The organism is Acidimicrobiales bacterium (assembly GCA_034521975.1).
In the GTDB taxonomy this organism is placed as follows: Bacteria; Actinomycetota; Acidimicrobiia; order Acidimicrobiales; family SKKL01; genus SKKL01.
Window position 1 is genome coordinate 1 of the sequence record JAXHLR010000004.1, and the last position, 230,686, is coordinate 230,686.

Here is a 230,686-nt window from a genome sequence, read left to right on the forward strand (position 1 = left end):
TCAGGGGTCCTCGCCCACCGCTCGGAGACGAGCGAGCTGGTCGGCGTCGAGCGACTCGACGACGCTGAGCGCCCCGAGGTTCTCCCTCAGCTGTGCGGGCGTGGTGGCGCCGAACAGCAGGCTGGCCAGGTGGGGATGGGCCAGGGCGAAGGCCAACGCCAGCTGCGGCGCGGGCACACCCCACTCCCCCGCCAGCTCGTCCAGCGCCCGTGCCGCGTCGGCCTCGCGAGACGGGTCCATGCGCGAGATGTCGTCGGCCCGGCCGGACTCGCCCCGGAGGTACTTGCCGCTGAGCACCCCGCCGGCCAGCACGTACGACGCCACCAGACCGGTCTCTCCGGTGGCCAACAGCGCCGCCATCTGCTCGTCCTCGACCCAGTCCCTGGTGACCAGGCTGTAGGGCAGCTGGGCGGCGCACGGCAACGGGAACCCCTCGGCCCGGCACACCTCGACCGCCTCGGCCAGCAGCGGGGCCCGCCAGTTGCCGATCCCCCACGCCCGGGCCCGCCCCGAGGTCACCAGCTCGACCACCTGGGCCACCAGATCGGCGACGGGGAGCCCCTCGGGCGGCGGCATCGAGTAGATCAGGTCGACGTGGTCCAACCCCATCCGCCCCAGCGAGGCGTCCAGCTCGGCGACCGCGTCCTGGTCGGGCCAGAACTGCCACCACAGCTTGTTGGCCACCACGACCTCGTCGCGCCGCCAGCCGGTGGCACGGAACAGCTCGCCGAACACCATCTCGGAGTAGCCGGTGGGGATCGGTGCGGTTCCCACCTCGTCGTCGTAGCGGGCGTCGTCGAGGAAGGTGATGCCCACGTCGCGGGCGGCGCGCATGACCGCCAGGGCCTGTTCGCGTGGGATGCGCTCGAAGCTTCGCCACGAGCCCAACGAGAAGAGCGACACCTCGAGTCCGGAGGCGCCCAGGGCCCGGTGAGGGAGATCGCTCATCTCCCCCGGTCTAGCTCACCGGCACCTCGTCTGCAGGAGGACCGCCCGGACGAAGCTCAGCTGAGCGTGAGGGCCAGCCCGAAGGTGCTGATCCCGAAGAGGATGGCGGCGATGAGGGTGAGCCGCGACAGGTTCTTCTCGACCACGGTCGAGCCGGCGGCGGTGGCGCCGAGGCCGCCGCCGAACATGTCGGAGAGGCCGCCGCCCTTGCCGCTGTGGAGGAGCACGAGCACCACGACACCGACCGACAACAGCATGTGGATCCCGATGAGCAGGGCGTCGAACACGAAAAGACTCCAGAGTTGGTCGGACCGGCCACCGATCGGCTCGGTCGGCCTCCGGTGGGCTGCACGATCCTAGCAGGACCCGGCCCGGGCTCCCCACCGCGGGGCCACGCCTGTCCGGGGTACCGGTGTTGGGTGCAGGTGGCTCAGTCGCCGCCCAGGCGGTACTGGACGATGCGGGCGAAGTCGTCGGCGTCGAGGCTGGCCCCGCCGACCAGGGCGCCGTCGATGTCGGGCTGGGCCATCAGCTCGGGGGCGTTGCCGGGCTTGACCGATCCGCCGTACTGCACCCGCAGCGCCGCCGCCGCCTCGGCACCGAACGCGTCGGCGACGGTGGAGCGCACGAGCGAACAGGTGCTCTGGGCGTCGTCGGCGGTGGCGGTGTGGCCGGTGCCGATGGCCCAGATCGGCTCGTAGGCGATGACCATCGCCCCCACCTGCTCGCGCTTCACCCCCGCCAGCCCGGCCTTGACCTGGCCCGACACCTTCGACTCGGTCTCGCCCGCCTCGCGCTCGTCGAGGGTCTCGCCCACGCACATGATCGGGGTCATGCCCGCCTTGATGACCGCCTTGACCTTCTTGTTGACCGTCTCGTCGGTCTCGCCGAACAGCTCCCGCCGTTCGGAGTGACCGACGATGACGTAGGTGATGTCGAGCTTGGCCAGCATCGGCGGCGACACCTCGCCGGTGAAGGCGCCCTTGTCCTCCCAGTGGCAGTGCTGGGCACCGAGCTCGACGGGGATCTTCTCGGACTGCAGCAGCGTCTGGATCGACCGGAGGTCGGTGAAGGGCGGGTGCACCGTCACGTCGACCTCCTCGTGGTCCTCCTTGGTGAGGCGGTACGACAGCTTCTGCACCGACTGGATCGCCTCGAAGTGGTTGTGGTGCATCTTCCAGTTGCCGCTGATCAGCGGGCGGCGGGCATCAGGCATCGGTGTCTCCTCGCAGGGCGGCCAGTCCGGGCAGGTCCCCCCGTTCGAGCAGTTCGAGCGATGCGCCCCCGCCGGTGGAGATGTGGTCGATGTCGTCGGCGAGGCCGAACTCGGCGACCGCGGCGGCCGAGTCGCCACCACCGACGACGGTGAAGCCGCGGCAGTCGGCCACGGCCTGGGCCACGGTGCGGGTCCCGGCCGCGAAGCGGGGGTCCTCGAACACACCCATGGGGCCGTTCCAGAACACGGTGCGGGCCTCGGCGATGACGTCGGTGAACTCGGCCGCGGTGCCGGGACCGATGTCGAGGCCCTTCCACCCGTCGGCCAGGTTGGTTCCCGCCTGGCGCACCTCTCCCCCGGCGTCGGGATCGCCGATGGTGCCGTCGGGGCCCATGGCGGTGATGTCGGAGGGAAGCTGGATCTTGCCCGATTCGAGCAGGCGAGCGCAGGTGTCGACCTGGTCGGCTTCGAGCAGCGACGAGCCGACCGAACGCCCCTTGGCGGCGAGGAAGGTGAAGCACATGCCGCCGCCGATGAGCAGGGTGTCGACCACGTCCATCAACGCCTCGATGACGCCCAGCTTGTCGCTGACCTTGGACCCGCCGAGCACGGCGACAAAGGGTCGGTTCGGCCGGTCGCGCAACCCGAGCAGCACCTCGACCTCGGTGGCCAGCAGGCGTCCGGCGGCGCTGGGCAGGTGCTGGGGCGGCCCGACGATCGACGCGTGGCTGCGGTGCGACGCCCCGAACGCGTCGTTCACGTAGAGGTCCTGGCCCTGGATCAGGCGCTGCACGAAGGCGGCGTCGTTGGCGGTCTCGCCGGGGTCGAAGCGCAGGTTCTCCATCAGCTCGACCCCCGGTGCCAGCTCGGCCAGGCGGGCCCGCACCGGGTCCATCGTGTACTTGGGATCGGGTTCGCCCTTGGGACGACCGAGGTGGCTGCAGGCGGTGACCGTCGCTCCGCGCTCCTGGAGCCACCCGATCGTCGGCAGCGCGGAGCGGATCCGCAGGTCGTCGGTGATCTCGCCGTTGCGCAACGGCACGTTGAAGTCGGCGCGCAGCAGGACCCGCCGCCCGTCGAGATCGCCGAGGTCTTCGAGTTGGGGAACCGACACGGCGCGATCAGCTCTGGTTGGCTGCGCCGATGACGAGGCCGAGGTCGACGAGGCGGTTGGAGTAGCCCCACTCGTTGTCGTACCAGCCGAGCACCTTGACCAGGTTGCCCATGGCCATCGTCAGCGGAGCGTCGAAGGTGCACGATGCCGGCGACCCGACGATGTCGGTGGAGACGAGCGGCGCCTCGGAGTACTCGAGCACCCCGGCCAGCGGGCCGCTGTCGGCCGCGGCCCGGAACGCCTCGTTGACCTCGTCGGCGGTCACCTCGCGCTCGAGGGTGCCGACGAAGTCGGTGATCGAACCCGTCGGCACCGGCACCCGCAGCGCGGTGCCGTCGAGGCGCCCCTGCATCGACTCCATGACCAGGGCGGTGGCGCGGGCGGCGCCGGTGTTGGTGGGCACGATGTTGATCGCCGCCGCCCGGGCCCGGCGCAGGTCCTTGTGGGGCCCGTCGACCAGCATCTGGTCGCCGGTGTAGGCGTGAACGGTGGTCATGAACCCCTGCTGGACCCCGAAGGCGTCGTCGAGCACCTTGACCAGCGGCACGAAGCAGTTGGTGGTGCACGATGCGTTGGAGACGACCTTGTGGGTGTCGGGGTCGAAGGTGTCGTCGTTGACCCCCATCACGAAGGTGGCGTCGGCTCCCGAGGACGGCGCCGACACGATCACGAACGGCGCGCCGCCGTCGAGGTGGGCGGCCGCCGCGTCGCGGCTGGTGAAGATGCCGGTCGACTCGATGACCACGTCGACGCCGAGGTCGCCCCACGGCAGGCTGCCGGGGTCGCGCTCGGACAGCACCTTGATCGCGTCGCCGTCGACGCGGAGCCCGTCGTCGTCGACGGTCACGTCGGCGTCGAGCTGGCCCATGACCGAGTCGTACTGCAGGAGGTGGGCCATGGTGTCCTTGTCGCCCAGGTCGTTGACGGCGACGATGTCGAGGTCGGCACCCTGTTCCTTGGCGGCCCGGTAGAAGTTGCGCCCGATGCGCCCGAAGCCGTTGATCCCGACACGAACACTCATGTGGTCTGTCCTCCTTGGGGGGTCATGTGGGTCTCCATCCGATCACGTCCGGCGAGGCGGTGCCAATGGCAGGGCGAGGCCGGCCCCTCAGCGGTCGATGTCGCGGTGGGTGACCGAGGCGTTGAGCCCGTGGGCGCTCATGCGCTCGGCCAGCTCCTCGGCCAGCACCACCGAACGGTGCCGCCCACCGGTGCAGCCCAGCGCCACGGTGAGGTAGGACTTGCCTTCGCGCAAGAAGGCGGGCACCACGACCTCGAGCACCGAGTCGAACCCGTCGAGGAACGAGGCGGCCTCGTCCTGGCCGAGCACGAAGTCGCGGACCGCGGGGTCGAGCCCGGTGTGGGCCTGCAGCTCGGGAACCCAGTGGGGGTTGGGCAGGAACCGGCAGTCGAACACGATGTCGACGTCGAGGGGCAGCCCGTGCTTGTAGCCGAAGGAGATGACGCTGGTGCGCAGCTGCGAGGCGGGATCGGACTCGTCGCCGAAGAGGGTGATCATCCGCTCGCGGAGCTGGTGGACGTTGAGGTCGCTGGTGTCGACCACGACGTCGGCCTCGGCCTTGACCGGGTCGAGCAGCACCCGCTCGCGGTCGATGGCGTCGACGATCGTCTGCTCGTCGCTGAGGGGGTGGCGGCGCCGGGTGCTCTCGTAGCGCTGGACCAGCACGCTGGTGGACGCCTCGAGGAACAGGATCCGCACCGGGGTGTCGCCGGCACGGACCTGGCGCAGCGCGGGCAGCACGTCCTCGAAGCCGGGGCCGGTGCCGACCACCAGCACGACCTGGGAGAACTCCGAGCGGGGGGCCGAGGCCAGCTCGGCGACCTTGGGGATGAGCTGGGGCGGCAGGTTGTCGATCACGAACCACCCCAGGTCCTCGAGGTGGTCGGCGGCGAGGGACCGGCCCGCGCCGGACAGCCCGGTGATGACGATGAACTCGCTGGTCGGTGTCCCCTCGCTCACGGTCGCCACACCACCGCAGCGTAGTGGTGCCACCCCTCAGCGCGGCACCTTGGCGGTGACCAGCACCAGCAGGCGCGGGATCGTCGCCGCCGCCTCGTACTCGGCCGCCTGGGCGAGGAATCCCGGGGGCGGTGCCGGTTCCACCATGTTGGTGATGACCAGGCCGTTGTCGGCCAGCGCGTTGACATAGCGGCTGAGGGGCCGGTGGATGAAGGGGATGAACACGCCCTTTTCGACCTCTTCGATCGTGGCGTCCTCGACCAGGTACGGGCCGATCCGCCAGTACTGCTCGGGCGGGTCGAGGATCTGGTCGTCGATCCAGCCGCTGTCGGGTGTCTGCAACAGGGGATGGTTGAGAAAGAACAGGAACCGGCCGCCGGGGCGCAGCACGCGGGCGACCTCGGCGATGGCCTCGTCGACCGATTCGATGTGCTCGAACACCAAACAGGCCACCGCGGTGTCGAAGCTGGCGTCGGGGAACGGCAACCGGTCGGCCCCCGCCCGGGCGTAGGTCGCTCCCCCGCCGCGCTCGGCCGCCACCGTCACCTGGGCCCAGGTCGGGTCGATGCCCACCGCGGTGCGGGCGCCGACCCGAAGCGCCAGGCGGGCCACCTGGCCCTCGCCGCAGCCGACGTCGAGCACGTCGCCCGCGCCGTCGAGCAGCTCGGCGGCGAGCGGCAGGATCTGTTCGGTGTACTCCGGGTCGGCCCCCTCGGAGAACCCGTCCTGCCACCAGCCGGCATGGGCCTCCCAGAGACCGCCGCCCGGGTCAGTCACGGACCCGCACGATGGTCGACTGGCTGGCGGTGGCCATGAGCCTGCCGTCCTCGGACCACTGGTGCACCAGGCCGTGGGCGAAGCCGTTGGCCATGGCGTGAACCCGGATGTCGAGCAGCACCCACTCGGTGGGGACCGGCGACACGATGCGGATCGTGTTGTCGAGGCTGTTGCCGCCCGCGTCGCGACCGAGCGCGGCACCGATGCCGCCGGGGACGAAGTCGCCGAGGACCGCGAGGGCGACCGCTTCCATGTCGATCCCCTCGGGCACCCGTACCCAGATGGCGCTGCGCCCGTCCACGGTGGGATCGGCATCACCGTCGACGGGGACGGCGATCCGCTCCTCGAACCGGGTGTGGATCCAGTCGCCCTCGAGGTGGCGCCACCTGGGCCGGGGCGGGCACTCGTCGGGCGGTTTGACCTCGGGCCGCTGGGCCCACTCGCCGCCGATCTCCACGGGCCGCGCACCGAGCGCGGCGTTGACGGTGAGGATCTCGGTGTCGCCGACGTGGGCGACCGCCCGGGCCTGGCTCACCTGCTTGCCCGACACCGCCACCCGCACGTCGATGTCGAGGATCGACGGCGGCCGGGCGTAGGAGAGGTACTGGGCGGCCGCCCAGACCACCGGGCGGCCGGTGGTGCCCTCCAACGCGGAGATGGCGGCGCCGAGGCCGCACCCCCCGAAGAGAAAGCCGCCGCCGGTGCTGATGCCGGGGGTGATCGGCAGGATCCAGCGGTTGGGGTTGTGGGTGGGTTCGAGTCCGAGCCAGGTGCGAGCGTCCATCGCTGGGGAATGCTACGGCGCGTTTCGCGGCGACCGGTCCGGGCGGGCGTGGACCTTGTCGTGCACGGCCTCGGCCACCGCGTCGGGCAGCCACGACAGTGCCTTGAGGTCGTCGAGCGAGGCCCGCTTCACCGCGTTGACCCCACCCATCTCCTTGACGAGTCGCTTCTTGCGGGTCGGTCCCAACCCGGCGATGTCGTCGAGGGCCGAACGGGTCATCCGCTTGTTGCGAAGCTGGCGGTGGTAGCTGATGGCGAAGCGGTGGCTCTCGTCGCGCAGCCGTTGGAGCAGGTACAGGGCTTCGGACTGGCGCGGGAGCCGGACCGGGTCGGGCTGACCCGGCAGGTACACCTCCTCGAACTGCTTGGCCAGCGACGCCACCGGGATCTCGTCGTCGAGCCCGAGGTCCTGGAGGACCCGCTGGGCCACGCCGAGCTGGCCCTTGCCGCCGTCGACGACCAACAGGTTGGGCGGGTACCGGAACTTGCCGTCGCGCTCGGCCACCGGTGTCTCGCGCTCTTCGAGGTAGCTGCGGAAGCGCCGGGTGAGCACCTCTTCCATGGCGGCGTAGTCGTCGTTGCCGGGGACGTCGCGGATCTTGAACCGGCGGTACTCGCTCTTCTTGGGCAGGCCGTCCTCGACCACCACCATCGAGCCGACGTAGTCCGAGCCCTGGATGTGGCTCATGTCGTAGCACTCGATGCGCAGCGGCGGATCGGGGAGGCCGAGCTGTTCCTGCAGCTCGTTGAGGGCCTGGGCCCGGGTGTTGTGGTCCGACGCCCGCCGCAGGCGGTGGCGGGTGAACGCCTCGCCCGCGTTGCGGGTGACGGTGTCGAGCAGGGTCCGCTTGTCGCCCCGCTGCGGCACCCGGATGGCGACCTTGGAGCCCCGCACCTCGGTGAGCCAGCGCTGGTAGAGGTCGTCGTCCTCGGAGGCGGTCGGCACCAGCACCATCTTGGGGAACCCGAGCGGCGGGTAGTCGTAGTACAGGCCTTCGAGCACGTTGCCCACCAGCTCGGCCGAGCTCAGGTCCTCGACCTTGTCGACGACGAACCCCTTGCGGCCGACGACGCGGCCACGGCGGACGAAGAACACCTGCACCGAGGCCTCGAGCTCGTCGTCGGCGATGCCGATGACGTCGAGGTCCTCGGACCGGTCGGCCACCATCTGCTGCTTCTCGATCGCCTTGGTGACGCTGGTGAGCCGGTCGCGCAGGCGGGCGGCGGTCTCGAACTCGAGGTTGTCGGCGGCGTCGCGCATGCGGGCCTCGAGGTCGGCGACGACCTCGTCGGTGTCGCCGTCGAGGAAGTCGCACAGCTCGGCGACCAGCCGGTCGTAGTCGGCGTGGTCGATCGCCCCGACGCAGGGAGCCGAGCACTTCTCGATGTGGCCCAGCAGGCACGGCCGGCCGAGGCGTTCGTGGTGGCGGTACTTGTTGTCCGAACAGGTGCGGATCGGGAAGGTGCGCAGCAACAGGTCGAGGGTCTCGCGGATGGCATAGGCGTGGCCGTAGGGACCGAAGTAGCGCACGCCCTTGCGCTTGGCACCCCGCATGACCATGGCGCGTGGCCAGTCGTCGTCGAGGGTGACCGCCAGGAAGGGGTAGCTCTTGTCGTCGACGAGGCGGACGTTGAAGCGGGGCCGGTGCTCCTTGATGAGGTTGTACTCGAGCATCAGCGCTTCGACGTCGTTGCGGACCTGGATCCAGTCGACGGTCTCGGCGGTGGCCACCATCTGCGCGGTTCGCACCGGCAGCGAGGCCGGGTTCACGAAGTAGTTCGACAGCCTCGAACGCAGCGACTTGGCCTTGCCGACATAGATGACCCGGCCCTGGGCATCCTTGAACTGGTAGGAGCCCGGGGCGTCGGGAATGGTGCCGGCAGGCGGACGTTCGACCACCATGTGGAGCGTAGCGAGCAGGCCGTTCGGTCCTGAGCCGAGCATCCACAGCGTGTGCGCAGGACCCTGGAATTCCGCGAGCTGTCATCCGACGGGGAGCGGTGCGCGAATCGCTCCAGACGTGACGCAACCGGTGCGATCACGCAGGTACCGAGGAGGCTCCCCGTGCTGGCCGGCGCGGTTGTGGACGATCGTGCTCGCCGCTGGTTGCAGCCTCGGCGACCGTCTCGCACTCGCCACGCTCGATCGCAGGACCTGACTCCGTCGAATCGTCTCGGTTCATCACAACCAGCTGCTGGAGCTCGCTCCAAGCAGCGATTCGGCGAGCATGGCGCTGTACTACATCCTCCTCGACGCCGTGGGCAGACATCTCGATCGACCCGTTCTGGATCCGGCTGCCGTCGGCACTGTTCGCTGCGGCCGCCGTTGGACTCACGGTTGGCATTCGCCCTCCGCTTCTTCGGCCGGCGGGTTGGGCGTATGGACCGCGGCTGCTCCATCGTGCCGGCGTGGGGGGTCATCCGCTTCGCCCAGGAGGCTCGCTCCTACTCACTGCTGATGCTGCTCGTCCGTCGCTTCCTGGTGGGTGTTCCTCGGGCTTGTGGCAGCGCGACGATCGCATCAGACGGTGGGCTCTGCTGGGGCCTCATGGGCGCAGGCCTCATCTATGCCCATCCTCTCGGTGGGCTCATGATCGCTGGGCAGGTGCGTCACCGGCATGGCTCGAACATCCCGATCCGCGGTGCTGCGCTCCGCCGCGCGTCGCCAGGGCCTGGTCACTCTGGGCGTGCTCCTCGTCCCGATGCTGGCCACCTTCGGACAGGCGACCGGGGCCGCGCCCGAATTGGATCGAGCCGCTCGGGCATCCACTCTCCTGCGCGAGATGGCGAGCGATCCTCGCAGGGCCATTCGGCAGCCCTCCAGATTGGGCTTGAGCGCTCGCGCTCGTGGCTTCGACGGTACGGGTTGCGATGCTGGCTTCCCGGCACAGCGGCGAGCCCCAGCAGTCATGGCACACTCAGATGCCTCGTCGCTGTGGCTCTGGATCACACCGGCCGGGCCCGATACTCGATCTCACTCGCGGAGCCGATGATCCGCGAGCGCTACCTCATCGGGGTGCTTCCCGCAGCAGCGATCGTCGTGGCGCTGGCCATCACGAGCATCCCCGTGGCCCACGGTCCAAGTCGCAGCCGGATCGATCGTGGTGTCTGATGCTCATCCCGGGCCACATCGTCGTGCAGCGCGATGACGGATACCCGTGGAGCTCGAGCGGTCAACCTGATCGAGGGCGATCTGGATCCCACGGACCGATCACGGCATCCTCTTCATCGCTACCGGGTCGCGGCACCCGTTCGAGCTCGCCGCCGCCGACAGCCGAGTGCTCCAGGAGACGATTCCCATCCGCCCGATCGAACCGTGGGGCACGAACCTCCGCTACTTCGAGGAACACGGTCTGGAGACGATCGTCGAGCGCAGCCAGATGGTCGATGTGCTCTGGCTGGTCGAACAGCGTGTCCCCCTCGGTCGCGGGCAGCCACGGCCCGCGCACTGGATGCCGCCGAGCCATTGGACGAGGTCGGCTTCGTGTGCGATCCAGGAGCTGCACCGAGCTCTCGCCGACGCGAGCTGCTCCGTGCACCGTGACGATTCGACCGCCTTGCTCCATCGGAGGCACCGTCGAGCAGCGCCGCCGCAATACCTGTGAGCGCGGCCACCAGATGAGTCCACCGGTCGATCGCATCAGCTGATCGTCGCCGCGAGCCTCAGCGGTGCGGTGCTGCGAGTCGTGCGGGGTGGCTGCCGCTGGTCGCGGCGCCGTGTGCTGCTGCTGGCCTGCCGACGCTCGGGGCTCGCGACCTCTGGTATGACGAAGCGTTCTCGGTCACATCCACGAACCAGCTCTGGGACTCGCTCATTCAGCGCTCGGGGAGCATGGGCCTGTACTACGGGCTGCTCGCCCTCTGGTCGAAGGTGTCGATCGACCCGTTCTGGCTCCGGCTTCCCTCCGCCCTGTTTGCCGCCGGCCGCGGTCGGGCTCTCAGTCCGATTCGCGCTCGCCTACTTCGGCCGTCGCATCGCGGCATGGACCGCGGTCATCCTGGTGAGCTCATGGGGGGTCACTCGCTACGCGCAGGAAGCGCGCAGCTACGCGTTGGTGCTGCTCCTCGCCGTCGCCTCGTGGTATCTCTTCTTCCACCTTGCCGAGCACAGCACCAAGCGGGGCTGGCTCTGGTGGGGCATCTGCAACGCGGCGCTCGTGTACTCGCACCCACTTGCCGGCCATGGTGCCCGCCTCCCAGCTCCTTGCGCTCCGCGGCGCGACCATCCGAGCTCGCAACCCTGCGAACGGCCGAGTCGCTTCCGGGGTGGATCACCCTCGGGGCGCTGTTGCTACCCATGGTCGTCACCTTCGGGTTCCGAACTGGAGCGCACCCCGGTTGGGTGCCGCCACTGGGCTGGTCCACGATCAATGACGGCCTGAAGATCGTGGCGCGGAACCTACCTTCTGCCGCAGATCGCTCATCTTGATGGCGCTCGTCTGGCGGCCGCGGTCGCGCCTGGTCGCCCGGCCACCAGCGGGCAATTACATCGAGAGGTGGCGCCTTCACTGCCTTCGTGTCTGGCTGCTGGGTGCCGCCCAGTCGTGCTCCTCGTCATCTCGCTGGCGCAGCCGATGTTCATGGGGCGCTACATCATCGCCGTGGTACCTGCTGCCGCCATCGCCATGTCAGCGACATTGACCAGCCTTCGCCCCCGCGTGGCAGCGCTCGTAGCGGGCGCAGTGATCGTGGCGGCATTGGTCGGTGGTCTCGTCTCGCTCTACCGCTTCGAGGGGCATCGCTGGAGCGGGGCCGTGGCCCACATCGAATCGGATCTCACACAGGACGCCCGCCACGGGATCATCTTCAACTTCTCCCACGTGCGTCAGCCATTCGAGGTCAACGCCGTCGGAAGCGACGTGCTGGTGGAGACCGAACCTGTGAGCCCGGCAGAGCCCTGGGGCACGAACCTCCGCTATCCCGCCGAGGTCTCCGACGCCGAACTGGCCCAGTCGCCTCGAAGACATCGATGTGCTGTGGTAGGTCGCCCAGCAGCTTCGACGACGTGCTCCCGAGATCGACATCAGCAGTGGATCGTTCGGGTTCTGCGCCGACGAGAGCTGGTGGTTTCCGCCCATCGAACTGACGCGCTTCACGCCATGCGCTGGTCCCTGAAGCCGAGACCGATCGCGTCGATGGCTGAGACCGGATAGAGTGAAACACGAGCTGGCCTGGCTTCCAGCACATGGCTCCGTGACCGACATCCCCGTGGCGTGGCGACCAGGCTGCCCCCACCGGTCACCAAGCGGAGCCCCAACTGGGAGGTCCCCGCACCCTCATGCTCCGCATCCAGAACCGTTTGCCAGACCGGTACCTCGACGCGACGCCTGACCAGCTCGCGGAGTGGATCCAATCGGCCAAGTCCACCCTCGGTGAACGGGTGTTCATCCTCGGGCACCACTACCAGCGCGACGAGGTCATGCGCTGGGCCGACGCCAGGGGCGACTCGTTCCGCCTCTCCGTCCTCGCCCAGGAACACCCCGAAGCCGACTACATCGTCTTCTGCGGCGTGCACTTCATGGCCGAATCGGCCGATGTCCTCACCGCCGACCACCAGCAGGTCGTGCTCCCCGACCTCAACGCCGGCTGCTCCATGGCGGACATGGCCGACATCGACGAGGTGACCGAGGCCTGGGAGGCGCTGAGCGCGGTCACCGACATCGACCGCGTGGTGCCGATCACCTACATGAACTCATCGGCGGCGATCAAGGCCTTCGTCGGCGAGCACGGCGGAGCGGTCTGCACCTCCACCAACGCTCGCGGCGGTGCTCGAGTGGGCGCTGGCGAAGGGCGACCAGGTGATCTTCTTCCCCGACCAGCACCTGGGCCGCAACACCGGCTTCGCCATGGGCTACGACCACGGCGACATGGCCATCTGGGATCCCCGCCTCGATCTGGGCGGGCTCGACGAGGCCACCTGCAAGGAAGCCACGCTGTTGCTGTGGAAGGGCCACTGCTCGGTCCACCAGCGCTTCACCACCGAGCAGGTCGAGGCGTTCCGCGCCGAGCACCCCGACGGCATCGTCGTCGTGCACCCCGAGTGCGCCCACGAGGTGTGCGAGGTGGCCGACCAGGTCGGGTCCACCGACTTCATCATCAAGGCGGTCGACGCCGCACCCGCGGGTTCGGTGATCGGGGTCGGCACCGAGATCCACCTGGTCAACCGGCTGAACGACGAGACACCCGACAAGACGATCGTGTCGCTCGATCCGCTGGTCTGCCCGTGCTCGACGATGTTCCGCATCGATGCGGCCCACCTGGCGTGGGTGCTGGAGTCACTCGTCGACGGGCGGGTGGTCAACCGCATCACCGTCGACCCCGAGACCACCGAGTGGGCCAAGGTCGCCCTCGAACGCATGCTCGAGATCACCTGAGTGAGTGGCGTCTCGGGCAGAAGCGCCAGGTCGGATCGACCGGCCCGATCGGACGATACATCCTGATCGAGGCCGGATGGAAGGCCGCTTCCAGAGGTACGTCACGCCTCATTGCCTGCCGCTCGCTCGACCTGAACTACGCCGCCACGCTGTGTTGCCGACAGCGGCGCGCAACACGCCCGAGTTGGCGGTGCACCTCGCAGGCGTCCCCGTGCTCGACGTCGAATGAACGCCGAGCCGAAGCCAGCCGCTAGATGGATCTCACTGGGTTCGTTTGTCACGTGAACACTCGCGGAGTGCGTACGAGCCGCAAGATGAGCCTCCCGCCAGCAGCACGCGAGGCGCCCACCACGACCAGAGCTCGCACAACCAGCCACCCTGAAGAAACCGGCAGGAAGCGCACCGAAGAACCAATGCTCCTGCCGGACACGCCCCACTGCCGCCCTCTCGACGTCAGTACGCCACGGGATGTCCACCAACCGATCAGCTACCAGGCGTGCGCCCACCGCCCATGCAGCGAAGCTCGTCGTCGTCGCTATGGCTGCCCCCACGAGCCCGAGCAGACCGATGAGAGCGACATTCAGCACGAGGTTGAGGGTCGCCGCAAAGAGCGACACCGCGGCAGCTAGCCGCCCAGTACGCCGCACATGGAAGAGCACCAAAGACGACGCTTGGAACAATCCATAGAATACGGCGGCGGGCGCGATCACCGACACCACCTGCTGGAGCCCTTCTGGTTCGTCCGCGCTTCGGAGCCACGACCCGCAATCCAAAGGGAGCCCCCGCACGTACAAGCGGTGGCACGGCGACTACCGGAAGCTTTCAAGCACCGCGGCGGTGGTCGCAGCGAGAGACTCCCAGCGAGAGTCGTCGGCAAGGCCGAAGACGGACCAGGAGGACCCCGAGCGATACTTAGCGCCTGGACGCCAAAGACTCCAAATCGAGCCAACCATGTAGGCGACCTGATAAGCGGCCTACCGCCATCAGCCCCAGGATGTCCCCCGCGATTGCTCGGTCACCCATCATCAATCAGGTAGAGGCTGAGCGAGGTGAGCGACTGTGGGCCGGCCCAGACCCGCACGCCGTTCCGGAGCGCCGTCCCAGGCGGAGAGCCGGGGTCGGAGGCGAACCGCCACTGCACCTCCGACAGACGCAACAACGTATCCAGCCAGAACCCCGAACAGGTAGGCCTCAGGCCGAGGTTCAGATGCTGCTGGCCGGAACCAGTCCGATGAGGGGCCCAGCCTGCGGTCGCCACGATGGTTGTGGAGTACCGAACGTCCAAGGCCGGTCTTCCGCACGCAGGAGGTTCCGAACCGCGACCGGTCAGCACTAGGAAGACGGCGGTGACGACGGCAATCGTCAACACGCTGTCATAGGGACGTCGGATTGCCTGCGACCACATAGGGCCAGGCCGGATGACGCAGCCCCTGACACTACGATCGCTGAACCGAGCACGGCGGCTACGGCAAGGGCTCGAGGCCGAACCAGGCTGACGGTCGAGCACGCCCGAGCCGAAGTACTCTCGATTCGCTGCCGAGTGAAGTCCGAGCGAGGCCACTGACCCGACGACGCCCGTGACGGCGATGGCGACGCTCACCTCCCCGAGCTCGGGGGAAGCTCGAACGCCAGTCAGCAATGGCAGCATCGCCAAAACGGCCCAGGGCTCGGCCCGCCGGAGCGACAGCGAAGGCCGAGCCCCGCGTGAACAACCACCTGGTTGGGTCCATTTCCTGATCGCTCACGGGTTGGACGTCCTTCACCAACTGGATCCAGGCGACCGTCAGGGACGCAGGTGGAATGCTGACGGTCTCGACGGTGAGGGGCGAACGCGGGCACCGATTCGGCAAGCGCACGACGCAGGTTCGTCGTGGCCGAGCACTGCTAGGAGGTCGGTTGGGAACGCCGATGATCGTCGTGATCGCTTCAGGCGCTTCGGACGATCACCTCTTCTGACCTGTTGGCCTCCGTTCGGAGACAGACCGAGGTCACGATCAGTGCGGTACGCCTCGTAGCGCCGCTAGCCCTCTCGCCGAATCAACGGCAGCGAACTTCGGACCGGTCACTCGGCGCTTTGACGTCGAGCTTGCGAGCCCCGCTCGTGCTGGGTGGGGCGAAGAAGCCGCGCTCGTCATCCACCTCGGTGCGAACGACCACCTCGCCCGAGGCACCCTGTTCACCGCCTGGAGTCGAGCCTCTTCAGCTCCGGTATGGATGCGATCGCCGCAAGACTCGTCGCAGTCGGTGGGACATCGTTTGGCAGGTCAGTCGCTGCTGTGGCGAACTCGGTGCTCGATCTAGATCCTTCATCACCGGGTCCAGAATCTGGGCGCCGCCCGACGCCTCGCGTCCGCCTGTGGGCGCCGCGCGTGGCGAAGATCACTCGATCGTGATCCACCGCCGAGTGGTGGAGGTACCACGGGATGTCTGGACCCGCTACCGCGTGTGGGGTGAACGACACAAGGGACCGTAGTTCCTTCAGCTCGCCACTCGCACTTCTCGCAAGCCTCCTTGTGCCGAGCGTCATCGCGACCGTGGGTCTTGGCAAGAGACCACGCTGCTGCTGCGCCTGCACTACACCTTCTCGTCGCCACGCTTGGTGGCCTGGCGGCTGGTCAGGAACCGGCGTGGCCCTCCACCGCGCAGCGGCGGTGATCCTCCTCCAAGGCTGGGCCTTGGCCTAGGCTTCTCCACCGGTGCACTGAGGTCACTCGCTGGAGGTCCTCGTTGACATGCCGCTCCCACGACCGCGGTCGCCTAAAGGGTGTCGCCAAGGGTGCCGAGATTCTCGGCCGCCAGATCGGGTGGGCGCCCGATCGGCGCGAGCCGCGTTCCTTGATAAGGGATAGTCGTCTCGACAACGGTAGCGAGTGCTACTCAAATGCGACGCGGATACTCTTCCTGACTCCTCGAGACTGGGCACCCCGCCGTGCAGCTCGAGGGCTTGCTCGCCGCGGCGCTACTGAAGCTCGCACACTGCCGTGAAGTTCCTCACGTGCGGTGGCGGTCTCGACATCTGCGATCGCACGAACTGCCACGGGGGCCCCCGATGCCGTGCGCGACGTGCGCTCGCTATGTTTGAACATCGCTTCAAGCGTTTGGGCATCCACAGATGCTGTACCACGGTGGATGGCCAACGATCCCGGCCCATGGCCAGAGCTCGACAGCATGACGCTGGAAGAATTCGAACACGTCACCGTAGATGGCCTGCCATTGGGGAAACTGATGGCAATTCCGACCCGCTGACGTAGAGCGCCCGACTTGAGGACGATCCGATAGGCGCCGAAACACCGAGAGTTTCTGGTCTACTCCGCCGCATGGCTGTGGCCATTACGAGCACTCTTGACGACTTGGATCCACATCCGTCGTTATGCTCAATGGCCTGTTCAGCTTTGAAGCAGTCACGGGAGATTTGCCGGGAGCAGCGACCGTGACGTCATGACATATGAACGCACACATCGAGCTGGATCTCTCATCTACGGCCGGACGCCACGAACGGCTTCGATCTGTCGGCCCTTTGGACAACACGCAAGGAGAACCAAGCCTTTGACCGACGGACGCAGCTGCCCTAGAAGACTACCTCACCGAGCGCCGGTGAGAGGACAGCCGCTCCTGGACATTTGGAAAGATGCTGTCCACGTGCGGCCACAGCGGAGCGATGCAGGGCGCCTCATAGCGCTCTTCACAAACGTCACCTGGGATAGTTCAGTGTTAGGATGAGACGTCGGGTTCGACTCCATGCACCACTGGTTGGAGACGACGTACGGTACTTCATCGCTCATCCTGAGCACGAGCTGGTAGTTCGCAGGCGCACCCGGCTGAGGCGCGGCGGCCCGGGAAGGAGCCCGCCGAACCAGTTGCCAGCTTTCTCCAGGAGCGGATCGGCGATTCTGCCGTCGAACATGGTGATTGCTGCTGAGAAACGCTAGGCGGCTATCCTCTGATGGAGGAAGCCGACCTCGGCCTCGTCTACACCTCGACGGTGGGACTCGAGGATGGCGGTAATGGGTAAGGCCGTCATCGTGACAGGCAGTGCCCACTATCGAGGACTCGGGTTCACACTGGATGCCGAAGGGCCAATACGCTCATCGAACTCTAACCCGGGTGACGATCCTCGCCTCGGCGTGGGTCCTGACTTCAGCACGTCGGTATCCCTCCGCGTTCTTCTTCGAAGCCCCTATCCCGTTCGATCTGGTCTCGGACCATACCCAGGCCTCGCCCGGCCTGGAGGTCGACGGATCTCGCTGAGCTGCTGCCCGGCTCCGGCGGGCCTCGATCACATCTGCAACCTCATTCTCGGAGGCCGCCCTGACCACTGACGTTCGCGCCGCGACCTGGAGCCTGCGTGTGGGAATCGCCTGACGACACCCACCAAAAGCCACCTGTCCAGACCCAGTGCATGACCCAGGCAGGCCGCACGCCTGCCTCCCTCACAGGCACCGGTGCGTTGGCACGAGATCATGCGCTGCCGCAGCAACCATCCCAGCATGTGCGACCAGTACGCCTCGACCAGCGACTTTCCTTCAGCACGAGGTGGGGGACTTCGACCGGGAGAAGGAGTGCTGGCAGCACCTGTCGCCCACGGACCGACTCGGATGCCGCTGCCGACCGCAGGCTTGAGAGCCGTCTGTTTTCAGATACTGCTTGATCAGCGCCCATATAAGCTGCAGCAGGGGCGATACCCAACCGCCAAGGAAGCGTCGAGCCAGCACGACGCCCCCTGTCGCCCGGATGCGGTGGTTGAGCTGAACATCATTGACGCCAACATCTTCGGCCCAGCCTCCGAGCGCCTTAACCCGCTCGGGGTCGGAATATTCCGAGTAGACCGTCTCAGCAGGTGCAGACGCCCCCACGTGGAATCGTGCGGTCCCGCGCCCCACGCAGACCGGGTGGCAAGCGCGATCCCCGAGCGATCGTCGTCTCGTCGGCGCGGATCCATCCGGCCCACCACCACATCTGCCCCCGTCCTATCCAGGAGCTCGACGCACTTCGCGATGTCATCCACTTCGATGAACGAATGCCGTCCAATCTCACCAAGTACTCGCCGCGTGCCGCCTCCAGCACGGCGTGAGCCCAGCTGACTGCAAGCGCCGGGGATTGTGCACGAGGGTGAAGCGCAGTTCGCGTTGCGCTCCACCTTCAACGATCTCACATGAGTGGGCCCGACCCCACCATCGGCCACCCAGCACCTCAAAGTCTGGGTAGGTCTGCATGGCCAGCCGATCGAGCGCTTCGTTCAAGTCGCGCTGCTCGTTGAGGACGGGACGAGGCACGGACCGACCACACCGAGGAGTGATCCGGTGCTCATGAGCTGGAGGGCCACAGCGCCTCGGCGAACGAGGTATTCGTAGTCGATCCTGGCGGAGGAGGCCTGCGTACGCGGAATGACCTGGCCGGGTCGAGCAGGACCGACCAGCGTTCATGCCCTCCGGGACCATGCCGGGCCAGCCCGGTGAAGGTGGTTGGCCAGCGCGCTGAACGCGGTCACAGTGACCTGCTCGAACCCGACACACTGGAAGAAGCCGCCGGAGACTCTCACGTGTGCAGAACGAGGTGCTCTTCCCCAGAGCGTGAACGAACGGAACGGTTCCCGATCGAGAAAGTTGAGCAGGAAGTCGCCAGCACGCGTGTGGCACCTCGATGATCACCCGCCCCCGCCCGGCACAAGCGTCCGCCTGAGGCGTTGAAGATCGCCGAGCGGGTCTTTGAAGTGTTCAAAGACGTGAAAGAGTGTGACGACATCGACCAATTCCGGCGCAACGTCCGCCGAGAGCGGAGTGCACCGTGTAACCCTGCTCAACGGGGCTTGAAACTCACGATGGGGCTCGACCGCTGCAACAGCTCTCCGCTCGGTCTCCGTCGCCTCGAGGAGTGCGCGCCGATCCGGTTCCCACATGGAGCCAGCGCCTGTTCGTGATGACCGCTCCCCATCGGTCAGATCGCTTCCGCGTATCAGCTTCAAGGCCTTTGCCGTAGCACGACAGCTCGCCAAGCTCCGCCAGCAGCGGTGTGCAGCTTCGTTGTAGTAAGCCTCGTCGATGTGGTCGATGCGGTCGAGAAGGATCACGCCCAGGTAGCGACGCCGCGGCGCTCAACGTCGTAGCGATCGCGTACCACTGGGTGATATGGCTCGAGCGGGCGAGCGGAACACACACCGAGCTCAACCAACTGGGCATGGATCCCGTGGGACTGTGGCCTATAAGTACAGAACCATTCCTCCAACCTGTCCAATGCCACCGAATCCCTCACCTTCGTTCTTGTGTCCTTGCCAAACCTCGGGGATGAAGGAGATATCGGGGAATGCAGCGAGATCTTCGGCAAGTGCTTCGAACACATCCCCTCGCCAACCTGAAGGCGTTCGCCGTCGACCCCGCGTCGGCAAGGTGAAGATGCGCTGTGTGTGGAGCGAGTCTTCGAACAAGATCGAGGGTGCTGCCGGGGGATGATTGCAGGCGAGGTGAGAGTGCAAGACGTCGACGATCGGTATCCGGTCTCGAGGGCCGAACTGCTCGATCTCCTCGGCCTCCACGAGCAGTTGGGAAAGCGCTGGCCATGTGCCCACGGGAACGGCGGCATGGTCTCGGGATCAGCTCGGCCCCATCGGCCTCGACGAGAGCGCGAGGTTTCGTGCGAGGCGTCCGTACGCGTCGTTGAATTCTCGGAGCGGCTCAAGGGCGAATCGAGCGAGAACCCCCCAACGTTCACCACGATCAACGGATCCGAGGGGTCGATCGAACACCGCTCGGAGCTCTCGGGCGAGGTCGACTACCCGCTGGAGCTCCGCCACAGAACGCTTCGCATCTCGTCGTCGGGAGACGCGAGGTCGAGCAGGTGGTCGCCGGCGGAAGAGCTCTGGCGAGATGGACAGCGGCGAAGCGCGTACGGATCTTGTCTCGGGGAAGTACGAGGGCCCATCGAGCTCGAGGATCGCGGTAGCTGAGGTGGATCTCGAAGCAGGTCCGGGTGGACCGTTGCGGCGGCGGGGCGACTCCAGTCGTGATAGCGCACAGGGATGCCCCAAGGTCGCCTGAACCGAAACGCCCGAGGGCCAACGAGACGGATACCCAGGTCCTGGTCGGCAGAAGTAGTCAGCGCCTCATCGCCCTCACCGCACGTCGCCCGACGAGCTTCGCCGACGATTTGGCTGAAGGCCTCGTCCCGGGCTGCGGGCTCTCGATCATCCGTCCTCCAGAGCGTCGCCCGGAGTGATAGCCGACCGAAGCAACCAGACTCTTCGAGAGGATCTCCCGATTGAGCATCTCGCCTTGGCTGAGCGAGCGGGGTGCCCGAGATCCGATCGCCATGTCCACATCGCGCACGTCCTCCACCAGCGATGCGTATTCGTGGGGTAGCAGGCTCGCCTTGTGGTCGCTTCCCTCCAGCGAGCGGTCGAGCGTCAAGTGGCGTTCAATGATGCGCGGCACCGAGAGCGACTGCAGCGACGTCGACCGCTGAACCACGCTCGTGACCCGAGTAGCCGACCGGAAAGGTACCGAACTCGCGCAAGCGATCGAGATATGACAGGTTGATGTCCTGGAACGGCGCCGGATAGGCCGAGTTGCAATGCAACAGGGCGAAGGAGGCACCACCTCGGGTCAGGCGGTCGATTGTTTCGACGATCTCCTGCTCCACCGACATCCCCGTCGAGAGCGACTGAGCGGCTTGCCCGTCACGGCGATGGCGTCGATCAGTTCGTGGTTCGTGAGATCAGCCGACGCAACCTTGTAGCCGACGCATTCCGTAGTTCTCCAGGCGCCGAAGGCTACGGAGGTCCCAGGGGGTACGCAGCGGGATGAGCCCGCGGGCTGCCGCGCGTGCGATCGAACGCTGGGAAGAGCTCGTCGGGCGAGAGCTGGAAGCGAGCGAGGAGGTCGAGCGTGTACTGAGTCCGAGATCCGCAGCACTGTCGTCGGGATCGCCGGCGTTGACATCGAGCGACCTCCATATCGCGCGTTGGAACTTCACGACGTCGGCTCCGGCACCTGCTGCGGCGTCGACCAGTTTGAACGCAGCGTCGAGACTTCCGTTGTGGTTGTTGCCGATCTCGGCGATCATCAAGGACCGGATGTCCGGCACGGACGGTCTGGCCCCCGATCCCAAACGAATGCGAACCGGGCCAAGCCACCGCCACCAGCCGGCTGTTGGCATCGACGAGGGGGACGACTTGATGCTCTGCGAGAAGAGGCTTCGAGGATCGTCAGTCGGCCGGATCGTCGACCCCAGCACTGACGAATCGGCGGTTGGCGATGTTCAGGACCGGCTGCTCGAGATCGATGCTCGGACTGCTCGACGATCCAGCGGCGGAAGTCCCGTCGGAGAGCACTCCCTCCAAAGCGCCATGGGGCGATACGCAGTAGATGAGGCCAGCTCGGTTGCGGCTGATCTTCGATAGCGCGTGGACGATGGAATCGTCGGCCATAGACGACGAACGGCGAGATCTGACGATCGACGATCATCGTCCCACTCCCTTCGCGTCCAGCATGCCAGCCGAGGGGCTGAGTACTTCGGCAATCATGTCCAAGCTCTCGACTGTGCTTGACCAGAGCCGCTCCTGTGCGGCAGCGATCTGGTCCTGCCTACCCGAACGAGCGACGTCGATCGCCTCGACGCGTTCGACGATCTGATGCCCGATGTCGTGCTCGGTGATCTCGACGCCCCACTCGGGATGCCCGAGATCCTCGAGGAACCACGCCATCTTGTCGTGACTGACCAGCGAGACGATCGGGCGACGGAGCCCGAAGGGATCATCTGGGCGTGTCCCCGCGCCCAACGCACGACATCGCATCGGCGCGTGAGCTCAACAGGATGTCGCTGGTTGCTGCGTTGGCGAGCAGATCGTCGACCTCGTACTCGCACTGCGCTCGCTCGAAGGTGCTCGACTGGCTGTGGTGGTCCTGTTCCTTGTGGCATGTGACACGACATCTTCGAACCGGTCCGATCGAGCGCAGCGGTGCCCTCCAGCGGCCAAGCGACCGAGGACCTCGCCGCTCGGCTGACCCGAAGCCTGAGCATCCGACACGGTCGAACGCGAGGTTGAGGCGCAGAACGCGCGTGCCGCGGCTTCGTCATGAGCCAGCCACGAGCTCGCGCAGCTCCGGGATGGAGCTGCCAGAAACCGTTGGGCAGGGCTGCAGAGCAAAGCGGTCTTCGCCACCGCGTCTGGAAGGTAGGCAGCCCGACACGGCTCGGACGCTGCCCCGAGTTGCGGAGGCCCGATGAAGGACGCCGCACTCGGCCAGGAGCGCGTGATGTTCTCCTGGAACGGCTCGTCGAAGTCCGGCTGGCCGCTGGAAGCGGTTGTAGCCGATACGCGAGGACGAACGAGTGGGCGCCGAGATGCGAGCGGATCGCCTCTCGGATCAGCGTTCCACTGCCAACCGCTCGCTGTGGTGTCGCTGCCCGCTTGGTCCGCTGCAGGAGAAGTGCCGCCGCCGCCGACGATCACGGCATCGACCATCCGCGGACAGCACGGTCCGCAGCGGGCGACGATCGAACCGATCCCAGAGCTGGATCGGGACCCACTCGACCGCGCCAACGGCGCCACTCGACTAAGGTCCGGCTGCACCTCCTCGAACAGGAGCGTGTCTGCCTGCGTTGCGATTGCGGCTCTCGTGGATTCCGACGTGGGCGATGGCTAGCGCAGCTGTCACGACGATGGCCCGTGATGGCGGCCAATGTACGAACCGGGCCCGACTCCAAGATCGCGCAGGCTCGTCGATGTCGATCGATCGATGCCGCACGATCCATCGACGACCGCGAGTGCCCCTGGGACGTGGAAGGTGCCGTGCTCGCGGCGAAGCGCTCCGCGAGCTCGGGCTGCGTAGACCGAGCCGTTCAACTCGTAGCAGGCGGTGGCTGCTCCTGCCGCTGACGCGGTGAGCTCAGTCCCACGGCATGAGCGGCTGCAAGCTCGCCGTCCTGCTGCCCAGGCGACGGAGATGCGATGAGCTGCTTGGCGTGCTCGGCGACGCTCACCACCGCGGGAGGACGGGCCGCTGTCCAGCAACGCGAACCGCTTCTCGATGATGTGTTCCGGGCGTACCGAAATGGGCTGGTGGGAAGCAGCATCAGGACGACGTCGGATGGCGCCCATGCTCAGCCTCGTCGGCCAGCTGTCGAGAGGACGTCGTGCACCACATGCACAGCGTGAACGCCATGCGGACCGCCAGACGATCGGGACGCCGCATGGCTCCCGGCGCCAGCGTCGCTGAGCGCGACGCCAGGATCTCCTCGTCATCCGAGCTGACCACGATGCGGTCGACTACTCCCGACCCATGGGCCGCCTCGATCGTCCAATGGAGGAGTGGGCGACCACCCAGATCCGACCAGGTTCTTTCGCGGGATCCCTTTCGAGCCTCCTCGTGCCGGGAACGACGGCCATGGCCGTCGTCGCCCAGTCGTCACCTGCAGCAGCGAGCGTCCGGGTTGTTCGACCAGGACGTTCGCATGTCGAGCGCGAAGCCCTGGCGTCGCAAGGTAGAAGAACTCGTACTGGAGCTTCTCGCAGCGCGTCGCGCTCGTCGCCTGCGTAGCCGTACTCGACCTGCGCCCAACCCGTGTCAGGCCGGGCCGAACGAGGTGGCGGACCTCGGTAGAACGGCAGCTTCTCGGAGAGCTCGTCGACGTAGTGCGGCTGCTCCGGCCGAGGACCGACCAGCGACAGGTCGCCACGCAGCGATGTTGAGCAGCTGCGGCAGCTCGTCGAGGTGACGCGACGCGCATGCAGCCGGCCAAACGGGCGTGATCCGAGGATCAGCCTCGCTGGTCGCACTCACCATCGTCCGTACCCGGCCGATCATGGTCCGGAACTTGAGGATGGTGAACGCCGTCGCCGCCCTTGCCCACACGCGGTCCTGACCGGAAGAACAAGGTCGGCCCCGGTTGGCGACGAGGTCGCCGATAACGAATCAGCGGGAACCACGGCGGCGAGCGACCGCGGCACCGAACGGCAGCCACGAGCGACGTCTGACGATTCGCTTCGGCCCGGGCGTACCGTCCGCGATGGACCGTCCCCAACGTCGAAGAGCAGCGAGACGCGCTCCAGCTCCGACACGGGCAGCTTGCCGAGCCACTCCTCGTAGAACAGTGACAGCGTGCGGACCCGGGTCCCCGACTGCGTGAAGCTCGGCCGCCGACAGCCCACCACCGCACGGAGCGGCCTGCGACCTGAAGGTCCAGGACAAGAACGGTCGCACCCGACTTCGCGAACCCGAACGGACCAGATCGCCCGCTCCTCGGCTCTCACCGGCTGGCCGCCTCAGTCGGCTCACGCCAACCCACCAGCGTTGCCAGGCCGCTCGGGATTCGCCGCGCAAGCTCCACCGTCGAGACGCGATGCGCTCGGCCTCGCCACCGACGAAGAAGACGCCGCTCACCGCGGATCGCGCGGCCCGACCCGAGCTCGGTGCACAGTCGGCTGAGCACCGCCACGACGCGGCACGACGAGCAGTCGGCGCTGCCGAACGACGACGAAGCGTGGAAGCGAGGGCGTCGCCCACGGGCCAACTGGACCGACCGAGATTCCAGCGACGGCCATCGACACCGCGGCGAGCGCCGTGTCAACGACCGCCGGTCGATCGTCGACCGAGAAGACGCTTGGGCAGTCCCGACGACGTAGCGAGCCGGCCAGCAGGAGGCAATGTACGCAGCGGCCCACGACAAGGCGACCGGTGCGCACGAACTCGTAGCTGCTCGGTGCCAGGACACCGACCATGAGCTGACTCGAGTCGAGGCGACGACCAGCGGGATCGCCAGGTATGGTCGCCAGCCCGGCGCCAGCCGGTTCACCAGCCGCGCCTCGGGCACCCGGTGCATGGATCTAACGGGGACTCGACGCCGAGGCGCCGACGAGCAACGTGGGCGCGACATCGAGGGCATCGACCCGTGGCGGCAGGCTGCGATCGAGCATGCTGAGTGGATCGGCGATCAGCATCAGCACCTGTGGGATCGTGTGTCCCCGAGCGGTGGTCGCTCGATTCGGCTCCCAGAGCGATCGCCACAGGCGGTGATGGGTCGACGAGGTCGTGCCGAGCCTGACCGGCATCCGTTCGGACAGGTCGCCGAAGGTCGATAGGTGAGGGTAACGACCGACTCGTGGCCGCTCGACGTCCAGGAGCGATTCGCCCAGCGTACCGCGATCGCTGTAGCCGCTCCGCCTCGGAAGCTTGCGTGCTCGTCCGTGCCGAACCGATAGTGGATCTGAGGGACCATGGCGCAAGCCCACCGTGAACGGGCTGGCTACGCCGAGCGCCTCAGCGAAGCGGACCGGGTCACGCACGACGGCCGTACCCGTGGCTGAGGTGTCGAGTGCCGGAGCCGCGCGCTGGCCCATCGACGTCAGGACGACGAGCGTGCGATCAGTCGCCTCGCACCACTTCCACACGTCGGCGATGCCGTTGTCGAGGGCGCGCATGGCCGCGGGAATCTCGTCGCTGTAGCGCTCGACCCACTCGTCGCTGTAGCGCGCCTCGGTCCAGTCGTCGGGGAAGAGTGCGTACCAGTAGCGATGCATGGCCGAGGCAACGTGGTTGGTGAAGTAGACGGCGAGGTCGGGATCGTGCTTGCGACACAGCTTCACGAACATGTCCGACAGGAGCATCGACTGAGCTACACGCAGGCGCTCCTTGTTCATCCGCTTCGTCGCCACCCTGGCCGCCATGGCCCCCACCCGGCCCATCGTCGTAGGTCGTACCCCGAGCATCGGCAGACTGGCTCCGGTTCCCAGGTAGGAGAGACGAGGCTTCACCGACGCGTTGCGGCCGCTCTCGTTGGTGAGCTCGAGATTCAGCTCCTGGAACCGCCGGTACTTGGCCGGCACCGTGTCGGGTGACTCGGCGAAGCAGTCGGGGATGACGAAAGCGAAGTTGCCATCAGCGCACTGCTGAGCGAGCGGCGAGGAGTGCAGCGTGTTCACGACGCCGACGCTGCGGCCGGCTCGTGCCGCGACCTGCCAGTAGAGCGGGTGCTCGGCCGGCTTCGGGTCGCCGTACCAGAACACCTGATGCTTCTCGTAGGGCACACCGCTGTTCATCGAGTACCACGTCTGGGACGGATACAGCTCACGATGGAGCTTCTCGGTCACCTCGGTCTCGACCAGCTGGCCTTGCTCGACCAGGTGCGCGAAGACAGACCCTGGCTCACGGCGGATGTGGTCATCGAGCACGCGTCTCGGGATCTCGTTCGCCTCAACGACCACCAAACGCCGCCGCGTCGCATCTTGGGTCATGTTCTGATCATCGGCATGGGGACCACCGCAATGAAGCTGCCCACCAGATCTCACGGAGCGCGTTCAGACCTCCACACCGAGCATCGGAGCGAGGAACTGGCCCGGTGTAGCTCTCGGGCGTCTTGGCGACCAGCTCGGGCGTGCCCTCGACCACCACGCTGCCGCCGCCCTTGCCGCCCTCGGGCCCGAGGTCGATGATCCAGTCGGCGGTCTTGACCACATCGAGGTTGTGCTCGATGACCAGCACCGTGTTGCCCTGGTCGACCAGCCGGCCCAGCACGGTGAGCAGGCGGCGGATGTCCTCGAAGTGCAGGCCGGTGGTGGGCTCGTCGAGGATGTAGATGGTGTGGCCGGTGGAGCGCTTGGCCAGCTCGCTGGCCAGCTTCACCCGCTGGGCCTCGCCCCCCGACAGGGTGGTGGCCGGTTGGCCCAGCCGCACGTAGCCGAGGCCGACGTCGACGATGGTCTGCATGTGGCGGGTGATGGCCGGCTGGTTGGAGAAGAACCCGAGCGCCTCCTCGCACGACATGTCGAGCACCTCGGAGATGTTCTTGTCCTTGAAGGTGATGTCGAGGGTGTCGCGGTTGTAGCGGGCGCCCTTGCACACCTCGCAGGGCACGAACACGTCGGGCAGGAAGTGCATCTCGATCTTGATGGTGCCGTCGCCCGAGCAGGCGTCGCAGCGCCCCCCGTTGACGTTGAACGAGAACCGGCCCGGCAGGTAGCCGCGGACCTTGGCCTCGTGGGTCTGGGCGAACAGCTTGCGGACGTGGTCGAACACGCCGGTGTAGGTGGCGGGGTTCGACCGCGGTGTTCGCCCGATGGGCGACTGGTCGATGTTGATGACCTTGTCGAGGTGCTCGATGCCGGTGACCGCCTTGTGCAGCCCCGGCGGCATCTTCGACTTGTAGATGCGCTGCATGAGCGCCCGGTAGAGGATCTCGTTGATGAGCGTCGACTTGCCCGACCCCGACACGCCGGTGACGGTGACGAAGCAGCCGAGGGGGATGTCGACGTCGATGTTGGCCAGGTTGTGCTCGCGCGCCCCCTTGACCGACACCCACTGGTCGCCGGTCGGCCGACGCATCTCGGGCACCGGGATCGACTTCTTGCCACCCAGGTACTTGCCGGTGAGCGAGTCCTTGTTGCGCAGCAGGCCCTTGAACGTTCCCGCGTGGACGATGCCACCACCGTGCTCGCCGGCACCGGGCCCGATGTCGACGATGTGGTCGGCGGCGCGGATGGTGTCCTCGTCGTGTTCGACCACCAGCACCGTGTTGCCGAGGTCTCGGAGGCGCTCGAGGGTCTCGAGCAGCCGGTGGTTGTCGCGCTGGTGCAGCCCGATGGAGGGCTCGTCGAGCACGTAGAGCACCCCGACCAGGCCGCTGCCGATCTGTGACGCCAGGCGGATGCGCTGGGCCTCGCCGCCGGCGAGGGTGGCCGCCGACCGGTGCAGCGACAGGTAGTCGAGGCCGACGTCGAGGAGGAACCCCATGCGGGAGTTGACCTCTTTGATGACCCGCTCGGCGATGATGCGGTCGCGCTCGGACAGGTCGAGCCCCGCGAGCACCTCGGCCGCATCGCGGATCGACATGGTGGACAGCTCGTGCAGGTTGTAGCCGTTGACCCGGACCGACAGCGACAGGGGCTTGAGCCGGGCCCCGTCGCACTCGGGGCACGGGACCTCGCGCATGTAGCCCTCGATCTGCTCGCGGGCGGTGTCGGACTCGGCCTCGGAGTGGCGGCGCTGCAGGTATGGCACCGCGCCCTCGTAGCGGGCCTGGTAGCTGCGGGTGCGCCCGTAGCGGTTCTTGTAGGTGACCTGCACCCGGCCCGGCGTGCCATAGAGCATGACCTTGCGCTGGGCCTTGGTGAGCTCGGCCCACGCCACATCGGTGGGGACATCGTTCTCGGCGGCCACCGATTCGACCAGGCGCTTGAAGTACGGGGTGCGACCACCGCCGAAGGGGGCGAGCGCACCCTCTTCGAGGCTGGCGTCGGGGTTGGGGACCACCAGCTCGGGGTCGACCTCGAAGCGGGTGCCCAACCCGTCGCAGTGCGGGCAGGCGCCGTAGGGCGAGTTGAACGAGAAGTTCCGCGGCGCCAGCTCGTCGAAGCTGGCCCCGCAGGTGGGACAGGCCAGGTGCTGGCTGAAGGTGAGCGACTCCTGGTCGCCTTCGCCCTCGCGGGGCACGATCTGGACCTCGGCGACGCCTTCGGCCAGCCGCAGCGCCGTCTCGAGAGAATCGGTCAGGCGGCGCTCGATGCCCTCGCGCAGCACCAACCGGTCGACCACGACCTCGATGGTGTGCTGCTCGTAGCGGGCCAGGTCGACCTTGTCGGTGAGCTCGTGCACCTCGCCGTCGATGCGGGCCCGGGCGAACCCCTGGGTCGAGAGGTCCTCGAGCAGGGTCTCGTAGGTGCCCTTGCGGCCCCGCACCACCGGCGCCAGCACCTGGAACCGGGTGCCCTCGGGCAGCTCGAGCACGCGGTCGACGATCTGTTGCGGGGTCTGGCGCTTGATGACCGTGCCATCATTCGGGCAGTGCGGGATGCCGACTCGAGCGAACAGCAGGCGCAGGTAGTCGTAGACCTCGGTGATGGTGCCCACCGTCGACCGGGGGTTGCGCGACGCGCTCTTCTGGTCGATGGAGATCGCCGGCGACAAGCCCTCGATGAAGTCGACGTCGGGCTTGTCCATCTGGCCGAGGAACTGCCGGGCATAGGACGACAGCGACTCGACGTAGCGGCGCTGGCCCTCGGCGTAGATGGTGTCGAAGGCGAGCGACGACTTGCCCGACCCCGACAAGCCGGTGAAGACGATGAGCTTGTCGCGGGGCAGGTCGATGGACACGTTGCGGAGGTTGTGCTCGCGCGCCCCGCGGATGACGATCGAGTTGGACACAGCCCAAGGCTAGCGCGCACGGCAACCCATCGAACACCTGTTTGATGAAGTTCGGCCGGTTCGATCCGATGAGGAGTGCAGGTCCCGACACATCGACGACCGCTCCGCCACTGGTCCAGCGACCGACACTCCTCCGCCTCGCCCACCACGCCGGCGCCTGCTCGGCATGCGGCGGCTCCTGGCTGGTGCTCGCGGCATGCCATTGATCGGGATCGACCGGGCGCCACTCAACCCCGACGGCGGCGCGCTCGACGCTGCTGGTCGAGCTCGTCGACGAGCAGCGGAGCGTGGTCGCACGCCCTACCCGCTCGAGCGACGCTCGACCCCGACGGCGAGTTCGTGCCGCTGGGACGGGGCCGCTACGCCGACGGCGAGATGGCTCCCGTACGCGTCGCGCCCCGCGTATGTCGCTCTGCACGTCGGTTCTGGTCGGGCTCGGCGGGATCTGGGCTCGCGATAGGCGCTGGCCGGCCTCGGGATCGCGCGTGCGACCTCGCTGTTCGCCGGGCTGACCGCCCGCCTCGTCGACTCCCGGGCTGCCCTCCCGGCGCTGTGGCTCTGCGGCATCGGCACGCCGCTGCTGTTCCACGCCTACGTGCTGCAGGGCCACCCCTACGGGGTCAGCCGCCGTCGCCGCGGCCGTGTACCTCGTCGCCCGCTCGTCGATGGACGAGCTGGCGACGCGAAGCTCGGTCCCGCGGCGCGGCGGTCGGCACTACTGATCGCGATCGCGCTGCCTCATCCGGCGCGAGACGGTCTTCCTCGCCGCGGGCATTGCTGCTGCTGGAGCCTCTGGCGCGCGACTGCGTCACGACGACCGCTCGGACCTCGCACTCGGGGCGGTGCGCGGGCTCGGCGCCGTGCTGGGCACCGGCATCGAGCGGCTCCTGATGAGCTGGGCCTACGGCTCGCTCGACGGCACCGAACGTCCCCGCGCTGCGAGGCGACGGTCCGTCGCTGCTGGTCGGTCGGATGCTCGCGACACGCCACAGCCTGCTGCTGCCGAGCTTCGACGACAGCGCGATCCTGAACCTCACTCGCACTTGCCGGACTGGTCGCTGGTGCTCGTCGGCGCCGCGCTGCTCCGTGGCCGGCGACGATCCATGGACGCTCGTGGTCGGACTGGCGCTGGCGAGCGGATCCGCGGCCGCTGCGCCTGGCGATCGACACCGAGGTGGTGCGCGATGGTCCCGGGCCTGCTGCTCGCGGCCCCGGTCCTGGTCGCGGGCCTCTTCCTGGTGCCCACGAGCGCGGGCGAGCACCGGGCCGTACCGCTTCCTGGCGATCACCTCCACGGTCATCGCGCTCGCGGTGCTGGCCACCCAGTACGAGTCCGGCTGGAACTGGGGCGGCCGGTTCTTCAGCACGCTGCTCCCGCTGGTCGCCGTGCTCGCCGGCACTCGGCTGGACCGATGCGCTGCGATCGCCTGTCGATCCGGCTCGCGCCCGCACTGGTCGGCGCCGCCGCGTGCGGCTCGGTGCTGGTGATCGCCGTGGTGGCGCTCGGGGTCCAGCACGACGCCCGCGCCTCGGCCGACGAGCCTGGTCGAGGCCATCGATCTCGCAGGTCGACGGCGACACGGTGATCGCCACCACCCAAGCCTGGCTGCCCCGCTTCGACACCGGCCAGCTCGACGACGCGGACTACGCGCTGGGCTCGCGCGCCGATCGAACGATCTTCCCGAGCTGCTCGAGCGTCATCGACCGGCGGACGCGGCGACCGACCGGGTGCTGGTGGTGATATCCGCCGACGACGAGGTGCCGCCGCGTTCGTCGGCCGACTCGGAGTGGACCGCGTCGGGCCCCAACGAGCTCCCCCAGATCCGAACCGAGCTCGACCTGTGGGTCCTGCAGCGGGAGCGCTGAACCCGGGACTCAGACCACCTCGCGCAGCTCGCGCTTGAGCTCCTTGATCTCGTCGCGGAGGCGGGCGGCGTACTCGAACCGCAGATCGGCCGAGGCTTCGTGCATCTCGTCTTCCAGGGTGCGGATGAGACGCTCGAGCTCCTCGTGGGGCAGGTCGCCGAGCTCGGACCGGACCTTCTCGGCCTCGCCCGGCCGGCGCTTGCGACGATCCTTGTCCGGCAGCGGGGCGCCCTCGGCCGGCCGGAGGTAGGCGAGGATGTCGGTGACCGCCTTGCGGATGGTCTGGGGATCGATGCCGTGCTCGGCGTTGTAGGCCTGTTGCACGCCACGGCGCCGGTTGGTCTCGGAGAGGGCCCGCTGCATGGAGTTGGTGACGGTGTCGGCGTACATGACCACCCTGCCGTCGACGTTGCGGGCCGCCCGGCCGATGGTCTGGATGAGCGACGTCTCGCTGCGGAGGAACCCCTCCTTGTCGGCGTCGAGGATGGCCACCAGCGACACCTCGGGCAGGTCGAGGCCCTCGCGCAACAGGTTGATGCCCACCAGCACGTCGAACTCGCCGAGGCGCAGGTCGCGCAGGATCTCGATGCGGGCGATGGTGTCGACCTCGCTGTGCAGGTAGCGCACCCGGACCCCCAGCTCGAGCAGGTAGTCGGTGAGATCTTCGGCCATCTTCTTGGTGAGGGTGGTGACCAGCACCCGCCCGCCGTCGGCGACGGTGCGGTGGATGGACTCCATCAGGTCGTCGATCTGGCCCTTGGTGGGCTTGACCACCACCTCGGGGTCGACCAGGCCGGTGGGGCGCACGATCTGTTCGACCACCTGGCTGGAGTGCTCGAGCTCGTAGGCGCCGGGCGTGGCCGACAAGAAGACGCACTGGCCGATCCGCTCCATGAACTCCTCGAACCGCAGGGGGCGGTTGTCGGCCGCGGACGGGAGGCGGAAGCCGTGCTCGATGAGGGTGGCCTTGCGCGAACGGTCGCCCTCGTACTGGCCGTGGAGCTGGGGGACGCTCACGTGACTCTCGTCGAGGACCACCACGAAGTCGTCGGGGAAGAAGTCGAGCAGGGTGTGGGGCGGCTCGCCGGGCCGGCGGCCGTCGATGGGCGCCGAGTAGTTCTCGATGCCGTTGCAGAACCCCATCTCCTGCATCATCTCGAGGTCGTACTGGGTGCGCATCCGCAGGCGCTGGGCCTCGAGCAGCTTGCCCTCGCGCTCGAAGGTGGCGAGCTGGTCCTGCAGCTCGGCCTCGATGCGGCCGATGGCCGCCTGCATCCGCTCTTCGCCGGCCACGTAGTGGGTGGCGGGGAACACCACCAGCTCGTTCTGGGACGAGACCCGTTCGCCGGTGAGAGGGTCGACGACGGTGATGGCCTCGACCTCGTCGCCGAAGAGCTCGACGCGGACCGCGGTCTCCTCGTAGGCGGGGTGGATCTCGATGGTGTCGCCCCGGACCCGGAACTTGCCCCGGACCAGGTTCATGTCGTTGCGCTCGTAGTTCATGTCGACCAGCCGGCGCAGGATCGCCCGCTGGTCGTGCTCCTCGCCCACCTGCACGAACAGCAGCTTGTCGCGGTACTCCTCGGGCGAGCCGAGGCCGTAGATGCACGACACCGAGGCCACGACGATGACGTCGCGCCGGGTGAGCAGGGCCGAGGTGGCCGAGTGGCGCAGACGGTCGATCTCGTCGTTGACCGACGAGTCCTTCTCGATGTAGGTGTCGCTCGAGGGCATGTAGGCCTCGGGCTGGTAGTAGTCGTAGTAGCTGACGAAGTACTCGACCCGGTTGTCGGGGAAGAACTCGCGGAACTCGCTCGCCAACTGGGCGGCCAGCGACTTGTTGGGGGCGATGACCAACGTGGGCCGCTGGACCGCCTCGATGGTCCAGGCGATGGTGGCGCTCTTGCCGCTGCCGGTGATGCCGAGCAGGGTCTGGAACCGTTGACCGGTATCGAGCCCCTCGGCGAGCGCGGCGATGGCCTTGGGTTGGTCGCCCGCCGGTTGGAAGTCCGACACCATCTTGAACTCGGCCACGGCCCGATCGTACCGAGGCCCACCGACACTCAGGTGGCCGCGTCGGCCTCCTGCAGGCTGCGCAACCAGTCCCAGCAGCGATCGACCTCGCGGTCGAGCTGATCGAGGTCGCCACCGTTGTCGATCACGAAGTCGGCCAGCGCCAACCGCTCGTCGCGCGGGATCTGGTTGGCGATGCGGGCCCTGGCGTCGGCCTCGGACAGCCCCCGCTGGGTCACCAGACGTTCGACCGCCACATCGACCGGCGTGTCGACCACGATGACCTGACCCATGCCCTCGCGCCGTTCGGTGAGCAGCGGGATGTCCATGACCACGATCTCGCCGCTGCTGGCCGCATCGGCCATGCGACGAGCCATCTCCTCCTGCACCGGGGGATGGGTGATGGCGTTGAGCTCCTTCAGCGCGTCAGGGTCGTTGAACACGCGATCGGCGACGGCCTGGCGGTCGAGCCGGCCGTCGGATCCGACCACCTCGGTGCCGAAGTGCTCGACCATCGCCTCGAAGACCGGCAGGCCCGGCTCCTGCAGCTCGCGGACGATGGCGTCGGCGTCGATCACCACCGCTCCACGCTCGGCCAAGCGGGCCGCGACCGACGACTTCCCGCTCCCGATCCCTCCGGTCAACCCGACGACGATCATCAGCGTGCGAAACTAGCAGCCGTGTGTGCACACCCCGGATCTTCAAGTCGGCTTGACGCGTGCCGATCCTAAGGGGTGGACGGACCCCTCAGCGACGGGTCCGCAAGGACGACCCTATGACGGTGACCAACCACGACGTGGACGACCCCGACGCCAGCCAAACCGACCCGATCGAGGACGACGCTCCTCGACGTGGGCGCGCACGCCTGACCACCGCCCGTCTGCGCAACGCCGGCGGCATCGACGACAACGTCCCCCTGATCAGCGCCTCGGCCCTGGGCGGAGACGTCGACCGCCTCGCTCCCTTCTCCTCCGCCATCCTGGCCATCCGCTGGGCGACCACCATGGTCTGCCTCGCGCTCGCCTACCCGAGCTTCGCCGACAACGACCTGGCGGTGGTGATCGCAACGGTGGTGGTGCTCACCTACACCGCACTGCGCACCGTCAGTCCGATCCGCTACCTGGGCGACACCGCGAGCCTGCTCGCCGTCCTCGGCGAGGTCGCGCTGTTCACCCTCGCGGTCGCCGCCAGCGGGTTCTGGAGCTCACCGCTGGTCGTCAGCCTGGTGAGCGCGGTGATGGTCGCCGGCTTCGCGCGGGGCTTCGGCTTCGCCATCCGCATCGGCGCCGTCGCCGCCCTGGCCATCGGGCTCCCCGACACCCAGCGGCCCGAGTACGCCTTCCAGACCGACGGTGCCATCGCCCTGCAGTGGACCGTGATCCTGCTCATGGTGGGGCTGATCGCCGGCTACGCCCGGCGCATCTCCGGCGAGGCCGACCGCCAGCACACCCTGGCGCTCGACCGCCTCGGTCGCCTCGCCGACGCCAACGCCCTGCTGTTCTCGCTCCATCGGGTGGCACAGACGCTTCCCGCCTCGCTCGACTACGACGAGGTGCTCGACTCCACCGTGCAGCGCCTCCGTGGCCTCATCGACTTCGACGCGCTGGCCATCCTGCTGGCCGACGACACCGACGACACCTGGTCGGTCGCCCGCCGCGAGGGCCTGCGCCTCAAGGAACATCTCAGCTCCGACGACCTTCCACCGGTGCTGCGCTCGGTCACCGAACGGCCCGAACTGGTCATCCAGAACGAGCTGGTGCCATCGAGCCCCGGGCTCGCCCCGTCGATGGGCTCGGGGATCTACGCCCCGCTGATCGCCCGCTCCTCGCTGATCGGGCTCCTCGTGCTGGAACACCGGTCCGACCAGCACTTCACCCGCCGCGACGTCGAGCTGGTGAACGGCTTCGTCGAACCCGTCGCCCTCGCCATCGACAACGCCCGCTGGTTCGGACGCCTGCGCACCGTCGGCGCCGACGAGGAACGGACACGAATCGCCCGGGAGCTGCACGACCGGATCGGGCAGTCCCTGGCCTACCTCGCCTTCGAGCTCGACCGCATCGTGTCGGCCAACGACAAGGGCAACGACGTCGCCCCGTCGCTGCTGCAGCTGCGCGAGGACGTGCGGGGCGTGATCGGCGAGGTGCGCGACACGCTCTATGACCTGCGCACCGACGTCTCCGAGGTGCAGGACATGGCCGACACCCTCGACCAGTTCATCCAGCGGGTCATCGACCGCACCGGGCTCGACATCACCCTCTACGCCGACCGGGGCGAACGGCTCCCGATCCTGCAGGAGCGCGAGATGTGGCGGATCGCCCAGGAAGCCCTGGCCAACGTGGAGAAGCACGCCAAGGCCACCCGCGTACGGGTCCTGTGGCGCTGCAACGGCAGCGCCGCCGCCCTCGAGGTCGCCGACGACGGACAGGGCTTTCCGGTGGGAACCGCCGGACGCCTCGACTCCTATGGAATCATGGGGATGCGAGAACGCGCCGCGAGCATCGGAGCCACCCTCGACGTGCTCTCAGAGCCGGGCAAGGGTACGAGGGTGCGCTGCTATCTCGCCCAGTCATGACCGACTCGACGATGGGAGAACGTGTGAGCATCCGATTGATGCTGGCCGACGATCACCGAATGCTCCGCGAGGGCCTGCGGCGGTCGATGACCGAGCACGGGTTCGACGTCGTCGGAGAAGCCGCCGACGGCGCCGAAGCGGTCGACCTGGCCGGCGAGCTGAACCCCGACGTGATCCTCATGGACGTCACCATGCCCGAGCTCGACGGGGTGGAGGCCACCCGGCTGGTCAAGGCCGCCAACCCGGCCATCCGGGTGATCATGCTCACCATGCACGCCGACCAGGAGGTGCTGGCCGCCGCCATCCGCTCCGGGGCCAGCGGCTACCTCGTCAAGGACTGCTCCACCGAGGAGATCGCCGACGCCATCCGGGCCGCGATCTCCGGCGACACCACCCTCTCCCCCGCCCTCGCCGCTTCGATGCTCAACGAGGTGCGCAAGCTCGACCCGCCCGAACAGGCCGAGGAGGATCGAGTCGTCACCAAGCGCGAGGAAGAGGTTCTCCAGCTCATCGCCGACGGGTGCTCGACCCCCGAGGTGGCAGAACGCCTCTACATCAGCCAGAAGACGGTGAAGAACCACCTGGCGTCGATCTACCAGAAGCTCGACGCCCGCGACCGCACCCAGGCGGTGCTGCAGGCGGTCCGCATGGGCATCGTGAGCCTCGACTGAGACACTTGGCACACCCGGTCGCGCCAAATGGGTCGAACGCACTATTCAGAACCTGGACGCCCACGCCGATAGTGAGAGGGACAGGAAGTGGTCCCAGTCCATGGGGCCGGCAAACCAACCAAAGGGAGTCCAACCCCATGCTGCAGTTCAACTACCTCAAGACCTGGCTTCAGGCCCGCTTCGCCGACAGCGAGCGTGGTGCGTCGCTGGTCGAGTACGCCCTCCTCGTGGCCCTCATCGCCGTGGTGTGCATCGCCGCCATCACCCTGCTGGGCACCGCCGCCAGCGAGAAGTTCGAGAGCGTCGAGTCGGCCATCTCCGGCGCCTGATCCGTTACCCCGGACGCGATGAGGAAGGGGGAGCAGGCCTCTGGCCCGCTCCCCCTTCTTCGTTCTCCGGCAAGGAGAGGTTCCACATGAGCCACGAAACGAACAAGCGCAAGACGAACGGTCTCACGCAGGCGGCAGGCGAGCATCCACCGGCCAGGACGTGGCGGGACCGGGGAGCGTCGCTCGTCGAGTACGCCCTCCTGCTCGCCCTCATCGCCGTCGTCTGCGTCGGCGCCCTGCAGGTGCTGGGCACCTCCCTCGACGAACGCATCGAGGACGACGCCACCCAGCTCAGCGACGCGTGAGACTGATCGCATCCTTCCAGGCCAGTTGACGCCGGCTAGATGTGCGCAGCCCGCCCCAGGGGCGGGCTGCGGCGCGTCATGCCCTCAGAACGAGCGGCTGATGTTGATGGCGGCGGGGCCGAGCACCACCACGAACAACGCCGGGAAGATGCAGAACACCATGGGCACCATCATCTTGACTGGGGCCTTCTGGGCCCGCTCCTGGGCCAGCTGACGGCGCTTGATGCGCATCTCGTCGGCCTGGGATCGAAGGACCCGGCCGATGGACACGCCGAAGGTGTCGGCCTGGAGGATCGAGAGCACGAAGGAGCGCATCTCGGGGATGTCGGTGCGCTTCTCCATGGCCCGCATGGCATCGGCACGAGTGGCGCCGGCCCGGACCTCGCCGAGCATCCGGGTGAACTCGTCGGACAGCGCACCCGGCACGGCGGTGACCACCCGGTCGATGGCCTGCTCGAAGCCCAGACCGGCCTCGACGCTGATGACCAGAAGATCCATGACGTCGGGGAGCGTGCGGCGTAGCTGGTACTGGCGCTCTTCGACCTTGCGGTTGAGGATCGCGTCGGGACCGGCGATGAACGCGAAGAGGATGAGCCCGAGCGTGGCGAAGAGGAACAGCCCCTCCCAGTCGAGCGGGTTGACGAGGTAGAACGCCAGCGCGGCGACAGGCGCCGCCACCACGGTGACGACCCGGACGGCGAGGAATCGGTCGGCCGAGTCGGGGCTCCGGTAGCCGGCCTGGACAAGCTTCCTCTTGGCTCCCTCGACGTAGCCGACCGGGGTGAAGCGCTGCCCGAGCCCGGTGAGCCCGGCGAGGATCGGCTTGAAGGCACGATCGGCGAGGGGAGCCAACAGCTCCTGGTCGCGGACGTTCTCGACCTCGTAGCCGTCGAGCGCCCGCAGCGACTCGCGCACCACCGACTTGTCCTCGACCCGGGAGCCGATGAAGAAGATGAGCAGACCGATGCCGAGGCCGAGGCCGCCGACCAGCAGCTCGAGGGGAAGGTCAGACATCAACGTCGATCACCTTCTTCATCCAGACGAACCCGATCAGCGCCAAGACGATCGAACCGCCGAGCATCATCTGGCCGATCGTCTCCTCGAACAGCACACCCATGTAGTCGGGGTTGCCCAGGTAGAGCACCACCCCGAGCCCCACCGGGAGAAGCCCGAGCACGAAGGCGCTGACCCGGCCCTCGGCGGTGAGCGCGTTGACGTCGCGCCGGAGGCGCTCGCGCTGGGTCATGGTGTCGGCGACGGTGACCAGCAGCTCGGCCAGGTTGCCGCCGACCTCGCGCTGGATGCGGATGGCCATGACCGCCCAGGCGAAGTCGGCGCTGTCCATGCGGGTGGCCGAGGCCTCCATCGACTCCTCGAGGGGACGGCCGAGCCGGGCTTCGGTGATGATGCGCCGCAGCTCCTTGCCCATCGGCTCGCCCACCTCGCGCGACACCGCCTCGACACCCTGCATGAGCGAGTAGCCGGCCCGCAGCGTGCCGGCCAGGAGCTGGAGGGTGTCGGGCAGCAACCCCTCGAACTTCTTCTGGCGGCGCCCGGCGACGAAGGTGATGATCGCCGGCGGCAGCAGCCCGACCAGCGCCGTCACGACCAGGGCACCGAGGATGTTGCCGCCGGTGAGGGCGAAGGCCAGGCCGGCGAGGAGCACGACGCCCGCGGCGTAGAAGAACATGGCCTCCGCGGCGCGCAACGGAAGGTCGGAACGTTCGAGGGTCGCCTCGGTCTTGGCCAGGAACCCCCGACGCTCGGCGAACTGCTCGGTGAGACCCACCGCCCGCTGGATGAACGCGGTCTTGGCGTAGCCCGAGCCGTCGTCATCGCCGTCGTCGGAGGAGAGCGCGGGTCCCTCGGTGTAGACCTCGAGGGCGGTGTCGAGCGACGAGCGGTCGGGCAGGACCAACATGCCGATGGCGAAGGCGGCGAGCACCGCCGCCACCACCGCCGCGAACACGCCGATGAGCTTGCCGTTCTCACGCAGGAAGTCCACCCCGCCCGGCTGCTCGGGCTCGACCGGTTGGAGTGCGGTCGCTCCCGCCACCACCGAACCGGTGATGAACGAGATCTCGACCGACTCGCCGTCGACCTGGAGGGTGAGGTCGATCGGACCCGAGGTGGTGGAGGGATAGGAGACCAGGTAGTGGCGCTCGACCTGTTGGGCGTAGTCGTCGAGGTAGCCGGGCACCGCGTCGAGGTTGACCGTGCCGGTGTAGGTGCCGCCGGTGGCGCCGACCACCGACCGCAGGAACCCCTCGTCGGCACCGGCGCCCCGATCCTCGAGGGCGACCACCCAGCTGGCTGCACCCGTGGTGGTCATGGCTCCGCGGGCACGGGACCCCGTGACGCCGCCGCTGTTGGAGCCGGCGACGACCATCACGAGGTGCGACGCCAGCTCGCCCTCGCTGTCGATCATGCGGGCGGCGGCGTCGATGCCCGAGGTGGTCGACGGAGAACCCGAGGACAACACCAGCGCGTCGAGGGCGCCAAGCAGGGCTTCGGTGTCGCTGGTGGGCCGCTGCACCACCCGGGCGCCGCCGCCCAAGGAGACGATGCCCATCCGCTGGCCCTCGGGGCGGTCGGCGATGACGTCCTCGAGCGCCCGCTTGGTGCGGGTGAGGGCATCGCCGGGCTCCATGGCCTCAGAGGTGTCGATGGCCAGCACCACCAGGGTGTCGCTGCCGGGCACCGGCGCGACCTCGGACGGGCTGACCTCGGTGCCGTTCTCGACGATGGTGGCGGATTCGACCGCCGACGCGGGACCGCTGTAGCCGACCAGGAGGTCGATCGTGCCCGGCTCGCGTGCGTCGACCGACTGCACGCTGAGGTACTGCAGCGCCTCGTCGGCACCGTCGTCGCCATTGTCGCCGTTGTCCTGGGCGGCGGCCAGCGAGCCGCCCAACAGGACCGAGACGAGGGTGAGGACGACGAACCCCGCCAGGCGTCGTCTCAACGTTCGACCGCCTTGCGTCCGGTGGGTTCGGGCTGGAACACCTCGGCACCCATGCGGATGCCCAGATCGGAGAGCTTCTCGGCGAACTTGGGGCGCACACCCGTGGCCTTGAGGTGGCCACGGAACCGGCCGTGCTCGTCGACGCCCATGTGGTAGTCGAACAAGAAGATGTCCTGGAGGGTGATCACGTCGCCCTCCATGCCCTGCACCTCGGTGATGTGGGTGATGCGGCGGGTGCCGTCACGCAGGCGGGAGAGATGCACGACCAGATCGAGCGCCGAGGCCATCTGTTCGCGGATGGCCCGGATCGGCAGGTCGAACCCGGCCATGAGGGTCATGGTCTCGATGCGCGACAGCGTGTCGCGGGGGCTGTTGGAGTGCACCGTGGTGATCGAGCCGTCGTGGCCGGTGTTCATGGCCTGCAGCATGTCGAGCGCCTCACCGGCACGGCACTCGCCGACCACGATGCGGTCGGGCCTCATCCGGAGGCAGTTCTTGACCAGGTCGCGGATGGTGACCTGTCCCCTGCCCTCGATGTTGGGCGGGCGGGCCTCGAGCGACAACACGTGGTCCTGGTGGAGCTGGAGCTCCTTGGCGTCCTCGACGGTGACGATGCGCTCGTCGGAGGGGATGAACGACGACAACACGTTCAAGGTGGTGGTCTTGCCGGTGCCGGTACCGCCCGAGACGATGATGTTGAGCCGCCCCACCACGCAGGCCTGCAGGAACCGGGCCGACTGGGCGTTGAGCGTGCCGAAGCGGATCAGGTCGTCGATCTGGAGCGGATCGGTCGCGAACTTGCGGATCGTGAGGTACGGACCGCCGATGGCCAGCGGGTGGATGATCGCGTTGACCCGTGAGCCGTCGGGGAGCCGGGCGTCGACCATCGGGTTCGACTCGTCGATGCGGCGACCGACCTGGCCGACGATCTTGTCGATGATGCGCCGCAGGTGGGTCTCGTCGACGAACGACGCCGAGTCCTTCTCGATGCGGCCCGTTCGTTCGACATAGACGCTGTCGGGGCCGTTCACCATGATCTCGGTGACCGCCTCCTCCTTGAGCAGGCGATCGATGGGCCCGTACCCGAGGATGTCGTCGGAGACGTCCTGGATGAGCTGGGCCTTGTCGGCCGCGGTGAGCGGCGTGCGCTCCTGGGCCAGCGCGGTCTGGAGCTGGTCGTGCACCCGCCGCCGCAGGTCCTCCTCGCTGAGCCGCTTGTCGTAGAGGATCGGGCCCAGCTCGTCGATGAGATGGTGGTGGATCCGCTGGCGGAGCTCGTCGAGCACCGGATCGCGGCGCGCCGCCGAGATCCCGGTTGCCGGTGCGCTTCCGCCCTGTTGTTCGTGGAGTCGCTTGTACAACGACATCGTGACCTGCCCTCACCTGGTGGAGACGATTGCTGGAGTCGTGATCTGGGAGTGTGGGATCTGGAGTCGTGGTTGGAGGGTGCCACAGCACCCGGCGTTCACTTCCGGCGACGGTCCCCGGGGGCCATGAAATGCCCGGCGAGCTCCTCGATGGCCTTGGTGACCCCGGACTTGGGGGCGGTGAGCACCACCGGGGTGCCCTTGTTGACCGCTTGGGGGACGATCACGTCGGAGGGGATCAGCGCCGTTGCCTTCACCCCGAGGGTCTTTTCGACCTCGTTGACCTCGAGCTTCACCTTGGAGTTCGCCCGGTTGAGGATGAGGTGCAGCTTCTCCATCGGGGTGTTCAGCAGCTTCAGGGTCTGCAGGCCGATCTTGACGTTCTTGATGTTGGGGATGTCCATGCCCGCCACCAGCAACACGTCGTCGCTGGCCTCGATGAGGCCCAGCACCACGTCGTTGAAGTAGGCGGGGGTGTCGACCACGACGTGGGAGCAGAAGGTGCGCAGGAGGTCGATGATGCGGACCATCTCCTCGGCGCCGATCTGGTCGGCGAAGGCCGGCTCGAGGGGAGCCGGCAGGACCAGCAGGCCCGATCCCTCGTGGGTGACCAGCAGGCTCTGGAGCAGCGAGGCGTCGAGCTTCTGGATGGAGCTGACGGCGTCGACGATGGTGTGCTGCGGGGCGAGCTTGAGCATGACCGCCACGTCGCCGAACTGCAGATCGGCATCGACCAGCACCACGGGGCGGTCGCTGCGCATGGCGAGCACCACCGCCAGGTTGGCAGCGATGACCGACTTGCCGGAACCGCCCTTGGTGGAGAACACCGTGGTGACCCGGCCGAGCTCGCCGGTCTCGGGCAACACCTCGCTCCCGGCCCCCTGGGGCGCCCCACCACCACCGCCGACAGGGGCGATCGTGTCGGCGACGCGCTGCACCGTGGCCAGCAGCTGGTTGGTCTCGACCGGAGCGGCGAGCACGTCGCGGACCCCGGCCCGCAGCGCCTGTTGGAGCAGCTCGGTGGTGAGCTCCTCGGTCAACAAGATGGCACCGACCTCGCGATGCACCCGCACCAGCTCCTCGACCGCGGTGAGCTCGGGGCCGTGGGCACACGACGGGCCGAGCACGGCGACGACCGGGCTGCCCAGCAGCCGGCTGGTCAGCTCGCCGACGCTGCCGAAGGTGGTGGCGCCCTCGCCCAGCTGCATCGCCAAGCGGTTGCGGACCGACTGATCGAAGTCGACAACAGCGATCGCAACTCCGGCGGGCATCATCTGGGTACTCCCTGTGGCTCGAGGTTCGTCTCCGCCGAACGGTTCAGCGAACGACATGCTACTCCCTGCCACCTGGGCCGTATGGGGTCAGGCGGGCAGGGTCCTCGCCCGGGAGCACCTCGTAGGGATCGGGCATGGGCAGCACCTGGGGCTCGTACTCGGGGTTGACCAGCGAGAGGTAGATCCCGCTGGCGGCGACGATCCGCTGCACCGCCTCGGGCGGCACCGCGAAGGTGATGAGGCCGGACTGGCCCGCCACCTCGGCCGCATCGACGGTCTCGCCGGGCTGGGGTACCGGGCTCTGGCCGATAGCCAGGATCTCCACCGCCTGGTACAGGTACCGGGCGTGGGAGTCGTAGGGGATCTCGATGAACTCGAGACCAGGGCTGTTGGGGGTGCCGGGGCCGGTCCCGACCGGCGGGAGCTGGTCCTCGGGATACTCGTGGAGGCCGGCGGAGACCAACATGTTGACCTTGTCGCCGGGCACCAGCAGACCGGCCACGCCACCGACCTGGTCGACCGAGATGGTGACGGTGGCCTCTTCGGGGTCGATGCGCTCGGCGAAGCTGATCAGCGCCACCGACGGGTCGACGAACATGCCGTCGACCAGGACCTGGTTGGCGGAGAGCTCGTTGAGCGCCACCAGACCGACGATCTGGTCGGGGTCGTTCACCGCGTTGGCCGGCAGGAACTCGCGGGGGATCTCGCTGCGGACGATGTAGCGCTCCTCGACCGCCTCGGCGCCGGGGAACCCCTGTGGGATGTTGCGGTCGACCTTGAACACCTCGACGCGCTCGGCCTCTTCGTACGCGCGGTCCTCGATCCCCTGCACGTAGTTGTAGAGGGCGAACGCGGCGATGGCGCCGACGGCGATCGCCGCGATCAGGATCAGCGTTCTGCGAGAGCTCAATTCGACCTCACTCGTCCTGGTTCTGGTGCTGGATGGGTGCCGTCCAGGTGCTTCGCAGTTCCGCCCCGTTGCGGAGAAGTCGTGGCTGGCACCGCCGTACGCTCTCCGTCGGCCGATTGCCCCGGATTCCTGAGCAATTCACCACAGAGACCTGGTCGGGCACCCTACTGCACCGCTGTCAAGCCGGGTTGGATCCTCGCGGGCCACGCCGGGCGCGCCCGCTCCTGCCACGAGCGTGAGCGCGTGGCAGCAGCGAGCGATCGTCGTCAACCGCGATGGTCGTCGCCGCGCGACGGCGCGGTGGTCAGTCCTCGTCCGGGGCCGCGTCGGGGGCCGCGGCCTCGTCGGCGACTCCAGTGGGCTCCTCGGCGAGACCAGTGGGCTCCTCGGCGACACCCTCGGCGCTGCCGGCCGCGATGTTGGGATCCATGGGCGCGGTGCCGCCGGGCACTGCACCGTCGGGGTGCTCGTGGTAGTACTCGGCCCACGCCTCCTCGGCGTCGGAGGGGACCGCGGCATCGGGATCGGCATCGACGGTCGGGCCGCCGATGTAGTTGCCCTCGTCGTCGTAGGCGTGCTCGCCGAAGTGCTCCTGGTACTCCGCAGCCACGACACCACCCTCGGCGGCCTGCTTGATCGACAGGCTGATTCGGCGGCGCTGCAGGTCGAGGTCGATGATCTTGACCCAGAGCTCTTCGCCAGGGGTCACGACCTGTTCGGGGAGCTCGACGTGGTGCGCCGACATCTCCGAGATGTGGACCAGGCCCTCGATGCCGTCGCCCACCTGCACGAACGAACCGAAGGGCACCAGCTTGGTGACCCGGCCGTACACGAGCTCGCCGACCCGGTGGTTGCCGGCGAACTCCTGCCAGGGGTCCTGCTGGGTGGCCTTGAGCGACAGGCTGATGCGCTCACGGTCGAGATCGACCTCGAGCACCTGCACGGTGATCTCGTCGCCGACGGCGACGACCGACCCCGGATGGTCGACGTGCTTCCAGGACAGCTCGGAGACGTGGACCAGCCCGTCCATGCCGCCGAGATCGACGAAGGCACCGAAGTTGACCACCGAGGACACCACGCCCTGGCGGATCTCGCCCGGCTTGAGGTTGGTGAGGAAGTCCTCGCGCTGTTCCTTCTGTGTCTCTTCGAGCCAGGCCCGGCGGGACAGCACCACGTTGTTGCGGTTCTTGTCGAGCTCGATGATCTTGGCCTCGAGCGTGCGGCCGACATAGGGCTGGAGGTCGCGCACCCGGCGCAGCTCGACCAGCGATGCCGGCAGGAAGCCGCGCAGGCCGATGTCGATGATGAGACCGCCCTTGACGACCTCGATGACCGGCCCCGAGACCACGCCGTCGGCTTCCTTGAGGGCCTCGATGGTCCCCCAGGCCCGCTCGTACTGGGCCCGCTTCTTGGACAGCAGCAGCCGACCTTCCTTGTCCTCCTTCTGGAGGACGAGGGCTTCGATGCGCTCGCCCATGTTGACGATCTCGTTGGGATCGACGTCGTTGCGGATCGACAGCTCGCGGCTGGGGATCACGCCCTCGGACTTGTAGCCGATGTCGAGCAGGACCTCGTCGCGGTCGACCTTGACGACGACCCCTTCGACGAGCTGTCCGTCCTCGACGTCGACCATGCTCGCGGTGTAGGCGTCGTCGATCGACATGTCGCCGAGGTCGTTGGCGATGACCTGGCGGGGCGTGTAGTCGCCCTGCTCGTCGAAGGTGCCCATCTCGGGGCTGGCGCCGCTGGCGGCGGACGGGTTGGAGGTGGAGGGGGCTGGGGTGGTCGGGGGCACCTCGGCGGAGGTCTCCGCGACGTCGGTGCTTGCCTGGTCGGACACGTGATCGCCTTCTAGTGGTCTGGGTCGGTGCGGTCGTCGGGGACGACCGGCGGTCGGGCGCTCGCCGGGATGGCGGGCAGTGGAACCCGAGCGCGCAGCCCAACAGGGTATCACCCCGCCTTGCGGGCGATCACCAGGAGCTCGGGATGGTCGAGGTCGGGAGGCCGGCGGGCGTAGTCGCCCGGAGCGACCGCCCAGCAGTGCTCGTAGGACAGACCCGACGCCGCCGTGAGCAGCCGGAGCTCGCGGGGCGTGTAGCAGCCTGTCCAGAGCTCGGTCTCGGCGTCCACGCCGGTCTCGGACCGGATGGAGGTGACCTCACGGTTGACCCCGGCGTCGGCGTCGAAGGCATCGTGGGCTTCGAGGTAGCGGACCTGGAAGTAGGCCGAGAAGGCGGTGAAGGCCGCCTGTCCGCCCGATCGCAGCGCCCGGGCCATCGCCGACAGCACGGGCAGATCGGGATCGAGCACGGGCCCGCCATCGCTGGGGGCCCACGACGACGCCGGGCCACCGGAGAGCCCGAACGCCCCCTGGCACAGCGAGATGACGGCGTCGAACTCGGCGACGAAGGGGAGCTCGCGGGCGTCGTGGCGCTGGTAGGTGACCCCGACCGGCGCCGCGGACCGGGCGACCTCGAGGAACCGTTCGGAGATGTCGACACCGACGACCTCGATCCCTTGCTCGCCGAGGGCGTTGGCGTGTCGGCCAGGCCCGCAGCCGACGTCGAGCACCCGCGACCCCGGTCCGAGCCCCAGCGTCTCGACCAGGAAGGCGACCTCTTGGGCGGTGCCCCGCGTGAACGAGTAGCGGAGGTAGGCCGCCCCGAGGTGGTCGGCGACGTCTTCGAACCAGTGGTCGCGGCCAGCGCTCACCCGGTCATCCCTTGGCGTCGGCCCAGCTGGCCCCGAACGACAGGTTGACCTCGAGCGGCACCCGCAGCTCGAAGGCGTTGGCCATGACCCCCACGGTGAGCTCGGCGATGGCGTCGCGCTCGTCGGAGGGGACCTCGAGCAGCACCTCGTCGTGGACCTGCAGGATGAGCCGGCTGGTGGTGTCGGCGGCGTCGAGCGCGGCGTCGAGGCGCACCAGTGCCACCTTGAAGATGTCGGCGGCGAGCCCCTGGATGCCGGCGTTCATGGCCTGGCGCTCGCCGGCCTGGCGGATGCGGTAGTTGGACGAGGCCAGTTCGGGGATCTGGCGCCGCCGGCCGAACAAGGTCTCGGTGTAGCCGCGCTCGCGGGCCTCGGCCACGGTGCGCTCCATGTAGTCCTTCACCGCGGGGAACGCCACGAAGTAGGCGTCGAGGATGACCGAGGCCTCGTCGGTGGCGATGTTGAGCCGCTGGCCCAGCCCGTAGGCCTCCATGCCGTAGGCCAGGCCGTAGGAGACCATCTTGGCCTTCGACCGCTGCTCGAGGGTGACCTCGGCGGGGTCGACCCCGAAGATCCGTGCGGCGGTGGCGTTGTGGATGTCCTGGCCCGATTCGAAGGCACCGATCAGCCCCGGGTCGTCGGCGAGGTGGGCGATGCAGCGCAGCTCGATCTGGTTGTAGTCGGCCACGAGCAGCTCGAACCCCTCGGCGGGAACGAACGCCCGCCGGAACTGGCGCCCCAGGTCGGAGCGGACCGGGATGTTGTGCAGGTTGGGGTCCTCGGAGCTGAGCCGCCCGGTGCGGGCCACCGTCTGGTTGAACGTGGCGTGGATGCGTCCGTCGTCGGCGACCTCGGCCATCAGCCCCTCGCCGTAGGTGGAGCGCAGCTTCTCGACCTCGCGGTAGCGCAGGAGGTGCTCGACGATGGGGTGTTGGCCGAGCAGCTTCTCGAGCGAGGCGGCATCGGTGGAGAAGCCGGTCTTGGTCTTCTTCTGGGGGGTGAGCCCCAGCCGGTCGAAGAGGATCTCGCGGAGCTGCTTGGTGGAGTTCACGTTGAACTCGACGCCGGCGTCGTGGTGGATCTGCCGGGTGAGGTCGGCGGCCTCGGTGGCAAGCTGGTCGTTGAGGTCGCGCAGCACGTCGATGTCGACCCCGACGCCGGTGGCCTCCATGGTGGCCAGCACCCGCACCAGCGGCACCTCGATGTCGTCGTTGAGGGCCCGCAGGCCCTGGGCGTCGAGGGCGGCGGTGATGGGCCCGACCACGCGGTCGACCGCCAGCGCGTCGCGGGCCGCATCACGGGCTGCGGCGTCGCGGTCGGTGCCGTCGAAGTCGAGCTGGCCGGCGTCGGCGCCGCCGGATTCGGGCAGCTGCAACCGGCAGTGGCGGGCGAGGAGATCGCCGAGCTGGTAGCGCCCCTCGGCCGGGTCGAGCAGGTAGGCCGCGATCATGGTGTCGAGCCCCAGGGTGCGGACCTCGACCCCGAGTGTGGCCAGCGACCGCAGCACCGGCTTGGCCGAGTGCATGGCCAAGGGCCGACCGCCAGGGACGACCAGCGCGGCCAGACGCTCGAGCACCTGCGGATCGTGCAGCGTCTCACCGGGCAGGAAGGCGACCTCGGCCGCCTCGGCATCGGTGACCACCGCGATCCCCACGAGGGTCGACCGGCCGGGGACGCCGTCCCAGGCACCGGCGAGGGCCAGCGGCTCGCTCCCCGATGCCAGCCCGAAGATCACCTCGGCGGCGCGGTCGGGCTCGTCGATGGTGGCGACCTCGGCCTCGAGCACCTCCTCGCCACCACCGGACGCCGCCGCCACCTCGCCCCCCATGGCTTCGGCCAGGCGCTCGGCGAGGCTGTGGAACTCGAGGAAGTCGAACAGCGACCTCACCGCCTCGGGGTCGACCCGACCCGCCGACAGGGGTGCGGGTTCGACGTCGACCTCGAGGTCGCGGAGCAACACCATCACCTCGGCGTTGCGGCGGGCCTGGGCCTCGTGGGCCGCCAGGTTCTGGCGCAGCTTCGGGGTCTGCTCGTCGACGTGGGCGAAGATGCCGTCGAGGCCCCCGTAGGCGTTGATGAGCTTGGCCGCGGTCTTCTCCCCCACCCCCGGCACACCGTCGAGGTTGTCGGACGGGTCGCCCCGCAACGCCGCGTAGTCGACGTAGTCGGTCGGATGCACACCGGTGCGCTCGACGATGCCGGCCTCGTCGTAGAGGGCGTAGTCGGACACGCCCCGCCGGTTGTAGAGGACCTTGATGTGGGGGTCCTCGACCAGTTGGTAGGTGTCGCGGTCGCCGGTCACGATCAGCACGTCGTCGCCACGGTCGCGGGCCTGGGTGGCCAGCGAGGCGATGATGTCGTCGGCCTCGACCCCCACCTGCTCGACGGCGGGGATGACGAGGACCTCGAGCACCTGACGAACCAGGCCCATCTGCTGGCGAAGGATGTCGGGCGCGGCCTCGCGGGTGGCCTTGTACTCGGGGACCGCCTCGTGGCGAAACGTCGGCTCGGGGCGGTCGAAGGCGACCACGATGCCGTCGGGCCGGTGGTCGCGCACCAGGTTGACCAGCATGGAGGTGAAGCCGTACACCGCGTTGGTGACCTGACCCGACGCGGTGACCAGATCGGTGGGGAGGGCGAAGAAGGCCCGGTAGGTGAGCGAGTTCCCGTCGAGCAACATGAGGCTGGTCACCGCGTCAGCCTAGGCAGCCGCGACGACAGCCGGGGACGGTTCAGGAGCTGGCGGCGGGAGGGCCGATGGCGCCGTCGATGACCTGCTGGGCGATGTCCTTCATCGAACGGCGCTCGCGCATGGCGGTGCGCTGGATGAACCCGAATGCATCGCCTTCGGGCATCGACTGCTCGTCCATGAGCTTGCCCTTGGCCCGCTCGACCACCTTGCGGGTCTCGAGCTGGTCCTCGAGGTTGGCCGCGGTCTGGTGCAGCTCACGCATGTCGTTGAACCGACCCAGGGCGAGCTCGACCGCGGGGATGAGCTGGCTGCGTTGGAAGGGCTTGACCAGGTAGGCGAGGGCGCCCGCGTCCCGGGCCTGTTCGACCAGGTCGCGCTGGCTGAACGCGGTGAGGATGAGCACCGCGGCACGACGCTCGCCGGTGATCTCGCGGGCAGCGGACAGCCCGTCGAGACCCGGCATCTTGATGTCGAGGATGGCCAGCTCGGGCTCGAGCTCCTTGACCATCTGCACCGCCTCGTCGCCGCGACCGGTCTCTCCGACGACCTCGTAGCCCTCCTCTTCGAGGGTCTCCTTGAGATCGAGCCGGATGATGGCCTCGTCTTCAGCGATGACGACACGGGTTGGCACAGAGGTCTCCAGACGGATCAGCGGGGCTGCTCGGAAGCAGCCGGTGGTTCGGTCAGGCGTGGCTCCCGGGGAGCCGCGAGGGATTGGAGTTGGTCCAGCAGCGAGTCCTGGAGGGACTCGAGCCTGGCGATCTCGCCCACGACCTCGTCTCGGCCCCGCTCCATGGCGGCGGCATGGCGCGCCGCCTCGCGATGCTCCTGTTCGGCCAGCGGGGTCTCCGACACCAGCGATCGCAGGCGGGCATCGTCGGCCTCCTCGACGAAGTGCGCGAGCTGCTCGTCGTGGACCCGGAGGTCGTCGTTGAGTTGCCGGAGCCGATCGGTCACATCGACGAGCCGGCGCTCGATGAGCGATCTCGACATGGCAACAGTCTACGACGGCTGGGGGATGGGCCGTGCCGGTCGACACCAGTGCCCGACACCCCAGCCATCGATAGCTGTTCGAGGCCACTCACATCTCGCCCGCAACGGCCGATCAGGAGGCCATGACGGTGGACAGGCGGTGGTTGGCCACAAGGGTCGCGATCGTGTTGCTCGCGCTGCAGATCGCCGTGGCAGGTGCACACCTGTGGGAGCGCAACGTCAACCAGGACGGATGGGGCTCCCTGCCCTTCTCGTGGCAGATGTACTCGGGGAAGACCCCGTGACCCTCTTCGTCAGAGCGTTCGGCGCGCTCTGCCTGCTCAAGTCGGTCGACCTCGCCGTCCGTGCACCTGACGCAGTGGGTGAACCGGTCGCAGCACTACTGCTCGCGGCATGGATTCCCGCCGCGGCAGCGCTCACCCTCGACCACCACGTCCGAAAGGCAGGCGTTGCGATCGCTGCGCTGGTGGCCATCACCCTCTGGTCCTCCATGGACCTGTTCAACCAGCACTTTGTCCTGATGGCGTGGATCGGAATCTTCATCGCGATCCTGGACGGACCTCTGCTCGCGCTCGTGCTGAGGGTTCAGCTCACGATCGTCTACGGCTTCGGGGCCCTCGCCAAGCTCAACCCGTGGTTCCTCTCGGGCGACACGCTGGCTTGGCACGCAGGCGAGCGACTGCCCGTGCCTGACCAGGCCTGGATGCCGCTGGCGTTCGCGGTGGTGGCTACCGAGGGTTGGCTGGCCTTCGGCTTGTGGTGGCGTCGGACCCGCGTGGTCTCGATGATGCTCGGCGTGGTCCTTCACCTCGGCATCGTGGTGGGCATGGCCACCTCGGTCGACTCCCTGGTACGGATGATCGTCTTCAACGGGCTCTGCGTGGTGCTCTATCTTGCCTTCGTGCCCGATGGTCGCTACGGGACCCAGCGGCACAGCGCCCAGGTGTCGTGGGAAGTGGTGGTGCCCGGGGTGGGACTTGAACCCACACGCCCTTTCGGACAGGGGATTTTGAGTCCCCCGCGTCTGCCATTCCGCCACCCGGGCCTCTGGTGGTCACCGGAAGCGTAGCCTGGCCACCGTGCCCGAACCGACCACGACCGGCCGCTCACGACTGCGTCGGCGCCTTCGCCTCCTAGGCTGGCTGGGTGCCGTGGTGCTCGGCCTGGCAGCGGCGCGAGACTGGGCGATACGCCACAACGATCGCCGGGCGGTCCCGCGCCACCAGGCCGGCTGAAACCTCATGACCGTCCCCACGGTCAGACCCTTCCACCGAGACCGCAGCATCCCCCCGAACACCGACAGGATCTCCCCACACCGATGATCGCGTTCACCTTCCCAGGGCAAGGCTCGCAACGACCGGGCATGGGCCAGCCGTGGGTCGACCACGAGTCGTGGGAGCTGGTCGCCGAGGCCAGCGAGCACGCCGGGAGCGACCTCGAGGCGCTGCTGCTCACCGCCGACGCCGACGAGCTCGTCTCCACCCGCAACGCCCAGCTCGCCACCTTCGTGCTGAGCCTGGTGACCCTCGACGCCATCGAGCGCACCGGCGTCGAACCGGCCCGAGCCGCCGGTCACAGCCTCGGCGAGTACACCGCCCTCGTCGCCTCGGGGGCGCTGGCCTTCGACGACGGGGTGCGCCTGGTCAGCGAGCGGGGTGCAGCCATGCTCACCGCCGCCGAGGACCGCACCGGCTCGATGGCCGCAGTGCTCGGGCTCGACGACGACAAGGTCGAGGTGGCCTGCGAGGCGACCGACGGCGAGGTGTGGGTCGCCAACTACAACGCCCCCGGCCAGGTCGTGATCGCCGGCGATCCCGCCGCCATCGACGCCGCCGGCGTTGCGGCCAAGGAGCTGGGCGCGAAGCGGGTCATGGCGTTCCCGGTCGGCGGGGCGTTCCACACCCCGTTCATGGCTCCCGCCCGCGACCGCCTGACCAAGGCGCTCGCCGGCATCGAGTGGCGCTCCCCCGCCATCCCGGTCCACGCCAACGTCGACGCCGACGCCCACACCGATGCCACCCCCTGGCCCGATCTCCTGGCGGCCCAGCTCACCAGCCCCGTCCGGTGGCGCCAGATCCTCCACCACTTCGACGAAGCCGGAGTGAACACGGTGGTCGAGGTCGGTCCCGGTTCGGTGCTCACCGGCATGGCCAAGCGCACCCTCAAGGGCGCCCGCACCGTGTCGGTCTCCACCCCCGACGACCTCGACTCGTTGCTCGAGGCCCTGGCCGCCACCCCTGCGGCCACCCACGCCGACACCGGACACCACGACGGCGAGCACCTGTTCGCCACCGAACGCCTGGTGGTCAGCCCTGCCGCCGGGGTCTTCACCCCCGAACCGGGGCTCGACGCCGGCACGACCATCGCCGCCGGCCACCTGCTCGGCCAGGTGGGTTCGGAACAAGTCCGCTCAGCATTTGGAGGTTCGCTCATGGGATGGCTCGCAGTCGACGGTGAACGGGTGGCCACCAGCCAGCCCATCGCCTGGTTGAGGACGGTCTGAGTGCGCGGCGCAACGATCCGCAGCTGGGGCACCGCGCTGCCCGCGAAGGTCGTCACCAACCACGACCTCGAAGCCACCCTCGACACCAGCGACGAGTGGATCGTCGACCGCACCGGCATCCATGAACGTCACGTCGGCGGCACCACCAGCGGTCTGGCCATCGAGGCCGGTCGCCTCGCCCTCGACCGGGCGGGTTGGGCCCCCGAGAGCGTCGACCTGCTCATCCTCGCCACCACCAGCCCCGACCAGCAGGTGCCGGCGACCGCATCCACCGTCCAGCACGAGCTCGGGCTCTCCTGCGGCGCGTTCGACCTCAACGCCGCCTGCTCCGGCTTCGTCTACGGCCTCGTGGCCGCCCACGGGTTCATCGACGCGGGCATGTCCCGGGTCCTGCTCATCGGCTCCGAGACGCTGTCACGCATCACCGACTGGGACGACCGGGGCACCGCCATCCTCTTCGCCGACGGAGCCGGCGGGGTCACCCTCGAGGCCGTCGACGGGCCCGGCGAGCTGCTCGGGTGGGACCTGGGTTCGGACGGCTCGGCCCGCCACATCCTCGACGCCGACATCGGCGGCTACCTCGAGATGGACGGGCGCGAGGTCTTCCGCCGGGCGGTACGGGTCATGGTGCAGTCCGGCAACGAGGCGCTCGCCCGCGCCGGGGTCGGCGCCGACGACATCGCCCTGGTGGTCCCCCACCAGGCCAACATCCGCATCATCGAGTCGGCCTGCGCCAAGCTCGGATTCCCGATGGAACAGGTCGTCACCGTGCTCGAGCACACCGGCAACACGTCCTCCGCGTCCATCCCGCTCGCGCTGGCCGACGCCGCCGACCAGGACCGGCTGCATCCCGGCGACCTGGTGATGCTGGTCGGGTTCGGTGCCGGCATGACCTGGGCCTCGGCCATCATCCGGTGGGAGCCATGACCAGCCCCGGCGGGCGCGTCGTGCTGATCACCGGCGGCAACCGGGGCATCGGTCTGGCCACCGCCGAGGCGTTCGCCGACGCCGGCCACCGCGTGGCGGTCACCTACCGGTCCTCGCCACCCGACGACGACCGCTTGCTGTGCGTCCCCTGCGACGTGTCCGACTCCCAACAGGTCGACGACGCCTTCGCCAAGGTCGAGGCCGAGCTGGGCCCGGTCGAGGTCCTCGTCGCCAACGCCGGGTTCAATCGCGACGGGCTGGTGCTGCGGATGTCCGACGACGACTTCACCGAGGTCCTCGACACCAACCTCACCGGCGCGTTCCGCGCCGCCCGCCGCGCCGTCAAGTCGATGATGCGCAACCGCTGGGGACGCATCGTGATGCTCTCGTCGATCGTGGGCACCGCGGGTCAAGCCGGACAGGCCAACTACGCAGCCTCCAAGGCGGGGCTGGTCGGCCTGGCCCGGTCGCTCGCCCGCGAGTTCGCGTCCCGCAACATCACGGTCAACGTGGTGGCACCGGGCCCCATCAGCACCGACATGACCGAGGCGCTCACCGACGACCAGCGCTCGGCCCTGTCCGATGCCGTTCCCTTGGCCCGCTTCGGCACCCCCGCCGAGGTCGCGGCCACGATCCGCTTCCTCGCCTCCGACGACGCCGGGTACATCACCGGAGCGGTGATCCCCGTCGACGGTGGATTGGGCATGGGAAGCTGACCGGAACCAAACTCACCCCGAGCCAGAGCCCTGGCTCAGCCATCGTTCCCAACCACCTAACCCACACCACGAAACGGAGCAGCAGTGAGCGACGCCGAGAACTTCGAGAAGTTCAAGCAGTGCGCAGTCGAGGTCCTGGCGGTCGAGGCCGACCAGGTCACCCGTGAAGCACGCTTCGCCGATGACCTCGACGCCGACAGCCTCGACCTGGTCGAGCTGGTCATGCGCCTCGAGGAAGAGTTCGATGTCAGCGTCGACGAGGAAGAGCTCGAAGGCATCGAGACCGTCGGCGCCGCCTACAACCTGATCGTCGCCAAGCTCTGATGCCACGTCGTCGCGTCGCTGTCACCGGAGTCGGCGTCGTCGCGCCGTGCGGCATCGGTCGCGACGACTACTGGCAGGGCCTGCTCACCGCTCCGCCCGAGGGCCGCGAGCGCCACGTCGAACCGTGGGACCCAACCCCCTGGTTCGAGAACCGCAAGGAGGCCCGCCGGACCGACCGCTTCACCCAGTTCGCCATCGCCGCGGCCGACATGGCCCTCGAGCAGGCGGGCCGGATCACCGCCGACCCGGTCCGGTCCGGCGTCCACATCGGCACCGGCATCGGTGGTGTGTCCACCCTCGAGGACCAGATCATCGCCGGCCACACCAAGGGGCTCGACCGCGTCTCGCCGTTCATGGTGCCGATGATGATGCCCAACGCGGCGTCGGCGACGGTGTCGATGCGCTACGGCTGGCAAGGTCCCTGCGAGACCACCGTCACCGCCTGCGCCGCCGGCACCCACAGCATCGGCAACGCCGCCCGGCTCATCATGGACAACCGGTGCGACGCAGTGCTCGCCGGTGGTTCCGAGGCCCCGTTGACGGCGACCTCGATCGCCGGCTTCACCAACATGACCGCCCTGTCCCGCACCGGCCACTCGCGTCCGTTCGACCAGCGGCGCGACGGCTTCGTCATCGCCGAAGCCGGCGCGGTGCTCGTGCTCGAGGAGTGGGACATGGCCGTCGAGCGAGGAGCCACGATCCTGGCCGAGATCCTCGGTTCGGCCTCCACCGCCGACGCCCACCACATCACCGCTCCCGCCCCGGGCGGAACCGGTGCGGTGAACTGCATGGAGCTGGCCCTGGCCGACGCCGGCCTGGCGCCCGGCGACATCGTCCACATCAACGCCCACGGCACGTCGACACCCTTGAACGATGCCGCCGAAGCCGACGCCATCCACAAGCTGTTCGGTGCGCCCGGTCCCCTGGTCACCAGCACCAAGGGCGTCACCGGCCATGCCCTGGGTGCCGCCGGCGCCATCGAAGCCGTGGCCGTGGTGCTGTCCATGGCGCTCCGCCAGCTGCCGCCCACCATCGGCCACGAGGAGCCCGACCCCGACATGGCCCCGCTCAACCTGGTGACCGGCGATGCCCTCAGCTGGGAACCGGGGCCGTCGCTGTCGAACTCGTTCGGGTTCGGTGGGCACAACGGCACGCTCGTGCTCGGCCCCCCGCCCGGCTGAACCGGATCAGGCGGGCGGAGTCCCCACCCCCTCGAGGTCGAGCAGCCACCGCTTGACCTCGAGCCCTCCCGCGTAGCCACCGAGTCCACCTCCGGTGCGCAGCACACGGTGGCACGGCACCACGATCGGGATGGGGTTGGTCGCCATCGCCGACCCGACGGCCCGGAACGCCTGTGGGTTCCCGGCCCGGGCTGCCAGTTCCGCATAGCTCACGGTCTGTCCGTAGTCGACCGCCTCGAGCGCTCGCAGCACCGTCGCCCGGAACCCCCGGGAGAGTCGCCGGTCCAAGGAGAGCGCGAAGCGATGGCGTCGACCGGCGAAGTACTCGTCGAGCTGTCGGCGCACCGGATCGAGACGGTCGGGCATCTCCAGGATGCGGGGGGACACGTGCTCGGCGATCGGTCCGAGCGCGGCATCGGCCTCGTCGAAGGACACCGCCAGCAGCCCGGCACCGGTTCCGGCCACCACCAGCGGGCCGACCGGCGAATCGACCCGGCACCAGGCCACATCGACCAGGCCCTCGTCCGCGGCACGAGCCACGAACCCCGCCCGGTCGAAGCCGCTGTCCAGGTTGGCCGCCGCCGCCCGGAGGCGGGCCTCGATCTCCTCGTGGGTGTAGCTCACCGGTCGGCCTCCTGTCGTAGGGTACGCAGCGCCGGCGCGTCAGGCGTCGACCAGGACGAACAGCAGATCTGCCTGACAGGCGACCTCGCCCGCGACCTCCACCCGTCCCGATCCCTTGCCCGCCCGGCTGGACATGCGACCGAGCTCGATCGTGAGGTCGAGCACGTCGCCGGGTACGGCCTGACGACGGAAGCGGGCCGAGTCGACACCCCCGAAGAGGGGGAGCTTGGCCGCGAACCGCTCGTCGGAGAGCACCGCGTAGGCTCCGAGCTGGGCGATGGCCTCCACCATGATCACCCCCGGCAGGGTGGGGCGACCGGGAAAGTGGCCGGCGAAGAACGCCTCGTCGCCGGTGAGGGTCCACCGTCCCCTGGCCCGGGCTCCGGGCTCGAGCTCGGTGACCTCGTCGAGGAACAGGAACGGCGGCCGGTGCGGGATGACCTCGGCGGGTGACGGCAGCGGGCTCACGACCCGAGCGCCGCCAGCAGCTTGGTCGGGGTGTCCTTGGGGCTGATCTTGGGCCACGCCTCGGCGATCTTGCCCTTCTCGTCGATGAGGAACGCCGAACGGATGATGCCCATGTACTTCTTGCCATACATCGACTTCTCGCCCCACACCCCGTACTTCTCGGCGATCTCGTGGTCGGGGTCGGACAGCAAGGTGAACCCGAGCGAGTGCTTGTCGTCGAACTTCTTGAGCTTCGCCGGAGCATCGGGACTGATGCCGATGATCGCCGTGTCACCCACCTCGTCGGCGACATCGCGCAACCCGCAGGCCTGGTTGGTGCAACCAGGCGTGTCGGCCTTGGGGTAGAAGTACACCAACACCTTGCGACCGGCGAAGTCGGTGAGCCTCACCGTGTCGTCGTGCTGGTCGGTGAGGGTGAACGCCGGCGCCTTGGCGCCAACGGCGGGAGATGTCGAAGCTGCCATGGCAGCGACTGTACGCGACTCGGGGCGGCCCGTAGGCCGCCCCGAACGCTTGAGAACGTGGTTGCTGGCGGTCTCAGCCCTTGGCGGCAGCCTTGAGCTTGGAACCAGCGCTGACCTTGGCCGCCTTGCTGGCGGGGATCTGGATGGTCTCGCCGGTGGCGGGGTTGCGACCGGTGCGGGCGGAGCGATCGGTCTGCTCGAAGGAGATCCAGCCGGGGATCGTCACCTTGTCGCCCTTGCCGATTGCTTCTGCAACGACCTCGAACAGCGCCTTGACGGCTTCGTCGACATCGTTCTGGGTCTGACCGGTACGGGCGGCAACTGCGGCGACCAGCTCGGATTTGTTCATGTGTTTTGTCCTCCTCGAGGGCCCGGTGAGTCGGATGGTTCCGGGCCAGGTGGCCCCTACGCGACTCGATTCCGGCCCGCGAGTCAAGTATTTCGGGGGTTTCAGGGGTTTGGGCTCCTCGGCAGGGTGCGAACCGCACCGGCGATCAGCGGGTGACCCGTTCGCCGCCGACGCCGGTGTAGCGGGACATGGGGCGACTCATCCGCTCGGCCCACCACCGCGGATCGCGGGCGTGGGCGTGGAAGTGGTCGGGGACCTGGCGCATGGTGCGGTCGATCTCGAAGTTGTCGGCCCCGAACCGCTCGGCGGCCACCTCGCCCAGCACCGCGAGCATGGCGTCGACATCCTCGGGCGGCGGGAGGACACCGTGGTGGTGCCAGACCACCATCGGCACCGAGCAGACCTCGCAGTCGGCCACCCAGCAGCGGTGATCCTCGTGGTACCAGTGGGTGAACCGGGCGGCTTCGCACAGCTCGCAGTCGGGATCCTTCGGGGGTGGTGCCTCAGCCACGGTCGAGCCCGGCACGCAGCGCGGCCACGAACTCCACCGCCGCGTCGAAGCCCTCGCCGTCGAGGAGCTTGCGGATGATCGCCGATGCCACGACCACGCCGTCGGCCACCTCGGCCACCTCGGCCGCGTGATCGGGCGTGGAGATGCCGAGCCCGACGATGACCGGCTTGTCGGTGATCGCCTTGAGCCGACGAGCGATCTGCACCGCGCTCGTGGCCAGTTCGGCCCGTTCGCCGGTGGTGCCGACGACACCGACCGCGTAGACGAAGCCGCGGGCCCGCTCGCACACCCGGACCAGGCGCTCGTCGGAGCCGGTCGGCGCGGCCAGCAGGACCGTCTCGACCCCTGCCTGGTCGGCGCACTCCGCCCACGGACCGACCTCCTCGAGGGGGAGGTCGGGCAGGATCGCACCGGCGATGCCGGCTCGGGCCAGGTCCTGGGCGAAGCGTCGGTGCCCCATGTGGAACGCCACGTTGTAGTAGGTCATGGCGATGAGCGGCACAGCCGACTCGATGCCCTCGACCGCATCGAGGATGCTCGCAGGGGTGACCCCGGACCCGAGGGCGAGGCTCGACGCCTGCTGGATCGTGGGACCGTCCATCATCGGGTCGGAGAACGGGATGCTCACCTCGATGGCATCGGCCCCCGCCTGTCCGAAGGCCTCGACCATGCGGGGCCAGTCGTCGGGGTAGCCGCCGGTGACATAGGGCAACAGGAGCTTGTGCCCGGCATCGCGTCGTGCGCGCAGATGGGCCTCGAGCGGGCCGATCCCGGTGGTGGTCGGGACGTCGGCCGCGCTCATCGGAGGATCTCCATCATCTGGCCGACGTCCTTGTCGCCCCGACCCGACAGGTTCAACAGCACGGTTCGGCCCGCCAGGTCGGCTCTGGCCCGACTCACCCAGGCCAGGGCGTGAGCCGGCTCGAGGGCGGGGATGATGCCTTCGGTGCGGGACAGGAGCTGGAAGGCCTCGATGACCTCGGCGTCGGTGACCTGCTCGTAGCGGGCACGGCCGATGTCGGCGAGATGGGCGTGTTCGGGTCCGACCCCCGGGTAGTCGAGACCGGCCGAGATCGACTCGGCCTCGGTGACCTGGCCCCACTCGTCCTGGAGCAGATACGACTTCGACCCATGGACCACGCCGGGGACGGCCCGAGCCACCGCCGCTCCCCCGGCCGGCTCGACCCCCACCAGCTCGGCATCGGTGTCGACGAAGCCCGAGAAGATGCCGATGGCGTTGGACCCACCGCCGACGCAGGCGGTCACGATGTCGGGGTGGCCGCCCAGCAGGCGCCGGCACTGCTCGCGGGCCTCGGTGCCGATGACCCGCTGCAGCTCGCGCACGATCCACGGATAGGGGTGCGGGCCCATGGCCGACCCGAGGCAGTAGTGGCTCTCCTCGACGGTCGCGACCCAGTCGCGCAGCGCCTCGTTCACCGCGTCCTTGAGCGTGCGGCTCCCCGACGACGCGGGCCGCACCTCGGCGCCCAGCAGCTCCATGCGGAACACGTTGAGCTGCTGGCGGACCATGTCGACCTCGCCCATGTAGACGGTGCAGTCCATGCCGAACAGCGCGGCCGCGGTGGCGGTGGCGACCCCGTGCTGTCCGGCACCGGTCTCGGCGAGGAGCCGGCGCTTGCCCATCCGCCTGGCCAACAGGGCCTGGCCCAGCACGTTGTTGATCTTGTGAGAGCCGGTGTGGTTGAGGTCCTCTCGCTTGAGCAGCAGCCGCAGGCCGAGCTCTTCGGACAGGCGGTGGCACTCGGTGAGCGGCGACGGGCGTCCCGCGTAGTCGGCGAGGAGGCCGTCGAGCTCGGTCCGGAAGGCGGGATCGGCCCAGGCGTCGGCGAAGCCCGCGGCCAGCTCTTCGCACGCGGGCACGATCGTCTCGGGGACGAACCGACCGCCAAAGTCGCCGAAGCGACCGTCGGAACCCGGAGTGCCCATCAGCGACGCACCATCGGTGTTCGGGTCGGTCATTCGTCCTCCTGCCAGTCGTAGAGCTGGGCGGTCCCGACCTCGAGCGGGTCGAACTCCTCGGCGGGGTCGGTGACGGCCGCCTTGGCGTTGGCGACGAAGGCGCGCACCTTGCGTGGGTCCTTGCGGCCGGGCTCGGCCTCGACCCCGGTCGACACGTCGACGCCCCACGGCTGCACCCGGGAAATGGCATCGGCCACGTTGTCCGGCGTGAGGCCACCGGCGAGCAGGATCCGCCGCCCCGACGGCGCCCCCTCGGCCAGCGACCAGTCGAACACCTGGCCCGACCCCGGGGTGGGAGAGTCGATGAGGACGATGTCGGCGCCCCAGTCATCGGAGTGGCGCAGCGACTCGCTTCCGGCGGGGAACGCCTGGATGAGCACATCGACGTTGCGTCGGACGTGGCGCGCATCGTCGGGCGACTCGTGCCCGTGGAGCTGGGCGCCGCGCAACCCGGACGAGCGGACCACCTCGACCACACGTTGTGGGGCCTCGTCGCGGAACACGCCGACGGTGAGGATCTCGGGCGGGAGCCGCCGCACGATGTCACGAACGTGCCCCGCGGCGACCTGTCGGGGCGAGGGCGCGAACACGAAGCTGATGGCGTCGGCACCCATGGCCACCGCCAGCAGTGCGTCGTCCTCGGTGGTGATGCCGCAGATCTTCACGAACACGGCGGCGAACCTACCCGGTGTCGGTGGCGGGAACCGAGCCGGAATCCGCCGAGCAGCCGCGCCGCCGCGCTCATCCTTCCAGGGGGCGGGCGGGAATCGACCGCAGTGCCGCCACGGCGGCCTGCGGATCGTCGGCGATGACGAGCGACTCGCCCACCAGCACCGCGTCGTAGCCGGCATCGGCCAGGGGGCGGGCGTCGTCGGGTCCGGCGATCCCCGACTCGGCGACCCGCACCACGTCGGGAGGGATCGTCGGCGCGAGCCGCATCGCACGCTCGCTGTCGACCTCGAAGGTGACGAGGTCTCGCTGGTTGACCCCGATCAGGTCGGCTTCGATCGCGAGGGCCCGTTCGACCTCGGCCTCGTCGTGGACCTCGACCAGTGCCGCCAGCCCGAGGTCGGCGGCGAACCGGGCGTAGGCGGCCAGCTCGGCGTCGTCGAGGGCGGCGACGATGAGCAGCACGGCGTCGGCCCCCATGAGCCGAGCGTCGCACACGTCGAGCATCGAGACGGTGAAGTCCTTGCGCAGCACGGGCAGGCTCGACGCCTCGCGGGCCGAACCCAGGTCGCTGGCGGTGCCGCCGAAGTGCTCGAAGTCGGTGAGCACCGACAGGCACGTCGCACCCCCCTTGGCGTAGCTCCCGGCGATGGCGGCTGGGTCGAGACCGGGGTGGAGGTCGCCCTTCGACGGTGACCGGCGCTTGACCTCGGCGATGACGGCCAAGCCCTGCGACTCGACGATGGCACCCCGGAAGTCGCGCGGTTCGGGGGTGGACAGCGCCTGCTCGCGCAGCCACTCGAGGTCGCGGTCGTCGTCGGCCGCCCGAGCCCGGTGCACCGCCAGGATCGCGTCGAGGTAGGTGGCCACGAGTGGACCTCAGACGTCGATGCCGACGCCCTGGACAGGGGTGAGGCGGATCAGCTCGGGGCGACCCGACAGCAATGGGCCGAAGGCGGCCATCGCTGCCTTCATCCCGTCGCTGGCCCCGTGAGTGGTGAGGGCGTCCTCGTCCGTGTACAGCTCGTAGACCCAGAAGAGGTTCTCGTCGGCGTCGTCGGTGTGCAGCGCATAGACGAGGGTGCCCGGTTCCTGCTCGACCACGGGAAACATCGTGGAGAACGCGTCGATGAACTCAGCGCGCTTGTCGGGCTGGACGGGCAACTTGGCGAGGAGGGCAACCTTTGACATGGGCGCACCCTAGTGCCATCGCCCTGCGCTCGACCCCTCCGTCTACCCAAGGTCGTGGTGGCGGCTCTCGAGGATGATGCTGAGGGGAACCACGACGAACAGGCCCGCCCCCAGCAGGATCGCCATGACCCCGATCGCCAGCACCTCCCGGAGCCCGACGGCGAACCCGACCACCGCCAGGATGACCCCGACGACGAGGACGACCGGGGGCGCCATGGTGAGGAGTCGGCCACCACGGGGCGGCGGCCGGTCGGAGTCGTCGAGGCGGTCGTCGAACCCGTCGTCGAACCCGTCGTCGAACGGGTACCAGCCTGTCTCCTCGGGCTCGACCACCACCGCTCGGGGCCGGCGGTCGAGCAGGTCGTCGTAGCGACGCCGACGGTCGGGGTCGCGCAGCTCCCACCAGGCCTGGTTCACCACGCGCATCCGGTCCTCGGCCTGCGCACGAGCCTCGGGGGTGGACCGCGAGTGGCGGTCGGGGTGGTGGGCGCGCACCATCCCGAGATATGCCGTCCGCAGCTCTTCGTCGGTGGCCGTGCGGGCGACGCCGAGCACGTCGTAGTGGGTCACGCCACCAAGCCTATGGCGAGGGCCGGAACCGGACCCGGTCAGGCCGACAGGGAGCGAACGGCGTCGACGATCTCATCGGTGGACCGAAAGGTGAGTCCCGCCGTGGCGCGGTGCAGGTAGCGGACAACCCCGGATTCGTCGACCACGAACACGCTCCGCTTGTAGAAGCCGATGGGGCCCAGCACCCCATACGCCGAGCCCACCTCCTTGTCCATGTCCGACAGCAGCGGGAAGGCAAAGCCTCCCTGTTCGCGGGCGAAGGCGGCGTGGCTGGCCACATCCTGGGGACTGATGCCGAGCACGGCGGCATCGACCGCGGCGAACCGATCGAACTCGGCGGTGTAGGAGTTGAGCTGGCGAGTGCAGACGCGACTGTTGTCAGCCGGGTAGAACACCAACACCACGGGCCGGCCGGCGTACTCATCGAGACGGTAGGACCGGGTACCGGCCTCGGTACCGTCGGTGCCCTCCAGCTCGAAGGCCGGGGCGACGTCGCCGATGCCGACGGTCACCGGTCGTCCTCCTGGCCGCGAGCACGATCGTCGTGCTCGTCTCGTTGCGAGCGCGTGGGATGCCGGCGCCCGCGCCCCTTGGCGACGGCACGCTCTGGAGACGGGGCCGAGGTTGCCACCGGCGTGAGCGTCACCTGCACGCTGCGGACCTGGTTGAGGACGAACCGCGCTCCGGGATCGGCGCTCTTGCGCACACTGGCGAGCCATCCTCGCCGCGGCGCCCACCGCGACCCGTCGGCGAAGACCCGCTGCTGGTCGAACAGCTGCCGTCGCAGGTACCGCCCGACCTGGGCCTCGATCGCCGCAGCACCGCGGCCAACTGGGCTTGGCTCAACCCACGGGCCACCGGTCGGTGGGAGGGGTCCCCCGGGTCACCTTGCCCGCCACGGCCGCCGGGGTCGTTCACACCTCGACCGAGCGGAGCACGTCGTCGGGGATGTCGAAGTTGGCGTGCACGGCCTGGACGTCGTCGTGGTCGTCGAGCGCTTCGAGGACCCGGAGCACGGCGCTCGCCGACTGAGCGTCCTCGAGCGGAACGGTCACCGTCGGCACCATCGAGACCTCGGACGAGTCGACGGGGATGCCGGCCGCGTCCAGCGCCTCGCGGAGATCGGCGAGCGCGCTGGGCTCGGAGGTGACCCGCCAGCTGTCGCCGTCGTCGATGATGTCGTCGGCGCCGTGCTCGAGCGCGACCAGCATGACGTCCTCCTCGCCGACGTGTCCGGGCACGATGATCACTCCTCGCCGGTCGAACTGCCAGGCCACCGCCCCCGGTTCGGCCAGGGAACCGCCTGCCCGGGTGAAGATCGTCTTGACCTCGGCCCCGGCGCGGTTGCGGTTGTCGGTGAGGACCTCGACCAACATGGCGACGCCGTGAGGGGCATAGCCCTCGTAGGTGATGGACTCGTAGGTGACGCCCTCGAGCTCGCCGGTGCCCCGCTTGATGGCCCGTTCGATGGTGTCGAGCGGCACCGAGTTGTCGCGGGCCTTCTGGAACATGGTGCGCAACGTGGGGTTGGTGTCGGGGTCTCCCCCGCCTTCGCGGGCCGCGACCTCGACCTGGCGGATGAGCTTGGCGAAGAGCTTGCCCCTGGCCTTGTCGGCCGCGCCCTTCTTGTGCTTGATGGTGGCCCACTTGGAGTGTCCGGACATCAGGTGACCTCGTTGATCGCGGTTCGGTCGCTGTCGGCGACCGCCGACAGCAGCAACTGGTGGATGCGAAGGTCGTCGCTCAGTTCCGGGTGGAACGACGACACGATGACACACCCCTGCCGACACAGCACAGGCGCGTCGTCCACGGTGGCCAGGACCTCGACGTCGGGACCGACCCGGTCGACGACCGGCGCCCGGATGAACACCGCGTGGAACGGGGCGGGATCGAGCCCGGCGTCGTCGAGTCCGGCGATGTCGAGGTCGGCCTCGAAGGAGTCGACCTGGCGACCGAAGGCGTTGCGCCGCACCGACAGATCGATCGCCGCGAAGCACCGCTGGTCGGGCCGGCCATCGAGCACCTCGACCGCCAGCAGGATCATCCCCGCGCAGGTGCCGAGCACCGGCAGCCCCTCAGCAAGCCGGGTGGCGAGCGGATCGAACAGCTCCTGGCGCTGGAGCAACATCGAGATGGTGGTGGACTCGCCGCCGGGCATCACGATGGCGTCGAGCCCGGCGAGGTCGCCAGGGCGCCGCACCTCGACCGGAGTCGCGCCCAGGCGCGTCAGGCTACGAGCGTGTGGTTCGACGGCGCCCTGGAGCGCGAGGATCCCGACGTTCATGAGCCCCCGGAGGCCTCGATTCGGTGGACCGTGACGACACGGTGGCTACCACCCCCGGTCGGCATAGGTGGTCTCGAGGCTGGCGATCTCGAGGCCGGGCATGGCCTTGCCCAGGCCACGGCTGACCTTGGCGAGGATCTGCGGGTCGCGGTAGTTGAGCGTGGCCTCGACGATGGCCTTGGACATGCCCGCCGGGTCCGAGCTCTTGAAGATGCCCGACCCGACGAAGACGGCCTCGGCCCCGAGCTGCATGACCAAGGCGGCATCGGCGGGGGTGGCGATGCCGCCGGCGCAGAACATGGGGACCGGGAGACGTCCGGTCTGGTGGATCTCCTGCACCAGCGGCAACGGGGCCTGCAACTGCTTGGCCCACTCGAACTGCTCGGCGGGGTCGGCCTGGGTGATCTTGGCGATGTCGCCGAGGATGGACCGAAGGTGCCGGACCGCTTCGACGATGTTGCCGGTGCCGGCCTCGCCCTTGGAACGGATCATGCACGCGCCCTCGGAGATGCGGCGCAGCGCCTCGCCCAGGTTGGTGGCGCCGCACACGAAGGGCACCGTGAAGGCCCACTTGTCGATGTGGTGGACCTCGTCGGCCGGGGTGAGGACCTCGGACTCGTCGACGTAGTCGACCCCGAGCGCTTCGAGGACCTGGGCCTCGACGAAGTGTCCGATGCGGGCCTTGGCCATCACCGGGATGGTGACCGCGTCCTTGATGCCCTCGATCATCTCGGGGTCGCTCATGCGGGCCACGCCGCCGTCGCGGCGAATGTCGGAAGGGACGCGCTCGAGCGCCATCACCGCCACCGCCCCCGCGTCTTCGGCGATGCGGGCCTGCTCCGAGTCGACGACATCCATGATGACGCCGCCCTTGAGCATCTCGGCCAGACCCCGCTTGACCAGCTGGGTGCCGGTCTCGCGGCCGGGGGTGGGGTGCGCGTTCTCCATGGTCACCAGTGTAGGGGTGCTGGGGGCCCCGCCCGTAGCGAGATCGGTGGGTTCACTCCGCGTCGCGGGGATCGGCGTCGAGGAACGAGACGCTCCCGGAACCGGCGCGGGGCAGCTCGATCCAGATGCGTCCCGGAGACAGGCTGATCTCGTTGCCGTCGGGGTCGAACAGCTCGTAGGGGGCGTCGGCCGCAGGTCGTTGCCAGGTGCCCGACACCACCCACCCGTCGGACAGGATCCAGGCGTCACCGGAACCCACCGTTGCCGCCTCGGGCGAGCCGGGATCGGCCGGACTGGTGCGATACGAGGTGCTGAGGACCACCACGTTCGGGAAGGCGAGCTGGAGGTTGTCGGGGTCGAGGTGCTCGCGGCCGTCCTGCCAGCGCAGGAACATCTCCTGGTCGTCGTCCCACACCCAGCGGACCCGGGTGGTGCCGAAGGACACGTCGACACCCACGACTGGCAGGGCGTGCAGGGGCGGTTCGACATCCTCGTCGAGGAAGCCGAACCACCCGTCGGGAGGTGCAGCACCGTCGCCGGCGGCGTCACGCAGCTCCGAGGTGTTGGTGAACAGGTTGTTGGTGCCGCTCGGTCGTGAGCGGTCACGGAAGTAGAGGTGGCCCCAGGCCGAGTTGTGACCGGCCGAGAGCGTGTTCGAGTTGGCCAGCGCCCGGATGGTTCCCCGGTTTCCACCCGAGTGGCCGAAGACGGGCCGTCCGAAGAGCGGGAGCAGCTCGACCTCGGAGGTGCGGGCGCTTCTGATCGGGCCGACCGGATCGGAGTCGGTCGACTGGAACACCGCCAGGAACCGGCTGATCCCGCCCTCGACCAGTTCCTCGACGACGACATCGGCGACCGAGAGGCCGACCTGGGGCTGGGCGGATCGGTCGCTGGCGATCTTGACCGCCACCACCGGGCGTTCGTTGACCGACTCGTCCTCGACGGGCAGCCCGGTGAGCTGGGACAGGGTCGGGGGCTCGGTCGTGGTCGTGGTCGAGCTGGTGGTGGTCGTGGTGGAGCTGGTGGTGGTCGTGGGTTCGGCTGCGTCGCTGTCGTCGCTGCCGCACGCGGCCAGCAACAGAGCGGCGCCGATCACCAGCAGAGCCCCCAGGCGGGGGGCGCCCGGCCGCGGCGAACCGACGGTGAAGTGGGACAACGCTGTTCAGAGCTCCCGAAGCGTCGCGATGCGCTCGTCGATCGATGAATGGAACGGGCCGGGCCGCCCGACTGCCGGCGCAACAGGATCCTCGATCCACAGATGTTGTGTCCAACGGGGAACATCGGGCACCACCGGGTCGGCCTGGATCTTGGCGAGCGCCTCCAACAGGCCAGGCGGGTAGCGGGTGAAGCCAACCCCTTCGATGTCGGCGATGACGTCGGCGCGGGCGGGCAGCAACCGTTGCGGGGCACCGGGCCACATCCGGGCGATGACCGCCATCACCGAGGCCAGGGCCGCTTGGCCGCTCTTGACCAGCGCCAGCTGGCGGGCCACGACCCCCTCCAGCTCGATCCGGCTGAGGTCGTCGAGCACGCCCCTGGTGACGATGAGACGAGCGTGGCGCGGGGTGAGACCAATGGCGAGGGCGTTGCGCGATGGGGTCTCGATCACATAGAGGCGCGGTCGCGCGATGCCGTTGGTGACACAGAGGCCCTCGACCAGGTTCTCGAGACGGGGGGCATCGAGGAGCGGAACCGCCCCCACACCCGCGGTGATGTGGTCGACGCCCCGTTGCACCAGCAGACGTCCGACCCCCGCACCGAGCACAGCGCCGAGGATCGCAGGCCACCAGCCGACGCCGATGAGGGCGCCGGCGAGGCCCAGCACCAACGCACCGAGCGCGGCGAGGCTCGCGCCGAACGCGAAGGTGAGCGTGCGGCGGGTGCGGGCGAGCTCGGCCGAGGTGGGAGTGGACAGTGTCGAATCCTGGTGGGTCAACGGAGCAACGGTGGAGCTCAGAACTCGACCTGCACCGGGCCGCGTGACTCGTCGTCGGTCTCGAAGTACTCGCGCTCGGTGAAGCGGAACATGCCGGCGAGGACGACCGCGGGGAACGACTGGATCTTGGTGTTGTACTTGTAGACGCTGTCGTTGTAGAACTGCCGCGCATAGGCGATGCGGCCTTCGGTGCCGGTGAGCTCCTCCTGCAGCTGCAAGAAGCTCTGGTTGGCCTTGAGATCGGGGTAGGCCTCGGACACCGCGAACAGCGACTTGAGGGCGCCGGTCAACATGTTCTCGGCTTCGGCCTGGCCCTCGACCCCGGTGGCCGACACCGCCATGTTGCGGGCCTGGATGACCTTCTCGAGCGTCTCCTGCTCGTGGGTCGCGTAGCCCTTGACGGTCTCGACCAGGTTGGGGATCAGGTCGTAGCGCCGCTTGAGCTGCACATCGATCTGCGCCCACGCGTTCTCGATGCGGTTGCGCAACGAGACCAGCGAGTTGTACAGCATGATCACGAAGATCACGAGTGCGGCGATGATGGCCAGGATGATCAGCAGGGGGACCATGAGGCTCCTCTCGGCGTCCGGGTGGCCTCTGGCACAGAGACCTGGGACGAGATGTCGTGGTGTTCGATCATAGGGTGCCAGACAACGGTTGTCGGACCACCGACCCGGCGAGACCTCACCGGGCGAGGATCTCGTCGAAGCGGTCGAGGTAGTGCTCGGCGAGCGAGTCCATCGAGAACTCCAGCGCCCGGTCGGTGCCGGCTTCGACCAGGGCCGAGGCACACGACGAGTCGTCGAGGACCCGGCGGATGGCCCCGGCCAGCGCGGTGGCATCGCCAGGGGGGACCAGCAGGGCATCGAGTCCGGCCCTGGCAACGTTGGAGTAGCCGGGCAGGTCCGACGCCACGGTCGGGGTCTGGGCCGCCATTCCCTCGAGCAGCACGATGCCGAAGGACTCGCCGCCCAGGGACGGGGCACAGAACACGTCGGCACCCCGTGTCCGTTGGGCCTTCTCCTCGTCGCTGATCCGCCCCAGCCACTCGACCCGGTGGTCGTCGGCGTGACGCTCCCGCAGCACCTCGGTCTCGGGTCCGGTGCCTCCGACCCACAGCCGCACCTCGTCGGGCAGCTCGGCCATGGCCTCGAGGAGAACAGCCAGGCCCTTGCGGGGCTCGTGCCTGCCGATGAAGAAGATCGTCGGCCCCTCGGTCGGCCACGGCGTCGCCTTGGCGAACCGGTCGATCTCGATGCCGTTGAACAGAACCTCGTAGTCGCCCTTGATGTAGCGGGTGGCCAGAGCCCGCGCGTCCTCGGACACGGCGATGCGATGATCGAGTCGGCGGGCGAAGGAGCGCAACGGCAACCGCCCCCAGGTGTAGGGACCGACGTGGCCCGCGGCATGGAAGGTGCCGACCAGCGGCGCGGACTTCACCACGCACGCGGTCATCGTGGCCCCGGGAACCAGCGGCTCGTGCAGGTTGAGCACGTCGAACTCCTCGTCGCGCAGCGCACGGAAGAGCCGAAGCTGGGCCGCAGGGTCGGGGGCGATCGGCGCGACCGAGCCGTTGGCCGCGGTCGGAACGCTCATGCCCAGCGGTGTGACCCCGGCGTCGGGTGGTGGCCCGTCGCAGGGCGCGAGCACCCGCGCCTCGTGGCCGAGCCCTCGCAGCGCTCGCGCCAGACCGAGCACCTGGTACTGCACACCCCCCGGCACGGTGAGACTGTAGGGACAGATCAGACCGATGCGCACCGGCCCCACGCTACGGGTCGCGTCGTCCGGGCGCCACCACTGTCTACGCGGGGGTGACCACCTCGAGGTCGCTGGGCCAGTTGGGTTGCAGCAGGTGCCACTGCTCGGGCGCGGCGCGGATGAGGTCCTCGAGGGCGTAGGCGAGGTCCTGGGTGACCCGGGCCACGTCCTCACGCAGCGATCCCCGGCGCTCGACCGGAAGGGGTGGATCGACCCGAGCACGGTGGCCGGAGCCGTCGAAGTAGATGGCGGTGGGGAGCAGGGGTGAGCCGGTGCGAAACGCCAGGGTCGCCGGTCCCGGCGGCAGCGTGGTGGTCTCGCCGAAGAACTCGACCTCGACGCCCTGGCCACCGATGTCGCGGTCGCAGAGCAGGCACAGCACATGGCCGTCGCGGAGCGCCCGCAGGGACGCCGAGCCGGCCCTGGGTCCGAGGCCGATGATGTTCATCCCGAGCGAGCTCCGGAGCTCGACGAACCAGTCGAAGAGCTCGGGCGGCTCGATCGCTTCGACCACTGCGGAGATGGGGACGTCTTCGATGGTCGCCAACCAGAAGGCCGCCCACTCCCAGCCCCCGAGGTGCGGCAGGGCGATGATTGCTCCGTGTCCCTGCTCGCGTGCGGTGACGATGTGGTCGTAGCCCTCGTAGGAGAAGGTGGCGTCGAGCTCGTCGGCCGACAGCATCGGGAGGCGGAACGACTCGACCCAGTAGCGCGCATAGGAGTCGAACGCCGCGTCGATCGCGGCGTCCAGCTCGCGACCGCACAGCTCTGGATCCGCCCGTCGCAGGTTCTTGGCGATCAGTCCACGGCGGTCGCGGAGGAGTTGGGCGGCGACGGTGCCCGCGGCGTCGGCGGCGGGGATCACCCACGGCCACGGGAGGGACCGGGCCACGACCGAGCCGAGCTTGTAGACCCCGGTGACGGGGTCGATGGGCAGCTGCACGACGACTACCGGCGGTTGCGGGTTCGCTCTCGCCAGTTCTGGCTCAGCGGTCGCGCGGCTCGGCGGCGGTACCGGGTGCGAGCCCGACGTTCGGGCAGCGGCATCGGCTCGGGCCGTTCGGCTTGGCGCCAGACCTTCACGAACCGTTGCACGGCGGTGATGGCGGTGAGCGCCAGCATGACCCAGAGGACCCCGACGAGGACCTCGAAGAACAGCAGACCGAAGCCGAGGACGATGAACCGCTCGGCTCGTTCCATGAGCCCGCCACGAGCATCGAAGCCGAGCGACTCGGCCTTGGCCCGTTGGTAGGACACGAGCGAGGCGGCGCCGAGCAGAGCCATGGGCAACATCACCAGCAGACCCGGGCGGTTGGCGGCGAAGTACCAGGCGACACCGCCGAAGAGCAGGGCGTCGGTGAGCCGGTCGGTGACCGAGTCGAAGAAGGCGCCCCTGCGGGAGTTGGTGATTCCCGCCGCCTTGGCCAACGCGCCGTCGAGGAAGTCGCAGATACCGGTGAGGGTCAGCAGGACCAGGCCCAACCGGAAGTGCCCGGCGCCGATGGCCACCGCGGCCGCGATGGCCATGGCGATGCCGGTCGCGGTCAGGTGGTCGGCCGAGAGGCCGGTGCGGCGGAGGCTGGTACCGATGGGCCGCAGGCCCGCTTCGATATTGGTCCGCCAGTGTCCATCGAACATGGACGACTCCTTGTGCTTGCAGTCGCGAGCAAGGGTACCAGCGCGGGTTGGGCATGCACCGCACCGCCACGTTGGTACCGTTCGCTCCATGCCCACCTCGTTCTCCTCATTGTCGCCCAGCGACGCGGCCGTCGCCCTGCGCTCGTTCCCCCGGCGCTTCCGCGAGGCGTCGTCGGCCGCGGTGGTCGATCTCGATGACGAGGTGGACCAGGACCAGATCGACGAGGTCGCCAACCGGCCCGGGACCGACGGCCGGTCTGGGATCGATCACGTGGCGGCGGCCGCAGCTCGCGTCGATGCCGCCGGCCGCACGCTGCGCTCGGTGCTGGTGAGCCCGACCCGACCGATCGACGAGGCGCTGGTCACCGACGACGACGGTGAGCCACCCACCCACACAGGGAACCTCGAGCACGAGCTCGATCACCTCGACCGGGCATGTTCGGGGGTGGCCGACCAGATCGAGTCGGCCGATGCCGACCAGTGGCTGGTGACCCGGCCCACGACCGGATCGGGGGCCGCCAACCCCCTCGAGGTGGTCCAGGCCACCGTCGGGGTCACCCTCGACCACCTGCACTCGCTCGAACGGGTACTGCGCGAGGTCCGGGGCCGGCCACGGACTTGACCGGGACCCGACACAGGACCTTGCGCCCTCGCGAACGGGACCTCTGGCCCCGGCAGCGCGAGCCCTGATCGTCGATAGTAGAAGGAGACAAGACTTCACCCCGAAGGGGATGATCCTCATGCGCCGTCGCCCGCTCCGTCGATCGCTTGCGCTGGTTGGTGCGCTCGCCCTCATGGCCGCTGCGTGCGGTGACGACTCGTCGTCCCCGTCCGCGGGGACTCCCGACGACGGCTCTCGAGCGGAGCCGACGTCCACGATGCCGACCGAGCCCGATCCGGACGGATCCGAGACGCCCGACGGGGCAGCCGATCCCCGCGAGGCCGTCCCGTCACGCGACGCGGCGGCGCTCGCCGAAGCCTGGCAAGAGGTGGTCGACGGACCAATCGGCCATCCCGAGAACATCGACGCCCACTTCGAGCTGCTCCCCCGGTCGCTCCCCTACAGCCAGATGCGCATGGGACCCCTCGTCGACGACCGGATCTCGATCGGCACGAGCACTGGTTCCACGTGGGAGGGAGTGTGCGTGGCCGACACCTGGCTCATCCACCGGCCATGGGACAACGAGGCCGAAGAGCCCTACACCTACGAGGGGGCACTGGCCTGGTTCGAGGCCGCCGCCACCGACGGGGGCTGGGAGTTCACCTCCGAGGCCAACGATGATCACTACGGCGCTGACGCGACCCGCTACGTCCTTGTCGGACACGGCCAGGAATGGATCGCCGACGTCGTCGACGAGAACGGGATGTCCGGACCGCCGGTCCACTACTGTCCCGCACCCCAATAGATCACCCTGACCGGTCGCACCATGCTGGACACCTGGCCAGGGCCCGTCAGCGGCTCGGCTGACGGCTCTTACTCCAGGTCGGACCAGTCTTCGGGGTTGGCCTCGGAGAAGAACTCGAGCACCTCGCCGTCGACGCCGTCCACCAGCACAAGACCCCGCTGCGCCGGTGGGGTGTCGGCGCTGTAGACGAGGATGCGCCAGGTGGGGCGGCTGCGCAGTCCCCGCCACCCGAGCTGGGCCGACGCGTGCCCCACCGGGAATCCCGACCGCTGCGGTGGCCGCGACGAGGGCGTCGCGCTCGTCGACATCGAGGTTCCAGCCGGCGATCAGGTGATACGCCCCGACCAGGGCCAGCACCGCCGCGGCGAACAGGTAGCCGTCGTTGACCAGGACGGACTCCTCCGCGAAGACCCACAGCGCGGCACAGCCGGCCGCGACGACCAGGTAGAGCGAGCCGGGGATGCGGCGCCGGTTGTTGTCGGGAAAGACGTAGGGACCGACGAAGCCTGCAGCGTCGAGGTCCTCGGGCAGTTCGTCGCGGACCTGGGACGGGTCGACCTCGTCGGTATCGGGATCGTCGTGGTCGTGGTCCTCGTCGGTCATCGGGCTGGAGGGTACCGGCCGGCTCAGGTCGGCGATGAATCGGGCCAGGCGGCGCGCAGCTTGGCCCAGGTGGCCGACAGGGCCTCGGGCAGGACCCGGGTCTCGGCGACGGTGGTCATGAAGTTGGTGTCGCCGCCCCACCGCGGCAGCACGTGCACGTGCAGATGGTCGGGAACCCCTGCCCCCGAACCCGCCCCCTGGTTGACCCCGACGTTGATGCCGTCGGGGTCGTAGGCGGCCTTGAGCGCCACCGTGGCGTCGCGCACCCCGTCCCAGAGCTCGGCGTGCTCCGCGTCGTCGAGCTCGTCGAGGGCCCGGACCGGACGCTTGGGCAGGACCATCAGGTGACCGTTGTTGTAGGGGTAGAGGTTGAGCAGAGCGAAGCAGTGCTCGCCCCGCCACACGATGAGCGACTCGTCGTCGGGCAGTCCACTGTGGAGGATCCGCTCGAAGAGGGTGCCTTCGCCGGCGGGTGCGGGGTTCTCGGCGAGGTCGGCGGTCTCCACATAGGAGATGCGCCACCCGGCCCACAGTCGTTCCAGCGACATCAGCGGTGCTCGGCGACCTCGGCCGACAGCCGGTCGACGAAGGCGTCGATGGCGACGCCTCGCTCGACCTCTCCCCCGCGCGGGTTGACCCCGGCGGTGTCGGCGGCGATGTCGTCGTCGCCCACCACCAACACATAGGGCAGCTTCTCGGTCTTGGCCCGGCGGATGCGGTTGCCGAGCGGCTCGCTCGCTTCGACGGCTTCGGCCCGGAACCCGGCGGACCGGAGCCGCTCGGCCACGGCGAAGGCGTGGTCGTCGTGGTCGTCTCGCACGCCGAGCACCCGAACCTGCACGGGGGCGAGCCAGGCGGGGAACGCTCCGGCGTAGTGCTCGGTGAGCACGGCGAAGAACCGCTCGATCGACCCGAACAGCGCCCGGTGGATCATGATCGGGCGGTGCCGCTGACCGTCGGTGCCGGTGTAGTGGAGGTCGAAGCGCTGCGGGAGCTGGAAGTCGAGCTGGAGCGTGGACATCTGCCAGGTGCGGCCGATGGCGTCGCGCGCCTGCACCGAGATCTTGGGCCCGTAGAACGCTCCGCCGCCCTCGTCGAGCACCAGTTCGAGGCCCCGCTTGGAGCCGACCTGGCGAAGCACCTCGGTGGCTTCGTCCCACTCCTCGACCGACCCCACCGCCTTCTCCTCGGGCCGGGTCGACAGTTCGAGGTAGAAGTCGTCGAGCCCGTAGTCGCGCAGCAGGCCGAGCACGAAGGTGAGCAGCGAGTCGAGCTCGTCGGCCATCTGGTCGCGGGTGCAGAAGATGTGGGCGTCGTCCTGGGTCATGCCCCGCACCCGGGTGAGCCCGTGGACCACCCCCGACTTCTCGTAGCGATAGACCGCCCCGAACTCGAACATCCGTAGGGGCAGCTCGCGGTACGAACGCGTGCGATCCCGGAAGATGAGGATGTGGAACGGGCAGTTCATCGGCTTGAGGTAGTAGTCGATGCCCTCGTCGCCGCCGTGATCGTCGAGGTGCATCGGCGGGAACATGCCATCGGCGTACCACTCGAGGTGGCCCGAGGTCTCGAACAGCCCGCTCTTGGTGATGTGGGGCGTGTAGACGAACTCGTACCCGCCCTCTTCGTGGCGCTTGCGGGAGTAGTCCTCCATGATGCGGCGCACGATCCCACCCTTGGGATGAAAGACCGCCAGGCCCGAGCCGATCTCGTCGGGGAAGCTGAACAGGTCGAGCTCGGCGCCGAGCTTGCGATGGTCGCGCTTCTCGGCTTCCTCGAGGCGGTGGAGGTGCTCGTCGAGGGCCTCCTTGGTGTGCCAGGCGGTGCCGTAGATGCGCTGGAGCATCGGCTCGTTCTCGTCGCCCCGCCAGTAGGCGCCGGCGACCCTCATCAGCTTGAAGTGGCCGAGCCGGCCGGTGTGGGCCACGTGCGGGCCACGGCAGAGATCGATGAAGTTGGGCGGGTTCTCGTAGGTGCGGACCAGCCCGGTGTCGGTGGCCGACATGGGGTCGTCGACGGCGCCACGGATGATCTCGCACTTGTAGCGGTGGTCCTTGAACAGATCGAGCGCCTGGTCCTCGGGGATCTCGTCGCGGATGAAGGGCTGCTTCTCCTTGATGATCTCCCGCATGCGCTCCTCGATGCGCTCGAGGTCCGACTCGCTGAAGGTGGCGCCACCGGGCAGCTCGAAGTCGTAGTAGAAGCCGTCCTGCACCGGTGGGCCGATGGCGAAGGTCGCACCGGGGAACAGGTCGAGCACCGCCTGGGCGAGCACGTGGGCGGTGGAGTGGCGGATCGTGTAGAGGCCCCGGTCGGTCTCGGGGGTGACGATCTGGACCTCGGCTCCGTCGTGGAGCGGGTGGACCAGGTCGCGCTCGGTACCGTCGACGACCGCGATGACCGCGGCCTTGGCGAGGCGGGGGCCGATCGACGCGGCGAGGTCGGCGGCGGTGGCTCCCTCGGACAGCTCCTTGTCGGAGCCATCGGGAAGCGTGATCGAGATCGTGTCAGCCATGCACGGGCGAGGATACCGGTCTGGCCCAACCGGACTCGAAGCGGTATCGGACCAGCCGATGCTCAGGCCGGGCCGGAGGCTCCCGACAGCAGCTCGGCCGAGGAGCGACGCGGGATCGTCAGCGCGTCGGCGTCGGGCTTGGCCGACTCGGTCTCGGCGGCGGATCTGGTGGCGTAGGTGGGGTCGTACTCGAGGCCGGTGAGGGCCCGGATCTCGAACATGACCTCATCGGTGATCTGGCGCAACGCGTAGCGGTCGTGGGCCCGTTCCCGGTAGCGGGTCACGTCGATGGGTGTGCCGAACCGCACCGTGATGGTGCGGAACGGACGCGGGACCTTGACCTCGGGCGGTTGGACCTCGCGGGTCCCGATCACGCCGACCGGGACGATCGGTGCGTTGCACCGCAGGGCCAGACGGGCGACCCCGGTGTGTCCCTTGTGGAGCTTGCCGGTACGTGACCGGGTGCCCTCGGGGTAGATGCCGAAGAGCTCGCCTCGGTCGAGCACGCGGGCCGCGGTGTTGAGCGCCCGTTCGCTGGCGCTGCCACCCGAGCGGTCGAGGGGGATCATGCCCATGGCGGGGAACAGCTTGGCGGTCTTCCAGTCGTCGAGGTACTCGGCCTTGCCCACATAGGTGATGCGTCGGGGCAAGCAGCACGGGACGAAGAACGAGTCGATGGCGGCGCTGTGGTTGGGGGCGATGATCGCCGGTCCCTCGGCGGGGACGTGCTCGAGCCCTTCGACCCGGAGCCGCCAGAACAGCTTCAGGGCCGGACGAATCACCGCCCGGGCAGCGGTGTAGAGCTGACCGACCTTGATCTCGTCCTCGACCGGCAGGGGACCGGACTCGGCGCTGTCGGGGTGAACGGGGCCGCCGTTGCCCGCGAACGTGCGCTCGGTGAGATCGATTTCGAGCTGTCGGGTCCCCTGTGACATCTGTCCCAAGTCTGCCCTACGCGTCGACGGCGCGCTCCGCGGCTCGCGAGATGTTGCGCAGCATCCCCTCGAAGACGATGCCGTGGAAGGGCCACACCGCCCACCAGTAGACCCGTCCGGCCATGCCACGCGGACGGAACACCGCCCGCTGGTGCAGCACCGCTCCCCCGCTCTCGGTCGCATCGACGCGAAACTCGAGCCACGCGTGGCCCGGCAGGCGCATCTCGGCCCGCAGTCTCAGCAGCCGGGGGCGGTCGAGCGCCTCGACCCGCCAGAAGTCGAGCGGCTCGCCGACGGTGAGGCGATCCGGGTGGCGTCGTCCTCGACGCAGCCCGACCCCGCCGACGAGGCGGTCGAGCAGGCCGCGCATCGCCCAGGCCAGGGGAAACGAGTACCAACCCCGCTCGCCGCCGATCCCCTCGACGACCTCCCACAGGACCGCGGGCGGCGCGTCGACCGCGCGGGAGCGTTCGTCGACCTCGACGTCGCCCCCGGCCCAGTCCGGGTCCGACGGCAACGGATCGGACGGCGCTCCCGGCCAGCTTGCGTCGGCCCAGCGCGTTGGCACCTCTCCTTCGACGGTGCGGTGCAGGGCCAGCCGGACCGCGTCGTCGAAGCCGAGTAGCGGGCCCGGCAACAGGGTCTCGATGTCGCGCTCGGCCATCACCACCGAGTTGCGGAGCGACTCGATGAGCGGGGCGGCCAACGCCTTCGGGATGGGCGTCACGATGTTGATCCAGTGGCTCGACAGACGTGGGCTGAGCACTGGAACGGGGACGATGAGTCGCCGCCGCAGTCCGGCCACGGCCGCGTAGCGCTGCATCATCTCCTGGTAGGTCACGACGTCGGGGCCGCCGACGTCGAAGGTGCGGTTGGTTGCAGGGTCGAGGTCGAGGACTCCGACGAGATAGCGCAACACGTCTCGGACCGCGATGGGTTGGACCCGCGACGACACCCATCGGGGCGTGACCATGACCGGCAGCCGTTCGGTGAGGTAGCGGAGCATCTCGAACGATGCCGAGCCCGAGCCGATCACCACGCCCGCCTGGCACACCACCGACGGGATCGGACCGTCGAGAAAGACCCGTCCGACCTCGGCCCGTGAGGCCAGGTGCGGTGAGGCCACCTCGCCGGTCGCCGGGCGGAGCCCGCCGAGGTACACGATCCGGGAGACGCCCGCTTCGGCGGCGGCCGACACGAAGGTCTCCGCGGCCTCGCGCTCGCGGTCGTCGAACCCGGCGCCGGTGCCGATCGAGTGCACCAGGTAGTAGGCGGCATCGACCCCGTCGAAGGCGGCGGGCAGGGTCGACGGGTCGGCGAGATCGCCCTGCACGATGGTGACCTGGTCGGCCCAGGGCACCTCGCTCAGCCGTTCAGGGGTGCGGGCCAGACAGACGACGTCGTGGCCGGCCGCCAGCAGTTCGGGGACGAGGCGGCCACCGATGTAGCCGGTCGCCCCGGTGACGAGCACACGTTGGGACACCCGCGAAGCCTACGTGGACCGGAGCACGTTCGTGTGGCCGGACCGGCCCGGGGCTCGGATCGGTGGTCCGGGCGGTAGGTGGGTCAGCCGACGCGGCGCTCGGGCGGCTGGCCCACGTCGACCCCCAACAGGGTCGCCGCCGCCGACACCCCCTCGCCCCGTTCGGCCGCGGCGTCGATCGCGGCCACCGCGGTGGGGGTGTCGAGGTCGTCGTCGAGCGCGGCTCGCACCTCGTCGAGCGCGCCGTCGCCCTCACCGGCGGCCATCCACCTCTCGAGACGGGCCTGGGCGGCAGGCATGAGGTCGTCGGTCCACTCCCACGGGTCGCGGTAGTGGTTCGCGACCAGCGCGAGACGGATCACCCGCGGATCCCACTCGGCGCGCAGGTCGTTCACGAACACCAGGTTGCCCAACGACTTGGACATCTTCTCGCCATCCTTGTGAACCATCGCCTGGTGCATCCAGTGGCGCACGAACGGCTCGCCGGTCGCCGCCTCGGACTGCGCGGCCTCGCACTCGTGATGGGGGTAGATCAGGTCGGATCCCCCGCCGTGGAGGTCGATCGTGGTCCCCAGCTCACGCAGGGCCAGTGCCGAGCACTCGATGTGCCAGCCGGGCCGGCCCGGACCCCAGAGCGACTCCCAAGCCGGCTCACCCGGTTCGGAGGGCTGCCAGAGCACGAAGTCGAGCGGATCGCGCTTGTTGGGGTCCTCGACCTTGCCGCCCCGCTCGGCCGCATATTCGAGCATGGTCTCGCGGGGCAGGTGGCTCACCTGACCGAACCGGTCGAAGGTCGAGATGTCGAAGTACACCGCACCGCCCGCTTGATAGGCGTGGCCCTGGTCCAGCACCATGCCGATGAACCCGCGGATGTCGGCGATCGCGGAGGTGGCGCGGGGCTCGCTCCAGCACGGCAGGATCCCGAGCGCAGCCATGTCGTCGTCGAAGCGCGCGATCTCGCCCGCCGCGAGATCGAGGTAGTGCACCCCCAGCTCTGCGGCCTTGCCGAGGATCGAGTCGTCGACGTCGGTGATGTTGCGCACACACCGCGTCTGGTGCCCCCGGTCGCGCAGGCGCCGTTGGAGCACGTCATAGGTGACATACACCGCGGCATGGCCGATGTGGGTGGCGTCATAGGGCGTGATGCCACACGTGTACATGGTGACGACCTCGCCCGGCTCGAAGGCAACGACGGCGTCACGAGCCGTGTCGTGGAGCCGCATGGGTGGGAGGCCGGAGGCCCCGGTGCTCACAGATCGATGCCGGTGAGCTTGACCGCCGCACGGGTCTTGTAGCGGACGTTGAGCTGCAGCAACACCGCTGTGAACGCCTCGATGGGAGCCGCCGACGAGAGTGACCCGGCGTCGAGCGGGCGCAGGTCCGGCATGGCTGCGATCAGCTCGCTGGCGGCTTCGGTGGCGGACCGATGGTCCGAGCACACGAGCACGTCGCTCTCGATCGGATGGGCGAGATCGCCCAGCTCCTTGGCAGGGAGATGGTGCATGGCGGCGACGACCCGGCTGGCGGGGATGGCCGCCTGGACGTTGGCGGCCACCGAGCCGCGGGGCGGCATCAGCGGCTGGAAGTCGCGACCGATCTTGGTCAGCGCGTTGGCCATCGAGATCACCACCTTGCCCTCGAGCTGGGCGGCGAGCGACTCGACGGTGGTCGACGCGCCGTCCCACGGCGTGGCGACCACCACGATGTCGGCCTCGGCGGCGCCGGCGTTCTCGGCCGGTTCGATGCCGAGCTGATGATCAGGCCATCGTCCGATGATCTCGTCGCGGACCTCGCCGGCGCGTTCCAGCGATCGTGACCCCACGATGACGTCGTATCCCACCGACGCGAGGCGGGCGGCGAGCCCGCTCCCGGCCGGACCTGTGGCTCCAAGCACTCCGATTCGCACCCGGCCACCATAGGCCCGGTTGGTGCATCCGCTGCCACTTCGCTCATCAGGCAACCGGATGAGTAACGCCCCAGCCCCAACCGATGTCGAACCGCACATGGGAATCCTCGACGGCTCACGCCTGCTCATCACCGGTGTCCTGACCGACGCATCGCTCGCCTACGGCGTGGCCCGCCTCGCCCAGGAGGAGGGCGCCGAGGTGCTCCTCACCGGGTTCGGTCGGGGACTGTCGATCACCGAGCGCACCGCCAAGAAGCTCCCGTCACCACCGGAGGTCCTCGAGCTCGACGTCTCGGACCCCGCCCACCTCGACGCCCTCACCGACGAGCTCCGGACGCGGTGGGGTTCGGTCGACGGGGTGCTCCACTCGATCGGCTTCGCCCCCGAATCCTGTCTCGGTGGCAACTTCATGGATGCGCCGTGGGACGACGTGGCGGTGGCGCTCAACGTGTCGGCCTACTCGCTCAAGGCCCTCGCCGGTGCGGTGCGCCCGGTGATGCAGGAACAGGGCGGATCGATCGTCGGGCTCACCTTCGACGCCACCGTCGCCTGGCCCGCCTACGACTGGATGGGGGTCGCCAAGGCAGCGCTCGAGTCGACCTCCCGCTACCTGGCTCGCGAACTGGGGCCCGACGGGATCCGGGTCAACCTCGTCGCGGCGGGGCCCATCAAGACGATGGCCGCGCGCTCGATCCCCGGGTTCGAGGCGTTCGAGGACGTCTGGAGCGACCGCGCGCCCCTCGGCTGGGACGTCAGGGACAGCGAGCCGGTCGCGCGCTCGGTGGTGGCGCTGATGACCGACTGGTTCCCGGCCACCACCGGCGAGATGCTCCACGTCGACGGCGGCTATCACGCCATCGGAGCCTGATCGCGGCGCTCCGCCAGTGCCCGTGAGTCAGGGACAGTTGGCCCGCACCGTGGGCGTGGGGTTCACCGCGCTGCCGCCGTTGGGATGGATCTCGAAGTGCAGGTGAGGGATTCCACGCGCGTTGCCGGTGTCGCCGACGTAGCCGACCACGGTGCCCGCCTCGACCCGACCCGAGTTGGCATAGCCCGACAGGTGCGTGCCGTAGTAGTAGTTGCCGTCGTCGCCGTTGAGGTGAAACGACAGACCGCCGATCCGGTTGCCGCGGTGCGACACCGAACCCGACACCGGTGCGACGACCGGCGTTCCCCGCGAAGCCATCATGTCGACGCCCTTGTGTCGCCGACCACCGGAGCGGGGCGCTCCCCAGGTGTCGACGAACGAGTGCGATCCCTGCACCGGGCAGACCCACGCCCCCGACGCGATCGGCGTCGACGGAGCACTACGGCTGGTCGACGGGGCGCTGCGGGTGCTGCCACCGCTGCTCGAGCCGCTCGAGGCCGACGAACGAGCCGCGGCCGCCGCGGCGGCGGCCTCCTCTCGGCGCCGGATCTCTGCTTGGCGCTGCCGTTCGGCCTCCTCACGCCGGTCGATCTCGGCCTGGCGCTCGGCCTCGAGGCGCTGGAGCTCCTCGAGCTCGCCGAGCATCTCGGACCGGGTCTGTTCGAGCTCGGCGACCAGCTCGCGCTGGCGGGTGCGCAGACGGTCGAGCTCGGCTTGGTCTCGTTCGAGGTCCTCGATGGCGGCGCGGTAGTCGTCGAGCGAGTCGGTCTCGGTCTCGGTGACGAACTCGGCCATGGCGTTGGCCCGCACCTGCAGGTTGATGTCCTCGTCGAAGATCGACGGGGTGGTGGTGCCGGCTCGCACGTACTGGGAGACCGCGCTGTCGCGCAACCGTTGCCGGAGCCGCTCGAGACGGGCTTGGGTCTCGGCGTTGCGGCTCGCGGTGCGGTCGATCTCGGCTTCGAGCTCGCCCAGCTCGGTCTCGGCCTGGGCGAAGCGCTGGGTCGCCTCGTTGGCGCGCTCCTGCGTCGCCCGGATCTCTGGCGCCAGCGACGGGCCCAGATCGGAGGTGTCGACCTGGGCGTCCGCGGTGTGGACGCTCGCCAGCACCAGCGCCATCGCTGCACAGAGACCGAGGAGGAGGCGCACGAGCAGCAACCCTACCGCCTCCCGCCGCCACATTGCGATCGCGTGACGAAGCACCGGCACACGGGGCGGCAACGAACAGGTGGCTTGTCGTCACCGCGATGGTTCGACACACTAACTGTCCTGTGAGCCCGATCAGCGGTGGTGCGCCGCTCCCCCCTGGCCAGCCCGCCGCCGGCGGCACCCCGGACGACCCCGATGCGCCCGCGCCCCCGCTCCGGCCCGGACGGGTCGCCGCCCGCATGGCCCGGGTGGTCGAGAACGCGCTCGGCCACGTCGACCTCTCGCTGCCCCAGTACCGGATGCTCATCTTTCTCGCCGAGAGCGGTTCGGAGGCGGCGTCGGGGCTCGCCGGCAAGCTCGGCGTCAGCCGCCCGAGCGTGACCGCACTGGTCGACGGTCTCGTGGCCCGAGGCTGGGCCGAGCGCTGCGCCGACCCACTCGATCGCCGCCGGGTCACCCACACGGTCACCCCCGCCGGCCGGAAGGTGCTGGCCCGCGCCGACGACGCCGTCGAGGCCCGCCTGGCCGATCTCGCCCGCGGGATCGACGACGACGCCGACCGGGCCGAGGCCTATGCCGGCCTCGGGCACTGGCTAGCAGCGATGGACGCCGAACGCGAAGCCAGGCTCCAGCAGCGGTGACCGAGGGGACCTCTGCTCCCGGCCCTCAGGACTCCACTCCGGCGCCGGTGGTGAGCCTGCGCGACGTGGAGGTCCGAGTCGACCGGCGCCCCATCCTCACCGGCATCGACTGGGACGTGACCCCCGACCAACGATGGGTGGTGCTCGGCCCCAACGGCTGTGGCAAGACGACGTTGATGCGGGTCGTGGCGATGACCCTCCACCCGTCGCGTGGCTCGGTGACGGTGCTGGGCGGACAGCTGGGCGCCGTCGACGTCCGGCAGCACCGGCAACCGATCGGGGTGGTCAGCGCGGCGGTGGCCGACGCGCTGCGCCCCACCCTGCCGGCACTCGACGTGGTGATGACCGCCCGCCACGGGGCGCTCGAACCGTGGTGGCACGACTACACCACCGAGGACCGGGATCGAGCGCTGGAGCTGCTCGACCGCTTCGGGATCGTCGAGCTGGCCGACCACCAGTTCGCGACGATGTCGTCGGGTGAGCGTCAGCGAGCGCTGATGGCCCGGGCGCTGATGGCCTCGCCCCGACTCCTCGTGCTCGACGAACCCGCCGCCGGGCTCGACCTGGGTAGCCGCGAGGAGCTCCTCGGTGACCTGGGGAGACTGGCTCGTGATGCCGACACCCCGCCGACCCTCCTCGTCACCCACCACGTCGAGGAGATCCCGACCGGGTTCACCCACCTCCTGTTGATGCGCGACGGACGGATCCACGCCCGGGGGCCCCTCGACCAGACCCTCACCGGTGCCGCACTGAGCGGGTGCTTCGGGGTCGACCTGGAGGTCTCGAGGGCAGACGGGCGATGGTGGGCACGGGCCCGAGCCTGACTCAACCCACCTCGCGCAGCCGGGCCTCACCCGCCACAGGTTCCCCGTCGCGCTCCCCCGCTGCGACGCGCGGATCGACCGCTTCCACCCCCGCCGCCAGCGCGCCCGAGAACGCATCGACATCGGTGATGGGAACGTCGTGGTCCGCCCCTGGCAGCGGCTGAAGGTGCGCGCCGAGCAGGGCGGCGAGGGCGCGTTGGCGCGCGTAGGGCACCAACGAGTCGCCCTCGGTGATGACCACCGCGGCGGGGACAGCGAGTTGGCCCGCCCACGGTCGGGCGTCGAAGCGCCCCAGCTCCGCGCCGGCCTGGCGCAGCAATCGGGGGTGGGTCCTGGTGAACTCGGATGCCAGCCACGCCGAGTGCGGCGCGAAGGCGTCGTCGACCCGGGCGAGATCGTCGGCGAGCCTGGCAACCAGGCGGTCACCCCATCCGGCGCGGACACCCAGCTCCAACAGGGCGATCCCCTTCCAGCGGAGACGTTCGGCTCGGGTGCTGCTGAACTGCAACCCGGTGGCAGCCAGCACCAGGCCAGAGACCCGGGCTCGATGGCGCCGGGCGAGCAGCAACGAGATCGGTCCACCCATCGAGTACCCGACGGCGATCGCCTGGTCGATCCCGAGCACGTCGAGCACCGCGGCCGCGTCGTCGGCGCAGTCGGTGAGCCGGAACGGCTCTGGCGTGCGCATCCCGCGGCCGTGGCCACGATGATCGACGGCGATGACCCGGCGGACCCCGTCGAAGCGGTCGAAGGCGCCGTACCAGTTCAGGTCGGCGCTGGCGGTCCAGCCGTGCAGGAACAGCAGCGGTGGCCGGTCGGTAGGCCCCTCGAGCTCGCGGATGAAGGTGTCGCCGCGGCCCGGAAGGCTCAGCACCCGGCCCGGCGGCAGGGGCGGGGCGACCGGCGGTGGCAGGTCGATCGGTGCCCGACCGAGCAGCTGGCGGAGCCGGGTGAGATACAGCGCAGAGGCCGAACGCGTCGATGCCATGTCACGGTTGTAGCGGGTCGGCGACCAGCAGCCAAGGCGACAGCCCCCCGCCGGGGTCGGTCAGGAGGAGACGAGGGCGAGCAACCGCTGCCGCGACCGTTCGATCTCCTGGTTGAGCACCGCCGCCACCGCCGGACCCCAGAGCCGCCCGTCGTAGCGCAGCGACACGGCCAGATGGCTGCCGAGATTCGTGGGGGCCACCTCGGCCCGCAGCACCCACCCACCGTGGTCGCGCCCGTCGAGCTCGCGGCGCTCGAACACCACGAGCCGGGGGTGGTCGCAGGTGGTGCGCTCCATCCGCAGCCGCTTGGCCCGCGACAGCGGGCCCAGCTGGGCTTCGAGGTCGACGGTCCACGCTGGCGGTTGGTCGTGGTCGACCTGGTCGTCGCGTCGGGTGCGGCGGATGATTCCGAGCCACTCGGGGTAGCGGTCGAGGTCGTCGAGCCACCCGAACAGGTGCTCGGGTGAACAGGGGGCATCGAGTTCGGCGAGCAGCTCCACGTGGTCAGTCTGGCCGCTGGGACCCGGGCGAGCGATCCCGGGACCGGCAGGCCGAGCATCGGCCCCGAAGCACGATCTCGATCCGATGGACCTCGTGCTCGGCAACGATCCGCCGGGTGTCGACCGGCACGACCTCGTGGGGCACGTCCTCGATGGCGCCACAGACCCGGCACACGAAGTGGTGGTGGGGTCCGGCGGCGGCGGCGCTCTCGAAGCGGGCCGCTCCCGGCCCGAGCTCGGCGCGCAGCACCAAGCCCGCACCGACGAGGTCGTCGAGGACCTTGAAGACGGTGGAACGGGGCAGGGCGGTGCCGTGATCGGCGAGCGCCCCGACCAGCTCGTCGGCGCTCAGGTGGCCGTCGACGGTGTCGAGCAACGACAGGACCGTCGCCCGCTGGCGGGTGCTTCGCAGCCCCGCGCCGCGCAGGCGACCGTCGAGGTCGTCGACCGCTGTCACTCCTCCTGGGCGCTGAGCATCCACAGGTGCTCCTCGAGCTGGGTGGTGATGGAGATGAGCAGATCCTCGGTGATGGGGTCGCCCCCGTCGAGGTCGGTGATCGCGGTGCGGGTGCGGGCGGCGACGGCCTGCACGGCATCGGCGGCCGCAGCGACGGCGGCCTCGGTGCTGAGCCACTCGCTGGTGATCGACGGGACCTCGGTGCTCGAGGCCACGGTGCTCGAGCGTCCGTCGGGGATCACACCGACGATGGCCAGACGCTCGGCCACCTGATCGGTGGAGGTGCGGGCGGTGTCGACCACCTCGTCGAGCTGGAGGTGCACCGAGCGGAAGGCCCGTCCGGTGACGGTCCAGTGCGCCTGCTTGGCGATCTGGGACAGTTCGATGAGGTCGACGAGGATCGGTTGCAGCACGGTGCCGACCCGATCCTGGACAGCGGGCACGAGCGGTGAACGGGTGGGCTTGGATGCGGTGCTGGAGGTCATGAGGTGCTCCTGGATGTCCGGATAGGGGGCTTTTCTGGACAAGATCCAGTTTACCCGGTGGTCGTCGACACCAAACCTCAGAGCCGGGCCTCGATGAGCATCGGGCCATCGGTGCCGAAGGACCGTCGCAACCCGTCGACCAGTCCGTCGGCGGTGTCGGCCGCGACCGCCTCGACGCCCATCCCCCGCGCCAGCGACACCCAGTCGAGATCGGGCGAGCCGAGGCCGGTGAGCGAGGCCGCGGCGGGCCCTGGGTCGGTCACCCCGGCTCGCAGCAGCTCGATCTCGAGAATGCGATAGGTGCGATTCGCGCACACCACCACGGTGACGTCGAGGCCCTCGCGGGCCATCGTCCACAACGCCTGGAGCGTGTACATGCCACTGCCGTCGGCCTCCAGCGCGATCACCCGCCGGTCCGGGCACGCCACCGCGGCACCGACCGCGGCGGGCAGGCCATAGCCGATCGCCCCCCCGGTGAGCGCCAACACGTCGTGGGGCGGAGCCATGCGGGCCGCCGAGGCGTAGGGCCCGCCCGAGGTGATGGCCTCGTCGACCACGATGGCGCCTTCGGGTTGCAGCGACGCGAGGGCGGCGCCGAGCTCGGCGGGACCCAGCTCGGCGCCGGTCGGCACAGGAGGCACCGACCCACCAGGGGTCGACACCGAAGGTGCGTCGAGGGCGGCGGCCAGAGCGTCGAGGGCGTGGACGACGTCGTCGCCTGGCTCGGCCAGGCGCGCCAGCTCGCAGGATTCCGAGCGGGGGTGGCTCCGCTGACCCGGGTAGCCGAAGAAGGCCACCGGATCGGTCGCACCCGCCAGCACCAGCACCGAAGCCGACTCGAACACCTCGACCGCCTGCTCGGGGAAGTACGGCACCCGCCCGAAGCTGGGGATCCCCGCTCCCCGCTCGAGACGGGCGGGATTCGACTCGGTCAGCACCCGACACCCGGTGGCCGAGCCGATGCGGGCCGCGGCGAACAGGCCGTCGCGGCGATTTCCGGTGCCACCGACCAGCAGGATCCCCGAGTCGCCCGCTGCCCGCAGCGTCTGGGCGATGGCGTCGACCCGCGCCGGCGGCACCAGCGCCCGGGGAGCGGGTTCGACCGCAGGCGAGGGCTGCTGCTCGATCTCGCCCCACGCCACGTCCTGGGGCACGACGAGGGTGGCGACCTGACCGGGCGGCTCGATCGAGGCGGCGATGGCCTCGGCTCCATCGGCCGCGACATCGGAGGGGTGGCGAGCGGTGCGCACCCAACCCGACATCGGCTCGGCCAGCGAGACGATGTCGGTGGCGAGCGGGGGATCGGCGTCGCGGTGCCAGGTGGCGTGGTCGCCCACCAGGTTCACCACCGCGCTGTTGGCCCGGCGGGCGTTGTGCAGGTTGGCCAGACCGTTGGCCAGGCCGGGCCCCAGGTGCAAGATGGTCAGCGCGGGAAGGTCCGCCATCCGCCCGTAGCCGTCGGCCGCGCCGGTGACCACGCCCTCGAACAGGCCGAGCACCGCCCGGATCCGCGGCTCGTGGTCGAGGGCCCCGACCAGCTGCATCTCGGTGGTGCCGGGATTGGCGAAGCACGCCGTGATCCCTGCGTCGGCCGCCGCCCGCATCAATGCCTGTGCCCCGTCCATGGGCCCCCTCTCGTCGTGGTGGCTCCATTGTGCCGCAGTGCGGTGGCTCACGACGCGGGCGGCACCACCACCGGTCGCCCGACCATGACCAGCGTGATCGGCGCTCCCACCGCGGGAACCGCGCCGGCTCGATCGGCCACGCTGACCTCGACCGGTGGGTCACCCGAGTCGTCGATCGCCACCCGGGCCAGGAGGTGGTCTCCCCGGAAGGTGCGCCCGACCACGACTCCACCGATGCCGTCGATGCCGTCGTTCCCGTCGTCGGCAACGGTGAGCGTGTCGGGTCGCACCACCAGCTCTCCGGCTCCGGTCACCCCACCGGGATCGGCCGCCACCGGCCCCCACGGGGCCAGCACCGTTCCGTCACCGTCCACCGACACGCGAACGAGCGCGACGGGCCCGACGATGCGAGCCACCGCCGCGTCGGTCGGGCGCCTCCACACCTCTTCGGCCGGACCGACCTGGGCGATCTCCCCTTCGCGCATGACCACGATGCGGTCGCCGGTGGCGAAGGCCTCGGCTTGGTCGTGGGTCACGTGCACAACCGACGCTCCGCTGCGTCGCAGGACCCCGGCCAGATCCTCGAGGAGACGGTCCCGGAGCGCGCGGTCGAGCGACCCCAGCGGCTCGTCGAGCAGGAGCACCGACGGTCGGGGAGCCAGCGCACGAGCCAGCGCCACGCGCTGGCGCTCACCGCCGGAGAGCCCGTCGATCTCCCGGCGGTCGAACCCGGCCAAACCCACCAGATCGAGCACCTCGGCCACACGGGTGGAGATCTCGGACTTGGACCAGTGCGCCATGCGCAACCCGAACGCCACGTTGCCGCCGACGTCGCGGTGCGGGAACAGGGCGTGGTCCTGGAACATCAGCCCGATCCCGCGCTTGTGGGGCGCGACACCGGTGATGTCGACCCCGTCGACCACCACCCGACCACTGCTCGGGGCCGCCAGGCCGGCGATCACCCGCAACAACGTCGTCTTGCCGCTGCCACTGGGCCCCAGCACCGCCACCACCTCGTGGTCGGCCAACTCGAGGTCGACCTCGGACAGGATGGAGGCTCCCGCGATGTCGACGCTCACCGACTCGACACGCAGGCTCACGACCCGACCGACCTCGGGCGCAGACGCGAGATGGCGAGCAGCGAAGCGGTGGTCAGCACCATCAGGATCGTCGACAAGGCCATGGCCTGGCCGATGCTCGCCGCACCCGGTCGTCCCAGCAAACGGACGATCGCGACCGGCACCGTCGGCATGTCGGCCCGGGCGAGGAAGATGGTCGCCCCGAACTCGCCGAGGGAGATGGCGAACGCGAACCCCGCCGCCACGCCGAGCGCCCGACCCACCAGCGGCAGGTCGACCTCACGCCACACCCTGGCCGGCGACGCACCGAGGGCGGCGGCGGCCTCGCGCAGCCGTTGATCGATCGACAACAGCACCGGCAGGATGACCCTCACCACGAACGGCACCGCCACCAGCGCCTGGGCCATGGGGACCAGCAGACGGGAGTCTCGAAAGTCGAGCGGCGGCGAGTCGAGCGAGATGAGGAACCCGAATCCGACGGTGACCGCCGACACCCCGAGCGGGAGCAGCAACACCACGTCGAACGCTCTCGACACCGCTCCCCTGCCGCGGGCCACCACGACCGACGCCAATCCCCCCACGGTGATCGCCACCGCGGTGGCGATCACCGCGAACAGCAGCGAGTTGCGCACGGCCTCGATCCCGGCGACGCCGAGGACCGACGCGTCGGGGTCGAACAACATGTCGTACCAGCGGGCGCTCCACCCGTCGGGCGTGCGCAGCGACCGGCTCACCAGCATCGCCAGCGGCGAACCGAGCAGCACCGCGAGGACCGTCAGCGAGGCGGCCAGGAACAGACGGTGCGACACGGCCTCTGGAGGGCGGGCCGCCCCGCTGGGTGCGGTGAGGGGCTGTTGCACCGCCGCCCCCTGCTGGCGGCGCGCCCCGAAGGCCAGCAGCGTTGCCACGATCGCGAGCTGGATGAGGGCCAGGACCGCAGCCACCGGAAGGTTCAACAACAGGGCGGTCTGGCGGTGGATCTCGACCTCGAGCGTGGAGTACCGGGGTCCACCGAGCAGCAGCACCACCCCGAACGAGGTGAAGGTGAAGAGGAACACGATGCCCGCGGCGGACATCACCGCCGACCGTGCAAGTGGCCACAGGACCTCGATGGCACTGCGCACCCGACCCGCCCCGAGGCTGGCAGCAGCATCCTCGAGATGGGGATCGAGCTGTTCGAGCAAGCCACCGACCACCCGCACCACCACCGACACGTTGAAGAACACGTGGGCGATGAAGATGGCCGCCAACGAAGCGCGCAGGTCCATCGGCGCCGAGCCGAACAGGTTCCCGACGGGGCCACTGACCGGACCGCCCGGGCCCAGCAGGGCGAGGAACGCGGTGGCCACCACCACGGTCGGCAGCACGAAGGGAACCATGATGGCGGCCTGCAGCAGCCGACGCCCCCGGAACTCGAAGCGCGCCAACGCGTAGGCGACGGGGAGCGCCACCACCAGGGTCAACACCGTCGACACCACCGCCTGCCAGAGGGTGAACCACACCACGCCCCGGAGGGCGGGATCGCCCAGCACGTCGGCGACGACGCCGAGCTCCCACCGACCCCCGGGCCGTAGACCCATGGTGACGATCGAGGCGACGGGCACGACGAAGAAGATGGCGAGGAACGCGGCGGGGACCGCCGCCAGGCTGAGACTGGCGGCGGTCCCGAGCCGCGGTGCCCGCGTCCTGAGTCGCGGCGACCCGTTCAGCGCAGCACCACGTCGGTCCACTCCCGGATCCACTCCTCGCGCTCGGCCTCGATCAGCTCGGGATCGAGCTGGTAGGGATCGGACGGGGAGGTGGCGTAGCGGTCGAACAGCTCGGGAAGCTCCACGGTGTCGACCGCGGGGAACACGAACATCGACAGCGGGATCTCGGCCTGGAACTCGTCGCTCAGGAGAAAGTCGATCAGCTCACCGCCGCCGTCGGGGTTCTCGGCGTTGGCCAGCACGCCGGCGAACTCGATCTGGCGGGTGCAGGTCGATTCGATGGTGCCGGTCGGACCTTGTTCGGGCAGCGGATCCTCGTCGGGGACCTCGAAGGGTGGGCTGGTGCCATAGGAGTTGACCAGTGGCCGGTCGCCCTCGCTCGAGGGTCCCGAGAACCAGCTGTAGTAGGCGTCGGTCCACCCGTCGGTGACCTCGACCCCGTTGTCGCGAAGCGCGGCCCAGTAGTCGAGCCAGCCGTCCTCTCCGTACTCGGCGATGGTGGCGGTCAGGAACTTGAGGCCAGGGGTTGACGATGCCGGGTTCTGGGTGACGAACAGTCCCTCGTAGGCCGGGTCGGTCAGGTCGTCGAGCGAGGTGGGGACCTCGAGGCCCTCGGACTCGAACCACTCGGCGTCGTAGTTGACACACACCGGACCGTGGTCGATCGGGGTGACCCGGTGCTCGTCGTCGAGCCGCAGCTCCGCGGGCACGCGGTCGAGCCCCTCCGCCTCATGAGGCTCGAACAGGTCGGCGTCGAGCGCGCGCGACAGCGTGGCGTCGTCGACACCGAAGAACACGTCGCCCTGGGGGTTGTCGACGGTGAGGATGGCCTGGTTCAGCGCCTCGACGGCGTCGCCTCCGGGCCGGACGGTGAGGGTCAGACCGGTCTCGTCCTCGAACTCGGCGACCAGCTCGTCGCTGATCTGGAACGAGTCGTGGGAGACCAGGACCACCTCGCCGGGGTCGGGGTCCGAGGTGCAACCGGCGAGCACCCCGACGAGCAGGGCGAGCGCGAGCATCGGGGCCCGGCGAAGCAGCCGTGGGGATGGATGGATGGGAGAGGTCACGTCGGTGTTCCTTCTGGTGGTCGTTCGGGTGGAGGTGCGACGCTGATGGCGGGTCCGGGGAGCACGGCGAGCAGCACCCCGGCCTCGACGGTGATCTCGGCCTCGGGGTCGACGAGCGCGTTGCTCACACCTCGGCTGGAGCCCGGATCGAGCTGCTCGCCGGCCAACGGGTAGAGCAGTCCCGTGGTGGTGATGCCCGTCGCCGGACCGTTCACCGCCAGCAGCGTCACGGTCTCGCCGGGTTCGCCGCGGATGCGAGCGTGCCGGCGAACCACGTGGAGCCGGGCCAGGGCGTCATAGGCCACCAGATCGAGCGACTGGTACCTGGGTGAGGCCATCACCAAGGCGTTGGCGAGCAGGTGGTCGAGGCGACCACCTCCGCCGCCGATCACCGCCGCGCTCGAGGCGCCGAGCGAACGTGCCGCGTCGAGCGCCAGCTCGAAGTCGGTGGCGTCCTTGGCGATGGGATGACGATGGACCTGCGCCCCCTGTCGTTCCGCCCGCTCGAGACCGTCGGCGGTGACCGAGTCGAAGTCGCCGATGGCGAGATCGACCACCAGTCCCAACCGGTGGGCCTGGTCGACACCGGAGTCGGCGGCGATGACCACATCGTGGGCGGGGATGCCCGCGGCGTGCTCGATGGCGACGGCGTCGCCTCCGAGCACGATCAGTGCCCTGCGCACGCCGGCGCCATCGGCAACTGCGGGTCTGCTCACGTCGTGGTCCAGTCGGTCGGGTGACAGGGAACGACGGAACGTGAACTGAGTGCCTCCCTGCGCCGGCATGACCCGGTTCAGGTTCAGACGGTCGGAGGCCTTGACCTCCCTCTCAGCCCGACGCTTCGGGCTCCCGTGGTGATGGTGAGTGTAGCGGCTGGCTAGCTGAACGCGGCGATGCCGGTGATGGCCTGGCCGAGCACGAGGGTGTGGATCTCGTTGGTGCCCTCGTAGGTGTAGACCGACTCGAGGTTGTTCATGTGGCGGATGACCGGGTACTCGAGCGTGATGCCGTTGGCGCCCAGCACGCTGCGCGCTTCACGGGCGATCTCGAGCGCCTGGCGCACGTTGTCCATCTTGCCGAAGCTCACCTGGGCCGAGGTGAGCAGGCCCTGGTCCTTGAGGCGCCCGAGGTGGATCGCCACCAGCGTGGAACGGTTGACCGCCACCATCATCTCGACCAGCTTGCGCTGGGTGAGCTGGAACCCCGCGATCGGCGTCCCGAACTGGATCCGCTCCTTCGAGTACTCCAGAGCGGCCTCGTAGCAGGCCCGCGCCGAACCGGCGGCACCGAAGAGGATGCCGAACCGCGCCTCGTTCAAACACGACAGCGGGCCCTTCATGCCCGCGACCCCGGGCAGGACGGCGTCGGCGGGCAGACGCAGATCGTCGAACACCAGCTCGGAGGTGACCGATGCCCTCAGTGACGCCTTGAGGTGGATGTCGTTGGCGCTGAACCCCGGGGTGTCGGTCGGGACCACGAACCCACGAACCCCATCGTCGGTGCGGGCCCACACGACCGCCACGTCGGCGATGCTGCCGTTGGTGATCCACATCTTCGAGCCGTTGAGGATCCAGTCGCCACCGGCGTCCTGTTTGGCGTGGGTGCGCATGCTCGCGGGGTCGCTACCCGAGTCCGGCTCGGTGAGCCCGAAGCACCCGATGGCCTCGCCCGAGGCCATGCGGGGCAGCCAGGTCTGCTTCTGCTCGTCGGAGCCGTAGGCCCAGATGGGGAACATGGCCAGCGACCCCTGCACCGACACGAAGCTGCGCAGCCCGCTGTCTCCGGCTTCGAGCTCGAGGCACGCCAAGCCGTAGGACACGGCGTTGGTACCTGCGCAGCCGTAGCCCTGCAGGTGCATCCCCAACAGCCCGAGCTCGCCCATGACCGGAGCCAGCTCGCGGGCGGGGAAGGTCCCCTGGTCGTACCACTCGCCCACCGCGGGCAGGATCCGGTCGGCGACGAACTGGCGCACGGTGTCGCGGATCTGGCGCTCCTCGTCGGCGAGCAGATCGTCGAGCACCAGGAAATCGTGCGGATCGTCGCCGCCGACCCGGGTCAGATGTGGAGTCTCGGTCATGGGTCGACGATATCGCTTCGCGGCTGTCGGGGAGATACCGTCGATGCCCACAGGAGGAAACGCCGTGACCGGCACATCGACACCATCTGGGCGCCCCACAACAGCGGGGCCCCTTCGCAGCCCGACGAGCCCGAACGGATCCGACCCGATCGACCGGCCACGCGTCGCCGCGGCGGTCCGCGAGCTGCTGCTCGCCGTCGGCGAGGACCCCGACCGCGACGGGCTGATCCGCACGCCGGACCGGGTCGCGGAGATGTACGCCGAGATCCTGTCGGGCATCCACGACGATCCGTCCCGGCACCTCGAGGTCATGTTCGAGGCCGACCACGACGAGATGATCATGGTCCGCGACATCAGCTTCTCCTCGATCTGCGAGCACCACCTCATACCCTTCATCGGCAGGGCCCACGTCGCCTATGTGCCCGGCGACGACGGTCGCATCACCGGGCTGTCCAAGCTGGCTCGCCTGGTCGACGGGTTCGCCCGCCGTCCGCAGGTCCAGGAGCGGCTGACCTCCCAGGTGGCCGACTGCCTCATGGAGCGGTTGGCACCACGCGGCACCCTGGTCGTGGTCGAGGCCGAGCATCTCTGCATGACGATGCGCGGCATCCGCAAGCCCGGCTCGGTGACGGTCACCTCCGCGGTCCGCGGCCTGTTCCGCGAGGATCAGGCCACCCGGGCCGAGGCCATGAACCTGATCGGGTTCAGCCGGGACCGCTGACCGCACCTGCTGCCGGTCCCTGCCGGCGGTCAGGTGTCGAGCACGTCGCGAAGGATCTCCGGCAACGGCCCGGCGACGGCGAACAGGTGTCCCTGCCCGAATCGGGCGCCCAGCTGCAACAGCAACTCGTGCTGTTGCGGCGTCTCGACCCCCTTCACCACGGCGTTGATGCCCAGCTGATCGGTCAGTGCCAACAGGTGCTCGACGATGCGGGCCGAGGTGGAGTCGAAGGTCATGGTCGCGGTGAAGGTCGGGCAGGTCTTCACCCAGCTCAGCGGCAGGTCCCGCAACAGATCGAGCGACGAGCCCCTCGCCCCGAAATCGTCCAGCGCCAGCCCCACCCCCGCGTGGTGGAGGGCCTGGGCGGTGCGGCCGACGGTCTCGACATCGTCGTCGACCTGGGTCCCGTTGAACTCGACCACCAGCGAGCTCGGGGAGAGTCCGCTCGACTCGATCAGGTCGAGCACCGAATCCACGATGCCGGGCATCGCCAGCTCGTGGGTGGACAGGTTGAGAAACCACAGACGATCACGACCGGTCGCCTCTCGGGTCTGAACGGCGCCGCGCACGACCTCGGCCCGCACATGGGTACCAAGGTCGTGGATCAAGCCCGTCTGTTCCGCCATGTCGATGAACTCCGCAGCCGGGAGCCCTCGCGAGCCACGTGTCCACCGCACCAGGCTCTCGAAGCCGACTGGGCGCCCCGAGGCCAACTCCACGATCGGCTGGAAGTGGACCGCAAGGTCGCCCCGTTCCAGCGCATGGTGCAGGGCCCGCTCGTCGTCGAGGTGGATGTTCTCGGTGCGCCGTAGCGCTGAAGCGAACACCACCGGGTGTCCGATGCCCCGGCGCTTCGACTCGTACATGGCCGCGTCGGCCCGGGCGACGATCTCATCGGCGTCGATGGCGTCGTGGCCCGACCAGGCGACGCCGACGCTGGCTCGCAGATCGACGGTCCTGCCCTTCAGGGTGACCTCTCGCCTCACGACCGCAGCCACCCGGTCGGCGATCTCGACCACCTCCTCGGGGTTCGAGACGCTGGGGCACACGACGAGGAACTCGTCCCCGCCGATGCGTCCCACCAGGTCGTCGCCCCGCACCGCGCTGCGGATCCGGTCGGCGGCGATGACCAACAGCTCGTCGCCCGCGGCGTGACCGAGCTCGTCGTTGATCGCCTTGAAACGGTCCAGGTCGATGAACACCACGCCGATCCGCTCGCCCGGACCGACGATGGTCTCCTCGAGGATGCGCATCACCGACGAGCGGTTGTAGCAGCGGGTGAGCGCGTCGTAGGTGGCCCGCTCCTCCAGCTGGGTGCGCAGACGGACGCTCTCGGTCACATCCGCGATCGTGAGGATGGCGGCGTTGACGGTCCCGTCGTCTTCGGTGAGGGACCGCAGGCTGACGTGGCACAGGCGGGACTCGCCGGTGCCGGGCAGGCGCAGGCTCACCTCGATCTCGCCGTCGGTCCCCTCGAGGGCGTCGTCGATGGCGATGCGGAGGTCATCCCAGTCGGGTCGTGCCACGGTCCGGAACTGGTCCTCGATGGTCGATGCCGCGTCCACGCCGAGGATCTCGTGCAAGCGCTCGTTGGTGTAGAGCACCTGGCGTGGCGCATTGATGTGCAACAGCCCGGTGGGGAGCGCCTCGGCCAGGCGGTTGAGCAGCTGCTCACGGGCACGCAACGCCTCGTGAGCCGCCATCTCGTCGGAGATGTCGATCATCTGGCCGTACACGTCGTGGTGATCGGGTTCGTCGAGCCGGTTGGTGTTGAGGAACTCCATCCAGACGTAGGAGCCGTCCTTGCGGAGGTGGCGCAGGCGCGTGCGCTGACCGTCGCCGGTCGAGGCGAGCATCGACATCCAGTTCTCGATCGCCCGGTCCTGGTCGTCGGGGTGGATCACGTCGAGCCCCCGCTTGCCGACGAGCTCCTCGGGCTCCCATCCCAGGATCTTGGTGATGTCGGGGTCGACCTCGATGAACTCGGCCGCCTCGGACTTGCGGGTCCAGGTGACACGGGGCACCAGCGGCGGCGCCTCGGCGATCGCCTCCATGACCTCGGTCCCCTTCGGGGCCAGCACCACGCACATGAACACGCCCCAGCGTTCGCGTACGTCGAAGAACTGGATCGTCACGGTCTCGTCGGGCGTACCCGCCAGATGGACCTGGCCACGCGCCGCGCCGACCTTGCGGACCCGCTCCCAGGCGTCGAGGATCACGACTCGGTCGGCGGGGACGACGATGTCGATCGCCGACCGGAACCGCATCACGCGGTGGCCGGCGCCTCCCAGGTCGGGCGGCATGGGCACGAAGATCCCCTCGGAGTTGATCGCCGAGATCAGCGCGTCCGGGTTCTGCTCGAGGACCGCGAGCAGCGCGGTCTCGAGTTGGCGGGAGTCGAAGAGCGATGGGTCACTCACATCCTCTTCATCGGCAGCCACCGGGGTGGCGTGACGACTCACCCGCACCAGGTCCGCGCAATGATGCGATCGAACCAGGGCCATCCGAACCATCAGTAGGGGGACGACCCGGTGCGAGCCCCGCCGTGGCCCGACCGACTCAGATCGACAAGTGCACCTCGCCCGCGGCGCACCGCTGGGCCAGGCCGAGCACCGTGGCCCAGTACCCGGACCCGCTGCCGTCGCCAGCACCAGTCGAGGAGGGCTCGGGCACGAACGAGTCGACCGACACGGCCGTGCGAACCAGCTGACCGGATCTCGACAACTCCATCAGGTCCACTGTCACACGCCTTCCCGCGAACAGCTCCACCCCGTCGGCGATGCGGAGCTCGGCCACCGACGCGACCTCGGCCCGATCGGGTGCGTACTCGGTCACCGGCCGGTCATCGACGGCGAGGTGCACGTGGCACAGCTCGCGGTTGAGACCCTCGGGTGTGTGGTCGACCATCCGGCGCACCCCGAGGCTCACCAGCGCCGACGCATCGATCTCCACACCCAGCTCCTCATGCAATTCCCGGAGCCCCTCCACCGGAGATTCGCCGGCCTCCAGGTGCCCGGTCGCGCTCAGATCGAACAGCCCGGGGAAGGTCACCTTGTCGTGTGCCCTCCGTTGCAGGATCGCCGCCGGCCCCTCCGGCCGGGGAGCGATGATGAGCAGATGGAACACACGGTGCCACCATCCCTCGGCGTGGGCGGTCGCCCGGTCGAGGACGCCTCGGTGGCGGCCCGCCTCGTCGTAGACGTCGATCAGCTCGCTGCTCACCGGCGGAACCCGGCGATGACCGCCTCGGCCTCGGGCTGGACCAGTCCCAGCACCGATGCGCCCCTGCTGGTGGTGTAGCCGTAGACGGGGAGCTCGACCGACTCGGGCTCGAGCCCGCGCATCCGACGGGCGAAGCCCAGCGCGTCGAACAGGCCCATGCGGTCGTCGATCCGCAGACCCCCCGCCACGGCGCTGCTCACCCGCATGAGCTCGACGGGGTTGCGGGTGGAGCCGACGTCGCTCATCACGGCGCGGAGGAAGCGCTGCTGACGCTGCACCCGCCCCAGGTCGGCGGTCGGGTCGACGCGCCAGGCCCCGTCGATCAGCTCGGTGTATCGACGTGATCGGACATAGGCCAGCGCCTGGCTGCCATCGAGGACGACCTCACCCGCCTCGGGCTGGTCGAACCCCGAGTTGGGGTCCCGGGCCGGGTGGGGGATCTCGATGGTGACCCCACCGACGGCGTCGACCATCCCGGCAAAGGTCACGAAGTCGACCTCGACGTAGTGGTGGACGGGGATCCCCAGACCCTGCACGGTCTCGATCAGCGACGCCGGGCCGTCGCGGTAGGCGGCGTTGATCCGGCCCTGGCTCCCATCGACCCTGGTCACCCACAGGTCGCGGGGGATCGAGACCATGCGGGCGCCGTCGCCGGTCGTCCGGAGGACCAGCATCGTGTCGGACCGCTCGGCGGTGTCGGCCGTCGTGCCGTCACCGAGCACCGCTCCGGCCGTCGGATCGTCGGGATCGAACCCGTCCCGGGTGTCGGAGCCGACGATCAGGTAGTTGGTGCCGCTTCCACCGGTCGACGACAGCACGTGCGCGACGTCGATCCGCTCCATGCGTTGGAACTGCCAGACCCCGTAGAGCACGAACACCAGCACCAGTGAGACGAGACCCAGCCCGGCGATGGTGACGACCCGCAACGGGGTGATGCGTCGGCGACGCCGCTTGGGCCCAACCGGCCGCTTGGGCCCATCCGGCGGAGCGGCGGGAGGATCCGTCCGAGGCGCGGGGGGAGCAACGGCATCGGCAGGCACGAAGTACTGACGCGGGGCCGTGGCGAGCTCGCGCTCGGACGCGCCGTCGGGGTCGGGACCAGCCGGCTGGGGGTCGTCGGGATCGGGTGGCCGGGCCGCGTCCTGGTCGCGCTCGCTCCCCCACCCGGAGGGCACCGGGGGTCGGGACGCGCCGCTCGCGGCATCGCGCTGGTCGTCGGACGACGGGGTCACAGCCGTGCATCGTACGGGCACCGCACCGGTCACCCGAGTCATCTCGGGCGGTGCCGTTCTACAGTCTGGACATGAGCACGGCGTTGTACCCGGGGTCGTTCGACCCGTTCCACCTCGGACACCTCAGCGTCGTCGAGCAGGTCGCACCCCGCGTCGAGCACCTCGTGGTGGCTGCGGTCGCCAACCCGACCAAGACCGGACTGCTCGACCTCGACACCCGGGCCGTGCTCATCGCTCGTTCGGTCGATCACCTCCCCAACGTCGACGCCATCGCCTTCGAGGGCCTCGTCGCCGACCTCGTGACCGATCTGGGGGCAGAGATGCTGATCAGGGGACTGGGTGAGGGGACCGACGAGCTGTCGATGACGGCCGCCGACGAGCGCCTCGCCGACGTCGAGACCGTGATGGTTGCGCCCGCAGCGGGCCTCGGCCACATCGCCTCACGTCACATCCGTGCAGCGGTCGCCGCCGGCCGCGCTGCAGGACTGTCGAACCAGGTGCCCCAGGCGGTGCTCGCGGGTCTGATGGGGCTGCACATCCGACGTTGAACGCGACGCCGGGAGGGTGCAGCTCGCACCCTCTCCATGCGCCGTCGTGGTGGGCGATAGTGGTTTCGAACCACTGGCCTCTGCCGTGTGAAGGCAGCGCTCTCCCACTGAGCTAATCGCCCGTGCGAGGCACTGACTCTAGCGCGAGCGGCGGGCGCGACCGAACCGGGTCACCCGGCGAGCGCCGCCACCTCGGTCCGCTGCTCCGGGGTGAGACGCCACGATCCGGCGGCCGCGTTGCTGTTGACCTGTTCGGGCTTGGTGGCTCCGGCGATGACCGACGCGACGACCTCCTCGGACAGCAACCATCCGATCGCCAGCTCGAGCAAGGACCGATCGTGGTCGGCCGCGTAGGCACGCAGCCGTTCGACCGCCTCGAGACGCTTGTCGTTGAGGAACCGCTCGCGCCGGTCGGCCGGCATCATCGCCAGCCGGCTGTCGTCGGGCGCGTCGCCCGTTGCCGACACCTTGCCGGTGAGCAGTCCGGACTCGAGCGGGAAGTAGGGCACGAGCGCGATGTCGTGGCGGCGACAGGCGTCGATGACGCCGACCTCGGGCTCGCGATGCAGCACGCTGAAGCGGTTCTGCACCGAAGCGAAGCTGGCCCATCCCTCGTTGGCAGCGATGCTGGCGCTCTGGTCGAGCTGGGACGCATCGAAGTTCGAACAACCGATCTCGACCACCTTGCCCTGGACCACCAGCTCGTTGAGCGCCCCCATGGTCTCGGCCAGGGGCACATCGGGGTCGGGACGGTGGTACTGGTAGTGGTCGATCCGGTCGGTGCCCAGCCGCCCGAGCGAGTTCTCGACCGCCTGGGCCATCCAGTCGGGATGGCCGCCCGACAACAACCCGTCGGGGCTCCCCATGGCGCCGAACTTGGTGGCGATGACCACCTCGTCGCGGCGGTTGCCGAGGGCGATCCCGAGCAGCTCCTCGGACCGGGTGTCGCCATAGACGTCGGCGGTGTCGAAGTAGGTGATCCCGGCGTCGAGGGCGGCGTCCACCACCGCGGTGGTGTCGTCCTGGCCGATGCGCATCCCGAAGTTGTTGCAGCCGAGGCCGATCACCGACACCTCGAGCTGTCCGATCTGGCGCGTGTCCATGGATCCCCTCCTGCGGCGCTGGTGGCTGACCCTACCCCTCCGATGCCGAAGCGGTCGGACGGTCACCCGATGGGTGCGAGCTGGTCCATCGCCAGGAGGTCCTCGATCGAGGCCAGGGCCTGCAGCACGGTGAGGTCCTCGCGCTGGCGGCCGATCACCTGGAGCCCGATCGGCAGCCCGCCGCGGGTGAACCCGCAGTTCACCGTGCCGGCAGGGTTGCGGGACAGGTTCACGAACGGGGTGAAGGTGACCCAGCCGGCGGTCTCCTCGCCGTTCACCGTCCCCTGGTGGTCGATCACCGGTGCCTGGCCCGCCACGGTGGGACAGAGCAGCACCGGGGCGTGGGGGAAGGCCACGGTCTCGAGGCGGTGGTTGACCAGGTGGCAGGCATCGATCGCCCGGACGACGTCGACCGCGGTGAGGCGCTCCCCGTAGTCGATCAGCGATCGCAGTTGGGGATCGATCAGATCCCATTGCGGGGTGCCACGGAGGTGACCCTGGGATCGGGCACGGGCGGCACACCACAGCTGGAACCAGTGCAGCGTGGGATCCTCGTCGAAGATCTCCTCGAGCTCGATGACCTCGGTGCCCGCCTCGGCGAGCTCCTGCACCGCAGCCTCGACCGCACCCGCCACCTCGTCATCGACCGACGCGAACCCGAGCGTCCGCGAGAACACCACCCGCTCGGGACGTTCGACCTCCTCGAGCTGGGGATGCCAGGGATCGTGCAACCCGGGGAAGCTGAACAGGTCGGTGTGGTCGGGACCGACGCAGGCATCGAGGGCCAGGACGGCGTCGCGGATGGTGCGGGTCATCGGTCCACGGGAGCTCAGCACCGTGGCCGCAGGCGGTGTCGGGCCACCGTTGGGGACACGACCCTGTGAGGTCTTGATGCCACTCAGCCCGCACAGCGCCGAGGGGATCCGGATCGAGCCACCGGCATCGGAGCCGGTGGCCAGGGGCACCATTCCGCTCGCGATCGCGGCCGCGGACCCGCCCGAGGACCCACCCGCGTTGCGGGCCGGGTCCCAGGGATTGCGGGTCGGGCCGAACGTCAGGTTGTCGGTGATCCCCGCGAACCCGTGCTCAGGAGTGTTGGTCTTGCCGACCACCACCGCACCGGCGGCCCGCAACCGAGCGACCAGCAACGAGTCCTCGACCGCCGGCGGATCGTGGGCGTGGACACCAGACCCGAAGGTGGTGACGAACCCCGCCGCGTGCTCGAGGTCCTTCACCCCGATCGGGATGCCCGCCAGTGGACCCACCTGCTCGCCCGACACGATCCACTCGTCGAGCCGAGCCGCGTCGGCCAGGGCCCGCTCGTCGTCCACCGCACAGAACGCTCCGAGCTCGGGGTTGAGGGCCTCGATGCGCTCGAGGGCGTGGCTCACCAGCTCGCGGGCGGACACCTCGCGTGACTGCACCTGGGTGGCGAGCTCGGCAACGGTCTCACGTCGGAAGTCCATGACGCCGCAGGGTAGGGCCTCCCTCCCCGGTGCGCCCGCCGGCGGCGGGCCAGCACCCCCGGGCGACGGTCACGGCGTTGCCCGTACCTCGGTGCCGGGTTCGGTGCAGGCCAGCACCTCCTGGTGACGAATGAGCCATTCGACCGTCCCGTCGGGGCAGGCGGCGCCGGTTGAGGCCTGGGCCACGATCACGCCCTCGTGCGGCACCGTGAAGCAGTCCACGACGATGGTGGCACCGCCCGCCTGCTGGATGCACGAACCCCGCAGGTCCCGCACCGTCACCATCGGCGCGTCGCCCCCGGTCCCGTCGCCGTCGTCGCGGCCCGAGCCGGCATAGGCGGTGAACACGAAGATCGCTGCCAGCACCACCAGCAGCGCGATCCACGGGACGATCCCTGCGACCGAAGCCAGGCACCCGATCGGAGGCGGGTGCTGATGCAGCGGGGGCGGGCGCTCCGCACCGTATGACGTGGCCGGACTCGCGTACCCCTGGCGCGATCGACCGGCCAGCTCCCGATCGTGGGCTGCCCTGCGATCGGGGTCGCTGAGCACCGCCCACGCCTCGTTCACCCTCGCCATCTCCGCCGATCGCCGGTCAGCGGAGCGGGCCGGGTCCCCGTGCCGATGGTCCGGGTGCAGCTCGCGAGCCAGGGCGCGGTAGCGGAGCCTGATCTGGTCGATCCCCGCCTCGGGGTCGACGCCCAGCACCTCGTAGTGGGATCGCGCGATGGGTCAAGGGTAGGGCCGGCCTCAGTCGCAACAGGAGTCGCGGAACCCACATCGCACACACCGGAAGTGAGCGTGCTCGGGCTGCCACCCGTCGACCGAGTCGCAGTTGGGGCATTGAGGGAAGGTGCCGCGCGGATCGCGGCAGGCGACGGGTGCAGGGCGGTCCATGGCCGCCACCGTAGGCGGCTCGCCTCCTCCCAGAGCGGACCCCTCGAGCGGTCTCCGCCAGCGATTGCGCGGATCCGTCCTGCCCAACGGGATGTTGTGTCGCGGGACGAGGCCGCGCACTCGCGATGCGAGCCGCGGCGATGCACTGTCAGGCGGGGGCGACGTCAGGCGGGGGCGAGGGCGGACCGCAAGAAGGCCAGCAGCTCGCGGCGACGAACGACCATCGCCCGCAGCGAGGGATCGACACCCAGCGCCCGTTGCACCTCGACCTCGGTGGCCACGCCGATCACCGTCGAGTAGGCCGACAGCAGCACCAGCCGCGGGTCGGTCGTGCGCATGGTGCCGGCGCCCATCTCGGCCTCGAGGAACTCCCGGGCCCGCTGCACCAGCGGGTCGAGGGCCTCGGTGAGGCGAACCGACCACGGCGGGCCCAATCGGCTGACCTCCCGCAGCAGGCCGAGCAGGGCCGGACGCCGAAGGGCGATGCGAAACACCGCCCGCACCACGGACTCGACCCGGTTCCACCCCGGCCCCGCCCGCGACAGCGCCGACTCGAGTGCACCGGACAGCTCGGCGGCCGAGCGGTCGATGACCGCCTCGAGGAGCACCTCCTTGGATGGGTACCAGTACAGGATGGTCTGCTTGCGGATCCCCAGCTCGGTGGCGAGCGCGTCGAGTGAGGTAGCGTCATAGCCGCGTGTCCCGAACGACTGCGCGGCAGCGTCGAGGACCCGGTCGGCGGTGCGCACGGGGCCCGACGATAGCGGGCTCTCTACCATCTGGTAGACAATAGGGCTGTGATCGCCGACCAGCTCACCGGGCGCCGCATCGCCGTCACCGGCTCCACCGGATTCCTCGGCACCGCCCTGGTCGAACGCCTCCTGCGATCGGTGCCCGGGTGCGAGCTCGTGCTGTTGCTGCGCCCCGGCCGCATGCGCACCGTCGAGCAGCGGGCGCAGCGGGAGATCTTCAAGAACGACGCCTTCGACCGGCTTCGAGGCGACCTCGGCCCCGCCGGCTTCGACGAGATGATCGGGTCCCGGGTGACGGTGATCCGCGGCGACGTCGGCACCGACGGGCTCGGACTCGACGACGACGGTCGCGCGACCCTGGCCAGCTGCGACATCGTCATCCACTCGGCGGCAACCGTCGCCTTCGACTCCCCGCTCGACGGCGCGGTCGAGGTGAACCTGCTCGGCCCCACCCGCATCGCCGAGACCCTGCACGATCTCGGCGTCGCCCCCCACATGGTGACGGTCTCCACCTGCTATGTGGCGGGCAACCACCGGGGCGACGCCCACGAGGTTCCGGTCGAGGAGTCGCCGTTCTTCGTCGACATCCCCTGGCGGCGCGAGGTCGACGCCGCCCGCCGCAACCGCTCCGACCTCGAGGCGCGGAGCCGGCGCCCCGACCGCCTGGCCCGCTTCCACGACGATGCGCGCGGCGAGCTCGGTGCGGCCGGCATCCCGCTCCTGTCGGCCAAAGCCGAGCAGTACCGCACCCGCTGGGTCACCGACCAGATGGTCGACGCCGGCCGCTCCCGTGCCCGGTCGTTGGGGTTCCCCGACGTCTACTCCTACACCAAGGCGTTGGGAGAACGTGCCCTCGCCGAGTCCAAGGGCGACGTACCGGTCACGGTGGTGCGCCCGTCGATCATCGAGTCAGCACTGGCCGAGCCCACTCCCGGGTGGATCCGGGGGTTCCGCATGGCCGAGCCGGTCATCATCTCCTACGCGCGGGGACTGCTCACCCAGTTCCCCGGTGTGCCCGAGGGCATCGTCGACGTGATCCCCGTCGACCTGGTGGTGGCGGCCATCATCAGCTGCGCCGCCCAGCCCCCCGAGTCCACGCCCCCGGTCGTCCAGGTCGCCTCGGGCTCCACCAACCCGATGCGGTACCGGCGCCTCATCAACCTCATCGAGTCGTACTTCACCGAGCACCCGGTCTATGACACGACCGGCCAGCCGATCGCGGTGCCCGAGTGGCGGTTCCCGGTCCGTGGCAAGGTCGAATCGCAGCTGGGACGGGCCAAGGTGGTCATCGACAAGGCCGAGCGGGTGCTCGAGGCCTTCCCGCTCCGCGGCAAGCAGGCAGAGCTGTCGGCCACGCTCGAGTCGCGCAAGGAAGAGGTCGAGCGCGCCTTCACCTATGTCGAGCTCTACGGCGCCTACGCCGAGTGCGAGGCCATCTACACCGTCGACGAGCTCCTCTCGATGTGGGAACGACTCGACGACACCGATCGCCGCGAGTTCGCCTTCGATCCGCGCATCATCGACTGGGACCACTACGCCACCGACATCCATCTCCCGTCGGTGGTCGAACACGCCCGGGTCAAGACCACCCCGGGCGCCAAGACCGGACCCACCCGCACCGACCGGCTCCGCAAGCAGGTTCTGTCGCCCGAGCGGCACATGGCGGCGTTCGACCTCGAGAACACCCTCATCGCCTCCAACGTCGTCACCTCCTACGCCTGGCTCGCCTCGCGCCGCCTGCCCAACGAGGACAAGGTGCGCCTCGCCGCCAAGCTGCTCCGCGAGGCGCCGCAGCTGCTGACCCTCGACCGCAAGGACCGGACCGACTTCCTGCGCTACTTCTACCGCCGCTACCAGGGAGCCTCCGTGGACCAGATGGCCGAGGACTCCACCGAGCTGCTCAGCGCCGTCATCTTGGCCAAGTCGTTCCCCGCCGGAATCCGCAGGGTCCGTGAGCACCGTGCGCTCGGACATCGCACGGTGTTGATCACCGGCGCCCTCGACTTCGTGGTCGAACCGCTGCGCCCCCTGTTCGACGACATCGTCGCCGCCGAGATGACCGTCCGCGACGGCCGCTACACCGGCGAACTGGTCAAGGTGCCGCCCACCGGCGAGGCGCGAGCCCAGGCCATGGCCGACTATGCCACCGCCGAGGGACTCGACCTGGCCGATTCGGTCGCCTACGCCGACTCGGCCTCGGATCTGCCCATGCTCGAAGCGGTGGGGTTCCCGGTCGCGGTCAACCCCGAGACCCGCCTGGCGTCGCTGGCCCGCAGGCGGGGTTGGCTCGTCGAGCAGTTCCCGAAGGCCAGCGCGACCGCCCCACTGCTGCCCCTCGCCCCGACCCGAGCGGGGGTGAGACGGTGAAGGCCCTGGAGTTCTCCCGCAACCTCCCCCGGTACGCCGCGGCCCGGGTCGCCGGCTCGATCATCGCCGGCCGTGGGGCGGGGCCCGGACCCCTGTCGTTGGTCGACGTCGATCCCCCCGGGCTCCCTGGACCGGACTGGGTCCGGGTGCGCCCCCGCCTGGCCGGCATCTGCGGCTCGGACCTGGCCACGATCGACGGGCGCAGCTCGGCCTACTTCGAGCCGATCGTATCGTTCCCGTTCGTGCCAGGACACGAGGTCGTCGGCGATCTGGACGACGGCACGCGCGTGGTGATCGAACCGGTGCTCGGCTGTGTCACCCGTGGCATCGAGCCGCCGTGCGATGCCTGCTCCCGTGGCGACCTCGGCAACTGCGAACGCATCAATCACGGACGGATCGAGCCGGGACTGCAATCGGGCTTCTGCTGCGACACCGGCGGTGGTTGGTCGACCCTCATGGTTGCCCACCGGTCGCAGCTGCACCCGATCCCCGACGAGCTCGACGACGACGCCGCGGTGCTGGTCGAACCAACGGCCTGCGCTGTCCACGCGGCCCTCCGGGGTGCGGTGGCGGCAGGCGACACCGTGGCGGTGCTCGGCGCCGGCACCCTCGGCCTGCTCACCGTTGCGGCGCTGCGACGCCACACCGATGCAGGCACCATCATCGTGGCTGCCCGCTATCCCGATCAGGCGAACCTCGCCCGGCTCCTCGGCGCCGACGTGGTCGTGGGCTCCGACGAGTGGCGGCGCGCGGTGCGCCGCGTCACCGGCAGCCACGCCGTGGGCGACGGCTCGATCGACCGGCTCACCGGCGGCGCGCACGCCGTGTTCGACTGCGTCGGATCGAGCCACAGTCTCACCGAGAGCCTGGCGGTGGTCCGGCCCCGTGGCCGCGTGGTGATGGTGGGGATGCCCGGTGCGGTCACCGTCGACCTCACCGGCCTGTGGCACCGCGAGATCGAACTCGTCGGCGCCTACGCCTACGGCACCGAGCTCACCGCCGACGGCCCCCGCCGCACCTTCGACCTCGCCTTCGAACTGGTGCGCCACGCCGACCTCGGCCGACTGGTGTCGGCCACCTACCCCCTCGCTCGCTACCGCGACGCCATCGAGCACGCGGCCAACGCCGGGCCCCGAGGTGCCGCGAAGGTCGCCTTCGACCTGCGCGACGAAAAGGAGCGCAACCGCCTATGACCCGCCGCAGCCCACGCCCGGGCTTCGTCCTCGACGTCGACCGTTCGACCCCGCCCATCGTGTTCCATCACGGCGAGGGCTTCCGGCTCGAGAAGCTGCCCCCTGGCCGGTCCCGGGTCGTCTACCCGGCCGAGCCACTGCGCGGGCTCGACGATCCCGAGGCCGCCATCCGCCACGCGCTGTTGAACCCTCACGGCGAGTCCGAGCCACTGCCGGCCCTGCTGTTTCCGGGGATGAAGCTCACCATCGCCTTCGACGACGTCTCCCTGCCGCTGCCGCCCATGCGCCGGCCCGACATCCGCCAGCGGATCATCGAGGCGGTCCTCGACCTGGCGGCCGAGGCCGGGGTCGACGACGTGCACCTCATCGCCGCGCTCGCCCTGCACCGACGCATGACCGAAGGTGAGCTGCGACACGCCGTGGGCGATCGGGTCTATGACGCCTTCGCGCCGCGGAACCTGCTCTACAACCACGACGCCGAGGACCCCGACGGCATGGTGATCCTCGGCCAGACCGGCCACGGTGAAGACGTCGAGATGAACCGCCGGGCCGCCGAGAGCGACCTGGTGGTGTACGTGAACATCAACATCGTGGCCATGGACGGCGGCCACAAGAGCACCGCGACGGGTCTGGCCGGCTACGCGGGTGTGCGCCCGCACCACAACCCGAAGACCATGACCCAGTCCAAGTCGTTCATGGACCAGACCAGCTCGGAGCTGCACAAGAGCAACTGGCGCCAGGGCGACGTCATCCGCGACGCCGGGGTCAAGATCTTCCAGATCGAGACCACGATCAACAACAACACCTTCGGCCGCACCGGCCCGATGTCGATGCTGCAGAAGCGCGAGTGGGAGTGGACGACCCGCGACCGGGCGGCGTTCATCGCCATGCAGAACGGGCTCGGCGTCCTCCCCGCCCGTCGCCGCCGCCAGATCTTCCACTCGTGGGAGGCGCCCTACGAGATGACCTCGGTGCAGGCGGGCGAGGTCGAGGCGGTCCACCGGGTGACCACCGAGAACGTCTACCGCCAACACCTGGTGCCGGTCGAGGGCCAGACCGACGTGCTCACCATGGGGCTGCCCTACATCTGCCCCTACAACGTCGACTCGATCATGAACCCCATCCTGGTCATGTGTCTGGGGCTGGGGTACTTCTTCAACCTCTACAAGGGGCGCCCGCTGGTGCGCGAGGGCGGCGTGTTGATCATGAGCCACCCCACCCCGTGGGAGTTCCACCCGGTCCACCACCCGAGCTACATCGACTTCTTCGAACAGGTCCTGGCCGACACCACCGATCCGGTGGAGATCGAGGCGAAGTACGAGAAGCAGTACGCCGAGGACGAGTGGTACCGCCACCTGTACCGCACCAGCTACGCCTACCACGGCGTGCACCCGTTCTACATGTGGTACTGGGGAGCACACGCGCTCGAGCATCTTGGCCGGGTCATCATCGTGGGCGGCGACGTGCGAGCGGTGCGACGCATGGGCTTCAGCTCGGCGTCGACGCTGCAGGACGCGCTCGAGATGGCCACCGACGTGGTCGGCCCCCGACCCACGATCACCCACTTCCACAACCCACCGATCCTCATGGCCGACGTGACATGAGCCCGGCGGCATCGACCCGGGGGGCTCGCCGATGAGCGCGAGCGCACGCACCCTGGCCCGCGTGGTCCGTCGCGTGCCGTTTCCCTATCGCGCCCCCACCACCCCGCGGGGGGTCGAGCCCCCACCCCAGCGTCGACGCACCGGATCCGACTTCCCCACCGAGTGGGCCCGCCGGTACCCCGCCCGGCTGACCCGCCTGGCGCTGCTCGAAGCCGTGATGCGCCCGATGATCGCCGGGATGGCCCCACCCCAGCGGCGGGGCCTCGACCACCTCGACCGTCTCGAGGGACCGCTCATCTTCGCCGCCAACCACCACAGCCACATCGACACGCCGCTCATGCTCACCTCGATCCCCGAGCCCTGGCGCCACCGCACGTTCGTCGGCGCGGCGGCCGACTACTTCTTCGGCAACCGGGTGAGCGGCACGTTCTCGGCCCTGGCCCTGAACGCGGTACCCATCGAACGGACCAGGATCTCCCGCGACAGCGCGGACCGCGCCGCCGCGCTGATCGAGGACGGATGGAGCCTGGTGATCTTCCCCGAGGGCGGGAGGAGCCCCGACGGCTGGGGCCAGGACTACCGCGGCGGCGCCGCCTACCTGGCCCTGCGCTGTGGCGTGCCGATCGTCCCCGTGCACCTGGCGGGCACCGGTCGGGTGCTGGCCAAGGGAGACAACCGCCCCACGAGGTCGGCGACGACGGTCACCTTCGGACCGCCCATCGTTCCCACCGACAGCGACGACACCCGCAGACTGGCCGCTCGACTCGAACAGGCCGTGGCCGAGCTGGCCGACGAGACCACCACCGACTGGTGGCAGGCGCGGCGCCGGGCCGCCGCCGGCGCCACACCGGCGCTCTCCGGCCCCCAGGCCGCAGGATGGCGCCGGGCCTGGGCTCTCGGCGAGCGCGACCCGGATCGCCGACGCACGCGGCGCCGGTGGCCACGCTTGGACTGACCGCGCTCGAGACGGCCACGCCGCGGAACCTGGCTCGGACGCGATCGAGGCGGCTCCCGTGGCGCGGGAACCGCCTCGATCACCAACCTTGGTGGAGCGAGCGGACTAGTCGACGCACCACACGCCGTCGCGACCGCGCCCGGCGCAGGTGTCGCCGAACTCCTCGTACTCCGAACCGAACTCGGAGCTGCGGTAGAGCTCGTCGCAGGCCTCGTCGTCACCGGCATCGCAGGCGTCCCACAGGACGTCGAGCTCGGGATTGTCGCCGTAGGTGTCGCCGGGCAGAAGTCCGAAGTCGCCGCCACCACCGCCGGAGCCCTCATCGAGCTGGGTGGGGTCGATGTCGCACTCTTCGAACAGCTCGAAGGCCATCCCCATCGAGTCGGGGTCGGTGAAGGAGTCGGGATCGGAGAGCATGTCCTCGAACTGCTCGTCGGAGAACCCTTCGAACATGCCCGTGAGGAAGCACTCGGCCTGGTCGGGGGTGATGCCCATCTCGGCGGCCATCTCCGAGGCCATCATCTCCATCATCGCCGGCGGGAACTCCATGTTCCCGCTGCTACCACCGGCGTCCTCGGTGGTGTCGGTGGTGTCGTCCTCGGTGGTGTCGGTGGTGTCGTCCTCGGTGGTGTCGGTGGTGTCGTCACCCGAGGTCGGGTCGACGTCGCACTCGTCGAAGGCGTCGAAGATGACCAGCAGCTGCTCGTCGGTGGGATCGTCACCGCGCTCGATCGCATCGGCGATGTCGGCGATGTCTCCCGAGTCGGTGAGCTCGTCGGCCACGCATCCGGCCTGGGCGGCGCTGAGCCCCATCTCGGAGCGCAGGCTGGAGATGACCTCGCCACGCAACTCCTCGTCGACGCCGTCATCGTCGGAGAGCACGAGGAACCAGACCAGGGCGCCGATGATGAGGGCCAGGATCACGATGCCGCCGATGATCGCCGCCATGTTGCCACCCGAGCCGTTGGGCTGTTCGGGAGGTGGACCGGCGGGTCCGCCGGGCCCGCCACCACCCGGTGGAGGCGGCGACGGTGATGCCGGCATCGCCGCAGTGGGATCCGACGCGCCGGCCGCGCCCCAACCGGCGGGCTCGGTTCCAGCCGCGGCTCCACCCGGATCCGCGCTGGGCGGATCGGTGGAGAGCGCCCCGTCGTTGGACACATGATCGGACCACTGGGAACCGTCCCAGTAGCGGTACTGGTGACGCCCGAAGGGATCGGGCTGCCACGATCCGGACTGTTCGCTCACTCGGACCCTCCACGTCGTTCGGCTGGCTGCGCAGGCTAGCACCCCACCACTGTGCGTGACCGGACATCCGAGCCGTGGGAACGTGCTGATTCGGATCGTTGCGGCTCACCCGCTACGATGCTCCAACCCCGGATCGGGGCATTGGCAACGGCGCCTCTGCTGACGACGACGTCGGCACTCACGGTTTGCTCGACACAGTGACGTGTCGAGGCTGGCCGCTCCGATCACCGCACCCCGCCCCGGCGTCACACGAGCCGGTCGACCACCACGAGGTACGGATGCACGCGCCCAAACGAGAACTCGACGCCTGCGGCATCGGCTTTGCGGCCGACGCGAACGGCACCACCTCCCGCTCGATCGTCGCCGCCGCCCTCAGCGGGCTGGCCAACGTGAAGCACCGGGGCGCGGTCGCCGCCGACGCCCGCTCCGGCGACGGCGCCGGTCTGCTCACACCCATCCCCGCCAAGATCTTCGGTGCCGGCAACGGGGTGATGACCCTGTTCTTCCGCGGCGAGGACCCCCGGCCTGGGGTCGAAGCGGCCCTGGCCGAGGAAGGGCTGAAGCTGGTCGACTGGCGGGTGCCGCCCACCGACGACGACCACCTCGGCGACCTGGCCCGCGACTCCAAGCCCAACATCGTCCAGGTCGTGTTCGCCGGCCCCGAGGGACACGACGACGAACGCAGCGCCTACCGGCTCCGTCGACGGGTGGCGGCCACCTGCGCCGACGTGTACGTGGCGTCCTGCTCGTTCCAGACCATCGTCTACAAGGGACTCGCCGCAGCCGACGAGCTGGGACACTTCTACCCCGACCTGGCCGACGAGGCGTTCGAAGCTCACTTCGCCATCTTCCACCAGCGGTTCTCCACCAACACACTGCCCACATGGGAGCGCGCCCAGCCCTTCCGGATGCTGTGCCACAACGGCGAGATCAACGCCTTGTGGGGGAACGAGCGGCGGATGATCGCTCGCTCACGCCTGGGCACCGACGACGCCGGGCTCGGACCCGAGGAGCTGTTCCGGCCGGTCCTCGACCCCACCACCTCGGACTCGGGCAAGCTCGACGAGGCGCTCGAGCTGCTGGTGCGCGGCGGTCGCCACCTCGACCACGCCATGGCCATGCTCATCCCCGACGCGTGGGAGGCCGGTCGCGACCTGTCGGCCGAGGTCCAGGGCTTCTACCGGTACCACTCGGCACTGATGGAGCCGTGGGACGGGCCCGCCGGCGTCATCTTCACCGATGGCCTCAACGTCGGCGCCGCCCTCGACCGCAACGGGCTTCGTCCCCTGCGCTACCTGGTGTGCGACGACGGCCTGATCGTGTGCGCCTCCGAGGTCGGCGCGGTCGACGTCTCGGGGCGAGGCCCGGTGCAGCGTGGTCGACTCGGGCCCGGGCAGATGATGCTGGTCACACCCGAGGACGGAGGGGTGCGCTTCGACAACGAGGTCAAGGAGCGCCTCGCCACCCGCAAGCCCTACAGCCGTTGGGCGGCCGATGGCTTCCGCCGGCTCCCCCCGGGTGAACCGGTGCTCACCCCACCCGCCGACCTCGCCTCGCGCCAGGCCGTCCACGGATACAACAAGGAAGAGCTGGCCATGGTCATCAAGCCCATGGCCGCCGATGCCTACGAGCCCACCTTTGCCATGGGCGACGACACGCCGCTCCCACAGTTCGCCGACCGGCCGCGACCCATCCACCACTATCTCCGCCAGCGTTTCGCGCAGGTCACCAACCCGGCCATCGACCCCATCCGCGAGCGGGCGGTCATGAGCCTGCAGACCCAGATCGGGCCCCGGGCCCCGATCCTGACCGAGACACCGGCCGCCACCCGGGTGCTCACCCTGCCCTCGTTCTTCGTGTACCCCTCGGCGGTCGAGGTGCTGCACGATCCCAGCCGCAACCCGTTCCCGGTCTCCTACCTCGACGCCACCTTCTCCGCCGAACGCGGTCCAGCGGGGCTGCGCGAGACCATCGAGCGCCTCGCCGACGAGGCCAGCACCGCGGTGGCCGGAGGCACCGGCGTGATCGTCATCGACCACGGCAACATCTCGCCACAACGGGCACCGGTCCCGTCGTTGCTGTCAGCCGGAGCCATCCACCAGCGTCTCGTCGCCGACCACCTCCGCTCCGACACCAGCCTCATCGTCGTGGCCGACGACGCCCGCGACGTGCACCACGTCGCCTCGCTGCTCGGCTTCGGAGCCGACGCGATCTGTCCGCGCCTCGCGTTGCACACCGTCGGCGCCGAGGCCGACGACGACGACAGCGACGACGTCAGTCCCGAGGCCCAGTACAACTTCCAGGCCGCCACCGAGGCCGGAGTGCTCAAGATCCTGTCCAAGATGGGCATCTCCACCGTCGACAGCTACCGGGGGGCACAGATCTTCGAGGTCATCGGCCTCGGCGCCGAGGTGGTCGACACCTGCTTCACCGGCTCGACCTCGCTGGTCGGCGGTGTCGGGTGGGAGGCCCTCGGCGAGGACGTCCTGTGGTTGCACGACACGGCCTGGCCCGACGACGAGGACGAGCCGTCGATCCCCTCGCCCGGTTGGATCCGCGACCGCAAGGGCGGCGAGTACCACTCCAACTCCAAGGACATGGTCGAGACCATGCACGCCTTCACCGGAGCTGCCCAACCGGTGCGCGAGCGCCCGGCCAGAGCCACGCGCAACCCCGATCTCACCGCCACCGCCGATTCGTCCGACGGCGACGACTCGCCCAACGGCGGCGGCACCGACGAGGTCGCCGCGGCCGAACAGGGCGCCGAGCGCGACGCTGCGGCAGCCGCCACCGAGGCCGGCATGGAAGCCACACCCGAGCAGCTCGCCGACATGACCGAGGCCCACCTGCTCCAAGCCGCCATTCGCGGGGAGTCGCGCGACCTCTACGACGCGTTCACCCGCACCGTGAACGAACGTCCCGTCACCGAGCTGCACGACCTGCTCGAGCTGGTTCCCGCCTCCGATCCCATCCCCATCGACGAGGTCGAGCCCGCGACCGAGATCGCCAAGCGGTTCAGCACTGGCGCGATGTCCCACGGCGCGCTCTCCAAGGAGGCGCACGAGAACCTGGCCCAGGCCATGAACATCATCGGGGGCAAGGCCAACTGCGGCGAGGGCGGTGAAGACCCGTACCGGTACCGGACCCGCGGCATGGGCCGCGACGACAAGAACTCGCGCATCAAGCAGGTGGCCTCGGGTCGGTTCGGGGTGACCCCCGAGTACCTGGCCTTCGCCGACGAGATCCAGATCAAGGTGGCGCAGGGTTCCAAGCCCGGCGAGGGGGGCCAGCTTCCTGGCCACAAGGTCTCCGCCGAGATCGCCCGCCTCCGCCACACCCAGGAGGGCGTGGGGCTCATCTCGCCGCCACCCCACCACGACATCTACTCCATCGAGGATCTGGCGCAGCTCATCTACGACCTCAAGCAGGTCAACGCCGCCCATGTGTCGGTGAAGCTCGTCGCCGAGGACGGCGTGGGAACCATCGCCGCCGGTGTGGTGAAGGCGCTGGCCGACGTCGTGCACCTGTCGGGCGCCAACGGTGGCACCGGCGCCAGCCCGCTGTCGTCGATCAAGCACGCCGGCATGCCCTGGGAGCTGGGCCTGGCCGACTGTCAGCAGTCGCTGGTCGAGAACGGCCTGCGCAGCCGCACCACGTTGCGCGTCGACGGTGGCTTCAAGAACGGGCGCCAGGTCATCACCGCCGCGCTGCTCGGCGCTGACGAGTACTCGTTCGGCACCGCGGCCATGATCGCCGAGGGTTGCATCATGTTGCGGGCCTGCCACCGCGACACCTGCAAGCCCGGCGTCGCCACCCAGCGCCCCCACTTGCGGGCCAACTTCGTGGGCACCCCCGAGGGCGTCGCCACCTACTTCATGTTCATCGCCGACGAGGTCCGGGGATTTCTCGCCCAGCTCGGCCTGCGGTCGCTCGACGAGGCAGTCGGCCGGGTCGACCTGCTGCGCCAGCGCAGCACCGGCGACCCCAGAACCGACTCGGTCGACCTCTCGCCCTTGCTCATCGACGCGGCCGACGGCGACGCGCCCCGCCGCTTCGTCGAGCGCGTCGACCTGCAGGACCCACGAGCCGACCTCGGCGACCAGTTGCTGGCCGATGGGTTCCGCCCCATCTGGGACGGCGACGAGATCGACCTCGAGTACACGATCCGCAACCGGGATCGGTCCCTCGGCGCCGCGCTGTCGGGTGCGGTCGCCCTCGAGTTCGGCACGACCCCGCCCCGCGGGCGGGCCAGGGTCAAGCTGAGTGGCTCTGCCGGGCAGAGCTTCGGGGTGTTCCTCGGTTCCGGGCTCGAGCTCGACCTGACGGGCGAGGCCAACGACTACGTCGGCAAGGGCATGGGCGGTGGCCGCATCACGGTTCGCCCGCCCGCCGACGACGCCTCGCTGTCCCGGGGCACCCACGTCGACCACACGCCCGCGCTGGTGGGCAACACCTGCCTCTACGGGGCCACCGGCGGCGAGCTGTTCGTGGCCGGTGCCGCAGGCGAGCGCTTCGCGGTCCGCAACAGCGGCGCGGTGGCCGTCGTCGAGGGGGTCGGCGACCACGGTTGTGAGTACATGACCGGCGGCACCGTGGTGGTCATCGGGCGGATGGGCTTCAACTTCGGTGCCGGCATGACCGGCGGTCAGGCCTTCGTCTGGGATCCCCAGCTCGAGCGGCTCATCCGGCGGCTCAACGCCGATCTGGTCGAGGCGATCCGTCCCGATGTGGTGGCGCTCGACGACGCCAAGCTGCTGCTCGAGCGCCATGCCGAGCTCACCGGTTCGGCCCGTGCCGCTGAGCTGCTCGACGACTGGGACCGGATCGAGAACCAGATCTGGCACGTGGTCCCGCGCGACCGCACGAGCCGCATCGCGTCGGGAATCGCCCACCGGGTCACCAACGCCTGACCCGGTGAGCGTGGCCCGCGGTCAGGGCGCCGTGGTTGCGGCGCATCGAGGTCTGCTCCAGACGCATCGTCCCGGTGCGGTTGTTGCTCACGAAGAAGATGGCTTCGATGACGATCTCGGGTCCGGTGTCGTTGCGGATCTTGGCGGTCTCGTCCATGACGATGGTGACCGGATCGGGACCGCAGCCGAAGGCGATGACCCCACCCTTGGCCACGGTGTCGACGACCGCTCGGGAGGTGCAGCTCTCGGCGGTGCCGTTGCCGATGACGTGGTCGGGCGAGGTGGCGTCGGCTCCCCAGGCCTCGAGCGGGATGGTCGCCTGGCCGTTGGGTGGCTGGCTGGTGTTCTCCCAGTCGTCGGGCAGCGTCGGCAACGTGTGCCGCCTGTTGGGCGCCATCCCTGAGTGTCTATCCGCTGGGACCGCTCGGGTCTGCGCGGGGTGGTCGGAGGTGTCCGTTGTTGATGCGGCGTAGTTGGGTTCGGACTTTGGCGTCGGCGGGTGGGGGTCGGCTGGGGAGGCGGCGCCGGCCGTTTGGTGAGACGAAGGTGATCTCGCCGTTGGGGTTGCCTTGGATGGTCCAGTTGCCTTCGTGGACCAGGCGGTGGTGTTCCCAGCACAAGCCGACCAGGTTGTCGAGGTTGGTGGGTCCGCCGTTGGACCAGTGCGCGATGTGGTGGATCTGGCGGATCTTGCGCTCGCAGCCGAACCCGCGGCAGCAGATGTCGCGCCCGTGGACCTGGCGGCGTTGCCACCACGGGACCTGCTGGGAGGCGCGGGCGACGCCGACGGTGGCGCCGTCGGGGCCGTGCAGGGCGACCTCGACGCGGGCGTCACACATGGAGCGCATGACCCCTGAGTGGCAGAGGGCGAGGTCGCCGATGAAGCCGTTGCCGGGCCGGTCTTGGTCGACGACCGCGGACTCGGCGTGGATGACCACCGTGGCCCGGTCGGGAGCAGAGGCGGAGCCGAGTTTGCGGGTGGCCAGGTCATGGAGTGCGTCAGCACGCCGGGTGGCGATCGGTGCCCAGGAGCCCGTGGTGGGATCGGGTCCCCAACCCTCGGCGATCGAATCGAGTGCCTGGTTGATCGCCTCACCCTGGTCGAAGGGCAAGAACCCGCCATAGACCCATCCGCCGCGGCGGTGGTCGCGTCGCCACCGAAACGACCGGGCGGTGTGCGCGTCGTTCGCCTCATCGTCGGAGAGGGGTCGGGCCTGGCGGGCCATGAGCGCGATCTGGCGGGCAGAACGCCCGGGCAGCTCAGCCGCGAGGTCGGTGTCGTCCTCGGCGGTGGCGAACTTGGTGGCAGGCCGTATCTGGTCCCATGACATCGCCCCGGCCGCGTAGGCCTGGCGCAGAGCGGGCAGCACCTGCAACCCGGCGGCGACACGTTGGCATTCGCTGGCGTGTTCGCGGGCCAGGCCCAGGCGACCCACCAGCCACGGGGTGGTGCCGGTGGCGCCGTCGAGTTCGTAGTCGCCACAGGAGCTGGCGGCAGCGACCACATCCAACAACTCGGCATGGGTGGCCGCCATCATCGCCGACAGTTGTTCGATCGCCACCAGCCGCTCATCGGCGCTGGACTCGGCGTAGCGAGCCGCGTTGGGCGACAACACCATCGCCTCGATTGGCTCTGTGACCACTGTGGTCTGTCCCATCGGATGCCTCGACACGCTCGACCAACGAGAGGGAGCCGCAACCCGGCTCCGATGGGGAAGAACCACAGCCTATCGAACACACGTTCTGGTGTCAAGCACCCCCGCTCGTCCCTTCGACACGCCTCGTGGCTCAGTGTCGTGGCTAGTCGACCAACCGGAGGCCGGTGGGACTGATGGAGCCCGCCACGAGCGGCAGGTCGACCACGAACTCGGTGAGGTGGGCCGGGAAGACGTGTTCGCTCACCAGGACCGCTGCGCCCTCGGTGTCGCGGGTGACCCGGTCGCAGACCAGCACCGGCGATCCCAAGGGGATGTCGAGGACGGCGGCGTCGGCCTCGCTCGCCGCGCCCGCGCCGATCGTCTGGGTCGCCCCGCCGAGCGGCACGCCGATGAGGTCGTAGAACGAGCTGCGTTCGACGTCGGCACGCGACAGCTCGGACGCGAGGTGCTCGGGGCACCACACGGTGACGCGGGCGAAGGGCGCACCGTCAGCGAGATTGATCCGGCGCACCCGCAGCACCGATCCGGACCCCAGCACCTCGCTCACCGACGGCGGAGGCGCCATGAACCCGAAGTCGAGGATCTTGCGGACCGGGGCCGCTCCGGATTCGGCCAGCTGGGCCTCGATGGTGCCGAGCCGGCCGAGGCTCTGGCTGACCGGATCGACCGCGACGAACCACCCGAAGCCCTGGCGCGAGTCGACCAGGCCCTCCTGGCGCAACAGTTCGAGCGCCTTGCGGATCGTGACCCGGCTCACCTCGTGGGTCGCCGACAGCGTTGCCTCGCTGGGCAGCAGGCGACCGCCGGCGAGCTCGCCGGTCGCGATCTGGCGCCGGATCTCGTCGGCGATGGCTCGATAGCGGATCGTTCTCACTTGTCCTATACTTGTATCGTTTCGCGGTTCGGGCAAACGATCCGAACCGAGCATCGCCACCCGTCCGTCGAGTCGAACCAGAGGTCGCCCGCCATGGCTGTCGCCGCCAACACCCCCATCGAGCTCATCGAGCGCGTGTACAGCACCCTCGACGAACGCCTGGCCACCGGTCGCCGCCGCCTCGGTCGACCGCTCACCCTCGCCGAGAAGGTCCTGGTCAACCACCTCGACGACCCCGAGACCGGTGGCCTCGATCGGGGTGTCTCCTACACCGACCTGCGTCCCGACCGCGTCGCCATGCAGGACGCGACCGCACAGATGGCCCTGCTGCAGTTCATGACCGCGGGCCTGCCCGAGGTCCAGGTGCCCTCCACGGTGCACTGCGACCACCTGATCCAGGCCAAGGAGGACGGCAAGGTCGATCTCCTCGCCGCCCTGGACAACAACAGCGAGGTCTACGAGTTCCTCGAATCGGTGTCGGCCAAGTACGGCATCGGGTTCTGGAAGCCCGGCTCGGGGATCATCCACCAGGTCGTGCTCGAGCAGTACGCCTTCCCCGGTGGGATGATGATCGGCACCGACAGCCACACGCCCAACGCCGGAGGCCTGGGCATGGTGGCCATCGGCGTTGGCGGGGCCGACGCGGTCGACGTCATGACCGGCTTCCCGTTCAACGTGCGCTGGCCAAAGCTCATCGGCGTGAAGCTCACCGGCTCGCTCAACGGCTGGACCGCGCCGAAGGACATCATCCTCGAGGTCGCCCGCATCCTCACGGTCAAGGGCGGCACCGGCGCCATCGTCGAGTACTTCGGACCCGGCGCCGAGTCGATCAGCGCCACCGGTAAGGCCACGATCTGCAACATGGGCGCCGAGATCGGCGCCACCACCTCCATGTTCGGCTACGACGACGCCATGGCCCGCTACCTCAAGTCCACCGGCCGCGAGCAGGTGGCCGACGCGGCCAACGCGGTGGCCCACCACCTGCGGGCCGACGACGAGGTGCTCGCCGACCCCGAGCAGTTCTACGACCAGGTCATCGAGATCGATCTCGACACGCTCGAACCGCTGATCAACGGGCCGCACACCCCCGATCTGTCCCGCCCCGTCTCCCGTGTCGGCGGCGACGCCAGGCTCAACGACTGGCCCACCGAGATCAGCTACGCCCTGGTGGGTTCGTGCACCAACTCGTCCTACGAGGACATCACCCGTGCCGCGAGCATCGCCCGTCAGGCGGCGGCCGAGGGCATCACCTGCAAGACCGACCTGATGATCACCCCGGGATCGGAGCAGGTGCGCGCCACCATCGAGCGCGACGGCCTGCTCGCCGACTTCGAACGCATCGGTGCCACCGTGCTCGCCAACGCCTGCGGCCCCTGCATCGGCCAGTGGTCGCGCTCGGACGTGTCCGAGGGCGACGTCAACACCATCGTCACCTCCTACAACCGCAACTTCCCCAAGCGCAACGACGGCTTCTCCACCACCCTCGCGTTCGTGACCTCACCCGAGACGGTGGTGGCGTTGGCCCTCGCCGGCACGCTGGACTTCAACCCGCTCACCGACACCCTCACCAACGAAGCCGGCGATGAGGTCCTCCTCGCCGTCCCGGTCGGCGAAGAGCTCCCCGACCAGGGGTTCACCGCAGGCGAGAGCGGCTTCATCGCTCCGCCCGAGGACAGCTCCGGCGTGGAGATCGTCGTCAGCCCCGACTCCGATCGCCTGCAGCTGCTCGAGCCGTTCGAGGCGTGGGACGGAAACGATCTCGTCGAGCTGCCGGTGCTGGTCAAGGCCACGGGCAAGTGCACCACCGACCACATCTCCGCCGCCGGACCGTGGCTGCGCTACCGCGGGCACCTGGAGAACATCTCGGGGAACCTGTTCCTGGGCGCGGTCAACGCCTTCACCGGCGAGGCCGGCCAGGGCAAGGACATCACCGACGGCGAGACCCGTCCCTACCCCGAGATCGCCCGGCGCTACCACGAGGCCGGCATCGCCTGGGTGGCGGTCGGCGACGAGAACTACGGCGAGGGCTCCTCTCGGGAGCACGCCGCGATGGAACCCCGCTTCCGGGGGGCCAGGGCGGTCCTCACCCGCAGCTTCGCCCGCATCCACGAGACCAACCTCAAGAAGCAGGGCGTGCTGCCGCTGACCTTCGCCGACCCGGACGACTACGACAAGATCGGCGAGGACGACCGCATCTCGATCCTCGGTCTGGCCGAGCTGGCTCCCGACACCCCGGTGCAGGGCCGCATCCACCACGCCGACGGCACCACCACCGACATCACCCTCGACCACACCCTCTCGCCCGACCAGATCGAGTGGTTCCAGGCGGGCAGCGCCCTCAACATCATCCGCCGCCGCACCACCGGCTGAGCACCGATTGCCGCGGTGGAGCGACCCGTCGCTAGGCTGTGAGGTATGCCGAACATGACCGCAGCGGTCGGCGAGCGGGAGCAGGAGACCGCACTCCCCCGCGCCGAGATCACGGTCACCGGCCTGTCCAAGTCGTTCGGCTCGACCCCGGTGCTCCACGGCGTCGACCTGACCATCGAGCCGGGTGCGACCGTGGCTCTGCTCGGTCCGTCGGGGTGCGGCAAGACCACCCTGTTGCGCACCATCGCCGGCTTGGAGCGCCCCGACAGCGGCCGCATCACCATCGACGGAGAACTGGTCTCGGGCCCCAACACCGACCTGGTGCCCGAACGCCGACGCATCGGCATGGTCTTTCAGGACTGGGCCCTCTTCCCCCACATGTCTGTCGGCGCCAACGTCGGGTACGGCCTCGACAAGAGCGAGCGTCGTTCGGGACGCGTCGAGGAGAGCCTCGAGCTGGTCGGCCTCGGCGGCTTCGCCGGTCGCATGCCCTCCACGTTGTCCGGTGGCCAGCAGCAGCGGGTCGCGTTGGCCCGAGCGCTGGCACCGAGACCCCGTGCCATCCTGCTCGACGAGCCGTTCTCCAACCTCGACACCACGCTGCGGGTCCAGGTGCGCACCGAGGTCCATGCGCTGCTCTCGCGACTGGGCATCACCACCGTCTTCGTCACCCACGACCAAGAGGAGGCGTTCGTGCTGGGCGACGAGGTGGCAGTCATGAACGACGGCATGATCCTCCAGCAGGCGTCACCCGCGGCCATCTACGACGCGCCCGCCTCGCGATGGGTCGCATCCTTCGTCGGAGAGGCCAACCTGCTCCACGCCGACGCCCAGGGAGAGCTCGCAACCACCCGGTTGGGCCCGATCCCGCTGCGCCGGCCCACCCACGGCCCCGTCGAGCTCCTCCTGCGGCCCGAACAGCTCCTCGTCGAGCCTGTGCGGGACGATGAGATCGCCGATCCGGCCAGCACCGGCACGGTCGAGCTCATCGAGTTCTACGGGCACGACTGCGTGGCGATCGTGCGCTTCGACGACGGTGGCGAGCTGCGCACCAGATCCCCCGGCGCGCCGCGGGTCCGCCGAGGCGAGCGTGTGACCGTGCACCCGCCGCAGGTGGCCACCGTCGCCTTCGATCCGGCTCGCTGAGCCGACCGCGGCGACATCCCCGGTCACTCGCTGTCGGACTCGCGGATGACCAGGACCGCCATGGGCAGCGCCGAGAGCAGGACCAGCGCCAGTGCCGGTGCGGCCGCTCGGGCGAAGAACGCCTCGACGGTGGCGTTGTACACCTGGGTGGCCAGGGTGGGATATCCCGTCGGTGCCAGCAGGAGCGTGGCCGGCAGCTCCTTCATGCAGGTGAGGAACACCAGGGACGCGCCAGCCGCAAGACCGGGTCGGGTCAGGGGCAGGGCGATGCGTCGGAACGTCTCCAGCGGGCCGGCACCGAGCAGCCGCGAGGCCTCCTCGAGCGACGGCGTGACCTGCAGCATCGAGGTCCGCAGTGCGCCGATGGCCTGCGGGAGGAAGAGGACGACATAGGCGAAGGTGAGCATCCACAGCGTCTGGTAGAAGGGCGTGGCGACCCGGGCGCCGAAGAAGACCAGCGACAGGGCCACCACGACCCCCGGCAGGGCGTACCCGGACCACGACAGGCGTTCGACCCCCCTGGCGAGCTGGCCGGGCCGGCGGACCGAGAGCGCGGCCACCGGCCACGCCGCGGCGGTGGCCACCACGGCACCGAGCAGCGATGCCCTCACGCTGTTGAACATCAGCTCGGTGGTGAGCCGCAGCGGCTCGCCCGCGCTGAGCCCCCGAACCAGCCAGTAGCCGATGATCCCGAGCGGCAGGACGAGGGCGACGACCACCAGGGCCACGCAGGCGGCGACGGCCACGCACCTCCACCGGCCGAGCTCGATGGACGAGATGCGCCGGGCACCGCTTCCGTGGAGGCGGTGGAAGTGCTCGCTGCCCCTCGTGCGCTGGTCGACCATCAGCACCACGATGGTGAGGATCACGAGCATGAGGCCGTAGACAGCGACGGTGGACATGTCGAGCGACGCCCGGTACCGGACGAAGATGACACGGGTGAACGAGTCGAAACGGAGTAGCGAGACCGCACCGAAATCGCTGAGCGTGTACAACGCGACCAGCAGCGCCCCGGCGGCGATCGAGGGGCGGAGCTGGGGAAGCACGACCCTCACGAAGGTGCTGAGCCGACCGTGGCCGAGCGTGCGGCTGGCCTCTTCGATGCTGGGATCCATGCGCCGGAGCGCGGCCCTCACCGTGATGAGCACGTACGGGTAGGTGAACAGGGTGAGCACCAGCCAGGCACCCCAGAACCCGTAGATCGACGGCAGACGCTCGACCCCCAACGGCTCCAGCCAGCCCTGGACCAGACCGCGGGGCCCCAGCGCGCTGACAAAGGTGTAGCCACCGACATAGGTGGGGATGGCCAGCGGCAGCGCGGTGATCACGACCCACGCCCTGCGCAGGGGAAGGTCGGTGCGCGCGGTGAGCCAGGCGAGCGGCACCGCGATGGCGACGGCGGCGGCGGTGACGGCGACGGCGAGGAACGTGGTGTCGCGCAACAGCTCCAGGGCCCGGTCCGACGTGGCGATGTCGAGGGCTCGCCCGAGCCCGACCTCGGAGACCTGGAGGACGAGATAGGTGAGCGGGAGCGCCGCACCGGCCGCGACCAGCAGGCCGAGTAGCACCAGCACCGGCGAACCCCGAGGGCGGCGAGGGGCGGGACTCGCCGACGAACCCGGCGCGCCCAGCGCGTCCGGGTTCGTCGGCAGCGTGGAGGTCACGCCCCTAGAGTGCTCCGACTTCGGTCAGGAGTTCCAACGTGCCCTCGAGATCCTCGAGCCGGTCGAGGTCGATGTCGGGGAGCGTCAGCGAGTCGAGATCGGGCAGCTCGGCCGCGGGTTCCACCCCATCGACCACGGGGATCTCGTAGGTCTCCTGAGCGAAGTACTCCTGGGCCTGCTCGGACAGGAGGAACTCGATGAGCTCCAGCGCGAGGTCCTGCTGGTCGCTGGTGTCGACGATGCCCGCACCGGCCACGTTGATCAGGGCCCCGGGGTCACCACCGGAGTAGAACTTGTTGGCCGCAGGGTAGTCGGCGTCCTCAGCCAGGAACCGGTACAGGTAGTAGTGGTTGACGAACCCGACCTCGACCTCGCCGGCGGCGACGGCCTCGACGGTCGCGGTGTTGTTCGTGTACTCCTGCGCGTCGTTGGCGACCATGCCGGACAACCAGTCGCGAGCGCCGTCCTCGCCCTCGAGGACCCGCAGCGCGGTCACGAAGGCCTGGAAGGAGCCGTTGGTGGGGGCCCACCCGACCCGGCCGGCCCACTCCTCGTCGGTGAAGTCGAGGATCGAATCCGGGAGGTCGCTCTCATCGAGCATCTCGGTGTTGTAGACCACGACCCGGGCCCGACCCGAGAGCCCGATCCACTGGCCCTGGGTGGAGCGCAGCGACTCGGGGACCTGGGCGAGGACGTCGTCGGGGAGCTCGGCCAGACGACCCTCGGAGGCCAGCGCACCGAGGGCTCCGGCGTCCTGGCCGTAGTACAGGTCGGCGGGAGAGTTGCCACCCTCGGTGATGATCAGCCCGGCCATCTCGGCGGTGTCGCCGTAGCGGACGTCGACGTCGATGCCGGTCTCGTCGGTGAACATCTCGAGCACCGGACCGACCAGCTCCTCGCTGCGTCCGGAGTAGACGACCAGGGTGCCCGACGCCTCGTCGTCCCCGTCGTCGTCACCACCCTCATCGGTGGGTGCCGTCGAAGTCGTGGTGCCGGCGGCGTCATCGCTGCCGTCGTCGCCTCCGTCGTCGTCATCGCCGCATGCCGCTCCGAGGAGGGCGACGACGGTGAGTAGGGCGATCAGCTTGAGAAACCTGGACATGGGGAGCAACCTCAGAGGAGAGGGGATTAGGGCTACCTAATAGGTGGTTAGGTGACCCTAACTCATCACACGCGGGTCCCCTGTGTCAAACCTCAGCCACCGTCCGCGGCACCGTGGCCCGGCGGGAAGGTGCGTGCCAGCTCGTCGGCGCTGGGCTCGCGCCACACTCGAGCCTCGTCGGGCAGCAGAGCGACGATGGCGTCCATCATCGCCCTGGTGTCGGCATCTGGATCCGACCGCCCCAGTTGGATGGGCTCGCCCACCCGTATCCGCACCGTGGGCGGGCTGGTGATGTTCAACACGTTCGGAAGCCGCGACGACCGCGGCCACACCCGTTCGGTGCCCCACAGGCCGAGCGGCACGACCGGCGCTCCCGACATCGCGGCCAGGCGGGCGGCTCCCCACCGGCCCTTGAGCACCGGATCGAAGAACTCGCGACCGCGGGGGATGGTGCCCTGGGGCAGGACCGCGACCAGCTCGCCACCGGCCAGCGCCGATGCGGCTGCTTCGAGCGGCTCGTCGGACCCGGATCCCCGCTCGACCCGGATCCCCCCGAGCGCTCGCGCCAGCTGACCGACCAGCGGGGCGTCGAACACCTCCTTCTTGCCCAGGAACCGCACGGGCCTCCCCCGTTTGGCCATGGCGAACGCGATGGCGATGGGATCGAAGTAGCTGCGGTGGTTGCCAACGATGACGGCCGGTCCCGACTCGGGGATGTGCTCGGTGCCCGCGATGTCGAAGCGGGCATAGGGGATCAGCTCGGGTCGGGCGAAGGGCAACATCAGCCGCTGTGGCTCGACGCCGGCGAACTTGGGCACCCCGGGTGGCACGTCGAAGTAGAGCACCGGCCACCGCCTGGCGACGGCGTACACGCGAAGTCGCGGATCGGGGTTGACCGCATGTGGTCGGCCGGCGGCGTTGAGCAGTGGCAGGTCATAGAAGCTGTCGGAGTAGGCGTAGCTCTCGGCCAGGTCGACGTCCGCCTCGTCGGCCCACGCCCGGACCGCCGCCAGCTTCCCCTTGCCCCAGACGAACTCTCCGTCGATCTCGCCGACGTATCGACCCTCGGATGCTCGGTAGCGGGTGGCGACGACGGCATCGAACCCCAGACGTTCGGCCAACGGCTCGATCAGGTCGTGAGGGGTCGTCGTGGCCATCACCAGCAGCCGACCTTCACCGCGGTGGTGTTCGATCACCTGGTGGGCGAAGGGGGGCACCGCCTCGGCGAGGACCTCGGCGGCGACCGCGCCCGCGGCCCTGACCGCGTCGCGGCTCCATCCCGCCGATGCCTTGGCCGCCTGGCGGGTGAGCATCATGCTCGGCCTGGTCTCGCCGATCAGGTCGAAGATGCGATAGATCACCCCCTCGCCGGGGACCGATCGGTCGCCGATGAGGCCCTGATCGCGCAACGCACTGGTGATGGTGGGCCCGCTGGCGCCGACCAGCAGGGTGCGGTCGAGATCGAAGACTGCTGCCGCGCGTGCCATCCGCGAATGCTAGGAGGTTCGCGGCGTGGACGACCCGCAGCGCTTCAACCCGGGTCGAGGGCGGGTACCGGACCGCCGTCGACCGACTGGATCCCGCTTCGCCTCGCCAGCTGGTCGGCCACGACACCCAGCACGCCGTCGCGCACGACCTGGGCCGGCATCGACAGCAAGGTCCGGCTGCGTCGCACCAGGCCCACGGTGCGAGGTGGGAGATCGTCGATCGCCACGATGGTCCAGTCGCCACCGACGTAGCTGGGCGCAGCACCCGACGGGATGATCGCGGCCCCGAACCCCTGGAACGCGAGCGAGGCGAGGAGCCGCATGCCGTCCACCTCGGCCTGGGCCCGCAGCTTCACACCGAGCTGATCGGCCACCCGGTCGAGCTCGTCACGGAAGGCGGTGCCCGGCGGCGCCAGCAGGAGGTCGTGCCCGGCGGCGTCGGCGAGCGCGATCCGCTCGCGGGCCGCCAAGGGGTGGCTCGCGGGCGCCACGAGGACGCGGTCCTCCTTGAAGAGCGGTTCGACGACCACACCGGGCACGTCGAGCGGCAGGTTGATGAGAGCGAAGTCGATCAGCCCGTCGAGCACCTGGGGCACCAGTGACGTGGTCACCGCGTCGAGGATCACCGGGCGCACCAACGGGTGATCGCGGTGGATGACGTCGACCAGCCGCGGGACGAGCCACCGTCCGACCGTGCCGATGACACCGACGCGCGCGGTACCCGCGATGACCTCTCCCATCGAGGCGACGTCGACGGCCATGGCCTCCAGCTCGGCCTGCACGCGTCGGCCGCGTTCGACCACCGCGGTGCCCTCGTCGGTGAGACCACCGGTGCGGCGGTCGACGAGGATCGCCCCCAACTCATCCTCGAGCCGGGCGACGTGGGTGGAGACGTTGGACTGCACGGTGTGCAGGGCGCGGGCCGCCGCCGAGAAGGTCCCGTGGTCGGCCACGGCGATGAGGGCGGCAAGCTGTCGGAGGTCCATCTGTTGAAACGATAGCAACTATCGGGCACAACTGCTGGACAGATCATGTGCGTGCCTTCACAATGGGACTTACATAAGCCGAGGACGAGCCCTTCCCCCCAGGGCCCCTCGAGCCGGCGACGATGGTTTCGGTCCCCCCTTGAACCCGTCGCCCGAACAGGACTGGTCTCCCCCGACCGGTCCTGTTCCCGTTTTGGGGCGAGTCGCCTCCCCGGCCCCGACCCCTCCCCCGATCCCGGCGGCGCGGTAACGATTCGCCGGCATGCCTGGTCGCATCACCCGTGACCGTCTCGCTTCCCCTGCGCGCCCGAACGCCCGGCAACATCTCCGCCCACGTCTCGGAGCTGGCGGGACGTCCCGTGGTGCTGGTCGAGTCCGACGCCGGCATCCGCCGTGGCGCGCTGCGTCCGGCCGACGGACAAGACATCGAGTTCGCGGCCAGGGCGGCGCGCGAGGCCAAGGTCCCGCTGGTGCTGCTGCTGGCATCGAGCGGCGCCGACATCAACGAGGGCGTGGCCGCGCTGCACGGATGGGGGCGAGCCGCCCGTGAGGTGGTTGCCGCCTCGGGCATCGTGCCGGTGCTCGCCGCCGCGACCGGCCCCGCGGTGTCGGGCCCCGCCTTGCTCCTTGGACTCAGCGACCACGTGGTGATGACCGAGTCGGCCTATGCCTTCATGAGCGGTCCGGCCATGGTCCGCGAGTTCACCGGGGTGCCGATCACCACCGCCGCCCTCGGCGGACCCGCCGCCCATGCGCGCTCGAGCGGTCTGGCTTCGCTGCTCGTCGCCGATCGGGAGGCCGCCCTGGATGCCATCGGCGACCTGCTCTCGTACCTCCCGTCCAACAACGACGAGCTCCCGCCGTCGTGGCCGGGCGACGATCCCCCCGACCGGCCCACCCCCGAAGCGGCCACCATCATCCCGTCGACCTCGACGGGCAGCTACGACGTGCGCGACGTGATCCGGAGCCTGGTCGACGATCACGAGCTGCTGGAGCTACGGGAGGGCTGGGCCCCCAACCTCGTCACCGCGTTGGCGACGATCGACGGCCGTCCCGTCGGCATCGTCGCCAACCAGCCGCAATACCTCGCCGGCACCCTCGACATCCTCGCGTCGCAGAAGGGTGCCCGTTTCGTCGCCTTCTGCGACGCGTTCAACCTCCCCATCATCACCATGATCGACACCTCCGGCTTCTACCCGGGCAAGGATCTCGAGTGGCGGGGCATGATCCGCAAGGGCGCCCAACTGGCGTTCGCCTATGCCCGGGCGACGGTCCCCCGCATCGCCCTCGTGATGCGCAAGTCCTACGGCGGCGCCTACATCGTCATGGACTCCAAGTACATGGGCAACGACCTGATGCTGGCCTGGCCGACCGCGGAGATCGCCGTCATGGGCGCGCGCCAGGCCGGCGAGATCCTCTACCGCCGGGAGACCCCCGAACGGCGGGCCGAGCTCGAGCGCGACTACGAGGAACGGCTGCTGAACCCCTACGCCGCCGCCGAGCGGGGCTCGATCGACACGGTGATCGAGCCCGCGGAGACGAGGCGAGAGATCGCCTCCGCCCTCTCGGTGCTGGAATCGAAACGCGAGAAGGTGGTCGGGCGTCGCCACGACAACCATCCGCTCTGATCGTGCACGACACGTCTCGGACGTAGCCCCCGGCCAGGAGCGATACCCTGGCATCGGAACCTCACATGCGCAGACCGCGAACGTCCGGCCCACGAGGGCCCACTGTCGAGTTCAGGGAGTACGGGTGGCTGAGTCAGTAACGATCACCGACAACCGCACGGGCGAGTCGATCGAGATCCCGATCGAGAACGGCGGCATCGACGCCGGACAGTTCCAGAAGCTGCTACCGGGCACCTGGTTCTTCGACCCCTCGTTCAGCGCGACCGCAGGCGCGGCCAGCGCCATCACCGACCTCGACGGCGAAGCCGGCATCCTGCGCTACCGCGGCTACCCCATCGAACAGCTCGCCCAGCAGTCGACCTTCCTCGAGGTCGCCTACCTCCTCGTCCACGGCGAGCTCCCCTCCGCTGCGCAGTACGACACCTGGCAGCACGAGATCACCCATCACACGTTCATCCACGAGAACGTCCGCAAGCGGTTCATGGAGGGCTTCCACCACGACGCCCACCCCATGGGCATCCTGGTCTCGGCCATCGCCGCCCTCTCCACCTTCTACCCCGAGGCCAAGAACATCGACGATCCCGATGTGCGCATGAAACAGATCGTGCGGCTCATCGCCAAGATGCCGACCCTGGCCGCCGGCGCCCACCGCTTCAGCGTCGGGATGCCCTTCGTCTACCCCGACAACGACCTCGACTTCCCCTCCAACTTCTTGTCGATGATGTGGAAGATCGCCGAACCTCACTACGAGGCCGATCCGGTTCTCAGCCGGGCACTCGACGTGCTGTTCATCCTCCACGCCGACCACGAGCAGAACTGCTCGACCACCGCGATGCGCACCGTCGGCAGCAGCCACGCCGACCCCTACTCCGCCACCGCCGCCGCCTCCGCCGCGCTGTACGGGCCCCGCCACGGCGGAGCCAACGAGGCCGTCATCCGGATGCTCAACGACATCGGCTCCTACGAGAACGTCGAGGACTACGTCAAGGGCGTCAAAGCCGGCGAGCAGCGTCTCCAGGGCTTCGGTCACCGCGTCTACAAGAGCTATGACCCCCGGGCCAAGATCATCAAGGAGACCGCCGACGCCGTCTTCGAGGTCACGGGCAAGAACCCGCTGCTCGACATCGCCCTCAAGCTCGAAGAGGTGGCGCTCTCCGACGACTACTTCACCAGCCGCAAGCTCTACCCCAACGTCGACTTCTACTCGGGCCTGATCTACCAGTCCATGGGCTTCCCGCTCACCATGTTCACGGTGCTCTTCGCCATCCCCCGCACCGCCGGATGGCTGGCCCACTGGCTCGAGTCGCTCCAGCAGAACAGCCGCATCGTGCGACCCCGCCAGCTCTACACCGGCACCGACGTCCGCGAGTACGTCCCGATCGACCAGCGCTGAGGACCACGCCCGGCGGCGATGACCCGGCGCTAGCGGGGCGCCTCATCGGAGGGTTCGGCACCGGTGGGGATGAACAGCACGTTGTTCACGTAGTCGGGACCGACCAGGTCGTCGAGGTGATCGAGCTGGTGGCGTTGGACGTCGAACTCGGACAACGGGTGCCACCGGCCCCGGTGAAGGAACCATCCCTCATAGCCCTCGTCGATGACCCGAGCGAACAGCTTGGTCAGGGGTTCGTCGAGATGGCGCTGCTCGGCTTCCATGAGCAGACGTGGCCGGTCACGGCGGATCAGGGTCGAGGCGCCGTCGATGACGGCTCGCTCGTGTCCTTCGACGTCGATCTTGATGAAGCCGACATCGACCACGTCGAGATCGTCGAGGCGGATCACCTCGACGTCGTGGACGATCGCGGCTCGGGCGGGGTCACCGTGCAGGGACGCGAGCGCGTTGGCCCCGTGACGTCGCTCGGGGAGGCAGAGCTGGGCCCGACCAGGCGCATCGGACACGGCAGCCTCGATGACGGTCACGTTGGCCGGCACCACCTTGCGGAGGAAGGCCGCGAGGTCGGGTTGGGGCTCGATGCAGGTCACGTGGGGGACCCGCCGCGACAGCTCCCTGGTCCACGGTCCGAGCCAGCCACCGACGTCGATGGCGTTGCGGCCCGCCGGCACCATCTCGGCCAGTCGCGACAGCTCGGGCTCCTGGCGGCGGTAGATCAGCGGCAGCAGGCGGAACACGACCGGATCGGGCAACAGGTCGACGACCTTGGACTTGAGCCGCGCTCGGCTGGTGGCCGCCGGTGGAGCGGTCACAGCTCGACCACGATCTTGCCCACGTTGGCGTTGGACTCCATGTGACGGTGCGCGTCGGCGATCCGCTCGAGGGAGAAGCGGCTGTCGATCACCGGGACCAGCGCTCGCGACTCGAAGAGGGGCAGCATCTCCCTGGCGAAGTGCTGGGTGACCGAGATCTTCTCCTCGATGGGACGTGACCGCAGGACGGTGCCGATCAGACTGGCTCGCTTGGGGAGCAGCGCACCGAGGGGGAAGGTGGCGCTGGGGTCGCCCATGACCCCCACCTGGATGATGCGGCCACCGACGGTCAGCGCGTCGATGTTGCGGGCGAGGTACTCGCCCCCGACGACGTCGAGGACCACGTCGACGCCGCGGCCCCCGGTGAGATCCTTCGCCGCCTCGACGAAGTCGTCGGCGGTGTAGTCGACCACCCGGTCGGCGCCCAGGGCGCGGCAGGCCTCGAGCTTGCCGGTGCTGGCGGTGACGATGATGGAGGCACCGATGGCCTTGGCGATCTGGATGGCGGCAGTGCCGACCCCCGAGGCTCCGGCATGAACCAGTGCCACCCGACCAGCGGTGAGACCACCCTGGCGCACCAGCGCGTCCCATGCCGTGATGAACACCTCGGGAATGGCGGCGGCGTCGGCGAGATCGACGGTGGAGGGCACCGGCATCAGCTGACGCTCGTGGACGGCGATCCGTTCGGCATAGGCGCCACCACCGACGATGCCCATGACGGCATCGCCGACCGCCCAGGCCCTGGCTCGTGACCCGACCGCCGCGACCCGCCCGGCCAGCTCCATGCCCGGGATCTCGTGGTCCATCGGCGGCCCCGGGTAGCGCCCTCTTCGCTGCAACAGGTCGGCCCGGTTCAGGGCAGTGGCAGCGACATCGACCAGCACCTCGTCGGGCCCGGGGACGGGGTCGGCGACCTCGGCGACGGTGAGGACATCGGGTTCGCCGTGCTCGGTCAGCACCACCGCGCGCATGGGGTCAGCTCCTTGAGTCGAGGTGCATGCGGTAGCCGAGCAGCTCGATGCCCGGTGTCGGCCACCAATCGAGGTTGGGGTCGCGCTCGAATCCGAGCTTCTCGTACATGCGGTGCGCGGCGGTCATGGTCAGACCCGAGTGCAAGATGAGCTCGGTGCGACCAGCGGCGATGGCCCGCTGCACACATTCGAGGGTGAGGGCCTCGCCGACACCCTGGCCCTGGGCATCGGGACGCACCGCCAGCATGCGCACGCCCGCCGCGTGCTCGGCGTCGAACTCCGCGTAGGGCGACGCCCGATCGGGCACGTAGGTGACACCGCCGAGCAGTCTCCCGTCCTCGTCGACCGCCACGAACACCTCGGCACCTGCCACCCGCCCCGCCACGTCTCGCAGCTCCGGCTCGTACTCGTCGTCGACGTGTCCGATGCCGAGGTAGGCGGCGACGGTGATGTCGGCGAGCTCGGAGTGCTCCTCGTCGCGTACCGGTCTGATCTCCACACCCACGACGCTAATCGACCCACGACGGGCTCCGGACAGGGTGGCACCCGGAGCGTGAGATGATCAGAGGGTGGGAAACAGCGAGGTTCGCGACATCACCGTCAACCGCGAAGGTGGCGTCGACATCGAGTTCATCGACGGACACCGTTGCACCTTCGCCTTGGAGGAGCTGAGGCTGGCCTGTCCGTGCGCGTCGTGCCGCGGCGCCCGCGACAAGGGACAGGCGCCGTGGCCGACGCCGCGATCGCCTCAACCGCTCACCATCACCGACGCCGAGCTGGTCGGCGCATGGGGCTTGTCGATCACCTGGAACGACGGCCACTCCACCGGCATCTACCCGTGGGACTCGCTTCGACGGTGGTGCGAGCAGGGACGACCGGACTACCCGCCCGACTCGGGCCTCGGCGGGGTCGGCGGGTCGGCCCCCGAAGGAGCCTGAGCCACATGGACTTCGCCTGGTCACCCCGATTGCTCGAGCTCGGCAAGGAAGCAGCCGACCTCGCCCGGCGCTGGACCGCCGAGCATCCCGACGAAGTCCGCGACGACAGCTGGATCGTCGGCAACTCGACCGAGTTCGCTGCCGAGCTCGCCCGCAGGGGATGGCTGGGCATGACCTGGCCCGAGTCCGAAGGGGGTGGTGGTCGGCCCCCGATCGAACGGCTGGTGGTCTTCGAGGCGCTCATCGCCGGAGGTGCGCCCGTCGCGAGCTGCTGGTTCGCCGACCGCCAGATCGGGCCCACCTTGCTCGAGTTCGGCTCGGCCGAACAGCGGGCCCGGTGGCTACCGGGGATCATCGCCGGCGAATCGCTGTGGTGTATCGGGATGAGCGAACCCGACGCCGGATCCGACGTGGCCGCCATCGGCACCCGAGCCCAACGACGCGGTGACGACTGGATCGTGAACGGCCAAAAGGTCTGGACCAGTGGCGCCGCCCTGGCCGACTGGTGTTACCTCATCGCCCGCACCGATCCCGATGCCCCGCCGCACAAGGGGCTGTCCGAACTGGTGGTCGACATGCGCTCCCCCGGGGTCGAGGTCCGTCCGATCGTCGACGCGGTGGCCAACGAGCACTTCTGCGAGGTGCACTTCAACGAGGTGGTGGTGCCCGACTCGCACCTGGTGGGGGCGGAGAACGGCAGCTTCGGCCAGGTCATGCGCCAGATGGAGCACGAGCGGGGCGGGATCGACCGACTGGTCAGCAACCGAGCGCTGTACGACGACGTGGTACCGCTGGCCGACCACCGCGATCCCCTCGTCCGCCAGGAGATCGCCGCCATCGAGACCGGCTACCGAATCGGTCGGTTGCTGGTCGTCCGCGAGGTGCTCCGGCAGGGGCCGCGTGGCTTCTCCGCGGCGACCAAGACCTTCTGCACCGAGTTCGAGCAGCGTGTCGCCGACTTCTGTGGCCGGGTGCTGGGCGCGGGCACCACGGCGTGGGACGCCGACGACATCGATCGTCTCGCTGCGAGGACGGCCCGCAACATCTGCTACGCGCCGGGCTACACGATCATGGGCGGCACGACCCAGGTGCTGCGCAACATCCTCGGCGAGCGGGTGCTCGGGCTCCCCCGCGAACCCCGTCCGCCGAGGGCGTAAGGCGAAGTCGTGGTGGCACCGGCGCGCGCGGGGGTGGTTCGGATCGCGACCGGGTCTCAATCGTCGCCGAGACGACGTACGGGAAGCTCGTCGTCGTCCCAGGGAGCGACCCGTACCCGGGCGTCGGTGACCGCGACACCGTCGGGCGAGACGATGACCGGGTTGAGCAGCACCTCCGCCACCTCGGGCACCGCCTCGGTGAGGGCAGCGACGCGCATCAGCAACGACGTCAGCTGGTTGCGCTCGGGTGTGCCCGGCGGCAACAACGACGCCACGCGGGACCCGTTGATCAGCTGCTCGGCATCGTGGTCGGTGAGCGGCAGGAAGCGCAACGAGTCGAACCCGACCTGTTCGAGCACCACGCCCCCGAACCCGATCGACATGACCGCGCCGGTCCCCGGCGACTGCACCGCACGCACCGCGACGTCGGTGCCGGGCGGGACCATCGCCTGCACGATCGCGGGCCGCATGGCCCCGCCCAGCAACCCGACCATGCGGTCATAGGACTGCTGCACCTCGGACCGGGTGTGGAGATCGACGGCGAGCCCACCGGATTCGGTCTTGGCCAGGCGGGTGATCCCCGTCGCCTTGAGCACCACGGGGAAGCCGATCTCCTCGGCGGCATCGCCCGCGGCCTCGGCGGAATCGACGATCCGTTCGTCGACGATGTCGATCCCGAAGCTGGCCACGACCTCGGCCGAGCCCGGGGGGTCGAGCTCGGCACCGTCGGGCGTCGCGGCCAGGAACCCGTCGACGAGGTCGTGGGCACGGTCGGGGTCGACGCGGTCGAGGTCCGGGCGGCCACCTTCTGGTTCGGACAGCCACGCCCCGTAGCGGGTGACGCGCCCGAGCGCCCGCGCCGCTTCCTCGGGGAAGGCGAACACCGGGACCGCGAGGTCGCCGGCAACTCCGCCACGCCGCGGCGACGCCCCGAGGATGGTGGCGACCACCGGTTTGCGCGAGCCGTCGGCGGCAGCGGCGATCGCCTCGACCACCTCCTCGGTACGGGCCTCGAGAGGCGGCGCGTAGATGGTGATGACCGAATCGACCGCGTCGTCGGCGAGCACCGCGGCCAGCGCTGCCTGGAAGTGGTGGGGATCGGACTGGAAGGTGAGATCGAGCGGGTTGGCGGTGTTGGTGGCCATCGGGACCTGGCCCGCGATCGAGGCCTGGGTGGGCCCCGACAGCACCGCAACCTCGAGGCCTGCTCCGCGGCAGGCGTCGATCGCGAGGCGGGCGGGACCCGAGGAGTTCGACACCACCGCGACCCGTCTGCCGCCCGGAACCGGCTGGGTGAGCAGCAAGCGGGTGACGTCGAAGAGCAGATCGAGGGTCGAGACCCGGATGACCCCTGCCTGGGCGAGGAGGGCATCGAGGGTGGCCTCGGGTGGAAGATCGAGCTGACCTTCCGCACCGAGGCTCGAACCGCCGCTGGTGACGGTGATGATGGGCTTGACCCGTCCGACCCGACGGGCGATCCGGCTGAACTTGCGCAGGTTCCCGAACGACTCCATGTAGAGCAGCACCGCGTCGGTGCGCTCGTCTTGCTCCCAGTACTGCAAGAGATCGTTGGCGCTGACATCGGCCTTGTTGCCGAGCGAGACGAAGGTGGACACCTCCAGGCCCAACTCGCCCATGGTCTCGAGGATGGCGGTGCCGAGCGTGCCGGACTGCGACAGGAAGGCAACGCCTCCCGGTTCGGGCTCGACGGGAGCGAAGGTGGCGCGCAACGCCACGCGGGGAGCGGTGTTGATGACCCCCATGCAGTTCGGCCCGATGAGCCGCAGGCCGTGCCGCCGGGCCATCTCGACCAGCTGGCGCTGGGCGTCTGCGCCCTCGGGTCCGGTCTCGGCGAACCCCGCCGAGATGACGACCAGGCCCTGCACCCCCTTCTCGACGCAGCGTCCGACCACCTCGAGCACGTCGGGAGCCGGCACGGCGATGATGACCAGATCGACCTCGCCGGGAATGTCGAGCACGGTGGGATGGGTGCTGATGCTGGCGACGTGCGAGGCGTTGGCGTTGACCGGGTACACCGGCCCCTCGAACCCACCCGCCACGAGGTTGCGGACGATCTCGTGACCGAGTCCGCCTCGCTGTCGACCTGCGCCGACCACGGCGACAGACCGTGGAGCGAGCAGCCGCTCGATCGAGCGGGCCTCGGCTCTGCGTTCGCGCTCGTCGATCTTGAGCTGGGCCTCGGGTGTGGGTTCGATCCCGAGGCGGACCTCGATCACGCCTTCGTCGAAGCGGGTGCTGACCTGGAACCCGGCCTGTTTGAACACGCCCAGCATCTTGCGGTTCTGGGGAAGTGTCTGGGCGCTGAACTGGAAGATGCCCTGTTCGCGCGCAGTCGCGGCGAGGTACTCCAACAAGATGGTGGCCAGGCCCCTGCCCTGGTGGCGATCGTCGGTGAAGAACGCGACTTCGGCGTCGTCGCGGCTGGGATCGCGGTCGTAGCGGGCGACGCCGATGACCTCGTCGGCCAGGATGGCCACAAAGGCCATGCGATGGTGGTAGTCGACGGTGGTGAAGCGCTGAACATCCTTGTCGGACAGGCGAGGGCGGGGCGAGAAGTAGCGGAAGTAGATGCTCTCCGACGACTGTCGACTGTGGAAGGAGACCAACCGTTCGGCGTCGTCGGGCCGGATCGGACGGACATGAACCGTTGCCCCGTCGGCGAGGAGAACGTCGGCCTCCCACCGCTTGGGGTACCCCTCTGGGGCGTCGACGACCTCACCGGAACCAGCCATGAGGCGAGGCTAACGGGCGCCGCCTCGCTGCGGGTGTCCTACGCTCATGAGCGCCCCCACCGACGATCGAGGAGCTGGCATGAACCCGGAGCTGAACGCGGTCGCGTCCGACTACTGGGACTTCACGCTCGAGAGCTCGCCGACCTTCGCGACCTTGATCGGCGACCACCGCTTCGACGACCAGATCGAGGACTTCTCGGTCGAGGCCGAATCCCTCCAACGACTCAAGCTGGAGCGCTTTGCCGAGCGGCTCGACGGGCTCGACCACACCACGCTCGACCTCCAGGACGAGGTCACCGCCAAGATCATGGCCATCGAGGTGGCCAACTCGATCCGGTTGATCGACCTGGGCATCACCGAGCTGCGCAGCGACCAGATGGACGGGCCCCACGTCGGCGCCCTGATGGCCGCACCCCAGCTCGCGGCCGAGACACCCGAGCAGGCCGATGCCCTCCTCGGCCGGTTCTCCAAGCTTGCGGGCTCGCTCGACCAGGCGGCGCAACGCTTCCGGGGGGCGGTGGCCCGTGGCCGGCCCCCGGCCGCGCTCTGCATCGACCGGGCGATCCACAGCATCGACGGCTACCTGGCGTCGTCGCTCGACGACGACCTGTTCGTGAACCTACGCGGTCCGACCGGGTGGGACGGCGAGAGCATGTGGCGCGAACGGCTCCGTGGGATCGTCGCCGACTCGATCCGTCCCGGTTACCAACGCATGCGCGACATGCTCGCCCAGGAGCTCGCTCCGGTGGCCCGTCCCGACGACCGGGCGGGGCTGTGCTGGATCCAAGGGGGCGAGGAGATCTACGCCGCGCTCCTGGAGACCCACACATCGCTGCCGGTCACCCCCGACGAGCTGCACGAGTTCGGGATCGACGAGGCCGAACGCCAGCTACCAGCGGCCTACCGCCAGATCGGAGACCGGGTCTTCGCCACCACCGACCTGGCCACGATCTTCGAACGCCTCCGCACCGACCCCGAGCTGCGGTTCCGGTCCGAGGACGAGATCCTGGAGCTGGCCCACACCTCGCTCGACCGGGCGACCGACGCCATGGCGAGCTGGTTCGGCCGGCTCCCCCAGGCCTCCTGCCGGATCGAACCCGTGCCGGCGGTGCTGGCCGACGACGCTCCCGCTGCCTACTACTTCCCTCCGGCAGCCGACGGCAGCCGGCCCGGCACCTACTTCGTCAACCTCCGCAACCCCACCGAGCAGAGCAAGTTCGAGGCCGAGTCGATCGCCTTCCACGAAGCCATCCCCGGCCACCACCTCCAGCTGGCGATCGCATCCGAGCTCACCGACCTGCCGGCGTTCCGGCGGATGGGCTTCGGCAACACCGCCTACATCGAGGGCTGGGGACTCTACGCCGAGCGTCTGGCCGAGGACATGGGGCTCTACAGCGACGACGTCGCCCGCCTGGGGATGCTGGCCGCCGACTCGTGGCGATCGGGCCGTCTCGTCGTCGACACGGGGCTGCACGCCAAGGGCTGGAGCCGTCAGCAGGCCATCGACTACTTCTTGGCGAACTCACCGGTGGCGCCGGGTGAGATCGAGGTCGAGGTCGACCGCTACGTGGCCATCCCCGGCCAAGCGGTGGCCTACAAGGTCGGTCAGCGGGAGATCCTCGGGCTGCGCGACCGCGCACGCGCCGCGCTCGGCGACCGCTTCGACATCGCCGCCTTCCACGACGTGGTGTTGGGTTCGGGGGGCGTGGTGCTGCCCGTGCTGGCCGACCTGGTCGACCGGTGGATCGCCGACACGACCGAGTGACCGACCGCTCCCGGGCCGCGGGGCCAACCACCTCGGGATCCACCACGCCGGCGTCACCGGCAGCGGAGCCGACCCTCCGCTCGCTCGTGCTCACCGTGTACCTGCCGACCCTGCTGTTCGCGGTCGGCCAGGGAGCGGTCATCCCGGTCATCGCGCTCACCGCGGCGGATCTCGGCGCCTCGGCGGCGGTGGCCGGTGTGGCCGTCGCGGTGCGGGGCATCGGCACCGTGGCCTTCGACATCCCCGCCGGACGGCTGATCGAGCGCTTCGGCGAACGCCAGGCCATGGCCATCGGTACCGGCGTGCTGGTCGTCGCCCTCGCCGGTGCACTCGCCAGCACCACCGTGTGGCTGTTCTTCGCCTCGATCTTCGTCCTCGGTTGCGGATGGGCGATGTGGCTGCTGGCCCGACTCACCTACGTGAGCGAGGTGATGCCGTTCCACCTCCGGGGTCGGGCGCTGTCGACCCTCGGCGGGGTGAACCGGATCGGCAACTTCCTCGGACCCTTCATCGGGGCGGGCGCCATCGTGTGGCTCGACCTGGCCGGCGCCTACTGGGTTCACATCGTGCTGGCATCAGCGGGATGGCTGGTCCTGGCCGTGATCCGCGACCCGCACCGCTCCCCCACCCCGCCCGCCGGACATGCTCCTCCACCGGTCACCAGGATCGTGCGCGAGCACCACAAGGTGTTCCTGACCGCGGGGGTCGGTGCCACCTGCCTCAGCGTGCTGCGGGTGTCGCGCCACGCCATCATCCCGTTGTGGGGCGCCCACATCGGGCTGGACCCGGCAACCATCAGCGTGGTCTTCGGCATCAGCTCCGCCATGGACATGACCCTGTTCTATCCCGCGGGGATGGTGTCGGACCGCTACGGCCGCAAGGCGATCGCCGTGCCCTGCCTGAGCGTCCTGGCGGTGGGGTTCCTCCTCGTGCCGCTGACCTCGACGTTCTGGACCCTCGCCGGGGCAGGGCTGGTCATGGGCTTCGGCAACGGCATGGGCAGCGGGATCGTCATGACCCTCGGCGCCGACTTCTCCCCCGCCGTGGGCCGGGCCTCGTTCCTCGGGGTGTGGCGGCTGGTCTCCGACGCCGGGCAGGCGGGCGGACCGCTCATCGCAGCAGGCATCACCGCGCTGGCCGGGCTCGGCCCCGCCTCGCTGGCGATCGGGGTGCTCGGCATGGGAGGTGCCACCGTCTTTCTCCTCGCCATGCCCGAACCCGCGCACCAGGTTGCCACCATGGAGCCTCGGTCCGGATCGACAAGCTGACGGGGCACGAGCCGCGGCGACAGGCGTCGACCTGGAGCCGGCCGTGGCCTCGTCGTCTCATGAGACCCCGGACGGTGCCGATGGTGACCCGGGCGACCGACGCCCGATCCGAGCCTGCTCATGAGCCTGACGTTCCGACCCGACATGAAGGCCATCGTCCACGAGGTCGATGGCGAGCGCGTGACCCTCGCCGGCAGGACCATCGCCGGCTCGTCCGCCGCGCTCGTCGCCATGGTCGAGACCGGTCCCGGAGCGGAGCGACTCCGCGACGGAGCCCGGGTGCGCTGCAGCTACGTCGACCACTCGGGGGTGCACGAGTTCACCAGCACCGTCACCTCGGCCGAGGGGCTGGCGCTCAACCACCGACTCCTCCGAGTGACCGTCGCCCCACCCACCGAGGCCCAGCGCGTGCAACGCCGCGAGCACGTGCGGGTGAACCTCGAGCTTCCAGTGCTGGTCGAGACCGACGACGGCGAGATGCACGCCTGCCAGAGTGTCGACCTCGGCGCCGGCGGCATCGCGGTGCGGTGGCCTGCCGGCACCGAGGTCGTCGCGCCGGGCGAGATGGTCACCGTTCGGTTCCGCAGCGACCGCTTCGACCACTACCACCAGGCGATCGTCCTCGGCACGCACCAGTCGGGCAAGAACGCGGTGGCCCGTCTGCGGTTCGAGGGCATCACCCGCTCGGGCCAGGACCGGCTGGCCACTGTGGTGTTCACGGCCCAGCGCGAGGAGCGGCAACGCCAACGCGACCGCGGCTCGGTCTGAGGCCTGATTCAACCCTCGATCGCCCAGTAGGGCCCACCGGGATGGACCAGCAGCACCTCGAGGCCCACCGGATCCGCTCCGGCGCCACGCCGGTAGACGACCAAGCCTGCACTGTGGGCGGGCATGGGACCCCCATGGTCTTGTGGTGGGCGCAACAGGACTCGAACCTGTGACCCCTACCGTGTCGAGGTAGTGCTCTAGCCAACTGAGCTATGCGCCCTGGGACCGCTGCGGGGAGCGGCCAGGAACTGTGCAGCGTAGCAGCCCCCACGCCCGAGACTGACACCTGTCGGACCGTGCTGGCGCCTCGATCCGGGTCAGTGCGGCGACCCGACGCGGTAGGCCGCGGCACCGACGAGCACCACCAGCGCGCCGCCGACCACCACCGGCAGGCCGGGCCCGAAGGACAGCGCGACGCTGCCCCGGGTGAGGCGGTCGACCTCATCCATCGCCTGCCAGATCCGCACCGCCTCGACCCCGGCGAGGACGATCGTCGCCGACGACAACCCCACCAGCGCGGCACGCCATCCTCGGCTGTAGGACCCGGCCATGCAGCGCACCGAGATCGTCATCACCGTCACCGCCAGAAGCACCGCGTAGAACCCACCCCCCACCTGGCCACCGGCATCGCGCCAACCCAGCGCGGTCGAGCCACCGGCGGCCACCGAGCGGGTGGCCCAGGGCAGCAGCGAGCCGGCCATCATCACCGCGGCGCCGGCCAGCGCCAGCCAGGCTGCCGGCCGGTTCTGCAGCCCTGCGGGGCGGCCGAGGTACAGCTCGGCGTGGGAGTCGATCGCGCCCCCGACCCGCTGATGGGAACGGGAATCCGAAGGTGGCGATCCTCGGTCCGGGGTCTCGTCGTCGCGGCCGGCGGTGATGGTCGGCTCGGCGTCGGGGCGGGCGAGGACGGTGGCGCCGCGGTGGTCACGGACCAGGTGCTGGCTGGGCTTCAGCTCCGGCGGGTACCAGCGACCGTCGGTCGCCTGCCACCAGCCATGCCCTGGTTTCACATCGCTCATCGACCACCATCGTGGCCCACGGCCCGCCGTCGACTCCAGCAGGGCCGCGACCCCTGGCCGGGTTCGGTGTCGGACGGCTCGGCCTGGCACACTCTCGATGCGTGTCTGCCCACATCGACCACCGTCACCTGTCCCGGATCCTCGGCGTGAGCCGGGCGGCGCTCGGCGTTGCACTGCTGGTCGCCCCGCGCCTCACCGCTCGGGGCTGGGTCGGCGACCAGGCCACATCGGGCAGCGGAAAGGTGGCGCTGCGCGCGCTGGGGATCCGTGATGTGGCGATCGGCTACGGCACGGTGCACGCCATCGACTCGGGCGACCCCAACCTCCGCCAGTGGGTGACCCTCGCCGGTCTCTGCGACCTCACCGACGCGACCGCCACGGTGCTGGCGTTCCACCGACTTCCGAAACGTGGCCGGTTCCTGGCCCTGACGATGGCCGCGGCTGCCGCCGCGGTCGCGTTCGTGGCCCGCGACCGGCTCGAGTGAACCCCCGCTTGCGATCCACCGCCCCCGCCACCGTCGGAGGACAACGATGACCATCGGTATCGAGATCGTCGACCACGTCGCCGTGATCGAGATGCAGGACCCGCCGCACAACTTCTTGTCCATCGATCAGGTGGGCGGCGTCGCCGAGGCGCTCGAGTCCTTCGACGACGATCCTCAGGTTCGGGCCGCGGTGCTGTGCGCGCAGGGCCGCTCGTTCTGCGCCGGCGCGAACTTCGGCGGTGACGACGGGCCACTCGGGGGCGCAAGCCGCGGCGAGCCCGTCGGCGGCGATGCGACGCTGGCGCTGTACCAGTCCGCTGCCCGGCTGTGCGAGGTGTCGACGCCGTTCATCGCCGCCGTGCAGGGACCGGCCATCGGTGGGGGCCTCGGTCTGGCGATGACCGCGACCATGCGCATCGCGGCGCCCGAAGCCCGGTTCTCGGCCAACTTCGCCGCCCTCGGGATCCACCAGGGGTTCGGTCTGTCGGTCCTGTTGCCCGAGATCCTGGGCCCCACCCGCGCCGCCGAGGTGCTGCTCACCGCCAAGCGCTACAACGGCGAGGAGGCGATGGCCATCGGCCTGGCCGACCGCTGCGTGCCACTCGAGCAGCTGCGCGACGAAGCGATCCGGACGGCCGCGGAGATCGCGGTCAACGCACCGTTGGCCATCCGAGCGATCAACACGACGTTGCGCTCGGGGCTGGGCGACCGCGTCCGCGCGGCGACCCGCCACGAGGCCGAGCAGCAGCTGGCGCTCTCCTCCACCGCCGACGCCGCCGAGGGGATCCGCGCGGTGAGCGAGCGTCGTCCCGGCCACTTCACCGGAACCTGAACCACGGGGTGAACCGACCTCCGGGCTTGGGCGAGGGTGAGCAGGGGTAGGCCCGAGGAACGGTCAGTTCCCGGCAGCAAGGAGGGTCGATGGCCTCCCAGATCGACGACGAGGCCACCGACACCCGACCCTGGTACCGCACCAGCCCCGACGAGACGCTGGAGCGGCTCGATACCGAGGCAGTGGGGCTCTCCGACGACGAGGCAGAGCAGCGCCGTGGCGACCACGGTCCCAACCGCATCCAGGAGCAGGAGACGATCAGCGCCTGGCGGGTACTAATCGACCAGCTCCTCGACCCGCTGATCTACGTGCTGCTGGGAGCGCTGGTGGTCACCGTGGCGGTGCAGACCTACGCCGATGCCATCGTCGTGGGGATCGTGCTGGTCATCAACACCACGATCGGGTTCGTTCAGGAGTACCGAGCCCAGACCGCGGTGCAGTCCTTGATGAAGATGGTGTCGCCCAAGGCCACGGCGCGCCGCGGGGGACACGAGCGCGAGGTCGATGCGGAAGCGCTCGTGCCGGGCGATGTCCTCGTGCTCCGCCAGGGCGAGGTCGTCGCGGCCGACCTCCGCCTGTTGGAAGCGACGAGCCTGCGGGTCGACGAGTCGGCACTGACCGGCGAGTCGGTGCCGGCGGACAAGCAGATCGACGCGCCGGAAGAGGAGGACCTCCCACCGGCCGACCAGAAGAACATGGCCTTCATGGGCACCGCGGTCACCGCGGGCGAGGCGCTCGGAGTCGTGGTGCGCACCGGCACCGACACCGAGATCGGCAAGATCTCCGAGCAGGTCCAGGAGGCCAGCGGGACCGAGACCCCGCTCGAGGCGCGCATCGACCGGCTCGCCAAGTGGATCACCGTGGGGGTGCTCGGTGTGACGGTCGTGACCTTCGTCCTCGGGCTCCTGCTCGGACGCGACGTGGTCGACATGTTGCTGTTGGCGGTGGCGCTGGCGGTGTCGGCCATCCCCGCGGGGTTGCCGGTGGTGGTGACCGTCGCCCTCGCCATCGGGGTGAGCCGCATGGCACGCCGACACGCCCTGATCCGACGCCTCCCGGCGGTCGACACCCTGGGGAGCACCACCACCATCATCTCGGACAAGACCGGGACCCTGACCGAGAACCGCATGACCGTCCAGGCGGTGGTGAGCGGCGGCGAGCGCTTCGACGTCGAGGGTGGAGAGGGCGGCCGGCGGACGCTGAGCCACCGCGACGGGGCGGTCAGCCTCGACGAGGAACCGGCGCTGTACGAGACCCTGCTCGTCGGACTGCTGTGCAACGACGCGACACTTCGCGACGACGGCGACGGCGACGGCGGCGACGATGACCACGCTCTGGCCACCGGTGATCCGATGGAGGTGGCGCTGTTGACGGTGGCCCGCGCGGCCGGCCTGGACCGGGATGAACTGCTCCAGCGCCACCCGCAGCGAGCCAAGGTTCCCTTCCAGACCGAACGCCGGTACATGGCCACAATCCACGACGGCCCCGAGGGAGCGGGCGAGGCTCCGCTCGTGCTGGTCAAGGGGGCACCCGAGCGCATCGCCGAGATGTGTGACCGGCAGCGCACCCGCGACGGCGACGAGCAGCCGGTCGACGCCGATCAGATCATCGACACCAGCGAACAGCTGGCGTCGCAGGGTCTTCGAGTCCTGGCCATGGCGGTCGGCCACGGCGAGGAGGCCGCCGAGGCGATCCGGGGTGACGAACCCGACGCGCTGGTCTTCGTCGGGCTGCAGGGACTCCTCGATCCCCCACGTGACAGCGCGGTCGGCGCCGTGGACCGGTGCCACGACTCGGGCATCCGGGTGGTGATGGTGACCGGCGACCACGCCACCACCGCCGCGGCGATCGCTCGACAGATCCACCTCGACCGCCCGGCGGCACGGCCCGGCGAGGCCGAGGCGGTGACCGCCGGCGAGACCGACGCGGACAGCATCGACGTGCGGACCGGCCAGGACCTGGCTGCGTTGTCCGACGACGAGGTCGACGACGCGCTGGCGCGGATCAACGTCTTCGCCCGGGTGGCACCGGCTCAGAAGCTGCGACTGGTCGACCGCCTCAAATCCCAAGACGAGATCGTGGCGGTCACCGGCGACGGCGTGAACGACGCCCCGGCACTGCAGTCGGCTCATCTCGGGGTCGCCATGGGAAGCGGCACCGACGTGGCCAAGGAAGCCAGCGACATGGTCATCACCGACGACGACTTCGCCAGCGTCTACGCCGCGGTCGAGGAGGGTCGAACGGCATTCCGCAACATCAGGATGGCCACCTTCTTCCTCCTGAGCAGCGGCGTCGCCGAGGTGCTGCTGATCCTCGCCACGCTGGCGTTGGACTGGCCCCTGCCGCTGCTCCCGGCCCAGATCCTGTGGCTGAACGTGGTGACCAACGGCATCGCCGACGTGGCCCTCGCCTTCGAACCCGGGGAGCCGGCCCTGTTCCGACGAGCCCCGCGACCGACGGGGGAAGGGGTCCTCGACCGTCGGCTGGTGGAACGCCTGGTGGTGGTGGGCATGTGGCTCGCCGCCGGTGGCCTCGCCGTCTTCTACTGGCAGTGGGAGGTGCAGGGCGCAAGCCTGGTCGCCACCCAGACGACCCTGTTGACCACCCTGGTGCTGTTCGAGAAGGTCCACGTGTTCAACTGCCGCAGCGAGGACGTCTCGGTGTTCTCGAAGAGCCTGCTGGCCAACAAGGTGCTGCTCGGAGGCGTGCTCGCATCGTTGAGCGTGCACGTGGCCGCCCTCTACCTGCCGTGGACCCAGCAGCTCCTGCGCGTGGAGCCCCTCACCGCCACGTCGTGGCTGGTCGCCGTCGGGTTCGCCTTCACCGCGGTCCTCGTGAACGAGGGCCACAAGCGGCTGCGACCGCGGGTCGAGCAACCCAGGGTCGGAACCTCCGACGGGACCCCTCAGTCGTCGACGTGGTCGAGCGCGTAGGCGGTCAGCGCCGGTCCCACGATCGCGAACAGGACCGTGCTCGTCACGACCACAGCCATGATCCGAGGCCCCGCATCGGGCAGCTCCTCCGCCGCCAGCAGCGCGAGTCCGAGCGCGACCCCGGCCTGGGGCAACAGCGAGGTGCCGAACCACGGCCAGACCTTGCGAGGCGCAGCGACCACGCGCGCCGCGAAGTAGCCCCCCGTGACCTTGCCCACCACGCGAAACCCGACGTACGCGACTCCGAGCGCGCCGGCCGCCACCAGACCCGAGATGCGGAACTGCGCCCCGGCGAGGACGAAGAACACGACCATGAACGGCCACTCGATGGCCTCGATCTCCCGGAACGGCCGTTCGTGGTGGCTCGCGAGGTTGGCGACCAGGGCACCGAGCACCACCGCCGTCAGGAGGAACGAGACACCGATCCACTCGGCGAGGCCGGCGGACACGAGCACGATGCCCAGCGCCTCCTCCCGCGTCGGCTCGCCCGGTTCGAGCCGTCCGGTCAGATACGCCATCGGGGCAGCGAGGACCAGCGCAAGGAGGACGGCTCCGCCGATCTCCCACGCTGCAGTGCCGAGCAGCGCGACCTGCCCGTCGGTGCCCGCCAGGACGCCTGCACCCGACAGCAGGAGCGAGAACAGCACGATGGTGATGACGTCGTCGAGGGCGACCACCCCGAGGATCGTTCGCGAGAGCCAACCCTCCGAGCCCCGGTCCTGAACGATGGCAACGGTCGACGCCGGAGCGGTGGCGGCGGCGATCCCCGCCAGGGGCAGGGCGACGACCGGGTCGAAGCCCACCACCAGCAGACCAACGACCATGAGCGCCGCCGTCGCCACCGCCTGGATCGTCGCGACCGCGACCACCTGGCTTCCGTACTTGCGGAGGCGCTCGTGGGTGAACTCACCGCCCACCAGGAACCCGATCATGGTCAAGGCGATGGTGGAGACGATCGGGAACCACTCGTCCTGTTGGGGAGGGAGCAGATCGAGCGCACCGGGGCCGACGACGACACCGAGCAGCACCAGCAACGTGATTCGGGGCAGCGGGATCCACCGGCTCGCCACGTCGGTGGCGACCCCGGCGAGGAGCAACCCCCCGACTGTGACGAAGACGATGAGGGTGTCGGGTTCCATCGGGCACCACTCTCGCCCACCGAACGCCAGCGCGCACCCGACCCCGGCTTGCACGCGATCCGGACCGGTCGCGTGGACGACCGGTCCGGATGGGTTGCGTGGAGCGCCGGGTCGGATTTGAACCGACGACTGTACGGCTTTGCAGGCCGTTCCCTTGGGCCGCTCGGGCACCGGCGCCTGTCCCGACTGCTGCCGGGAACGTCGAGTCTAGGCCACCCTCGACGTCGGACACACCGCCACCCGCCGACCGGCCATGATGGCCACATGCCCGACGAGACCGAACCCAGCCAAGCACCCGGACCACTCGCCGCGCTCGGAGTCCTCGCAGGGGCCGAGGTGGCGGTGACCGACCAGCTCGACCACCTCGAGATGTACACGCGCGAGGGCCTGCTCACCCTCCTCTGGCACGGCGAGGCCGACCACCAGCAGGTGGTGCTGATGGTCGGCGGCGGGATGGGCGGGCTGCTGGGTCCCGGCCAGGGCCTTTACCACACCCTCGGAGCAGAGCTGGCCGACGCCGGGGTGGGGGCCATCCGGGTGGGCTACCGGGTTCCCAACGACATCGACCGGTGCGTCCATGACACCCTCGCCGCGGCCGAGCTGGCCGCCCGGCGTGGTGCCCGATCCTTCGTGGTCATGGGTCACTCGTTCGGGGGCGCAGTGGCGATCCAAGCCGGCGCCGCCCTGGGCGAGCTGGCTGCGGGGGTCGTCACCTTCGCCACCCAGACCGGCGGGGCCGAGGCGGCCGAGCACCTCCAGTGCCCGCTGCTGCTGTTCCACGGGGATCGCGACGAGCTGTTGCCCCACATGGCCAGCGAGATGGTGCAGATGATCTCCGACGGGGAGCTCGTCATCCTCGCCGGCGCGGGGCACACCCTCGGCGAGGCCGAGGACGAGATCCACCAACGGCTCCGCACGTGGATCCCCGAGCGCTTCGCCGAGCACGAACCACCCGCAGCGATCTGAGGGCCACGCTCAGAGCCAGGGTTCCAGCGGGGGCAGCTCCGAAGGAGGCTCGAGCCGTCCGGACAGCCAACCCAGCACCCACCGACGGCTACCGCTCACCACGACGACCTCGCCGTCGCCGACGGTGACCACGTCGGGCGCGTCCTCGAAGTCGATCCGCAGCGCCACACCCTCGGGGAGCCGGCTGGGCAGCGCCGCCAGGGTCTCGGCGAGCTCGCGCTCCACGTAGGCCTCGGACCAGTCGCCCACCCGGAAGCTCGACCGGCCCAGGTCGACGTGGTGCATCTCGACCTCACGCCAGCGGCGGAACGGAAGCTCCACCACCGGGCGAGGCCCGGACATCGCCATGCCGACCCCGTCGCTCCAGGCCTCGGGACCGAGCCGGGCGAACGCGGAGGTGAGATCCTCGATCGACCGGCGCAGATCCTCGACCATCTCCGCCGCCGGACGGGTGGCACCCGCCTCGATGTCGGCGGCCCGCTGGTCGGCTCCCCCCGGGTACTGGTGGGCGACCTCACCGCGGGTCGCGGCCATCGCCATGCGGATGAACCCGTCGGCGTTGCGGGTGAGGTGGGTGACCACGTGTCCGACCGTCCAGCCGGGAAGCAGACTTGGTGCTGCGGCCTCGGTATCGGACAGGTCGGCGAGGTCGTCGAGGAGCCGGGCTTCGGCCGCGGCCAGCCCAGCGAGGTCGTCGCGCGGTACCGACATGGGGATCAGGGTACGGCAAAGACGGTGAAGTGCACCGAGGCGGCGCGCCGTTCGCCGACCCGGGCTCAGTCGATGTCTCCCTTGTCCCACCACGCCAGCTCCAGCACCTAACCTCGAGGGGTGCTCATGAGGCCGACCCGACACGAGGCCGTGGCCCCGCCTGGTGCCAACACGACATCGGGCTCAGGCGCGATGCGAGCATCGGTCGCCGCGAGCATGGCAGGCAAGGCGGCAGAGATGGTGACGCTGCTCGTCCTGGCCGTCGTCGTGCCCCGGGTGCTGGGAGCACAGGACTTCGGGGCGTTCTCGGTGCCTCTGACGGTGGTGACGCTCGGCTCGCTCGCGCTGACCCTAGGCGGGCCCACGGTGATGGCCCGCTACGTACCGGCCTCATCGCCCGAGGAGCGGGTCGCGGTCGCTCGAGCGATCGGGGCGCGGCTGGCTCGCGGCCGTGCACTGCAGGTCGGATTCGTCGGTGTGGTCGCCGTGCTCCTGGTCGCGGCGCGCCCCGACACGTTCCCGGCCCTCGAGACCGGGTTCGTCGTCGCGGCTCTGGCGCTCAACGTGGTCGCCACTCTGGCGCTCCAGATGGGTCTCGGGCTCGGCCGGACCGGAGCCTGGAGCATGCGGTATCCCTTGCAGAACGTGGTCCTGATCACCGCGGTGCTCCTCCTGCACCCCGCTGGCCGCGTCGGCAGCATCGGAGCGATCCTGGTGGCCGCCGGGGTCGCGGCCGTGTTCGCTGTGTTCATGGTGGCGCCCTTCCTGCGGGCTCCAGCACCACAGGTCCCCGTGCCCGACGGCGTCATCCGCTTCGGTGTGCTCCACGCCACTGGCGCTGCGCTCGTCCAGGTATCCCAACGCGGCGGCGTGCTGGTGGTCGCAGTGCTCACCGGCTCGGCGGCCGAGACCGGCTACGTGGCGCTGGCCACGGGCATCGCGCTCGGTGTGACCTACGCCGTGCTCCAGGCCTTCACCGTCTCGCTGCCCCATCTGGCTGATGCGTCGCCAGACGGGGCGGTGATCACCCGCGCACCGGAGGAGATCCTGCGTCGCCTCGGTGGCGGCCTTCTCGCCGTCTTGATACCTGCCACCGCGGCAGTCGCGCTGCTGCTCGACGAGCTGGTCCCACGTGTCTTCGGCTCCGACTACCTCGGCTCGATCGACGCGTTCGGACCTGCGCTCGCCCTGATCGTCCTCGCCCCACTCAATGCCGTGGCCGTGCAGGCCGGCGCACTTCGGCTCCGTCCCGAGGCCGCGGCCCGAGCCGGCGGGGCGTCAGCGATCGTGTTCGCGGTCGTGGCGGTGGTTGCCGTGCCCCATTGGGGCGCCGCTGGTGGCACCACCGCCGCGTTGGCAGGCGCCGCAGCCACCGCTGTAGCTGGGATCGTCCAGCTCCCTGGTGCGTTCGGGTCCCGTCTGGTCGTCGCGTCCTTCGCCGGCGCCGGTCTTGTCCTGGCCCTCGCCGCGCTGTCGTGAGGGCTCGCTCGTGAACCCGGCATCGCCACTGCGGGCCACGGTCGTCGTTCCGAGCAGGGACCGACCCGAACCCTTGGCGGCATGCCTCGCCGCACTCGCTCTCCAGCGGGAGACGGCGTTCGAGGTGGTGGTGGTCGATGACGCCTCCCTGGATGCGGACGCGGTGGCCGATGCGGTGGCCGATGCGGTGGCCGATCGCGGCCGGGTCCGGCTCGTCCGTGGCGAAGGCGCAGGACCGGCAGCGGCGCGGAACCTCGGGGCGGCCCTCGCCCGGGCCGATGTGGTCTGCTTCACCGACGACGACTGTCGGCCCGGGCCGGACTGGGTCGGTGCGCTCGTTACACGGATCGCAAACGGGGCCTCCGCCGTCGCCGGCCCGACCAGAAACGGTCGGCCCGACGACGTGTTCGCGGCCGCATCCCAGCTGATCACCAACCACCTCGCCGAGGTGTCGCGCCATGACGATGGTCCACCGTTCGCCCCCACGAGCAACCTGGCAGTCCGGGCCGAGCTGTTCGCCAAGTTGGCCTTCGACGAGACCTACCCCCTCGCCGCCGGAGAGGATCGCGACTGGTGCGAACGTCTCGCTCGCGCCGGCCACCGACTCGCCTTCGAACCCGATGCCTGGGTCGCCCACCACCAGGAGCTGTCAGCTCGACGGTTCTGGCGCCAGCAGGAGCGCTATGGGCGGGGCGCGCACCGGTTGCGTTCGGGTCACGGTGGTGACCTCCGTCCGGTCGGGTTCTACCTCGGCCTGCTCCGATCCGGCTTCGCCGCCGGCCCACGAGTGGGCACGTTGGTCGTGGTGGCCCAGCTGGCGACCTGTGCCGGTGTGATCCGCGAGGTCGTGGCCGACCGCCGACGGGATCGGGAGCGCTGAGCGGAGCTACCGCTCGAGGAGCGGTTGACCTGCCATCTCGCGGGTGTCGCTGCCGGAGAGGGCGGCGACCGTGGCCGCGACGTCCTCGAGGCGAGGGGGTCGGGACGGCTCGATGAGCTTGGAGGCGCCGGGCACAACCAGGGCCCACGCATCCCCTTCGGTGTGGTTCCCGGACCGGCCACTGCCGACCCCGTGTCGGCGGACGGTGCCGAACCGCTCCGAGTGCAGGCCCTCGAGTCGGGTAGCTGGGGTGTCGACCCACCGCACGATCAGGTCGGGAAGCTGGTGGGCACGGTCACCGCTGCCGAAGCGGTCGGCCACCCGTTCCACCGACGAGACCGCCGGACTGCCGTCGAGCGAACGGAACGACAGGATCCCGGCTGCGATCTCGTCCATCAGCGACTCTGCATCGGCGGGATCGACGATGCCGTCGCGCTCGCGGCCCCGCAGGTTGAGGCGGATGTAGCCCTGGTTCTCCGCGGGATGGGCAAACGCCCGGGTCCTGACCCAGTCGATGCCACGCATCTCCAGGCGGGCCGTCAGCTCGAGTGCCACGGCCTCCGGGAGCGCTCCGGCGACCTTGGCCCGCAAGCCGCTGGGCAGCGCAGCGCGGAGCCACCAGATGGAGCTTCGAGCATCGGTGCGGTCCTCGGAGGGATCGAGGATCGAGCGGAGCATCTCGGGGAGCAGATCGGCCCGGCTGGTGTTCACCTCCATGCCCACGGGCGAGATGATCATCAGATCGGCATCGTCGGGCAGGACCGTGACCACTCGACCGAGGGCGCTGTCGACCTCTCGGTAGACGTCTTCCAGGGTATTGCCGAGGAGCCGCTCGGCAGAGGCATCGAGACCCTTCGGATCGAGTTGGGACAGGTCCCAGAACTGGTGGCCGGCCACGTGAGCAGCGCAGAAGGTCAACCAGGCGAGGTCGAACGGCTGCTCGGCCAACAGCTGCTCGGCGGCATCGGCCACCCGGCCCGGCGCGCCGAGGAGGCGACGGCGCAAGCCGAGCATCTCCTCGACCGAGTGCCGGCCGAAGACCTCGTCGACCGGTGCAGGTGAGCCGAAGAGCCGCTCGAGTCGCCGATGGGTGTCATCGGGCGCGGACCACTCCTGGAGTACGACGCGGTCGTGGAGCTGCCAGCCACACACCAAAGCGCCGGGTGGCGCATCGACGGGTGGGCGACTCTCGTATGGATCGACCGCGAGGGTTCTGGTGCCGCAGCGGCCGAGGCGCTCCCACACCGGTGGTGGGGCATGGAAGTGGCCCATGTAGCGGACACGTTGCTCCCCGGCCGACCATTGGAAGGGGTAGAAGAGCCCGTGGTCCTCGAGCGGCACGCCGCTGTAGAGGGTGTGCTGGGCGCCAGCGGCGAACTGGGTGGCCGGCGCGTCCAGCTCGTGCCACACACCGCGGTCCCGGAGTGCGGCGAGCACGGGCAGGCGCTCATCGCGCAGGAGGCGGTCGAGCAGGGAAGCGCTGGCGGCGTCGAACTGCAGGATGGTCAACATGGGGAAGGCTCCATCGGGTCGGTGATCAACGTTGGCCGTCCAGCAGCAGCGGCGCTGGTTCGCGCCGCGTCGACGGCCGCCATCACCGCGACGCCATCGACGGTGGTGCCGAGCGCTGGGTCCTGGCCGCCGCGTACGACAGTCGCAAACGAATCGAGTTGGGCGGCCAGCGACGCCACGAGGGGATGGACGCCAGGGGATGGACGGAGTCGTCCGATGATTGCGGCGAGGCTGCCGCCGGCCCGGTGTCGAGCGACAGTGGTACCCGCCGCGTCGCGGACCGCCACTTGTTCGGCGTGGATCGAGTCGGCCCGAGCACGGATCGTGGCTCGTCCCCGCCCCAGTACCAGCGACAAGGTGGCCCGATCGGGGGTGAGCTCGGTGGCCGTGACCTCGCGGATCTCGCTTCCGGACACCCAGCGCGCCAAGTCGAGGAGGTGGGGAGCGAGGTCGAGGATGACCTCGTCGCGCACGAGATGGGCTCCCCAGCTCGCCCGCCGATAGCGGATCTCGAGCTCCAGGTCGAGCGCACCCGCTCGCGGGGTGGCCGCCCGTACCTCGCGGACGCCAGGATCGAAGCGACGGTTGAACCCCACCCGCACCGTGGGACCGAGCGTTGCGAGGCGAGCGGCGCCGGCGCCGTCGGGAGCTGGTGGCTTCTCGACCAGCACGGGTAGCCCGGCGGCCGTGGCCCACTCGGCGTCGGCAACATGGGTGCTGGCCGGGCTCGCGAGCACGAGGGCGTCGACGTCGGCGCCCTCGATCAGCGCGGCGGCGTCAGCGAAGGTGGAGACCGACTCCCCGACCAGGTCGGCAAGGTGGGCACGCCGTCCGCCGTCGGGATCGGCGACCGCGGTGAGGGTGGTGCCCCGCTCCATGGCGAGGGCGGGGACATAGCCGATCTCGGCGAGCCTGCCGCAGCCGATCAGTCCGATCCGCACCGGCTCCACGCTCATTCGAACCCGTCGACTCGAGAGATCGACGCCGCCCCGAGCGGAGGCAGCGGACGCGGAGCGTCGAGAAGCGCGACGACGATGCCGACCGGCACAGCAGCGACCGCGACCAGGTGGTGGAGGCAGTGCAGTCCGATGCCGGCGATGGCTGGGAGCAGCCCCATGCGTCGAACGAGCAAGCCGTAGAAGTGCCGGTTCGCGATGATGAGGACACCAAGGCAGGACGCGAGCAGCGGCAGCCACAACCCGATGGCCGCGACCACCGCGACCACCCAGACCGCGGCACTGATCTGGTGGCGCAGGCCGCAGTTCAGTGTGGTGGCCCGACGTCGGGTACGCACCTGGAGGGCGACCCAAGGGACGGCGCGTCGGGCCAGGTCGGTCCACAGCATCGACCGCAGGGTCCATGTCTTGAGATGCTTGCCCTGGATGGTCGGGTCCAGGGCGGACCGGGAGCCGTCGAAGCGGAGGCGATCGCCGAGCTCGATGTCCTCGATGGAGGGATGCGGATAGCGATCCGCGTCGAAGCCACCGATGCGGAGGAACGTCTGGCGGCGGATGGCTCCGAGCCCCGTCCAGAACGTCTCGGCGGGTCCGGCTCCGGCCTGGTGCACCTGGTGGTGCAACAGGTTGCGGAACGCCGAGACCACACCTGGATCGGCGGGATCGTCGTCGTAGGAACCGAACAGGGCACCCAGACCGGGATCGTCGTCGAACGCGGAGCGGATCCTGCTGAAGGCGTCCGGGTGGACCTCGACGTCGGCATCGATGAACACCACGACGTCGCCCTGAGCACGCCGGACACCGGCGTTGCGGGCCTCGGATGCAGACAAATGGGCGTCCTCGACCACGATGACCTCCTCGGGTGGGTCCTGCGCCGCACGGATCGCCGCGCGGCACCGGCCGAGGGTCGGGGGGGCGTTGGTTGCGGGGACGACGACCGACAGGGAGGTCACCCCGGCAACCATAGTGCATGAGGTGAGCCTAACGAAAACTGTGTAGTTCGGCTTCAGGACAGTCGACCGCGTAGGCGACCCAGTGCGACGAACGGGCAAGGACGACCGCACCGGATCGCAGAGACATCTGCCGGTCGGGCGAGCTCCCCGACCGAAGCAACATCGTGCCGGGATGGTCGACGCGAGCGCGAGGAACCCGGTGGAGGGGAAGGTCCAGCTTCCAGGCCACGGCGGGTCGCAGCAGCCCCGATCCGGTGACCGACACGTCGCCGCAGGAGGTGAGGATCTCGGGACCTCCGGACCGCTCGATGACGACGTCGAGATCGGCTTCGAGCACGCCGCGATCGGCGACGGCGACCACGACCGGTCCGATGCCGGCAGCTCGGGGCACGGCGAGCGCGACAGCCACCACGATGCCGACGACCCACAGCATCCGCACGCGACCAGGAGATGGAAGGGAGCAGACGACCCCGACACCAGCCAGCACGCACACCGCAGCGGCGGCGGGGAGGTAGAACCGGCTGAGAGCGGCATACCCGAGGGTCACCGCCAGCGCGGCGACGAGCGCGGACCAGGCGAGTGCACCGGCGGCGACGGCGAGCAGGACCCTTTCACCCCGTCGTCGGGCCGTCACCAGTCCGAAGCCAGCGGCTACCCATGCCGGGGCCACGACCATGGCGCCAGCCGCGGTGAGCGCGCTGGCAGTGCGCCCGCCCAGCGACTCCGACGCCGCCACCCGCGCCGCGTCGGCGCCGTGCCACGGACTACCCGAACCCCACCAGTCGCCACCGAACCACAACATCGGCACGCTGGCCAGGATCGCCACCACGAACACTCGAGTCGACGGGTCGCGCCACCAGAGCCAGAGGGCGTAGATGCCCAGCAGTGGCCATGCTTCCGGACGAAGGAGCGCGACCCCCCACCCGAGGGTGAGCGCCGTTCGACGGCGCTCGTCCAGATGGGCCTCCACGGCAAACAGCGCCAGCGCGATCGTGAGCGGCGCGACGTGGCCTTCGCCCACCAGGCGCAAGAAGCGCGGGTCACCGTCGGGGGTGAGCAGGAGCAGCGCAGCAGCGATGACACCAGCGGGCGCGCCGGCGAAGCGGGCTGCCAACCGGTACGTCGCCACCAGGCCGAGGAGCGCGCCGGTCCGGGCAACGAGCATCCAGAGCGATACTGCTGCAGGTCCGAGCGGCGCGAGCATCGTGGTGACGAGGACCGGGAGGGGCTTCCATGACGGACCGCCGGTGGTATCGAGGTCGAGCTGACCGACCTCGCGGCCCCAGACCAACCACGCCCACGGGTCGAAGCTCAAGGTGGCAGGAAGCAGCAACGACAATGCCCCCAGTCCGCTGCAGGCACCGACGAGGAGCACCCCACGCCTGCTGGCCGAGAGCATCGGGCGCGTGTTGGTGCTGGTCACACCCGATCCGACGATGGCAACACGTGCACGGGACCGTCGACCCGGATGCCTACCAGATCGCCTGGTTGCCAGCGGGTCACCCCGTGCACGCGGCTGCGAACCCTGCGCCCTGAGCGGAGCTCGAGGGTGACGAGTTGGTCGTGCCCGAAGAACGAGCGATTCAGCACCTCACCCGACACCGACGCGCCGGCTGCGTCAGCGTCGGCGGCAAGGGGCACCAAGCTGAGCACCTCGGGTCGGATCATGACCTCGACAGGACCCTGCGCACAGGGATCGTCCGAGAGGAGCCGCCCGAACTCGGTCTCGACGTAGCCGTGGGACGCGGTGCCCGGGAACACCTCGGCGGCGCCGAGGAAGCCGGCCACCCACCGGTTGGCAGGACGAGCGTAGACCTCTTCGGGAGTGCCGGTCTGTACGATCCGTCCAGCATCCATGAGCACGACCTCGTCAGCCAGGGACAGCGCCTCCTGCTGGTCGTGGGTGACCAACAGCGCGGTGGCGCCGGCCTCGCGGAGGATGGCGGCCACGTCCTCCCGAAGGGCGGCCCGCAGGCCTGCGTCGAGCGCGGCGAAGGGTTCGTCGAGGAGCACGACGGCGGGATCGGGTGCCAGGGCACGAGCGAGGGCGATCCGCTGGCGCTCGCCGCCGGAGAGCTCGTGAGGATAGGACCGGGCCCGATGGGCGAGGCCGACCAACTCCAGACACTCGGTGACGCGCCCGGGTGCGGGTTCACCGAAGGCGACGTTGCGCTCCACGGTGAGATGGGGGAAGAGGGCTCCGTCCTGGAACACCATGCCCACTCGTCGCAGCTCCGGCTCCACCCAGGTCCCCTCACCCGCGACGCGGCCGCCATCGATCTCGACCATGCCCGCATCGGGGACCTCGAACCCGGCGATGATCCGCAACAGGGTGCTCTTCCCCGAACCGCTCGGCCCGAGGAGCGCGACGATCGATCCGACAGGCACGGTGACGTCGGCGCCGGCGACTGCGCAGGTCCTGCCGAACCACTTGTCGATGCCGAGGGCGCGGATGGCGGGAACCGCGTTCACGGGCGGGACCGTAGCAGACTGATCGGGCCGAGCTTCAGCGCTCACACCTCCTGAAGTTTAGGCCACCTATCCCACTATGCTAGGACAGGGTAACCACTCCGTCACCCTCATCGAGGATCTCAATGCTCTCCAAGCTCATCCGCAAGCGCTGGCCGATCCCAGTCATCGCCCTGGTTGCGATCGGTGTCGTCGCGGCTGGCGCGCTCGCCACCACGAAGGGCGACGAGCGTGCGCTCGTGGTGTACAACGGCCGTTCTCACTATGGTACCGAACAGGTGTTCCGAGACTTCGAAGCGGACACGGGGATCGAGGTCGAACTGCGCGGTGGTACGGCCCCAGAGCTCTTCGAGCGCCTCCGCCGCGAGGGTGAGGACACGCCGGCCGACGTGCTGGTCACCACCGATCTCGCCAACCTGTGGCGGGCCGAGCACGCCGGACTCCTCCAACCGGTCCTCTCCGATACGCTCAGCTCCCAGGTGCCCGACTCACTGCGCGATCCGGAGGGCTATTGGTGGTCGCTGACAACCCGGCTGCGCATCCCGGTGGTGTCGACCGAGCGGATCCCGACGGGAGCGGTCACCAGCTACGAGGACTTGGGAGATCCGCGCTACCAGGGGCGCACGTGTCTGCGGACTTCCACCAGTGAGTACAACCAGTCACTCGTCGCCGACATGATCGCCAAGCGAGGCATGGACGAGACCGAGGAGCTCCTGCGCTCCTGGATGGCCAACGAACCCAAGATCCTCAACTCCGACGGCGAGATGCTCGCGGTCATCGCAGATGGTGGCTGCGACCTCGGCTTGGCGAACCACTACTACCTGGGTCGGGCCCTGAGCGACAATCCCGACTTCCCAGTGGCGCCGGCCTGGCCCGACCAGGACGGTGCGGGCGCCCACGCCAACGTCTCCGGCGTGGGGGTGGTCGCCGCGTCCGATGCCACCGACGAGGCCACCGCGCTCATCGAGTTCCTCACGGCGCCGTCGGCCCAGGCCCAGATCATCGATCGCAGCGAGTTCGCCGCCAACCCCGACGTTCCACCGGCCGAACACATCAGCCACTGGGCAGATGTCAGGACCGACCCGATCGACGTCGAGGCTGCCGGCCCGTTGCTGGAGGAGGCCGTCGCGCTGATGCTCGAGGTCGGGTGGAACTGATCGAAGCGGCATGCTGACATGAACGTGCCGATGCCGACACATGCCGGAACTCCACGACCGGATCCACCGGTCCCGCGTCGCCGCTTCGCCGGTTGGGCGATCCTCGGGGTGCTCATCGCCACCATCGTCGCCGGTCCGCTCCTGGTGCTTCCGGCGAGCTTCCTGGGCGGAGGCGAGGCCTTCGATCAGATCGCCCGATCCCTCCTTCCTGACGCACTGCGCACCAGCATCATGCTCGGCCTCGGTGTGGGGGCGAGCACGCTCGTGGTCGGGGGCGGTCTCGCGGTGCTCATCTCCTTCTACGACTTCCCCGGTCGGCGTTGGTTGGACTGGGCACTTGTGCTGCCGATGGCCATGCCCGGGTACGTGCTCGTGTTCGTCGTGCTCGGCCAGTACGGGCTGGCAACACCGCTGCAGACAAACCTGCTCGGCAACAGCCTGCAGATCCCTGGCATCCGCACGCCGATCGGTGCGGTCACGGTGCTCACCGGGGTGCTGTACCCCTACGTGTACGTTCTCGGTCGCAGCGCGTTCATCGGTCAGTCGCGCCAGGCACTCGAGGCTGCCCGCTCGCTGGGTCTGACCTATGGACAGGCCGTGCGCCGGGTTGCGCTCCCCTTGGCACGTCCTGCGCTTGCCGCCGGCGCGGCCCTGGCCGTCATGGAGGCACTGGCCGACTTCGGAGCCGTCGACCTGCTGGGCGTCCAAGCCCTCACGAGTGCCATCTACAGGGTCTGGTACGGCGCGTTCGACCAGAGCGCCGCCCTGCAGCTGGCCACGGTCCTGGTGGGGCTGGCCCTCACCATGGTCACCGTTGAGCGACTCCTGCGAGGTCGTGCCCGCTACCACCAAGCGTTGGGGGCAGGCGACGCCGTCGAACCAAGACCCATCTCCGGCTGGCGGCGCTGGCTCGCACCCCTTCCCGGCATCGGACTGCTCGCTCTGGTCTTCTTGGTCCCGGTAGCGCAGCTGGTGGCGTGGTCGGCCGAGACGATCATCGAGGACCAGCTCGGGGCAGATCTCGCAGCTGCGGCCCGGAACACCCTCCTGTTGGGTGTCCTCGCCGCGCTGGTGGCCGTGGTCACCTCCACCATCGTCGCCTACGGCAAGCGGGCACAACCGTCGCGAGTCGGAGCGATCGCGTCGCGCCTGGCCACCGTCGGGTACGCGGTCCCCGGCACCGTGGTGGCCGTGGCCGTGTACGTCCCAATGGTCTGGATCGACCGTCGCCTCATCAGCCTCGCCGATGCCGTGTTCGGTCTCGAGATCGATCTGTTGCTCACCGGAACGATCCTCGGTCTCGTGATCGCGTACGTCGTGCGGTTCCACGCGCTGGCGTCCTTCGCGATGGAGGCGCGCATGGACCGGATCAGTCCGAGCCTCGACGACGCCGCCCGCGCTCTTGGTGCCGACCAGGCGCGGGTGCTGGCCGATGTCCACCTGCCCCTACTGCGGCCCGGCATCTTCACCGCGGCGCTCCTCGTCCTCGTCGAGGTCATGAAGGAACTGCCGGCTACTGCACTGCTGCGTCCACTCGGCGGCGACACCCTGGCCATCACGGTATGGGAAGCCACCAAGGACTCCCGCTTCGACGTCGCCGCACTTCCCGCGCTGCTCATCGTCGCTGTGGGGCTCCTGCCGGTGATTCTTCTGGTTCGACTCCTGCGCGACGACGGCTGGTCGGCAGCCGAGCGGATCTGAGCCCGAACGCGAGCGGGGGCCCGAGATGATGGCGTCCCGGGCCCCCGCTGGATCGGTGGTGGTCGCTCAGCCGAGCTGACCGATGTCCTCGTCGCTGATACCCAGCGTGTCGAACGCAGGCTGGAGAGCGGCGCGGACCTCGTCCTCACCACCGTTGGCACCGGGCTCGTTCTCCAGCGACAGCACTGCGTCGATGGTGTCCACATCGGCGCCGGCGTCGGCCAGGATCGGCTCGATGACCCGGAAGAATGCCAAGCCTTCGGCCTGGTGCACCCGAGCCGTCTCGGCATCACCCGCCTCGAGGTCCTCGGGCACCAGCGCGGCGTACTTGATCGTGGCTTGAGAATAGGTGATCACGACCTGACGCAGCACCTCGTCGGCTGCGGCCTCGGCGCTGCCGGCGTCCTCCGCCAGCAGCGCGTCACGACCATCGTTCATGGCCTCACGGATGGCCTCGTTGGCCAGGGAGGTCTCACCGTCCTCGGCGAGGGTGCCGAAGTCTGCGCCTCGCTTGTCCGCCGTGGCATAGGGTCCGCATCCAGGCTCCGAACCATGGTAGAAGGCCCATGCCTCGTCCCAGTTGTGCGGAGCCCCCTCGTCGGCATCGAAGTTCGCGTCGTCGGCCTTGGCCAGCGCGGCGTTCAGCTCATGGATGACCCAGGCGATCATCGTCTGGTTCTGGATGCCCTTCTGGACGCCCTGGCGACGCACGGCGTCGGACTCACCCTCGAACCCACCCGAGCCGGCGATCGCCGCGGACACGAAGTCGTCGATCGGAGTGTCGCTGTCGTAGTACTCGTCGAAGCCGTGCATACGGTCGGACGCGGCGGCGAAGCCGGCGAGGGTTCGCACAGACCCGTCGCTGTTGACCGAGTGCTTGCCATCGACGTAGATGCCAGACACCGCGTCGAAGTCGATCGGATCGGCATCGAGCAGACCGTTGATGTCGCAGATGTCCTCGACCACGAGCCGGTGCGACGACACGTCGCTGGCGTACTCGTAGCCGCCATCCTCGCTGACCGCCTCGTGGTCACCGTCGGCGCTGGACGCGAAGTCGTCCTCGGCACCGCTGTCAGTGCCGGTCTCCGCAGGTGTCTCCTCGTCTGAGGGCGTGGCGTCGTCGTCACCGCATGCAGCGAGCAGCAGGCTCAGCGAGAACAAGGCAGCGAGCCAACCGAGGGGATGGGAACGATTTCGGGTCACGAAGATCCTCCAGTAGGGGGTTGATGGTCCAAGTGGGCCTCGACAACGTCGGGGGGTCTACCTGGCTGATCGGGCAATAGTAGGTGTGCCTATCGAACATGGTCAACACTCGTAACCATCGTTGAAGCCCGAGGTCGCCGGATTCACGATCCCGTGGTCGACGGGCACTGTCGGCCGGCGGTACGAGCAGTCAGCTCCCCGACTGTTCGATCTCGGCGTTGACCTCGGCCCCGACCAGCACCACCAGCGCCGAGATCCAGATCCAGAGCAGCAGCACGACCACGGCCCCGAGCGACCCGTAGGTCTCGTTGTATGACCCGAAGTTGGCGGCATAGATCTGGAACCCGATCGAGGCCAGGATCCAGGCCACCACGGCGACGACCGCTCCGGGGCTCAACCAGCGCCAGCGCGTGCTCGACACCCCTTCGGGACCGGCGCGGTACAGCACCGCGAGTCCGGCGGCGAGGCCCAGCCCGACGATGGGCCAGACGGCCAGGTTGATCAACCAGCGCGCCAGGCTGGGCAGCCCGGCCGCAGCGAGGACCGCGGGGAGCCCGGTGATGACCGCCACCGCGACCACGACGAACAGGATGGCACCGAGCGTGAGCACCAGGCTGAGCAGGCGCTTGGCCACGAAGGTGCGGGTGTCGCTGCGCTGGTAGGCGATGTTGACCGCCACCACGAGGTGGCTCACCCCGCTCGAAGCGGACCAGAGGGCGATGACCAGGCTGACCACCAATCCGATGGTGAGCGCCCCACCGGAGGCGGTGGTGATGCTCTCGAGCTGCTGCACGATGAGCTGGCGGGCTTCGTCGGGCAGCGCACCGGCAAGGTCCTCGACCCGCTCCTCGATCGCTTCGGGGTCGGCGACCAGGCCATAGATCGACACCAGGGCGACCATCGCGGGGATGGTCGAGAGGAAGCCGAAGAACGCCACGCCGGCCGCGTTGAGGGGATCGTGGTGCTCCTTGACGCGGGCCACCACCCCCTTGGCGAGCGTCGCCGTCCCACGTGCCGCGTCCTGGACGGCAGAGTCGCCTGACATGGCGCCGCCCTACCCGGTGGACCCGATGGCAAACACCGACCACAGGCTGCCGGAAACGGCGAACGGCCCCCGGAGGGGCCGCTCGGAACCGTCTGCTCTGGAGCGGAAGACGAGGCTCGAACTCGCGACCTCAACCTTGGCAAGGTTGCGCTCTACCAACTGAGCTACTTCCGCGTGGAAGTGGTGAGTGTAGCAAAGCCCGTCCACACTCCGGCCAGTCGGCGTCGCCGGTCGGGGACGCTCAGAGCTCGGCCACCCTCGTCCTGATCCGGTGGGCGAACTCGCGAGCCTGGTCCGGATCGCCGATGCCGCTGATCTCGACCATGTCGCCGTCGCCGTGGATCCTGATCGTGGCCGAGCGCTCGTCGCCCATTCCCTCGACGGTGATCTGGGGGGTGATCGTCACCGAGCGAATGTCGGGCTTCCACTCACGGTCGTTGACGACGAGCAACCGCCGGTCGGTGAGGATCGCGACCGCGTTCTTGCCCAGATAGGAACCCTGGACGAGCTGCTGGGCGTGCTCACCGTCGCCGAGCAGCGCGGTGGCGATGCCCGCCGACACCCGAGCGCTGCGCTTGGCGCCGAACCCGAGCCGGCCGACGCACCCGCCCACTGCGTACGGATCCTCGGCGGTGGGGGTCGGCGCCGGGGCGAGCGGTGGAGGTGGTGGCGGCGCGGCCGGTTCCGGGGGAGCGACTGGCTGCTGGGGTGCCGGCGCAGCTGGCGGGGGTTGCGGGGAACCCTGAGGTGGCGGGGCCACCGGCGGCGGTGGGGTGACCGGGGCCGAGGGGGGTGGCGGCGGTGGCGGGGGCCCGGGTGCCGCCTGCGGTGCAGGTGGCGGCTGGGGTGGCGCCGGGCTGGTGGGCTGGGTGGAGGGGGCCTCGCCCGGCGCAGGTGGCGGCGGTGGCGGTGCGGAGGGCACCGCGCCGGCACCCGGGGGCGGAGGGGGCGGTGGCGCCGCGTCCGGGGTGGAGGCCGGAGGCGGCGGGGGCGGCGGCACCTGTCCGGCCTGTTCCGGTGGCGGCGATGGAGGGGGAGGGGGCGGAGGAGGGGGCGGCGGGGCAGGTGCCGCCTCGTCGTCGTTGTGCTGCTCTGAGTCAGACATCGTTGTCACCCTTCGTACTGCCTGGTCGCGTCCTGGACGCAGACTAGTGGTCCTGGTTACGACTGGTGGGGGGACGGGGCGCTGATGGGCGATCCCGTCACTCGTCGTCGTGGGGACGCAGATCGACGCGCAGGGTGAGCACGCCGTCTTCGAGGGTGCCTTCGGCGTCGCCGATCATGGCGAAGTCCTGGTAGTCGAGCTGGGCTTGGCGCACGAAGCGTGCCCGTTCCTCACCGGCGATCGGTGGCAGCGGCCGGGTCTTGACCGCCTGCGCCCGATCGCGGAACCGCTGGATCATCTCGTCGATGTCGAGTCCGTCAGCCATGGGTCCACCGTACCGTCACCTCGCCCCGGCGGGTCACTCACATCGGTCCCTGGGTCGGTGTCGTCGGCGTCGTCGCTGTCCTCGGGGTCGTCGGTGGGTTCGGTCACGGGTTCGGGACGGGTGATCCACCAGTAGTAGACCGCCAACCCCGCCAGCAGGACCGCGACCGCGACGAGGCCGACCACCACCAAGCGGATGACCCGCTCGGTGTCGTCCTCGCCCTGGGCCGGCGAGGCGGGTTCATCGACACCGGGGGCGACATCGGCCTCGGCGCCATCGGGCCCTGCAGGGGGTTCGGGGGCGAGCTCACGTCGATCCGAGGGCGGTCCGGCCACCAACAGCGGGTTGGGACCGGTCGTGGCCGTGGTGGCCGGCGCTCGCGAAGTTGGGGGAGCCGTCGCGGTGGTCGTGGTCGGTTGCGGAACCGAGCTGGTCGTGGTGGAGGTGGTGGTGGTGCTGGTTCCCTCGTTGCTGGCCCCAGCCTCATCCTCGTCGGCCACGCTCGTCGTCGTGGTGGAGGAGGAGGTGGTCGTGCTGGTCGAGGAGGTCGTGGTGCTGGTGGATGGCACCAGGTCGGGCTCATCGACCGCCGACGCCGGGCCCGGAGCGGTGACGGCGACCATCACGAGGCCGGCCACCGCCGCCCGGCGGAGTCCACGACGACCCCGGCCCGAGGGGCGAGGTCGGCGGGGCGGCGCCCAACGACGGGGCCGTTCGGGGTGTGATGGTCGCGACACGGTGTGGTCGATGGTACTCACCGTGCCCACGGCACCTGACGCGGCCCGGCCGGTCAACGCTGGTGCTCCGGGCACCACCAGGTGGTCCGGCCTCCCACCGTGTCGCGCCGCAGCGGTGTCCCGTCGCGGGGACAATGAGCCCCCGGCTGCCGCGACGTCTGCAGGTCCCCGGTATGGGACCCTCCACGCTCCCCCAGCTCGTCGAGTGTCCGGTGGAGATGGCGGTGGAGCCGACGCCGCTCGGCGGCGGTGAGCTCGCCGGCGGGGCGCCGCGGGTCGAGTCCGGCCCGCCACAGGATCTCGTCGGTGAGCAGGTTGCCGAGCCCGGCGAGGCGCTTCTGGTCCATCAAGCGAGCCTTGAGCGGCGCCGTGCCCCGCTCGAGCACCGCCTTGAGGTCGCCGACGGTCGCCCCGGCGGCATCGATGCCGAGCCGGGCCTCGTCGGGGTCGAGCTCGACCCAGCCAAGGCGCCGCGGGTCGGTGACCACCAGGCTGCCCCCTCCGTCGAACCACAGCCCGAACCGGTGCCACTCGGGCAGGTCCTTGGGGCTCGAGTACTCGAGCTGGTCGATCGACGCCGATCCGTCGACCAGGAGCCGGCCGGTCATCCCGAACCGGAGCCCGAGCGTTCCGGCGTCGGTGTCGATCAACAGGAGCTTGCCGATCCGCCGGACACCGTCGACCGCCGCCCCGGGAAGGTCGCCCGATGGCCGCTCGCCCCGCCAATACGCGGGGTCGAAGAGCTCGACCGCCTCGATCCGGCGCCCCTGGACCACCACGGCCTGTTGACGGTAGGCCTCCACCTCGAGCAGTTCCGGCACCGGCGGAGGGTAGCGAGATTTCGCGATCCGTCGCATCCGGGGCCCGCTCCTGCTACGGAATGGGTGCATGAAGCTCGCGATCGTCGGCACCGGCATCTCCGGACTGGCCTGCGCGCACCGACTCCACCGTTCACATGAGGTCACCCTGTTCGAGGGGGCCGACCGCGTCGGGGGCCACAGCAACACGGTCCGGGTCGACCTGGCCGACGAGACCCACCACGTCGATACCGGGTTCATCGTCTACAACGAGGCGAACTACCCGCGCTTCACCCGGCTGCTGGCCGAGCTCGGCGTCGAGACCCAGCCGAGCGAGATGAGCTTCAGCGTGCGCAACGAGCGCACCGACCACGAGTGGTCCGGGTCGAGCCTCGACGGGCTGTTCGCCCACCGGGGTGATCTCGTCCGTCCTCGCCACTGGCGGATGCTGGCCGACATCCTCCGCTTCAATCGGGCGGCCCACGCCCTGCTTGCCACCACCGCATCGACCGAGCCGGGCCCCACCCTCGACGAGTTCCTCACCGAACACCGCTTCCGCGGCGCCGTGGTGGAGGACTACGTGGTCCCCCTCGGCGCATCCATCTGGTCGGCCGATCCGACGACCTTCGGCCGCTACCCGTCGGCGTCGCTGTTCCGGTTCCTCGACAACCACGGCCTGCTCTCCCTCGGTGGCCGCCCGGCGTGGCGGACCGTCACCGGCGGATCGGCGCAGTACGTGGATCGCCTCGTCGCCCCGTTCCGCGACCGCATCCGGTTGGGTCAGGGGGTCGAGAAGGTGGTGCGCGACCCCGATGGTGGGGACGGTGGGGTGGAGCTGGTGACCGCGGACCATGAGCCCGAGCGGTTCGACCAGGTGATCCTCGCCTGTCACGCCGACGAGGCGCTGGAGCTGCTCGGCGACCCCACCCCTGCCGAGCACGAGATCCTGGGGGCGATCCGGTTCCAACCCAACGTGGCCACGTTGCACACCGGCACCGCGATGCTGCCCCGGTCGCCGCGTGCCTGGTCGAGCTGGAACTACCACGTGACGGTCGAGGAGCGGAGGCGTCCGACCCTCACCTACTGGATGAACCGTCTCCAGTCGCTCGACTCGGCCCACGAGATCTGTGTGACGCTGAACCGCCCCGACGAGATCAACCCGTCCACCGTGCTCGGTCAGTTCGAGTACAGCCATCCGGTCTATGACCCCGGCACCCTTGCCGCCCAGGCCCGGCGCCACCAGATCCAGGGTCGCCGCAACACCTGGTTCGTGGGGGCCTGGTGGGGGTATGGCTTCCACGAAGATGGGGTGGCCAGCAGCGACGAGGTGGCCGCCGCCCTCGTCGATCAACATCGGAGACGGCCATGACCGCAGGCAGTGCCGGAGGGATGATCTGGACGGGCAGCGTGTGGCACCAGCGCTCGTCCCCGAGCCGCCACCGGTTCGACTACCGGATGTGGTGGGCCGACCTCGACCTCGACCGGATCGACCACACCCTCGATCACCTCCGGATGCTCGGAACCGGGCGCGGCCGCCCGCTGCGCTTCGAACGCCGCGACTACCTCGGCGACCCCGCGACCGACCTGGCCACCGAGGTGCGCGACCTGGTCGAGCATCGCACCGGCACCCGGCCGCACGGCCCGATCCGCCTGGTCGGGCACCTGCGCACCCTCGGCTGGTGCTTCAACCCGATCGTGCTCTACCTCTGCCACGACGCCGACGGAACCCTGGCGTGGATCGTCGCCGACGTCACCAACACGCCATGGAAGGAGCGTCACCAGTACGTGCTGCCTGCCGACGCCACCGGTGTGCACGGCCACGTCGAGGACAAGGCGTTGCACGTCTCGCCGTTCATGGGCATGGACCAGCACTACCGATTCGACATCGACGTCTCCGGCGAGCGGTTGCGGGTCCGGGTCGCGACCATCGACGGCGACACCGAGCCCTTCGCCGCCGGGGTCGACCTGACCTCCCGACCGATGACCGACCCGGCGCTGCTCGCCAGCCTGGCCCGCCACCCGCTGCTCACCATGCGGGTCTCGCTCGGCATCCACACCCAGGCGCTTCGACTGTGGCGCAAGCGGGTGCCCCTCCACCCCCACCCCGACCGTCACGGCCAGGAGGTCCCGTCGCGGTGAGCACCTCGGTTCGACCCACGTCCCGACGTCCCCACCCCCGGCGCACCAACCCGGCCGACCACGCCGCGCGGAGTGCCATCTTCGCCCTGCTCGACCGCATCCAGCAGGGCCGGATCACCGTCGAGGACCCCATCGGCACCCGCACCTTCGGCCCGCCGGACAGCAACCTGGCGGTGACCGTGGCGGTGCCGGCGATCGCGACCTACCGCGCGGTCCTCCTCCGGGGAAGCGCGGGCATGGGAGAGGCCTACGTCGACGGCTGGTGGGACTGCGACGACCTGCCGACGCTGGTGCGGATCCTGGCCCGCAACCTGCCCCGCCTCGATCGCGTCCGCAACGGGATCGATCGGTTCGTCTCCCCCGCCACCGACCTCGTCCGTCGTCTCCGCCCCGAGGACCCCCACCGCGACCGGCTCAACATCTCGGCCCACTACGACCTGGGCAACGAGTTCTTCGAGCTGTTCCTCGACGACACGATGATGTACTCCTCGGCCTGGTTCGCCGATCCGGCCGACACCCTCGCCGACGCCTCGACCGCCAAGCTCGAGCGCATCTGCGCCAAGCTCGACCTCGGCCCCGACGACCACGTCGTCGAGATCGGCACCGGCTGGGGTGGCTTCGCCGTGCACGCCGCCCGCGAGCACGGGTGCCGGGTCACCACCACCACCATCTCGGCCGAACAGGAGCACCACGCCCGCCGGCGGGTGGCCGCCGAGGGCCTCGACCACCTGGTGACGGTGCTGGGCGACGACTACCGCGATCTGGCCGGCACCTACGACGCGCTGGTGTCGATCGAGATGATCGAGGCGGTCGACTGGCGAGAGCACGACCGGTTCTTCGCCACGTGCGGGCAACTGCTGCGACCCGGCGGACGGATGGCCCTGCAGGCCATCGTGTTGCCCGACCAGCGCTACGAGCGGGCCAAGACCACCCAGGACTTCATCAAGCGGTACGTGTTCCCCGGCGGCTGCCTGCCGTCGGTCGAGGCCATGGTCCGCTCCACGGCCCGCTCCACCGATCTTGCCCTCACCGGTCTGGAGGACATGGGCCAGCACTACGCCTTGACCCTGGCCCGCTGGCGCGAGCGTCTGTTCAAGCAGGAGGCCCGGCTGGGCGACCTGGAGATCGACGAGGCGTTCCTGCGGCTGTGGGACTTCTACTTCGCCTACTGCGAGGGTGCCTTCGCCGAGCGCTACGTCTCGGTGGTGCAGGCGACCTTCGCCCGCCCCGACTGGCGCCCCGCCGCCATCGCCGCACCCACCAGATCGGGCCGATGAGCGCGGTGACGCCGGGCGCGGCGTGGTGGGAGCCGGTGATCGATCATGGGCTGGTGCCCGACCCGTTGCTGCGACGGATCATCACCGCCAGGGTCGCGGCCAAGGTGCGCCACGAGACGCGGGGCAGCGTCGACGAGCGTTCCGAGCGCCTCCGGTCGTTCATCGAGGCCCGCACGAAGGGGCCGGTGACCCGTCACGTCGATGACGCCAACCGCCAGCACTACGAAGTGCCCACCTCGTTCTTCGAACAGGTCCTCGGACCCCGGCTGAAGTACTCGGCCGCGATCTGGCCCGCCGGGGTGGACGATCTCGCCGACGCCGAGGAGGCCACCCTCGCCCTCACCGCCGCCAGAGCCCGTCTCTCCGACCGTCAACGGGTACTCGAGCTGGGATGCGGCTGGGGGTCGCTGTCGCTCTGGATGGCCGAGCGGTATCCCGGGTCCGACATCGTCGCGGTGTCCAACTCGGCCACCCAGCGGGCCCACATCGAAGCCCGGGCCGCCGACGCGGGGGTCGACAACCTCACCGTGGTCACCGCCGACATCGCCGACTTCGAACCCGAGGGCACCTTCGACCGGGTCGTGTCGGTGGAGATGCTCGAACACGTGAACAACCACGGGGAGCTGCTGGTCCGCATCGCCCGTTGGCTCGAGCCCGACGGTCTGGCGTTCGCTCACGTGTTCGCCCACCGCGAGATGGGGTGGGAGTTCGACGCGGGATCGGCCGGCGACTGGATGGGCCGCTACTTCTTCACCGGCGGGGTGATGCCCTCTGATGACCTGCTCCCTCGCGTGGCCTGCGACCTCGACCTGGTCGATCACTGGCGACTCTCGGGGCGCCACTACCAGCGGACGCTCAACGCGTGGCTCTCCCGCTTGGACCAGCGCCGCGACGCGGTGTTGCCGATCCTGGCCGCCACCTACGGTGCCGATCGAGCCGAGGCCTGGTTCCACCGCTGGCGGGTGTTCTTCATGGCCTCGGCCCAGCTGTGGGGCTACCGGCGCGGCAACGAGTTCCTCGTCAGCCACTACCTGTTCCAGCCCCGTTGACCTGATCCTGCTGCGCGGCAGCTGCACCCATGGGCGCGTCAAGTGCTCTCCAGCAGCAGTTCGCGCGCCCATGGGCGCGTGGACTGCTGTCGGTGGCGGAACTGATGTTTCTGGTGGGAGCGCCAGGAGCAGCGGCCGCGGGCTCAGGTCGGGATGCGGTCGAGGGCGGCGAGCACGTCGGCGACGAGATCGTCGGCGTGCTCGAGGCCCGCCGAGAGGCGCACCGTGCCCGGGCTGATGCCGGCCGCGGCCAGCTCATCGGGGGTGAGGCCCACGTGGGTGGTCGAGGCCGGGTGGGTGACCAGGGTCTCGGGGCCGCCGAGCGAAGGAGCGAGCTGGCACAGCTCGGTGGTCTCGACGAACACACATCCGGCCTGGTAGCCGTCGGCCAGGTCGAAGGTGACCAGCCCACCGAAGTGGTCCATCTGCGCCTTGGCGAGGTCGTGCTGTGGGTGCGACGCCAGTCCCGGGTAGCGGACCCGGGCCACCTTGGGGTGGGCTTCGAGCACCTCGGCCAGGCGGTGTGCGGTCTCGCACTGGCGCTCGAACCGCACCCCGAGGGTGCGCAGGCCGCGCAGGCCGTTCATGGCGTCGAACGGCGAGGCGTTGGCCCCCTGGAGCACCGCGAAGCCCCACAGCCAGGTGAGCAGCTCCTCGCTGCCGGCCACGACCCCGAGACTGGCGTCGTTGTGGCCGCCGATCGTCTTGGTGGCCGAGTGGATCACCAGGTCGACCCCGTGCTCGAGCGGGCGCTGGGCGAGCGGGGTGGCGAAGGTGGAGTCGACCACGGTCATCGGCCCGGCAATCTGGCCCACGGCGTCGAGGTCGACGATGTCGAGCTGGGGGTTGGCCGGGGTCTCGGCGAACACCAGCACCGTCTTGCCCGGACGAACCGCCTCGGCGAAGGCTCCGGGCTCGGTGCCGTCGACGAAGGTGACGTCGATCCCGAACCGGGGACACGCCGCCTGCAACAGCAGCTGGGTTCCGGCGTAGAGCTGGCGCTGGGCAACGATGTGGTCGCCCGCCGAACACAGACCGAGGATGATCGCGCTGACCGCACCCATGCCCGAGGCGAACGCTCGGGCCGACTCGGCCCCTTCGAGGTCGGCGATCGCCTGCTCGAACGCACAGACGGTGGGGTTGCCGTAGCGGGTGTAGAAGCGCGGTGCCCCGGCCACGGTGGCCATGCGCCGGCTGTCCTCGACGGTGGGGGTGACGAAGGTGGTGGTGGCCCAGAGGATGGGAGCCAGGGCGGTGTCGTTGTCGTCGCGACCGCCGCGAATGGCGCGGGTCTCCAGGTGGAGGAGCTCATCCATGCTTGTCGGCCTCGTCGAGCAGTGCGGTCAGCGGCGGTCCGACCTGTTCGGGTTCGAGGAGGAAGCCGTCGTGGCCGTGGGGGCTGGAGATGCACACGTGGTCGAACAGCCGACCCCGCTCCGCCAGCTCGTCGCGCAACAGCTCCTGTTGGTAGGGGGGATAGAGGGTGTCGGAGTTGATGGCGAGGGTCAGCACCGGGGCTGCCACCCGGTCGAGCGCCCGGGCGGTGTCGCCGCGCTTGCGGGCCAGATCGTGCAGGTCCATGGCCTTGTTCAACAACAGGTAGGAGTTGGCGTCGAAGCGCCGGACGAGCTTCTCGCCGTGGTAATCGAGGTAGCTCTCGACCTGGAAGCGGTCCCAGAGCTCGAGGCGGTCGACCGGCTCGACGGTGCGGCGATCGAAGCGCTCCTGGAACACCGGTTCGCTGCGATAGTGGATCTGGGCGATCTGGCGGGCCAGCGAGAGACCTTCGTGGGGACCGTCACCGGGTTCGGCGTCGTAGTAGTCACCGTCGCGCCAGCGGGGATCGTTGGCCACCGCGTGACGGCCCACGTGGCTCCAGGCGATCTGTTGGGCACTGGCCGCGACCGAGGTGGCCAGCGCGCCCACCGCCCGGACCCGGTCGGGGTACATCACCGCCCACTCGAGGGCCTGCATGCCGCCCATCGACCCGCCGACGACGGCCAGCCACCGCTCGATGCCGAGGTGGACCTGCAGCGCCGCCTGGGTGCGGACCATGTCGCGGATCGTGACCACCGGGAAGCGGGCGGCGTAGGGGCGACCGGTGGAAGGGTCGATCGAGGCGGGTCCGGTGGTGCCCTGACAACCACCGAGCACGTTGACACACACCACGAACCACCGGTCGGTGTCGATGGCCTTGCCCGGTCCGACCAGATCGTCCCACCATCCCATCACCGGGTGCCCGTGCCCGCTCGATCCCGCCACGTGCGAGTCGCCGGTGAGGGCGTGTTCGACGAGCACGGCGTTGGTGCCCTCGGCGTCGAGCTCGCCCCAGGTCTCGTAGGCGATGTCGACGCCCCGGAGCACCCCACCGCCTTCGAGGGCGAAGGGCCGCTCGGCGGGCAGGTGGAAGAACCGGCGACGTCCGACCTCGTCGCCGGGACGCCAGGCGCCGGTGGCCGGCAGCCGGCTGGGATGGGTCTGGGGGCGACCCGATCGCGCCAGGTGGTTGTCGGCGCCGGCGGGCGCAGCGAGGTCGCCGTTGGTGGTGGGGTCGGTGGTCACCGGCTCGTTCTCCGGCGACGGATGGAGGCGCGCACGCGCACGCCGTGAGCGTAGCGGTGAGTGCCTCTCCATCCCATGCTCCTCCATCGAGTTCGTCGGTCGCACTCGGGAGCTGACTCTGTGGGATGGACGCCCGTTGGCCGGTGGAACGGGCGGGATCTCGCCCGGACGCTTCGTTGCCGAGTGTTGGCCACTCGACCACATCCCCACCGAGGTGGGAGGCACCTTGGGCGTCCAGTCCCAGGTTGCCGAGCCCGACCGTGCGGGCCACTCCTGATGCGCCCTCCAGCTTCGCGGGCGCCGAGGCGTGCGTCAAGCACAACGGACCGTGGTCGAGCCCGACGATGCTCAGCCGGTGCCGACCACCTCGCGCGCCTGGGCGGTGAGGCGCTTGTAGTCGACCTTGCCGTTGACGGCCCGACCGATGGTCTCGACCACGACCAGGTGCCGCGGCGCCTTGTAGGCGGCGAGGCCCCCCTTCACGTGGGCGCTGAGCTCGTCGAGGGTCGGAGCCTGGCCGCCCGCGGCGGGTTCGACCACGGCGCAGATGGCTTCGCCGAAGCGCTCGTCGGGTACGGCGACACACACCGCATCGTTCACCGTCGGGTGCCGCTTGAGCGCCTCCTCGACCTCTTCGGGGTAGACCTTCTCGCCCCCGGTGTTGATGCAGACCGACCCCCGGCCCAACAGGTTGAGGGTGCCGTCATCGTTGACCGTGGCCCAGTCGCCGGGGATCGAGTATCGAACCCCGTCGACGGTCCGGAACGTGGCGTCGGTCTTGGCCTGGTCCTTGTAGTAGCCGACCGGGATCGCACCGCCGACCGCGACCATCCCCGCCTCACCCGATCCGGGCGCCACCTCGCGGCCGTCGTCGGTGAACACCTTGCAGCGGGGCCCCACCCTGAACTTGGCGGTGGACTCGGTGCGGTCGGCACTGGACACCGACGCGCCCATGCCGAGCGCCTCGGAGGACGCGAAGTTGTCCGACAGCGTCACCTGGGGGATGTGGCCGATGAGACCGTCCTTGACCTCCTGGCTCCACATGACACCCGAGGAGATCATGGCCACCACGCTGGAGAGGTCGTAGCGGTCGCGGTTGGCGTCGAGCTCGGCCAGCATCGGCTTGGCGAAGGCGTCGCCGACGATGGAGAGGACGTTGACCGAGCGCTCGTCGACGACCCGCCACAGCTCGGCGGAATCGAAGTGGCGGCTGGGCAGGGCGACGACGGCTCCGCCGAGCTGCATGATGCCGAAGGCGCTGAACTGACCGGTGCCGTGCATCATGGGGCAGGCCACCAGCAGGCTCACCCCGCCGGTCGCCCGCTCGGCGATGTCGTCGAGCGACTCGGCCGGTGCGCTACCGACGAGAGCGTTTCCGCCGCGGCCGAGCACGGTGAACAGGTCGTCCTGGCGCCACATGACGCCCTTGGGCATGCCGGTCGTGCCGCCGGTGTAGAGCATGAGGATGTCGTCGCCGCTGCGCCCCCAGGGCGGCACGACCCGGTCGGCTCCCTCGCCGACCAGGGCCTGGTAGTCGGCGGCCCACGGTGGGATGCCGCTGCCGGTGTCGTCGATGGCGTACCAGCGCCGCACGGCGGGCAGCTCGCCGCGGATGCGGTCGATGAGCTCGGCGAAGCTGGTGTGAAAGACCACGGCCTCGGCGTCGGCGTTGTCGAACAGGTAGGCGACCTCGTCGGGCCCGTAGCGGTAGTTGGTGTTGAACGGCACCATCGCCGCCTTGAACGAGCCGTGGACGATCTCGAAGTACTCGGGGCAGTTGTAGAGGTAGACGCCGACCTTGGACTGCTGTCCCAGACCGGCGTCGAGCAGATCTGCCGCCAACGCGTTGGCTCGACGGTCGAAGTCGCCCCAGGTGCGGACCACCTCGCCCTGGATCTGTGCCGGGGCGTCGGGCACCGCGCCCGCGACCGCCTCGAACACGTCGCCGAAGTTCCAGCTCACATGGTCCCCTCTCGTCCCGATTCCGGCCCGAGGGTACCGGAGCTGCGAGGCCGGGATGACACCGCTCAGGCGGTGAGCATTCCGTCGCTGATCTCGACGCGGCGGTCGGCGTGGTGGGTCATGCGGGTGTCGTGGGTGACGATGATCGCTGCCGTGCTGCGGCTCTTGACCTCGCTGGTGATGAGCTCCATCACCTGTTCGCCGAGCTTGGTGTCGAGCGCGGAGGTGGGCTCGTCGATGAGCACCAGCGACGGCTCGTTCATCAGGGCGCGACCGATCGCCACCCGCTGGCGCTCACCACCGGAGAGCTCGCCCGGCAGGTTGCCGGACCGGTCGGCCAGTCCGAGCTCGTCGAGCAGCGTGTCGGCCCGCCGACGGCTCTCCTTGGTGTCGCGTCGACCCATCTCGGCCACGACGAGGAGGTTCTCCCTGGCGGTGAGGAACGGGATGAGGTTGACCGACTGGAACACGAACCCGACCTGGTCGCGGCGGAACCGGGTGAGGCCCTTCGCGTCGAGCGACGAGACCTCCTCGCCGTTGATGACCACCGACCCCGAGGTCGGTGTCAACAGTCCCCCGGCGATCGACAACAGGGTGGTCTTGCCCGAACCCGACGGTCCGACCAGGGCCAGGATCTCGTCGTCGCCGAGGGTGAGGCTGGCGTGGTCGAGGGCGACGACCTGGCTCGGACCCGAGCGGTAGGTCTTGCGGACATCGTTCATCTCGAGCGCGGGCATGGGGTCTCCGGATCAGCTGATGGCGGCGGCAGGGTCGATGCGGATCACCCGGCGGAGGGTGATCGATCCACCCACCAGGGCGGTGACGAGCATCCCGACAGCCACGAACGCGGCGCGGGACGGCTCGAGCAGAAGTGGGATGTCGGGGGGGACGACCTGGGCCAGGCCGAGCGAGATGACTCCCCCGAGCACGAACGCCCCGGCGGTGACCACGACGGCCTGGACCACGAGACCGGCGAAGATCTGGCCCGACGACGAGCCGATGGCCTTGAGCACCCCGTACTGGGCGGTGCGTTCGATGGTGACGAAGGCGAAGAAGAGGGCGACGACCAGTCCGGCGACGACGAAGGTCACGGTGATGATCTGGTTGAACGTGGTGGACTGCTCGGTCACCCCTGGCATGGCATCGATCGCCGCGTCGACGGTGAGGGTCGAGGTGGCGCCTCCGGTGGCGTCGTCGATGTTCGCCGCGACCATCGACGGGTCGCCGCCGTCGACCTCGACGGCCAGAGCCTGGAACGCCCCGTCGGGGAGGGCGGCGTCGGGACGCGAGCGGGCGAGCACCTCGCGCCAGGTGCCGGGTTCGACGAGCAGCCCGCCCTGGAGCAGGTAGGCCAGATCCTCGACCCAGCCCACGACGGTGACCGGCACCTGCTCGGGGCCGACCTCGACGGTGTCGCCGACCTCGACGCCAACGGCTTCGAGCCGGCGGTCGGCGAAGGCCTCACCGGGGCCGGGTGGCTCGGGCACGCCCGCGATCGCGCCCTCGTAGCCGATGACGGTGGCGTCGCCCAGTTCGCCGTCGACGGCCCGGAACCCGACGAGCGCGACACCGATGCCGTGGGTCGCGTCGACCCCGTCGACGTCCTCGACCGTGGAGCGCAGCTCGCCGTCGATGCGGGAGCGAACCAGCGATTCGCTCGAATCGGCCGAGTAGACGAGCAACTCGGACTGCTGCTGGCGATAGAGGCCGGTGGATCCGAGGTAGAGCCCGTCGAGCAGGCCCCCGAGCAGCAACAGGAGCACGACGAGCAGGGTGAGGGCGGATCCGGCGACGGCGAAGCGGCCCGGGCGGCGCCACAGCTCTCGGAGCGCGATCCTCACTCGAGTCCTCCGAGGGTCTGGCCGTTGACGACGGTGGTGGCATCGAGGCGGGCCACGCGCCGCATCGAACCCACCGACGAGACCGCGGCGAGCACCAGGACCGCCAGGCCGGTGCCGGCGATGAGGACGGGATCGGCCGAGATGGGGAACGCCTCTCCCGAGGCGAGGCTCGCCCCGACGAGCATCGCGGCACCGAGGGCGATGCCGAGGGCGGTGACCATCACGACCTGGGCGACCACCGAGCGCACCAGGCTGGCGGTCGAGTAGCCGAGCGCCTTCAACAGGCCGAGCGCGGGGAGCTTCTGCACGGTGATGATGAGGAAGAAGAACCCGACGACCAGGGTCACCACGACGAACGAGAGCAACAAGATGAGCCCGAACGACTGGCTCACCGCCGAGACGCCGGGCAGCGAGTCGACCGCGGTGGCACGATCGAGCGCCTCGACCCCCGCCACCTGGGCGGTGATGCGCTCGGCCACCGCGGCCGCATCGGCCCCGGCGGCCAGGTGGACGAGGGCGGCCGAGGGCAACAGGGCGGGGGCATCGGGGTTGACGGCGCGGGCTGCGGCCTCCCAGGTCGGGTAGTCGACGAACATGACCGGCTGCACACTGAAGCGGCTGTCGGCGGCGAGGCCGACGACGGTGATGGTGACCGATCCCCCGGCGAGGTTCACCTCGTCGCCGATGTCGAAGCCCGCCGAGGCGTCGACCGCGCTGGCGACCGCCTCGAACCCGGATTCGGGGAGGCGACCCTCGACCAACCGTGTCGGTTCGCCCGGCCCTCCGAGCTCGTAGCCCCAGATGGCGGCATCGGTCTCGTCGCCGCCGGCGATCACCGTGAAGGTCCCCTGCCCCAGCGGGCCGACCTCGCCGACGCCCTCGATCCCGGCGATGGCATCGATCTGTTCCTCGGTCACCCGGGAACCGGCCAGGTTCTGCCGGGCCTCCTCGTTGTAGACCACGACCTCGCCGGACTGGTGCTCGAGGGCGCCGGTGAAGTAACCGACGAGCGTGCCGAGCAGGGTCTGCTGGAACAGGATGAGGAACACGAGCAGCCCGACCGCTCCCGAGAGCAGCCCGAAGCGAAGCTTGGCTCGACGGATCTCTCGCAGCGCCAGCTTCATCGGGCAGCAGTATCACCCGCCAAGAGCTCGGTTCCACAACCGGGGAGCGATCCCGGCGCGGCGCGATCGGTGGCCGTCGCGCGGCTGTGGCGCTCAGAGCAGGTTCGCCCACCACTCGGTGATCATCGGGTCACAGCCGTAGGCGGCGGTCATGTGCTCGCCCGCGACTCGCAGGTCATCGAGGCAGAGTCGGCCGTGCTGCTGGTGGGCTGCGGCCAGCAGGTCGGCCGCCGCTGCCCACCGGTTCGAGTCGACGGGCAGGGGCAGGCCTTCGACCTGGCGGGCCGAGAGCTTGATGGCGGTGGCCGACAGCGCCGCGCCGGTGTAGCGGGCACGGGCCCAAGCCGTGACCGGGGGTGCCAGGAGGACGGCGAGGGCCCGCCACAGGTCGTCGCCGTCGACGTGGGCGGCGATGACCGGTGTCGACGGGATGAGCTCGCCAGCCGGGTCGGGGGCGGCTTCGATCACCTTGGTCTGGGTGGCGACGAGCAGCTTGGGTCGCCGGCGCTGGTTCACCCACCGACCAAGGGGAGCCGCGGGATCGAGGCGGGTGAGGTCGACCGCAGGGCGGGCCCAGGTGATGCCGCCCATGCGCGCCGGTCGTCGGCCCCATGCCACCGAGCCGGGGTCGATCAGCCCGCTGGTGACGAGTGGCGCCAGTCCATCGTGGCCGGTGTCGCCGTCGGGGTGTTCAGCGACCAGAGGCGCCAGACCGTAGAACTGCTCGCGGAACCCTGCGGTGGCCGAGACGAGCTCACCGAGGGTGCCCAGCTCGGGGAGGTCCACCTCGGGGATGTCGAAGGCGGGGGCGGCCAGGTGGCTCCAGGTGGGGGCGTCCATGAGCTGGTCGCTGTCGACCTGTGCCGGTTCGATCGGGTCGAACCGCTCCCCCACCCACCGCCGCACCGGGCGACGTCGGGGACCGGATCGGTCGAGGATGACGGCGCAGACCTGCACCTGGGCGTCGGGGAACACGAAGTCGGGGCAGATCCACAGGCCTTCGAGGGTGGCCAGCTCGAGCACCCGCCGCCGCGCCGGGGCGGCGTCGCGGGCGGCGAGGAACGACAGGGGCATGATGAGCGCCACGCGGCCGGTCGGGGCCGCCATCTCGCAGGCGGCGACCAGGAACAGCGAGGCGGTGTCGACATAGCCCCGGGCCAGGTCGGGCCCGTAGCGCTCGCCACGAGCTGGGCCCGCTCCTCGGGTTGCAGCCAGGTCTCGGCCTGCAGCTGGCCCCGGAACGGCGGGTTGCCGATCACCAGGTCGAACCCCTCGGGCGGCGCGTCCGGCCAAGCGTCGAGCCCCTCCAGGAGGGTGTTGGCGCGGATCCACTGTGCCAGCGCGCTCAAGCCGACCGGTTGTCCAGCCTCGAGATCAGCAGCGAACCCCACAGTGCTCCCCGCCCGCATGGCGGCATCGAGGAGCCGTCCGTCACCAGCTCCGGGGTCGGCGACGGTACGAGCCGACCGCTCGCTCAGCCCAGTCCTCGCCAGCCACTCCGCCACCGGTAGAGGGGTGAGGAACCTTCCTTGTCCACGGGCGACGGACCGCACCGTGGCGATCATACGGCGACCAGCTCCTCATGCTCGCTGCAAGCCACTCCGGACTGAAAAGCTGCTCAGTCCCAGAGACCCATGATGTCCTCAGGCTCATACTCATCCGCGTCGTCAGGGACGTTGATGGTCAGGTCGAAGTTGCCATTCAGCTCGACAAGACTCGACACGACGATGCCGTTCACGTTGATCTGACCGTTGCCGGAGAAGTCCACCTTGCCGGCCGGGGCGTAGATCGAGCCGATCTCGGAGAAGTCGCTGGTGCCGTTCACCGTGAGGGTGCTGGTGTTGTTCGGATGCTGGAAGATCGAGATTCCGGCATAGGGTCCGGTCGACGGAGGCGGGATGTAGAGGTTGGAGGTGCCATTGAACTGGCTGCTCCCGGCGGCAATGAAGAACGTCACCCCGTCGCAGCCTTCACCGTGGGGCACCGAGGTTGGGGTGCCGGTGTTGGCGCAGATCACCTGGGTGTTGGAGTTGACCGTGAAGCTGCCATCCATGTAGTAGAGACCTGGCCTGAGGACCAAGGTTCCTGGAGGGGTGTTCCCACAGTTGACATAGCGACCGGGTTCCATGACCCGTGGGCCCGGGGGGCCTCCGCCACTGCTGGGGCAGGTACGGAGCGGGTGGTCCGATGCATTCGGGATCGGTGTGCCCGCCAGCGGATCATCGAAGTGTGGGATCCCAGTGTGCGGTGTGGTCTCGGTGCACTGTGTGGTCTGAGTTAGGGGGTCGCAGGGCGCGAGGGCGGTACCGCCGACCACCCCGATATAGGCAGCCTCGAGACGCCAAGATGCGCCGTTGGCGGCCATTGCTCCCGATTCACAGTCCGAGTTGACCATGACCGCTCCGTCGGAGGTGAGGACGGTGTCGCTGTTGCCGCTGAACAGGATCCCCGGGCATGCGGTCTTGTTGAGGCTGACCAGGCCCATGCCGAACCCACCAGCTGCGTTCTGCCGGTAGCCCACCGAGGTGCGGCACACCGTCGGGGCGGTGGCACCGAAGACGCCACCGAAGAACGTCTCCGATGGGCGACACACCTGCACGTAAATCAGGTTGTGGGGCTCGGGTGAGGGATCGGGCATCGCGTAGGGGGTGGCGACCACGATGTCGACACCCTGCACCGAGAAGCAAGCGGCGTCAGGAGGGACCGTTCCGGAGCAGTCCACCTCGGTCAGCCCGGCCGTCGAGCCGAAGCTGTTCGTTGCCACGTACTCGGCTGCAACCTCGCGGGCCCGCTCGGCGTCGTCGGGGTCGGGGGCCGGTACCGGCAGCTCTGCTGCTGCGGCCAACGCCGACGCGTCTCCGACCCCCTGCGCCTGGCGTGCCTCCTGCCGCGAGAACCCGTGGTCAATGGCGAACGCCGCCATCCCGGCGACGACGACCATGAAGACCGCGACCAAGACGAGAACGACACCTCGGTCCCGTTCCTGCCCGACCATGGGGCGCCACATTCGAGCGATCAGTTGCACAATGCCTCCCAACCCGACCCGGCCGGTGGCGAGTCGCCACCTGATGTCAGCCCGTCCAACTGGCGTTCTGCCCTCATCTCGATCGACGAGCTGATCACCCGTCCATCGATGAAGGGGCCCATCAAACCAGAGTAGGAGCTCAGCTCCTTGGCCACACAGACCTCGACCACTCCGAAGTCTCGAGCTTCGTCGGGGTCTCCTTCGGTGAAGTTCACCCGCACCAGCGTGCCGTCCACGCTCGTCCGGGCCTTCGTCAGGCAGACGACCTGGTCCACAGGCCCTCCAGACGCGCACTCAGCCCGACCACCGGAGTAGTCGGCGACGACGGCCTGGCGGGCGCCTTCCCGGGCGCCCTGGCGGAGGGATTGGTAGTCATTGAGGGTGAGGCCGAATTCGACGATGCCGAACATGAACAGCGCCAGGATCGGCAGGACGAGCGCGAACTCAACGAGGGCGGCGCCCTCGTCCTCGGCCGATCTGCGGCGTCGCAGCAATCGTCTTCGTTTGGTGGCTTCTGTGCCGCTCATAGCTACCTGGTTTCCCTCGCCGGGGCCATAGAGGTGGACCCGTACACAGGAGTCATCGCCGCTGCTACGGCGCCAGATATGGGCCGAACGGACCAAACAACACGCACAGCTACCAAATCCGGTCGCGCTGACCGCGCAGGGTGGGGATCTGGCCCTAGGCGCTGACGGAGCTGGGATCCCAGGCGACCAGATCGGACAGGCGCGGATCGTTCGAGAACATCTCGACGATCGGGATGTTGAGCCCGACCCGCTTCTGGAGCCGCTTCACCTCGAGCTCTTGGTCCCACAGCACGAGGGTGACCACCAGGCCGGCCGAGCCGGCACGCGCGGTGCGTCCCGAGCGGTGCAGGTAGGTCTTGTGGTCCTCGGGCGGGTCGTAGTGCACCACGACGTCGACGTCGTCGACGTGGATCCCACGAGCCGCAACGTCGGTGGCCACCAGCGCCACGAGCTTGCCCTCCTGGAAGTCGGACAGCGCCCGCTCGCGGGCCACCTGGCGGAGGTCGCCGTGGATGGGGGCGACCTTGACGCCCTCCTTCTGCAGCGCTTCGGCCAAGCGGTCGGCCCCCCGCTTGGTGCGGCTGAACAACAGGGTGCGCGACGACGACCGGGCGATGGAAGCCGCCACCTTGGCCTTGTCCATCTGGTGGACCTGGATGAACCGGTGCTCCATCCGATCGACCGACTCGGCCTCGGCCGCGACCGAGTGCACGACGGGATCGGTCTGGTACCGCTGGATCAGCCCGTCGACCGCACCGTCGAGGGTGGCGGAGAACAACAGGGTCTGGTCGACCGACTTGGCGTGGCGCAGCACCCACTCGACCTGGGGCATGAACCCCATGTCGGCCATGCGGTCGGCCTCGTCGATGACGATGTGGGTGACCGCGGCGACGGTGACCTCGCCCCGCTCGATGAGATCGATCATGCGCCCGGGGGTGGCGATGACCAGGTCGACGCCCTTCTCGAGCTTGCGGATCTGCTTGTCGATGTCGGAGCCGCCATAGATGGCGGTGACGTTCAAGCCTCGGGTGGCGGCCAGCGCGTCGAGCTCGTCGCGGACCTGCACGGCCAGCTCGCGGGTCGGCACCAGGGCGATTCCGGTGGGGCGGCCCGGCTCGGCCTTGCCGAGCTGTTCGATGACCGGGATGCCAAAGGCCAGGGTCTTGCCCGACCCGGTCTTGGCCTTGCCGCAGATGTCGCGGCCGGCCAGCCCGTCGGGGATGGCCATGGACTGTATGGGAAAGGCGGTGGTGATGCCGCGCTCGGCGAGCGCGTCGCAGAGGTCGGCCGAGACGCCGAGTGAAGAGAAGGTGGGTGGCACAGATGCTCCAGACAGGTTCAGGGGCACTCGCCCCTCGGATGAAGACTCGAAGTGGGCCTTCTGCCGAGCGGACGGGCGACACACTGGCCCGCGATGGAGATGGCCCTCGAGGGCGACCGACCGGCCGCTCCCTCGGATCATCACCCTAGCCGAACCACGGCTCAATCAGGCAGATGGGCCTCGATCGCCTCGACCACCGCAGGATCGTCGGGCTCGGTGAGGGGCCGGAAGCGCTTCACCACCTCGCCCTCGGGCGACACGAGGAACTTCTCGAAGTTCCAGGCGATGTCGCCTGCCTTGCCCTCGTCGTCGGGCGCCTTGGTCAGCTCCTGGTAGAGCGGGTGCCGAGCCTCGCCGTTGACGTCGAGCTTCTCGAACATGGGGAAGGTGACCCCATAGGTGGTGCTGCAGAAGGTGGCGATCTCGTCGGGGCTGCCGGGCTCCTGTTCGCCGAACTGGTTGCAGGGGAACCCCAACACCGCGAACCCCCGGTCGGCGTAGCGCTCGTGCAGCTCCTCGAGGCCGCTGTACTGGGGGGTGAGGCCGCACTTGGAGGCCACGTTCACCATCAGGGTCAACTTGCCCTGCTGGTCGGCGAGGCTGGGTGTGGAGCCCCCGTCGAGCGCGGCGATGGGTGTCTCGTACACAGACATGGGGTCCCTCCCGGGAGGTGGATCGGCCGGGCGATGCCCGGGGCGCGCGTGCGCGAACGGTTCAGGAACGAATCGCCTGTAGGTCAACCACCTCGACCGGGCGGTTCATTCCCTTGAGGCTGATGTGATCGACCGCATCCGGCGGATAGGAGCGCTCGACCATGTCGACCGGGGCCAGCACCTGGCGTGGACCGGCCAGGTCGCACAAGCGGGCGGCGATGTTGACCGCCCGCCCGATGTAGTCGTCGCCCTCGAACAGGATCACGTCGCCGCTGGCCATCCCGGCCCGCAACGGAAGGATGGACCCGCCCTCCTGCATCCGGCGTTCGATCTCGAGCACGGCCTCGACGAGCGGCTCGGTCTCGATGCTGACGATCATGGCGCCGTCACCCAACCACTTGGCGACCCGGACCCCGTTGAACCCCGCAACCCCACGCACGGCGTTGCGGAACAGGGTGAGCACCTCGACCGCCTGCTCGTCGCCTTGGGTGTCGGTGAGGCTGGTGAAACCGGACAGGTCGACGAACGCGAAGCTGCGGCGCACCCGGCGCCCGGCAGCACCTGGCTGGTAGGGAGAAGGGTCGGTCACGGCTCCGACCCTACAGCGACGCTAGCGTGCCGAGGTGATGGACCTCTTGTCCTCGATCCACCAGTGGCCGGTGGATCGTGTCGCCGCCGCGGTCGTGCTCCCCGACCGACACATCACCACCGACGGCGACCTCGACGCCCGGTTCGAGTGGGCGTCGTTGACCAAGCCGCTCGTCGCCGTCGCCGCACTCGTCGCGGTCGAAGACGAGTCGATCGACCTCGACGAGCCCGCTGGGCCACCGGGGTCCACGGTCCGTCACCTGCTGGCCCACGCCTCGGGACTCGACACCGACACCGACGAGGTGCTGGCGGACCCGGGCACCCGACGCATCTACTCCAACACCGGGTACGAACAGCTCCGACTCCTGCTCGAGGCCCGCACCGAACTGGGCATCGACACCTACGTCGCCGAAGCGGTCCTGGCTCCGCTCGACATGTCCTCGACCACCCTCGCCGGCCGGGCGCACACCGGAGCGACCGGCACCATCGACGACCTGGCCCGCTTCGCCTCCGAGCTCATGGCCCCGACCTCGACCCTCCTCGCCCCCGCCACCCGCGAGCTGTTGACCACGGTCGCGTTCGCAGGCCTCGAAGGCGTGTTGCCCGGGTTCGGGGTGCAACCGCACAACGACTGGGGGCTCGGCCTCGAGCTGGCCGACGACAAGCATCCGCACTGGTCCCCGGCAGAGGCCTCGCCCACCACCTTCGGCCACTTCGGACGATCGGGGTCGCTGCTGTGGGTCGACCCCGAGGTTCCGGTGGCGCTGGCGGTGCTCGGCGACCGGCCCTTCGACTCGTGGGCGCCGCCGTTGTGGCGCGAGCTCGGCTCCGCCGTGATCATCGAGGCCCGAGCGTGAGCCCGGTCGTGGCGACGAACACCGAATGTGGGGCGAGTCGTCAACACCGGCCACACGCTGCCGATTGGAGCACCGCTGTGGTGAACTCAGGAGTGGGACGGTGAGCAGCTTCGCGATCGCTCGAGCACGTCGCGCCCTGCAGGCGGCCTTCCTCGACATCGACATGCCGTTGCAGCGGGCCAGCAGCGTCACCAACGAGGTGTGGATCGCGGACGAGTACGTGATCCGGGTCAACCGTCGCCTCGATCCGCGCCTGCGGCGCGAGGCCGCCCTGGCACCACACCTGCCCCCCGAGATCCAGTACCCCGAGATCGTCGCCTACGGCGGCAAGCCCGGCTCGGACTGGCTGATCCTCAAGCGCGTGCCCGGCGACGTGCTGTCGCGGTGCTGGCCGGCGATGTCGGCCACCGAGCGTCGCGAAGCCATCCATCAGCTGGCGGGAGCGTTGCGAGCGTTGCACGGCACCGTCACCCCGACCGATCTTCCCGACATCGACAGCACGGTTCCCCAGCTGCTGTCGGACCGCACCTTCTCCCCCGTCATGCCCCTGTTGGTCGCGGTCGACCGCCTCCGCGAGCTCCCCCACATGGACCCCGGCCTCCTCGACCGCACCGATGCGCTGGTGACCACCACCGCCAAGTCGCTCACCCCCTTCGACGCCAACACCCTCGTGCACGGCGACCTCACCTTCGAGAACATCCTGTGGGACGGTCGGCGCATCACCGCCATGCTCGACTTCGAGTGGGCGCGATCGGGCCCCGCCGACCTCGACCTCGACGTGCTGCTGCGATTCTGCGCCCTCCCCCATCTCCACGTTGCCGAGGACTACGAGCACCTCACGCGGTCCGAGGACTACCGGGAGGTCCCCTGGTGGCTGGCCGAGGACTACCCCGAGCTGTTCGACTTCCCCAACCAGTTCGACCGGGTGCGCCTCTATGCCATCGCCTACGACGTGCGTGACCTGCTCCTGCACCCCCCGGCCGAGCCGGTCGGCGACCTCTCCCAGCATCACGCCTACCATCGCCTGGAGGCCACCGTGAACGGGACGAGCTACCTCAACCGCCTGGCCGAAGACCGCCCCGTCTCCACCCTGTGAGCCGACGTCACGACTCGACGGCCACCTCGGGACGGTTCCAGTAGGGGCGCTCGTCGACCTCCTCGCCGGCCCGTCGACGCCCCAGCACCACCAGCACCAGGCCGGTGACGAGGCCCACGATGCTGACCCACACGTTGATCCGCACGCCGAGCACCAGGCTGGCCGGATCGACCCGCAGCAGCTCGATACCGAGGCGGGCCAGGAAGTAGCCCCCCGCGTAGGCGGCGAGCAGGAAGCCCGGCCGCAGCCGGCCCGTTCGGTTCAGCCAGATCAAGAACAGGCACAGCCCCAGGTTCCACAACGACTCGTAGAGGAACGTGGGGTGGAAGGTGGCGTGGTCGGCGTAGTCGGTGGGACGGTGCGCGGGGTCGATCTCGAGTCCCCACGGCAGCTCGGTCGGCCGGCCGAAGAGCTCCTGGTTGAACCAGTTCCCCCACCGACCGATGGCCTGGGCCAGGGGCAGAGCGGGCACGGCGGCGTCGAGCACGACCGGGATGCGGATTCCGCGCCGATGGGCGACCCACAGTCCCACCGCGACACCCAGCGCCATGCCGCCGGGGATGCCGAGGCCCCCCTCCCAGATCTTGACCGCGTCGAACCAACGCCCCTGGTAGCTCTGCCAGTCGGTGATGACGTGGTAGAGGCGTGCGCCGATCAGGCCGGCGGGGACGGCCCACATGGCGACGGTGGCGATCTCGTCGTGGTCGCCGCCCTTGCCCTCCCACCGTCGTTGGGCGAGCCAGACCGCGGCCACGACACCGAGCGCGATCATGAGCCCGTATGCCCGCAGGTCGAGCGGCCCGAGCGACAACGACCCGCTCGACGGGCTGGGGATGGACCCGACGATGGCTCCGGCGAGGCTCACGGGGCGAGGGCCGAGGGGTCGGTGGAGGTGAGCGCGCCAGCACCGGCGGTGACCGCAGGGAGCAGACCACGAACCTCGCCCGTGAGCTGTTCGAGGAAGAACCGCGCCACCGCGACCTTGCCGTCGTAGAACTCGCGGTCGGCGTCGCTGGTGGCATCGGCGCGACGTCGGTCGGCAGCCAGGGCCTGGCGGGCCATGAGCCAACCGCCGGTGGTGACCGACAGCATCCGCAAGTAGGGGGTGGCCGCCGCCAGCGCGTTGTTGGGATCGTCGAGGCCGTGCTCGATCAGCCAGGTGGTCGCGGCGTCGGTGGCCTCGATCGCCGCCACCAGCTCGTCGCGGGCCAGGTCGAACCCGGTGTCGGCCGCGCCGAGCTCGTCGGCCACCGCGCGAATCCGGGCCAGGTGGTCGGTGACCACTCCCCCGCCCCGCATCGGCAGCTTCCGGCCCACCAGGTCCATGGCCTGGATGCCGTTGGTGCCCTCGTAGATCGAGGCGATGCGGGCGTCACGGTAGTGCTGGGCCATGCCGGTCTCTTCGATGTAGCCCATGCCGCCGTACACCTGGATGCCGAGCGAGGTGACGACCGAGCCCAGGTCGGTGCACCACGCCTTGGTCAGCGGGATGAGCAGGTCGACCAGCTCGGAGGCAGCGGTGCGGTCGGCTTCGTCGGGCTCGTGGTGGGCACGGTCCATGGCCTCGGCGTTGACGTAGATGAGCGCCCGCATCGCGTCGGTGTAGGCCTTCATCGTGAACAACATGCGGCGCACATCGGGATGCTCGATGATCGGCGAGCTGGTGCCTCGGGGCGCACCCACCGCCCGCCCCTGCACCCGCTCGCCGGCGAAGGCGATGGCGGGCTGCCACGCCCGCTCGGCGATCGACAGACCCTCGACGCCGACCGAGAGCCGGGCGGTGTTCATCATGGTGAACATGTAGGACATGCCTGCGTTCTCGTCGCCGATGAGGTAGCCGACCGCGCCGTCGTCCTCGCCGAAGGACAGCACGCAGGTGGGGCTGGCCTTGATGCCCATCTTGTGCTCGATGGAGACGCACCGCACGTCGTTGCGGGCGCCGAGGCTGCCGTCGGCCTCGACCAGGTACTTGGGCACGATGAAGCACGAGATGCCCTTGGTGCCGGGAGGCGCATCGGGGGTGCGGGCCAGCACGAGGTGGACGATGTTGTCGGTGAGGTCGTGCTCGCCGTAGCTGATGAAGATCTTGGTGCCCGAGAGCCGCCAGGTGCCGTCGGCGGCGGGTTCCGCGCGAGTGCGCAAGGCCCCGACGTCGGAGCCGGCCTCGGCCTCGGTGAGGCACATGGTCCCGGCCCACTCGCCGCTGATCATCTTCGGCAGGTAGGTCTGTTGCTGTTCGACCGAACCGTGGTGGGTCAACATGTCGATGGCGCCCTGGGTGAGCAGCGGGCACATCGAGAACGACATGTTGGCGCTGGTGAGCAGCTCCTGCAGGACGATGGTGACGAGCCACGGGAAACCGCCGCCACCCAGCTCGGGGGCGAAGGAGACACCGCCCCAGCCGGCCTCGACGTAGCGGCGATAGGCGTCGACGAACCCCGGTGGGGTGGTGACCGTGCCGTCGTCGTGGTGGGTGGACCCGTGCTCGTCACCGGGCCGGTTGGTCGGCGCGAGGACCTCGGCCATGAACCGTCCGGCCTCGTGCACCGCGGCCTTGACCGTGTCGGGGTCGGCGTGGGCGAAGGGTTCGAGCGATGCCAGCCGACCGAGATCACAGAACTCGTCGAGCACGAACTCGATGTCGCGGAGCGGTGGTTGGTAACTGTCGGTCATGCCTCGACGCTACCCCGTCGGTGCCCGGGCGACCGCGGCCGCGAACTCCTCCGCGGTGGCGTCGGCGATACGACGCCGGCGCCGCCGGGTGAGCTGGGCGTTGACCTCGGCACCGAGCAGCAGCCCCAGCCCCATCACATAGAGCCACAGCAACAGGGTGAGGGCACCACCGAGGGCACCGAGCACCGCGTTGGCATCGTTGCTGGCCACCTCCAGGTAGATGCGGAACCCTCCCGTTCCGAGCAGCCACAACAGCATCGTCACGATCGCACCCGGGAAGTCCTTCCGCCAGGGCGTGTGGTGGTTGGGTGCCAGGTGGAACATGGCGGCCGCCCAGCCGGTGAGAGCCAGCACGACCAGCGGGGGCCGGACCCAGGTCCACATGGTGACGAACGCGTCGCCGAAACCCAGCCGATCGGCCAGCTCGACGCCCTGGCCCAACATCGGACCCAGCACCACCATGGCCATGGCCGCGGCGCCGACGAGCAAGGACCCCGCGGCGAGGCCCAGCGCCAGCAGACGCGTCCTCACCAGCCCCCGCGTCTCCGGGACATCGTAGACGACGTCGAGCGCCTTGATCACCGCGTTGAACCCCCGCGAGACGGTGAAGAGGGTGAGGACGATGCCCAGTCCGATCAGCCCGGTGTTGGACTCGGCGAAGAGCCGCTCGACCGCGTCGGCGATGGGACCCGCGTCGGCACCGAGTGCGTTGCGGAGCACCTCGACGAGCGCGTCCTGCACCCGGGCGGCGGCGTCTTCGCCGATGACGGCGTCGATGGAGCCCATCGCCGACGCCAGGGCGAGGATGGCAGGGAACATGCTGAGCACGGCGAAGAACGCGACCTCGGCAGCCAGGCCGGTCAGCCGGTGCTCCTGCACCGCACTGGTGTACTCCCGGCCGTGGTCGATGAAGGGAGCGACCTTGGGCCGCTCGGCCAGTTGGTGCGCGGTCTGGTTGGCCCGATGCCGGATGTCGGAGATCGTGGTAGGCACCCTCTCACCGTGGCACACCCGCGTGGCGGTGACGGTGCCGGCGACCGCCGGGCCGCCACCGCGACCGTGTCGAGCCGATCAGCGCAGCGTGGCGCTGCCCGCTTCGGGCAAGAGGATCCAGGTGCGTCCCGGGGTGAGCCGGATGGGCTCCCCGTCGGCGTCGAGCCAGCGGGTGGGAGAGGTGGTGGAGTCCTGCTCCCACCGGCCCTCGACGACCTGACCGTCGCTGAGGACCCAGAGCTCGCCCGACCCGGTGACCACCGCTTCGGGAGACCGGGCATCGGCGGGGCTCGGCACGTAGTCGACGAAGCGCACCACCACGTTCTGCGGTGCGACCCGAGCTCCGCTGGCAGCGGTGTGCGGGCGCCCGTCCTGGGTCCGGAGCCAGGCGTTGCGACCGGGGTCCCAGGTGAACGACGCCCGCGCCGACCCGTAGCTGACGTCGACACCCTCGGTGGGACGGGCATCGGCCCCGAGCGCCTCGCCCGGCTCCCGGAACTCGAAGATCGCCTGCGGCGGGCTCGCACCCTCGCCCGATGCCCAGAGCCGGCTCGTGCGGGCGAAGAGGTTGTGCGGGGCTCGACGGCCGGACTGCCGGTAGTACGGACCGGAGTTCGACGTGTAGCCGATGTCGACCAAGGTGGAGCCCGCCACCGCCCCACCGACACCGAGGTTGGCTCCGGAGTAGGCGAAGAGCGGCGCCCCGAGGTTGGCCAGCAGATGCACGTCGCTGGTGCGGGCGGACCGGATCGGTCCGACAGGATCGGCGCCGGTCGACTGGAACAGCGCCGCCAGCCGGGACAAGCCCGACTCGACCTTCTCCTCGATGACGATGTCGGCCACATCGACCCCGTGCTGGGGGCGGGCAGCTGACACGTTGTCGATCTTGACCACGAGGATGGGCCGGGTGGTCACCTGGTCGACCTCGAGGCCGGTGAGGATGGCCCGGTTGAGCGCGCGCAGCTGCTCGTCGATCTCGGCCACCCGGGCGACCAACGCATCGCGGGCGGCGAGCTCGGCTGCTGCGGCGTCGCGCTGTTCGGCCAGCAGCTGCTCGGTCTCGGGGATCTCGGTGTCGAGCTCGTCCAGGTGGACGACCAGGTCGTCGAGCTCGGCGTCGAGGCGATCGAGGTTGTCGTTGGCCCAGTCGACCACCGAGCTGTACAGGGCACGGTCGCGCACCCCGTCGATCCCGGAGGTGCCGTCGACGATCTCCTCGAGGATGCTGAGCGCCGCGGGGTCGCCGGCCATGTAGACCTGGATCGCGACGGCCCGCCGCACCTCCAGGGGTACCTCCCTGGCGGCGCGCGTCTCGGCGACCGCTCCCTCGACCTCGCTGCGGGTCTCGCGCAGCTGGGCCAGCGCCTCCCCGGTGTCGGCCACCGCCTGGTTCGCCGCGCTGAGCGCCGATTCGGCCTCGGTGAGACGCCCCGTGGTCTCGGCCCGCTCGGCCAGGAGCTGGGCCCGGGCGTCGTCCGCCTCGTCGGGTCCCTGCGCCCCGGATCGGACCGGCGCCAGGCCCGCGACGGCGACGATGGCGCACACCAGGGCCGTCGCCACCCGCAGCGAGCGCGCGCTCCAGCCGGCGCGCAGCACTGCGGAGTCCGGTTGTCGAGAGTCGTGTCGCACCAAGTTCAGCTCACCAAGCCAGCCGCCCGCCTCGGCATGGTAGTCGCGACACCCGGAGCCACCCGTCACCCCGTCAGGCGTGACGCTGGCGCCGGCGCGACCGGTCGCGCTGCATCGCCGAGTCGGCCCGCTCGATGGCGTCGCCACTCGTGATCCCGGTCTCGGCCAGCACCGCGCCGACGCTCAGGCTCAGCCGCACCTCGACCGGACGCTGATGGGACCCGATGTCGAGGGCGACGGGGGTCCGCATCAGCCAACCGATCCGATCGACCAGGCGAGCGAGCGCCCGGCGATCGAGGCCGCTGGCCACCAGCACGAACTCGTCACCTCCGTATCGGGCGACCACGTCGCTGTCCCGAACCGCAGCGCTGAGGCGGTTGCCCACCTCGACCAGCGCCGCGTCACCGGCGCTGTGACCGTAGCTGTCGTTGATGAGCCCGAAATCGTCGAGGTCGACGAAGACCACCCCGACGCCGATGTCGCGAAACGCCGCGTTGGACAGCGCCAGATCGAGCCGCTCGTGCAACAGCATGCGGTTGGGAAGTCCGGTGAGGTCGTCATGGGTGGCGGCGTGAGCCAGCCGGTCGCGCGCCGCAGCCAGGGTCGAGATGTCGGTCGCGGTCGCCACCAGGCCCTGCACGCTCTGGTCTCCGACGAGATCGACCACCGTCAGGTTCATGGGGTGGGGCTCGCCCTCGGTGTCGACGAGGTCGGTCTCGAAGGTGGCCCGCTCGCCGCTGCCGGGCAGCGAGGCAAGGTGGTCGGCCACCGAGAGCACCTTGGCCACGCTGACGAAATCGGTGAGGGGACGCCGCAACGTGTCCTCGAGGGGGTGACCGAGCAACCGGGTGAAGGCCCGATTGGCGCTCTCGATCCGTCCGTCGGGGGTGAGGACCAGCGCGATCGTGGGGAGTGCCTCGAGCACCGCAGCCGAGGCGGCGGCGTCGCCCGAGACCAGTTCCCAGCGCCGGCGGTCGGTGATGTCACGCAACATGAGCACCACGCCGCCGACACCTGGCACGTCGATCGCCGAGCGCCCCCTGACCTCGACCCTGCGGTAGTTGCCCGTGTGGTCCCGAACCCGGATCTCGACCAGGGTGCCCGCGGCCTTCGACTGAACGCTGCCGAGAGACGCCATCGCGGTGGGCAGATCGTCGGGATGCACCAGCTCGGTGGCATCGAGACCTTCGAATCCGGCGAACGACCACCCGAAGGTCACCTCGGCCATGTCGTTCGCCCACAACAAGGTGCCCTCGGCACTCACCACGACGACCGGGTCGGGAACCATCGACAGCATGGCCCCGGTGTCGACGACACTCCCGTGCTCACTCATGACCGGTCCTGCACCCACATCCTCCGCTCGCTCGACCAGTACCCATCGGCACGACCCCGTCCAGTGTGACCCGCTCGACGCCGTTCCCCACCCATGGTGGCGAACCCGGCCCGACCCAGGTCGCCCCGAGGCCAATGGAGCCGGGTGAACCTGCCGCGGTGCTAGCGTCGGGATCCTTGGGAACGCCGACCATTGATCCGGCCTGGCACCTCACGTGGCACGAGACCGAGGTCCAGGGACGTCCGGCCCGCTATGGCGAGGCCGGCAAGGGGACACCCTTCGTCTTCCTACACGGCTGGGGGTTGTCCGACCAGACCTACAAACGGTCGCTTGCCCGCCTCGCCAAGCTCGGCCTGCGGGTGGTCGCGCCCGCCCTGCCGGGCTTCGGTGGCACTGCCCGGCTCCCGCACGAGCACTTCAGCCTGGGTGGCTATGCGCAGTGGGTGGCCGACTTCACCCGCGAGGTCGGCATCGAGGGCCCGTGGTACCTCGGGGGTCACTCCTTCGGGGGCGGCGTCGCCGTCGTCACCGCCCACGACCACGGCACCGACCTCGAGCTGCTGGTGCTCGTCAACTCCATCGGTGGTTCGGTGTGGAAGGCCCCGCGCCGCGACGGGACCGATCCCCGGCATCTGGCCGACCGACCGTTGTGGGACTGGGGCCTGCACTTTCCCTACGACGTGGCCGGGCCACGCACCTTCCGGGCGGTGGTGCCGGTGATCGTGAGGGACATGGCCAGGAACTTCGTGCGCGACCCGCTGGGGTTCCTGCGGGTCGGCCGTCTCGCCAGCGAGGCGAACCTGTTGCCCGAGCTCGACGAGCTGCGCCGCCGGGAACTGCCCGTGGTGGTGCTGTGGGGCGACGAGGACCGGGTGCTCCCCGAAGCCTCGATGCACGCCATGGTCGAAGCGCTCGACGGCACACCAGAGGTCGTGCCCGGAAGCCACGGCTGGCTGCTCGAGGACCCCGACCGCTTCGGCGAGGTCATGACCAACGTGGTGAACGTGGCCGAGGCCGCCAGGACCACCGACCGCCCCGACCCGGTTCGCAACCGGGTTCGGCGCCGGCTGCGCCGCACGGCCTAGCCGAGTTGGCCGAAGGTCTCGAACCTCGGCTCAGACCAGGACGGCGTTCACCTTTTCGAGTGCCTCGTCCTCGCTCACATCGAGAGCGAAGCTCAGCTCGGACACCAGCACGCCACGGGCCCGGACCAGCATCGACTTCTCGCCGGCCGAGAGGCCCTTCGACGCCTCACGCAGCGCCAGGTTCCTCACCACCTCCGCCACCTGGTAGACGTCGCCGGACTTGAGCTTCTCCTGGTGGTTCTTGAACCGTCGGCTCCAGTTCGACGGTTCCCGCACGTCCTTCTTGCGCAGCAGCTCGAAGAGGTCTTCGACGTCTTCATGACTGATCGGTGGTCGCATCCCCACGTCCTCGGCCTTGTTTTCCGGAACCGAGAGGACCAGATCGCCGTGTGCCATGCGCAACACGAGGTACTCGGTCTCCTCCCCGAACGCGACGCGCTTCTCCTTGCGCTCGATCACAGCGGCGCCGTGATGGGGGTAGACGACGCGGTCTCCGGGCTTGAACGACATGGGACTCCTGAACGCTACGTACGACCCCCAGAGGGGCGAGGGCGAGACGCCGGGCTGTGCAGTGCGGCACCACAGCGCCGACGCATTGTACCGGTCGACGGCAGGGTCAACGGCCACGTCCTCGCGGACCTGGCCCACCTGGCGGTCGTCGACACCCTCGACAGGGTCCTCCTCACCGCCGGTGGTGGACGCCCAGGTGGTCGAGGAAGGCTCCCGCGGGCAGGGGCCGAGCGAACAAGTAGCCCTGGGCATGATCGCACCCGTAGGAGCGCAGGGCGTCGAGCTGTTCGGCCGTCTCGACCCCTTCGCCCACCGTGGTCAACCCGAGGGACCGGGCCAGGCTCACGATCGCGGCCACGATCGCGGTGTCGCTGTCCGACACCGTGAGCCCGTCGACGAACTGGCGGTCGATCTTCAACACGTCGACCGCCAGGTGGCGAAGGTAGGCGAACGAGGAGTGACCCGTGCCGAAGTCGTCCAGGGCCACGAGCACTCCGGCCGCCTGGATCGCCGCGAGCTCCTCGACCGGCCCCTGTCCCGCCAGCAGCGTGCTCTCGGTGATCTCGACGCACAGCTGGGCGGGATCGAGGTCGAACATGTCGATCATGCGAGCGATGGTGGCGGCGACGCCACCGTCGGCGAGCTGGCGGACCGACACGTTGATGTGCATGGTGAACCGGTCGAGCGCGGCGGATCCGGTCCAGTCCGCAAGCTGGCGGGCGGCCTCGCACATCACCCACTCACCGATCGGTCCGATCAAGCCCGTCGATTCGGCCACCTCGAGGAACGCGACCGGTGCCAGCAGGCCCCGAGTCGGGTGCTGCCAACGAAGGAGGGCCTCGGCACCCACCACCGAGCCCGACCCCAGGTCGATGATCGGTTGGTAGTGCAGCACCAGCTCGCGAACATCGAGCGCGCGCCGCAACCCGGTCTCGACCTCGATGCGTTCGCTCGCGGTGTCGGCCAGCTCACCGGCGAAGACCGAACCCCGATCGCCACCCGATTCCTTGGCGTCGGCTCTGGCGGCATCGGCAGCACGCACGAGCGAGGCGCGGGTCGTCTGGTGGTCGCTCACGGCAGCGCCGACGGCAGCGGTGGCATAGAAGCGGTGGCCGCCGACGTTGAACGGTTCGCGGAACCGCTCGATGATCGAGTCGACCAACTCGGGGATCTCGTCGCGGTCGATCGGTTCGCAGAGCAGCGCGAACTCGTCGCTGCCGAGCCGCGCGACCACATCGCCACCCCGCAGGGCCCCACGGAGCCGTTCGCCGGCCTCGACCAGCACCGCGTCGCCGACCTGGTGCCCGAGCGAGTCGTTGATGAGCTTGAACCGGTCGAGGTCGATCGACAACACGGCCAGCGGTGCACCCGTGAGCTGTCGTCGAGAGAGCGCCGCCTCGACCATCTCGTCGAACAGGCGGCGGTTGGGTAGTCCGGTGAGCGGATCCCTCCGGGCCTGTTCCACGAGCTCTGCTTCGTGCAGGTGCCGTTCGGTGATGTCGCGGACGTTGATCACGATCCCCTGCACCGCCGGATCGTCGAGCAGGTTGGTCGAGACCTCCTCGATGTGCACCCAGGTCCCGTCGGGACGCAACATCCGGAAGGTGCCCGTCACCGATCTGCCAGGGCGAGCCAGGAGCTGGCGGCGGCACTCCTCCACGAAGTCGCGGTCGTCGGGGTGCACCAGCAGCAAGCGGATGCCGGGATCGACGAGGTCCTCGGCCTGGCAGCCGGTGATGCGCAGCACGGCCGGGCTGATGTAGGTGGTCCTGAGCTCGCGGTCGAGCACACGCACCCCATCGGCCGCCTGGTCGACCATCGCCCGGAAGCGAGCCTCGTTCATGGCCAACTCGGTCTCGGCCTCGCAGCGGCGCAGCGCCGAGCCGAAGATGTTGGCGCAGGCCTCGAGCGCCCAGACGACCGGTTCTGGCCACCAGATCTCCTCGGTGACGGCATCGAGGCCGATGAGGCCGTAGAGCTCGCCCTCGACGAACATCGCCTGGGCCGCCATCGACCGGATCTCCTGGCTCTCCAGGATCGCCCGCTCGGCGACCAGATCGTCGCCCATGGCCGCGACCGACCCGATCAGAAGCGGACGGGAGTCTCCGATCCAATCTGCGAAGCCGGGGAGATCCTCGATCTGGAGTCCCGCGAGATCCTCGATGACGCTCGTGATGCCGGGAGCGCACCATTCGTGGGTGTTGTCGATGTGCCGGTGGTCGGAATGGAGCTGGAAGATCCAGGCCCGATCGGCCTGGGCGAAGGTGCCGAGGGCAGCGAGGGACTCCTCGATGGCCTGGTCGATCCGATCTGCGCTGACCTCCACGAAGCCGGCAGAGATGCGGGCCACGAGGTCGTCGGCCTCCAGCCGCGAGCGCAGCATGGCTTCGGTACGGCGGCTGGCGGTGATGTCGCGGCCGTAGATCACCAGCGAGTCGACTCCGGGGACCCCGAGCTGGTTGACGATCCACGACTCCATCCACCGCCACTCACCCGACGCCGCCGGCACACGCAGCACGAGCTCGTGCTGGCTCCCTTGCGCCCCGTCGCGGGCCGCCGCGAACGATGCTCGCGCCCGCTCGACGTCGTCAGGGTGGATGGCCGAAGCGAGGTCACCCACCGAGGTCCCGGCCCCTGCGAGCAGTGTCTCGGCTTGGGGAGACGTGTACAGGATCCGACCGTCGGGTTCGGCCATGATGACCGCGTCGGTCGACGCGGTGATCAGCGAGCGGAACCGCTGCTCGGACTCGGCCACACGACGCTCGGCGGCGACCTGGTCAGAGACGTCGCGGGCGGTGACGACGATCCCGTCGACCCCGGGAACGCCGAGGCGGTTGCGGGAGAGGATCTCGACCCACACCCAGCGCTCGTCGCGGTTGCGGATCCGGAGGCGTTTGCGCCGCATGGGGCTCCCGGCCACGAACTGCTCGAGCGAGAACCGTATGCTGGGGCGATCGTCGGGGTGGATGAACGCGGTGATCGGAGTCGGCCCGTCTGCGGGAACCCAGCCCAGGGTGTCGCTGGCCGAGCGGTTGGCGTGGAACAGCTGACCCGACCGATCGAGCACGACCAGCATTTCGATCGCGTCGTCCAGAAGCGCGGCTCGGTCCCCCACCGACAATCGCGGGGGCCGCCCTGGCTCATCTGGGGAAGACTCGATCGCCTCGTGCACCACACCCTGTCCTACCGTTGGGTCGTTGGTCTCGTCGTCGGCGGCGACGTCGTCGAGATGAGCGTCCAGCCACTCTGGCGCCGATGCCGCCTCCTCACGAAGTACCGTCGCAAAGGACCGATCGCCACACCAGGAGGCTCCAGTGCGAACCCTGCTCATCCGTTGGGCCATCCTCACCCTCGGCATCGCGGCCGCCGCCTGGCTGTTCGACGGCGTCGAGGTCACCGGCGGGTTCTGGGGCTATGTCTGGGTGGCCGCCGTCCTCGGGCTGGTCAACGCGGTGATCCGCCCCGTGCTCATCCTCTTGACCCTGCCCATCACCCTGGTCACCCTCGGTCTGTTCATCCTCGTGATCAACGCCATCACCCTGGGGATCACCGACTGGTTGAGCGACACCATCGCCATCGACGGGTTCCTCACCACCCTGCTCGCCGCCGCGGTGATCTCCCTGGTGTCGTGGGCAGTCAGCGGGATTCAAGGATCGTCGTTCAAGCGATAGTCTCTCTGTTCGATGTCGCATCCCTCGCTCGCTCCTACCCCCGTCCGACCCGAGCTCGACGACGGCGACCACGACCGGTTCGCCCACTACGCGCGCAAGGCCGACATCACCAGGGCCGCGGTCACCGGCGAGATGATCACCGCGATGTGCGGCAAGAAGTTCACACCCACCCGTGATCCCGAGCGCTACCCAGTCTGTCCCACCTGCGCGGAGATCAAAGCGTCCCGGTCAGGGTGAGCTCCACCGACCTGTGCGAGGTGCTGGACCGGCTCGGCGGCTCGCGCCTCACCCGAGCCGAGTGGACCCGGGTGTCCGACGCGCTCGAACAAGCCTGTGCCGACGCCGAGGCCGGCCGTACCGACCGGCTCGAGGCTGTCACCGCCGAGCTCTCGAACACCGCGTTCGGTGCCACGGTGCGCACCCGCCTCGACCGTGACCGGACCCCCGCCCCCATCGTGGTACCGACCAAGCCGAGTCGCGCGCTGCCTGTGGTCGGGGCGGTCTGTGGCCTGACCCTGCTCGCCCTGGGCTGGGCGATGGGTGGCCGGGTGGTCCTGGTGGGCACAGCCGCCTTCGCCCTGTTCATCCTCGTCGTGGCCGTCGCCGGCACCCGCTCGGTGGCGGCACGACGAATCCGAGTCGGGTCCGCCGCCGCTCAGCAGCCGGGCGAACCGGTGCCCGACCCCGTTCGCTCCCAGATGGAGCGGGTGCGGACGACTCTGGGGTGCGGCTGATCAGTCTGAGGCGGGGAAGACGACCGTGGTCTTGACGTTCGACCCGTCGAAGTCGACCGGGTTGCCGGAGCTGTCCTCCACACCGGTGATCGTGTAGCTCACCCACTCGATGGCGTCCTGGTTGTTCCCCTTGTCCTTCGGGCCGTCCATGTTCTTGTCCGAAGTCGTGCCGCCACCGTCGTAGACCGACACGCTGCGGTCCTCGGTTTCCCCGTTCGAGTACTCGACCTCGACGATCACTGTCTGGCTCCCCTGGAGCTGGAGGCCGTCGCTGCCGGCGACGGTGAGATCGACGGTGGATGACCACTTGTGGCTGCTGCCGTTCCGGGTCGCCGTGGCGTCGAGCGTGGTGGTCGCCGCAGGCGGGTCGTCACCATCGGAATCCTCGGAGTCGTCGCCACCCGAGTCGTCGTTCTCCTCGTCGGTTCCGCCGACATCGGAGTCGTCGGACCCACCCGAACCTCCGGACCCACCGCTGCCATCGGACCCACCGCTGCCGTCCGAACCACCGGGCCCGTCCGAGCCACCGGAACCGTCCGACTCGGACTCGTCGGCGGAATCGGATCCGCCGGTGTCCTGACCGGTCTCGCTGCCGGTCCCGACCGCCTGCTGGACGTCATCGAAGGTCTCGGAGGCCGCGCCGCCCAACATGGTGAGCGCTCCGACCGAGACGACGGAGATGAGTGCGACCAGCAGGGCGTACTCGACGATGGTTGCACCTCGGTCGCCACCGATGCGGTGGTGCCGGGTTGCAGCAACGTCGTGGCGGTGATGCTGCGGTCGTGGCGTCATGGTTCCAGGATCGGCCTGTTGAGGCCCTGACCACATAGGTCACTGGTCCCGACCGCATGGTCCGTCAGCATCATTTTTCGCTGTCAGGGAGCCGTTCGGCCCACGCGATCAGCGTTCCGACGCCACCGTCTCGCTCTCGGCGGCGGCATCGAGCAGGTCGCGGACCAAATCGTCGAACTCCAGCGCTGGGCCCGCCTCGGACCACCAGTTGTCGGTCCGCAGCATCAAGCCGACATCGCTGGACAGATCGACCACGTAGGTGCCGGTGATGGTCGAGAGTCCCACCCGCTCGGAGGACAGCTCACCGTCCTCGGTGACGCACGGGCAGTTGGGGGCCAGGCCGAGTCCGTAGTAGCCGTCACCATCGGCGTCGGTGGTCGCCATCTGTCGGACCGCCTCGTCGTCGAGCGCCTCGGTCAGGGTCCACCGGAACAGGCGGGCACCGTCGACCGTGGTGCCGTGCAGCCCGCCCGCGCCCCAGAGGTTGCCGCGGTACTCGCCGTCGCCGGGATGGGTCACATCGCCCGTGGGCATGAGGTCCTCGTCGATCAGCACCTCGACCCCGGCCTCGGACGCGATCGACTCCATCGCATCGCGCCACCTCGACCCGCTGGCTTCCTCGAGACCCCAGGTGAGCAGGTAGTACCCAACCCTCGAGTACTCGTACTGCTCGCCCGGCTCGTGGGCGAGCTCGGGGCTCTCGAAGTAGGCGCCGACCTCGTCGATGGGAGTGGCCTCGAGCAGCTCGCCGTCGAGCTCCGACGGCAGTCCCGCGCGGTGCCCGGCCAGCTGCTCGAAGGTCATCTCGTCGGCGTGGGGCACCGAGGCCAGGTAGTCGTCGAGTGGAGCGTCGAGGCTGATGGCACCTTCGTCGGCGAGCTGCATCATCCAGGCCACGGTCATCGTCTTGCTCATCGACCACCACGGAAACGGTTCGATGGCGGCCTCGCGACCGTCGCGGGTCCACTGCAGCAACACGACCTCGTCCTCACCGTCGACCAACGCCACCTCGATGAGCTCGGTGTCCAGGTCGACCAGCAGCGAGTCGTTCTCCTCGAGCCACCGCTCGAAGGCCCGGTTCAAGGCGTCCTCGTCGAGTGTTCCCGGAACGGCCGAATCCCCCGCCGCCAGCTGGTCGAGATCGCCGGGGACGACCTCCGCCTCGTCGGCCCGGGCTTGGACCGCCTCGCCCGACGGCACGAGCCGGACCCGATCGGGGTCCAGATCGCCCGAGACGAGGGCGAGCCCGACCACAACAGCCGCCGGCGCCACCGCCAGTCGGACCGCGGCAGGAGCCGAACGGGCCGGGCGACGGGCGGCTCGATCCTCGACGCTGCCCAGCACCGCCGCCGCGGCCAGGGTCACCACGACGACCACGACCAACCCCAGGGCACTGGCGACCGGAGCGAACAGGTCGTGACGGTGCACCACGCGTTCGGCCACCACCAGTCCGAATCCGTGCCACAGGTAGATGGTGAGCGCACGCGAGCTCGACCACCCGATGAACTGGCGAGGCAGACGCCCCGGCGACGACAACCGTCCGCGAATGCCAGCCAGCAGGCCGATGGTGGCAACACCCACGAGCAGGTGTATCGGCAGCGACCCGTTGATGACGCCCATCGGGGCACCGTCGACGAGGTACCAGAGCACCGCCAGGCCGGCGGCCAGAACCCCGACCGGGACCGCACGGCGGGGCTTCAGCTCGAGCCGGCCCATGGCGGTGAGCATGCCGGCCATGACGAAGAAGGGGAACAGCGCCGCATCGGCCACGGCGAGTGGCACCTCGTTTCCTGCCGCCTGCCAGGCCCACACCCCGACCGTGGCCGCGACGGGAACCGAGAGCACCCGGAGCCCGAACCGCCGGCACGCCCAGGAGAGCGCGGCGCCGGCGATCACCACCCACAGGTAGGCCCGCAGGTACCACAACGGGATCCAGAGCCCGGGCATGGTGCTGGAACCCACCGGATCGCCGATCGGAACGATCCACCACAACGCGTCGACCAACCGGGGGCGCCACCCCGACCAGACCATGACCGTGGCCGCCACCAGCCCGAACAGCCAGAACGGCACCAGGAGGCGACTCACCCTGGCCCACAGTGTGCTCCGGTAGCCATGCTTGTCGAGCGACTGCTGGAGAAGGACCCCGGCCACATAGAACATGGCGGGCATGGCGGCGAACCAGCTCAGCCACGGCCAGGCAAGGGCGTGCCACACGACCACCCGCCACAGCGCGATCGCCTTGACCGCGTCGAGGAAGCCGTCGCGGTGCTGCGTCGGTCGGTTCGACACCTCGTTGGTGGCAGCGATCATGACTGACTCGGTGGGGTCGCCGGGCGACGGTCGACAGCAGGTGGCCTCTTCAGTGTGGCAGTCGAGGGCGGAACTGCTCACGCATCGAGGCGGTACCGTGGCGCCGCAGTGATGGGGGAGCCCGGGATGACGAGTCGAACGCTGGCGACGGCGCTGGCGGTGGGACTGCTGGCGCTGGCCGCCTGCGCCGATGACGAGGTCGGCTCCGGTGACCGGCGGCGAACGCCCACCCCCTTGCCGGAGACGACCCTCGGTGCCGAGATCACCGACCCCTCGATCGACCCCTCGATCGACCCCGACGAGCCTGCCCCGACCGGCGGGACCTACTCCCGTCCCCAGCACTGGCTCTGCCTGCCCGATCGTCACGATGCCTGCGACGTCGACCTCGACACCACCAGGATCGACCGCGACGGAACCCGAACGGTCGAACACGTCGAACCGGCCGTCGACCCACCGATCGACTGCTTCTACGTCTACCCCACCGTGTCTCAGGCTCCCGAGCCCAACAGCGGTCTGGAGCCCACCGACGCCGAGCGCCGCGCCGTACGTGCCCAGTTCGCCCACTTCGCCTCCTCATGCCGACTCTTTGCCCCCATGTACCGCCAGATCACCCGCGCCGCGCTCACCGGGGCCGCCGATGGGATCGCCGACAGGGGACTCGCCTACCGCGACGTGGTCGAGGCCTGGGAGCACTACCTCGCCCGCTACAACGAGGGACGCGGTGTGGTGCTGATCGGGCACTCCCAGGGCGCCGGCCACCTCCGCGAGCTGCTCACCCGTCGCGTCGACCCGACACCCACCGAACGACGGTTGCTCGTCTCGGCCGTGCTGCTCGGCACCACGGTTCGCACCCCGGTCGACGACGAGGTCGGCGCACACCTCGATCACATCGAACCGTGTCGGAGCGAGACCGAGGTGGGCTGCGTGGTGAGCTTCTCCACCTATCCCGCCGATGCCCCTCCGGGCGACACCGGCTTCTTCGCAGGGGTGCGCGACACCGAGGACGAGCGCGCGGTGTGCACCAACCCGGCCGCGCTCGAAGGTGGGCGCGCGCCGCTCGACAGCATCCTGGTCGCCCATCCCGATCGCGACGGCGAGGTGTCCACACCATGGGTTCGCTACGTGGGGCTCGCCGAGGGCGACTGCGTCGAGGACGGCGACTACCACTACCTGTCCGCCACCTTCACCTCCACCGACAGCGACACATGGCCCAGCGACCTCGGTGGTCGGCTCACACCGGAATGGGGCCTGCACCTCATCGACGCCAACATCGCCCTGGGCGACCTCGTCGGCCTGGTCGCCGCACAAGGCGAGATGTACGCGTCGGAGCACTGACATACTGCGCTGGTGGGCACACACGACGACCTCCTGAAGCGCCGGCGAGCCGTGATGCCGGAGTGGCTCGCGACCTCCTACGAGCACCCCATCGCCATCGACCACGGTGAGGGGAGCTACGTCTGGGACGGCGAGGGCAACCGGTACCTCGACTTCTTCGGCGGCATCCTCACGACGATGTGCGGCCACAACCTCGAACCGGTCGTGGACGCGATCCGTCACCAGGCCGGGCAGCTGCTGCACTGCTCGACGCTGTATCTCAACGAACCCATGATCGAACTCGCCGAGATGATCGCCGAGCTGTCGGGGATCCCCGACGCCAAGGTGTTCTTCACCACCTCGGGCACCGAGGCCAACGACACCGCGCTCATGCTGGCGGCCTCGTACCGTCGGTCCAACCAGGTGCTCACGTTGCGCAACAGCTACCACGGTCGTTCGTTCTCGACCGTGGCGGTGACCGGTCACCGCAGCTGGTCGCCCACCAGCTACTCGGGCCTCTCGGTCGCCTTCGTGCACGGCGGCTACCGGCTGCGGAGCCCGTTCCGCCACCTCGACGACGCGGCCTACACCCGGGCCTGCGTCGATGACCTGCAACAGGTGCTCGACATGATGACCGCGGGCGACGTCGCCTGCATGATCGCCGAGCCGATCCAAGGTGTCGGTGGGGTCGCAGTTCCCCCGCCGGGGTTCTTCGGTGCCATGAAAGAGGTGCTCGACGAGCACGACATCTTGTTCGTGTCCGACGAGGTGCAAACGGGCTGGGGTCGCACGGGCACGGGGTTCTGGGGCTATGAGGCGCACGACATGGTTCCCGACCTGTTGACCTTCGCCAAGGGCGTCGGCAACGGCTTGGCCCTGGGAGGCGTGGTCGGCCGCGCCGACATCATGGACCATCTCGAGGCCAAGTCGATCAGCACCTTCGGCGGGAACCCGCTGGCCGCGGCCGGAGCGACGGCGAACCTGCGCTACCTCCTCGACAACGACCTGCCCGCGAACGCCACCCGCATGGGTGAGCGTCTGGGCTCGGGGCTGCACGCGGCGACCAGCGGTGTCCCCTGGGTGGGCGAGGTCCGGGGAACCGGTCTCATGTGGGCCGTCGAGACGGTCGTGCCCGGCACCATCGACCCAGCACCGGAGGCCGCAGCGGCGCTCCACGAAGCGACCCGCGAGCGCAAGCTGCTGCTCGGGCGTGGTGGGCTCTACGGCAACGTCCTGCGCATCGCGCCACCGCTCAACGTGTCCAGCTCCGAGATCGACGACGCGCTCGGGGTCATCGCCGACTCGCTTCGATGAGCAGGCCCGCACCTGAGACCGGATCCATGCCCGCCCATCGGCCCGGGCTCGGGGAGGGTCAAGGGTTCGACCGCGATGCCACGATTCGCACCGATGGCCGCCGATAGCGCTACATTGGGAGGAGCGAGGGCCCGGGGCCCTCGGGTCAGGTAGGCGGAGCGGCTGAACGCTCGGCATCAACGTGTCGTCAGACCGCCCCCTGAGTCGCAGCCGGTGAGACGCCGCCCATTCGAGCAGATGCTCGGTCCAGCGGGTGTTTCGGACTGCGTACGGAGCACACATGCACCAGAGCACGGGAGTGGTCGAACCGCTCCGAACCAACGGCATCGACGCGGCATCCCCGCCGAATCGGACCATCCGACGCGCCGACGGCGACGTGGAGACGACCCGCGTCCGGCCCGACCGCGCCACGCTGCGGGCGCTCGCGGTCACCGCCGCGGCGGCCGAGGCCACCGCCGACCAGCTCGCCGTGCTCGACGCCGACCGCCACGCGTGGCTCCGCACGCTCGACGATCTGCTCGACGAGACCGAGGACGCGCTCGACTCGCTTCGCTCCTCGAAGCGGCCCGAGCGCGACCAGGCGATCGCTGATCTCGAGGCCGAACGGAAGCGCCTCCTCGCGGCGGTCGACCTGTTGACCGGGGCCGCCGATGTCGACGCGTCGGGTCCGGTCATGGAGGCAGCGGGCGAGGTCCGACTGCAGATGTCGTGGAACGCGGGCCGGATCGTCGCCTGGGCCGGAGGCCCCGGCGTCCCGCCGGCGACCGAGGACGACCTTCGCGCGCTCCTCACCTCCGCCGGCGCACCCGGTTCCGGCTGGACCAGCCACGATCCTGTCCCCATCCCGTCCTCGGCCCCAGCGCCGTCGATGGCCACCGAGGTCGGGTCGGTGCTCGGGTGGCTGGTGGCCGTCGGAGCCGACGAGCAGCGCCACGAGTGCGGGTCGAGCGTCGAGTGGTTCGGCCGCCTCGCCACCTGGGCGGTGCGCCTGGTCGCCAGAGGTGCGATCGTCCCTGCGCTCCGGGTCGACACCACCGGCGGTCGCCCCCAACCGAACAGCACCGCCGAGCATGCCGTGCGCTGGCGACCGGCCCTCGTCGATGCCGCCGAGCTCGAACGCACCACCGGGGCCATCCCGGGGCCGGTCACCGCGGTGGCCCGCGTGGCTCCCAAGGAGCTCACCCTCGCCGTCCTCGAGACCATGGTCCACGCCATCGCGATCCGCGCCGCGGCCCAGCTCGAGTTCCCGGCTCCACCCCCCGATCCGCGCTCCACCGCCGACGTCGCCGAGGCGTTCCTCACCCGCCTCGACGGCTCAACCTTCACTGCCCCGGTCCGGTCAGGGGCCGAGCTGAGCTCTCGACTCGACCGATGGGCCAAGCCGGTCACCGAACCGGCCGGCACCACGCTGGTGGTCACCCTCGACCCGCCGGACAGCAGCAACGCCTGGTTCCTCTCGGTGCTCGGCCCGAACCCCGAAGGCGAGCTGGTCCCCGTCGAGGTCGCGCTGGTCGACTCCCGCTCGAAGCGACAGATGTCCCAGCAGCTCAACCGACTCGAACGTCTGCTGCCAGCGCTGCAGCGACCGGGTGGCCTGCGCCGCGGCCAGGTCTATCTCAGCCAGGACGAAGCCTGGGAGCTCATGACCGAGACCGGCGACGCGCTCGTCACCGCCGGCTTCGAGGTGCGCGTCCCGTCACTGTCCCGCCGGCGCCCGTCGCCCACCCTGCGCCTCACCACCGAGAGCGACGACACCGTCGTGGGAGCGAACCAGCTGGCCTCGGTGCGCTGGTCGGCCGTGTTCGACGATGTCGAACTGACCGCCACCGACATCGCCGCGCTGGCCGCCGAGGCCCGTCCGTTGGTCAAGTCGCGTGGGCGTTGGGTCGAGCTCGACCGAGCCGACCTGGCCGAGGCCGCCGCGGCCCTGGCCGAGCACGCCGACCGCACCAAGATGACCGGGGCCGAGGTGCTTCGCTTCGGTGTCGGACTCGACGGGTCGCCGTTGTCCGGTGGCATCACCGTGGCGGGTTCGAGCTGGGCCGCCGACCTGCTGGCCAAGGCCGACGCCGCGACCGCCGAGGCCGACCCACAGCCCGAAGGCTTCGTCGGCGAACTGCGTTCCTACCAGGCAGAGGCGGTCGGCTGGCTCAACTTCCTCGACTCGGTTCAGCTCGGCGGCTGCCTGGCACTCGACATGGGGCTGGGCAAGACCCCGACGGTCCTCGCCCACCTCACCCGTATGCACGGACGCGGCCCGGCGCTGGTGATCGCGCCGCCGGCGGTGGTGGGGAACTGGGCAGCCGAAGCCCGCCGCTTCACGCCCGATCTGCGGGTGGTGATCCACCACGGCGCGTCCCGCGCCTCGGCCAAGGAGCTCGCCGCCGAGGTCGACGGCGCCGACGTGGTCATCACCACCTACGGCACCGCGGTCCGCGACGTCGACGCCCTGGCCGACCTGCACTGGGAGCACGTCGTGCTCGACGAGGCCCAGGCGATCAAGAACCCGGCCAACGAGACCTCCCAGCAGCTGCGGCGCATCCCCGCCAGCATCCGCCTCGCCCTCACCGGCACCCCGGTCGAGAACGGTCTCGGCGATCTGTGGTCGATTCTCGACTTCACCAACCCCGGTCTGGTCGGCGACCGCAACACCTTCGTGGCGGCACTCTCCAAGTCCGGTTCGGGTCGCGGTCCCAAGGGTGCCGAGGGAGGCCTGCGGGCACTCAACGGCATCCTGGTGTTCCGCCGCACCAAGGCCGAGCCCGCGGTGGCCGAGGAGCTCCCCGACCGCATCGACGAGCTCGACCGTTGCAGCATGACCCCCGAACAGATCGGCCTCTACCAGGCGGTCCTCGACAGCCTGGTCACCTCCACCAGCACCGACACCGACGGCGCCGAGCAACCCAAGCAGGGAGCGATCCTCGCGGCCATCACCGCGCTCAAGCAGATCTGCAACCACCCGGTCGCCTACCAGGACGACGGCGAACCGCTCGACGGCCGCTCCGGCAAGCTGGCCCGCCTCGAGGAGATCGTCGACTCCGTGTACACCTCCAACGAGCGAGTGCTGGTGTTCACCCACTTCGCCCGCTGGGGCGAACGCCTCGCCGACCACCTCAGCGAGCGCTTCGGCAGGCCGGTCGCCTGCTACCACGGCGGCCTGTCCCGCAAGGAGCGCGATCGCATCATCGACGACTTCCAGCACAGCGACGAACCCGGCGCGCTGGTCCTGTCGCTCAAGGCCGGCGGCACCGGACTCAACCTCACCGCCGCCAGCCACGTCGTGCTCTACGACCGCTGGTGGAACCCTGCGGTCGAGGACCAGGCCCGCGATCGGGCCTGGCGGATCGGCCAGACCCGCACCGTCATCTCCCACCGGCTGGTCTGTCCCGGCACCGTCGACGAGCGGGTCGAAGAGGTCGTGGCCGGAAAGCGCCACATCGCCGACATGGTGCTCCCCAAGTCCTCGTCGCTCGCCGATCTCGATGCCTCCCAGCTCCGCACCGCGCTCGGCCTGCGTTCCGACGAGCTGCTCACCGAGGAGACGCCCACGGCCTCGGTCACCGGCACCGAAGGCTCCGACGACGACACCGACACCGATGCCGATGCCGATGCCGATGCCGATGCCACCGACCACGCACCCGAGGAGGTGACGGTCCCGTGAGCCCACGCCGCCGCAGCAAGAAGCGCTCTGGACGCAGCCGTCAGGGACAGCAGCCGATCGAGTTCTGGAAGGCGGTGCCCGACCTCGGTCCGATCGACGCGGTTCGGCCTGCCCGGGATCCGGGCGCGGTCGTTCGGTCCCTCGGAAGCCCGCCCCTCACCGGTCAGGCCGGAGTCTCCGACCACTACCTCGACGCGGCGGTGCGCAAAGCAGCGCAGATGGCCACCGCGCTCGCCGCCGCCGAGAACCTGCTCGCCGAACCCGACGACGACCAAGACGATCGCTGAACACCCCGACGGCGGAGGTCCGAACGTCGTCCCACGCCTCCCTCCCCGCAGATAGGGTGGTGTGACAACAGGCGCAAACGAGGGGGTCGCCATGGCCGAGAACGATCCTGACGCACCCGCAGGCGGCGACGCCTCCACGCCCGAGACAGGCGACCACACCATCGAACGCCGGCAGTCGCCACGGCTTCGCGTCACCCTCGACGCCAGCTATCGCCGCTTGGGCCACGACGACGGCGGAGACCAGACCCGGACCGTCGACGTCTCCCACGGAGGTGCGCGCATCGCCGCCCCCAGCCAGATGTCGGTGGGCGACGTCCTTCAGCTCGTGGTGCAGATGCCCCACGGGATCGAGCTCACCCTGCAAGGTCTGGTGGTTCAGATCTCTGACACCGAGGGCCAGCACGCACACGTCGCGTTCGACTCGCTTTCAGCGGCCGCGGCCGATCTGTTGACCGAGTTGCTACAGGAGCAAGCCGAACGCCAGGCCGCAGCGGCCGATGCCGCCGAGGAGGCCACCCCATCCGACGGGTAGCGTCCGCGGCACCGGCCTGCTTTGTCAGCTGAACATCACGCGCGTGATCCAGTCGGCGACGACCGCCGGACGTTCCTCGCCCTCGGCCTCGATGGTGTAGGTCTTGGTGACCTGGACACTGTCGCCCTTGAGCTCGACCGACTTCACCACGCTCGAGGCCCGGATCCTCGACCCGACCTTGACGGGGGTGACGAAGCGGACCTTGTCGAACCCGTAGTTCATGCCCATTATCAGCCCCGACAGCCCTTCTCCCCCACCGCCACTCGGGCGGATCGACGCCGCAAGGTGGGTGAGCATCGACAGGGTGAGGAACCCGTGGGCGATGGTCCCCCCGAAGATGGGTTCGGCCCGTTCCGGATCGACGTGGATGAACTGATGGTCGTGGGTGACGTCGGCGAACTGGTCGACCTGCTCCTGTGTCACCTCGAACCACTCGCCCGACCCTTCATCGGTTCCCTCGGTGTCCTTCAGACGCTCGTAGGCAGCTTCGGCGTTGCTCGCCATGTGTCCCCTCTCCTCACAGGTGTCGTTCACCGGCACGGTACACACCGGATCGCGGCGCAGGCGAGACCGCGAGCCCGCCGGTTCACAAATCGGGCAGTGGTCCCTGGCTGAGCGCGAACGACTCGGTCACGATCCAACGGGCACCATCGAACGCGGTGAGGTGCACCTCGCCCACCCGGAACTCGAGCCGCGGATCGTCACCGGCGAGCACCTTGTACGCCTTGGGTCCCGAGCGTGAGGTTCGGGGGTGCACGATCGACGCGTGGGGAACGACCTGCAGGGGAACGAACGGCGACCACAGCACGAGCTCCCTGAGCCGGGCCAGCATCCCGGCCGGATCCTCGACCAGGTGGTAGATGCCCCTGGCCGGCTTGTTCTCGTGCGCCACCACCGGGCCCAGCCTCATCGGGAACGGTGGGATGCGCGCCGCCGCAGCACCCAGCCGTGCTCGCAGCAACGCCGGATCGGGCGCCTCCTCCGGGTAGGCCACGGTCACATGGGCGTCGATCTGCCTGGATGCTCGCGGGTCCCACTCGCGGCGGAGCGGCTCGATGTGCTCGGCTGCCCGGCCGGTGACGAACACCGTGGCGTGATGGCGCGACAGCTCCCCCATCACCTGAGCCTGCCACGGGCGTCAGGCTGAGCGATCCATGCCCGATCCCCCGGCCAGCAGGGTGATGAGCGCGGTGATCTCGTCGGCGGGGACGGGATGGCTGAACAGGTAGCCCTGGGCCAGAGGCACACCGAGCTCGGTCAGGATGGCGGCCTGCTCGACGGTCTCGACCCCTTCGGCCACCACCGGAAGTCCGAGCGCCCCCGAGAGGGCGACGATGGCCTCGATCATTGCCGTGCTCGATCGGTCGAGAGCGGCGATGAACTCTCGGTCGATCTTGAGCGTGTCGACCGGGAGGCGGTGCAGGTGGGCCAGCGACGAGTACCCGGTGCCGAAGTCATCGATCGAAATGGACGGGCCCAGCGCCTTGAGCGCGCCGAGGGTGCCGAGCGACATCGCCGGGTCGGTCATGATCGCCGATTCGGTCAGCTCGAGGTGGAGGGCTTCGCCAGGCAGGCCAAAGGAGTGAAGCGCCGCCTCGACGTGGCCTGCGAGCAGGGGTTCGGTGAGGTCACGGGCGGACATGTTCACCGCGACGAACAGCTCCGAGCACCCCGGCAACGATCTCCAGTCGCACATCGGCGCCAGCGCCCGCTCGAGGATGCGACGAGCGAGCGAGGTGATGAGCCCACTCTCCTCCGCCACCGGGATGAAATCGACCGGCGAGACCGAGCCCAGCTCGGGGTGGGTCCAGCGGGCGAGCGCCTCCATGCCGACGACCCGGCCCGCCGCCAGATCGACGATCGGCTGGAAGTGGACGCTGAGCTCGTCGCTGTTGGTGTCCACCGCACGTCGCAGTGCGGCCGCGATCCCGATCCGGCGCTGGGTGCCATCGCGCATCTCCTCGTCGAGCCGCTCGGCCCGGTTCTTGCCCTTACGCTTGGCCTGGAACAGGGCGATGTCGGCGTCGCTGAGCAGGCCCTCGACGTCGAGCTCGTTGGCTCCTTGGGCGGGACCCTCGGGCCAGACGACGCCGATGCTGGCGGTGACCACGCTGTCCTGGCCCATGAGGTCGACCGGTTCGCGGATCGTGGCCAGCACCCGGTCGGCGACGCGATCGACGACCGAACGGTCGGGAACGTGGCGCAGCAACAGGACGAACTCGTCGTCGCCGAAGCGGATGACGGTGTCGCTCGAGCGGGCGCACCGACGGAGGCGGTTGGCCATCTCGATGAGCAGCTCGTCGCCGGCGGTGTGACCGAGCGAGTCGTTGATGTCCTTGAAGTCGTCGAGGTCGATGAACAGCACGGCGGGGTGACCGCGGTCCTCCGCCAAGACCCGCTCGAGGTGCTGCCAGAGGGCGGTGCGGTTCGCCAAGCCGGTGAGCGGGTCCTGCAAGGCCTGGGCCACCAGTTGCTCGCTCAGGTCGAGGCGCTCGGTGACGTCATTGACGGTGGCGACGAAGCCGACGTCGCGACCCCCGCCGGGCGAGACCGGCGAGAGGTGCACCTCCGCCCGCCGCTCGCCGGAGCGCGGATGTAGGACGCGCAGCGAGAGGTGTCGATCGGTGCACTCGGTGAGGACTTCGGCGATGGCTTCTTCCGCTGCCAGTCCGTCGTCGGGATGGAGCCGGTCGAGCCAGCCGAAGCCGACGAGGTCCTCGGCCGGTGCGCCGAAGATCTCGGTGCAGCGCTCGTTGGCGAAGTCGGCGCGCATCCCGAACTCCGAGGACAGGATCCCGGTCGGAACGCTCGTGGCGACCTGCTCGAACTTGTCCTCGAAGGCCCGCAGTCGGATGGCCTGCCGGAACTCCTCACCGAGCTGACGGGCGGTGACCACCATCCGGTCGCCGTCGGCCGGCATGGCGCGGACGGTGACCGAGACCGGCGTGCCAACCCCGGCCGAGTGGTGAGCGGTGGCGGTGGCCTCGACCGGCGCGACCCGGCCGGCAGCTGCGGCCCGACGCGCCCGGTCGACGACGGCCTCGGAGCCTCCGGGCAGCTCGATCAGCTCCCAGCACGGACGGCCGGCCACCTCGGCACCGAGCAGATCTCTCATCGCCTGGTTGGCGATCTCGATCGTCCCATCGACACCGGCGACCAGCACCCCGATCGGGATGAGGTCGATGACGGCGGAGTCGCTGAGGGCGGCGAGGTCGACGTTGTCGGCGCGGTGCGGCACGTGGCTCCTATCCGGCGGTGAGCACCGCGGACAGTGCCGCGGTCTCGTGCTGGACCCGGGCGATGATGCGATCGAGCGGCTCGCCCTCGATCCCCTCGAGCGACAGCACCATCCGCGCCGCGTCGGACTTGGCGATGCTCAGTTGGTCCTCGGACAGCCCGGCGATCATCTCCGCCGCGATCAGACAGCGGGTGATCGCGGTCTCCCTCGGGCTCAGGCTGTGGTGGTGGTTGGCGATGGCCTCGCAGAACGGTGCGGGGAACTTCCAGGCTTCGAGCACCCGAGCTCCGGCTTCGGGGTGGGTGATGCCGAGCACCTCCAGCTCCCGTTGGGGGGTGGCGCGTGGCCCGAGCTGGGACCACGCGGCCGGTGCGGCCCGCTGCAGCAGTGCCTCACCGAGGTCGTGCATGAGACCCAGCGCGAACGCGTCGGACGCGGGAACGCCGAATCGGCCGGCGACGAGTTGCGCCGCGTTGGCCACCGCCGCCGCGTGGGACCAGAAGTCGCCCTCGACCGCGGTGTCCTCGTCGCTGAGTCCGCACGCGGCGGAGGCGGCCAGCGATCGCACGGTGGCGAAGCCGAGCGCGGCGATCGCCCGGGGAACGTTGGTGACCGGCGTACGGAGGCTGTAGAAGGCCGAGTTGGAGATGCGGATCAGCCGAGCCGAGAGCAAGGGGTCGAGCTCGACGGTCCTCGACAGGCGCGCGACGTCCGATGACGGGTCGTCGACCAACCACAGCACCCGCAGCGCGACCGTGGGATGGCTCGGCAGCTCCTCCATCGCCTGCAACAGTGACTCGATCTGCTCGTTGCGGGCGGCCTCCGCGGGATCGGGTTCTGCGTCGTCCTCACCCTGATCATGCGTGTCGGTGGTGACCGGGGACAGGTGTCGCAGGCGGGGTGGATCGCCATCGGTGAGTCTGGTGGGGTCGCGAGGGTCTGGGGCATGCACGATGCGGGTATCGGCGTGCCAGCGGCTCCGATGAGGATCAGCGCTAGGTCGGACGGCTCATTCTCAGCGGTCAGACCGGGGCTTGCAGTGGCCGTCGCTGCCGTGGCGACGGGCCGAGGGCATCGAGCAGATCGGTGACCAGGTCGTCGCGGATCCCTCGGTAGGAGGGATCATCGAAGCGGTTGACGCGCTGGAGCGGATCGTCGGCGAGGTCGTAGAGCTCGCCCTCGGTGCCATCGTGGACGGTCCCGGGTTCGGTGATCGTGCAGACCAGGTCCTGGCGGGTGATCGTGCGCAGACGCACCTCCACCCCGAATCGCTCGCTGTCCCACTCGGTCACGACCGGCCCGCGGTGCCGGCTGTCGGCGTCGTGGTCGTCGACTGGCAGGGCGGTGCCTTCCATCCACGGCCGTGGGTCGAGGCCGGCGATCCGGCACCACGTTGGTGCGAGGTCGACCAGGCCCACCGGGCGCGAGACCACCGCGGGCGCGACCTCCGCGCTCGGAGCGGGACGCCAGACGAGGGGCAGCCGCATCAGCCCGTCGACGTGATACGGCCCCTTGAACAGCAGCCCGAAGTCGCCCTGCAACTCGCCGTGGTCGGTCGTGAAGATCACGTCGACGTCGTCGGCCCAGCCACGAGCGGCACAGGCCGCGAGCACCCGGCCGAGGGCCTCGTCGATCAACTCGCACTCCACCGCCGTGCGGGCGTTGACCTCGCGCACCTGGTCGGCGGTGAGCGTGGCGGGAACCCAGTTGAGCGGGGCCTCGAAGTTCGACACCAACGTGCCGTCGTACCACTGGCGCCAGTGACGAGGCTTGGCGTCGAGGATCGCTTCGCGACGTTCCCGCTCCTCGGGGTACCCGGCGGGGAGGGGGACGTCGCGCCAGTCGACACGGCGCATCTCCTCGACCGGCGGATCCCACGGGTGGTGGGGGTCGGGGAAGCTCATCCAGCAGAACCAGTCGTCGCCCTCGTCGAGGGCATCGAGCCAGGCGATCGTGCGGTCGGCCACCCAGTCGGTGTGGTACCAGTCGCGAGGGATCGGATTGTCCTTCACCTGAGGTGCACCGGTGTCTCCACCCCCTTCGCTGTTGACCTCGAGGTCGCGATCGAGCGTGGCGTAGTACCAGGCGATCGCCTCGGGATGGGTGTCGGCGAGCCACCGTGCGTAGTGCAGCTGGCCGGTCGCCCCGTGGGTGGCCAGCTCCAGGTGCTCGAACCCTCGGTGGGGTCCGGTGGACCCGTCGTGCCACGGGCGGGTCGCGCTGGTGAGCCCCTGGCGGGCCAGGGTGTTCTCGGTGAAGCGGCCGAACGGATCGATGTAGGGCTCGAAGTGGGCCTTGCCCACCAGCGCGGTGCGGTACCCCGCACGTTGCAGCACACCTGCCGCCGACGGCGCATCGACCGGAAGCGGCACGCCGTTCATCCACACGCCGTGGGTCCTGGGGTGCTGGCCGGTGAGCATGGTGGACCGCGACGGCATGCAGACCACCGACTGGGGCACGGCCCGCTGGTAGCGGATGCCCTCTGCCGCGAGGCGGTCGACGACCGGGGTGCGGGCGATCGCACCGCCGTTGCAGCCGAGACTGTCGTAGCGCTGCTGGTCGGTGGTGACGAACAGGACCTTGCGTCCCATCAGGAGCTTCTCCTCGTTGGCGACGATCGGACGGCATCGACGGCCGGGCCGACAGAGGACTCGAACTGGCGACGCAGCTCGTCGAGCGCAGCCCCCGCGCCGCCGGCCAGCACCAGCGCCATGGTGGCCGGCGCGGCGTCGGTGGCATAGACCACCAGCGACGAGGTCGTGTCCAGCTCGATCACGTCGATGGTGGCCAGGTGCTCGTGGAACAGCGGTCCGGACAACGCGTACTGGAACCTGCGCTGCACCGGATCGTTGGTGAGGATGCGCTCGGTCATGGACACACCGGTGGCGAGGGTGATGTCGCGCTGGTCGCCGTCGACGGTGCATTCGTCGATGCCGGGGAACCACAGGTGCAACAGCTCGGGCCGGCCCACCACCGACCACACCTCGTGCGCGGGCCGCTCGATGATCACGTGGCGTCGGACGCTGGCCCTGGTGCTCACCGCCGGATCCCGAACAGCGCATCGAGAGCGACGACCATGGCCCGGCGCGAACGATCGCCGTCGAACCCCTGCTGGCGCATCAGGTCGTTGGACTCGAACGAACAGGCGACGTCGGCGGCGTCGAGTCGTGCCTGGGCGTCGGCCGAGGCGAGACCGGCCAGCTCAGCGGCGAACGTCTCGGCGACCTGTGAGCGGAGCCGGGCCCGCACCCGCGCCACCTCCGCGGCCACCAGGGGCCGGGTGGATGCGCGGAGTCGCGCGACCCGCCCCACATGTCCCATGGCGTCGAGCAGCCCCGATCGCTGATCGACGAAGGTCCCCACCCGCTCGGCGACGGGTGCGTCGGGGTCGATGTCGAGGTTCCACAGCGGGGCCAAGCGCTGCTGTTGATGCTCGATGGCAGCCATGGCCAGGTCGTCGAGGTCGTCGAAGTAGCGAAAGACGGACCGGGGCGAGAGCGCCGCGTCCGTGGCGATCGACGCGATGCCGGGTTCGTAGTCGCCGGCGTCGTAGCGGGCGAGCAGGGCCTCGACCACCGTACGACGGTTCTGCTCGCGGCGCTGGCGGCGTCCGTCGACACGTGGAGGGAACCCAGCGGGAGCAGCTGTCACGACCGCAGACTAACAATTGACACTAGCCATGACAATACCTTACCGTGACCGGATGGGACTGGACGATCTACTGCTCGACTCGCTTCGCCGACGGATGCGGGCCATGCACTCGCTCTACTACGACGCGGTGGCCACCATGGACCTCTCCCATGTGAACCACTTCGAGCGCGAGGGCGTGCTTCCCATCGCGTTCTGCCTCTTTCACTACACGAACATGCAGGACGCCTCGTTCATGGCGATCACCGGACAGGCGCCGATCTGGAACGACGAGTGGCAGGCCCTGGTGCAGATGGCCATCGACGACCACGGCAAGGAACGCACCGTCGACGAGATGGTGCACCAACGCATCGGCGACTACGACCAGTTCTGCTCCTACCAGCGCCAGGTGTTCGAGCGCACCGAGCAGTGGCTCGAGACGCTCGCGCCCACCGAGCTCACTCGCGTCATCGTCCCCCGGCCACTTCCACCGGTGGTGGCCAACACCTACAGCGCTCGGGTCGCCGGCGACGACGGCATCACCGTGCTCGACGCCGTGGAGTGCTGGATGTACCAGCACGGCCTCCGCCACATGGGCGAGATCGAACTGGCGCGGGGCATGGTCGGACTCGGCGGCATGACCAGCTGATCACCGGCGAGCGCCGCGACGCTCACCTCAGCGCCAGCACCGCCAGCAACGGGCGATGATCCGATGCCACACTGTCCGCCACCGTGGTCTCGGCCCTGGTCAGGTCGCCGGTGTGGAGCACCCAGTCGATGCGCGCCCGAGGTGCAGCCGAGGGATAGGTGTGACCGGGACCTTGGGCCGGATCCCACGCCGGAACCAATCCGGATCCTTCGAGGCGGGTGAGGATGTCGGATCCCGGCTGGGAGTTGAGGTCACCGGCGATGACGGTGCGTGGCCGATCACCCCACAGATCGAGGATCGCGTCGACCCGCGAGGCACGTTCGCCGAGGGTTCCCCCAGGGGGCAGGTGCGTTCCCACGACCACCAGCGGATCGCCGCCGCCCACGTCGAGCTCGACCGCCAAGGCGCCGCGTGGCAGTGCGGTACCCACTCGGGCGAACCGGTGCTGGCGGACACCATCGATGGGGAACCGACTGAGGATCGCGTTCCCGTGCAGCGCGTCGAGCGACGACGGCTGGAAGACCACGTGGGGCATCTCGAGCCGGCGCTGGAGCCAGCCCACCATGTCGACCCCACCGGTCGGCAGGTGGCCTCGCGGCACCTCTTGGAGGCTGACGACATCGGGCGCGAGGTCCTCGAGGGTGGTCGCGACCTCGTCGAGGTTGAGGTGACCATCGGGGTCGAAGGCCAGCCCAACGTTGTAGGTGACCACTCGCACCTCGGCACCGGTGGCCACCGCCGCACCAGGTTGCACCAGCACCGGAACACCAGCGACCACCAACGCCGCAGGGATCACGAAGACACCCAGCAGCGAGGAGAGCTCGGTGCGGCCGGGACGATGGGGCCGAGGGACCAGATCGGTCCTGGCCAGCACGATTGCGACGAGCATGATCACCGCGGTGGAGACCAGGGCCACCGCCGGTGGCACCGGCAGGCCGAGGATCCCGCGGCCGTCGAGCAGGGCGACCGAGCCGAGGGCCGTCAGATAGCCGACGCCGATCACCGCCATGGGAGCCGGCACATCGCCGGTACCGGCGCCCCGCACCCCCGCGGTGGTCAGCACCGCCCCGATGGCCCCCTGGGCCAGCAGCACCGCCGCGATCCAGCCGACACCCGGCATGTGACCAGCGATGGGAAGCACGAGCACCGCGACCGCGCCGACCGTTCCGAGCACCGGCCAGGGTCCCGACGGGTGACGAGCCGTCGACGCCGAAGCGACCAAGCCGACGCCGGCACCGGCTGCACCGACCAGCGACGCTCCCAACCAGCCGAGGGTGGTCACCTGGCCCAGCCATCCGAGGTTGGCGAGCATGAACCCCTCGAGGACCAGGACCGGGCCCACCAACACCAACGACCACGCAGAACGAAGTGAGCGGCCCAGCACGAACATCGGTCGCCGGGCTCGTGACGCGACGAGCCACAGGTACCAGCTGGCCAGACCCACCACGACGGCCACCGCCCACCACGACTCGACCCACACCAGGTGGCGGCTGGCGAGGCCGGTGTGCAACGCGGCATCGAGCACGACGCCGGCGAGCACACCGCCGCCGAGGAGGGGCAGTCCCAAGGTGGCCAGCACTGCGAGGACGCACAACGCGGCCGCCAAGCCGATCCCGGCCAGTCCCACCGCCACCGGGCCGTCGCTCATCTGCACCCCCACCCGAGCGACGACGAGCAGCAGCGCCGCGGCGACGAACAGGCTCCGGGGATCGCGCCGGCACGCGCCGATCAGCACCACCGGCGCGGCGAGGAAGGGGGCGACCTGCAGGAGCACCAGCGCCTCCGGGGCCACCACGCCGCCGAGGTGCAACGGCAACAGCGCGGGGAACGCACGGAGCAGTTCGACGGCGAACAACACGGTGACCGCGACGAGGGCCGACATCGAGCCCGGCCGCCCCACGGCCAGCCCCTGCCCAGCGACACCGGGCGCGAGCGCAGGCTGAAGCGTTGTCGGCCCGGCGGTGCGCAGACCCAGGCGGCGGGCCTCATCGGTCTCGGTCGGTGCAGGGGCCACGATCCGAACATAGCCCCGAGCGGCGGTCACTCCTCGATGGTGATGGCGAACTCGGGACAGTTGTCGGCCGCGAGGCGCGCCGCCTCGTGCTGGTCCTCGGGAACCTCACCGTCGACCTTGAGCACCGAGAAGCCCTCGTCGTCGCTGTCGAAGAGGGCGGGAGCGAGCGCGTAGCAGCGTCCATGACCTTGGCACGCGTCGGAGTCGAGCTTGATGATCATCGGGAGACCTCGGCGGTGGAGAGGATGCGGATGGGAAGCTCGCGAGGACCGCGCACCTGCCCCGCAGACCATCGAACCGCCTCGGGATCGTCGGTGGCAAGCTCGAAGTCGGGGATGCGGGTCAGCCACTCCTCGAGCGCGACCCGTAGCTCCATGCGAGCCAGGTTCGAGCCGATGCACCGGTGGATACCCACCCCGAAGGCGAGGTGTCGGTTGCGCTGGCGGTCGAGCACGACCCGATCGGCGTCGTCGAAGGCATCGGGATCGCGGTTGGCGGCGGGGAACGGCAACAGGACCCAGTCGCGAGCGCCGACCGGGCACCCCCTGATCTCGGTGCCCTCGGCGCCCTCGGCCACGATGCGGGCCATCGTGACCGGCGCGTAGAAGCGCAGCAGCTCCTCGATCGCGAACACCATCACATCGGGGTCCTCGACCAGGCGTCGCCGGTCGTCGGGGGTCTGGGCCAGATGCCACAGGCTGGCCCCGATCGCGGACCACGTGGTGTCGATGCCGGCGATGATCAACAGGCCGATGGTGCCGCGGATGTGGTCGTCGGACAGTGGCTCTCCGTCCATCTCGCAGTCGAGGAGGTAGCTGATGAGGTCCGTACCGTCGGTGGGGTTGGCCCGACGGTCGGCGATCGTCATGTTGAGGTAGTAGTCGAGGGTGTCCTCGTAGGTGAGCTCGCTGCTGGCGAACGAACCCGGCGCTTCGAGGATCCGGTGGATGAAGGTGCGGAACTTGTCGCCGTCCTCGCGGGGCACGCCGAGCATCTCGGCGATGACCCGGACCGGAATGTGCTGGGTGTACTGCACGGCGGCGTCGACCTCGGTGGCGCCGGTGGCGATGATCTCGTCGAGCAGCTCCCGGCAGGCGCGCCGGGTTGCGGTCTCCCAGCGATCGATCTCCTTGGGGGCGAACGCGGGCAGCAGCAGACGCCGAGCGGTGGCGTGGAACGGCGGATCAGAGGTGATCGGAGGGGCGTACCCCATGGGGGCGAGTCCTTCGGGCCGGAACTCGCTGACGATGATTCCCTCGGAGCTGAAGTGATCCGTGTCGCGAGCGATGGCGGTCACATCGTCGTGACGCACCGGCAGCCAGGCGCCGCCGAAGCGGTCGGTGTGGGCGACCGGGCACCGCTCGCGCAGCTCCTCCCACACCTGGGGTGCCTGCTGGGCGTACTCGGGGCGGGTGTGGTCGAAGTCGGTCGCCCAGTCCTGAACGGGTGGGCGCTGGCTCTCGGTCATCGCATGATCTCCCCTGGTGGCAAGGTCGCCCGCCTGGTGGCAAGGTGCTCCGGGCGGCATGGTCGCCCCGCTCCGCACTATACGCCGTACGGGCCCCATCGCACGTCGCTGAGATCGCCGGATCCCCTACAGAATCCGCCCCACCAGCCGATCGAGGACCATGACCAGACCTCGCTCTCCCCGGCGCCCGGGCGACGGCGGTCGCCGGCCGGCACGGCACCGGATCGGGGTCTTCCTGGCCGGCGTGCTCGTCGGCGCGATGGTGTTCTCCGCGTTGGTCGACCTGGCGGGCGACACCGCGAACCGCTGGGGGGTGAGCGCCACCTGGCTCGGCGAGAACACCGAACGCCCCACTCCCCGACCCGCCGAGCACCAGGATCCGCTCGGCACACCACTGCCACCCCCAGCGCGTTCTGGACCGTTCGAGTTCCTGGCCACCCAACCCGGCAGCGACACCCCGGTGACCTATGACCCCTGCCGCCCCATCCCGGTGGTGGTGAACAACCTGCGAGCCCCCGCCGGCTCGGCCGATCTGCTGCGCAACAGCCTCGACCGCATGACCGAGATCACCGGGTTCCAGTTCGAGGTCGAGGGCACCACGACCGAGGTCCCCGACCTGCCGAGACCCGCGTACCAGCCCGAGCGCTACGGCGACCGGTGGGCGCCGGTGCTGGTCCTCTGGGCCAGCGAGGACGACGTCCCCGACCTGGCGGGGTACGGCGGGCTCGGCGGCAGCACGGCAGCGCCCGCCCCCGGCACCTCTACCCACGTGTACGTGAGCGGGGTCGTGGTGCTCAACGGGCCGTCGTTCCGCGAGACGCTCACCGTCTCGAGGGGATGGTTCCTCGCCGAGGCGGTCATCCTGCACGAGCTGGGCCACCTCCTGGGGCTCGACCACGTCGACGATCCGCGCCAGCTCATGCACCACGACGCGCCCGAGCGACACGACTTCGGCCATGGCGACCTCACCGGCCTCGCCGCCCTGTCCTCGGGGCCGTGCGTGGACCGGCTCTGAGGCCCCCGATCGGCCGGTACCCTCGGCCGGGTGCCTGCCGACGAACACTCATCGCCGCGCCGCCACAGCACCGCCTACGTGGTGGCCCCGGAGTCGGGAAGCGGACCGGGGGTCCTGGTCCTCCACGGCTGGTGGGGCTTGAACCCGTTCGTGCGCCAGCTGTGTGACCGCCTCGCCGACGAGGGCTTCGCCGTGCTCGCGCCCGACCTGTTCGACGGCCGGACCGCCGAGGCACCCGACGAGGCCGAGGCGTTGCTCGCCGACATGGACGTCGACCGGGCCGTCGAGGCACTGATGGCCACCTCGTCGACCTTGCGCGACCTTCCGATCACCGAGGACCGCCCCATCGGCGTGGTCGGGATCTCGATGGGGGCCTCGCTCGCGCTGTGGCTCGCCACCCGAGCCCCCGAACAGGTCGCCGCCGCGGTCGCCTACTACGGCACCCAGGACATCGATTTCGAACCGGCCCAGGCGGCCATCCTCGGCCACTTCGCCGAACACGACGAGCTCGTGTCCCACGACGACGTCGTCGAGATGGAGGCCCACCTCCGCCTCCTCGGAAAGGACGTCGAGTTCCACCGCTACGCCGGCACCGGCCACTGGTTCATCGAAGAGGATCGACCCGCCGCCCACGATCCCAGCGCGGCCGGCATCGCCTGGGAGCGCACCGTCCACTTCCTCCACCGCCACCTGGCCACCTGAACCGGCGCACCCGATACTGTCCTGGGCCATGTCCGGCAACCGATCCACCACGCAGTGCGTCGTCACCCTCGACCTCGAGGGGGTCCTGGTCCCCGAGATCTGGATCGCGGTGGCCGAGCGAACCGGGATCGAGGGATTGCGCCGAACGACCCGGGACGAACCCGACTACGACGTGTTGATGCGTCATCGCCTCGATCTGCTCGAACGCAACGACCTGGGCATCGACACCATCACCGAGGTGATCGCGGGGTTGAGCCCGTTGCCGGGCGCGGTCGAGTTCCTCGACGCCCTGCGCGAACGCACCCAGGTCATCCTCTTGTCCGACACCTTCGAGGAGTTCGCCCGACCCCTGATGCGTCAGCTCTCGTGGCCGACCCTGCTCTGCCACCGGCTGGAGGTGGACGGGGGTCGCATCCGTGGCTATCGCCTCCGGATGCCCGACCAGAAGCGGGCCGCGGTCGAGGCGCTGCAGTCGCTCAACTACCGGGTCGTGTCCGCGGGCGACTCCTACAACGACACCTCCATGCTGCTCGCGGCCGACGCCGGCTTTCTGATCCACGCCCCCGACCCAGTGCGGGTCGAGTTCCCCCAGCTCCCCCGCGCCGACACCCTCGACGAGTTGCTCGAGCTCATCACCGCTGCCCTCACCTGAGCGGGAGTCCTCGGCGGGACCTCAGGTGCCGGCTTCGTCGCGCTCGAGCCGCTGCAGCAACCGGTCGCGGATCGACACGCCGGGCTCGCGCGCCTTGCCGCCGGTGACCCGCCAGCCCAGCCGCGCCGAGTACAGCAGCGGCGGTTCCTTGAGCCGCCCCTCGCGGGTGTCGACGACCCGGGCGAGGAACAGCTCGTGGTCTGGGGTGTCGATGCGGTCGAACCAGTCGCAGGCCAGGTAGGCGATCGAGTTGGGGACCACCGGGAGGCCGTTCCAGTCCTCGACGTACTCGGTGGCGATGCGGCGGAACCGACGTCCCGGGTAGGAGAAGTACTGGCCCTCGGCGATCTGGTCTCCGGCGAGGATCGACACCGCGAACCGTCCGGACTCCACGATCAGAGGATGGGTGTCGTGCTTGGGCGACACCGAAGCCATCACGATCGGCTCGTCGAACGAGACCTGGCTGAACCAGTGCGAGCAGTACAGGCGCGACAGCCCATCGTGGTGGGCGCCGATGACCTGCACCCCCTTGATCATCTGGCCGAGCGAGCGCTTGGTGGTGGGATCGATCACCCCCTCACCCTACGAGCGCGGCTCGGCCGCTCCGAGGTGGCGGCGCACGCGGGCCATGGCGGCATCGAGGTCGGCGACCGAGCGCTCGATCGCCCCGTCGGACCGGCAGAACACGAACCGGCACCCGACGACAGCGAGTCCGGTGGCGGCTTCGAGGGCGACGGCGTAGGCCGCGCCCTGCAGTTCGTAGGCGGCGAGCTTCTCGTCGACCTCGGCCTCGGTGCGGACCGTATCGGTCTTGTAGTCGACGATCACCAGACCGTCGTCGGTCTCGGCGAGCAGGTCGATGTAGCCCTCGAGCACGACCTCGCCGACGGGCGCGGCGACATAGATCTCGCGGTGGGCGATCCGGGCGGTGCGCACGGTGTCGGACGCCAGCGCCGACCGGGCCATGGCCGCGACCGTGCCCGCGTGCTCGGGGATGGACTCGTTGTCGGCCTGCCGGGCAGCCTCGGACTCGACGTCGGGGTCGGGATCGGCCAGGTCGAGCAGTTGCAGCGTGGCGTGGACGGCGCGCCCGATGGCGGTGCCCGCCCGGCCCCGGCGGCGTTGGGGTTCGACCTCGGGGTCGGCGTGGTCGTCGGGCACGTCGAGGCCCTCGGGCACGGGGACATCCTCGGCCTCCTGCACGGAACGGGCCAGCGCCGTCGCCGAGACATGGCGGCGGGCGCCCTGCTCGTCGAGCAACCGACGCCGCTCGGCGATCCACTTCCTGCGCTGGTCGGCCACCGGCTCGGCCTCGGCGTGCTCGGCCTGGGCAGGGGCGGGCGCCTTGCCCAGGCCGAGCCGCTGCTGGTCGGAGACGGTGTCGGCGCTGCGCCATCGGTCGGGGCAGGTGGACGCCGCGCCGGTGATGAGGTCGGCGAAGGAGCCGTTTCCGGCCCGGTGGTGGGTCGTGACGACGAGGTGGTCGCGGGCCCGGGTGCAGGCGACATAGAGCAGGCGAAGCTGCTCGTGACCCTCCATCTCGCGCTCGCGGTCCGCGAGGTCGCGGTGTCCGAGGGTGGACCGGTCCTTGCGGAGGGCGATGCCGGGAACACCGTCGTCGGTGTCCCAGATGACGTTGGCCCCACGCGGCCCGCGGCGGGGGGCGGCCGAGGTGCCGGCCACGACCGCGATGGGGAACTCGAGGCCCTTGGACCCGTGGATGGTCGTGATGGACACGGCGGCGTCGTCGGGATCACCGCCGACGGGCTGGTGCACGGTGATGGTCTCGGAGCGCTGGCGCTCGGCCCACCGCAGGAAGGCCCGCAGGTCGCCACCCCTGGACTCCTCGAAGTGCCGCGCCTGGTCGAGCAGGTAGCGAAGGCGGCTCCAGGACTCGGCTGGCCGCTCCGCACCGAGAGCGACCAGGACCGCCCGACGGTCGATGAGGAGCCGGTGCAACAGCGACGACGGGCGGACCCACCACCGGTCGTCCCAGAGCGAGCGGAGATGAGTGAGCGCCGCCGCGACCGGGTGGTCGGGCCCCAGCTCGGCGGGCGGTTCACGCCGGAGGTCCCACCGCCCACCGGCATGGCGGTGCTCGAGCAGGTCGTGGTCGCTGCACCCGTACAGCGGCGAGCGCAGGGCCGCCACCAGGGCGAGCTCGTCGCTGGGATCGTCGACCGCGGTGAGCGCCGACAGGGCGTCGCGCACCTCCTGGGTGTCATAGACCAGGGTCCCGGTGCTGAGGTGGTAGGCGACCCCCGCCTCGGTGAGCTCGGTGGTGAGCGCGCCCAGCTCGGTGCGGGTGGGGATGAGGACGGTGACATCGGAGAGCCGCGCCGGGCGCCATCCCCCCGGTGCGTCGTCGTCGGCGACCGGCCACGCCTCGGGCGTGTCGCGGACGGTGGCCAGGACCCGGGCCACGTCGCCAGCCTCGGCGTGGCGGACCTCGGCCGCCCGTGCCTTGTCGTGGGGGCTGCCGAGCAGCAGCGGGCGGTGGTCGGCCAGCGGCGACGGGGAGCGGTGGGGATGCAACGGCTCGTAGGCGGGTTGCATGCCGGCCAGCTCGGTGGGCATCAGGTGGCCGAACACCTGGTTGAGCCAGTCGATCACCGGGGCCACGGTGCGGAAGTTGGTGGTGAGGTGCTGGAGGGCGTCGCCACGCCCGAAGGTGTCGCGGGCGGCGAGGAAGAGCTCGATGTCGGCCCGCCGGAACCGGTAGATCGACTGCTTGGGGTCGCCGACGAAGAAGAGGCGCCCGTCGGGCACCGACGCGTCGCGCCACGATGGTCCGTGGTCGACCTGGTCGACCTCGTCATCGCCGCCGACCGCGCCCGCGATCATCACCGCCAGTCGGATCTGGAGCGGGTCGGTGTCCTGGAACTCGTCGAGGAGGAGATGGCGGTAGCGCTGGTGGAGCCCCTCCCTCGCGGTTCGGCTGGTGGCCAGGAGCCGCACGGCGAACACCAGCAGGTCGTGGAACTCGAGCCGTCCCTCGACCCTCCGGGACTCGGCAGCCGCGACGAGGTCGCGGGCGATGAGGGTGCGCAGCCGGACCAGCACCTGGTGACAGGCCGTGCCGATGACCTCGTCGCGCACCTCGTTGACCGACTCCACCTGGGCCTTGGCCGCCTTGGCGTCGCCGTTCCAGGCGCTGGCCCTCCCCCGGTTGCCGGGACCCCACGGCTTGGCGGCGCCGAGGGCCCGAAGCTTGGCGTGCGCGTCGCTGATGGAGACGAGGTCGGCCAGCTCGGGGAGCAGGCGCTCGACGAGGTGGCAGTAGAAGCCATCGGAGGGGTCACTGCACCGGTCGGGCAGCGCAGCGAGCGACTCGACCGCGTGGTCGAACGGCCCGAAGTCGACGGCGCCGAGGGGAGGGTGCTCCTGGGCCGCGACCGGGGCGAGTCGGTCCCAGCTCTCGCCGAGTCGGGCCGCGACCTCGCGCAGCGACGGCTGACCCTCGTAGGCAGGCTCGAGCACGATGCCGAGCAGCGATGCCCGCACGAGCAGCTCCTCGTTGGCCGGGTCGTCGTGGAGCCCGTCGACGAAGCGCTCCCAGCGCTCGTCGCGCTCGACAGCGGAGCTGATCTCGTCGAGCACGCCGATGCGGGGCGGGAGCCCCGACTGGGTGGGGTGCTCGCTGAGGATCCGCTGGGCGAACCCGTGCAGGGTCGAGATGGCGGCGAGATCGACATCGGCCAGCGCGACGCGGCACCGGTCGCGCTCGGTGTCATCGGTGGCCTCGTGGTGGCGTCGTTCGAGCTCGACCCGCACCCGGTCGCGCAGCTCGGCGGCAGCCGCGTCGGTGAAGGTGATGGCGGCGACCGCGGTCAGCGGCACTCCCCGGTCGGCGACGAGGTTGACGATGCGGGCCACGAGCTGGGAGGTCTTGCCGGTGCCCGCCCCGGCCTCGACGAAGAGGGTGCGATCGAGCCCGTCGCGGCTGATGATCTCGCGCGCCTGCTGGTCGACGATCATCGCGCCATCTCGGCCGGGTCGGCAGTGTCGGCGTCGTCGGACTCGGCGACCGCCGGTACGAGTCGGCGCCGGACGGCCAGCTCGGGGGCGTCGACCTTGGCCTCGGCTCGCTCGCCCCGATCGACGGGGCAGACGCGGTCGAAGTCGCAGTACGCGCAGGCGTCGTGCGTGCCCCGGAAGTGGTCGTACTCGCCGGGCGTGGCGGGGAACACCCCGGCCTCGATGCCCTCCACCATGGCGCCGACGAGGTCGAGGAACCGGTCTTGGCGCTCGGGCGTCCACGCATAGCCGAAGGTCGCGTAGCGGGCGGTCTCGTCGACCATCCAGTAGTAGGCGGCCGCATCGAACCCGCCGAGGCGCTGCCGGGCCGCCTCGGCGTAGAGACCGAGCTGGAGGGTGGTGCCCGCCAGGAACGGATCGTCCTCGAGGCCACGGAACCTCGTGCCCTTGCCGGTCTTGTAGTCGATCACGACCCAGTGCCCGTCGTCGGTGCGGTCGACGCGGTCGGCCTTGCCCCGGAACCTCAGCGTGCGCCCGTCGGGGAGGCCGAGCACGACAGGATCGGCGTCGTCGAGTCCGAACGGCAGCTCGACCGAACGGGGGCGGGAGCGCCACGCTGCCCGTCGCTGGTCGTCGGCGGTGAGGAAGCCGTCGAGGAGCGCGTGCAGCCGCTGGCGCTCGAGCCGCCACAGGATGGGACGACCGGTTCGACCCTGCGACTCGTAGTCGTCGAACACCTCGGCCGCGATCTGGCCCAGCCGCTCGCGATGCGCCGGGCTCCAGGGCGTGTCGGGGTGGGGCGCACCGGCCTCGATGACCTCGGCGAAGAACCGTTCGAGCGCCGTGTGGACCGCCGAGCCGCGGTCGCGCGCGTCGATCTCGCGAATGCGCTCGGGATCGTCGCGGTCGCGCAAGCCGAGCGCGTGGCTGAGGAAGTATCGGAACCCGCACGCGGCCCACTCCTCGAGCCCGGTGGGCGACAGGAGCGCACCATCGCGGGTGGGGCTGGGAATCGGCACTGGTGCCTCGGCGAGGTTGCCGTCCCACTCGGTGAACTCGTGCGAGCGGCGCCCGAGCAGACAGCGCAGGCCCCGCCCGACCTCGTGGTCGACCGCGGGATGGGCGAGCGCGTCGCCACCGACGTCGACGATCCGGGCGAGGTCGCGCTGGTCGTGCTCGAGCACCGAGAGCGGGACCCGAGCGGCCCGGACCGCGGCGGCGGGCGAACCCACCACCTGCACCACCGGCGACGAGAGGGAGGCGAACTCGGTGCTGTAGACGCGGGTGCCGGCGAGCACCGAGACGGTGTCGAGCAACCAGCGAGACGGGAGGTTGGCGCTGCCGTTGCGCAGGTTGCCCCGAGGATGGACGAGCGTGCGCGCCCCTTCAGGCGCCGAGGCCAGCGCGGCGAGCAACGCCCGGTGGTCGTGGTGGAGCCGCTGGGACCGCAACGGCAGCTCGCCCGGCCGGGCGCGTGCACGTACCGCATCGGGCAGCAGGCTGTCGTCTCGCCGAGGGCTGGGACAGATGCCCTCGGCGAGACCGAGCACGACGACCGCGTCGAGATCCTGGCCGGGAGCGCTGGCCAGCGGACCGTAGGCGACGCCGTCGCCGAAGCGGCCGGTACGGCCCCGTCCAGCCTCGAGCTCGCCGGCGAGCGCACGAAGGAAGACCTCGTGGGACGGGCTGGGCTCGATCTCGTCGAGGAGGGCGAGGCGGGTGAGCGCGTCGTCGACCCGTTCCGCCGCGTCGGCCTCGGCCTCGGGCCAGCGCTGACGCCGGTGCTCGGCGCCGAGGAGGTGGGTGAGCAGGTCGCGGGCAGCGACACAGGTCTGGTGCCAGCCCGTTGCCGCCGCGACCGCCTCGACCCATTCGGCCAGCTCGGAGACGAAGGTGCCCAGCGCGTCGAGCTCGTCGCGCTCGGCGACCAGCCGGGGAACACGGTCGAGGTCGGGCCCCTGGGCGGTCTCGATCCGGTGGGTGAGGTGGGCCCGCCTGGCCGACAGCTTGCGCCGCCAGTCACCGAGCCCTTGTACGACGCCGGCGGTGCGCGAGAGCTGCTCCCACGCCCCCGGACGAGCGTGACCGGGGCCGGCGCGCACCGGCGCGGAGGCCACCAGCGCCATCACGCGGTCGCGCCGCCACCGCTGGGCGGGGAGCTCGAGCGCCCCGAGCAGCGTGCGCCCGGCGACACTGTCGGCCAGGCGCTCACGGGAGGGCCCGTTCGCCGGCAGGCCGGCCTCGGCGAGGTGGTGCTCGAGCGCACCCACGTAGGGGTCCGACCGCGGGTAGTAGATGGCGACGCGGTCGAGCGCGACCCCGGTTCCGGCGAGTTCGAGCACCCACCGGACGGCGGCCCGGACCTCCTCGTCGGGGTCGGGCACCGAAACGACCGCCGAAGCGGTGGGCGGCGCGGGCACCTCGACGCTGGCGGGCATGGGGATGGCCGACCGTTCGCAGAGCTCGAGCACCGCGGCATCGGCGTCGGCGGCGCCGGTGAGGCCGACGATGACGGTGGTGTCGAGCGCCGCAGCCAGCTCGGCGACCATGGTGTCGAGGGTGGGGCTCGTCGGTTCGGGGAGGTGCCACACCAGATGACCGAGCGGCGCCGCCGCCGCGACGAGGTCGGGACGGGAGGCGACGGCCCAGGCCAGTTCGGGCTCGCCGTAGAACCCGGTGAGGTGCCTCGCGACCCGACGGTGGAGCGCGACCGCAGTGGCCGAGATGCCGCCCGAGGCCTCGAGCGCGTCGAGCGTGGCGGCCGAGACCTGGCTGAGCTCGCCGTAGAGGGCGGCGACCGAGGCCTCGGTGGCCGGATGCGACGCCACCTCGGCGAAGGGCCCCGGGTCGTCGGCGAGAGCCCGGCGCACGGCGGCGCCGAGCACCGGGTTGGTGATCGGGCGCAGGCCCCGCAGCGAGGGTGGAGCGAGGCGGTGGGCGACCTGGTACGGGGTGAGGAACCCGACGTTGGCCAGGCCGGGCGCTCCGAGCGCTCCCCCGCCGAGCAGCCGCCGCAGCGACAGCCCGGCGAAGTTGGACCGAACCACGACGGTGACCGGCGACAACGGACCTGGCTGCTTGGCACGGGCGATGGCCCCGGCCAGCGCCTCGGTGGCGGCCCGTCCGAAGGCAGCGGTGTGGACGTCTCGGATCACACCACGACCCTACGCAACCCCTGTGACAGCCATGATCGGTGGGATCGACCAACCGACCCCATCAGCGGTGACGTGGCAGCATGGGTCCATGACGACGACGGTCGCGGTGATCAACCAGAAGGGCGGGGTGGGCAAGACCACGGTCACCCTGGGCCTCGCTTCGGCGGCGCAGGTGGCCCGGGTGCCCACGCTCGTGGTCGACCTCGATGCCCAGGGCAGCTCGTCGTGGGCGCTGGGCCTCGAGGTGGACGACAACACCCTCACCATCTCCGACGCCATCGCCGCCAACCGCGACGGTGCCGCCCGTGACGCGGTGGTCGAATCGGGCTGGGGCCCACCGATCGACGTGCTGCCGGCCGGCCGTGACCTGGTCGACCGCGAGACCGAGGTGCGCGCCACCGATCCCGCCCACCGGCTCCGACGAGCCCTGATCGGGGTCACCGACCCCTACGAGCTGGTGCTCATCGACTGCCCACCCTCGCTCGGACTCACCACCCACACCGCGCTGGCAGCGTCCGATCTCGCCTTGCTGGTGGTGGAGCCGGCGGCGTTCTCGTTGCGGGGCGTGGCCGCGGTGACCGACGCCATCGACGACGCCTGGAGCGACCTCAACCGCTCCCTCGACATCGCCGGGGTGGTGGTGAACCGGGTCCCACCAGCCTCGACCGAGGCCGAGGTGCAGCTCGACGCCCTCCGATCGCTGGTCGGCAAGCGGGGCGTGTGGACCCCCTATGTGCCCCAACGGGTCGCGGTCAACGAGGCGATGGGGGCGCGCGAGTCGATCCACGCCCACGGCTGGCGGGGGGTCGAGGTCGCCGAGGTGTTCGACGCGCTGCTGGCCAAGCTCCGCCGCGCCGCCAAGCGACGCGACTGACCGCAGGCCTCCACCGGCTCAGACCTCTTGACAGCTCCCGCCCGGCTGGCGCTCGGCGACGTTGTCGTCATCGACCAGGACCTCGAGGCGCACCCCGGGGTCGTCGGTCATCGAATCGACCGTGTCGGCGAGCAGGTTGCACAAGGCCAGGGCGTCGACCTCCCCGCCGTCTTCGGGGAGGTACACGGTGAAGTCGACCACGACGAGGTCTCCGCTGGGGAAGATCCCGACACCGCTGCCCGAGTTCTCGGCGACGAACTCGTCGAGGCGCTCCTCCAGCGCCTCGCGCACGTCGCCCGCCGACAGGTCATCCATCGCCGAGCCGTCGCTGGCGGGTCCGTCGACGCCATCCGCGTCGTTCCCTTCCGACGCCTCGTCGTCCTCGTCGAAGAAGTCGCCATCGCCGCCTCCGACGTCGGTGCCGGTGTCGATGCCGCAGACCTCGGTCATGTAGGTGTTGATGGTCTCGGTCGCCGCGGTCAGCTCAGGGTCCATCATCAGCGCGAACGCCGCGCCCATGGCCTCGGGGTCGTCCTCGTCGAGCCCTTCCAGCTCTTCGATCTTCCCGGCGAACAGCTGCATGGCCTCGCGCACCTCGGGATCGGGAGCCTGATCTGCCACGCCGGTGAACATGGCCAGGGCCTCGAGGTCGTCCATGTCGCTGGCGTCCTGCTCGAGCTCGGCCATCAGCTCGCAGAACTCGTCGTCGGACATGGCATCGCCTCCACCGTCGTCGCCGCAGGCGGCGAGCAACAGTGCGAGCGCGGACAGGAGGATGGCGAGCCGCGTCCAACGGTGGGGGGTGTGGCGAAGGGAGATCATGGCGCTGCACGCTAGTGCAGGTGCTGTCGGACCCCCGGGCACCCATCGGACTGGCTGCTCGACGCGGCGGTGGGGCCGCGACGTCACCGGGCCCTGATGAAGCACTCCTCGGCAACGCTGGCGCGAAGGTCGTCCTCGCTCAGCAGCGCCAGCGACGGGGCGATCTGGGTGTGCATGGAGCAGAGCGCGGTGGTCTTGCGGTCGAGCAGCTGCTGGTCGAGCCACAGTTGCACCGCGAGCCGGTCGGCGGGGACGCCGTCGGGTCGTTCGTCGGTCATGTAGATCTGCCACTGCTCGTAGCGGTCGCTCCACTCCTCGAGGTGCTCCTCGGAGAGGGCGGCGTGGAGGAGACGTCCCCCTCCCCCGGCGGCCTCCCAAGCCTGCGCTACCCAGTCCGACACGGTCTGGTGGTCGGGATGGAAGGTGCGCCCGTCGGGGCCGAAGGTCAAGATCGTGTCCGGGGCGACCTCGTCGATGAGCGACGCGATCCGCTCGATCGGCTCGTCGGGATCGAGGGTGGCGAGTCCACCGTCGGGGTAGTCGAGGAACCGGTGGTCGCCCACCCCGAGGATCGTCATTGCTGCCGCGGCCTCCCACCGTCGCACCTGCCCCAACCGTTCGGGCGGCCAGCGATCGGGATCATCGGTCCCCAGCTCACCAGCGGTGGCCGACACGCACACCACCCGCTGCCCGTTCGCCGCGGCGCTGGCCATGACCCCACCGGCGAGGAACGTCTCGTCGTCGGGGTGAGCCCACACCGACAGGACGGTGCCCAGCTCGTGGGGATGCAGATGGCCTTCCATCGACCTCCAGCATGCCACCGCGGCGCTGGTCATCGCTCGATGTCGACCTCGCGGGGGCGGTAGCTCTCACGTGTGGCGACCGCGAGCAGCGAGGCGATGACCAGGGCCGCGGCACAC

204 protein-coding genes, 5 tRNA genes, 1 pseudogene and 2 riboswitches (1 of these 212 cut by a window edge) are annotated in these 230,686 nt (G+C 69.8%); of the genes and pseudogenes, 66 read left to right on the forward strand and 144 right to left on the reverse strand.

All coding sequences use genetic code 11. The features are described from left to right. From U5K29_04405 to uvrC, 9 genes are all read right to left on the reverse strand, one after another. On the reverse strand, positions 1-948 hold the full coding sequence (locus tag U5K29_04405) for an aldo/keto reductase (protein MDZ7677771.1): 948 nt from the start codon (positions 946-948) through the stop codon (positions 1-3). A 56-nt stretch (positions 949-1,004) separates the two neighbouring features. Then, the gene (secG, locus tag U5K29_04410; protein MDZ7677772.1) at positions 1,005-1,235 is read right to left on the reverse strand and encodes a preprotein translocase subunit SecG; all 231 of its coding nucleotides are present in this window, start codon (positions 1,233-1,235) and stop codon (positions 1,005-1,007) included. 143 nt (positions 1,236-1,378) lie between these two features. Next, a complete protein-coding gene (gene tpiA, locus U5K29_04415; protein ID MDZ7677773.1) occupies positions 1,379-2,164 on the reverse strand; it encodes a triose-phosphate isomerase in 786 nt (261 codons plus the stop codon). Continuing rightward, positions 2,157-3,278, reverse strand: coding sequence for a phosphoglycerate kinase (locus tag U5K29_04420; GenBank protein MDZ7677774.1), 1,122 nt, complete (start codon positions 3,276-3,278; stop codon positions 2,157-2,159). The genes tpiA and U5K29_04420 overlap by 8 nt, the downstream gene beginning before the upstream one ends. Before the next feature lie 7 nt (positions 3,279-3,285). After that, positions 3,286-4,299 carry a type I glyceraldehyde-3-phosphate dehydrogenase gene (gene gap / locus U5K29_04425; protein ID MDZ7677775.1) on the reverse strand — a complete coding sequence of 338 codons (1,014 nt, stop codon included), beginning with the start codon at positions 4,297-4,299 and terminating at the stop codon, positions 3,286-3,288. Positions 4,300-4,386: 87 nt separating this feature from the next. Then, positions 4,387-5,268, reverse strand: a complete 882-nt coding sequence (gene rapZ, locus U5K29_04430) for an RNase adapter RapZ (protein MDZ7677776.1) — start codon at positions 5,266-5,268, stop codon at positions 4,387-4,389. Positions 5,269-5,295: 27 nt separating this feature from the next. After that, positions 5,296-6,036: a class I SAM-dependent methyltransferase gene (locus tag U5K29_04435; GenBank protein ID MDZ7677777.1), complete on the reverse strand. Its 741-nt coding sequence runs from the start codon at positions 6,034-6,036 to the stop codon at positions 5,296-5,298. Next, positions 6,029-6,820, reverse strand: coding sequence for a thioesterase family protein (locus U5K29_04440; GenBank protein MDZ7677778.1), 792 nt, complete (start codon positions 6,818-6,820; stop codon positions 6,029-6,031). The genes U5K29_04435 and U5K29_04440 overlap by 8 nt, the downstream gene beginning before the upstream one ends. Positions 6,821-6,832: 12 nt before the next feature. Beyond that, positions 6,833-8,719, reverse strand: coding sequence for an excinuclease ABC subunit UvrC (gene uvrC, locus U5K29_04445; protein ID MDZ7677779.1), 1,887 nt, complete (start codon positions 8,717-8,719; stop codon positions 6,833-6,835). A gap of 1,089 nt (positions 8,720-9,808) precedes the next feature. Between uvrC and U5K29_04450 the strand changes: the two genes are divergently transcribed. After that, positions 9,809-9,931: a hypothetical protein gene (locus U5K29_04450; GenBank protein ID MDZ7677780.1), complete on the forward strand. Its 123-nt coding sequence runs from the start codon at positions 9,809-9,811 to the stop codon at positions 9,929-9,931. A gap of 1,432 nt (positions 9,932-11,363) precedes the next feature. Next, positions 11,364-11,972: a hypothetical protein gene (locus U5K29_04455; GenBank protein MDZ7677781.1), complete on the forward strand. Its 609-nt coding sequence runs from the start codon at positions 11,364-11,366 to the stop codon at positions 11,970-11,972. Between the two features lie 337 nt (positions 11,973-12,309). Here U5K29_04455 and U5K29_04460 read toward each other — a convergent pair whose 3' ends face one another. Further along, positions 12,310-12,501 (reverse strand): hypothetical protein, encoded by a 192-nt coding sequence (locus U5K29_04460; protein MDZ7677782.1) that lies wholly within the window; start codon positions 12,499-12,501, stop codon positions 12,310-12,312. Positions 12,502-12,584: 83 nt separating this feature from the next. On the opposite strand from U5K29_04460, the gene nadA reads away from it, so the two are divergent. Beyond that, entirely contained in the window at positions 12,585-13,193 is a 609-nt protein-coding gene (gene nadA / locus U5K29_04465; protein ID MDZ7677783.1) for a quinolinate synthase NadA, read from the forward strand. Positions 13,194-18,837: 5,644 nt separating this feature from the next. Here the strand turns inward: nadA and U5K29_04470 are convergent. The 7 genes and pseudogenes from U5K29_04470 to uvrA all read right to left on the reverse strand — a co-directional run bounded on the left by U5K29_04470 (position 18,838) and on the right by uvrA (position 29,323). Then, entirely contained in the window at positions 18,838-19,260 is a 423-nt protein-coding gene (locus tag U5K29_04470) for a hypothetical protein (protein MDZ7677784.1), read from the reverse strand. A 1,021-nt stretch (positions 19,261-20,281) separates the two neighbouring features. Continuing rightward, on the reverse strand, positions 20,282-20,617 hold the full coding sequence (locus U5K29_04475) for an N-acetylneuraminate synthase family protein (protein ID MDZ7677785.1): 336 nt from the start codon (positions 20,615-20,617) through the stop codon (positions 20,282-20,284). Then, positions 20,601-21,341 (reverse strand): annotated as a pseudogene (locus U5K29_04480) (N-acetylneuraminate synthase family protein). Before U5K29_04480 ends, U5K29_04475 begins: the two are co-directional and overlap by 17 nt. A 49-nt stretch (positions 21,342-21,390) precedes the next feature. Then, positions 21,391-21,612: a hypothetical protein gene (locus U5K29_04485; protein ID MDZ7677786.1), complete on the reverse strand. Its 222-nt coding sequence runs from the start codon at positions 21,610-21,612 to the stop codon at positions 21,391-21,393. Positions 21,613-21,645: 33 nt separating this feature from the next. Then, on the reverse strand, positions 21,646-21,888 hold the full coding sequence (locus tag U5K29_04490) for a hypothetical protein (GenBank protein ID MDZ7677787.1): 243 nt from the start codon (positions 21,886-21,888) through the stop codon (positions 21,646-21,648). 3,123 nt (positions 21,889-25,011) lie between these two features. Then, the gene (locus U5K29_04495; protein ID MDZ7677788.1) at positions 25,012-26,355 is read right to left on the reverse strand and encodes a hypothetical protein; all 1,344 of its coding nucleotides are present in this window, start codon (positions 26,353-26,355) and stop codon (positions 25,012-25,014) included. Positions 26,356-26,425: 70 nt separating this feature from the next. After that, positions 26,426-29,323 carry an excinuclease ABC subunit UvrA gene (gene uvrA, locus U5K29_04500; protein ID MDZ7677789.1) on the reverse strand — a complete coding sequence of 966 codons (2,898 nt, stop codon included), beginning with the start codon at positions 29,321-29,323 and terminating at the stop codon, positions 26,426-26,428. A 1,412-nt stretch (positions 29,324-30,735) separates the two neighbouring features. Between uvrA and U5K29_04505 the strand changes: the two genes are divergently transcribed. The 3 genes from U5K29_04505 to U5K29_04515 are packed head-to-tail and all read left to right on the forward strand — an operon-like array spanning position 30,736 to position 31,189. Continuing rightward, positions 30,736-30,909, forward strand: a complete 174-nt coding sequence (locus U5K29_04505; GenBank protein ID MDZ7677790.1) for a hypothetical protein — start codon at positions 30,736-30,738, stop codon at positions 30,907-30,909. Next, positions 30,906-31,064 (forward strand): hypothetical protein, encoded by a 159-nt coding sequence (locus U5K29_04510; protein ID MDZ7677791.1) that lies wholly within the window; start codon positions 30,906-30,908, stop codon positions 31,062-31,064. The genes U5K29_04505 and U5K29_04510 overlap by 4 nt, the downstream gene beginning before the upstream one ends. Continuing rightward, positions 31,061-31,189: a hypothetical protein gene (locus U5K29_04515; GenBank protein MDZ7677792.1), complete on the forward strand. Its 129-nt coding sequence runs from the start codon at positions 31,061-31,063 to the stop codon at positions 31,187-31,189. Before U5K29_04510 ends, U5K29_04515 begins: the two co-directional genes overlap by 4 nt. Positions 31,190-31,198: 9 nt before the next feature. Here U5K29_04515 and uvrB read toward each other — a convergent pair whose 3' ends face one another. Together uvrB and coaE are read right to left on the reverse strand one after the other, a co-directional pair. Next, entirely contained in the window at positions 31,199-33,223 is a 2,025-nt protein-coding gene (gene uvrB, locus U5K29_04520; protein MDZ7677793.1) for an excinuclease ABC subunit UvrB, read from the reverse strand. Positions 33,224-33,252: 29 nt separating this feature from the next. Continuing rightward, positions 33,253-33,861 (reverse strand): dephospho-CoA kinase, encoded by a 609-nt coding sequence (gene coaE / locus U5K29_04525; GenBank protein ID MDZ7677794.1) that lies wholly within the window; start codon positions 33,859-33,861, stop codon positions 33,253-33,255. Between the two features lie 122 nt (positions 33,862-33,983). Here coaE and U5K29_04530 point away from each other — a divergent pair, with 122 nt between their 5' ends. The 4 genes from U5K29_04530 (at position 33,984) to U5K29_04545 (ending at position 37,079) form a co-directional block, all read left to right on the forward strand. After that, positions 33,984-35,774, forward strand: a complete 1,791-nt coding sequence (locus tag U5K29_04530; protein ID MDZ7677795.1) for a GAF domain-containing sensor histidine kinase — start codon at positions 33,984-33,986, stop codon at positions 35,772-35,774. A 23-nt stretch (positions 35,775-35,797) separates the two neighbouring features. Then, complete coding sequence (locus tag U5K29_04535) at positions 35,798-36,445, forward strand: response regulator transcription factor (GenBank protein ID MDZ7677796.1); 648 nt, start codon at positions 35,798-35,800, stop codon at positions 36,443-36,445. A 137-nt stretch (positions 36,446-36,582) separates the two neighbouring features. Next, positions 36,583-36,774 (forward strand): Flp family type IVb pilin, encoded by a 192-nt coding sequence (locus tag U5K29_04540; GenBank protein MDZ7677797.1) that lies wholly within the window; start codon positions 36,583-36,585, stop codon positions 36,772-36,774. Between the two features lie 86 nt (positions 36,775-36,860). Beyond that, positions 36,861-37,079 carry a Flp family type IVb pilin gene (locus U5K29_04545; GenBank protein ID MDZ7677798.1) on the forward strand — a complete coding sequence of 73 codons (219 nt, stop codon included), beginning with the start codon at positions 36,861-36,863 and terminating at the stop codon, positions 37,077-37,079. A gap of 84 nt (positions 37,080-37,163) precedes the next feature. On the opposite strand, the gene U5K29_04550 is transcribed toward U5K29_04545, so the two are convergent. From U5K29_04550 to U5K29_04595, 10 genes are all read right to left on the reverse strand, one after another. Beyond that, a complete protein-coding gene (locus tag U5K29_04550; protein ID MDZ7677799.1) occupies positions 37,164-38,093 on the reverse strand; it encodes a type II secretion system F family protein in 930 nt (309 codons plus the stop codon). Next, positions 38,086-40,044: a type II secretion system F family protein gene (locus tag U5K29_04555; protein MDZ7677800.1), complete on the reverse strand. Its 1,959-nt coding sequence runs from the start codon at positions 40,042-40,044 to the stop codon at positions 38,086-38,088. The genes U5K29_04550 and U5K29_04555 overlap by 8 nt, the downstream gene beginning before the upstream one ends. Beyond that, a complete protein-coding gene (locus U5K29_04560) occupies positions 40,041-41,411 on the reverse strand; it encodes a CpaF family protein (protein MDZ7677801.1) in 1,371 nt (456 codons plus the stop codon). Before U5K29_04560 ends, U5K29_04555 begins: the two co-directional genes overlap by 4 nt. A gap of 98 nt (positions 41,412-41,509) precedes the next feature. Further along, a complete protein-coding gene (locus U5K29_04565) occupies positions 41,510-42,685 on the reverse strand; it encodes a P-loop NTPase (GenBank protein ID MDZ7677802.1) in 1,176 nt (391 codons plus the stop codon). 58 nt (positions 42,686-42,743) lie between these two features. Further along, positions 42,744-43,595 carry a Flp pilus assembly protein CpaB gene (gene cpaB, locus U5K29_04570; protein MDZ7677803.1) on the reverse strand — a complete coding sequence of 284 codons (852 nt, stop codon included), beginning with the start codon at positions 43,593-43,595 and terminating at the stop codon, positions 42,744-42,746. Positions 43,596-43,899: 304 nt separating this feature from the next. Then, a complete protein-coding gene (gene rpsA, locus U5K29_04575; GenBank protein MDZ7677804.1) occupies positions 43,900-45,435 on the reverse strand; it encodes a 30S ribosomal protein S1 in 1,536 nt (511 codons plus the stop codon). A 110-nt stretch (positions 45,436-45,545) separates the two neighbouring features. Continuing rightward, positions 45,546-46,307: a methyltransferase domain-containing protein gene (locus tag U5K29_04580; protein ID MDZ7677805.1), complete on the reverse strand. Its 762-nt coding sequence runs from the start codon at positions 46,305-46,307 to the stop codon at positions 45,546-45,548. 4 nt (positions 46,308-46,311) lie between these two features. Then, a complete protein-coding gene (gene polA / locus U5K29_04585; GenBank protein ID MDZ7677806.1) occupies positions 46,312-48,999 on the reverse strand; it encodes a DNA polymerase I in 2,688 nt (895 codons plus the stop codon). 40 nt (positions 49,000-49,039) lie between these two features. After that, a complete protein-coding gene (locus tag U5K29_04590) occupies positions 49,040-49,630 on the reverse strand; it encodes a response regulator (protein ID MDZ7677807.1) in 591 nt (196 codons plus the stop codon). A gap of 17 nt (positions 49,631-49,647) precedes the next feature. Next, entirely contained in the window at positions 49,648-49,992 is a 345-nt protein-coding gene (locus U5K29_04595; protein ID MDZ7677808.1) for a hypothetical protein, read from the reverse strand. A gap of 143 nt (positions 49,993-50,135) precedes the next feature. On the opposite strand from U5K29_04595, the gene U5K29_04600 reads away from it, so the two are divergent. Next, on the forward strand, positions 50,136-50,276 hold the full coding sequence (locus U5K29_04600; GenBank protein MDZ7677809.1) for a hypothetical protein: 141 nt from the start codon (positions 50,136-50,138) through the stop codon (positions 50,274-50,276). 675 nt (positions 50,277-50,951) lie between these two features. Here U5K29_04600 and U5K29_04605 read toward each other — a convergent pair. Beyond that, positions 50,952-51,037 (reverse strand) — tRNA-Leu (locus tag U5K29_04605). A gap of 34 nt (positions 51,038-51,071) precedes the next feature. Here U5K29_04605 and U5K29_04610 point away from each other — a divergent pair. From U5K29_04610 to U5K29_04635, 6 genes are all read left to right on the forward strand, one after another. Next, positions 51,072-51,227 (forward strand): hypothetical protein, encoded by a 156-nt coding sequence (locus U5K29_04610; GenBank protein MDZ7677810.1) that lies wholly within the window; start codon positions 51,072-51,074, stop codon positions 51,225-51,227. Between the two features lie 83 nt (positions 51,228-51,310). Continuing rightward, the gene (fabD, locus tag U5K29_04615) at positions 51,311-52,495 is read left to right on the forward strand and encodes an ACP S-malonyltransferase (protein ID MDZ7677811.1); all 1,185 of its coding nucleotides are present in this window, start codon (positions 51,311-51,313) and stop codon (positions 52,493-52,495) included. Beyond that, positions 52,496-53,422 (forward strand): beta-ketoacyl-ACP synthase III, encoded by a 927-nt coding sequence (locus U5K29_04620; GenBank protein ID MDZ7677812.1) that lies wholly within the window; start codon positions 52,496-52,498, stop codon positions 53,420-53,422. Further along, complete coding sequence (locus tag U5K29_04625) at positions 53,419-54,138, forward strand: beta-ketoacyl-ACP reductase (protein ID MDZ7677813.1); 720 nt, start codon at positions 53,419-53,421, stop codon at positions 54,136-54,138. The genes U5K29_04620 and U5K29_04625 overlap by 4 nt, the downstream gene beginning before the upstream one ends. Before the next feature lie 84 nt (positions 54,139-54,222). After that, positions 54,223-54,462, forward strand: a complete 240-nt coding sequence (gene acpP, locus U5K29_04630; GenBank protein MDZ7677814.1) for an acyl carrier protein — start codon at positions 54,223-54,225, stop codon at positions 54,460-54,462. Further along, positions 54,462-55,643 carry a beta-ketoacyl-ACP synthase II gene (locus U5K29_04635; GenBank protein ID MDZ7677815.1) on the forward strand — a complete coding sequence of 394 codons (1,182 nt, stop codon included), beginning with the start codon at positions 54,462-54,464 and terminating at the stop codon, positions 55,641-55,643. Before acpP ends, U5K29_04635 begins: the two co-directional genes overlap by 1 nt. 6 nt (positions 55,644-55,649) lie before the next feature. On the opposite strand, the gene U5K29_04640 is transcribed toward U5K29_04635, so the two are convergent. The 22 genes from U5K29_04640 to U5K29_04745 all read right to left on the reverse strand — a co-directional run bounded on the left by U5K29_04640 (position 55,650) and on the right by U5K29_04745 (position 71,033). Continuing rightward, on the reverse strand, positions 55,650-56,267 hold the full coding sequence (locus U5K29_04640; GenBank protein ID MDZ7677816.1) for a methylated-DNA--[protein]-cysteine S-methyltransferase: 618 nt from the start codon (positions 56,265-56,267) through the stop codon (positions 55,650-55,652). 39 nt (positions 56,268-56,306) lie between these two features. Then, positions 56,307-56,735 carry a 3-hydroxyacyl-ACP dehydratase FabZ gene (gene fabZ, locus U5K29_04645; GenBank protein MDZ7677817.1) on the reverse strand — a complete coding sequence of 143 codons (429 nt, stop codon included), beginning with the start codon at positions 56,733-56,735 and terminating at the stop codon, positions 56,307-56,309. Further along, positions 56,732-57,199, reverse strand: a complete 468-nt coding sequence (bcp, locus tag U5K29_04650; protein ID MDZ7677818.1) for a thioredoxin-dependent thiol peroxidase — start codon at positions 57,197-57,199, stop codon at positions 56,732-56,734. Before bcp ends, fabZ begins: the two co-directional genes overlap by 4 nt. A gap of 73 nt (positions 57,200-57,272) precedes the next feature. Next, the gene (locus tag U5K29_04655) at positions 57,273-57,548 is read right to left on the reverse strand and encodes an HU family DNA-binding protein (GenBank protein MDZ7677819.1); all 276 of its coding nucleotides are present in this window, start codon (positions 57,546-57,548) and stop codon (positions 57,273-57,275) included. 145 nt (positions 57,549-57,693) lie between these two features. After that, positions 57,694-58,059: a hypothetical protein gene (locus U5K29_04660; GenBank protein MDZ7677820.1), complete on the reverse strand. Its 366-nt coding sequence runs from the start codon at positions 58,057-58,059 to the stop codon at positions 57,694-57,696. Beyond that, entirely contained in the window at positions 58,052-58,861 is an 810-nt protein-coding gene (trpA, locus tag U5K29_04665; protein ID MDZ7677821.1) for a tryptophan synthase subunit alpha, read from the reverse strand. The genes U5K29_04660 and trpA overlap by 8 nt, the downstream gene beginning before the upstream one ends. Next, a complete protein-coding gene (gene trpB, locus U5K29_04670) occupies positions 58,858-60,039 on the reverse strand; it encodes a tryptophan synthase subunit beta (protein MDZ7677822.1) in 1,182 nt (393 codons plus the stop codon). The genes trpA and trpB overlap by 4 nt, the downstream gene beginning before the upstream one ends. Further along, a complete protein-coding gene (locus U5K29_04675) occupies positions 60,036-60,710 on the reverse strand; it encodes a phosphoribosylanthranilate isomerase (protein MDZ7677823.1) in 675 nt (224 codons plus the stop codon). Before U5K29_04675 ends, trpB begins: the two co-directional genes overlap by 4 nt. A gap of 70 nt (positions 60,711-60,780) precedes the next feature. Then, positions 60,781-61,578, reverse strand: coding sequence for an indole-3-glycerol phosphate synthase TrpC (gene trpC / locus U5K29_04680; GenBank protein ID MDZ7677824.1), 798 nt, complete (start codon positions 61,576-61,578; stop codon positions 60,781-60,783). A 9-nt stretch (positions 61,579-61,587) separates the two neighbouring features. Next, entirely contained in the window at positions 61,588-61,899 is a 312-nt protein-coding gene (locus U5K29_04685) for a putative quinol monooxygenase (protein ID MDZ7677825.1), read from the reverse strand. Positions 61,900-61,941: 42 nt separating this feature from the next. Beyond that, positions 61,942-62,469 (reverse strand): J domain-containing protein, encoded by a 528-nt coding sequence (locus U5K29_04690; protein MDZ7677826.1) that lies wholly within the window; start codon positions 62,467-62,469, stop codon positions 61,942-61,944. Between the two features lie 38 nt (positions 62,470-62,507). Then, on the reverse strand, positions 62,508-62,981 hold the full coding sequence (locus tag U5K29_04695; protein ID MDZ7677827.1) for a peroxiredoxin: 474 nt from the start codon (positions 62,979-62,981) through the stop codon (positions 62,508-62,510). Next, positions 62,978-63,175, reverse strand: a complete 198-nt coding sequence (locus U5K29_04700; protein ID MDZ7677828.1) for a hypothetical protein — start codon at positions 63,173-63,175, stop codon at positions 62,978-62,980. The genes U5K29_04695 and U5K29_04700 overlap by 4 nt, the downstream gene beginning before the upstream one ends. A 208-nt stretch (positions 63,176-63,383) precedes the next feature. After that, the gene (locus U5K29_04705) at positions 63,384-64,133 is read right to left on the reverse strand and encodes a YebC/PmpR family DNA-binding transcriptional regulator (GenBank protein ID MDZ7677829.1); all 750 of its coding nucleotides are present in this window, start codon (positions 64,131-64,133) and stop codon (positions 63,384-63,386) included. Then, positions 64,133-64,753, reverse strand: a complete 621-nt coding sequence (gene pdxT / locus U5K29_04710) for a pyridoxal 5'-phosphate synthase glutaminase subunit PdxT (GenBank protein MDZ7677830.1) — start codon at positions 64,751-64,753, stop codon at positions 64,133-64,135. The genes U5K29_04705 and pdxT overlap by 1 nt, the downstream gene beginning before the upstream one ends. Positions 64,754-64,798: 45 nt before the next feature. Beyond that, positions 64,799-65,701: a pyridoxal 5'-phosphate synthase lyase subunit PdxS gene (gene pdxS, locus U5K29_04715; GenBank protein MDZ7677831.1), complete on the reverse strand. Its 903-nt coding sequence runs from the start codon at positions 65,699-65,701 to the stop codon at positions 64,799-64,801. Between the two features lie 52 nt (positions 65,702-65,753). Continuing rightward, positions 65,754-66,797, reverse strand: a complete 1,044-nt coding sequence (locus tag U5K29_04720) for a DUF3048 domain-containing protein (protein ID MDZ7677832.1) — start codon at positions 66,795-66,797, stop codon at positions 65,754-65,756. Positions 66,798-66,863: 66 nt separating this feature from the next. Beyond that, entirely contained in the window at positions 66,864-67,637 is a 774-nt protein-coding gene (locus U5K29_04725) for a hypothetical protein (protein MDZ7677833.1), read from the reverse strand. 17 nt (positions 67,638-67,654) lie between these two features. Then, positions 67,655-68,206 carry a LemA family protein gene (locus U5K29_04730; GenBank protein MDZ7677834.1) on the reverse strand — a complete coding sequence of 184 codons (552 nt, stop codon included), beginning with the start codon at positions 68,204-68,206 and terminating at the stop codon, positions 67,655-67,657. A gap of 115 nt (positions 68,207-68,321) precedes the next feature. Then, positions 68,322-69,395 carry a glycosyltransferase family 4 protein gene (locus U5K29_04735; protein ID MDZ7677835.1) on the reverse strand — a complete coding sequence of 358 codons (1,074 nt, stop codon included), beginning with the start codon at positions 69,393-69,395 and terminating at the stop codon, positions 68,322-68,324. Between the two features lie 43 nt (positions 69,396-69,438). Next, positions 69,439-70,338, reverse strand: coding sequence for a phosphatidylinositol mannoside acyltransferase (locus U5K29_04740; GenBank protein ID MDZ7677836.1), 900 nt, complete (start codon positions 70,336-70,338; stop codon positions 69,439-69,441). A 5-nt stretch (positions 70,339-70,343) separates the two neighbouring features. Beyond that, positions 70,344-71,033 carry a CDP-alcohol phosphatidyltransferase family protein gene (locus U5K29_04745; protein ID MDZ7677837.1) on the reverse strand — a complete coding sequence of 230 codons (690 nt, stop codon included), beginning with the start codon at positions 71,031-71,033 and terminating at the stop codon, positions 70,344-70,346. Between the two features lie 88 nt (positions 71,034-71,121). Here U5K29_04745 and U5K29_04750 point away from each other — a divergent pair, with 88 nt between their 5' ends. Beyond that, positions 71,122-71,655 (forward strand): hypothetical protein, encoded by a 534-nt coding sequence (locus U5K29_04750; GenBank protein MDZ7677838.1) that lies wholly within the window; start codon positions 71,122-71,124, stop codon positions 71,653-71,655. A gap of 256 nt (positions 71,656-71,911) precedes the next feature. Next, positions 71,912-72,439 carry a hypothetical protein gene (locus tag U5K29_04755; GenBank protein MDZ7677839.1) on the forward strand — a complete coding sequence of 176 codons (528 nt, stop codon included), beginning with the start codon at positions 71,912-71,914 and terminating at the stop codon, positions 72,437-72,439. A gap of 68 nt (positions 72,440-72,507) precedes the next feature. Here the strand turns inward: U5K29_04755 and U5K29_04760 are convergent, their stop codons facing one another. The 7 genes from U5K29_04760 to npdG form a co-directional block, all read right to left on the reverse strand. Further along, entirely contained in the window at positions 72,508-72,693 is a 186-nt protein-coding gene (locus U5K29_04760; GenBank protein MDZ7677840.1) for a hypothetical protein, read from the reverse strand. A gap of 372 nt (positions 72,694-73,065) precedes the next feature. Beyond that, entirely contained in the window at positions 73,066-73,590 is a 525-nt protein-coding gene (locus U5K29_04765; GenBank protein MDZ7677841.1) for an HIT domain-containing protein, read from the reverse strand. Then, complete coding sequence (thrS, locus tag U5K29_04770; GenBank protein ID MDZ7677842.1) at positions 73,590-75,557, reverse strand: threonine--tRNA ligase; 1,968 nt, start codon at positions 75,555-75,557, stop codon at positions 73,590-73,592. The genes U5K29_04765 and thrS overlap by 1 nt, the downstream gene beginning before the upstream one ends. Before the next feature lie 62 nt (positions 75,558-75,619). Next, on the reverse strand, positions 75,620-76,492 hold the full coding sequence (locus U5K29_04775) for a lysophospholipid acyltransferase family protein (protein ID MDZ7677843.1): 873 nt from the start codon (positions 76,490-76,492) through the stop codon (positions 75,620-75,622). A gap of 16 nt (positions 76,493-76,508) precedes the next feature. Then, positions 76,509-77,975 (reverse strand): SDR family oxidoreductase, encoded by a 1,467-nt coding sequence (locus U5K29_04780; protein ID MDZ7677844.1) that lies wholly within the window; start codon positions 77,973-77,975, stop codon positions 76,509-76,511. Between the two features lie 83 nt (positions 77,976-78,058). Beyond that, positions 78,059-79,228 (reverse strand): cysteine--tRNA ligase, encoded by a 1,170-nt coding sequence (gene cysS, locus U5K29_04785; GenBank protein ID MDZ7677845.1) that lies wholly within the window; start codon positions 79,226-79,228, stop codon positions 78,059-78,061. Then, positions 79,225-79,881: an NADPH-dependent F420 reductase gene (npdG, locus tag U5K29_04790; GenBank protein ID MDZ7677846.1), complete on the reverse strand. Its 657-nt coding sequence runs from the start codon at positions 79,879-79,881 to the stop codon at positions 79,225-79,227. Before npdG ends, cysS begins: the two co-directional genes overlap by 4 nt. A 97-nt stretch (positions 79,882-79,978) precedes the next feature. Here npdG and fabI point away from each other — a divergent pair, with 97 nt between their 5' ends. After that, complete coding sequence (gene fabI / locus U5K29_04795) at positions 79,979-80,749, forward strand: enoyl-ACP reductase FabI (GenBank protein ID MDZ7677847.1); 771 nt, start codon at positions 79,979-79,981, stop codon at positions 80,747-80,749. Positions 80,750-80,776: 27 nt separating this feature from the next. Here the strand turns inward: fabI and U5K29_04800 are convergent, their stop codons facing one another. Beyond that, positions 80,777-81,898, reverse strand: a complete 1,122-nt coding sequence (locus tag U5K29_04800) for a peptidoglycan DD-metalloendopeptidase family protein (protein MDZ7677848.1) — start codon at positions 81,896-81,898, stop codon at positions 80,777-80,779. 122 nt (positions 81,899-82,020) lie between these two features. Here U5K29_04800 and U5K29_04805 point away from each other — a divergent pair, with 122 nt between their 5' ends. Continuing rightward, on the forward strand, positions 82,021-82,539 hold the full coding sequence (locus U5K29_04805; protein MDZ7677849.1) for a MarR family transcriptional regulator: 519 nt from the start codon (positions 82,021-82,023) through the stop codon (positions 82,537-82,539). Continuing rightward, positions 82,536-83,363, forward strand: coding sequence for an ATP-binding cassette domain-containing protein (locus U5K29_04810; protein MDZ7677850.1), 828 nt, complete (start codon positions 82,536-82,538; stop codon positions 83,361-83,363). The genes U5K29_04805 and U5K29_04810 overlap by 4 nt, the downstream gene beginning before the upstream one ends. A gap of 1 nt (position 83,364) precedes the next feature. Here U5K29_04810 and U5K29_04815 read toward each other — a convergent pair whose 3' ends face one another. From U5K29_04815 to U5K29_04860, 10 genes are all read right to left on the reverse strand, one after another. Continuing rightward, positions 83,365-84,351: an alpha/beta hydrolase gene (locus U5K29_04815; protein MDZ7677851.1), complete on the reverse strand. Its 987-nt coding sequence runs from the start codon at positions 84,349-84,351 to the stop codon at positions 83,365-83,367. Positions 84,352-84,411: 60 nt separating this feature from the next. Further along, positions 84,412-84,852, reverse strand: a complete 441-nt coding sequence (locus U5K29_04820) for an SRPBCC family protein (GenBank protein ID MDZ7677852.1) — start codon at positions 84,850-84,852, stop codon at positions 84,412-84,414. Positions 84,853-84,856: 4 nt separating this feature from the next. Next, on the reverse strand, positions 84,857-85,309 hold the full coding sequence (locus tag U5K29_04825) for a Fur family transcriptional regulator (protein ID MDZ7677853.1): 453 nt from the start codon (positions 85,307-85,309) through the stop codon (positions 84,857-84,859). Next, positions 85,306-85,794, reverse strand: a complete 489-nt coding sequence (locus U5K29_04830; GenBank protein ID MDZ7677854.1) for a DNA starvation/stationary phase protection protein — start codon at positions 85,792-85,794, stop codon at positions 85,306-85,308. The genes U5K29_04825 and U5K29_04830 overlap by 4 nt, the downstream gene beginning before the upstream one ends. 77 nt (positions 85,795-85,871) lie before the next feature. Beyond that, positions 85,872-87,419, reverse strand: coding sequence for an acetolactate synthase large subunit (locus U5K29_04835; protein MDZ7677855.1), 1,548 nt, complete (start codon positions 87,417-87,419; stop codon positions 85,872-85,874). Between the two features lie 47 nt (positions 87,420-87,466). After that, the gene (locus tag U5K29_04840) at positions 87,467-88,519 is read right to left on the reverse strand and encodes an ABC transporter ATP-binding protein (GenBank protein ID MDZ7677856.1); all 1,053 of its coding nucleotides are present in this window, start codon (positions 88,517-88,519) and stop codon (positions 87,467-87,469) included. Continuing rightward, a complete protein-coding gene (locus tag U5K29_04845; protein MDZ7677857.1) occupies positions 88,516-90,228 on the reverse strand; it encodes an iron ABC transporter permease in 1,713 nt (570 codons plus the stop codon). Before U5K29_04845 ends, U5K29_04840 begins: the two co-directional genes overlap by 4 nt. Continuing rightward, the gene (locus U5K29_04850; protein MDZ7677858.1) at positions 90,204-91,274 is read right to left on the reverse strand and encodes a thiamine ABC transporter substrate-binding protein; all 1,071 of its coding nucleotides are present in this window, start codon (positions 91,272-91,274) and stop codon (positions 90,204-90,206) included. The genes U5K29_04845 and U5K29_04850 overlap by 25 nt, the downstream gene beginning before the upstream one ends. Beyond that, positions 91,271-91,990: a thiamine diphosphokinase gene (locus U5K29_04855; GenBank protein ID MDZ7677859.1), complete on the reverse strand. Its 720-nt coding sequence runs from the start codon at positions 91,988-91,990 to the stop codon at positions 91,271-91,273. The genes U5K29_04850 and U5K29_04855 overlap by 4 nt, the downstream gene beginning before the upstream one ends. 37 nt (positions 91,991-92,027) lie before the next feature. Beyond that, a riboswitch (TPP riboswitch) is annotated at positions 92,028-92,137 on the reverse strand. Positions 92,138-92,151: 14 nt separating this feature from the next. After that, a complete protein-coding gene (locus U5K29_04860; protein ID MDZ7677860.1) occupies positions 92,152-93,351 on the reverse strand; it encodes an acyl-CoA dehydrogenase family protein in 1,200 nt (399 codons plus the stop codon). A gap of 64 nt (positions 93,352-93,415) precedes the next feature. Here U5K29_04860 and folE point away from each other — a divergent pair, with 64 nt between their 5' ends. Continuing rightward, positions 93,416-94,072: a GTP cyclohydrolase I FolE gene (folE, locus tag U5K29_04865; GenBank protein ID MDZ7677861.1), complete on the forward strand. Its 657-nt coding sequence runs from the start codon at positions 93,416-93,418 to the stop codon at positions 94,070-94,072. A 29-nt stretch (positions 94,073-94,101) separates the two neighbouring features. Here the strand turns inward: folE and U5K29_04870 are convergent, their stop codons facing one another. The 3 genes from U5K29_04870 to U5K29_04880 all read right to left on the reverse strand — a co-directional run bounded on the left by U5K29_04870 (position 94,102) and on the right by U5K29_04880 (position 98,526). Continuing rightward, positions 94,102-96,492, reverse strand: a complete 2,391-nt coding sequence (locus tag U5K29_04870; protein ID MDZ7677862.1) for an EAL domain-containing protein — start codon at positions 96,490-96,492, stop codon at positions 94,102-94,104. 139 nt (positions 96,493-96,631) lie between these two features. Further along, positions 96,632-97,294: an NUDIX domain-containing protein gene (locus U5K29_04875; GenBank protein ID MDZ7677863.1), complete on the reverse strand. Its 663-nt coding sequence runs from the start codon at positions 97,292-97,294 to the stop codon at positions 96,632-96,634. After that, entirely contained in the window at positions 97,291-98,526 is a 1,236-nt protein-coding gene (locus tag U5K29_04880; GenBank protein MDZ7677864.1) for an LCP family protein, read from the reverse strand. Before U5K29_04880 ends, U5K29_04875 begins: the two co-directional genes overlap by 4 nt. 71 nt (positions 98,527-98,597) lie before the next feature. Between U5K29_04880 and coaD the strand changes: the two genes are divergently transcribed. Beyond that, on the forward strand, positions 98,598-99,074 hold the full coding sequence (coaD, locus tag U5K29_04885) for a pantetheine-phosphate adenylyltransferase (GenBank protein ID MDZ7677865.1): 477 nt from the start codon (positions 98,598-98,600) through the stop codon (positions 99,072-99,074). 47 nt (positions 99,075-99,121) lie between these two features. On the opposite strand, the gene U5K29_04890 is transcribed toward coaD, so the two are convergent. The 5 genes from U5K29_04890 to U5K29_04910 form a co-directional block, all read right to left on the reverse strand. Continuing rightward, a tRNA-Val gene (locus tag U5K29_04890) sits at positions 99,122-99,196 on the reverse strand. Between the two features lie 48 nt (positions 99,197-99,244). Further along, the gene (locus tag U5K29_04895) at positions 99,245-100,177 is read right to left on the reverse strand and encodes an aldo/keto reductase (protein MDZ7677866.1); all 933 of its coding nucleotides are present in this window, start codon (positions 100,175-100,177) and stop codon (positions 99,245-99,247) included. Between the two features lie 62 nt (positions 100,178-100,239). Continuing rightward, positions 100,240-101,643 (reverse strand): amidase, encoded by a 1,404-nt coding sequence (locus U5K29_04900; GenBank protein MDZ7677867.1) that lies wholly within the window; start codon positions 101,641-101,643, stop codon positions 100,240-100,242. Between the two features lie 69 nt (positions 101,644-101,712). Then, a complete protein-coding gene (locus U5K29_04905) occupies positions 101,713-102,351 on the reverse strand; it encodes a J domain-containing protein (GenBank protein MDZ7677868.1) in 639 nt (212 codons plus the stop codon). Between the two features lie 353 nt (positions 102,352-102,704). Continuing rightward, positions 102,705-103,289 carry a TetR/AcrR family transcriptional regulator gene (locus U5K29_04910; protein MDZ7677869.1) on the reverse strand — a complete coding sequence of 195 codons (585 nt, stop codon included), beginning with the start codon at positions 103,287-103,289 and terminating at the stop codon, positions 102,705-102,707. A gap of 48 nt (positions 103,290-103,337) precedes the next feature. Here U5K29_04910 and U5K29_04915 point away from each other — a divergent pair, with 48 nt between their 5' ends. From U5K29_04915 to U5K29_04930, 4 genes are read left to right on the forward strand one after another with little or no spacing between them, the layout of a single operon-like run. After that, positions 103,338-105,659 (forward strand): HAD-IB family hydrolase, encoded by a 2,322-nt coding sequence (locus U5K29_04915; protein ID MDZ7677870.1) that lies wholly within the window; start codon positions 103,338-103,340, stop codon positions 105,657-105,659. After that, a complete protein-coding gene (locus tag U5K29_04920) occupies positions 105,656-106,852 on the forward strand; it encodes a zinc-binding dehydrogenase (GenBank protein ID MDZ7677871.1) in 1,197 nt (398 codons plus the stop codon). Before U5K29_04915 ends, U5K29_04920 begins: the two co-directional genes overlap by 4 nt. Continuing rightward, positions 106,849-108,456 carry a lactate racemase domain-containing protein gene (locus tag U5K29_04925; GenBank protein MDZ7677872.1) on the forward strand — a complete coding sequence of 536 codons (1,608 nt, stop codon included), beginning with the start codon at positions 106,849-106,851 and terminating at the stop codon, positions 108,454-108,456. The genes U5K29_04920 and U5K29_04925 overlap by 4 nt, the downstream gene beginning before the upstream one ends. A 31-nt stretch (positions 108,457-108,487) precedes the next feature. Further along, entirely contained in the window at positions 108,488-109,411 is a 924-nt protein-coding gene (locus U5K29_04930; protein ID MDZ7677873.1) for a lysophospholipid acyltransferase family protein, read from the forward strand. 105 nt (positions 109,412-109,516) lie between these two features. On the opposite strand, the gene U5K29_04935 is transcribed toward U5K29_04930, so the two are convergent. Further along, positions 109,517-110,659, reverse strand: coding sequence for a DUF2510 domain-containing protein (locus U5K29_04935; protein MDZ7677874.1), 1,143 nt, complete (start codon positions 110,657-110,659; stop codon positions 109,517-109,519). A gap of 278 nt (positions 110,660-110,937) precedes the next feature. Between U5K29_04935 and U5K29_04940 the strand changes: the two genes are divergently transcribed. Further along, a complete protein-coding gene (locus tag U5K29_04940; protein ID MDZ7677875.1) occupies positions 110,938-115,569 on the forward strand; it encodes a glutamate synthase-related protein in 4,632 nt (1,543 codons plus the stop codon). Here the strand turns inward: U5K29_04940 and U5K29_04945 are convergent. The 3 genes from U5K29_04945 to U5K29_04955 form a co-directional block, all read right to left on the reverse strand. Next, positions 115,556-115,966, reverse strand: a complete 411-nt coding sequence (locus U5K29_04945) for a hypothetical protein (GenBank protein ID MDZ7677876.1) — start codon at positions 115,964-115,966, stop codon at positions 115,556-115,558. The genes U5K29_04940 and U5K29_04945 overlap by 14 nt on opposite strands. A 10-nt stretch (positions 115,967-115,976) precedes the next feature. Further along, positions 115,977-117,227 (reverse strand): DUF222 domain-containing protein, encoded by a 1,251-nt coding sequence (locus tag U5K29_04950; GenBank protein ID MDZ7677877.1) that lies wholly within the window; start codon positions 117,225-117,227, stop codon positions 115,977-115,979. Positions 117,228-117,369: 142 nt separating this feature from the next. Then, the gene (locus tag U5K29_04955; protein MDZ7677878.1) at positions 117,370-118,101 is read right to left on the reverse strand and encodes a GntR family transcriptional regulator; all 732 of its coding nucleotides are present in this window, start codon (positions 118,099-118,101) and stop codon (positions 117,370-117,372) included. Positions 118,102-118,194: 93 nt separating this feature from the next. Between U5K29_04955 and U5K29_04960 the strand changes: the two genes are divergently transcribed. Together U5K29_04960 and U5K29_04965 are read left to right on the forward strand one after the other, a co-directional pair. Beyond that, positions 118,195-120,471, forward strand: a complete 2,277-nt coding sequence (locus U5K29_04960) for an aconitate hydratase (protein MDZ7677879.1) — start codon at positions 118,195-118,197, stop codon at positions 120,469-120,471. Between the two features lie 45 nt (positions 120,472-120,516). Next, positions 120,517-121,617 (forward strand): ABC transporter ATP-binding protein, encoded by a 1,101-nt coding sequence (locus U5K29_04965; GenBank protein MDZ7677880.1) that lies wholly within the window; start codon positions 120,517-120,519, stop codon positions 121,615-121,617. Between the two features lie 23 nt (positions 121,618-121,640). Here U5K29_04965 and U5K29_04970 read toward each other — a convergent pair whose 3' ends face one another. The 4 genes from U5K29_04970 to U5K29_04985 form a co-directional block, all read right to left on the reverse strand. Continuing rightward, positions 121,641-123,191, reverse strand: a complete 1,551-nt coding sequence (locus tag U5K29_04970) for an iron ABC transporter permease (protein ID MDZ7677881.1) — start codon at positions 123,189-123,191, stop codon at positions 121,641-121,643. Between the two features lie 94 nt (positions 123,192-123,285). Next, complete coding sequence (locus U5K29_04975) at positions 123,286-124,383, reverse strand: iron ABC transporter substrate-binding protein (protein MDZ7677882.1); 1,098 nt, start codon at positions 124,381-124,383, stop codon at positions 123,286-123,288. Between the two features lie 92 nt (positions 124,384-124,475). After that, positions 124,476-125,870, reverse strand: coding sequence for an HAD-IB family hydrolase (locus U5K29_04980; protein ID MDZ7677883.1), 1,395 nt, complete (start codon positions 125,868-125,870; stop codon positions 124,476-124,478). A 44-nt stretch (positions 125,871-125,914) separates the two neighbouring features. Then, a complete protein-coding gene (locus U5K29_04985; GenBank protein MDZ7677884.1) occupies positions 125,915-126,856 on the reverse strand; it encodes a LysR family transcriptional regulator in 942 nt (313 codons plus the stop codon). Positions 126,857-127,137: 281 nt separating this feature from the next. Between U5K29_04985 and U5K29_04990 the strand changes: the two genes are divergently transcribed. Together U5K29_04990 and U5K29_04995 are read left to right on the forward strand one after the other, a co-directional pair. Continuing rightward, entirely contained in the window at positions 127,138-128,484 is a 1,347-nt protein-coding gene (locus U5K29_04990; GenBank protein MDZ7677885.1) for a carboxyl transferase domain-containing protein, read from the forward strand. 124 nt (positions 128,485-128,608) lie between these two features. Continuing rightward, a complete protein-coding gene (locus tag U5K29_04995) occupies positions 128,609-129,877 on the forward strand; it encodes a citrate synthase (protein MDZ7677886.1) in 1,269 nt (422 codons plus the stop codon). A 29-nt stretch (positions 129,878-129,906) separates the two neighbouring features. On the opposite strand, the gene U5K29_05000 is transcribed toward U5K29_04995, so the two are convergent. The 3 genes from U5K29_05000 to U5K29_05010 are packed head-to-tail and all read right to left on the reverse strand — an operon-like array spanning position 129,907 to position 132,159. Further along, the gene (locus tag U5K29_05000; GenBank protein ID MDZ7677887.1) at positions 129,907-130,689 is read right to left on the reverse strand and encodes an FkbM family methyltransferase; all 783 of its coding nucleotides are present in this window, start codon (positions 130,687-130,689) and stop codon (positions 129,907-129,909) included. Then, complete coding sequence (locus tag U5K29_05005; protein MDZ7677888.1) at positions 130,686-131,660, reverse strand: NAD(P)H-quinone oxidoreductase; 975 nt, start codon at positions 131,658-131,660, stop codon at positions 130,686-130,688. The genes U5K29_05000 and U5K29_05005 overlap by 4 nt, the downstream gene beginning before the upstream one ends. A 4-nt stretch (positions 131,661-131,664) precedes the next feature. Beyond that, positions 131,665-132,159, reverse strand: a complete 495-nt coding sequence (locus U5K29_05010) for a GNAT family N-acetyltransferase (protein ID MDZ7677889.1) — start codon at positions 132,157-132,159, stop codon at positions 131,665-131,667. A gap of 70 nt (positions 132,160-132,229) precedes the next feature. On the opposite strand from U5K29_05010, the gene U5K29_05015 reads away from it, so the two are divergent. Together U5K29_05015 and U5K29_05020 are read left to right on the forward strand one after the other, a co-directional pair. After that, positions 132,230-132,598, forward strand: a complete 369-nt coding sequence (locus U5K29_05015) for a DUF971 domain-containing protein (GenBank protein MDZ7677890.1) — start codon at positions 132,230-132,232, stop codon at positions 132,596-132,598. 5 nt (positions 132,599-132,603) lie between these two features. Beyond that, on the forward strand, positions 132,604-133,755 hold the full coding sequence (locus U5K29_05020) for an acyl-CoA dehydrogenase family protein (protein MDZ7677891.1): 1,152 nt from the start codon (positions 132,604-132,606) through the stop codon (positions 133,753-133,755). 56 nt (positions 133,756-133,811) lie between these two features. Here U5K29_05020 and U5K29_05025 read toward each other — a convergent pair whose 3' ends face one another. Further along, positions 133,812-136,508, reverse strand: coding sequence for a GNAT family N-acetyltransferase (locus U5K29_05025; GenBank protein ID MDZ7677892.1), 2,697 nt, complete (start codon positions 136,506-136,508; stop codon positions 133,812-133,814). Positions 136,509-136,587: 79 nt separating this feature from the next. On the opposite strand from U5K29_05025, the gene U5K29_05030 reads away from it, so the two are divergent. The 3 genes from U5K29_05030 (at position 136,588) to U5K29_05040 (ending at position 140,309) form a co-directional block, all read left to right on the forward strand. Beyond that, positions 136,588-138,273 (forward strand): DUF885 domain-containing protein, encoded by a 1,686-nt coding sequence (locus tag U5K29_05030; protein ID MDZ7677893.1) that lies wholly within the window; start codon positions 136,588-136,590, stop codon positions 138,271-138,273. 86 nt (positions 138,274-138,359) lie between these two features. Then, entirely contained in the window at positions 138,360-139,541 is a 1,182-nt protein-coding gene (locus U5K29_05035; GenBank protein ID MDZ7677894.1) for an MFS transporter, read from the forward strand. Positions 139,542-139,661: 120 nt separating this feature from the next. After that, the gene (locus U5K29_05040) at positions 139,662-140,309 is read left to right on the forward strand and encodes a PilZ domain-containing protein (GenBank protein MDZ7677895.1); all 648 of its coding nucleotides are present in this window, start codon (positions 139,662-139,664) and stop codon (positions 140,307-140,309) included. A gap of 143 nt (positions 140,310-140,452) precedes the next feature. Here the strand turns inward: U5K29_05040 and U5K29_05045 are convergent. Next, positions 140,453-140,529, reverse strand: a tRNA-Val gene (locus U5K29_05045). Positions 140,530-140,626: 97 nt separating this feature from the next. Further along, the gene (locus tag U5K29_05050) at positions 140,627-141,328 is read right to left on the reverse strand and encodes a hypothetical protein (protein ID MDZ7677896.1); all 702 of its coding nucleotides are present in this window, start codon (positions 141,326-141,328) and stop codon (positions 140,627-140,629) included. A 101-nt stretch (positions 141,329-141,429) separates the two neighbouring features. Between U5K29_05050 and U5K29_05055 the strand changes: the two genes are divergently transcribed. The 3 genes from U5K29_05055 (at position 141,430) to U5K29_05065 (ending at position 145,578) form a co-directional block, all read left to right on the forward strand. After that, positions 141,430-141,813: a hypothetical protein gene (locus U5K29_05055; protein MDZ7677897.1), complete on the forward strand. Its 384-nt coding sequence runs from the start codon at positions 141,430-141,432 to the stop codon at positions 141,811-141,813. Positions 141,814-141,859: 46 nt separating this feature from the next. Beyond that, positions 141,860-142,645, forward strand: coding sequence for an enoyl-CoA hydratase/isomerase family protein (locus U5K29_05060; GenBank protein MDZ7677898.1), 786 nt, complete (start codon positions 141,860-141,862; stop codon positions 142,643-142,645). An 89-nt stretch (positions 142,646-142,734) separates the two neighbouring features. Then, positions 142,735-145,578, forward strand: a complete 2,844-nt coding sequence (locus U5K29_05065; protein MDZ7677899.1) for an HAD-IC family P-type ATPase — start codon at positions 142,735-142,737, stop codon at positions 145,576-145,578. Here U5K29_05065 and U5K29_05070 read toward each other — a convergent pair. Then, positions 145,551-146,717, reverse strand: coding sequence for a cation:proton antiporter (locus U5K29_05070; protein ID MDZ7677900.1), 1,167 nt, complete (start codon positions 146,715-146,717; stop codon positions 145,551-145,553). The genes U5K29_05065 and U5K29_05070 overlap by 28 nt on opposite strands. Before the next feature lie 99 nt (positions 146,718-146,816). Beyond that, positions 146,817-146,894, reverse strand: a tRNA-Cys gene (locus tag U5K29_05075). A gap of 87 nt (positions 146,895-146,981) precedes the next feature. On the opposite strand from U5K29_05075, the gene U5K29_05080 reads away from it, so the two are divergent. Continuing rightward, positions 146,982-147,683: a dienelactone hydrolase family protein gene (locus U5K29_05080; protein ID MDZ7677901.1), complete on the forward strand. Its 702-nt coding sequence runs from the start codon at positions 146,982-146,984 to the stop codon at positions 147,681-147,683. Positions 147,684-147,692: 9 nt separating this feature from the next. Here the strand turns inward: U5K29_05080 and U5K29_05085 are convergent, their stop codons facing one another. Next, positions 147,693-148,394, reverse strand: a complete 702-nt coding sequence (locus U5K29_05085) for a maleylpyruvate isomerase family mycothiol-dependent enzyme (protein MDZ7677902.1) — start codon at positions 148,392-148,394, stop codon at positions 147,693-147,695. Positions 148,395-148,586: 192 nt separating this feature from the next. On the opposite strand from U5K29_05085, the gene U5K29_05090 reads away from it, so the two are divergent. Both U5K29_05090 and U5K29_05095 read left to right on the forward strand, forming a co-directional pair. Further along, positions 148,587-149,873, forward strand: a complete 1,287-nt coding sequence (locus U5K29_05090; GenBank protein MDZ7677903.1) for a hypothetical protein — start codon at positions 148,587-148,589, stop codon at positions 149,871-149,873. Between the two features lie 10 nt (positions 149,874-149,883). Then, complete coding sequence (locus U5K29_05095; GenBank protein ID MDZ7677904.1) at positions 149,884-150,753, forward strand: glycosyltransferase; 870 nt, start codon at positions 149,884-149,886, stop codon at positions 150,751-150,753. A 6-nt stretch (positions 150,754-150,759) separates the two neighbouring features. On the opposite strand, the gene U5K29_05100 is transcribed toward U5K29_05095, so the two are convergent. The 5 genes from U5K29_05100 to U5K29_05120 are packed head-to-tail and all read right to left on the reverse strand — an operon-like array spanning position 150,760 to position 156,646. Continuing rightward, positions 150,760-152,265 carry an alkaline phosphatase family protein gene (locus tag U5K29_05100; protein ID MDZ7677905.1) on the reverse strand — a complete coding sequence of 502 codons (1,506 nt, stop codon included), beginning with the start codon at positions 152,263-152,265 and terminating at the stop codon, positions 150,760-150,762. Continuing rightward, positions 152,259-153,206, reverse strand: a complete 948-nt coding sequence (locus tag U5K29_05105; protein ID MDZ7677906.1) for a Gfo/Idh/MocA family oxidoreductase — start codon at positions 153,204-153,206, stop codon at positions 152,259-152,261. The genes U5K29_05100 and U5K29_05105 overlap by 7 nt, the downstream gene beginning before the upstream one ends. A gap of 11 nt (positions 153,207-153,217) precedes the next feature. Then, complete coding sequence (locus tag U5K29_05110) at positions 153,218-154,174, reverse strand: glycosyltransferase family 2 protein (protein ID MDZ7677907.1); 957 nt, start codon at positions 154,172-154,174, stop codon at positions 153,218-153,220. A 28-nt stretch (positions 154,175-154,202) separates the two neighbouring features. Beyond that, the gene (locus U5K29_05115; protein ID MDZ7677908.1) at positions 154,203-155,597 is read right to left on the reverse strand and encodes a hypothetical protein; all 1,395 of its coding nucleotides are present in this window, start codon (positions 155,595-155,597) and stop codon (positions 154,203-154,205) included. Then, positions 155,594-156,646 carry an ABC transporter ATP-binding protein gene (locus tag U5K29_05120; protein MDZ7677909.1) on the reverse strand — a complete coding sequence of 351 codons (1,053 nt, stop codon included), beginning with the start codon at positions 156,644-156,646 and terminating at the stop codon, positions 155,594-155,596. Before U5K29_05120 ends, U5K29_05115 begins: the two co-directional genes overlap by 4 nt. Before the next feature lie 122 nt (positions 156,647-156,768). Between U5K29_05120 and U5K29_05125 the strand changes: the two genes are divergently transcribed. After that, complete coding sequence (locus U5K29_05125; GenBank protein ID MDZ7677910.1) at positions 156,769-157,800, forward strand: extracellular solute-binding protein; 1,032 nt, start codon at positions 156,769-156,771, stop codon at positions 157,798-157,800. 30 nt (positions 157,801-157,830) lie between these two features. Continuing rightward, the gene (locus U5K29_05130; protein ID MDZ7677911.1) at positions 157,831-159,501 is read left to right on the forward strand and encodes an iron ABC transporter permease; all 1,671 of its coding nucleotides are present in this window, start codon (positions 157,831-157,833) and stop codon (positions 159,499-159,501) included. 66 nt (positions 159,502-159,567) lie between these two features. Here U5K29_05130 and U5K29_05135 read toward each other — a convergent pair whose 3' ends face one another. The 7 genes from U5K29_05135 to U5K29_05165 all read right to left on the reverse strand — a co-directional run bounded on the left by U5K29_05135 (position 159,568) and on the right by U5K29_05165 (position 164,737). Continuing rightward, the gene (locus U5K29_05135) at positions 159,568-160,704 is read right to left on the reverse strand and encodes an FEA1-related lipoprotein (GenBank protein ID MDZ7677912.1); all 1,137 of its coding nucleotides are present in this window, start codon (positions 160,702-160,704) and stop codon (positions 159,568-159,570) included. 190 nt (positions 160,705-160,894) lie between these two features. Next, positions 160,895-161,749 carry a YihY/virulence factor BrkB family protein gene (locus tag U5K29_05140; protein ID MDZ7677913.1) on the reverse strand — a complete coding sequence of 285 codons (855 nt, stop codon included), beginning with the start codon at positions 161,747-161,749 and terminating at the stop codon, positions 160,895-160,897. 98 nt (positions 161,750-161,847) lie between these two features. After that, positions 161,848-161,923, reverse strand: a tRNA-Gly gene (locus tag U5K29_05145). Between the two features lie 67 nt (positions 161,924-161,990). Further along, positions 161,991-162,362, reverse strand: coding sequence for a hypothetical protein (locus U5K29_05150; protein MDZ7677914.1), 372 nt, complete (start codon positions 162,360-162,362; stop codon positions 161,991-161,993). A gap of 589 nt (positions 162,363-162,951) precedes the next feature. After that, positions 162,952-163,179 (reverse strand): hypothetical protein, encoded by a 228-nt coding sequence (locus U5K29_05155; protein MDZ7677915.1) that lies wholly within the window; start codon positions 163,177-163,179, stop codon positions 162,952-162,954. Then, positions 163,149-163,937: a hypothetical protein gene (locus U5K29_05160; GenBank protein ID MDZ7677916.1), complete on the reverse strand. Its 789-nt coding sequence runs from the start codon at positions 163,935-163,937 to the stop codon at positions 163,149-163,151. The genes U5K29_05155 and U5K29_05160 overlap by 31 nt, the downstream gene beginning before the upstream one ends. 32 nt (positions 163,938-163,969) lie before the next feature. Continuing rightward, positions 163,970-164,737 (reverse strand): DNA-formamidopyrimidine glycosylase family protein, encoded by a 768-nt coding sequence (locus U5K29_05165; protein MDZ7677917.1) that lies wholly within the window; start codon positions 164,735-164,737, stop codon positions 163,970-163,972. 67 nt (positions 164,738-164,804) lie between these two features. Here U5K29_05165 and U5K29_05170 point away from each other — a divergent pair, with 67 nt between their 5' ends. The 4 genes from U5K29_05170 to U5K29_05185 are packed head-to-tail and all read left to right on the forward strand — an operon-like array spanning position 164,805 to position 169,178. After that, positions 164,805-166,082, forward strand: coding sequence for an FAD-dependent oxidoreductase (locus tag U5K29_05170; protein ID MDZ7677918.1), 1,278 nt, complete (start codon positions 164,805-164,807; stop codon positions 166,080-166,082). Continuing rightward, positions 166,079-166,852, forward strand: a complete 774-nt coding sequence (locus U5K29_05175) for a DUF1365 domain-containing protein (protein ID MDZ7677919.1) — start codon at positions 166,079-166,081, stop codon at positions 166,850-166,852. The genes U5K29_05170 and U5K29_05175 overlap by 4 nt, the downstream gene beginning before the upstream one ends. Then, complete coding sequence (locus U5K29_05180) at positions 166,849-168,129, forward strand: cyclopropane-fatty-acyl-phospholipid synthase family protein (GenBank protein MDZ7677920.1); 1,281 nt, start codon at positions 166,849-166,851, stop codon at positions 168,127-168,129. Before U5K29_05175 ends, U5K29_05180 begins: the two co-directional genes overlap by 4 nt. Continuing rightward, positions 168,126-169,178: a cyclopropane-fatty-acyl-phospholipid synthase family protein gene (locus U5K29_05185; GenBank protein MDZ7677921.1), complete on the forward strand. Its 1,053-nt coding sequence runs from the start codon at positions 168,126-168,128 to the stop codon at positions 169,176-169,178. The genes U5K29_05180 and U5K29_05185 overlap by 4 nt, the downstream gene beginning before the upstream one ends. A gap of 143 nt (positions 169,179-169,321) precedes the next feature. On the opposite strand, the gene U5K29_05190 is transcribed toward U5K29_05185, so the two are convergent. From U5K29_05190 to U5K29_05245, 12 genes are all read right to left on the reverse strand, one after another. Then, the gene (locus tag U5K29_05190) at positions 169,322-170,494 is read right to left on the reverse strand and encodes a PLP-dependent aspartate aminotransferase family protein (GenBank protein ID MDZ7677922.1); all 1,173 of its coding nucleotides are present in this window, start codon (positions 170,492-170,494) and stop codon (positions 169,322-169,324) included. Beyond that, a complete protein-coding gene (locus U5K29_05195) occupies positions 170,487-171,740 on the reverse strand; it encodes a homoserine O-acetyltransferase (protein ID MDZ7677923.1) in 1,254 nt (417 codons plus the stop codon). The genes U5K29_05190 and U5K29_05195 overlap by 8 nt, the downstream gene beginning before the upstream one ends. Before the next feature lie 162 nt (positions 171,741-171,902). Then, positions 171,903-172,025, reverse strand: a riboswitch (SAM-I-IV-variant riboswitch). A 63-nt stretch (positions 172,026-172,088) separates the two neighbouring features. Continuing rightward, positions 172,089-173,702, reverse strand: a complete 1,614-nt coding sequence (locus tag U5K29_05200) for an acyl-CoA synthetase (GenBank protein ID MDZ7677924.1) — start codon at positions 173,700-173,702, stop codon at positions 172,089-172,091. Positions 173,703-173,767: 65 nt separating this feature from the next. Continuing rightward, entirely contained in the window at positions 173,768-174,439 is a 672-nt protein-coding gene (locus U5K29_05205) for an ABC transporter ATP-binding protein (protein MDZ7677925.1), read from the reverse strand. A gap of 12 nt (positions 174,440-174,451) precedes the next feature. Beyond that, on the reverse strand, positions 174,452-175,543 hold the full coding sequence (locus tag U5K29_05210) for an ABC transporter permease (protein ID MDZ7677926.1): 1,092 nt from the start codon (positions 175,541-175,543) through the stop codon (positions 174,452-174,454). Beyond that, positions 175,540-176,667, reverse strand: coding sequence for an FtsX-like permease family protein (locus U5K29_05215; protein MDZ7677927.1), 1,128 nt, complete (start codon positions 176,665-176,667; stop codon positions 175,540-175,542). Before U5K29_05215 ends, U5K29_05210 begins: the two co-directional genes overlap by 4 nt. 93 nt (positions 176,668-176,760) lie before the next feature. Further along, complete coding sequence (locus U5K29_05220; protein ID MDZ7677928.1) at positions 176,761-177,960, reverse strand: hypothetical protein; 1,200 nt, start codon at positions 177,958-177,960, stop codon at positions 176,761-176,763. Positions 177,961-178,285: 325 nt separating this feature from the next. Further along, positions 178,286-179,623 carry a hypothetical protein gene (locus U5K29_05225; protein MDZ7677929.1) on the reverse strand — a complete coding sequence of 446 codons (1,338 nt, stop codon included), beginning with the start codon at positions 179,621-179,623 and terminating at the stop codon, positions 178,286-178,288. 59 nt (positions 179,624-179,682) lie between these two features. Then, positions 179,683-180,315, reverse strand: a complete 633-nt coding sequence (locus U5K29_05230; protein ID MDZ7677930.1) for a TadE family protein — start codon at positions 180,313-180,315, stop codon at positions 179,683-179,685. A gap of 58 nt (positions 180,316-180,373) precedes the next feature. After that, positions 180,374-181,540 carry a DEAD/DEAH box helicase gene (locus U5K29_05235; GenBank protein ID MDZ7677931.1) on the reverse strand — a complete coding sequence of 389 codons (1,167 nt, stop codon included), beginning with the start codon at positions 181,538-181,540 and terminating at the stop codon, positions 180,374-180,376. A gap of 161 nt (positions 181,541-181,701) precedes the next feature. Next, the gene (locus U5K29_05240) at positions 181,702-182,193 is read right to left on the reverse strand and encodes a glutathione peroxidase (GenBank protein ID MDZ7677932.1); all 492 of its coding nucleotides are present in this window, start codon (positions 182,191-182,193) and stop codon (positions 181,702-181,704) included. Between the two features lie 61 nt (positions 182,194-182,254). Continuing rightward, positions 182,255-182,782, reverse strand: a complete 528-nt coding sequence (locus U5K29_05245) for an adenylate/guanylate cyclase domain-containing protein (protein ID MDZ7677933.1) — start codon at positions 182,780-182,782, stop codon at positions 182,255-182,257. 37 nt (positions 182,783-182,819) lie between these two features. Here U5K29_05245 and U5K29_05250 point away from each other — a divergent pair, with 37 nt between their 5' ends. Both U5K29_05250 and U5K29_05255 read left to right on the forward strand, forming a co-directional pair. Beyond that, on the forward strand, positions 182,820-183,638 hold the full coding sequence (locus U5K29_05250) for a serine hydrolase domain-containing protein (GenBank protein MDZ7677934.1): 819 nt from the start codon (positions 182,820-182,822) through the stop codon (positions 183,636-183,638). A 100-nt stretch (positions 183,639-183,738) separates the two neighbouring features. Next, on the forward strand, positions 183,739-184,734 hold the full coding sequence (locus tag U5K29_05255; GenBank protein ID MDZ7677935.1) for an aminoglycoside phosphotransferase family protein: 996 nt from the start codon (positions 183,739-183,741) through the stop codon (positions 184,732-184,734). Between the two features lie 7 nt (positions 184,735-184,741). Here U5K29_05255 and lgt read toward each other — a convergent pair whose 3' ends face one another. From lgt to U5K29_05280, 5 genes are all read right to left on the reverse strand, one after another. Next, positions 184,742-185,599, reverse strand: coding sequence for a prolipoprotein diacylglyceryl transferase (lgt, locus tag U5K29_05260; GenBank protein MDZ7677936.1), 858 nt, complete (start codon positions 185,597-185,599; stop codon positions 184,742-184,744). Beyond that, positions 185,596-187,407, reverse strand: a complete 1,812-nt coding sequence (locus U5K29_05265) for an acyl-CoA dehydrogenase C-terminal domain-containing protein (GenBank protein ID MDZ7677937.1) — start codon at positions 187,405-187,407, stop codon at positions 185,596-185,598. The genes lgt and U5K29_05265 overlap by 4 nt, the downstream gene beginning before the upstream one ends. A 9-nt stretch (positions 187,408-187,416) precedes the next feature. Further along, on the reverse strand, positions 187,417-188,400 hold the full coding sequence (locus U5K29_05270) for a YihY/virulence factor BrkB family protein (GenBank protein MDZ7677938.1): 984 nt from the start codon (positions 188,398-188,400) through the stop codon (positions 187,417-187,419). Positions 188,401-188,478: 78 nt separating this feature from the next. After that, positions 188,479-190,029: a DUF3048 domain-containing protein gene (locus U5K29_05275; GenBank protein MDZ7677939.1), complete on the reverse strand. Its 1,551-nt coding sequence runs from the start codon at positions 190,027-190,029 to the stop codon at positions 188,479-188,481. A 73-nt stretch (positions 190,030-190,102) separates the two neighbouring features. Beyond that, the gene (locus tag U5K29_05280; GenBank protein MDZ7677940.1) at positions 190,103-191,362 is read right to left on the reverse strand and encodes a sensor domain-containing diguanylate cyclase; all 1,260 of its coding nucleotides are present in this window, start codon (positions 191,360-191,362) and stop codon (positions 190,103-190,105) included. A 176-nt stretch (positions 191,363-191,538) separates the two neighbouring features. Here U5K29_05280 and U5K29_05285 point away from each other — a divergent pair, with 176 nt between their 5' ends. Beyond that, a complete protein-coding gene (locus tag U5K29_05285; GenBank protein ID MDZ7677941.1) occupies positions 191,539-192,447 on the forward strand; it encodes an alpha/beta hydrolase in 909 nt (302 codons plus the stop codon). A gap of 30 nt (positions 192,448-192,477) precedes the next feature. Here the strand turns inward: U5K29_05285 and U5K29_05290 are convergent, their stop codons facing one another. Beyond that, positions 192,478-192,957, reverse strand: a complete 480-nt coding sequence (locus tag U5K29_05290) for a CarD family transcriptional regulator (protein ID MDZ7677942.1) — start codon at positions 192,955-192,957, stop codon at positions 192,478-192,480. Positions 192,958-193,129: 172 nt separating this feature from the next. Further along, complete coding sequence (locus U5K29_05295) at positions 193,130-196,315, reverse strand: EAL domain-containing protein (GenBank protein ID MDZ7677943.1); 3,186 nt, start codon at positions 196,313-196,315, stop codon at positions 193,130-193,132. On the opposite strand from U5K29_05295, the gene U5K29_05300 reads away from it, so the two are divergent. Genes U5K29_05300 through U5K29_05310 form a run of 3 tightly spaced genes read left to right on the forward strand, consistent with a single transcriptional unit; the run spans position 196,272 to position 197,362 of the window. After that, a complete protein-coding gene (locus tag U5K29_05300; protein MDZ7677944.1) occupies positions 196,272-196,628 on the forward strand; it encodes a phage holin family protein in 357 nt (118 codons plus the stop codon). The genes U5K29_05295 and U5K29_05300 overlap by 44 nt on opposite strands. A 12-nt stretch (positions 196,629-196,640) precedes the next feature. Beyond that, entirely contained in the window at positions 196,641-196,865 is a 225-nt protein-coding gene (locus U5K29_05305) for a DUF3039 domain-containing protein (GenBank protein ID MDZ7677945.1), read from the forward strand. Then, positions 196,862-197,362 carry a hypothetical protein gene (locus U5K29_05310; GenBank protein MDZ7677946.1) on the forward strand — a complete coding sequence of 167 codons (501 nt, stop codon included), beginning with the start codon at positions 196,862-196,864 and terminating at the stop codon, positions 197,360-197,362. The genes U5K29_05305 and U5K29_05310 overlap by 4 nt, the downstream gene beginning before the upstream one ends. Here the strand turns inward: U5K29_05310 and U5K29_05315 are convergent, their stop codons facing one another. Beyond that, the gene (locus tag U5K29_05315; protein MDZ7677947.1) at positions 197,363-198,154 is read right to left on the reverse strand and encodes a Flp family type IVb pilin; all 792 of its coding nucleotides are present in this window, start codon (positions 198,152-198,154) and stop codon (positions 197,363-197,365) included. A 108-nt stretch (positions 198,155-198,262) separates the two neighbouring features. Then, entirely contained in the window at positions 198,263-200,464 is a 2,202-nt protein-coding gene (locus U5K29_05320; GenBank protein ID MDZ7677948.1) for a serine hydrolase, read from the reverse strand. Positions 200,465-200,590: 126 nt separating this feature from the next. On the opposite strand from U5K29_05320, the gene U5K29_05325 reads away from it, so the two are divergent. The 5 genes from U5K29_05325 to U5K29_05345 all read left to right on the forward strand — a co-directional run bounded on the left by U5K29_05325 (position 200,591) and on the right by U5K29_05345 (position 207,572). After that, positions 200,591-201,799, forward strand: coding sequence for a DUF3089 domain-containing protein (locus U5K29_05325; protein MDZ7677949.1), 1,209 nt, complete (start codon positions 200,591-200,593; stop codon positions 201,797-201,799). Positions 201,800-201,811: 12 nt separating this feature from the next. Continuing rightward, positions 201,812-203,092, forward strand: coding sequence for an aspartate aminotransferase family protein (locus U5K29_05330; protein MDZ7677950.1), 1,281 nt, complete (start codon positions 201,812-201,814; stop codon positions 203,090-203,092). A 280-nt stretch (positions 203,093-203,372) separates the two neighbouring features. Continuing rightward, positions 203,373-206,753 carry a DEAD/DEAH box helicase gene (locus tag U5K29_05335; protein MDZ7677951.1) on the forward strand — a complete coding sequence of 1,127 codons (3,381 nt, stop codon included), beginning with the start codon at positions 203,373-203,375 and terminating at the stop codon, positions 206,751-206,753. Then, entirely contained in the window at positions 206,750-207,040 is a 291-nt protein-coding gene (locus U5K29_05340; GenBank protein ID MDZ7677952.1) for a hypothetical protein, read from the forward strand. The genes U5K29_05335 and U5K29_05340 overlap by 4 nt, the downstream gene beginning before the upstream one ends. A gap of 91 nt (positions 207,041-207,131) precedes the next feature. Next, entirely contained in the window at positions 207,132-207,572 is a 441-nt protein-coding gene (locus U5K29_05345; protein ID MDZ7677953.1) for a PilZ domain-containing protein, read from the forward strand. Between the two features lie 24 nt (positions 207,573-207,596). Here U5K29_05345 and U5K29_05350 read toward each other — a convergent pair whose 3' ends face one another. The 7 genes from U5K29_05350 to U5K29_05380 form a co-directional block, all read right to left on the reverse strand. Then, entirely contained in the window at positions 207,597-208,076 is a 480-nt protein-coding gene (locus tag U5K29_05350) for a MaoC family dehydratase (protein MDZ7677954.1), read from the reverse strand. Between the two features lie 82 nt (positions 208,077-208,158). After that, on the reverse strand, positions 208,159-208,689 hold the full coding sequence (locus U5K29_05355) for a 2'-5' RNA ligase family protein (protein MDZ7677955.1): 531 nt from the start codon (positions 208,687-208,689) through the stop codon (positions 208,159-208,161). A gap of 21 nt (positions 208,690-208,710) precedes the next feature. Continuing rightward, positions 208,711-210,810 (reverse strand): EAL domain-containing protein, encoded by a 2,100-nt coding sequence (locus U5K29_05360; GenBank protein ID MDZ7677956.1) that lies wholly within the window; start codon positions 210,808-210,810, stop codon positions 208,711-208,713. A gap of 7 nt (positions 210,811-210,817) precedes the next feature. Further along, on the reverse strand, positions 210,818-211,762 hold the full coding sequence (locus U5K29_05365) for an HDOD domain-containing protein (protein MDZ7677957.1): 945 nt from the start codon (positions 211,760-211,762) through the stop codon (positions 210,818-210,820). Positions 211,763-211,832: 70 nt separating this feature from the next. Further along, positions 211,833-213,401: a sulfatase-like hydrolase/transferase gene (locus U5K29_05370; protein MDZ7677958.1), complete on the reverse strand. Its 1,569-nt coding sequence runs from the start codon at positions 213,399-213,401 to the stop codon at positions 211,833-211,835. Beyond that, positions 213,401-213,850: an SRPBCC family protein gene (locus U5K29_05375; protein MDZ7677959.1), complete on the reverse strand. Its 450-nt coding sequence runs from the start codon at positions 213,848-213,850 to the stop codon at positions 213,401-213,403. Before U5K29_05375 ends, U5K29_05370 begins: the two co-directional genes overlap by 1 nt. Beyond that, complete coding sequence (locus tag U5K29_05380; protein ID MDZ7677960.1) at positions 213,847-214,461, reverse strand: hypothetical protein; 615 nt, start codon at positions 214,459-214,461, stop codon at positions 213,847-213,849. The genes U5K29_05375 and U5K29_05380 overlap by 4 nt, the downstream gene beginning before the upstream one ends. Positions 214,462-214,513: 52 nt before the next feature. Here U5K29_05380 and U5K29_05385 point away from each other — a divergent pair, with 52 nt between their 5' ends. After that, positions 214,514-215,086, forward strand: a complete 573-nt coding sequence (locus tag U5K29_05385; GenBank protein ID MDZ7677961.1) for a hypothetical protein — start codon at positions 214,514-214,516, stop codon at positions 215,084-215,086. Positions 215,087-215,108: 22 nt separating this feature from the next. Here the strand turns inward: U5K29_05385 and U5K29_05390 are convergent, their stop codons facing one another. From U5K29_05390 to U5K29_05400, 3 genes are read right to left on the reverse strand one after another with little or no spacing between them, the layout of a single operon-like run. Beyond that, positions 215,109-217,100, reverse strand: coding sequence for an endonuclease/exonuclease/phosphatase family protein (locus tag U5K29_05390; protein ID MDZ7677962.1), 1,992 nt, complete (start codon positions 217,098-217,100; stop codon positions 215,109-215,111). Positions 217,101-217,126: 26 nt separating this feature from the next. Beyond that, a complete protein-coding gene (locus U5K29_05395; protein MDZ7677963.1) occupies positions 217,127-217,321 on the reverse strand; it encodes a ferredoxin in 195 nt (64 codons plus the stop codon). Further along, positions 217,318-218,568: a cytochrome P450 gene (locus tag U5K29_05400; GenBank protein ID MDZ7677964.1), complete on the reverse strand. Its 1,251-nt coding sequence runs from the start codon at positions 218,566-218,568 to the stop codon at positions 217,318-217,320. The genes U5K29_05395 and U5K29_05400 overlap by 4 nt, the downstream gene beginning before the upstream one ends. A gap of 160 nt (positions 218,569-218,728) precedes the next feature. Here U5K29_05400 and U5K29_05405 point away from each other — a divergent pair, with 160 nt between their 5' ends. Genes U5K29_05405 through thrH form a run of 3 tightly spaced genes read left to right on the forward strand, consistent with a single transcriptional unit; the run spans position 218,729 to position 220,937 of the window. Then, positions 218,729-219,583 carry a matrixin family metalloprotease gene (locus U5K29_05405; GenBank protein ID MDZ7677965.1) on the forward strand — a complete coding sequence of 285 codons (855 nt, stop codon included), beginning with the start codon at positions 218,729-218,731 and terminating at the stop codon, positions 219,581-219,583. Between the two features lie 30 nt (positions 219,584-219,613). Further along, positions 219,614-220,285: an alpha/beta fold hydrolase gene (locus U5K29_05410; protein MDZ7677966.1), complete on the forward strand. Its 672-nt coding sequence runs from the start codon at positions 219,614-219,616 to the stop codon at positions 220,283-220,285. Between the two features lie 28 nt (positions 220,286-220,313). Then, a complete protein-coding gene (gene thrH / locus U5K29_05415) occupies positions 220,314-220,937 on the forward strand; it encodes a bifunctional phosphoserine phosphatase/homoserine phosphotransferase ThrH (protein ID MDZ7677967.1) in 624 nt (207 codons plus the stop codon). Between the two features lie 21 nt (positions 220,938-220,958). On the opposite strand, the gene U5K29_05420 is transcribed toward thrH, so the two are convergent. Genes U5K29_05420 through U5K29_05430 form a run of 3 tightly spaced genes read right to left on the reverse strand, consistent with a single transcriptional unit; the run spans position 220,959 to position 228,070 of the window. Continuing rightward, on the reverse strand, positions 220,959-221,510 hold the full coding sequence (locus U5K29_05420; protein MDZ7677968.1) for a flavin reductase family protein: 552 nt from the start codon (positions 221,508-221,510) through the stop codon (positions 220,959-220,961). Between the two features lie 9 nt (positions 221,511-221,519). Then, complete coding sequence (locus tag U5K29_05425) at positions 221,520-224,915, reverse strand: UvrD-helicase domain-containing protein (protein ID MDZ7677969.1); 3,396 nt, start codon at positions 224,913-224,915, stop codon at positions 221,520-221,522. Then, positions 224,912-228,070 (reverse strand): PD-(D/E)XK nuclease family protein, encoded by a 3,159-nt coding sequence (locus U5K29_05430; protein ID MDZ7677970.1) that lies wholly within the window; start codon positions 228,068-228,070, stop codon positions 224,912-224,914. The genes U5K29_05425 and U5K29_05430 overlap by 4 nt, the downstream gene beginning before the upstream one ends. Before the next feature lie 88 nt (positions 228,071-228,158). Here U5K29_05430 and U5K29_05435 point away from each other — a divergent pair, with 88 nt between their 5' ends. After that, entirely contained in the window at positions 228,159-228,944 is a 786-nt protein-coding gene (locus U5K29_05435) for a ParA family protein (protein MDZ7677971.1), read from the forward strand. Between the two features lie 18 nt (positions 228,945-228,962). Here the strand turns inward: U5K29_05435 and U5K29_05440 are convergent, their stop codons facing one another. The 3 genes from U5K29_05440 to U5K29_05450 form a co-directional block, all read right to left on the reverse strand. Beyond that, positions 228,963-229,766 carry a hypothetical protein gene (locus U5K29_05440; protein MDZ7677972.1) on the reverse strand — a complete coding sequence of 268 codons (804 nt, stop codon included), beginning with the start codon at positions 229,764-229,766 and terminating at the stop codon, positions 228,963-228,965. An 83-nt stretch (positions 229,767-229,849) separates the two neighbouring features. After that, positions 229,850-230,569, reverse strand: coding sequence for a PIG-L family deacetylase (locus U5K29_05445; GenBank protein MDZ7677973.1), 720 nt, complete (start codon positions 230,567-230,569; stop codon positions 229,850-229,852). Between the two features lie 29 nt (positions 230,570-230,598). Then, a protein-coding gene (locus U5K29_05450; protein MDZ7677974.1) for an MFS transporter crosses the window boundary here: on the reverse strand, positions 230,599-230,686 show its 3' portion. Its footprint extends 1,091 nt past the window's final position; only the last 88 of its 1,179 coding nucleotides appear in the window; the start codon falls outside the window, past its right edge — the gene reads right to left on this strand; it ends in the stop codon at positions 230,599-230,601.

Excerpts from the sequence above, each read along its gene's own strand:
- U5K29_05060 (MDZ7677898.1), top strand. The coding sequence starts at position 141,860 with ATGACCATCGGTATCGAGATCGTCGACCACGTCGCCGTGATCGAGATG.
- U5K29_04945 (MDZ7677876.1), bottom strand. The coding sequence starts at position 115,966 with ATGGCGCCCAACAGGCGGCACACGTTGCCGACGCTGCCCGACGACTGG.
- U5K29_05325 (MDZ7677949.1), top strand. The coding sequence starts at position 200,591 with ATGACGAGTCGAACGCTGGCGACGGCGCTGGCGGTGGGACTGCTGGCG.
- U5K29_04635 (MDZ7677815.1), top strand. The coding sequence starts at position 54,462 with ATGCCACGTCGTCGCGTCGCTGTCACCGGAGTCGGCGTCGTCGCGCCG.
- U5K29_05395 (MDZ7677963.1), bottom strand. The coding sequence starts at position 217,321 with ATGATCATCAAGCTCGACTCCGACGCGTGCCAAGGTCATGGACGCTGC.
- U5K29_04965 (MDZ7677880.1), top strand. The coding sequence starts at position 120,517 with ATGCCGAACATGACCGCAGCGGTCGGCGAGCGGGAGCAGGAGACCGCA.
- thrH (MDZ7677967.1), top strand. The coding sequence starts at position 220,314 with ATGTCCGGCAACCGATCCACCACGCAGTGCGTCGTCACCCTCGACCTC.
- U5K29_05315 (MDZ7677947.1), bottom strand. The coding sequence starts at position 198,154 with ATGACGCCACGACCGCAGCATCACCGCCACGACGTTGCTGCAACCCGG.
- U5K29_05250 (MDZ7677934.1), top strand. The coding sequence starts at position 182,820 with ATGGACCTCTTGTCCTCGATCCACCAGTGGCCGGTGGATCGTGTCGCC.
- U5K29_05305 (MDZ7677945.1), top strand. The coding sequence starts at position 196,641 with ATGTCGCATCCCTCGCTCGCTCCTACCCCCGTCCGACCCGAGCTCGAC.
- U5K29_05435 (MDZ7677971.1), top strand. The coding sequence starts at position 228,159 with ATGACGACGACGGTCGCGGTGATCAACCAGAAGGGCGGGGTGGGCAAG.
- U5K29_04450 (MDZ7677780.1), top strand. The coding sequence starts at position 9,809 with ATGATCCGCGAGCGCTACCTCATCGGGGTGCTTCCCGCAGCAGCGATC.
- U5K29_04960 (MDZ7677879.1), top strand. The coding sequence starts at position 118,195 with ATGGCTGTCGCCGCCAACACCCCCATCGAGCTCATCGAGCGCGTGTAC.
- U5K29_04565 (MDZ7677802.1), bottom strand. The coding sequence starts at position 42,685 with ATGATGCCCGCCGGAGTTGCGATCGCTGTTGTCGACTTCGATCAGTCG.
- U5K29_05445 (MDZ7677973.1), bottom strand. The coding sequence starts at position 230,569 with ATGGAAGGCCATCTGCATCCCCACGAGCTGGGCACCGTCCTGTCGGTG.
- U5K29_05320 (MDZ7677948.1), bottom strand. The coding sequence starts at position 200,464 with ATGATCGCTGCCACCAACGAGGTGTCGAACCGACCGACGCAGCACCGC.
- U5K29_04685 (MDZ7677825.1), bottom strand. The coding sequence starts at position 61,899 with ATGTCAAAGGTTGCCCTCCTCGCCAAGTTGCCCGTCCAGCCCGACAAG.
- U5K29_04595 (MDZ7677808.1), bottom strand. The coding sequence starts at position 49,992 with ATGTCGAGATCGCTCATCGAGCGCCGGCTCGTCGATGTGACCGATCGG.
- U5K29_05290 (MDZ7677942.1), bottom strand. The coding sequence starts at position 192,957 with ATGTCGTTCAAGCCCGGAGACCGCGTCGTCTACCCCCATCACGGCGCC.
- U5K29_05385 (MDZ7677961.1), top strand. The coding sequence starts at position 214,514 with ATGGGACTGGACGATCTACTGCTCGACTCGCTTCGCCGACGGATGCGG.
- U5K29_04730 (MDZ7677834.1), bottom strand. The coding sequence starts at position 68,206 with ATGGTCCCCCTGCTGATCATCCTGGCCATCATCGCCGCACTCGTGATC.
- U5K29_05175 (MDZ7677919.1), top strand. The coding sequence starts at position 166,079 with ATGACCGCAGGCAGTGCCGGAGGGATGATCTGGACGGGCAGCGTGTGG.
- U5K29_05050 (MDZ7677896.1), bottom strand. The coding sequence starts at position 141,328 with ATGAGCGATGTGAAACCAGGGCATGGCTGGTGGCAGGCGACCGACGGT.
- U5K29_05025 (MDZ7677892.1), bottom strand. The coding sequence starts at position 136,508 with ATGGCTGGTTCCGGTGAGGTCGTCGACGCCCCAGAGGGGTACCCCAAG.
- U5K29_04950 (MDZ7677877.1), bottom strand. The coding sequence starts at position 117,227 with ATGGGACAGACCACAGTGGTCACAGAGCCAATCGAGGCGATGGTGTTG.
- U5K29_04750 (MDZ7677838.1), top strand. The coding sequence starts at position 71,122 with ATGCCCACCTCGTTCTCCTCATTGTCGCCCAGCGACGCGGCCGTCGCC.
- U5K29_04940 (MDZ7677875.1), top strand. The coding sequence starts at position 110,938 with ATGCACGCGCCCAAACGAGAACTCGACGCCTGCGGCATCGGCTTTGCG.
- U5K29_04860 (MDZ7677860.1), bottom strand. The coding sequence starts at position 93,351 with ATGACCGAGACTCCACATCTGACCCGGGTCGGCGGCGACGATCCGCAC.
- U5K29_04560 (MDZ7677801.1), bottom strand. The coding sequence starts at position 41,411 with ATGTCGTTGTACAAGCGACTCCACGAACAACAGGGCGGAAGCGCACCG.
- U5K29_05400 (MDZ7677964.1), bottom strand. The coding sequence starts at position 218,568 with ATGACCGAGAGCCAGCGCCCACCCGTTCAGGACTGGGCGACCGACTTC.
- U5K29_04745 (MDZ7677837.1), bottom strand. The coding sequence starts at position 71,033 with ATGTTCGATGGACACTGGCGGACCAATATCGAAGCGGGCCTGCGGCCC.
- U5K29_05355 (MDZ7677955.1), bottom strand. The coding sequence starts at position 208,689 with ATGGGGGAGCTGTCGCGCCATCACGCCACGGTGTTCGTCACCGGCCGG.
- U5K29_04775 (MDZ7677843.1), bottom strand. The coding sequence starts at position 76,492 with ATGTCACAGGGGACCCGACAGCTCGAAATCGATCTCACCGAGCGCACG.
- U5K29_04405 (MDZ7677771.1), bottom strand. The coding sequence starts at position 948 with ATGAGCGATCTCCCTCACCGGGCCCTGGGCGCCTCCGGACTCGAGGTG.
- U5K29_04625 (MDZ7677813.1), top strand. The coding sequence starts at position 53,419 with ATGACCAGCCCCGGCGGGCGCGTCGTGCTGATCACCGGCGGCAACCGG.
- U5K29_05240 (MDZ7677932.1), bottom strand. The coding sequence starts at position 182,193 with ATGTCTGTGTACGAGACACCCATCGCCGCGCTCGACGGGGGCTCCACA.
- trpB (MDZ7677822.1), bottom strand. The coding sequence starts at position 60,039 with ATGACCGACCCGAACACCGATGGTGCGTCGCTGATGGGCACTCCGGGT.
- pdxT (MDZ7677830.1), bottom strand. The coding sequence starts at position 64,753 with ATGAACGTCGGGATCCTCGCGCTCCAGGGCGCCGTCGAACCACACGCT.
- U5K29_05170 (MDZ7677918.1), top strand. The coding sequence starts at position 164,805 with ATGAAGCTCGCGATCGTCGGCACCGGCATCTCCGGACTGGCCTGCGCG.
- U5K29_04550 (MDZ7677799.1), bottom strand. The coding sequence starts at position 38,093 with ATGTCTGACCTTCCCCTCGAGCTGCTGGTCGGCGGCCTCGGCCTCGGC.
- U5K29_04895 (MDZ7677866.1), bottom strand. The coding sequence starts at position 100,177 with ATGGACACGCGCCAGATCGGACAGCTCGAGGTGTCGGTGATCGGCCTC.
- U5K29_05350 (MDZ7677954.1), bottom strand. The coding sequence starts at position 208,076 with ATGGCGAGCAACGCCGAAGCTGCCTACGAGCGTCTGAAGGACACCGAG.
- U5K29_04930 (MDZ7677873.1), top strand. The coding sequence starts at position 108,488 with ATGAGCGCGAGCGCACGCACCCTGGCCCGCGTGGTCCGTCGCGTGCCG.
- U5K29_05425 (MDZ7677969.1), bottom strand. The coding sequence starts at position 224,915 with ATGATCGTCGACCAGCAGGCGCGCGAGATCATCAGCCGCGACGGGCTC.
- U5K29_05130 (MDZ7677911.1), top strand. The coding sequence starts at position 157,831 with ATGCCGACACATGCCGGAACTCCACGACCGGATCCACCGGTCCCGCGT.
- U5K29_04900 (MDZ7677867.1), bottom strand. The coding sequence starts at position 101,643 with ATGGACTTCCGACGTGAGACCGTTGCCGAGCTCGCCACCCAGGTGCAG.
- trpA (MDZ7677821.1), bottom strand. The coding sequence starts at position 58,861 with ATGAGCGCGGCCGACGTCCCGACCACCACCGGGATCGGCCCGCTCGAG.
- U5K29_05405 (MDZ7677965.1), top strand. The coding sequence starts at position 218,729 with ATGACCAGACCTCGCTCTCCCCGGCGCCCGGGCGACGGCGGTCGCCGG.
- U5K29_05125 (MDZ7677910.1), top strand. The coding sequence starts at position 156,769 with ATGCTCTCCAAGCTCATCCGCAAGCGCTGGCCGATCCCAGTCATCGCC.
- U5K29_04540 (MDZ7677797.1), top strand. The coding sequence starts at position 36,583 with ATGCTGCAGTTCAACTACCTCAAGACCTGGCTTCAGGCCCGCTTCGCC.
- bcp (MDZ7677818.1), bottom strand. The coding sequence starts at position 57,199 with ATGGCAGCTTCGACATCTCCCGCCGTTGGCGCCAAGGCGCCGGCGTTC.
- U5K29_04755 (MDZ7677839.1), top strand. The coding sequence starts at position 71,912 with ATGCCGACCGAGCCCGATCCGGACGGATCCGAGACGCCCGACGGGGCA.
- U5K29_04655 (MDZ7677819.1), bottom strand. The coding sequence starts at position 57,548 with ATGAACAAATCCGAGCTGGTCGCCGCAGTTGCCGCCCGTACCGGTCAG.
- U5K29_05030 (MDZ7677893.1), top strand. The coding sequence starts at position 136,588 with ATGAACCCGGAGCTGAACGCGGTCGCGTCCGACTACTGGGACTTCACG.
- U5K29_05080 (MDZ7677901.1), top strand. The coding sequence starts at position 146,982 with ATGCCCGACGAGACCGAACCCAGCCAAGCACCCGGACCACTCGCCGCG.
- U5K29_05335 (MDZ7677951.1), top strand. The coding sequence starts at position 203,373 with ATGCACCAGAGCACGGGAGTGGTCGAACCGCTCCGAACCAACGGCATC.
- U5K29_05345 (MDZ7677953.1), top strand. The coding sequence starts at position 207,132 with ATGGCCGAGAACGATCCTGACGCACCCGCAGGCGGCGACGCCTCCACG.
- U5K29_05085 (MDZ7677902.1), bottom strand. The coding sequence starts at position 148,394 with ATGTCGGTACCGCGCGACGACCTCGCTGGGCTGGCCGCGGCCGAAGCC.
- U5K29_05190 (MDZ7677922.1), bottom strand. The coding sequence starts at position 170,494 with ATGGATGAGCTCCTCCACCTGGAGACCCGCGCCATTCGCGGCGGTCGC.
- U5K29_04835 (MDZ7677855.1), bottom strand. The coding sequence starts at position 87,419 with ATGGACGGGGCACAGGCATTGATGCGGGCGGCGGCCGACGCAGGGATC.
- U5K29_04705 (MDZ7677829.1), bottom strand. The coding sequence starts at position 64,133 with ATGTCCGGACACTCCAAGTGGGCCACCATCAAGCACAAGAAGGGCGCG.
- U5K29_05155 (MDZ7677915.1), bottom strand. The coding sequence starts at position 163,179 with ATGGCTGACGGACTCGACATCGACGAGATGATCCAGCGGTTCCGCGAT.
- U5K29_04765 (MDZ7677841.1), bottom strand. The coding sequence starts at position 73,590 with ATGTCGCTGGAACGACTGTGGGCCGGGTGGCGCATCTCCTATGTGGAG.
- U5K29_05265 (MDZ7677937.1), bottom strand. The coding sequence starts at position 187,407 with ATGACCGACAGTTACCAACCACCGCTCCGCGACATCGAGTTCGTGCTC.
- U5K29_04975 (MDZ7677882.1), bottom strand. The coding sequence starts at position 124,383 with ATGTCCAGGTTTCTCAAGCTGATCGCCCTACTCACCGTCGTCGCCCTC.
- U5K29_05005 (MDZ7677888.1), bottom strand. The coding sequence starts at position 131,660 with ATGCGCGCGGTGGTGCTGACCGAGCACGGCGAACCCGATGTCCTCACC.
- U5K29_04985 (MDZ7677884.1), bottom strand. The coding sequence starts at position 126,856 with ATGGACCTCCGACAGCTTGCCGCCCTCATCGCCGTGGCCGACCACGGG.
- fabI (MDZ7677847.1), top strand. The coding sequence starts at position 79,979 with ATGGGAATCCTCGACGGCTCACGCCTGCTCATCACCGGTGTCCTGACC.
- U5K29_05100 (MDZ7677905.1), bottom strand. The coding sequence starts at position 152,265 with ATGTTGACCATCCTGCAGTTCGACGCCGCCAGCGCTTCCCTGCTCGAC.
- fabD (MDZ7677811.1), top strand. The coding sequence starts at position 51,311 with ATGATCGCGTTCACCTTCCCAGGGCAAGGCTCGCAACGACCGGGCATG.
- U5K29_04490 (MDZ7677787.1), bottom strand. The coding sequence starts at position 21,888 with ATGGCGTGGTTCCTCGAGGATCTCGGGCATCCCGAGTGGGGCGTCGAG.
- U5K29_05205 (MDZ7677925.1), bottom strand. The coding sequence starts at position 174,439 with ATGCCCGCGCTCGAGATGAACGATGTCCGCAAGACCTACCGCTCGGGT.
- U5K29_04980 (MDZ7677883.1), bottom strand. The coding sequence starts at position 125,870 with ATGGCACGCGCGGCAGCAGTCTTCGATCTCGACCGCACCCTGCTGGTC.
- U5K29_05440 (MDZ7677972.1), bottom strand. The coding sequence starts at position 229,766 with ATGATCTCCCTTCGCCACACCCCCCACCGTTGGACGCGGCTCGCCATC.
- U5K29_04505 (MDZ7677790.1), top strand. The coding sequence starts at position 30,736 with ATGCGCTGCGATCGCCTGTCGATCCGGCTCGCGCCCGCACTGGTCGGC.
- U5K29_05020 (MDZ7677891.1), top strand. The coding sequence starts at position 132,604 with ATGGACTTCGCCTGGTCACCCCGATTGCTCGAGCTCGGCAAGGAAGCA.
- U5K29_04925 (MDZ7677872.1), top strand. The coding sequence starts at position 106,849 with ATGACCCGCCGCAGCCCACGCCCGGGCTTCGTCCTCGACGTCGACCGT.
- thrS (MDZ7677842.1), bottom strand. The coding sequence starts at position 75,557 with ATGGCTGACACGATCTCGATCACGCTTCCCGATGGCTCCGACAAGGAG.
- tpiA (MDZ7677773.1), bottom strand. The coding sequence starts at position 2,164 with ATGCCTGATGCCCGCCGCCCGCTGATCAGCGGCAACTGGAAGATGCAC.
- U5K29_05295 (MDZ7677943.1), bottom strand. The coding sequence starts at position 196,315 with ATGCCGAGGGTGAGGATGGCCCAACGGATGAGCAGGGTTCGCACTGGA.
- U5K29_05280 (MDZ7677940.1), bottom strand. The coding sequence starts at position 191,362 with ATGAGTGAGCACGGGAGTGTCGTCGACACCGGGGCCATGCTGTCGATG.
- U5K29_05065 (MDZ7677899.1), top strand. The coding sequence starts at position 142,735 with ATGGCCTCCCAGATCGACGACGAGGCCACCGACACCCGACCCTGGTAC.
- U5K29_05215 (MDZ7677927.1), bottom strand. The coding sequence starts at position 176,667 with ATGAAGCTGGCGCTGCGAGAGATCCGTCGAGCCAAGCTTCGCTTCGGG.
- coaD (MDZ7677865.1), top strand. The coding sequence starts at position 98,598 with ATGAGCACGGCGTTGTACCCGGGGTCGTTCGACCCGTTCCACCTCGGA.
- U5K29_04815 (MDZ7677851.1), bottom strand. The coding sequence starts at position 84,351 with ATGGCATCGACGCGTTCGGCCTCTGCGCTGTATCTCACCCGGCTCCGC.
- U5K29_04440 (MDZ7677778.1), bottom strand. The coding sequence starts at position 6,820 with ATGGACGCTCGCACCTGGCTCGGACTCGAACCCACCCACAACCCCAAC.
- U5K29_05090 (MDZ7677903.1), top strand. The coding sequence starts at position 148,587 with ATGCGAGCATCGGTCGCCGCGAGCATGGCAGGCAAGGCGGCAGAGATG.
- U5K29_05070 (MDZ7677900.1), bottom strand. The coding sequence starts at position 146,717 with ATGGAACCCGACACCCTCATCGTCTTCGTCACAGTCGGGGGGTTGCTC.
- coaE (MDZ7677794.1), bottom strand. The coding sequence starts at position 33,861 with ATGATCGTCGTCGGGTTGACCGGAGGGATCGGGAGCGGGAAGTCGTCG.
- U5K29_05140 (MDZ7677913.1), bottom strand. The coding sequence starts at position 161,749 with ATGTCAGGCGACTCTGCCGTCCAGGACGCGGCACGTGGGACGGCGACG.
- gap (MDZ7677775.1), bottom strand. The coding sequence starts at position 4,299 with ATGAGTGTTCGTGTCGGGATCAACGGCTTCGGGCGCATCGGGCGCAAC.
- pdxS (MDZ7677831.1), bottom strand. The coding sequence starts at position 65,701 with ATGGAGAACGCGCACCCCACCCCCGGCCGCGAGACCGGCACCCAGCTG.
- U5K29_04830 (MDZ7677854.1), bottom strand. The coding sequence starts at position 85,794 with ATGACCTCCAGCACCGCATCCAAGCCCACCCGTTCACCGCTCGTGCCC.
- U5K29_04485 (MDZ7677786.1), bottom strand. The coding sequence starts at position 21,612 with ATGGCCGACGATTCCATCGTCCACGCGCTATCGAAGATCAGCCGCAAC.
- U5K29_05185 (MDZ7677921.1), top strand. The coding sequence starts at position 168,126 with ATGAGCGCGGTGACGCCGGGCGCGGCGTGGTGGGAGCCGGTGATCGAT.
- U5K29_05040 (MDZ7677895.1), top strand. The coding sequence starts at position 139,662 with ATGAGCCTGACGTTCCGACCCGACATGAAGGCCATCGTCCACGAGGTC.
- U5K29_04545 (MDZ7677798.1), top strand. The coding sequence starts at position 36,861 with ATGAGCCACGAAACGAACAAGCGCAAGACGAACGGTCTCACGCAGGCG.
- U5K29_05370 (MDZ7677958.1), bottom strand. The coding sequence starts at position 213,401 with ATGGGACGCAAGGTCCTGTTCGTCACCACCGACCAGCAGCGCTACGAC.